Source organism: Vibrio sp. ZF 223, assembly GCF_003050585.1.
Lineage (GTDB): Bacteria > Pseudomonadota > Gammaproteobacteria > Enterobacterales > Vibrionaceae > Vibrio > Vibrio crassostreae.
The window spans coordinates 1-230,686 of sequence record NZ_PIGB01000006.1; the positions used below are offsets into that span (position 1 = coordinate 1).

Here is a 230,686-nt window from a genome sequence, read left to right on the forward strand (position 1 = left end):
GGGGGTCGCGGGTTCGAGTCCCGTCCACTCCGCCACTTATTCGATAACCTCGCCTAGTGCGAGGTTTTTTCGAATCTGAAGTAGTAAAAAGTTTTAGGGGTGTAGCTCCAATTGGCAGAGCAGCGGATTCCAAATCCGCGTGTTGGGAGTTCGAATCTCTCCACCCCTGCCATATACGAAGCCTCAGCAGAAATGCTGAGGCTTTTTTACATCTGTTGCTTCTACGAAGCAATGTTGGGAGCTGGATCGCCAGCCCGGTCTAATCTCCGGAGTGCCGGCCCAGTCCACCCCTGTCATATTTAAGGCTCTAGCAGAAATGCTAGAGCCTTTTTGCTTTCTGAATCTAAGATACGCTATTAGTAAGCCGCGGATTTCCCGAATTACTAAAATAGAGGATGCAGGAATTTCGAATCTCTCCACCCCGCCATATCAAAGCCTCAGTAGAAATGCTGGGGCTTGTTTACGTCTGTTGCTTTGCCAGCTAGCTCGAATCTCCGGAGGGACCCAAGTCCACCCCAGGCTAGACTGCGCGTCCCGTAGAAATGCTAGAGCCTTTATTATTCCTGTCATCTTTAGAAGTTACACTGGAAATACCAAGTGCTCCTTTAGCTATCTCTATCTACTCAACCTCTTGAACTCCTGCTTTGTATAGCCTTGTCGAATATGAAGACTTAGTTCAAAACCAGAGCTTTCTGATCAACACTCATTTTGCTCTGCAGTTTTGCTAATTAATAACTAGCGATATTAACGCTATTTAAGCGAGACGTTGAGTCCTGTTGTTTTTGTTTCCACATGAAAGGTGAAGCCTTTCATCTGGCACTTATACAATCTTGAGAGTGGTTTATTGGGTAGACTCGCGACTGCGAATAGGAACTAGTTCTCTGTATGGTTGAACTTCCTGAAAGAGTTCTGGCCAAATCTAGTGTTTACCCTACATTGAGATTTTTGATTACTCCAATATCAGTACATCAAATGTCCTAGATACGATCGATGTGCTACATATACCTTTAGCTAGAGCTTCAGTGAGAAAATTGGTAAGTCTGATTTTCATCAGGTATAAAAAAGGCTACCTAAATTAGGCAGCCTAGTTTAATTTTTTAGATGTTAATCTAGCTCTTTCTCAGCTTGCTTCGCTTTTTCTATCATAGGAGTGATCGTCGAGCCCTGAACGAGAATCGAGAACACTACTACGGCATAGGTCATAACAAGGATTATCTCTTTAACATCTATTGCCTTATCTTCTATTACCCAGATACCTGAAGGGATTGAAAGTGCCATCGCTAGAGCTAGACCACCACGCAAGCCACCCCAAGTTAGAATCTTAATCGACCATGGGTTGTAAGTTCTAAAGCGTTTAAATCCGATGTAAGACAAGAAAACACTCAAGTAGCGTGCACTCAATACTAGAGGGACTGCGAATGCCATTAAGATCCAGTCTTCTTGGTGGAATTTGAATAGCAGCATCGACATACCAATTAATAGGAATAATACGCCGTTTAAGAATTCATCTATTAATTCCCAGAAATGATCTAGGTGATCTTCACTCTCTTTTGAGAATCCGATAAAGCGAGTCCAGTTACCAATCATGATACCTGATACCACCATTGCTAATGGTCCTGATACATGTAGAACTTCAGCAAACGCATAACCAGCAGTTGGGATGCCGATCGTCAATAGTAACTCCATCGAGTGGTCATCGGTGTTGCTGATTAGGTAGTGGAATACGAGACCTAAAACAAAACCGTAGACAATGCCGCCAATCGCCTCTTGAACGAATAACATGGTGACACTACCGACAGTCGGTGCTTCTGTACCGAATGCGATAGTAAATAAGGTTACGAAGATAACCAAACCAAAACCATCGTTAAATAGAGACTCTCCCTCGATTTGAGTAGAGATTCGTCTTGGCGCATCGAGTTTCTTTACGATGGCTAGCACGGCAATGGGATCGGTAGGGGAGATTAGAGAGCCAAACAGTAGGCAGTAAATTAGATCAAATTGAATACCAATAAACTGACAGAACCCGTACAGCACAAAACCGATAAAGAATGTTGAAAACAGCGTTGCACCTAATGCGAGTACTGTTATTTCCCACTTCTGGTCTTTTAGGTTTGGTAATTTAATCCCCAAACCACCGGCAAAGAGCAAGAACCCCAAGATTCCCTTAAGTAAGAAATCTTCAAAGTTGATACTGGCAACGGTTTCTGAGGCGATGTCAGCCAATTGGAACCAATTGTTTTGTCCCGCAATGATAATCAATAGAGATAACATCATTGAGCCAGCTGTGATGGCGATGGTTGTCTGCATTTTACCAATTTTGGTATTCACGAAAGCAATAAGCATGGCTGCAGCGGACAAGAAGCATAAGGTGTAATAGACCGACATTGGGATTCCAACATGTAACAAAGTATGAATATGAATTTTCGTTGTCTCATGCTCAAATAGCAAACATTTTTTTGTCATGAGTCGGTAATCAATTTCCTTTTTTAGACGTCTAGACTCCTTTTTAATGTGTGATAGGATGGAGGGATAATTAAAGGAATGAGGTTGTACCGTGGGAAGTAATGTAAGGCAAAAGATTGACGCTCTGTTGAAGCAACGAATTTTACTGATTGATGGTGGCATGGGCACCATGATTCAGGATTATAAATTGGAAGAGCAAGACTATCGTGGTGAACGCTTTGCTGATTGGCACAGTGACTTAAAGGGCAACAATGACCTTTTAGTTCTTACACAGCCTAAGCTTATCAAAGATATCCATTCAGAATACTTGGAAGCTGGGGCTGACATCCTCGAAACCAATACCTTTAACGCTACAACCATCGCTATGGCCGACTATGATATGGAAAGCCTTAGTGAAGAAATTAACTTTGCTGCTGCCAAGCTTGCTCGTGAAGCGGCTGATGAATGGACCGCAAAGACCCCAGAAAAGCCTCGCTTCGTCGCGGGTGTATTAGGTCCAACTAACCGAACTTGTTCTATCTCGCCTGATGTAAACGATCCAGGTTATCGAAATGTTAGCTTTGACGAGTTAGTTGAAGCTTATTCTGAGTCGACTCGCGCGCTTATTAAGGGCGGTTCAGACTTAATTCTTATCGAAACTATCTTCGATACGTTGAACGCGAAAGCGTGTGCTTTTGCGGTTGAATCCGTTTTCGAAGAAGTGGGCATTACTCTACCTGTTATGATCTCCGGTACCATTACTGATGCTTCAGGTCGTACGCTTTCAGGTCAGACGACAGAAGCATTCTACAACGCACTTCGTCATGTAAAACCTATCTCATTTGGATTGAACTGTGCATTAGGTCCTGATGAACTGCGAGAGTACGTTGGTGAGATGTCTCGCATCTCAGAATGTAACGTTTCCGCTCACCCTAATGCAGGTTTGCCTAACGCATTTGGTGAGTATGACCTTTCGCCTGAAGATATGGCTGAGCACGTTAAGGAATGGGCTGAAAGTGGCTTCTTGAACCTAATTGGTGGCTGTTGTGGTACTACTCCAGAGCATATCCGCCAAATGGCTGAGGCAGTTGAAGGTGTAACGCCGCGTCAATTGCCGGATTTACCTGTTTCTTGCCGTCTTTCGGGACTAGAGCCACTGACGATAGCTAAAGAATCTTTGTTCGTGAACGTGGGTGAGCGTACTAACGTTACCGGTTCTGCCCGCTTTAAGCGCCTTATTAAGGAAGAGCTTTACGACGAAGCCTTGAGTGTTGCTCGAGAGCAAGTTGAGAACGGTGCTCAAATTATCGATATCAACATGGATGAAGGGATGCTAGACGCTGAGGCGTGTATGGTTAAATTCCTTAATCTATGTGCGTCAGAACCAGAAATCTCGAAAGTGCCAGTCATGGTCGACTCTTCTAAGTGGGAAGTTATCGAAGCTGGTCTGAAATGTATTCAAGGCAAAGGTATCGTTAACTCAATCTCTCTAAAAGAAGGCAAAGAGAAGTTTGTTGAGCAAGCCAAATTAGTTCGTCGTTATGGTGCAGCTGTCATTGTGATGGCGTTCGATGAAGTCGGGCAGGCTGATACTCGAGAGCGTAAAGTCGAGATCTGTACCAATGCCTACAACATTCTTGTTGATGAGGTTGGCTTCCCACCTGAAGACATTATTTTTGACCCGAACATCTTCGCGGTTGCTACTGGTATTGATGAACATAACAACTATGCGGTCGATTTCATCGAAGCTGTAGGGGATATCAAGCGTGATCTCCCTCATGCGATGATCTCTGGTGGTGTATCGAACGTGTCGTTCTCATTCCGCGGTAACAATTACGTTCGTGAGGCAATCCACGCAGTATTCCTATATCACTGTTTTAAAAATGGTATGGATATGGGCATCGTAAACGCTGGTCAACTGGAAATTTACGATAATGTTCCAGAAGATCTGCGTGATGCTGTTGAAGATGTTGTATTGAACCGTCGTGATGATTCGACTGAACGATTGCTTGAAATGGCGACCGAATACCTAGAGCGTGCTGTCGGTAAGGTTGAAGATAAATCTGCTCTAGAATGGAGAACTTGGCCTGTAGAGAAGCGCTTAGAGCACTCTTTGGTTAAAGGTATCACCGATTTTATCGTTGAAGATACCGAAGAAGCTCGCGTTAATGCCTCTCGCCCTATCGAGGTGATTGAAGGCCCTCTAATGGACGGCATGAACGTTGTCGGTGACCTATTTGGTGAAGGTAAGATGTTCTTACCACAGGTTGTAAAGTCTGCGCGTGTTATGAAACAAGCGGTTGCCCACCTAGAACCATTCATCAATGCATCGAAAGAAGTGGGCGCAACTAACGGTAAGATTCTATTAGCGACCGTTAAAGGTGACGTACACGATATTGGTAAGAATATCGTTGGCGTGGTTTTACAGTGTAATAACTACGAGATCATCGATTTAGGCGTAATGGTTTCTTGTGAGAAGATTCTCAAGGTCGCAAAAGAAGAGAATGTCGACATTATTGGCCTGTCTGGACTGATTACACCGTCTCTTGATGAAATGGTACACGTTGCCAAAGAGATGGAAAGACAAGGTTTTAAGCTTCCTCTATTGATCGGCGGCGCAACTACATCTAAAGCGCACACTGCGGTCAAGATTGAACAAAATTATTCAGAACCTGTTGTATACGTAAATAATGCCTCGCGCGCTGTAGGTGTGTGTACTTCACTACTTTCTGATGAATTGAAGCCCGCTTTCGTTGAGAAGCTAGATATCGACTATGATCGCGTTCGAGACCAGCACAATCGTAAGAAGCCGCGCACTAAGCCTGTCACACTTGAAAGAGCTCGTGCCAATAAAGTCGCTATCGATTGGGATGCGTATACGCCACCGGCACCCGCTAAGCCGGGAGTTCACATCTTCAATGATTTTGATGTAGCTACTCTGCGTCAGTACATCGATTGGACTCCATTCTTTATGACATGGTCATTGGTTGGTAAGTACCCTGCGATCATTGATCATGAAGAAGTGGGTGAAGAAGCAAAACGTTTATTCAAAGATGCCAATGATTTACTGGATCGCGTAGAGAAAGAGAAGCTGCTTGAAGCGCGTGGTATGTGTGCCATGTTCCCAGCGAACAGTGTTGGTGATGATATTGAAGTGTATACCGATGAATCTCGTACCGAAGTTCTAAAAGTTCTACACAACCTTCGTCAACAAACAGAGAAACCAAAAGGCTTTAACTATTGCCTGTCAGATTACATTGCGCCAAAAGAAAGCGGTAAAGCGGATTGGATTGGTGGCTTTGCGGTAACCGGTGGTATTGGTGAGCGAGAGCTGGCTGATGAATACAAAGCGAAAGGCGATGACTACAACGCAATCATGATTCAGGCGGTTGCTGACCGATTGGCTGAAGCGTTCGCAGAGTATCTGCATAAAGAAGTGAGAAAGGATATTTGGGGCTACTCGCCAGATGAGGATTTGTCTAACGACGATTTGATTCGAGAGAAATACCAAGGTATTCGTCCAGCTCCAGGTTACCCTGCTTGCCCAGAGCATACAGAGAAAGGCACGTTGTGGGAGCTGATGGACGTTGAAAAGGCAATCGATATGTCATTAACGACAAGCTACGCGATGTGGCCTGGTGCCTCAGTGTCTGGTATGTACTTCTCACACCCTGATGCTAGATACTTTGCTATTGCTCAGATTCAACAGGATCAAGTGGATAGCTATGCTGACCGCAAAGGTTGGGACATGTTAGAAGCCGAGAAGTGGTTAGGTCCAAACATTAACTAGTTTGAATCTATAACGAGCTTTGATTCGTAAAGTTAAAAAGAGAAAGGGTTGCTGAATGGCAACCCTTTTTGTATTTGTGATTTAGTTATTTATCTGTCGATGATAAACGGACTTTCTATTCAAATAACTCTTGGTGTAGTTTTTGAATTGCCAACTTAGAAACAGATTCATCTAGCAAGAAACACAGGTTGTGTGGGCTTGCTCCGTAACAAATCATGCGTAGGTTGAAATCTTCAAGAGTGCCGAATACCTGCTTCGCATAGCCTTTGCTTTCGCTCATGTTGTTACCAATAAGCGCAACAAGGCATAGGTCGTGCTCAATATCGACAGAACACAGCTCTTCAAGCTCAAGACGAGCAGCTTCAGGTAACTCAGGAGCACCACCTGAAGTGTCTGTTTGATCCAGAGTGAGTGACACACTGATCTCTGAGGTGGTGATAAGATCGACCGAGATCTTATGTTTAGCAAGGATCTCGAATACCTTTGCCAAGAAGCCATAGGCATGGAACATGTTAGCGCTGCGGAGTGTAACCATAGTTTGGTTGCAGCGTAGGGCAAGCGCTCTAAATAGAGGGGAGCTTTCAACTTCTTGACGAATCCAAGTTCCACCGAGCTCTGGTGCTTTAGAAGAGCCGACAAATACTGGGATTTGGTGGCGCAGTGCAGGTACTAGAGTTGATGGGTGTAAGATCTTCGCACCAAAGTTTGCCATTTCCGATGCTTCACTAAAGCTGATCTCTGGGATAGGAGAAGCTTTAGGTGCAATACGAGGATCAGTGGTGTATATACCCGGAACATCCGTCCAGATTTCTAAACCAATCGCCTGTACAGATTCGGCAATCAATGCTGCTGAGTAATCACTGCCACCGCGGCCTAAAGTCGTGGTGTTACCTTCGCTATCAGCACCGATAAAACCTTGGGTCACGACAACTTGTTGTTGGCAAAGTGGCATAAGTTTCTGTTGCGCTAGAGCGGCAATATCTTCGAGTTGAGGTTCGGCTTTACCAAAATCATCATTAGTGCGCATCACATCTCTGATATCAAAGCGAACTGCAGGAGTGCCTCGTTCACGGATGATCTGAGCCAAGATGTGTGTCGACATCAACTCGCCACATGCGACAAGGTGATCAGTCAGTTTGGTACTGGTTTGAAATGATGCCGCTTCTGCTGCGCTCGCAATGTCATCAAGAATGCTGTGAACTTCTTTTTCGATGCTGACTGAGTCTGCGAGTTGGTCAAGAATTGCGTCATGAATGTTCGCTAATTGGGTCATCAATTCCTGACGACGAGCTTTGTCTTGAACACCATTTGCCAGTTCAACCAGCAAGTTAGTGACACCAGAGCATGCACTACTCACGACCAGTTTCGTGTTTGAGTTGTTTTCAATAATGGCAGCACAGCGGCTCATTGCTTCAAAGTTGGCAACACTTGTACCACCAAACTTAGCGACATTAAAAGAACCAGCTACATTAGATGCACTCACGATATATCTCCCACGACTTCCTAAAATAAAATTACGGTTGGGTAATCCAACGTCCGATGTTTTTCGAAGAGAGTTTTAGAGCAAAAAGAGAGGAATTATTAGAATAGTAACCTCAGAAGCTCTTCACCATATAGAAATGGCGACAGTTGACGGGATTCAGCCCGCTCAACCGATAATAAAGGTCCTGCATCCTTTTATTATCTCGGCACTGCTCCCCATAAATGTTTTGTATTGGAAATGCGGTTCCACAAAACACCTGCCTGGGCAGTGCTCCTCTTCTGCTAGATAGCCATTTCATTGAACGTGTTTGCGGTAACAATGTCAATCCGTAACTTGAGATAATTGAAAAATAATTTTAACAATTATGTGACAGTGGTTTGACCTCAATACTTATGGCTAATTGCTGAGGTACTCAATTTGCTTTAGGGTGGATTGTTCACAACATTAACGTAAGGGATGTACATGTCTAATTTAACACTCACTACTGCTATCGATAGCTTTTATCCACCACACCGAACGTTAATGGGACCAGGTCCTTCTGATATCTCACCTCAGGTACTGCAGGCTCTAAGCCGTCCGACGATTGGTCACTTAGATCCGCTTTTTATTGCGATGATGGATGAGCTTAAACAGCTTCTTAAATACGCTTTTCAGACTGAAAACGAATTTACGATTGCCGTTTCTGCACCGGGCAGTGCGGGTATGGAGACCTGTTTTGTTAACTTGATTGAGCCTGGTGAAAAGGTGATTGTTTGTCGTAACGGTGTCTTCGGTGAGCGTATGCGAGAAAACGTGGTGCGCTGTGGTGGCGAAGCGATCCTTGTTGATGATGAGTGGGGCAAGCCCGTTTCAGTTGAAAAAGTAGAACAAGCACTATCGGACAACCCTGACGCTGTTGCGGTTGCTTTTGTGCATGCAGAGACATCAACCGGGGCGCTATCTGATGCTCAAGCTATCTCAGCTATCGCTCGTCAGTTTGATGCGTTAACGATTGTTGATGCAGTGACATCACTAGGTGGTGTGCCATTGCTGGTTGATGAGTGGCAGCTTGATGCGGTTTATTCTGGAAGCCAAAAGTGTTTGTCTTGTGTGCCGGGTCTATCTCCGGTGACTTTCTCTCAGCGTGCCGTTGATAAAATGAAATCGCGCCAGTCACCTGTGCAAAGTTGGTTCTTAGATCAAAGCCTAGTATTAGGTTATTGGAGCGGTGAAGGTAAGCGTAGTTATCACCATACTGCACCCGTAAATAGCCTCTATGCACTGCACGAGTCTCTCGTGCTATTGAAAAACGAAGGTCTAGATAATGCTTGGTCTCGTCATCATGCGATGCATCAAGAGCTTAAAGATGGCGTAGAAGCACTAGGGTTAAAGTTTGTGGTTGATGAAGAGAGTCGCTTACCGCAGCTTAACGCACTTTATTTCCCTGAAGGAATTGATGAAGCTAAGATCAGAACGCAACTTTTAGAAGAGTATAATCTTGAAATTGGTGCAGGGCTGGGTTCTTTGGCTGGTAAGGCGTGGCGCATCGGCCTAATGGGTTACGGTGCTCGTAAAGAGAATGTTGCGCTGTGCCTCAAAGCGCTAAAAGATGTTCTGAAATAGTAGCGGCAATGAACTGAAATTAAAAAGAAAAGCGCCCGAGAGATCGGGCGCTTTTTTGTGTCAAACCGAAAGGTCAAAAATGGTGCATCAGTTCCGAATTCTAAACATCACTCAGCAGATGAAACGGTATCTTCTGCTTGTGACACTTTCTTATACTGAACCTTTGAAAAGTCTCTATCTGGGAACAAGAAGCTTGCTTCACTACGAATTTGTTCCGCCTTGCTGTGATCCCCCAATCCTTGATAAGCAAGAATAAGGTTGCTGTAAAAAGCCGGCCTAGGCTTACTCTTGATGATCTCTAACGACCAGTCGATGTAAGGCTGGATAAGGCTCGGGTCTGCTTTATAGAGACCAATATTAAGGTACGTGCTGTATACGTCCCAATCATAGCGATCCTTCCAGACTACGGGGTTGGTTACCTGCTTCAGAATGTCTGGGTTTTTAGGCTTAGACAGTTCAAATTGGGTCAGGACATAGTTGGTATGCAGAGCGCTCAACATATAAAAACTGACCAAGATAGGTATTACTAAGCTCGATACTCGAAACAAGGTTTTACTGATGATACTGAACGGCTGTTGATAGTGTCGGGAAGAGCGTTGATCGACCCAGTAAATCAATATAATGAATGTTATCCAATGAATCGCCGAATGATAGAAAGGATACTCGAGTTGAGAGTGCAAAAGGATTGGAATGAATAATGCGAGCAGAGCTAGACGCGTTCCCTTTGCAGAACTTGCTATGCGTGACATAACCAATATTGCAGCAATCAAGATTCCGATGATTGGTACTATGCCCCCTTCAACTCCCCAAAGCAGGAACTCATTGTGAGGGTGATCCATTGAAGGAAGGCCGGGATGATAGTTCGAGTTGAGTTGATGTTGGCGAGCCGTATACAAGGTGTACTCAGATTCAAATTTCCCGTAACCATAACCGGTAAATGGCTTTTCGATCATCATATCTAGAGCTTGTGGGAAGGTATAAGCTCGTGGGCTTTCTAGATTCACCTTCTTGCTAGCGATACTGTCTGTAGCACTGAGGTTAATAACCGTAAACGCAACAGCGATACCAACCACTACTGATATACACCATCCGTAGAAGCGTTTCTTGGTCGAGAATTTGTATAGATAAGGCAGAATGCAGACAAACCCAATGACGGCAGCTAACCATCCTGTACGTGATGCGATGATGATCAGCAGTGGCACGGTTAAAGTTGGGGTCAGATACAGTAAGAAAGACTCACTGATCTTATGGTTATATTTAGCGGGCTGCCTTGCTAAAAGGTAAGCTGAAAGCACAAAGCCCGTAGCAAGGAAGCTTGCCATTACATTCGGTTGTTGGAATATCCCATATGGTCGGTTTGCCGCTGTGTTGTAGCCAAATAGGTTGCCAGGCTCCAAGAAGAAATATTGCACATAGCCAAATAGTGCTTGTATGACAACAGCAAGCACAATGAACCACAACATGCGCTGCTTGTGCTTATTGCTGAATTTAAATTGCTGCAGCACGACGAATAATGCAAAGCCCGCCCACAATCCAAGCAACCGTCCTGAAGCTCCTTGAGGAGCTGCATTGCTGTATAAAATGGGTAGTGTGAGTATGACGCAGCTTATCAACAAGCCAATCGTTAATTTTGAATACTTAAGTACTCGGTTGGTAGCGAGTTGGTAAAAGCCAATTGCTAGCGTGAAGCTTAGCGCCAGCCAAGTTGTTGGGTTAAATGATAACGCAAGCCCCGAGCCTCCAGGGTTAGGCATGAAAAAATGCATGGCTAACAAGAATACAACAGCTAAAGAAGCCAGAAATGCTTTGTTGAGTGGTAGCTGAGTGACCTGATTTTCTAGCTGGGTACCGCTAGTGTGTATTGTTGCCATAAATCCCTAACCTTATAAAAACAGAGCTTGTTCCTTCTGAAACAAGCTCTGTTACTTTAACATTTTTCTGTCTGCTCGCAGGGCGCTATTTTACACCTACTTCAAATTTAACATAGGCTTAAGGAAGCGAGCGGTGTGTGAACCTTCGACTAAAGCCACATCTTCAGGTGTACCTTCTGCAACAATCTCGCCACCACCTTGACCACCTTCTGGGCCAAGATCTAGGATCCAGTCTGCTGTTTTAACGACATCTAGGTTGTGCTCAATCACGACAACCGTATTACCGTGATCACGCAACCTATGTAGTACTGTTAACAGCTGCTGAATATCGTGGAAATGAAGACCTGTTGTTGGTTCATCTAGAATGTACAAGGTTTTACCTGTGTCTCGCTTCGATAGCTCACGCGCCAATTTAACACGCTGCGCTTCACCACCAGATAAGGTTGTCGCTGCTTGCCCTAAGCGAATGTAAGATAGACCCACGTCCATGAGTGTTTGCAGTTTACGAGCAATCACTGGAACCGGATTGAAGAACTCACGCGCATCTTCTACGGTCATTTCAAGGACTTCGTCAATGGTTTTGCCCTTGTAACGAACTTCTAGTGTTTCACGGTTGTAGCGTTTACCTTTACACACATCACACGGTACATACACATCTGGCAAGAAGTGCATCTCTACTTTGATTACGCCATCACCCTGACAAGCCTCACAACGACCACCACGCACGTTAAAGCTGAATCGACCTGGTTTATAACCACGAGATCGTGACTCTTGTGTGCCTGCGAATAATTCACGGATAGGTGTGAAGATCCCTGTGTAGGTTGCAGGGTTTGACCTTGGTGTACGACCGATAGGGCTTTGATCTATGTCTATCACCTTATCAAAATGTTCTAATCCTTTAATCTTTTTGTGTTGTGCAGGAACAGCAGTCGTGGCCCCGTTTAATTGAGTGTGGGCGACTTTGAAGAAGGTGTCATTGATTAGTGTTGATTTACCTGAACCTGATACACCCGTAATACAACTGAATAAGCCTACAGGAATTGTCGCGGTGACATTCTTTAGGTTGTTCCCCGTTGCGCCTACGATCTCTACGACCTTTTTCTTGTCGATAGGTGTTCTCTTTTCTGGCACTGCAATTTCTTTGGCGCCGCTCAGGTATTGGCCTGTCAAAGAGTTCGGGTTCTTGATGATGTCTTGCATGGTGCCTTCTGCTACCACGTGTCCACCATGCACACCTGCACCTGGGCCGATATCGATAACATGGTCAGCACAACGGATTGCGTCTTCATCATGTTCAACAACAAGCACCGTATTACCTAGATCTCTGAGGTGAACCAAAGTTTGCAGCAGACGTTCATTATCGCGCTGGTGGAGGCCAATCGATGGTTCATCCAGTACATACATAACGCCAACTAAACCGGCACCGATTTGGCTCGCCAAACGAATACGTTGCGCCTCACCACCAGACAGCGTCTCGGCACTGCGTGATAGGTTAAGGTAGTTTAAACCAACGTTGACTAAGAAATGCAGACGATCATTGATCTCTTTCATCACTTTATCTGCGATCTGCCCACGCTGACCGTCTAATTTCAATTCTTGGAAAAATTGTAGTGCGTCAGCAATGCTCAGTTCAACGATTTCCGGCAGTGTTGTATCACCAATGAAAACATTTCGAGCCTCTAATCTTAAGCGAGTACCATCACAGCTAGAACATGATTTGGTTGATATATATTTGGCAAGATCTTCACGCACCGCGCTAGATTCAGTATCACGGTAACGGCGCTCTAAGGTATTTAATATTCCCTCGAATGGATGACGCTTAACTCGAATATCACCTCGGTCATTGATGTACTTGAATTCCACTTCAGTACGACCTGATCCTTTTAGAATGATCTCTTGAGTCTTTTTCGGTAGAGAATTAAATGGTGCATACAGGTCAAAACCATAATGTTCTGACAGCGATGTTAGCATTTGGAAATAGTAGTAGTTCTTTTGATCCCAACCTTTGATCGCACCTTCTGCGATACTTAGGTTCTCATCCAAAATCACTCGGCTTGGGTCAAAATACTGCTGAACCCCAAGACCATCACAAGTACCGCATGCCCCAGCTGGGTTATTGAAAGAGAATAGGCGAGGCTCTAGTTCCTGCATGCTGTAGCCACACTTTGGACAAGCGAAGTTAGCAGAGAATACGATCTCTTCTTGGTCTGTTTCATCCATCCAACCGACGACAGCGATGCCGCCAGATAGCTCTAATGTGGTCTCGAATGACTCAGCTAAACGCTGTTGAAGATCAGGACGAACTTTGAATCTGTCTACCACGACTTCAATGGTGTGTTTCTTATGAAGTTCAAGTGCTGGTGGATCGGATAGATCACAGGTTTCACCATCAATGCGCGCACGGATAAAGCCTTGTGCCGCTAAGTTTTCCAGTGTTTTAACATGCTCACCTTTACGCTCTTTGACGATCGGTGCCATTAACATCATCTTTGAGCCTTCAGGCAGTTCTAATACCTTGTCGACCATTTGGCTGATGGTTTGCGCAGCTAGAGGGATGTTGTGATCTGGACAGCGAGGTTCGCCAACTCGCGCATACAGTAACCTAAGGTAGTCATAGACTTCAGTAATAGTACCGACGGTTGAGCGGGGGTTATGTGACGTCGATTTTTGCTCTATCGAGATAGCTGGAGATAAACCTTCGATGTGGTCTACATCGGGTTTTTCCATAAGAGATAGAAATTGGCGAGCGTAGGCAGACAAAGACTCAACATAGCGACGTTGTCCCTCTGCGTAGAGAGTATCAAACGCAAGTGACGACTTCCCTGAACCGGATAGTCCAGTGATAACCGTGAGTTTATCGCGGGGAATCGTTAGGTTAACGTCTTTGAGGTTATGCGTACGAGCGCCTCTAATTTCTATTTTATCCATCTCAATAGACCATGTAATTTTAAGTGGCTAAAGTATTACATAGAGTGAGATTTGTGCAAAGTTTTACTGGATAAAAAAACAGTAAAATAAAAAAAGGGTGACTCATCGAGTCACCCTTTTACCATTCGAAACGCTAGTTATTAACCAGTCGTTATGCTTCTTTCTTTGTCGAGTGCTTACCTAGCTCAATTTGCTTTTGGTCTTTTTTGTATAGGTTTTCGAAGCAGTAGTTTGTTGCTTCGATATAACCTTCAACACTACCACAGTCAAAACGTTGGCCTTTAAATTTGTAAGCCAATACACAACCCGCTTTTGCTTGTTTTAACAATGCATCGGTAATCTGGATCTCGCCGCCTTTACCTGGTTCTGTTTGCTCAATTAGTTCAAAGATATCTGGAGTCAGAATATAACGACCAATGATCGCTAGGTTGCTTGGAGCAGTACCTTGTTCTGGCTTTTCTACCATGTCATCAACACGGAAAAGATCATCTTTAATCATTTCGCCTGAGATAACACCGTACTTGTGAGTTTCTTCTTCAGGAACTTCTTGTACAGCAACAATAGAACAGCGGAACTGTTTGTATAGCGCAACCATTTGAGCCAATACACCTTGTTGCTCGTTAACACAAAGGTCATCGGCAAGTACAACGGCGAATGGTTCATCACCTACAAGTTCGCGACCCGTCAAGATAGCGTGGCCAAGGCCTTTCATCTCACGTTGACGAATGTAGGTGAAGTTTGCTGCTTCAATCGTTTCACGGATATTAACCAATAGATCTTCTTTATTGGTACCGCTAATCTGGTGTTCAAGCTCGTAGTTTTTATCAAAGTGATCCATGATCGAGTGCTTACCACGTCCAGTAACGATGCACATTCCATCCATACCAGCTTCAATAGCTTCCTCTACACCGTATTCAATCAGAGGTTTGTTTACTACAGGCATCATTTCTTTAGGCATTGACTTGGTTGCAGGTAAAAAACGTGTACCGTAGCCAGCTGCCGGGAAAAGGCACTTTTTGATCATGATAAGACCCTTTATCTATAATAATTATTGATTCAACTGAGTTGTTGATATTTCTGAGGGCAACTCTAGCATAAGTTATGTCGAAAATTCAGCAACAATAGCCATGGTTTACTAGAGCTTCCCTCAAAATTATCGTCAGACTAAGAGGTGGGTCGATTATGCAAGCAGGTTCTGGTTTGCCCATGCTATCGCTTGAACTCTATTTTTTACCGCAAGCTTACGGAATATCTGATAGAGGTGAGATTTAACCGTGAACTCACTAATAAACAAGTCATCGGCGATTTGTGTGTTTGAAGACCCTGATTGAAGACAGCGAATCACCTGAATCTCACGAATGGTTAAATCAACATTGGTTGGTGTCGTGTTGGTATTGACCATATTGCGATAATAAAACAACAGTTGATTGGTTACCTTCCTTGGCAGCCAGTTATCGCCATCAATGACTTCTTGAAGACCACGAGCAATCTTGTCCTTTTGTTCAGTGTTGTAAAAGAGTCCTTTTAGTACCCCATAGGTAAGAAGCTCTGAGGTTGGAAGTTGCTGGGGGACATTGAATAAAATGATTTCGTGATTTTTCCACATAACAGTCAGGTTAGGACAAATAACCAGTAGTTGTGGTACCTCTCTGTAATCGACGAGTAAGATCCGGTTACTCTGCTTTCTATCAACTAGCATTAATTCGTCGGGTGTCATTTTGTAGAGAATAATAGATAAGTGCTTTTCTATCTCTTTTACATGTAGATAGGTATCGTTTGGGTCGATGCACAGAAAGTGTAAAGTGCGAGCGTATCTTGATTTTCTCATTGAAACGTCCTGTTTGAGTGGGATTAGATTCCACGTTGTCATGCAGGCTTTCGCTTCTCTAGCGCCTTGATAGTGACTTGCGTTGAATATCAATTATCAAAGTAAATGAGTGGTTTGTAAGTGGAGAAAAAAGCAACATCGCTCTGAATATCATGATTTGTTACGTTTTTATTCTTTGTGGTGGAGTGAGAATAGGAAGCGATTTATCACAACAGAAAAGCATGCTATTCTTGTGCGCTAAAAATTTTCTGAGACTATGAATTTAGACGGAGCAAATCATGGCTAGCCGTGGAGTTAACAAAGTTATATTAGTGGGTAACCTAGGTAATGACCCTGAAATTCGTTACATGCCAAATGGCGGCGCAGTAGCGAACATTACCATTGCAACGTCAGAGTCATGGCGTGATAAAGCAACTGGCGAGCAGCGTGAAAAAACAGAATGGCACCGTGTTGCTCTGTTTGGCAAGCTTGCGGAAGTTGCTGGTGAGTACCTGCGTAAAGGTTCTCAAGTTTACATTGAAGGTCAACTTCAAACGCGTAAATGGCAAGATCAAAGCGGTCAAGATCGCTACACAACTGAAGTGGTTGTTCAAGGCTTCAACGGTGTAATGCAAATGCTTGGCGGCCGTGCTCAAGGTGGTGCTAACAACCAACAGCAAGGTGGTTGGGGTCAGCCACAGCAGCCACAACAACAGCAGCAACAATACAGTGCTCCAGCTCAACAGCAGCCGAAAGCACCTCAACAAGCTCCTCAGCAGGCTCAACCTCAATATAATGAGCCGCCAATGGATTTTGATGATGACATCCCATTTTAAGCTCTGTTTTTAATATATTATAAAGACAGTATTAAATTGGAAAAAGCCGCGTTCATCGCGGCTTTTTGTTACCTACAATTCTTAACGCTTTATTTACAACGTCAATTTATAGTATAAGTAGCAATACGGTATAATGTGAGTTGAAAAGGATTTCGTTATTCATGAGATATACCCCGACACTAAAGTTGAGCACCCGATTGGTCGCATTTGTCACCGTGATAGTGATCAGCGCGATGTTCATTCTTTTTATTGGTGGCACACTTTCCTTTAAGCGTATTGGACAGGAATATTTAGACCATTATTTGGTTGGTATTGTCGACGTTGTAGATAAAGAGATGGAAGATCCCGACGCCGCGTATTCAATGCAGCGTTGGATGCCTAAAATGTTGCAGGCGAGCAATATTGTTGAGATGAAACTCTCGAACAAGACTGGCATCGTCTATCGTTTCAAAGATACCTCCCCACAAATTGATCCCAATCGTCTTTATGAGAAAAGCTTCATTTTAGAGCGTAATGAAGGGTATCGAATCGAATTTAAAGCACTCCCTCCTTATATTGGCTACAACTACTCAATGGAAGCGATGTGGTCAATTACTTTGGCTGTCGCATTGGTCTTGTTCTGTCTGGCTCGCGGTGTTCGTTGGTTGAAAGAGCAACTCATGGGTTCTGAGATCTTAGAAGAGCGAGGAAGAATGATCCTTGCTGGACAGGTTGAACCTCACGCAAAGGGGGATGAGCGTGAATGGCCTTATACGGCAAGTGAAGCCTTAGATGTATTGATTGAAGAGCTACAAGATGCTCGTCAAGAGCGAAGTCGCTTTGATACCTTTATTCGTACCCATACCTTCCTAGATAAACTCACGGGCACGGCAAACCGAGTTTTATTTGATAATAAACTGGAATCGGTACTGCATGAAAGTGGTGCTCGAGGTGGTGTGTTACTGATACGTATCGACGAATGGGAACAAGTTCGTGATGCTAACGACAAGCAAATCACTGACGGCTTTATTATTGAAGTCGGTGAAGTCTTATCGAATATCGTTCAGCGTTATCCAGATGTCATTTTTTCTCGCTATTACGAAGCGGACTTTGCTGTATTCATCCCTCACCAGGGTGCAAAAGATATTGCGACCTTGGCAGGTCAATGTTTAAGGCAGTTGGATAAGCTAACCCCGCCAGAGCCTTTGGAATCTGATAACTGGTGTCATATCGGTGTGACTATGTATACCGAAGGTGATCGTCACAGCCAGATCATGGATGAAACGGAAACGGCATTAAAGAGTGCTCAGTTAGAGCGTATTAATAACTGGAGCCGTTACCCGAAACAGAATAAGAATGAGTTGGATAGAGGCAGTGTTCGTTGGAGAACATTACTTGATAAAGCGCTGCTTCCTGAAAATTTAGTAATCTTTGCTCAGCGGTGTTATCTTATGCCGGAATCTGGTCAAGCTAATGAATTACATAGAGAAATATTTACTAGAATTCAGGATCCTGATAAAGGTTTATTGAAATCGTCTCGATTTATGCCTGCGGTAGAGCAAGTGGGTTATCAAGCTCAAATGGACCAATCGGTTCTAAAGGTTGTGTTGAAATCGCTGAAAGAATCAACTCAATCTATCAACTATTCGGTGAACCTGAATGTTACCCCGTTTGCTAATAAACAGCATTTTAAGTGGTTTAGGAGTGAGTTGTTACAGCTTTCTGCTCAGCACCGCTCTCAGCTTGCATTTGAGTTTCCAGAAGGGCACTTGATTGCTCATCTTGATTATATGAGACCGGTGGCAAAGATGCTGCGAGGTTTAGGGTGTAAAGTTGTGGTTGGCCAAGCGGGGCGAACCATTGTTAGCACTCACTATATAAAAGATTTAAAGGTTAATTACATTAAGCTTCATCGAAGCTTAATCAAGAAAATTGATCAAAGGCATGAGAATCAACTGTTTGTCCGAAGCTTAATTGGGGCATGCGGTGACTCTCCAACTCAAGTTATTGCCGTTGGAGTCGAGACAAAACAAGAGAAGAATACTTTGATAGAGTTAGGCATTAACGGCTATCAAGGAAGATATTTCGACGAAGAACAACAAATTATCCCTTTGCCTAACCACGTTGAAAAGGCTGCAAAAGCGGAATCTGTTGTAAAAGTTGGACGAAGAAATCGATGGCGTAAGAGTAGTAGTTAAGAATGAATTTTAAAGCGATTTTAGACAAGATAAAGCCAACGAATAATAAAGGTAGCTCGCAAGTTGTCCTGCTGGGCAATGATGCCATTTATATTTCATCGACAGAACAAGAACCTCAAGTAACCAGTATTCCCGTGGTTAATGGGGACTGGGAGAGTGCGCTAAAAAAATCGCTTAGCAGTGAGGCGTTTGCCAGTAATCGTCTCCAGTTGGTTGTCTGTGCTAACTACTACCAAACCTATCAACTTGATAAACCGGATATTCCAGAGAGTGAATGGTCGGTTGCGTTGCCATTTTTACTCAAAGATCTCGTCTCTGAAAGGGTTACTGAGATCACGGCGAGTGCGGTCGCGCTTCCGACGTCGAACAAGCTGCAAGTGTATGTCTTGCCTAAAAAGCTGTTAGATAAGCTTTTAAATATTGCCAACTCGGTTCAGATCGAATTAGTTGGAGTAGCTCCTGAAGATGAAATCTGGGGTTACAGTGCTGGCGAGTTGTCTAACTTCATCCTTTTACAGCGCAGCGCTAATTCACACTTTAAGTTGGGTGCGTTTGTTGAAAATACCGTTTGTTTTCAAAGAACGATTCGCAGTGTTGTTCCACCTTTAACGGGTGTTGCGTCAAGTGCTCTGCAGTTAGATGGTCTCGCTTTAGAGCTTCAACGCTCGATTGATTACCTTTCTTCACAAATTAAAGGTACACAGCTTCACCAGCTGAAAATTTGCTGTGACGAAGAAGATGAAGCAGAGTTACAAAGTGCCTTAAATAGTACATTGAGCTCGACAGTTTCATTGTTGGTTGAAGATGAACGTGATAATTCAGAGAGTTTGTTGGTTAAACTCGCAGCTGAAAAAGAGACGTTTAAGGTCAATCTTTACCCTGAACATCTTAAGCCTAAAAAAGAATATTTTACGCTGACCAATGTTGTTGCGAGCTGGGGGCTAGTTTGTGTTTTATTGCTTGGTGGTTACTTCGCGATGCAGTACCAAGTATCTAATCTAGATAAAGAACTAACAGCCCTGCAACAAGACTCGAATCAACTTAACAAGCAAGTTAACCAATTGAATAGTAAGTTAACTCAACACAAACCGTCCCCAGAGAAAGTGGCGGCCGTTGCGCGTCTCAAACGTGAGACTCAAGCAAAAAAAGAGGCTTTGAAGGCGGTCGGGCAATACGACGAATCCCAACAAGTCGGGTATTCTGGCGTCATGAATTCCTTAGCTAAACTAGGCCGAAATGACATCTCTCTTTCGCACATCTACATGACCCACGATACTTTAGATCTTAGTGGCTTGGCTCGTAACGCAAATGTCGTTCCGAACTGGATTGGTCAGTTTAAAAGTGAGCTTAATTTAGTTGGACGTGCTTTTGAAAAACTAAAAATAGGTCGTAATGATCAGGATGTGGTGACGTTTGAGTTAAGTACTCGTCGGGAGAGTAAATAATGCAGCAGTGGAATCAACTTAGCGATAAGTTTCTTGCATTGAGCCAAAGAGAAAAATGGCTACTTTTCGTGTGTGGTTTTGTTGGCCTATCCATGTTGTTGTTTACCTTATTGGTAGAGCCCGCGTATCTCGACTTACAAGCGAAAAATGCCAAGGCGACCAGCCTGACTCAATCAAACCAAAGGCAGCAAGGTGAGTTACTTGTTCTACAAGCTAAGTTAAACAAAGACCCAGATAAAGAAATTAACCTCGAATACAAGAAACTAATGCGAGAGAGCCAAGATCTTTCATTGCAGCTTTCAGAAATTGTCGACGGGTTGATTACGCCTTCTCAAATGTCGCAATTATTGGAGAGTGTTCTTAATGCCGGCAATGGGCTTAAGCTTGAATCGCTAGAGTCGTTAAAACCAGAGGCGATTTCGAACAATAAAGAAACCAGTGAATATTCAGGCTACTTTCTTCACCCTGTGAGAATGGAACTAACAGGTAGTTACTTTGATATTTCAGCTTACCTTCAAGCACTTGAGTCTCTTCCTGTTAGCTATTACTGGCGCACATTTGAATACACGGTAGAGGAATATCCTAAAGCTCGACTGGTGTTCGAGGTTTATACATTAGGTACCAGACAGGAGTTTATCGGTGGTTAGAACTCTTTTGTTGTTTCTGCTGTTTAGCAGTTCCGTGGTGTGGGCTGAGCAAGATCCAACGGCGCCATTAGGCTGGCTTTCACCTCAACAGAAAACGGCACCTGCTAAGAAAGCACCAACTCGCTATCGCTTACCTTCTTTAGAAAGCATCGTGTGTAAGGGAGATACGCCTTGCTATGCGATTATGAATGGTCAGATTCTCGGCCAAGGGGAAACGATCAGAGGGTACCGAGTTAAGAACATAGATCCAGAATACGTCACTCTGCAGAGAAGCTCTAAGCAGTGGAAATTAGAGATGTTCTCTTTAGATGTTAAGAATAATTAAGGTTAGAGTGAAGACATGCGTAAACTTGTAGTTGCAATCCTAGTGTCATCTTTGGTCGGCTGTTCGATGGGGCATAGAGATCCTGTTGAGATTAAAGAATCTTTAAACGAATCAATTAATGAAGCCAATAGCAGAGCGCTTCATGAGCTGCCTTCGTCGGTACAAGATGACCTTATGCCTCAGCTTAGTTCTGACTCTATGTCTCCGGGGATGGAAACGGTTAAGCGTTTTCGTATTCAGGCAAAAGGTGTTGAAGCGAGGACCTTTTTTGCAAGCTTAGTGAAAGGTACTGAGTATAGTGCTGCTATTCATCCAAGTGTTTCTGGAAAGCTCACTTTTAATTTAACCGATGTGACGTTAGATGAAGTGCTGGCTGTTGCTCAGGACATGTATGGCTACGATATTGAAAAGCGTGGAAAAGTCATTCAGGTTTACCCTGCAGGTTTACGTACAGTAACGATTCCTGTTGATTACTTACAAGTTAAACGTTCTGGTCGCTCATTAACGACGATCACGACAGGGACTATCACGACTTCTGATTCAAACTCGTCGAGCTCTTCCAGTTCTAATTCAAATTCGTCGAATTCATCCAACTCTTCTAACTCATCGAATTCTACATCGAACGGTGGTACAGAGATTGAAACGACCTCTGAAAGTGACTTTTGGCCACAACTTGAAGCCGCCGTTGCTCACTTAATTGGTTCTGGTGATGGACAGAGCGTCGTTGTTACCCCGCAAGCCAGTGTGATTACTGTGCGTGCTTATCCTGATGAAATCCGTGAAGTTCGTGAGTTCTTAGGCATTTCTCAGAAGCGCTTACAACGCCAAGTGATCTTGGAAGCAAAGATCATGGAAGTGACTTTGAGTGATGGCTACCAGCAGGGTATTAACTGGACCAAGATGTTCTCGTCAAATGGTACTAACTACACAATTGGCATGGGCTCTATTGTTAAAGATGCAGCCGGTACGATAATCCCAGGTACATTGCCAGGGATGGACCCAATTGGTGCAGCTTTAGGTGGTCAATCTAACCTAGTTGTTTCTGGTGGTAGCTTTGAAGCAGTATTAAGTTTCATGGATACACAGGGAGATTTGAACGTGCTGTCTAGCCCTAGAGTGACAGCTGCGAATAACCAGAAAGCGGTTATTAAAGTCGGTACTGATGAATATTATGTAACTGATTTATCAAGTGCGGTTGGTAGTGGCGATAACGCGAATGTCGCTCCTGAGGTTGAATTAACCCCGTTTTTCTCTGGTATCTCTTTGGACGTGACACCTCAGATCGATGATAAAGGCAGTGTGTTTTTACATGTCCACCCGGCAGTTATTGAGGTGGATGAAGAGGTCAAAGAGCTTAACTTGGGTTCAACAACGGGGGTCGTGACGCTTCCTTTGGCAAAAAGCTCTATTCGTGAGTCTGACTCAGTGATTCGTGCTCAAGATGGTGATGTTGTGGTTATTGGTGGCTTGATGAAATCAAATACCAGCGATGTAACCTCTAAAGTTCCATTCCTTGGTGATATTCCAGCCCTCGGCCATTTATTCCGTAATACCAGTCAGTTGACGCAAAAAACTGAGCTTGTGATCTTGCTTAAACCGACAATCGTCGGTGTGAACACATGGCAAACAGAGTTAGAGCGTTCTCGAGATCTGCTTCAACAGTGGTTCCCAGATGATGAAGAGTAGTTACTTACTTTTTCAATGTAGATTGGCAGTATCTAACTAAGCTAGGTTACTTATGTATCAAGCTCATTTTGGTTTTGAACAACTGCCATTTACCTTAACGCCGAATACCGATTTTTTTTATGGTTTAGCGCCTCACTTTGAAGCGATTCAGACGGTAATATCGGCGTTAGAAATGGGCGAGGGCGTGATTAAGGTCACCGGAGAGGTCGGTACTGGAAAAACCATGGTTTGCCGGATGCTGGTCAATCACCTAAATGATTGCACAGCTCTAATTTACCTGCCAAATCCTGTGCTCTCAGGTGCAGACTTACGCCAAGCCGTTGCTAAAGAGCTCGGTTTGACTATCGACAGTGAAGCAACCTTGGTTGACAACATTCAGCATAAGCTCATTGAATTGCACAATTCGGGTTTAAGAGTGGTGGCAATTCTTGATGAAGCTCAGGCTCTATCGGATGAAGCTCTCGAAACACTAAGGCTGTTTGGCAACCTTGAAACAGAAGATAAGAAGCTGCTGCAGATTGTTTTATTGGGGCAGCCTGAGCTGGATGCTCGACTAGAGGCTTACCATCTCAGACAGTTTCGCCAAAGAATCACGTTTAGCTCAACTTTGAGGCCGCTGACTCTCGATGAAACGGTGGCGTATATTGATAACCGGATCGCTAAATCTGGTGGTAATCCTGAGTTGTTCAGTTTGAATCAAAAAAAGGCGATTTGTCGATCGTCGTTAGGTATCCCTAGATTGATCAATCAACTTTGTCATAAGGCTCTATTGCTTTCGTTCAGTGAAGATAAGAAAAGTATCGACAACCAGCATCTGTTTTCCGCTATGCATGAAACATACGATGTGTGTAAGCCTAAATTTAAAACGCCAATACTGTGGGGTTGGAATTAATTATGAGCGTCATTAACAACGCCTTGTCTGAATTGGCAAAGAAAAAATCAGCGACTTCGATTGAAGCGGCAGTCGTACCTAAAGTAAAAACACGTTCCCCATTGGTTTGGGTCACAGCAGGTTTTACTCTGAGTTTAGCAATGGGCGGTTGGGCGATATCGCAAGGTCCAGTGATTGAGCAGCCTATTGTTGAACAGTCAATCTCAACTCGAGATTTACAGGTTCAGGTTTCTGTCGTTGATGATTCAAATGGTATTCAGGAAGCAGTTCAACCTATCTCATCACCAACTACGAAATTGGTGACACTAGACACTGCCAGCTTTTCAACAGAAAACACTGCGATGGTAAAAAGCGTTCAAGCTAAGCCAGTCGTATCTGAACCGGTTGCAGCGTCTATCCCACAGCCGACAAAACAGCAAGCATCAACGAAATCTCTAAGCGCGCCTCAAACGACTAAGACTGAAATTCCTCAGCCGACTTATGTTGCTAATGTGGCAAAAACAGATTCAGCCTCAGCCTCTATCTCTAATGGGTCAGTAACTTCTGGTGGTTCAGGAAATAACGGAATGTTGATCGAACAGGTTGAGTTAACACCTGCGCAGTTATCTGTGAATGCACAAGGGCGTGCTCAAAAAGCGCTTGATGCGAATGATCTTACTGGTGCTCTGAAAGGCTACACTGAAGCTCTACGTTATACGCCACGAAATGAAGATGTTCGTCAGAAACTCGCGATTCTCTATTTTGGTAAGGGTGATACACGTAAAGCGTACGAGCTGTTTCAGTCAGGGATTAAGCTTAATATTAACAGCGAAAAGCTACGCTTGGGCCTATCTAAGCTTTTGGTTAAAGCAAACCAAGCAGAAGCGGCTTTAAGTCCATTAATACATTTACCGCCGAACCCTACACAAGATTATCTAGCTATGCGTGCAGCATTGAGTCAAAAGTCTCAGCAAGAAGAAGTGGCCTTGGAAAGTTACCAAAAGTTGGTTGAGATTGATTCAGATAATGCTCGCTGGTGGTTAGGCTTAGCGATCCAGCAAGAACGTCAGCTCGATTTCGTAGCAGCTAAAGCGTCATACCAAGGTGCGTTAACCAGAGTAGGTATCTCATCTCAATCACAAAGCTTTGTGCGTGACAGGTTAAAAATACTCAATGCTTTAGAGGAGAGCGGCGATGCAAATTAGATTAAGAAAAAGGCTTGGTGATTTGCTTGTCGAAGAGGGCATTATCACGGAGACTCAAGTTGAGCAAGCACTGGCTGCTCAGAAAAGCACCGGTCGTAAGCTGGGTGATGCACTGATTGAACTTGGCTTCTTGTCAGAGCAACAGATGTTGAGTTTCTTGTCGCAGCAGTTAGCGATTCCTCTTATTGATCTAAGTCGAGCTGTTGTCGATGTCGAAGCGGTACAGCTTTTACCGGAAGTACATGCTCGTCGCCTTCGTGCATTGGTGATTGGACGCCAAGGTGACACTTTGCGTGTTGCAATGAGCGACCCTGCCGACCTGTTTGCCCAAGAATCTTTGCTTGGTCAGTTAGGAGATTACGCACTTGAATTCGTTGTCGCTCCAGAGAGGCAATTAGTTGATGGCTTCGATCGCTATTACCGAAGAACTAAAGAGATCGCCTCATTTGCTGAGCAGCTTCACGCTGAACACCAAGTTAATGATGCCTTTGATTTCGATATCGCTGAAGAAGACAGTGACGAAGTTACAGTAGTAAAGCTAATTAACTCGTTATTTGAAGATGCAATCCAAGTCGGCGCTTCTGATATCCATATAGAGCCAGACTCAAACGTACTGCGTCTTCGTCAGCGTATTGATGGTGTGCTGCATGAAACATTGCTGAACGAAGTGAACATTGCTTCTGCACTTGTACTGCGCTTAAAGCTGATGGCAAACCTCGATATCTCAGAAAAACGTCTTCCTCAAGATGGTCGCTTTAATATCCGTGCTAAAGGTCAGTCGGTTGATATTCGTATGTCGACCATGCCAGTACAGCACGGTGAGTCTGTCGTGATGCGCCTGCTTAACCAATCTGCAGGACTACGTAAACTTGAAGCCTCGGGTATACCGAGCGATCTGTTGATTCGTCTTCGTCAACAGCTGCGCCGCCCGCACGGTATGATCTTGGTTACTGGGCCGACAGGTTCGGGTAAAACCACAACCCTGTATGGGGCATTAAGTGAGCTCAACGAACCGGGTAAAAAGATCATTACCGCGGAAGATCCGGTGGAATACCGTCTTCCTCGTGTGAACCAAGTTCAGGTAAACCCTAAGATCAATCTCGACTTCTCTACAGTCCTAAGAACCTTCTTGCGTCAGGATCCCGATATCATTCTTATTGGTGAGATGCGTGACCACGAAACGGTTGAGATTGGCTTGAGAGCCGCGCTGACTGGCCACTTAGTATTAAGCACCCTCCATACCAATGATGCGGTAGACAGTGCACTGCGCATGATGGATATGGGAGCACCAGGTTACTTGGTCGCGAGCGCTGTTCGAGCGGTCGTTGCACAGCGATTGGTTCGCAAAGTTTGTACCGATTGTAAGGTTGAGGATGAGTTAGATGAACCTCGTAAGCAATGGCTAAGCGTTCGTTTCCCTAACCAAGTGGGTGTGCCGTTTATGAAAGGCCGTGGCTGTCAGAACTGTAATTTAACCGGTTACCGTGGGCGTATTGGTGTATTTGAAATGTTGGAGCTAGAACAAAACATGATGGATGCACTAAGAGCGAATGATGCAGTTGGTTTTGCTCAAACGGCGAGACTGTCTGAAAACTACAAACCGTTATTGGCTTCTGCGATGGAACTGGCTCTGCAAGGTGTTGTGAGTCTCGATGAGATAATGCATCTTGGCGAAGGTGATGCTTCCGGTGCCACTGACCCAATTTATCTATAGGGGTAGAGTGATATGCCAACGTATCGTTATGTAGGTCGCAGCTCTGATGGTAGCCAAGTAAGTGGTCAATTGGATGCGAATAACGAAGATCTTGCTGCTGAAAGTTTGATGAGCAAGGGGATCATTCCAACCTCTATCAAACTAGGTAAAAGTGGCGGTTCAGTCTTAGATATGGATGTATCGAGCCTGTTCTCTCCGAGTGTACCTTTAGAGGTGTTGGTTCTGTTTTGTCGACAGTTATACAGCCTAACCAAAGCTGGCGTACCACTATTACGGTCGATGAAAGGCCTTACCCAAAACTGTGAAAATAAGCAGTTGAAGGCTGCTCTCGAAGAAGTGGTTGCTGAGCTAACTAATGGTCGAGGGTTGGCGGCATCGATGCAGATGCACTCTAAGGTGTTTAGTCCGCTGTTTGTCTCGATGATTGGGGTTGGTGAAAATACCGGTCGTTTAGATCAGGCTCTACTTCAGTTAGCTGGATACTATGAGCAGGAAGTTGAGACTCGCAAGCGAATCAAGACTGCGATGCGTTACCCAACGTTTGTGATTAGCTTTATTTTGATTGCGATGTTCATCCTTAACATTAAGGTTATTCCGCAATTCTCTAGTATGTTTGCGCGCTTTGGCGTCGACTTGCCGCTACCTACACGTATCTTGATTGGTATGTCGGAATTCTTTGTGAATTACTGGGGCTTAATGCTTGGCGTGATCTTTGGCCTTATTTTTGCGTTTAAAGCCTGGGTTAAAACAGACAAAGGCTTGGAGAAGTGGGATCGATTACGCTTAAAAATGCCGGTTATTGGCGGGGTAGTAAATAGAGCACTATTGTCACGCTTCTCACGTACGTTTGCTTTGATGCTAAAAGCGGGCGTGCCACTAAACCAATCGTTAGCTTTATCCGCTGAGGCTTTGGATAACCGTTTTCTAGAGTTGCGAGTTCAAGCCATGAAATCGGCTATTGAAGCGGGTAGTACGGTGTCATCTACTGCTATCAACAGCGAAATTTTCACACCGCTGGTGATACAAATGATTTCAGTTGGTGAAGAGACGGGTCGTATTGATGAGTTGCTGCTTGAAGTGGCTGATTTTTATGATCGCGAGGTCGATTATGATTTGAAGACTTTAACCGCCAGAATTGAACCCATTTTGTTAACCATCGTTGCGGGCATGGTGCTGATTTTAGCACTAGGTATATTCTTGCCTATGTGGGGAATGTTGGATGCAATCAAAGGCTAGGGAATGCTAAATAACCTACAACGCTCACGTTTTGTTATTTGGACTGTGGTTATTCTTTTTCTTATTGTCGGTGTGCTTTCGGCATTTAAAACGGTAGAAGAAGAAGCGACTAATACGGCATTTATTGTGGCGAGCAAGCGGATTTTAGAACAAGCCAATTTGTTCAAACAGCAGTATTTGTTATCAGGCTCCGAGCAAAACAATGATCCGGAGCACCCCAAAAGTTATAGTCGAACAGGCTGGTTAAAACCGATTCAAGGTACGGAGCGAGACTGTAATTATTGGCTGGATCAATTGTATCCCCAAGGGAGCATTCTAGGGCTAAGATCTCCAAGTGTTGAAGATAAAAGTGATAACATACTGTTTCACTGCAGTTATCATTATACTGATAAGTATCAGTTAGATATATTGCTCGAAAAAGAAAGGTTTAGTGTGAAAGCCAATATTTTGGCTTTGTGAAAATATTGACAGTTTTTGTATGGTTTTATACGTGCGCGAATGTATAATGCGCGTTAATAATTAGATGAGTAGGTAGAAAATGCTTAAGAATCAAAAGGGTTTCTCCCTTGTCGAATTAGTGATCGTGATCGTGGTCGTTGGTTTATTGGCGGTTGCTGCATTACCTCGTTTTCTCGATGTAACTGATGAAGCCAAGAAATCAAGCATTGAAGGTGTCGCTGGTGGTTTTGCGACCGCTATTTTGTCGGCAAGAGCACAGTGGGAAGCAGAAGCAAGACCTTCAGAGAAGATTGGTGTTGAGACATACAATACTGTAAATTATGATGGTGTTGATTTTTGGTTAACAAGATCAAAGAACAGTAGCAACGTCGAGACTGACTTTCGAGATGGCTATCCGTGGACTCTGAACAATAATTCGAGCACCGCGCCACAAGATATTTCAGATGAAACATGTTCTGAACTGATGGAAAACTTGCTGCAAAATCCACCTAAAGTGGGTCCTATCTCGGATGTTGCTAACGACTCAAACTACAAGTATTCAGCGCAAGCGAATTCAGGTGATGCAACCTGTACTTACGTTCAATTAGAAGGTAGTACTGAGCATGAATTTGTTTACGAAATTAAAACTGGTCGTGTGACCGTAACTTTGCAGTAAGTCTGCGTAAAATTAAACATAGAGAGAGCTTAACTATGAAAAGACAAGGCGGTTTCACCCTAATCGAACTAGTGGTTGTAATTGTTATTCTAGGTATTCTTGCTGTAACTGCGGCACCACGTTTCCTAAACCTGCAAGATGATGCTCGTGAATCTTCACTACAAGGCTTGAAAGGGGCAATTGACGGTGCTGCTGGTATTACTTACGGTAAAGCTGCTGTCGAAGGGTTAGAGGCTGTATCTTCAGGACAAAACGTAGAAGGTATTGATATTGCTTTTGGTTACCCTACGGCTGATGATACAGGTATAGGTGCGGCTGTTGTTGGCCTAACAACAGATTGGAGTCGATCTGCTAGTAATGGTGTTATGACACTGACTTTTTCCGGCACTAGTGCAGCGACTGCAACTGGATGTATTGTTACTTATACACAAGCTACAGGCACAACTGCGGCCTCAGCTGCCTCTACAACAGTAACTCTTGGTGCAGGTTGTAATGGTAACTAAATAGCTTGCTACGGTAAGCTAGAGGTCGGCATTTGCCGGCCTTTTTTATTTTAGATATAGGTAAATAACTCTCTAATATTCATTGTTTTTATTCTATCTTGTAATCTAGAGCTACGATTGACTTTCTTAGGGGCTATATGGAGATAAAGCCAAACAAAGGTTTCACTTTAGTTGAATTGATTGTGGTGATTCTTTTACTTGCGATTATTGCTGCTACAGCCATTAGCCGTTTTAATGGACGCCAAAGCTATGAGTTGTATGCCCTGCAAGGGCAGGTTTCTTCTGTTGTTCGGCAAGTTCAGCTGAATCGAATGCAATCTAACATGGATATGTCTGTGTCAGGTGCTGAAAGCTTACGTTTAGTGGCTGTGAACAATTGTATCGGTTCGCAATCTGCTTGTGACAACACATCTGCAACAAGAAGTGATGTTATTGCTAGTGATGATTATAGTTTCTCGTCTATACCGACCTCTAGCTACACTTTTCCAATTGAATTCAGCCTTTTAGGTAACCCTGAAAATACCGCCTCATCTGGTGTTCAAATTACCATCTCATCCAATAATAGTTCAGACAAGGCTTGGGTTTGTATCAATTCTCAAGGTTTTGTTTATCCAAGTAATCAGGTATGCCCATGAAGTACGTAAATAGTGGCTTTATGCTTATCGAGTCGATCATTGTTATTGTACTACTTGGTTTTGCAATGCTCGCATTTTCTACTTTTCTTGCACCACAATCCGCGCTTTCAGGGCAAGTGAATTATTCCAACCGAGCTTCAGCATTAGGTCAAAGTATTATGACTGATCTTTTAGCTCGAGATTACGGCTCGGTGAGCTCTGGTACTCCAATTGAAATCGGTAGCACTTATACTAATTTTGATGTGGACTTGGTTGTTGCCAACGATACACCAACTGCTTCGATGCAGAAATTTACGTTAACAATCACCGCAAGCAATAATCCTCCTATCACCTTAGTTGCTTACAGAGGGGAGTATTGATGAAGGGGAAAGGGTTTACGCTTATAGAGATGATTTTAGCTATTGTCATCTCAAGTATCGTCTTGCTTGGTGTCGCGAATTTTACTGAGCTTGGTATGAGAGGCTATTTTGGCTCTGTAGAACGCTTTCGACTGCAAACTGAAGCCAGGTTTGTATTGGAAAAGCTTTCTCGTGAAGTAAGGCATGCTGTTCCTAACTTGTTCCCTGCTTCTGTAAGTAGCGGTTGCGTATCATTTTATCCAATTGTTGACTCGGGTTTTTACGCTATATCAGGGGCAGACATTAATTTTCTAGTTAGTGACAGTGGAGCGACAAGCAGCTCATTACAATCTATGTCATTGGTTATAAACCCGACTAGGCCACATACGGATATCAACAACCTAAATAATATATACCCCCTTGATAGTGTGGTTCCTCCGAGCGCGTCCGCTGCCTATTTTTCTATTCCAAACGGAGCTAACACTCTTGTCAGTGAATCTGTAGGTAAAAGGCACTACATTTTTGACTCAAATAACCTTGTGGAGTATTGCCTTGCGAATAGTAATTTACTAACTCGTAATGGTGTCACAATAAGCGATCGAGTTATGAGTGAGAATAGTACTCTGAGTTATCAACCTGCGGATGTTCAGAGTAATGGTGTTGTTGAGTTGACTCTCGAGTTTGCAGAAAATAATGAGTCCACAGTGTTTGAGCAAGATATACAGGTGATTAATGTCCCGTAAAGCAAGCCAAAGAGGTAGTGCGCTAGTCATGGTCATCTTTGTTATCGTGGTGCTTGGTTTCTTAGCGACAAGTTTGAGTCGAACTAGTTGGTCAGATAATGATTCAAACACTCGAGTTGTACTTGGTACACAAGCTTGGTTACTCAGTCATTCTGTTAATGAGTATGTTATGACTCAGTTTTATCCGGATCCTGATCCTCAGGCTTCTTCTGCTGTTGCTAGTGTTTGTAGCAGTAACGATCTCCAGCCTGGTGGTGGGATTTTTACGGTAGCAAGCTCTATGGTTAACACCGCTCCGGTGAATTGTTCTCTTGAGCGAATACAGTGTTCCAATCGGGGAGAACTTGATGGCTTTGTTTTTTATGTTCTAGAGTCTTCGGTAATTTGCGGTTCCGGTGTGAGCCAAGTGCAACGTAATCAAGAACTTTGGGTGAAGGAGGCTGAATGAAGCATCTAAGTATAATATTTGCGCTGCTATTTTTTTCTTTTCCTGCTTTCGCAGATTTTTCTTCGTCTCAATGTAGCTCACTTCATGCTGGAGGAGATTTCTCTGTATGGTTTAAATTAGAGCCTTCATCTGGGCAAGACACTATTTATGCAACCAAAAGGAACGGTGGTAGCCCGACGCCAATTTGGAGCAACGATAGTGGCGTTCGAAACCCTGTCATTGATGATAATGAAACATTAAATGGTGAGTTTTATGAAGTTTGGCTTGAATATGAAAGTAGCTCGAATAAGTCAGGATGGCTAACTTATAATTTATGGGAAGGAAGCTCTTGGCGACAAGTTGGCTCGCCTCAATTTGCTGACCTTTCAGGGCTTTCTGCAGCGATTGCTGTATCGGGAGATGGAGCGAGTGAGGTTCAGTGTGATGATGGTATAACTCAACCACCACCAAGCTATGTCTCGCAAGCGCAGTACCAGTTTGGAGTTGCGCAATGTACAGGCTCAGAATGTAAGATTCCTCTAAATAAATCCTTCACGAATACACCACTTGTGTTCGTAATGCCTACTATTACTTCAAATAATCCTGACTTAGATGCTCCCGCAACGTTAGTTGTGACTAATGTTACGAAAACGGAAGCCACTATCGAGCAAATTAAAGCGCCTAAAAATGGTGGGGGCGCTGATTTAAACAGCCAACCAATGACTGAGGTGAGCTATCTTGCTATCGAGCCTGGTGTGGCAGATTTTAATGGTCATGAAGTTATTGCTGGTTACTTGGATACGAATAGATACAAATCAAAAAATGGCACAAATGGTAATGCCGATTCCGTTGCATATTCTACATTTGGAGCCCAACAAGCTTTTAATTCCCCAGTTGTTCTTCATCAACTTCAAACAAGGAATAATGGTAGTAGATGGGTGACATCCGGAAAACTTCTTGGGGGCAATGACAATAATGAAGCGAGGCTATTTTTAGAGTTATCGGCATCAAGAGTTGGTAATAATTACCAAGACGAACGGGTGGGTTTTATCGCAACAAATGCCACAAGTGGCTCAATGCTTGAAGTCGATGGGTATAAGGTTCAATTTGCAAGAGGGTATGATACACCCAGTCAAAACGGTAATGACCCAATGTTGGATGGCTGTGAGGATAAGTATGCTACCACCTCTCTAGCGAATGTTGATGGAATCATCGCCAATAAACAAGAGCGGGCTGGTGGACACGGAGGCTGGTTGCGTCGATGTAATATCAATAACGATCAGGTTAGTTTTGTTGTCGATGAAGACTTTAGAGACCGCACGCATATACCTGAAGAGGTTGGTTACTTTGCTTTTGAAATGGAAGATGTTCCATTAGATATATGTGATGTTGCTCCATATGTGGTTCAGTCTTGGGGGGATAATAGTAGCTTATTATGGACTTCAAATACGGCCTCGATTCAGATTGAAGGTACCTACCAGTCTAGTGGGCAAGTAGGCATATGGGTTGACCCGACAAACCCAACCGTTAACCCAAAGACACAATGTGATGGCAAGGAGTGTGTAGAGAACTCATCGCTATATATAACTGAGCCTAATATTGTCGATCTAGATTTACCAACAGGTCAAAATGTGGATGCCGGTTGGCAAGAAATCAACTTGGTTAGCGGTAAGTATAATACAGTATCCGCTGGAGGTTCAGGTACGATTAACTTGACTGGGGATACCTATTATATTGAGCATTTGATTGTAGGTGCTAGCGGTAAAATAATATTATCTCAAGATACTAAAATCTATGTGAATAGTTTTGAATTGTCGGGGACTGGGCAGGTCATCAATAACGATTTTAAACTATCTATATGGGCTGAAAATTATAAAGGTCATAATGCGTTAGTCCAAGTAGAAAGGAATTTGAATGCGCTTATTTTTAGTCGTGATAAAGTCCTTGTTGCTGGTGGTAACGGCCTTATAAATGGTCGAGTAACTGCGAAAAATATAGAATTACGACCTGATGGGAAAATTATTGATAATGGCCAGTTTTGTCCTGTGCAACCATCAGATTATCAATTGGATTTGACGCCTAACAAAGACTTCTCTCTATTGTGTGAAACTCCACAAGTGACGGTCACCGTAACTGATTCTCAAGGGAATCCAGCCACTGAGCAAGTTGAAGTTTATATTACGACACCTACCGGCATAACCGTTGATAGTGTTATTGAGGGACGCCATAACGGTGGCAACTCTTATTCGACAAATTTATCTGGGATATTAACACTCGGTTTGGATGCTGACTCAATTGGTACTTATAAAATTGAGGCTGAACTGGCGTCAGACTCCAATCAAAGTGACTCTGGCAACTTTTTAGTATCGCTATACAAGTTTGAAGCGAGCGATATATATGCTGTAGCCGGTCTGGCTGCGAGCTTTGACCTGAAAGTTTTGGCTTGTAAAGATGATACGGCAACACCTGTTTTAGGCTATCAAGGGGATAAAACTCTCAATGTCTCGGACTTTTCATTGGTGAACCCCACTTCTACCCAGGGAGCCGTTGATGGAAACTTATTGGTAAAAAGTAAGAGCGACTGGAGCGATACCTCGGTAGTCTTTGAATTTGACAGTTCCGCTCAAACTACTGGTTCAATTATTTACAGCGAAGCCGGTAAAGTTAGCTTCAAACTTTCCGATCCTACTTTTGAATGCCCTACGGGATATGATTGTGAAGATAATGATGGTGACAGTTGGGACTCGTTAGAAGGTATCGTTGAGGTCTATGTCAGACCTTGGAAATTTGCCATCTGCACGAGCAATAATTCTGATGGAAACAGTAGTGGTGGGAGTGCGTTTGCTGCTGCTGGGGAAGAGTTTGACGTGTTTGCTAAACCTATTCGGTTCACGAGTGATGCAAGTCAGCAATGTAATAATAGCTTGGTAACACAAAACTATTTGCTTTCTTCAGGTGCAGTAGGTGCAACTCATACATTAGATACACCTAGTAACAGTGGTGCAGTATTAGGTAGTTTAGAGCCGACTAGTCAACTTACTCAATCTAGCTCAGATATAGTACTTGCTGATAACGGCTATAAATTTAAAAATCTAAAATACTCAGAAGCGGGTAGTTTTAATTTTGAAGTGGCCGAAGACTCGAATAGTTTTTATGGCAAGATTCTTGGTGGCTTATCTGGCAGCAAATCGATAGGTCGCTTTTATCCTAAATTCTTTGTTCAAGGTACTCCGGAATGGATTGTTGCGGACCAAAAGAATATTGCGTACCTAAGTCAACCTTATGACTCTACAGTTCACCAAGTATATCCAATGGCATCAGGTGAGAGTGATACGGATAATGCACTCAATAATTACCGATTTTTCAGTTCAGACCTGCAAGCTAGTTTTGGTATTCTGGATGACACAAGTATAGATAATGATTTCTTACTAGATACTGATGCTGGGTCTTGGTCTACAGAACGCAAGCACTGGTTGTTGAGTGATAGTGCCGCTGTTCTTGAGCGAGTTACGGATTCTGATGGGGTTAGCCGCAAGGATAATCCCTTTAATACATCGGATACTAACTCTACCGTTACTCATTTCGGTTTAACGGTAGACGGTGCTGATCCTGTGTCATTTACGGACTCTGACCCTGTTACTGATTCGGCAGTATTCCCAGTCCAACCTCCGGCCCGTTATGGCCGAATAGTACTCGATGATATTGGTGGCAACTCAGGTACTACTCTAACGATTCCACTGCGAGCTGAGTTCTGGGATGGCAGTGAGTTTATTGTTAACGAGGATGATGACCGCAGTACCTTCAATGGGGCTAATACTTGTAAACAAGTTATTTGGCACAGTGAAGGGGCGGCAACCACTTTAGCTTTACTTAACGGTAGTGGAAATGTGGATGAGGGAGAGGAAGAGGTCACAGCAAATCAAAATACGCCAGCAGGTACAGATTCGCCACGTGAACAGGTTCGTTTGTGGCTAAGAATGGATGACTCGGAGCCAAGTAAGAAAACGGGCGAAAATGACATATCATGTTCTGGTAGCGATCAAGACCAGCCATGGCTGCGTTACAACTGGCGACAGTTGGGGGATGAAGATCCCTCCACGGTCGTCACATTTGGCATCTATCGCGGTAACGATCGTGTGATCTACCGAGGTGAAAGTGGCTTAACAGGTCAGTAATAATATAATTTTTGCCCCTTAAGTTAGGAATCTGTAAGAAATTGCGGGTTTCAGTCCATGTTTGTACTTCAATGCCTTGCCGTAACAGCAAGGCATTGGTACATTTAGTGCAATTTTTGTCTTCTAATTCTTGCAGGATGAGCGAAGAATATGTTTAAAAAACTTCGTGGCATGTTTTCAAACGACCTATCGATTGATTTAGGTACAGCCAATACCCTTATTTATGTAAAAGGCCAAGGCATTGTTCTTGATGAGCCTTCAGTTGTAGCTATTCGCCAAGATCGTGCGGGTTCTGCAAAGAGTGTCGCTGCTGTTGGTCACGCTGCTAAGCAAATGCTTGGTCGTACGCCTGGTAACATTTCAGCGATCCGTCCAATGAAAGACGGTGTAATTGCCGACTTTTACGTAACGGAAAAAATGCTTCAGCACTTCATTAAACAAGTGCATGACAACAGTGTGCTTAAACCAAGCCCTCGCGTTTTGGTTTGTGTTCCTTGTGGTTCTACGCAAGTAGAGCGTCGTGCTATTCGTGAATCAGCATTAGGTGCTGGTGCTCGTGAGGTTTACCTAATCGATGAGCCAATGGCTGCAGCGATTGGTGCTGGCCTACGTGTCTCTGAACCAACAGGTTCAATGGTTGTTGATATCGGTGGTGGTACTACTGAAGTTGCGGTTATCTCACTGAATGGTGTGGTTTACTCGTCTTCTGTACGTATCGGCGGTGACCGTTTTGATGAAGCGATCATCAACTACGTTCGTCGTAACTACGGCAGCTTGATCGGTGAAGCGACGGCAGAGAAGATCAAACACGAAATCGGTTCAGCTTACCCTGGCGATGAAGTAGAAGAGATCGAAGTACGTGGTCGTAACCTTGCTGAAGGTGTGCCTCGTAGCTTTAGCCTAAACTCAAACGAAATCCTTGAAGCACTTCAAGAGCCTCTATCTGGCATCGTATCTGCAGTAATGGTTGCACTAGAGCAGTGTCCGCCAGAGCTAGCTTCTGATATCTCAGAAAACGGTATGGTACTAACAGGTGGTGGTGCACTGCTTAAAGACCTTGATCGTCTGTTAACAGAAGAAACAGGCATCCCTGTTGTTGTTGCAGAAGAGCCATTAACGTGTGTTGCTCTAGGTGGCGGTAAAGCTCTAGAGATGATCGACATGCACGGCGGCGATCTGTTCAGCGAAGAATAATATCTAGTGTTAGGCTCTTTTATTATCTAGTTTTATGTAAAGAGCCTAGGACCTTGTCTATAGGATCAAATGTAGCTCTAGGACCAAATATAGAATGAAGCCAATTTTTGGTAGAGGTCCCTCTCTACAATTGCGCCTGTTTTTTGCTGTAATTTTATCAGCCAGCCTTATGCTGGCTGATAGTCGTTTAGATGCTTTCTCAAATGTCCGCTATCTATTGAACAGCATGGTTGCGCCTATCCAGTATGCAGCCAACTTGCCTCGCACTATGTTCGATGGTGTATATGACCGTTTTAGCACTCGCAAAGGGCTAATCGAATCCAACCATAATATTAAACGAGAAGTCTTGCGCCTGAAGAGCGAGCTGATTCTGCTTGAGCAATATCAAGAGGAAAACAAACGCCTTCGTAAGCTATTAGGCTCACCGTTTATCCGTGATGAGAAGAAAGTCGTCACAGAAGTTATGGCCGTTGATACTTCACCCTATCGTCACCAAGTCGTGATCGACAAAGGTCAGATTGATGGAGTATATGAAGGTCAACCGGTGATCAACGAGAAAGGCATTGTGGGTCAAGTGACCTTTGTTGCTGCTCATAATAGCCGTGTCCTTCTACTCACTGATGCAAACAATGCGATTCCCGTGCAGGTTATTCGTAATGACATCCGTGTGATTGCTTCGGGCAATGGCATGATTGACGAGATCCAGCTAGAGCACATTCCAACCAGTACTGATATACAGGAAGAAGATCTGTTGGTGACATCGGGTCTTGGTGGGGTGTATCCAGAAGGTTACCCAGTCGCCTATGTTACTGCCGTTGATTACGACCCGAAACGAGAATTCGCCGTTATCAAAGCAGAGCCTGTGGTTGAGTTCGACAAGCTCAGATACTTGCTGCTTGTATGGCCTGATGAAAATAAACAGATGCAAGCGGATCAATCCAGCATAGAACAAGCATTGTTAGAGGGTGAAGATGGCCAATAGCGTTTTAAGAAGCAAGGTCGTAATTGGCTGCTCATTTTTAGTAGCCCTTATTCTGCAAACGATCCCTTGGCCTGGTAGCTTAGATCTATTTAGACCATCTTGGTTGCTGCTGGTTACCTGTTACTGGGTTTTGGCGCTGCCACATCGTGTTAACGTAGGTAGTGCTTTGATTCTGGGTTTATTGTGGGACCTTTTGATCGGCTCTACTCTGGGTATTCGAGGCATGATGATGGCAATAGTGATGTACATTATTGCGATGAACTTCCTCGTCATTCGTAACATGGCGTTATGGCAGCAAGCGATGATCATTGCTGCGTTAACAGTGTTGTTTGAGGTATTGATCTTCTTTGGTGAATATTTGATCCAAGATGTCGTTTTCAATCCATTATCGCTATGGAGCGCATTGATAAACTGTATACTTTGGCCTTGGATGTTTTTATTGATGAGACGCGTGCGTCGTCATTGGCATGTGAGGTAGCGTGACGATGGAAAAGAAACATTTAGTTTTGGCATCCGGCTCTCCACGCCGCAAAGAATTACTATCGCAACTCGGTTATGAGTTCTCTGTCCTTGTAACCGATGTTGAAGAGTGTAAACACGCTCAAGAAACCGCCGAAGAGTATGTTAAGCGACTATCTTTAGATAAAGCCTTAGCGGCATTGTCTTTATTAAAAGATAACCCTTCTGAAAGGCAGCATGTCGTTCCTAGTTCTGATACTGTAGATAATGGCTCTGAGATAGTCGTTCTTGGTTCTGATACCGTTGTTGTTAGTCAAGGGCAAGTGCTTGAGAAGCCTAGCGATTTTTCTGACTCTAAGCGTATGCTTACTCAGTTAGCGAATGAACGTCACCAAGTGATGACGGCGGTTTCTGTGGTTTCAGAAGAAAAACAAAGAACAGAAATCATTATTACCGACGTATGGTTTAAACCCCTCAGTGAAAAAGAAATAGAACAATACTGGCAAACAGGGGAGCCATGCGATAAAGCCGGTAGCTATGGGATCCAAGGTTTGGGCGGACGCTTTGTTACCCGAATTGAAGGTAGTTATTACGCCGTTGTCGGCTTACCTTTATTTGAAACGGACCAGCTACTGCAAGAATTCTTATAATTACTAATCTGAGGTGCACCATGAGTGCTGAATTGTTGCTGAACGTGACCCCGAGTGAAACTCGTGTGGCCATGATTGAAGGGGGGGCTCTTCAAGAGATCCATGTCGAACGAGATGCTCGACGCGGTATCGTAGGAAATATCTATAAAGGACGTGTAAGCCGTGTTCTTCCGGGAATGCAGGCGGCTTTTGTGGATATAGGCCTTGAAAAAGCAGCTTTTTTACACGCCTCTGATATTGTTCCACACACTGAATGTGTTGCTGAAAATGAAAAGAAGCAGTTTCAAGTTCGTGACATTTCAGAGCTTGTTCGTCAAGGGCAAGACATTGTGGTGCAAGTGGTCAAAGATCCTCTTGGAACTAAAGGTGCTCGCCTAACCACGGATATCACTCTACCGTCTCGTTATCTGGTATTTATGCCGGGCGCAAGTCATGTCGGCGTTTCCCAACGAATCGACAGCGAGTCTGAGCGTAACCGTCTTAAAAAAGTCGTGTCTCGTTACTGTGACGAACACGGTGGCTTCATCATCCGCACTGCGGCTGAAGGCGCTGACTCGAATGAACTTGCACAAGATGCCGCTTTCTTGAAGCGACTTTGGCTAAAGGTTCTTGAGCGTCGTGGTAAACACAAAGCGCGCACTCGCTTGTATGGTGAACTTTGCCTAAGCCAACGTATCTTGCGTGATTTTGTCGGTACTGAGCTGAGTAAGATTCAGGTCGATTCTCGTCTAGAGTATGAAAACCTAAAAGAGTTTACCTCTGAATACGTGCCAGAGCTGACAGGCAAGCTTGAGCTGTATGAAGGTGATAAACCTATCTTTGATATGTACGATACCGAGAACGAAATTCAGCGTTCATTGGATCGTAAAGTCGAATTAAAGTCTGGTGGATATTTGATTATTGACCAAACTGAAGCGATGACCACTGTTGATATCAACACTGGCGCGTTTGTTGGTCGCCGTAATCTAGAAGAGACGATTTTCAACACCAACGTAGAAGCGACTCAAGCGATTGCTCGCCAGCTACGTCTGCGTAACCTAGGTGGCATCATCATTATCGACTTTATTGATATGTTGTCAGAGGAACATCGTAAGCGAGTACTAACTTCTTTAGAGGCTGCGCTAGATAAAGACCGTGTGAAAACCAATATTAATGGCTTCACGCAGCTTGGTTTGGTTGAGATGACTCGTAAACGTACTCGTGAAAGTATTGAGCATATCCTGTGTTCGAGCTGTCCTGCTTGTGAAGGTCGCGGCAGTGTGAAGACCGTTGAAACCGTTTGTTATGAAATTCTTCGAGAGATCACGCGAGTGAATCGTGCATATGACGCCGATAAATTTGTGGTTTATGCGGCAGCTGCCGTAGCTGAGGCGTTAGAGGGCGATGAATCTCATGCGCTTGCTGAGCTTGAAGTCTTTATTGGTAAGCAAGTTAAAATCCAGGCTGAGCCTCTGTACATACAAGAGCAGTTTGATGTTGTTATGATGTAATGGAAATTTTGTGAGCTCAAGCGTTACTCTGATTCTACGTGCATGTTTATGGTTAGTGGTTACTCTCTTAGTAACGCTAGCCATTGCCGTAACTACACTGCGTGTAGCCTTACCCAATTTAAATAAGTATCAATCTGAAATTGAGCTTTGGGTAAACCAACATTCCGGTTTTGATTTTTCAATTCAAGACGTGGGCGGTTTTTGGCGTAACACTCACCCTTCTATTGCTCTGCAAGGCGTTAAAGCCAGCCTTCCTAATGCAGAAGATGTGACCTTTTCTGTCGAGCGTGTTGAAGTCGAGTTTGACTTGATTCAATCGGTCGTACAGATGCGTCCGGTTGTGGCCGATTTGGTCATGAATCAAATGTATCTTGATATCCGTTCTATTGATCTGTTTGCCGGGCAAAATGGCAAAGACGAACCTAAAGATCCCGGTTCTTCCAAGCGAGTGGTACAAGAGCTCGATAATTTACTGCTGAAAACTTTGGTGGATGTGACCGCTAAAGACTCCTCTCTTTTGTATCGCACTATCTCTGATGAAGAACGTCAGCTTGATATCGAAACTCTGAAATGGCAAAACTCTGGTAAGCATCACCTTGCGGAAGGTGTGGTAAGTATCAAAGATGCCAATCTAAACTCTTTGTCAGTGAGTGCTAACTTTGTTGATGGCGGCTCGTTAACGGATATGACGGGCGAATTTTATGTTAGTGCGGACAGTATCTCAGTTAAGCCTTGGTTAACTCGTTATATGCAGGCGGAATCCGGCATTGAGACGGGCACTGTGAGCTTGAATAGCTGGCTAACACTGCGTAATAGCAAACCTGTGAGCGCTTATGTTGAAGTTCTGCCTTCAGAATTGACGTGGAACGAAGATGGCAAGCATGACTTGATGCTTGAATCTGGCGTCTTTAAGTTGTCTCCGATTGATGATGGTTGGCAAGTAAATGGTCACTCACTTAATTTGAGAACTGACGATACGCCTTGGCCAGAACTGGATGTGGCATTCAAGTGGAACCAAGGCCCCTGGGAGCTCAATGTCTCTGAATTAAACATTGAGACAATTACGCCGTTGATTAAGCTGATGCCTGACTCTGAACAATCAACCAAAATGATCAACGTATTGGCGCCGGGCGGTACTGTTTCTGATATCCGTGTCTCAATGGATTCGGGAATCGATAGCCTACGCTACTCTGCCAGCTTTTCTGATCTTGCGATTGAGCAATGGGATTTAGTTCCAGGTTTTAGCCAAGTGTCAGGCAGTGTGTTTGGTTCGGCTTCGGAAGCCAAAGCTAGTCTGCATGTAATTGATGATGTGTTCCCATATGGTGATGTTTTCCAAGCCCCTTTGAACATCAAGCAAGGTCAGGTTGATATTGTTTGGCAGCAGGATGAAAACGGCTGGAAACTGTGGTCGGATAAAATCACGGCAGCCACACCAGACTTACAAGTACTAGGCGCATTTCGCTTAGACTTTCCAAAGGATGCGAGCCCATTCTTATCCTTCTATGGCGAAGCGGACGCTTACAATGTAGGTGAAACATGGCGCTACCTGCCGACACTGGCACTTGGACAAGACCTGACGGACTACCTTTCAACTGCGATTCAAGCCGGTAAGGCTGATACCGTAAAGCTATTGTGGCATGGTGATTTATCTCAATATCCCTACACTAATCATGATGGTATTTTCCAAGTTTGGGTCGGATTAGAAGATGCTAAATTCAGCTTTGATACAGCATGGCCATTGATTACCGACCTTCAGCTCGATCTGCTATTTGAAAATGATGCAATGCATCTAGATTCTCGCTCTGCACAATTAATGGATGTGACTGCAGATCGCATCACTGGACGCATTCCTTATCTAGGGGAAGGTGGTCATATTGAGATTGAAGCTAAGGCAACGGCGTCTGGCAATGCGGTGCGTGATTACATGACGTCTTCGCCACTGGTTGACTCAGTAGGGGCCGCGTTAACCGCACTTCAAGTGAGTGGTGATGTCTCTTCCGAGTTCCAGCTCAATATTCCGTTTGATTCTGAAAGAGAAGCAAGAGCATGGGGTTATGCTGACCTTAGTGGTAACCATGTTGAGATTGAAGCGCCGCCAATGGTGCTTGAGAACACCACGGGCCGTATCGAGTTTGATAATGATGTAGTGACAGCAAATGGCCTCGCCGCTGATTTGCTTAAGCAAGGGATATCGCTTGATTTTAAAGGTCAGAATGATGGCCCTGGCTACGCAGTTGATATCGATGTGTTAGGCGATTGGGATGTTAAACCTTTAGAACCTTACATTGGTGAACAATGGCTAAGTCGCTTATCTGGTCATGCGCAGTGGCAAAGTCAGATTGATATCCAACTGAATGACATCGGTTTTACCTACCAATTGGATTTGCAGTCTGATCTAAAATATCTCGCGAGCGATTACCCATACCCATTGGCGAAAAAGTCATTGGAAAGTGGCTCTGCAAGGCTACAAGCGTCGGGTAACCAAGAAGCAATTACTGCGCGTTTGCAATTGCCGAATACTAAGTACCAAGCTGAAATTGATATCACGGGGGATGTGCCTGAGTTAACGGCGACTAACTTAGTTCTGGGTCGTGGTGGCTATAAAATTAGCCCTGTTGTGGGACATCATGCACTGATTCGTACTGATAAGTTTAATGCTGATGATTGGTTATCGGTTGTGATGGAACCTGTACAGCCGTCAACCGCTGTATTGAGCCAAATGAATACGCCAACCATCCCTGCGCCAAGCCGTATTACCTTTGAGAGTAAAGAGCTGATCTTAGGTGGTATCTCTTGGAATGATGTTGATTTTAGCGCTCGTAAGAACAAGCAAGCGTGGCAAATGGAAGTGTCTAGTCAAGAGCTAGAAGGCGATGTTAATTATCTACCTCCTTACGACTTGACCGTTTCACTGGATCGTCTGCATCTGTTTGTTCCTGAATGGAGCGACAAATCAAAGCAAGAGCCATTGCTGCAACGCAAAGAGCAAGAAGCACCTTTGGTCTCTGAGTTGGATCGAAAGATACATGATGTCATGCCGAATCTAACGCTAACCCTTAACGACTTTTGGCTGCAAGGCTATAAGGTTGGCAAGGTCGATATTGAGATGGCTAGACAAGATAATCGCATTGATTGGAAGAAGATTCAGGTTCGAAGCGGCGGCAATAAAGCGGATGTCAGTGGCTGGTGGGAACTGGACGGTGACAAGAGTCATTCCGCGCTAACGGTTGATGTCGAGGGTGAAAATAACAGTGAGCTGATGGAACGCTTTGGTATCACTTCAGGGATTCAAAAAGCACCATTTGCGCTAGAAGCTCAACTTGGTTGGGATGGTTCGCCTTGGGGCATTAAGATGGATACGCTTGATGGCAACGTGAAAACTAAGTTTGGTAAAGGCATTATCTCAGATGTGAGCGGCGCGGCTCGTCTACTTGGTTTGTTTAGCCTAGATTCGATCATCCGCAAGATGCAGCTCGATTTCTCAGACGTGTTTGATAAAGGTATGGCATTCAATAGCATTACCGGTACGGGCGAGATCCAAAACGGCATCTTCCTGACTAATGACTTGAATATGGATGCGGTGGCGGGTGAGATGAAGATCAAAGGCATCGCCAACCTCAACACGCGTCAGGTTGATGCAGAAGTGAACTTTACTCCAGATATCACTTCTGGAATTCCGGTATTAACGGCGTTTGCGGTAACCCCTCAAACGGCGCTGTACGTATTGGCGGTGACCACGGTTATTTCGCCGGTTGTTGAAGTCTTTACCCAAGTTAATTATTCGGTGAAAGGGCCATTGGATTCACCAACGGTGAGCGAGCTTTCTCGTAGCTCCGGTGAGTTCCAGCTACCAGAGAAACTCAGGAAGTTAGCCGAATAGGCCTTATATCCTAGTCAGCGAATATACGGTGAAATGCTGATTTCTGAATCATAATGAATGGAGGAGCGATACACATGGATTGTGTTGGGTTGATTCAAATGACATCTGGCCCTAGCCCTGAATTGAACTTTGAGTACCTTGTTCAAGAGGTAGCAAAGTGCAAAGAGTTAGGGGCGAAGTGGGTTGTGTGCCCTGAAAACGCGTTAGTCTTTGGCAGTAAAGCTGACTATCACCAGTATGCAGAGCCTCTAAATGATGGCCCACTGCAAAAGAAAATCTCTGAGCTAGCAAAGCTTCACCGAATTTGGATCGTTATTGGTAGTATGCCGATAAGCACAGCTAAAGGCGTGACTACCACAACCTTGGTGATTGACGATTTTGGCAGTTTAGTGGCTCATTACGACAAGCTACACATGTTTGACGTAGATGTCGCCGATGCCCATAAGTGCTATCGAGAGTCGGATATTTTCACACCGGGTGACCAAGTTGTGACAGCGGAAACGCCTTTTGGTCGCTTAGGTTTGAGTATTTGTTATGATGTGCGCTTTCCACACTTATATTCCGAGTTACGGAAACAAGGTGCGCAAATCATGGTTGTTCCGGCAGCATTTACTGCAGTAACCGGACAGGCGCATTGGGAAGCACTATTAAGATGCCGTGCGATCGAAACACAATCGTGGATCGTTGCGGTAGGACAAGGCGGCAAACATCCTTGTCAAAGAGAAACATGGGGACACTCTATGGTGGTTGACCCCTGGGGAAGAGTGGTCGCACAGTTAGACCAAGATCCTAAAAGTATGGTGGTTGAGATAGATACGTCCAGTTGCGAATCAATCAGGCAAAATATGCCCATCGCGCAACACTCTCGATTTACCAATCAATTTTAATTACAAACAAGAGCCATCTATGAGCATTAATCAAATTGAAGAAGCGCTACTGAACCCAACAGGGCTTACGGAGCAAAATATCGCAGATACATTGGCGAGCATTGCTACCCGCCAAATTGATTATGCTGATATCTACTTTCAGTCTAGCTGGCACGAATCTTTGGTGCTAGAAGATAGTATTATTAAAGACGGCTCTTTCAATATCGATTGCGGTGTTGGTGTTCGTGCAGTATCTGGCGAAAAGACCGGTTTTGCTTACTCTGACCAAATCCAATTGGATGGTCTTAAACAGAGCGCAATTGCGGCTCGTGGTATCGCGAAGCAAGGTCAAAACGGCAAGGTTCAAGCGTTTAAACGCAACTCTAACCAAACTTACTATGATGCAGTTAACCCGCTAGCGAGCTGGGAAAAACAGCAGAAAACGGAACTACTGAAATCATTGGATGCTTACATTCGTACGAAAGAGCCTATGGTGACTGAGGTATCTGTGAGCCTAAGCGGTGTACATGAGCAGATGCTGGTTGCTGCGACTGATGGAACTTACGCTGGCGATATTCGTCCGCTGGTTCGTCTATCAATCAGTGTACTTGCTCAGAAAGGCGATCGCCGTGAACGTGGTAGTGCTGGTGGCGGTGGTCGTTTTGGTTACGACTTTTTCCTAAGCGATGACAAAGGCACTCAGGTTGCTTACCAATTTGCGGATGAAGCGATTCGCCAAGCGCTTGTTAACCTTGAAGCAGTTGCTGCGCCTGCTGGTGCAATGCCTGTGGTTCTTGGTTCTGGTTGGCCGGGCGTTCTTCTACACGAAGCCGTAGGCCACGGTTTAGAAGGCGACTTTAACCGTAAAGAGTCTTCAGTATTCTCTGGTAAAGTTGGCGAGCAAGTCACTTCAAGCCTATGTACGATTGTCGATGACGGTACATTGACTGATCTTCGTGGTTCATTGAACGTCGATGATGAAGGTGTCAATGGTCAGTACAATACGTTAATCGAAAACGGCATCTTAAAAGGTTACATGCAAGATAAGCTGAACGCTCGCCTAATGGGTGTAGCACCGACAGGTAATGGTCGTCGTGAGTCTTACGCGCATCTTCCAATGCCACGTATGACGAATACATACATGCTACCGGGCGAACACACGCCGGAAGAGATCATCGCAACGGTTGAGAAGGGTATCTACGCACCGAACTTCGGCGGCGGTCAGGTGGATATTACATCAGGTAAGTTTGTATTCTCAGCTTCTGAAGCGTACATGATTGAAAACGGCAAGATCACTCACCCAGTGAAAGGCGCGACGCTAATCGGTTCTGGTATTGAAGCAATGCAGCAGGTGTCTATGGTCGGTAACGACCTAAGTATCGACCGTGGTGTTGGTGTGTGTGGTAAGGCTGGTCAAAGTGTACCAGTGGGTGTTGGTCAACCAACATTGAAGCTAGACTCGCTAACTGTTGGTGGTACTGAGTAACTCAGGTTAGCCTCAACAAGTCTGTTTAAAAAATTAATTGAAAAGCGCCTCCAATGTGAGGCGCTTTTTGTTTTTATATTACTGATTCAGTAAGCGTATAGAGTCACTACATGTTCTCTTCTGCAAACTCAGCCAGTCGGCTTCGCACTACACCATTGAGGTGGATGTTGGCACTGCCTTCGAAGTTTTTAAAACGCTCGACCATGTAGGTTAAGCCAGAGGTCACAGGGGTTAGGTAAGAAGAATCTATCTGCGCTAGGTTTCCAGAACAGATAATCTTAGTACCTTCGCCACAACGGGTGATGATGGTTTTGATTTGTGAAGCGGTGAGGTTCTGACACTCATCGAGAAGTACAAACGCATTCTGAATTGAACGTCCGCGCATGAAGTTAATCGATTTAAACTGGATATTGGCTTTGTCACAGATGTACTTCATCGACCCTTCGGTACAATGGTCGTTCTTGTGCAGCGCTTCCAGTGTATCGGTCACTGCGGCTAACCAAGGCAACATCTTCTCTTCCTCAGTACCAGGAAGGAAACCTATCGACTCACCTATATCAGGTGTGTTTCGGGTTACGATGATCTTATCGAACTGCTTACGTTCAATGGTTTGCTCAAGTGCAGCAGCCATGGCGAGCAGCGTTTTACCACTCCCTGCCGCACCAGTTAGGATCACCAGGTCAATATCAGGGTCGAGCAGGGCATCAATCGCCATTCCTTGGTAAATGTTTTTTGGCGTGATGTCCCAAGCTCTTCGGTTCATTAAGCGTTCACGGCTTAAGTCCCTGAGTGTGATGGTTTCGGTATCAATCTCTTCAACTCTTGCTGCAAAGTCGCTCTCTTCATCAATCACATATTGGTTGAGGAAGGTCGGCTCAAAAGGCGCTCTAGCTAAGGTGTGCAGTGTCTTTCCACCTAAACTTCTGCTCTCGACATTGTCGATACCATCCCAAAATGATCCTTCGAGCTGTTGAAAGCCTTTGGTGAGATATTGAATATCATCAATCAGTTGGTCTGTTTGATAGTCTTCAACAAAGCGAACACCAGCGCCTTTGGCTCGTAAGCGCATGTTGATGTCTTTGGTGATGAGAACCACTTCGCGTGGCGCGCGTTTGTTTTGAAGGTAGAGTACAGCGTTGAGGATTCGGTTATCGCCTGCCTTGTCGTCGGCAAAGGCTTTGATGCTTTCTTGAAGTTCGTAATCGGCGAGTATTGAAATACTGCCTGAGGCTTTAATGTCTTTGGTGAAAGGGATACCTTCCGATATTTGGTCTGGTGTAGCTTCCCTGAATAGATCTTCGAGAGTTCGTATCGCAATTCTCGCATCTCGGGCAACGTCTCTCTTACTGTCTTTGATTCTGTCTAGTTCTTCTAGCACTGTCATGGGGATAACGACATCGTGCTCTTGGAAAGAAAATATAGCGAAGGGTTCGTGAAGTAGGATATTGGTGTCTAAAACAAATAGCTTCCGGTTGGTCTCGCCCATAGCATCTCCTTGCCGACGTGCGGCTTGCCTTGCATTCATTGAACGTAGATAAAGCTCATATAAAGATTAGTATCTGATTCTGGTGATAGTCAACTACTCACCTAAACTTCATCTAGAGGAATACCACCATATCGTTGTAGATGACTATGGCGTATTCGTTTGAGAGCAGCAATCTGCTACCTATAGATTAACCATGATTTTTTGACAGTTTGATTGCACTGGCGAAAACAGAAAAAAAGCACGAAATCATCTCCTTTAGGCGTGACCTAAATCACAGCATCGAGTAAGATTAGCGACCTTTTTCTGCACCATTTTCTTGAGATATTTATTATCTAGAGCGCACTTAAAAAGTGGCTGCAAACTAGGCATTTTTGGCTATATTTTTAGTTCAGGAGCGAGAACGTTCTTGTTTGAAACTGCAGTTAAAAAGACCAAATTCCAACTATAAGATTGAGGTAGTCGATTCATGACATTTGCTTTGGGGCAACGCTGGATAAGCGATACGGAGAGCGATTTAGGTTTAGGTACCGTTGTAGCAATGGATGCTCGCACAGTGACACTAATGTTTGCAGCGTCAGAAGAAAACCGTGTTTATGCACGTACTGATGCTCCCGTAACCCGAGTAACGTTTAATGTCGGCGATGTCATCGAATGCCAAGAAGGTTGGTCTCTGTCTGTCGAAGAAGTTATCGAAGACAAAGGACTGCTAACCTACTTAGGTACTCGCGAAGATACCCAAGAAACAGAAGTCACTCTGCGTGAAATCTTCTTAAGTAACCAGATCCGCTTTAACAAGCCACAAGATAAACTGTACGCAGGTCAAATCGACCGTATGGATAACTTCGTGTTGCGTTACCGCGCGTTGAGTAACCAGTACCAACAACACAAGAGCCCTATGCGTGGCTTGTGTGGTATGCGTGCTGGCTTGATCCCTCACCAGCTATACATCGCTCATGAAGTGGGCCGTCGTCACGCTCCGCGCGTTTTACTGGCTGATGAAGTTGGCCTAGGTAAAACCATCGAAGCGGGCATGATCATCCACCAACAGGTGTTGTCTGGCCGTGCTGAACGAATTCTGATTGTGGTTCCTGAAACTCTACAGCACCAATGGTTAGTAGAGATGATGCGCCGTTTCAATCTGCACTTCTCTATCTTCGATGAAGAGCGTTGTATTGAAGCGTTTGCTGAATCGGACAACCCATTTGATACCCAGCAGTACGTTCTGTGTTCTTTGGATTTCCTACGTAAGAGCCGTAAGCGCTACGAGCAAGCACTTGAAGGCGAGTGGGACTTGCTGGTTGTCGATGAAGCGCATCACCTTGAGTGGAGCCAAGACAAACCAAGCCGCGAATACCAGGTGGTTGAAGGCTTAGCGGAAAATACGTCTGGTGTGCTACTACTAACAGCAACGCCTGAACAACTAGGTCGTGAGAGTCACTTTGCACGTCTGCGTCTGCTTGATCCTGACCGCTTCTACGATTACGAAGCATTCGTTGAAGAAGAAGACCAATACGCACCGGTTGCTGATGCTGTTACTGCATTGTTCTCTGGTGTGAAGCTTGAAAACAGCGCGAAGAATCAGATTACTGAACTGCTTTCTGAGCAAGATGTAGAGCCGCTGTTTCGTGTTATCGAAGGTGATAGTAGCGAAGAAGAGCAAGCGTTAGCTCGCCAAGAATTAATTGATAACCTTATGGACCGCCATGGTACTGGCCGTGTTCTATTTAGAAACACGCGAGCTGCAATCAAAGGCTTCCCTAAGCGTAATGTAAACCTACTGCCGATGGAGATTCCAACGCAGTACACAACCTCAATGCGTGTATCTGGCATGATCGGTGGCAAGATGGCTCCCGAAGCTCGTGCTATGAAGATGCTGTACCCAGAAGAGATCTTCCAAGAGTTTGAAGGTGAAGACTCAAGCTGGTGGCAGTTCGATTCACGTGTTAACTGGTTGATTGAAAAAATCCAAGATAAGCGTAGTGAAAAGATCCTAGTGATCGCATCACGTGCAAGTACGGCGCTTCAATTAGAGCAAGCACTGCGTGAGCGTGAAGGTGTGCGTGCAACCGTATTCCATGAAGGCATGTCGATCCTTGAACGTGATAAAGCGGCGGCTTACTTTGCTCAAGAAGAGGGCGGTGCTCAGGTTCTGATCTGTAGTGAAATCGGCTCTGAAGGTCGTAACTTCCAGTTCGCGAACCAGCTAGTAATGTTCGATCTTCCGTTCAACCCAGACTTGCTTGAACAACGTATTGGTCGTTTGGACCGTATCGGTCAGCTGCGTGACATCGACATCCATGTCCCTTACTTAAAAGGTACGTCACAGGCGATTCTTGCGCGTTGGTTTGATGAGGGTCTAAATGCATTTGCAGAGACATGTCCAACTGGTCGCACAGTTTACGACAAGTACTCAGATGTTCTTATCGAAATGCTGGCTTCTGGTAATACAGAGCAGCTTGATGAAGTGATTGAAGAGTCTGCCAAGCTAAATCAAAGCCTAAAAGCGGATCTAGAAAAAGGCCGCGATCGCCTATTAGAGATGCACTCAAACGGCGGCGACAAAGCACACGAAATCGCAGAGAAGATTGCATCAACTGATGGCGATACTAACCTAGTAACGTTTGCACTGAGCTTGTTCGACACGATTGGTTTGAACCAAGACGACAAGGGTGAAAATGCGCTAGTCGTGACACCATCTGAGCACATGATGGTACCAAGTTACCCTGGCTTACCATACGAAGGCGCAACCATCACGTTCGATCGTGATACAGCCCTTTCTCGTGAAGACATGAACTTCATCAGCTGGGAGCACCCAATGATTCAAGGCGGTATTGATCTGCTACTGAGTGAAGGTGTGGGTGCATCAGCGGTATCATTGTTGAAAAACAAAGCGCTGCCAGTGGGTACTATCCTGCTTGAGTTGGTTTACCTTGTGGATGCGCAAGCACCGAAACGCAGCGGTATCAGCCAGTTCCTGCCTAAGACACCAATTCGTTTGATGATGGATGGCCGTGGTAACGATCTCTCTGCTCAGGTTGAATTTGATAGCTTTAACCGTCAGCTAAGCCCTGTAAACCGTCACTTAGCGAGCAAGCTAGTGAACTCGGTACAAGGCGAGATTCACAAGCTAATCGAAGCGGGTGAGACGCATGTACTGCCGAAGGTTGAAGAAGTTCGTCAGCAAGCTCAGAAAGATATGCAAACTAACTTGAACGGTGAACTAGAGCGTCTACAAGCGCTTAAAGCTGTGAACCCGAATATTCGTGATGAAGAGCTTGAGGTTATCGAAGCTCAAATCAATGAACTGACAGGTTACATCAGCAAAGCTCAGGTTCAGCTAGATTCATTACGCTTGATTGTGGTTTCTCACAACTAGTTTGAATTAGCGAAATGCTTCAACGAAATAAGGCCTTCATTACGAAGGCCTTATTGTTATCTAGCGTTTGAAAGATGTATTTGTTGTTGAAAGGTGTATTGACTGAGGAATTACATCAACCACTTCCACCAAACAAATACCGCTAGGAAACCAAATAGGTAAACAAGACCCGCTACAGACAACCATTTTAGTTTGGTGCCAATCGCTAGAGCTTCAGGAAGCTTGGCTTTGTTTACCAAAATGAAGTTAAGCAATGCGAAGAATGGCGTAGTTGCAAAGGCAAGCACCATTGCAAAATCCAACATTGGCATCAGCGCAGCACTAAAGAACATCACAATCGCCAAGGCCGCGATAGAGACAATGATGATCCAGCCTTGCAGCATGCGTGGGCTCGACTCTTTTTTAAATAATAGTCGCTGTGATTCAGCAAGTACGCGTGAGTAGCCATCGATAACGGTAATGGTGCTGCCAAAGATACAGAAGAAAGCGACGATGGCGATCAGTGGACGAGACCATTCACCAATCGTAGAAGCATAAATACCGACTAACTGGTGAGTAAAGCCAACACCAGAGCGAGACAGTTCAACCCCCGAGCCGTGAAGTACCAGAGCGCCTAACGCAACGAACACTAGTGCAAGTAGTGCAGTACCAATGTAGCCAACATTGAAATCGAATAGCGCTGATTGAGCCGTGACTTCTTGTTTCTCTTTTTGGCTCTTTAGCCACATAGAGGTGATGCTGGATATCTCGATAGGCGCAGGCATCCAACCCATAGTCACCACGATAAAGCCAATAGCAGCCAATGACCAAGGCGACGGTGGAACAAAAGCAGCATCAGGTTCGACTGGAGAGCCTATAGCAATGGCGACTGCAGCTAAGGTTGTGATGGTCAGGATCGCCATGATCGCTTTGGACAGCGTATCAAGTGCGCGATAATGGCCAGCAAACAGAATGATCAAGCAGGTCGCTAAAACGATCATGCACAATGTGCTGGTGGCCAATTCGAAAGGAATAAAGTAACTGAGTAGGCTTGCACTAAATAACAGTAGTGCTGCAGTATTTACCACGGCGGAAATTGCGCTCAATATCGAAAAGATTACAAGGTAAGGTCTGCCAAGGTTAGAGTAACCTTCAACCAAGCTTTGTCCTGTGCCAAGAGTATATTGGATACCGGCTCTAAAGAATGGGTATTTAAATATGTTTACCAGGATAATAAGTGCGGCGAGCTGCCAGCCATAAATCGCACCAGCTTTGGTCGAGGCAACTAAATGTGAGCCACCTACCGCAGCTGCGGCCATCATAATGCCTGGGCCAAGAGACTTGATTAAACTTGATAGGGGAGCAGAGGTTTGTGTTTTTTCGGTGGTTGTTTTAACCGTACTTTCCATCATTTTTCCTTTGATGCTGACTTCTTATTTTCCGTTACCCTATCAATACCATGTTTTGTAAAGTCGTCAACTTTTATGTACAAAAATGTTGGAAATTGTATTTATTAATAAACAAATTAACCGTAAATTATTTATTAACCAGTAATTTAGAGGCTTCAATGGCGTTAGAGCTGTACACACCACCACGTGAACCGTGGATCGACATTGTCTATCAAGATGACGATATTCTTGTGGTGAACAAGCCAGCAGGCCTACTTTCAGTGCCGGGAAGATTGCCAGAGCATTACGACAGTATGTGGAGTCGGTTGGTTGAGGAGTTTGCTGATATTCAGGTCGTGCATCGCTTGGATATGTCGACATCGGGCTTGATGTTGTTAGCTAAACATAAGCAGGCTGAGCGGCATTTGAAGAAGCAGTTCCAATATCGACTGACACATAAGCTCTATTACGCACGAGTGTGGGGGGCAGTAGAAGAAAAAGAAGGGCTTATTGATCTGCCACTCATCTGTGATTGGCCGAATCGCCCTAGGCAGAAAGTGTGTTTTGATGATGGCAAGCCATCACAGACTCGTTATGTGGTAGAGCAAGAAGAGACTCAAACCACTTTGTTGAAGTTACTGCCGATTACCGGTCGCTCTCATCAGTTGCGTGTGCATTGTATGGAAATAGGGACGCCCATTGTTGGCGACGAGTTTTATGCAACGCCTGAAGCTTTTGAGTATAGCGATAGATTAGCTTTACATGCGTGTGAACTGAGCTTCTATCATCCGGAGAACAACCAACTGTTCAAAGCCTTTGTTCCTTGTGAGTTTTACCCTCAAGCGTCACCACAAATTGAACAGCACTTTGAAATTGCGCCAGAGCTTCCAGACTACAGAAAGCTAAAAGCTTAGAATGGTGTCATCAATACCAATTCAAGGACGTACAATGCCGAAGTTGAAAGTGGTCTTTCTTGACCGGGCTACCATCCCATCTCAAATCAATTTAAAACCTCTTAGCTTTGAACATGAATGGATTGAGTTTGATTTTACTGCTCCAGAGCTCGTTGCTGAGCGCGTTGCGGGAGCAGATGTTGTTATCACCAATAAGGTTGTGCTCAACGCTGATAATTTAGCTCAAGCGCAACAACTCAAGTTGATCGCTGTTTCTGCTACAGGTGTCAACAATGTTGATGTGGAATACTGCAAGGGCAGTAATATCGCAGTGGCTAATGTGCAAGGCTATGCGACTCAGTCGGTACCTGAACATGTGATTGCTATGCTGTTTACGCTAAAGCGAAATCTTGTTGGCTACCATCAAGACATTGAAGCCGGGGAGTGGCAGAAGGGTAAGCAGTTCTGTTTCTTTACTCATCCGATTCAAGACGTGGCGGGTAGCACATTAGGCTTAATGGGCAGTGGCAGCTTAGGGCAAGCAACCGCAATATTAGCCAAAGCAATTGGTATGAAAGTTATTTTTGCTGAGCGCAAAGGGGCTGACTCTTGTCGAGAAGGCTACCTACCTTTTGAAACTGTTTTAAAGCAAGCGGATGTGATCAGCCTGCATTGCCCTTTGACTGATGCGACTCGCAACCTGATTTCAGAGCGAGAGCTCGCGATGATGAAACCGAGTGCAGTCTTAATCAATGCAGGGCGCGGTGGATTAGTTGATGAGCAAGCCTTAGTTGAGGCTTTGAAAAAACATGAGATTGCAGGCGCAGGTATGGATGTATTCACACAAGAGCCTGCAGATACGTCGAATCCATTATTGGCCAACAGTCACTTACCAAATTTACTGCTGACACCACATGTGGCATGGGGCAGTGACAGTTCAATTCAAAAGCTGTCGGATATCTTAATGGACAACATAGATGGCTTTGTCGCAGGTAATCCGCAAAACTTAGTGCGTTGATTCTTGAGATCTTTACTACGATTGGTATTAAGCGAGTAGAGTTCAAAACAAAAAAGGTTGGCTTTTGGGCCAACCTTTTTAGATCGTTATGTCGATTAAGTGATTTAGCCTTGCGGCTTAACTACCAATACATTGATTGGTGAGTTCTGTACCACTTTGCTTGCAACAGAACCAAGAACCACTTTGTCGATTTTCGAACGCTTATGGCTAGGCATCACAATAAGGTCGGCGCCAAGCTTTTCTGCGTAATCAAGAATCGTCGTGTAAGTTTTACCTTCAGCTACGTGAACCTTATACACCACTTCATCGTCGATGTGTTTGTCGGCAAACTCTTTCAGCTGATTTTTAACATCAAGCTTCATTTGGTTCGCCGCATCTTTCGGGAAGTAAGACGCCACCATCGACATGTGAATGCCCGGTAGTACGTTCAGAATGTGGATTTCAGCATTGCTGTGTTTCGCGTGCCATACCGCTAGCTCGACTGCTTTATCAGAAAAGCCTTTGTCGTTAAGATCAACGGGAACAAGGATTTGTCTATACATGTATTCGTCTCTTTTTGAGCAGCGCTTAGCACATACCAAACGCTGTAATTATCTTTTCCATGTAGTAAAAAAGCCAAATAGAGTAGAGCGCTACTTGGCTCTATCCATTACGCGCTAATCTCATCCTTACGAGCACGCCTTCTTTGGTTCATCGCTAAACCAATCAAAATCAGTAGGGCAGGTAAGAATACCCACTCTTTCATTGGTCGATCTGCATCTTGGATAACGGATTTAATTTCCCAATCAAAGTCAATGCCAGCGGCTTCTGCAGGGCTACCAAACTCAACCATATCAACAATCATCTTGTTGTCAGCTTGTGTCAGCATTAGGCCCATTGAAGCAATGCGGTCTTCACTTGTTGTCGCAGAATCTTCAAACGGAAGGCGAACTGTTTTCTCAGAATAGTTACCTTCTAAGTTTTCGCCACCTACTCTCAATTCAAGTGATTGTCCCACAGATAGATTTTCTGTGATTTGAGCGATCTCAACTCCTGGCGAAAGAACTTTCTCTGGGTAGATCATGTCCCACCAGAAACCTGGGCGGAAGAAAGAGAAAGTCAGAACGATAAGCAGTATGGTTTCCCACCACTTGTTCTTAGTGAACCACCAACCTTGAGTTGCTGCTGCAAAGATAAGTACCGCAGTAACCGAAGAGAAAATCGTTAGCGCTAAGTGCCACCAAGAATCAATGCCCATCAACAGTAGTTGGGTATTGAATATGAACATGAATGGTAAGATTGCGGTCCGGATATCGTAGGTAAAACCTTGAATACCTGTACGAATCGGGTCTGATTTCGCAATAGCTGCTGCGGCAAATGCTGCCAGACCTACCGGAGGTGTGTCATCCGCAAGAATACCGAAGTAGAACACGAATAAGTGCACCGCAATCAGTGGGATGATAAGACCGTGCGCAGCGCCCAGAGTAACAATTACCGGAGCCATTAGCGTTGATACAACGATGTAGTTTGCTGTGGTTGGTAAGCCCATGCCTAGGATCAAGCTGATTACCGCGGTGAATAGCAACATAAGAATGATGCTACCGCCTGAGATGAACTCAACGAAATCAGTCATTACAAGGCCGATACCCGTTAGAGTCACCACACCAACAACCGTACCTGCGGCAGCTGTCGCTACACCGATACCAATCATGTTACGTGCGCCTGAAACCAAGCTCTCTGCTAGATCAACGAAACCAGCTTTAGTTTGCTCTGCAAGATCGTCTGATTTGTTCATCAGAGTCATCAAAGGACGCTGAGTGATCAAAATGAAGATCATGAAGACGGTTGCCCAGAATGCAGATAGACCTGGCGAGAAACGTTCAACGGTTAGACACCAAACTAGCACTACGATAGGCAGTAGGAAGTGCAAACCAGATTTAATTGTTGGACCTGGATCTGGAACTTCTTTCAGGTCCGCATCGATTTCCATGCCGCCTTCAGCTGCGTATTTTGCTGATACGCGAACCAGAGCAACATAAGCGATCAATAGCGCCACAGTTACGATCGGTGTTGCAGCATCGCCAAATACATCTTTCGTCCAACCCACACCGTAGTAAACCGCGGCACTAATAACACATAGACCTAATATGGTGCCAGTGAAAGAGAGTAGGCTTTGTACGATAGTTGGTGTGTGACGACGAGGTAAGCCGGTCATGCCAGCTTTACATGCTTCTAGGTGAACGATGTAAATCAGAGCTATGTAAGAGATCAGAGCTGGCAGTAGCGCCGCCTTGATAACTTCCACATACGAGATGCCCACATACTCAACCATCAAGAATGCCGCAGCACCCATGATCGGTGGCGTTAGTTGGCCATTGGTTGAAGCCGCAACTTCTACCGCACCTGCTTTTGTGCCCGGGAAACCAACACGCTTCATTAGCGGGATAGTAAAGGTACCTGTGGTTACCACGTTTGCAATAGATGAACCTGATACCAGACCAGATAACCCAGAGGCTACAACGGCTGCTTTTGCTGGGCCGCCTTTCATGTGACCAAGCAGAGAGAATGCAACCTTGATGAAGTAGGCACCAGCACCAGCACGTTCTAGCATTGCACCAAACAGTACAAACAAGAATACGAATGACGTTGATACGCCAAGAGCAACACCGAATACACCTTCCGTTGTTAGCCACAGGTGCGACATTGCCTTGTTCAGGCTTGCACCTTTATGGGCGATAACGTCTGGCATGTGTGGACCGCCAAAGGTGTAAAGTAGGAATACTGCCGCCACAACCATAAGAGGTGGACCTAAAGCGCGTCGTGTTGCTTCAAGCAGTAAAACCATGCCGAATACAGCAGCAACAATATCGAATGTTGTTGGTGCGCCCGAACGACCGGCAAGTTCAGTGTAGAAAATATAGATATAAGAAGCTGAAAAACTACCTACTAGCGCCAATATCCAGTCGACTGCAGGAATGCGATCCCGAGGCGAGTTCTTCATAGCTGGATAAGCGGTAAAGGCTAGGAAAATAGCAAACGTAAGGTGAATTGCTCGAGCTTCAGTGTCGTTTAAAATTGCGAAGTTAAAAATGAACGGCAGCGGAGATGCATACCAAAGTTGGAACAGTGACCAACATAGAGGCACAAACCATAAAATACGGCCTTGGATACCACGAGGGCTACGCGCACCAGTATCTGATTGTGCCACCATTTCTTGCACATCTGGAGACGGTGATGTTGTCTGCGTCATGTACTTTATCCTTATTATTGATGGTCTGCCTTTTCTTACGAACAACCAAACGTTATTTATTTCCTATCTAGTGTAGTGAATGGATAGGGAAATGCGTTCTTTGTTCGTCTTTGTCTTAGGCTTGATACGAAGGTAAGTCCTCCAAATTGGAGAAACTTAAAGGGTTGCTCTTTTCACTTAAGTTATTTTTATAAAACGTGAAAAGCCAATAAGGAGGGCTAGCCTCCTTATTGGTGTAGTAGGCTTAAAGTAGAATTACTTTAGAAGGCCCACTTCTTTGTAGTATTTTGCTGCGCCTGGGTGAAGAGGGATAGAGATACCCGCTTTAACCATGTCTTCTTTTTTCAGGTTAGCAAATGCTGGGTGTAGGCGTTTGAAAGTGTCAAAGTTTTCAAATACTGCCTTAGCAACGTTGTATGCAACTTCTTCAGAAACGTCTGAAGTTGTTACCATTGTTGCTGCAACACCGAAGCTGTTTACGTCAGCGTCAGTACCACGGTACATGCCAGCAGGAACTGTGCTGTAAGCGTAGTATGGGTTTTCAGCTACGATCTTGTCGATCTGTGGACCTGTTGCCGAAACCAATTTTGCATCACAAGACGTTGTTGCTTCTTTGATTGATCCGTTCGGGTGACCAACCATGTAGATAAATGCATCAATCTTGTTATCACAAAGTGCTTGTGAACGCTCAGAACCTTTAAGTTCAGAAGCAAGCTTGAAGCTGTCGTTCGTCCAACCCATTGCGTCCATTACAACACCCATAGTTGCACGGTCACCAGAGCCTGGATTACCAATGTTTACGCGCTTACCAGCTAGGTCAGAAACATTGTTAATGCCAGCATCGGTACGAGCGATGATGTTGAACGGTTCTGTATGTAGAGAGAACATAGCGCGAAGTTTCTTGTATTCGCCCTGATCTTTGAACTTACTTGTACCGTTGTAGCCGTGGTATTGCCAGTCCGATTGAACAACACCGAAATCTAGTTCACCAGCACGGATGGTGTTAACGTTGTAGATTGAACCACCAGTAGACTCTACAGAACAACGAATGTTGTGGTCTTTGCGGCCCTTGTTCACTAGTTTACAAATTGCACCACCAGTCGGGTAGTAAACACCCGTCACTGAACCAGTACCAATTGTGATGAACTCTTGAGCGTTAACAGCGCCAGCGCCCATTACAGCAGCTGCAATAGCACCAACTTTAATAAGTTTGGTAAATGCCATGAATTTCCCTTCCTTTATTCATTATTAACCCTGAAACAAGTGTAGTCGTTTCTGGAGTTTCCTATTTGGAAACGGCACCTTTTTCAATCCATGTGATGAAAAAGTGGCTGAATAATATCAAAAATTGGCAGAAAATTACTCGAATGTTAAAAGATATAGCTAAAAAATCTAACAAATGATGTCTAGATCTCGTGTTTAATTTGCTACTGAGTTTTTTAAAATCAATGATTTAGTGCGATTTCGGGAAGGGTGTATGGATATTCTAGGATGTGATTTGGATCACGAAGCGAATAGATGTTCGTGATCCATTAGTAAGGCTGATAGTTATGAAACAGTGAGCAATTATCCTGCGTATTCAAACAGTTCGCACACAGAATCAAACAGTTGCTTAGTGGTAACCGATAACGTTGGAGTAATAAAGATAGTGTCATCACCCGCGACTACACCCAGTATCCCTTCCGACTTACCTAGTGAGTCTAATAAGCGAGCGATAAGCTGAGCTGCACCAGGGCCAGTGTGTATCACAACTAATGCATTGTTGTGGTCAATATCTAGTACTAATTCTCGTAAAGAGCTAGAAACTGTCGGAACACCCAGTTCAGCAGGAAGACAGTAAACCATCTCCATTTTTGCGTTACGAGTTCGAACGGCACCAAACTTGGTTAACATACGCGAGACTTTAGACTGGTTGATGCTTTCAAAACCTTCGTGTTTTAGTGCATCTACAATTTCGCCTTGTGAGCCAAAACGTTCTTCTTTTAGTAAGGCTTTAAATGCACGAACTAAGTTGTCTTGCTTTTCTGTATTGCGCATATGTCATTCTTATTCATTAACAAAGATGTTTGCATATTCTCGCATACATATTCAATTTTAGCCAAAACATCCCTGTAATTTGTTAGTCATATCACTGTAAATATTTAATAGAATAATGTGTTATTTGCGACGACTTATTTTGTTATTTCAGTCGATTATCGCCATAATGCGAACTTGCTGTGTAGCACGGTTTTATTGACTTGCGCGAAGTCGCAAAGCTAGCGTTAATTGATTGTAATCACTTTGTGATTAATATAGTTTTTTAACTTAGATTTAGCTCAAGAATTACCCTACAAAGAATCTATAAGAGAAAGCTCTCAAGGAGAATAACAATGAAAGTAGCTGTTATTGGTGCCGCTGGTGGCATCGGTCAAGCCCTAGCCCTACTACTTAAGAACCGCCTACCTGCTGGTTCAGATCTTGCACTTTACGACATCGCTCCGGTAACACCGGGTGTTGCTGCCGATCTTAGCCATATCCCAACGCCTGTTTCGATCAAAGGTTACGCGGGTGAAGATCCAACACCAGCACTAGAAGGTGCGGATGTTGTACTTATTTCAGCGGGTGTTGCTCGTAAGCCTGGTATGGATCGTGCGGATCTTTTCAATGTGAACGCTGGCATTGTTAAGTCTCTTGCAGAGAAAATCGCAGTTACTTGTCCTACTGCTTGTGTTGGTATCATCACTAACCCAGTAAACACAACAGTGCCAATCGCAGCTGAAGTACTCAAGAAAGCAGGTGTTTACGATAAGCGTCGCCTATTCGGTATTACGACTCTTGATGTGATTCGTTCTGAAACGTTCGTTGCTGAACTAAAAGATAAAGATCCAGGCGACATCCGTGTTCCTGTTATCGGCGGTCACTCAGGCGTAACGATCCTTCCTCTGCTTTCTCAAGTTGAAGGCGTAGAGTTCACTGATGAAGAAATTGCAGCGCTAACGACTCGCATCCAAAATGCAGGTACTGAAGTAGTAGAAGCTAAAGCTGGCGGCGGCAGTGCGACACTGTCTATGGGTCAAGCGGCTTGTCGTTTCGGTCTTGCACTAGTTAAAGCACTTCAAGGTGAAGAAAACGTGATCGAATGTGCATACGTTGAAGGTGAAGGCGAACACGCACCATTCTTCGCTCAGCCTGTTAAGCTAGGTAAAGAGGGTGCAGAAGCGATCCTTAGCTACGGTGAACTAAGCGACTTCGAGCGTAACGCTTTAGACAGCATGCTTGAAACACTAAATGGCGATATTGAGATTGGTGTTGAGTTCGCTAAGTAAGCGATACAGCATTTAACTCAATTTAAAATTACTAATAAATGCCGGTCATTATGATCGGCTTTTTTGATCCTAGGATTTGCCTCGTTCGTAAATAGTGTTTTAGAGATGTAAGTGGGGCAGCAGTTATGAGTCGTATTCAAAAAGGAATGAACGTCCATTTCCATTTAGGTAGATTGGGAAAGATCCTCGTTATAGATGAGCAAGAGCAATTTGCGTTGGTTGAGTCATACAATAGCCACGAGCAGTACGCAGTGCCGCTGGAAGAGATAGAAGAAGTCGAAGCTCAACTTCCGTTGTCGTTAGAGTCGAGTCGTTATTGACAGTGGATTTGAAAAGATTTTCGTGAGGATCAAAAAAAGAGCCCTGAGGCTCTTTTTTATTATCTATGTAATGTCGCTATATAGAAGACAGTCTACAAAGTTACTTGCTGCGTTTAACAGCCAAGTGCGCAAGTGTGGTTAGTGCTTGCTTATATTCAGAGTCAGGCAGTACAGAAAGCTCAGCAATCGCTTTGTCGGCTTCTTCATAGGCTTTATTAGTCGTGTACTCTAATGAGCCTGTGTCTTTCATCACCGCCATAATGTCGTCGAGACGTTCCATGCCGTTCGCTTTCTCAATTGCTTCACGAATCATGCTTGCTTGTTCAGGAGAACCATTGTGCATTGCATATAGTAAAGGCAGCGTTGGTTTGCCTTCAGCAAGGTCGTCACCAACGTTCTTGCCCATCTCTTTACCATCAGCAGTGTAGTCCATCACATCGTCAATCAGTTGGAATGCGGTGCCTAGGTATTTACCGTAGTTTTGCATTGCCGTTTCGATTTCTGGTGATGATTCGCTAAGGATGGCACCGATTTGTGTTGCGGCTTCAAACAGGCGAGCGGTCTTAGAGTAGATCACTTGCATGTAGCTTTCTTCAGTGGTGTCTGGGTTGTTGCAGTTCATTAACTGTTGAACTTCACCCTCGGCAATCACGTTTACTGCTTCACTCATTAGTTCAAGGATCTTTAAGGATCCTAGCGTTGTCATCATTTGGAATGAGCGAGTATAAATAAAGTCACCCACCAAAACGCTAGCAGCATTACCAAAAGCTGCGTTGGCTGTCGCTTTACCGCGTCTCATGTCCGATTCGTCGACGACATCATCATGAAGTAGGGTTGCTGTGTGAATAAACTCGATAAAGGCTGCAGAGGTGATATGAGCTTCACCTTGGTAACCAAGTGCGCGAGCAGATAAAAGAGCAAGCAAAGGGCGTAGGCGTTTGCCACCACCGCTAACGATATAAAAACCAAGCTGGTTGATTAAACTTACGTCAGAATTAAGTTGGGCTTGAATTGTTTCATTCACTTTTGCCATATCATTGGCAGTAAGCGTTTGGATAGCTTTAAAATCCATTGTTCATCCGGCTGAAGTTAGACCCTGTAAGGCTTATACGTTGTATTTAATTGTTGAATAATACACTAAAAAACGTTGATTAATACATCGCTAAAGGGCATGATTGCCGCACTTTTCTTTGGCGAACAGGTTTTCGCCAATTTTTTAAAAATATGGCTTGTCATAGCGCCATGATTCCCGTAGAATCTGCGCCCTATTGATTAGTTTAGCGCACACCCGAGTTGTACAATTAACAACCATAGGCTGTGCGGAAAAAGCGGAGTAAAATATGTACGCTGTTTTCCAATCTGGTGGCAAACAACACCGAGTAAGCGAAGGTCAAACACTTCGTTTAGAGAAATTAGACGTTGAAACTGGTGCAACTGTAGAATTTGATAAAGTTCTTCTTGTTGCTAACGGCGAAGAAATCGCTGTTGGTGCACCTCTTGTTGAAGGTGGCAAGGTTACTGCAGAAGTAGTACAACACGGTCGTGGCGATAAAGTAAAAATCGTTAAGTTCCGTCGTCGTAAGCACTCGCGTAAGCAAGCTGGTCACCGTCAGTGGTTCACTGAAGTGAAAATCACTGGCATTAACGCTTAAGTATTAGGAGAGTTTAACAATGGCACATAAAAAAGCTGGCGGTTCTACTAATAACGGCCGCGATTCAGAAAGCAAACGTCTTGGTGTTAAGCGTTTTGGTGGTGAATCTGTTCTTGCAGGTAACATCATCGTTCGTCAACGTGGTACTAAATTCCACGCTGGCACAAACGTTGGCATCGGTAAAGACCACACTCTTTTCGCTCTTACTGAAGGTAAAGTGAAATTTGCTGTTAAAGGTCCTAAAAACCGTAAGTTTGTAAGCATCGAAGCTGAGTAATTTAATCTTTAATTAGATTATCTTATTAGCTTTCAAGCTGAATTCAAAAGCCCTGCCGATTCGGCAGGGTTTTTTATTTATAGCGAGAATAAAAAAGCAGACGCTCTTGCCTTAGCTTTAATAAGCTTAGCAAAGAACCTCTCCTTCTTTGTTCCTTGGTTGCAGGTCGGCCTAGATCTTAGGTGATCGATCTAAACACGGATCTGCTAGAATTTATATCACTCCTTGATGAGTGGTAACGCAACGTAAGTGCGGAGTTAAAAAATGAAATTCGTTGATGAAGCGGTAGTAAAAATAGAAGCCGGTGATGGCGGTAATGGTACAGTTAGCTTTTGGCGCGAAAAATTCGTCGCTAAAGGTGGCCCTGATGGCGGCGACGGCGGTGATGGTGGTGATGTTTACATCCAAGCGGATGAGAACTTAAACACACTGATCGATTATCGTTTCCAACGTTTTTACAACGCAGAGCGTGGTGAGAACGGTCGCGGTGGTAACTGTACTGGTAAACGTGGTAAAGACATTACACTGAAAGTGCCTGTAGGTACTCGTGCAGTTGATATCCACACCAACGAAATCGTTGCTGAAGTTGCTGAACACGGCAAGAAAGTGATGGTTGGTAAAGGTGGTTGGCACGGTCTTGGTAACACGCGTTTTAAATCGTCTGTTAACCGCGCTCCTCGTCAAAAGACAATGGGTACTAAAGGCGAAGTTCGCGAACTGCGTTTAGAGCTTCTTCTATTAGCTGACGTTGGTATGCTTGGCTTACCAAACGCAGGTAAATCTACTTTTATTCGTTCAGTATCTGCTGCGAAACCAAAAGTGGCTGATTACCCGTTCACTACCTTGATCCCAAGCTTGGGTGTAGTGAGTGTTGTTCCTGAAAAGAGCTTCGTTGTTGCCGATATCCCTGGTCTAATCGAAGGTGCAGCTGATGGAGCAGGCCTTGGTATTCGTTTCCTTAAGCACCTTGAGCGCTGTCGTGTTCTTCTGCATATGATCGATATTATGCCGATCGATCAATCTGATCCTATTCAGAATGCACTGACGATCATTGATGAGCTTGAGCAATACAGTGAAAAAGTTTCACAAAAACCTCGTTGGTTAGTGTTCAACAAAGTTGACCTAATGCCAGAAGACGAAGCAGACGAAAAGATTCAAGAAATCATCGATGCTTTGGGCTGGGAAGGCGAGTACTTCAAGATCTCTGCAGTGAATAAAATCGGCACCAAAGATCTTTGCTTCAAACTAGGTGAGTTTATGGAAAACCTACCTCGTGAAGTTGTAGAAGTTGAAGAAGAAGAGAAAGTAGACTTTATGTGGGATGACTACCATAAAGATGCAATGAGCGGTAAGAATGTCGTTACTGAAGATGACGACGATTGGGATGATTGGGATGACGAAGAAGATGACGGTCATGTTATCTATGTTCGTGACTAATCCCTCTTAACTTCTCATAAATCATCGGTCGCTTTTTCCAAGTACACTGATAGTTTTATTAAACCGCAATGAAAATTGCGGTTTTTTTGTATCTAAATCATTATGTACTGTCGAATTTTAATGCAGACTTTATTTCTAGATAATTAATACCAATCGTAGTAAATAACTGGTCACCCTAGCTTGTTAAAACGCTCGATAACTGCGTTAGAGATTTTGATTGTAGAATAACTACTTATCGAAAATCTCTGCCTTGTTCTCAAGCTTTTTTCTTGCGCTATTTCTGAACACTTACTTACTGTGATTGGTATAACGCCTATGGGAAGGAAATCATGGCATCAAAGCAAAGAGCGATCTCAAGACTTGTCGCTCAATCGGGACAAATGTTATTGGCTCACGGAGCCGAGAGCACACTGGTCGGCGATATCATGCGCCGTATCGGCATTGCTTGTGGGGTGAATGAGGTTGAAGTCGCACTGTCAGCCAATGCGCTTGTTGTTACTACTGTGATGGATGATCACTGTATTACCACCACTCGAAGTTGTGCTGATCGTGGCATTAACATGCAGGTTATCACTGACATTCAACGCATTTGCATCATGATGGAGAAGGGAATTCTTGATTATGATTTGGCGTATAAAAAGATTCAAAACATAAGCCCCGAGCGCTATAACCGTTGGCTAGTGGTTGTGATGATAGGATTATCATGTGCCTCTTTTAGCCGTCTTGCGGGCGGAGATTGGCAGGTATTCATGATGACTTTTATTGCTTCAGCCTGTGGCATGATCGTCAGACAAGAAATTGGCCATCGTCATTTCAATCCTTTATTAAATTTTGCGATCACCGCATTCGTTACCACTACCATCTCTGCTCAAGCCGTACTTTACAATATTGGCGGACAGCCCACGATCGTGATGGCTTCATCGGTATTGATGTTAGTACCCGGCTTCCCTCTGATTAACTCTGTCGCTGATATGCTTAAAGGCCATATTAATATGGGGTTAGCGCGCTTTACCATGGCCAGCTTATTAACTTTGGCGACGAGCTTGGGTATTGTGGCAGCGATGAGTTTATCTGATGTTTGGGGATGGGCGAGCTAATGAGTATTTTCGAACTGTTTTTAGGTTTGCTCAATGATATGTTTTTCGCCGCGATTCCTGCGGTTGGATTCGCATTGGTGTTTAACGTCCCGCAACGCGCTTTAATTTATTGTGCACTTGGCGGCTCTATCGGCCATGGTAGCCGTTATCTGATGATGCACTTTGGTATTCCAATCGAATGGGCAACGTTCTTTGCCGCGACGGTGGTTGGCATGATAGGGGTTCATTGGTCACATAAACTGTTAGCGCATCCTAAGGTATTTACGGTTGCTGCCTTGATTCCTATGGTCCCAGGCGTGTTTGCCTTCAAGGCAATGATTGCTATGGTAGAGATTAACAGGGCAGGCTATACGCCTGAGTTACTGGCAATGTTGATGGAGAACTTTTTGAAATCAATGTTCATTATCGCTGGACTGGCGGTTGGCTTAGCTGTACCAGGGCTGTTATTCTACCGACGCAGACCTATCGTCTAGCATCAAATCTCTTTCAGTTAAGGACAGGACTTTCGATTTATGATCATCAGTATGATTGCAGCAATGGCAAACAACCGTGTAATAGGTAAAGACAACCAGATGCCTTGGCACTTGCCTGCGGATTTTGCATGGTTTAAACGCTCGACTATGGGTAAGCCTGTAGTCATGGGGCGTAAAACCTATGATTCGATCGGGCGTCCTTTACCTGGTCGATTAAATGTTGTGATTAGCCGTGATGCGAACTTGGAAATTGAAGGGGTGACGACGGTTACTTCGATTGATAAAGCACTAGAGCTGGTCAACGATGTCGATGAAGTGATGATTATCGGTGGTGGTTCAATCTATGAAACTTGCCTACCTAAAGCAGACAAGTTGTATCTGACTTATATCGATTTTGATGTCGATGGAGATACACAATTTCCAGACTGGGGTGAAGGTTGGAAGCAGAGCTTTAACGAGAGCTATCAAGCTGACGAGAAAAACAAACACAACATGGAGTTTGTGATTCTAGAGCGTTAAGTCCTAATTTAAAAACACTTGCGCTGCTGCACGAGTAGCGCAAGTGTTTCGTATATCTACAACGCTTTTTGAGTAAAAAACTGTTTGTCTTCCCAGCGAAGTGCGGTTAAGTCTCCTCCCCAAACGCAGCCAGTATCAAGTCCAATCACGTCTTTTCCGTTATAGCCTTCAAGTGCAGCCCAGTGTCCAAAAACAACGGTTTTATCGAGCTTTATGCGTTGTGGAAGGTCAAACCACGGTACTAATGGTTCATCGGTAATTTCATTGGGTGGTAGCTTACATGCCATGTCGAGTCGACCGTCTTCAAAACAGAAGCGCATTCTTGTAAGGCTATTGATTGCATAGCGATAGCGCTCAATATCATGTAAATCCTGATGCCATAAATCAGGCGTGTTGCTGTACATGTTTTCGATAAGCCATTGCCATCTGTCCGACTTCAGCAAGGATACAACCTCTTGATTTTCGATACGTGCTGTTTCTATGCTCCATTGCGGCGAGATACCTGCATGGCACATCACGAACTCCGGGTGTTCTTGAAGCAAAGGTTGTTGCCTTAACCATTCGAGTAGTCGTTCACGATCTTCAGCATCAAGAATCGCTTGAGTCTTATCTTTTGGTTTCGCTGGAAATAGCCCTAAGGATACCGCCAGAAGGTGCAAGTCGTGGTTGCCTAATACAACCTTAGCTGCGTCACCAAGGCTACGAATAAAGCGTAGAGTTTCCAATGATTTTGGGCCTCGAGCGACTAGGTCTCCAGCTACCCATAAGGTATCTTGGTGTTTATCAAAGTTAATAGCTTCAAGCAGTAATTGAAGTTCGTCGAAGCACCCTTGGATGTCTCCGACAATATAATTCGACACAATAATTTCCTGTAGATACGGATGTACGGCTAATTAAGAATATTAGGGATTGCGAGTCTGAATGGGTCAACTTCGGTAATAAAATCAATGCCCTTGTTATCGGTCATCACGTAGTGACCTTGCATAACGCCAACAGGGGTTTCGATGACAGTGCCACTTGTGTAGGTGTATTCGTCGTTGGCTTCAATCACGGGTTGTTGCCCAACCACACCATCACCCTCAATGGTGAGTTGCTTGCCGTTAGAGTCGGTAATTAACCAGCGGCGAGACATAAGCTGCACCGTTGTTTTACTTAGATTTTTGATGGTAATAATGTAGGCGAAGACGTAACGATTCTTCGTTGGCTCAGATTGTTCTTCTATGTACTTAGAGTGAACCTGGCATTTGATACAAGGCGTAGATATATCCATATTCGCACCTTTTGTTGTTGATATACTTAATGTAATTAAAGTATTACATAAAAAAGGCTCCTAACCGAAGTGTAGGAGCCTTTTTTATTTATTTGTCAGCGTTGTGACTATCGTACAACCAGTTTGCCATGTCGACAAACTGCTCGAGCGTTAAGTTCTCAGGACGCATGCTTGGGTTGATACCAAGCTCTTCCAGTACTTCCTTATCGATCAAGCTCTTGTAGCAGTTGCGAACCGTTTTACGACGCTGGTTAAAGCCTTCACGACATACGCGATCAAGCCATTTCAGATCTTTTGCCGGGTAAGGCAGCACTTCGTATGGCTGTAGGCGAACAACTGCAGAGTCTACTTTCGGTGGCGGAACGAAGGCCGTTGGTGGCACTTCTAGCACAGGTGTCACTTTACAGTAGTACTGAGCCATCACAGTAAGACGGCCGTAAGCTTTGCTGCCTGGGCCAGCGGCTAGACGGTTAACTACTTCTTTTTGAAGCATAAAGTGCATGTCTTGCACGTCTTTATGGAATTCAAAAAGGTGGAACATCAATGGTGTAGAGATGTTGTATGGCAAGTTACCAAAAATACGTAGCTTGTTGTTTGGTTTAACCAGTTCTTGGAAGTCAAACTTCATCGCATCGCCTTCACGGATCGTTAGCTTATCAGCCAGATCCGGATGGTTACGCAGACGTTCTGCAAGGTCTCTATCCAATTCGATAACAGTAAATTTATCGACAAGCTTACCCACAGGCTCAGTAATAGCGCCTAGACCAGGACCGATCTCTACCAAGTTTTGACCAGGTAATGGGTTAATGCTCGATACGATGCCATCAATAATGTATGGATCGTTAAGGAAGTTTTGACCAAAACGTTTACGCGCTTTGTGCCCTAAGTGGACATCATTTCTCATTGCTTTTTCTCTACTAATTCAATGGCGTGCGTGAGCGCTGTTCTAAAGCTCCCTGTATCGGCTTGGCCTTTCCCTGCCAAGTCTAAGGCGGTACCGTGGTCGACTGATGTGCGAATAAACGGTAAGCCAAGCGTGATGTTCACTGAGCGACCAAACCCTTTGTATTTCAATACCGGGAGTACTTGGTCGTGATACATACCTAAAACAGCATCTGCATCTTGCAAATATTTTTCATTAAAGATGGTATCTGCTGGCAATGGGCCAACTAAATTGATGCCATCTATTTGGCGAATTTTTTCTAGCGTCGGGGTGATGGTTTCAATTTCTTCACGCCCTAAGCAACCATCTTCACCAGCATGTGGATTCAAGCCACACACGTAGATAGTTGGTTTCTCAATAGCAAATTTTTCAACCAAATCTTTATTCAGAATAGTAATAATTTGCTCTAATCTGTCTTCGGTCACTGCTTGAGATACATAAGCTAGTGGGATGTGAGTTGTTACTAGTGCAACACGCAGCCCTTCAGTTGCCAACATCATCACCACCAGTGGCGTATTGGACTTCTCTGCAAAGAACTCGGTATGGCCGCTAAAAGCAACGCCAGCTCGGTTAATTACACCCTTGTGAACAGGGCCGGTGACAATAGCATCAAATTCATCATTCATACAGCCAATTGCTGCGGTTTCTAAAGTATTTAATACGTAATGACCGTTAGCTTCGTTGAGTTGGCCTGCAACCGCCGTTTCAGCTAGTGGAACGTGTTTCACTACCAGTGTACCAGCGCGTTGAGGTGTCTTAGCTGCACTTGCGTCATAATCCAGCAGATCGACTTCGATGCCAAGAATTTTAGCTCGCTCGGATAGCAGTGTTTTATCAGCACAAACCACGAGTTGATGAGGCCAGCTTTCTTGAGATAGAGCCAGAGTTAAATCTGGACCTATACCTGCTGGTTCACCTGCGGTTATGACAATACGTTTAGTTGCTGTCATCTTGGTCGTCCTCAACCATTTCAACAAAGGCACTTGCTCTTACTTCTTGTAGCCAGGCGCCAGCTTCTTCGTTGAATTTACGGTTAAATAGAATTTGGTAAGCTTTGTTTTTCAAAGCTGAATCGGTACGGTCTACTTCGCGACGGTCTAGTACTTCAACAATGTGCCAACCGTGTACGGTTTTGAATGGCGCACTAATCTTGCCTTCAGGTAGCGTTTCTACTTGGTGTTTGAACTCTGGTACATACAAATCTGGTGTTTGGTAGCCTAGCTCACCATCTTGTACTGCAGAACCTGGGTCTTGGCTGTATTGCTGAGCAAGGTCACCGAAGCTCGCTTCACCTGCGTTTACGCGGCGTGTGATTTCTTCAAGTTGTTCCTTCGCGCCATCATCACTTAGGATCACTGTAGGCTTAATCAAAATATGACGTGCATTCACCTCAGTTACCGCAACAGTTTCTAAGCCTTTCACATCTTCAATTTTCAGAATATGGAAACCAACGCCGCTTCGGAAAGGACCGATGATGCTGCCTTTGTTCTGCATTTTGATTTGATCAGCAAAGATGGTTGGCATCTCTTCTTTGCGCATCCAACCCCAATCACCCCCTTGCAGTGCTTTAGGGCCCTTAGAGTAAGTATATGCCATAGTGCTGAAATCTTTGCCTGAGTTAAGTTCTTCAACTAGCTCAGTAGCTTGAGCTTCTAACTCTTCTTTGGTTTGGTCGTCATTAAAGCGCAGTTGAATGTGGCCAATTTTGTATTGAACGGTCGCGTTAGTCTCTTGCGCTAAGATATCCGCTAGGTTATCGACTTCCGCTGGAAGAATATTGATACGACGACGAACTAAGGCATTGCGCGCTTCACTTGCTGCAATCTCTTTTCTTACTTGCTCACGAAATGCATTGTAGCTAAGGCCTTCTTCCGCAACCGATGCGGTAAGCTGTTCCACCGTTTGGTTATTGTCTTTCGCGATACCTTCAATAGCTTGATCAAGTCGAGCATCATCAATACGGACACCAATGCGTTCCGCTTCTTGAGTTTGAATCGTATCGATGATCAGTTTTTCTAGCACTTGCTCATTGAGCACGTCTTGTGATGGCAGTGTTTGGCCGCTTTTTTTAGCATTTGCGCGCAGCGTTTTCATCGAAGCATCGATGTCGCTTTGTAAGATAACGCCTTCGTTAACGATAACTTTTACGCTATCGAGCTCGACCGGTGCGGCATAACTTGTTGATAAAGTACAAGTCGCTGCGATAGCAATTAATGTGCGTTTCCACAATGTCATGTGTAATCCTTTAAATTTACTGATGTTTTATCAATAAAGAAAATTAGTTATTTAAGAAGAATGGGCGACCGTAGCTCAGCGAGTTGTCGGAGCTACTATCCCCAACGGCGCCAGAGTCAGAACCAATGTTGGTACCAAAGCCTACAATACCGAAGTTAACGCTGAAGTTATTTTCATATTCAGGCGTAGTATTTGGATTACTAATGTTATTTGTCAAACGGTTACTATAGGTAAAGCCGATGTACCAGCAATCCGATTTATAATTGAGTCGAGCTAACCACTCTAGATCTTCTTGTGTTGTTAAGTCATAGAAATATTGAGCGCTTGTGCTCCATTTCGGTGAAATTTGGTACGCACCGAGTAAGCCGGCTTGAGAGATGCCATCTCTTGTTATTGATGATACGTCAAAATCTACAGTTTCATTTATGTATTCTTCTGTAACATAGCGATAGTTGGTTTGTATGTAACCACCAGCAAAGCGGTATTCAAGTGTACTATTCGCTAATTGCATCGAAGATGAGTCAATATCGTATTGCACGCCACCATGGTAGAACAGGTAGTCATCATAGTTGAAGTCCATTTCTATAGCCCAAGACGAATAATTAGTTTTGTTATCAGAGTCGTCGTTGTCTAAAGTCTGTTTTGTATCTTTATCGATATAAAAAATCTGACCAAAAGAAATATTCAAACGCTCTTTATACTCATCATCGAAGAAACGAGATGATGCACCATAACTAATTTGATTCGCAGATGCGATACGATCAACACCGCTATATTTACGGCTTCTAAATAGACCATAGTAATCGGTCTGCAGTAGTGTCGTATCGTAAAGACCAATGTCACTTTGATCTTCTTCTGGTACGTAAAGATACTGAACTTGAGGTTCGAGTGTTTGAGTGTAATTGCCCACAATTTTTGTATCACGTTCAAGAACGATACCTGCGTGGCTTCTAAACTCTGGAATAACTCGACTTACTGATTCTTCCAAGCCTTCATAATCAGAGCCTGCGCCGGTATCAACGCCATCAAGGTCTTGTTGATAGTAAGTACCAAGTAGTCGAGCTTCTGTTGTCCAAGTACCCCAAGTATTGCCTACAGGAATGGTAATGCCAGGTTCCACGTGAATACGGTTCGCAGATGGTTTACCTGCAGCGTCGGTATCAAATATTGAGACATGACTGATCATGTCGAAATCTAAATACTCCATCACTTCAGGAGCATAGTAATTGTACTCTAGCTGTGGCATTAGGCGGTAAGGTAGGTTATTGCTTGTAGTCAGAACTTGGAAATCTCGAACAAGTACCGATGCATCCCAGTTTTGGGAACGGTATGTCGCTCGGCCTTCCTGAAGTAGTTGGCCATCTTCACGGTTACCAATACCAGAACTTAGATCGGTAAAGTAATCAATATCACTGACTTTTGAATAGTCGACTTCAAACAACCACGATTGCTGGAATATCCCTGAATGTTGGAGTTGAGCACCCCAACGGTCACCTTTTTCTGAGTATTTTTTGTCATCCGGCAAATATTCAGACTCGATACTACCTGAGCCAAAATCGCTCAAGTAACGGAATTTACTGTTAAGTTGTGTACCACGCTCCTGCATGTACTTAAAAGTGGTTTCCAAGTCGTAGTTTGGTGCCAAGTTCCAATAAACTGGGATTTCAGCTTCAAAACCGTCGCTTGAACCGTATGAAACGGTTGGATACAAGAAACCGGTTTTACGAGTATCACCAATAGGAACCGTTAAGTACGGTAGGTAAAATACCGGAACACTTTGGATTTCAAAGCGTGGGTTATAAAAAGTGGCTTGTTCTTCGTCTTGGTCGACATCGATACTCGATGCTCTTAGACGCCAAGCATTGTCACCAATCGGGCAAGAGGTAATCGAGCCATCTTCAATCTCATAAACCGCTTTACCTGTTTTTGCGATATAAACAGCATCTCCGCGACCTGGTTCGCAGAGAAATTCGTAATCGGTATTTTCTAACGTCATCTCATCGGTAGTCAGATTGTTAGTCGCTCTATCTGACACCGATTTAATTTGACCATCACTAAAGTTTACGTTGCCTTCAGCTACAACGATATTTTCTTGTTGGTGAAGCGTTACATTATCAGCAAGGATGGTCTTATTTCCTTGCGTAACTCTTACATCTCCTGAATATATTGCCTTTTCACCATTGATAGCTTCTAAGCGATCTGACTCAACGTGAGCGGGTAGCTGTGTCTCGTTTTCTGCAGCGGGTTCGATCAAGCATTGATCTATAGAGGGCATTTCCTGCACACTACTATCGGTGATTGTTTCAGCTTGAGTTGTCGACACGTATAACGCCGTACTTATAGACGCGGCTAACAAGGTGCGGGAAAAAGATTGCATGAAGTTGAACTATCCTGTGTCACTAGATGAAGGGTTGATCTAGTATCAATCCAATTAATAAAGCATTTTCCTTATGATAAAGGAAATAATAGCATTCAGCATCATCAGACAGCATTACTCAGATAAAATTCATAGATAGAGAACACATAATGCAAATATTTGGCAAAATTTTGGGCGCGTTTTTTGGCTTTTTATTTGGAGGGCCGCTCGGTTTAGTTTTTGGTCTGTTTTTAGGACACCAATTCGATAAAGCTCGCCGATTGAACCAATCAGGCTTCAATAGTTCTGGTTTTGGTCGAGGTCCAAGCCAAGCAGAAAGACAGAACGAGTTTTTTAAATCCGCTTTTGCGGTTATGGGGCACGTTGCCAAAGCGAAAGGGCAGGTAACGCCAGAAGAGATTCAACTCGCTTCCACCATGATGGAACGCATGAACCTGCATGGAGAACAACGCAAAGCGGCGCAAGATGCATTCCGTGACGGCAAGGAGAGTGATTTTCCATTAAGTGATGTACTTGAGCGTGTGAAAATCTCATCGGGTGGCCGTTTTGATTTACTACAGTTCTTTTTAGAGCTACAAGTATCTGCTGCATTTGCGGATGGAAGTCTGCACCCGAGTGAGCGTCAGGTTCTGCATAAAATAGCGCAAGGCCTTGGGTTTTCTGCTGAGCAACTAGAACGCCGCTTGCAGATGCAAGAAGCTGCATTCCGTTTCCAACAGCAAGGTGGAAGCTTTGGTGGTCATCAAGGCCATGGGCAATCATCAGGTTGGCAACAGGCTTCACAACAGAACCAGCTAGGCGATGCATATAAAGTTCTTGGTGTGAGTGAAAGTGCTGACGGTAAAGAGGTGAAGAAAGCCTACCGCAAACTGATGAATGAACATCACCCAGATAAACTGATGGCGAAGGGCTTACCGCCTGAGATGATGAACGTTGCGAAAGAGAAATCGCAAGAGATTCAAAATGCTTATGACCTAATCAAGAAGGTTAAAGGTTTTAAGTAATCGAACACTAAACCGAGTCATGACATTAAATGACTCGGTTTTTATTAAAGGGAATTATATGACGGTAACGTATCAGGATGTTCTAGAGTTTTGGTTCGATGAATTGACGCCAAAAGATTGGTTTACTGGCGGCGAAGAAATTGATGCTTTGATTGAGATTCGCTTCTCTGACTTACACCAATCAGCAGCTCAAGGAGAGCTGTTTGAATGGCGTCAAAATGCGCAAGGGCGTTTAGCTGAGATTATTGTACTGGATCAGTTTTCGAGAAATATTGGCAGAAATAGCCCTGCTGCATTTTCGGCTGACCCTATGGCGTTGGCTCTAGCCCAAGAGGCGGTAGCGGGTGGTTTTGATCACCAACTTAATGAGCAACAAAAAAGCTTCCTGTATATGCCTTATATGCACAGTGAGTCTTTGTTAGTCCATGAACAAGCCGTGGAGCTCTTTTCTCAAACGGGATTAGAACATAATTTGGATTTTGAGTTTAAGCATAAGGTTATCATCGAGCGTTTTGGTCGTTACCCGCACCGCAATGAGGTGCTAGGGCGAACTTCGACTCCTGAAGAAGTAGAATTCTTGCAGCAACCGGGCTCAAGCTTTTAATTGTAGAGATATGGTCTAATAGATAAAAAAGAGGCTATAGGTTAATAAAAACCTCTAGTCTCTTTTTTTGTTGTGCTTTAGTTATGAATTTTAGCATTAGAGCTAGTTAGCTTGGTTGAGTGACCAATCGTACTCATAGCTGATTTTGTTAGTACTCGGTACTGACTTAACTCGATATTGGTCTAGGTGTTGAATAAGCTGCTTTTGGTCACCAAAATCCACAGCAAACCACTCGTAAATTGATGATAGTTGGAGCTTCTTATTTGTAACCAGTACGCCTTTGTCACTATTTACAAATTCACTAGCTGCTTGTTCCAGTAGAGTTTCGGTGTTGTCAGAAGTAAAGGCTTGAGGTTGGAGGTTAGGGCAACCTAAACTCGCACAATTTACCGCGTAGTGTGTACGGGGATCTTGCCAAATAGGTCTTAAAATCCGATGCTCAATATCATTGAGTGTCAGTGATTTTCCATTGACGATGACGACATCATCTCCCCATGGGCCTAAGCTAAATAGGCCTCCGAGCTTAGTGATAGATTTAACTGGGTAGGCATCTAGAATCAAATCGACAGTCACGGCGTTGTATAGATTAACCCAATAGGCATACTGCTCCGCTTTTGAATAGTCGAGCGGATTAACCTGTTCTAGTCTCTTGATGTATTGCTTGAGTTTGGTCTTATCGGCAGTGTTCACCGCTTGGTAGCGAACTAGGGTATTTTGACCTTGTTGAACTAAGTAGTTGTCGAGGAATCGCTGCCAATCTTGATGAGATACCTGTTCTAGATTGGTTTCGTCGCTTTGATTCCAGTATGGCCAAAGATCGGATTTAGGTGCAGACCAAGCTAAGGTTGAGAAAAGTAGGCTGATAATAACGAGTAGTTGTTTCATGGCATTCTCCTGATGACTGACTACTAAGACCTTATGCTTTGCGATTTTCTTTCATGGCTCTTCAGTTAAATAACAGAGCAGAGCTTAATAAACACATTAAGTTAAGCTAAAAACTCAGCCAAATAAAAAAGGTTGGCATTAGGCCAACCTTTTATGTGTACACAAAACAGTGCGATTCTATTTCAAGACTTCTTATTTTAGAAAGCTAGGAATCTTAGCTTCAAACTCTGAAATCTTATCGGCGTGTTGAAGTGTTAGGCCGATGTTATCTAGGCCATTCAGTAAGCAGTGACGACGGAACTCATCAATTTCAAACGAGTACTCTTTACCGTCCGCGCTAACTTTCATTGCTTCTAGGTCAACTGTGATTTCTGCACCTTCATTCGCTTCAACGAATTGGAATAGCTCATCCACTTCTTGCTCAGTCAATCGAACTGGCACCATTTGGTTGTTGATCGAGTTACCGTAGAAAATGTCGGCAAAGCTTGGCGCAATAATCACTTGAATGCCGTAATCAGCAAGTGCCCAAGGTGCGTGTTCACGAGATGAACCACAACCAAAGTTTTCACGAGCTAGAAGAATTGAAGCGCCTTGGTAGCGTTCTTCATTCATTACAAATTCAGGGTTTGGTTGCTGGCCTGCGTCATCTAAGAAGCGCCAATCGTGGAACAAGTGCTTACCAAAACCGATGCGGTTTACTTTCTGTAGAAACTGCTTTGGAATGATCGCATCAGTATCGATGTTGGCCGTATCTAGAGGAACGACTAATCCGGTGTGTTGTTGAAAACCTGACATGTTAAATCCTCTAATTAAAGTTCACGAATATCGACAAAGTGACCAGCGATTGCCGCTGCGGCTGCCATTGCTGGGCTAACTAGGTGCGTACGACCATCACGGCCTTGGCGACCTTCAAAGTTACGGTTTGATGTAGAAGCACAGCGCTCTTGTGGACCAAGACGGTCGTTGTTCATTGCAAGACACATAGAACAGCCTGGTAAGCGCCATTCAAAGCCGGCTTCGATGAAGATCTTATCTAGGCCTTCAGCTTCAGCTTGTGCTTTAACTTGCTCTGAACCCGGAACGATAAGCGCTTGAACATGTTTCGCTACTTGACGGCCTTTCGCTACCGCTGCTGCTGCACGCATGTCTTCGATACGAGAGTTAGTACAAGAACCAACGAACACTTTATCTACGTTGTAATCAGATAGAGATTTACCGGCTTCAAGGCCCATGTAAGCCAGCGCTTTTTCTGCAGATGCTTTTTCTACAGGGTCAGCGAAGCTTTCAGGTGCTGGGATTGGTGTGTCTACCGAGATAACCTGACCTGGGTTTGTTCCCCAAGTGACTTGTGGTTTGATGTCTGCCGCTTCTAATGTAACAACCGCATCGAATTTAGCGTCAGCATCGGTTTTCAATGTGTCCCAGTATTCAATTGCCGCTTCTAGGTCTTCGCCTTGTGGAGAGAACTTGCGACCTTTGATGTATTCGTATGTTGTTGCATCTGGAGCAATTAGACCCGCTTTAGCACCCAACTCGATTGCCATGTTACATACCGTCATACGACCTTCCATCGTAAGGTCTGTAATTGCCTCCCCACAGAATTCAACCACGTAGCCAGTACCGCCAGCCGCTGTTGTTTTACCGATGATCGCTAGCACGATGTCTTTTGCAGTGATACCCGGAGCAACCTTACCTTTTACTTCGATCTTCATGGTTTTAGCGCGAGCTTGTTTTAGCGTTTGCGTTGCTAGAACGTGCTCCACTTCAGAAGTACCGATACCGAATGCTAAAGAACCGAATGCACCGTGTGTTGCTGTGTGTGAGTCACCACATACGATGGTCATGCCCGGCAGAGTAATACCTAGCTCTGGGCCCATTACGTGCACAATACCTTGGTATTTGTGGTTTAGATCGTAAAGCGTGACACCAAATTCTTCACAGTTTTTCGATAGCGTTTCCATTTGGATACGAGCCATCTCACCAGAAGCGTTGATGTCTTTCGTTTGTGTCGATACGTTGTGATCCATGGTCGCAAAAGTTTTGCCTACTTGGCGAACTTTACGGCCTTTTTCACGCAGGCCATCAAAGGCTTGTGGCGAGGTTACTTCATGGACTAAGTGGCGATCGATATAAAGAATTGGTGTTTCGCCCTTCGCTGCAACCGCAACGTGAGCGTCATAAACTTTTTCGTATAAGGTTTTTGCTTGCTGGTTTGTCGACATAGCTTTTCTTCCTTGGGAGCATCAGTCCCAGTGTTTGTTTCGAGCCAAGTCATGCGGTTTACGCTGACTTGGCTTGATATTATTCTTATGTACTTGCTTTTAATCGGAGCATTTAGCTTATGAAACTAAGATGTACTCAGCGATCTTGTCACCCATTTCAGAGGTAGTCAGTGCTTGGTTTTTACCTGCAAGGTCTGCTGTTAGCTCGCCTGCTGAAAGCGCTTTAGATACCGCTGCTTCGATGTCTTGTGCTGCCGCTTCTTCGCCTAGGCTGTAACGAAGCATTAGTGCTGCAGAAAGGATTTGCGCTACTGGGTTTGCAATGTTCTTACCTGCGATATCTGGTGCGCTGCCACCTGCTGGCTCGTATAGGCCGAAGTTGCTTTCGTTCAAGCTAGCAGAAGGAAGCATACCCATAGAGCCTGTGATCATTGCGCACTCATCAGAGATGATGTCGCCGAAGATGTTTGAACACAGCATTACGTCAAACTGAGAAGGATCTTTGATTAGCTGCATGGTCGCGTTGTCGATGTACATGTGGTTTAGCGTGACATCTGGGTAATCTTTTGCAATCTCTTCGACAACTTCGCGCCATAAGATAGAGCTCTGTAGAACGTTCGCTTTATCGATTGAGTAAACGTTTTTGTTACGTAGGCGTGCCGATTCAAACGCAATCTTTGCAATACGTTCGATTTCGTAGCGGTGGTAAACCTCAGTATCAAATGCTTTTTCAGTTGCGCCTTCGCCTTCACGACCTTTAGGTTGGCCGAAGTAGATGCCGCCTGTTAGCTCACGTACTACCACGATGTCGAAACCGTTACCTGAGATGTCAGCACGTAAAGGAGAGAAAGACTCTAAACCTTTATGGATTTGTGCAGGACGTAGGTTGCAGAACAGTTGGAAGTGTTTACGGAGAGGAAGTAGGGCACCACGCTCTGGTTGATCGTTTGGTGGAAGGTGTTCCCATTTAGGACCGCCGACAGAACCAAAAAGTACTGCGTCAGATTCTTCACAGCCAGTTACTGTTGCTTCTGGAAGTGGACTGCCGTGGTTATCAATCGCAATACCACCAACATCATACTCTTCGCGAGAAAAGCTAATCGCGTGCTTCTTTTCGATCGCGTCTAGCACTTTATGTGCTTGTTGCATTACTTCTGGGCCAATGCCATCACCAGGTAGTACGGCAATTTTGTATGATTTATCAGTCATGTTAATCCTTTAATTCTTTGTTACTGAGCTATTTGGCTCGTTTTAAATTTTGTCCCTAAAGCCAATAACATCGGCTCTAGGGCTCTGTTATTGGGTATTTAAACTGTCGCGATTTTTTGCTGTTTCATTTCAGCAATGGTGTCGGCACGTTGAATGCTATTGATAACATGCAGTAGCGCCTGACCAGAAGCTTCAACGATATCGGTTGATACGCCTGTACCGTGGTACTTGCGGCCTTTATAGTTAGCAATAATATCAGCTTGGCCTAGGCCATCTTCGCCTTCACCTTTGGCGGTAAGGTCGAATTTATCCAATGCAATTTCGTAACCCGTTAAGCGGTAAATACATTGATATAGCGCATCAACAGGACCGTTACCGACAGCCGCTTCGCATTTCTCTTCATCACCACATTGAAGCTTGATGCTGGTGGTAGACATAACACTACCAGATTGTACGCTTAGGTAGTTAAGTTTATAGAAGTCATCTTCGTCGCGCAGATTTGCGAAGTGCATTAGTGCTTCTAGGTCGTAATCGAATACTTGGCCTTTACGGTCAGCAAGCTTCAAGAAGTCTTCGTACAATGAATCTAGGTTGTAATCATTGTCTTTGTAGCCCATAGCGTCCATGTGGCTCTTAACGGCTGCACGACCACTGCGGCTGGTTAAGTTCAATGCTTTGTTTTTCAAGCCAATAGACTCAGGCGTCATGATCTCGTAAGTGTTCTTGTTCTTAAGCATGCCGTCTTGGTGAATACCCGAAGAGTGGCTGAATGCGTTAGCACCAACGATTGCTTTATTGTCTTGAATTGGCATGTGGCAAAGCTGGCTAACCAACTTACTGGTACGGTGAATCTCTTTATGATCCAAGCCTGTGTGAACACCTAAAAGCTCTTGACGAGTTTTGATGATCATTGCTATTTCTTCTAAAGAACAGTTACCCGCACGCTCACCAATACCATTGATTGTGCCTTCAATTTGTCTAGCACCCGCTTGCACAGCTGCAATTGAATTAGCAACCGACATGCCTAAGTCATCGTGACAGTGAACAGAGATGATCGCTTGATCGATGTTTGGTACGCGATCAAATAGCGTTTGGATAATGCCACCAAACTCATTCGGTACTGTGTAGCCTACGGTATCTGGAATGTTGATGGTTTTTGCGCCAGCGTTAATTGCTGCTTCAACCATACGACATAGGTTGTCGATAGGTGTACGACCGGCATCTTCACAAGAGAATTCAACATCATCGGTATAGTTACGCGCATGCTTTACCGCTTTCACTGCCATCTCGACAACATCGTCGTAGCTGCGGCGTAATTTGTCTTGTACGTGAACCGTCGATGTAGAAATAAAGGTATGAATACGGAACTGTTCAGCCACTTTTAGTGCTTCGGCTGCGGCATCAATATCTTTCGCTACTGCACGAGAAAGCGCACATATACGGCTATCTTTAATATTCTTTGCGATGGTTTGTACTGATTCAAAATCGCCTGGTGATGACACAGGGAAACCCGCTTCAATAACATCTACACCCAGTCGTTCAAGTGCATAAGCGATCTGTAATTTCTCTTTTACCGTAAGGCTTGCAGCCAACGCTTGCTCGCCATCACGTAAGGTCGTGTCAAAAATTATCACTTGATCGTTCATGGGTGCTTCCTTATATCGATAATGAATCGATTGCTATCCAAATTATTATTAAGAATGATGTTCTTTTAAAAGTGCCAGTTACAAAAAAACCCGCTCAGCGCGGGTTTTAATATTTGTGTAGTTCTTGACCCACAACTTACCCGCGCGATTGGTTCACGATAAGGAGAAGTTTCAGCAGTCGAGAAGAAGAAAAAATCATTACACAAATATCCGTAAATAAACTGTTAACACCATATTTACCGCAATTTATTCTGAGCGTCAAACAAGAAAATCCAATATCAGCGTGCATTGGCGACGTTTTTGTTTGGTTTGTACTGTTTTGTGTTGAGTTATTGGCTAAATCATCTGATTGATGGTTTTGTATTGGGGGGTTAGTTTATCGTTTGGCTTATGTGTAGGTTAAAACTTTGTAGTAAATCTTTTTGATGGAACGATTCACCAAAAAAATCACAAGCGTGACCAAATTAATTAATCACTTGATTAAATAATGAGTAATTAATCTTCTACTGTTACGCCTGTTTATCTCTATAATTAATCAGATGATTAATTATAGAGATGGATTTTTTCCATGACGGCACGAAAAGCGGGGCGACCTCAAAAGAACTTAGATGTTCGACAGTTATTGATTGAGCATGCTCGTGATCTGTTTGTCGTTCTGCCATACGACAAGGTCTCGACACGCCTGATTGCTGAGCGTGCGGGTGTCAATATTGCGATGATCCGTTATTACTTTGGCAGTAAGGCCGGGCTGTTTGAAGCCATGCTGCGTGAAACGCTACGACCGATGCAATTGCAGATGCAAAGGTTGGTTGAAGAAGGTAGTCATGAGAGCTTTCTTGACCTAATGCGGACTTACTACAAAGAGATGGTCAAGGTACCTAAGTTTCCTCGCTTGCTAGCCCAAGTGATGAATATGCCTCCCTCTGAAGTGCAAAGAGAATTGCTCGAAAAGGTTTTTCACGATGTCGCTAAGCCAGCTCAGGATGTCATTTTTGAAAAACTGGTTGAACAAGGCGTTTTAAGAAAAGAGATGGATCCCAAACTCTGCCGCGTGTCGTATATAAGCTTGATGGTGTTCCCGTTCATTGCGCCCCCACCTTTGCTTGCTATTCATGGTATTGAGATTAATGAAGAATTTCTTAACCGTTTAATCGAACACAACATTAAATTGATGACAGAAGGCTTTATAAATACGCCTAGCCCTTCTTCTGTGCAGGACCAAAGATAATGAAAATAAATAAAAAACTACTCTTCTTTCCAGCACTTGCAGTTGGTGTGATTGGCCTTGTCGCCGCGATTAACTTGAAACCGGATCTTCCAACCAAACCTGCGGGTGACCGTGCTCGGTTAGTTGATACAGTAAGCCTAGAGCAACAACTGATAGCGCCGTTAGCGGTTGGCTTTGGCAAGGTGGTGCCGAAAGTCGAATGGAAAGCAATTGCCGAGGTAACAGGGCAGATTGTCTATCGACATCCAGATCTTGAAAAAGGGCAGGTGATCCCTGCAGGAACGGTCGTGCTCAAAGTTGATCCATTGGATTACGAATTGAAACTGATACAAGCAGAGGCGGATCTAAAATCAAGCCAAACCTCATTAGCGAAATTGAATCAAGAAGAAGACAACCTTAATCAGACTCTTAAGATCGAAAAGAATCGCTTAGTGATCAGTAATAAAGAGTTACAACGTAAACAGGATCTGCGTAAGAAAGGGCTGACTTCGCAGTCTGATGTCGATCTACAAAAACAAAGTGCGCTATCTCAACAGAAGTTGGTATTAGATATCGCGAACCAAATCGCATTAATGCCAGACGAAAAACGTGTTGCGGAAGCGGTGATTAAGGTCAATGTATCTAAATTCAAAGAGGCGCAACGCTCTCTCGATAAGACTACCGTCACTTTACCAAGAGCGATGCGAATTGCTCAAGTTGATATCGAGAAAAATCAAGTGGTTAACCTTCAACAAGAGATGTTTATTGCTCACGGGATTGATGTCATGGAAGTGGAGGCGCAACTTTCTATTCACGATATGCAAACTTTAGCCTCCAGTTTTAAGCAGTTCCCTCGCGATACCGCAGGAATTCCTAATCCTTATGAAGCGCCAATCAAAGCAAGCATCCAACTTAACAGCGGTAACCTGAATCTTAGCTGGCCTGCGAAGGTAGCAAGAATCAGCGAAACGGTTGATGAAAACCAAGCGACGGCGGGGATTATTCTCGAGATCGCTCAAGACTATTCACAACTGCAGCCAGACAGCGCAACGCCGTTGGTTAATGGTATGTTTGTAAAAGCCGAGATTGAAGGTGTAGCGAATCTGAGTTGGGTTGTGCCGGAGCGAGCACTGCATGGTGATAAGGTTTACTTGATGGATGACAATCAGCGTTTACAAGTGGTGAATGTTGAAGTGCTTTATCGCAGAGACAATCAAGTGGTTGTGAGTGGTGAGCTACAAACCGGAGACAAATTGGTTCTAAATGATGTCCTGCCAGCTATCGAGGGCATGTTATTGAAAGAGTCGAACTCTGAAGAGGCTGAGCTTGAATCGGATACTCAGGAGAGTGCGTCATGATCAAGTTCTTCTCTAGGCACCCAACAGCAGCCAACTTGTTGATGCTTGGATTGTTGATCATGGGTATAAGCTCATTATCAACCATCAAACGTGAAACCTTCCCCGCTTATGATCCGCCTTACATTATGGCAGCCATCGTTTATCCCGGCGCTTCTCCACAAGAAGTGGAAGAGAGCCTATGTGTGCGAATGGAAGACGCGGTAGATGGTTTAGCCAACATTGAAGAAACTCAGTGTGAGGCGATCGAAGGTAGCGCCCGTTTAATTCTGAAGTTGAATGAGAAAGCGGATATCGGCCGAATGCTGGTGGACGTGCAAACTCAGATCAACTCGATCAATGACTTCCCAACTGAGATTGAATCACCTGTCGTACAAGAGCTGGATTGGAATGAGCCAGTCGTTGATATCGCCATCACAGCCGAAACGTCGTGGCCGGAACTTAAAGCCTACGCGGAAGATCTTAAACGTATTATGAAGCTTGACTATGATGTCTCTTTGGTCGAGGTCAGTGGCTTCTCAGATCATCAATATAGAGTAGAACTGGATACCCAAGCGATTCGTCAGTTGGGTTTGAGTGTCGGTGATATCGCAGAACAGATTGGCCGTCAGAATGTAAAACTGCCGAGTGGTAACGTTGAAACACCAGATAAAAACTTCCTGATTCGTTTCGACGAAAGACGTATCACGCCAGTTGAACTGGAAAGTATCGTGGTTGGTTCTGCACCAAATGGCTCAGTGATCCGTCTAAGAGATATCGCTAAAATTACCGATCGCTTTGAGCTTGATGAACAGAAGGTGTTATTTGATGGCAAGCCTTCGGCGCTGCTTAAGATCAGTAAGAACAAAGAAGACGATGCGCTGCGAATCAAAGAGAACGTAACACGATTCGTTGAAGATCAAAGCGCGATTGCTCCTGACGGTGTGACACTACAAATGACCAACGATCTCTCCTCTGTGCTGTGGGATCGTTTAACCATGATGGCGCGTAATGGCTGGCAAGGTATTGTGCTGGTGTTCGCCACCATGTGGCTGTTCTTCAGCTTACGTTATTCATTTTGGGTAGCGGCGGGGTTGCCGGTAGCCTTCCTTGGTGGTTTGTTTTTGATGGCCAATCTTGGTTTATCGATTAACATTATGTCGCTGGTCGGACTGTTGATGGCGATTGGTATCATGATGGATGACGCCATCGTGATTGCCGAATCGATAGCGTCCCATTTAGATCGGGGGCAAAACGTTGATGATGCGGTGTACAACGGCGTTAAGAAAGTGTTTCCCGGAGTGTTGTCTTCTTTCTTAACCACGGTGTGTATTTTCGGTAGCTTACTGTTCCTAGATGGCGAGATGGGCGCGGTGCTTAAGGCCGTTCCTCAAGTCTTGATTTTGGTGCTGTCGTTGAGCTTGATTGAAGCCTTCCTGATCCTACCTAATCACCTATCTCATTCATTACACAAAGAAAAGAATGACAAGCCAGCGCTGCGTTTTAAGGTTGTGTTGCTTGAGAAGTTTGAGAACTTCCGTAATACCACTTTGATGAACATGGTTGAGAAAGTCGTGACCTTCCGCTATGCCTTCATGGGAGGAGTGTTGACCTTACTGCTTCTTTCTATCGCTTTGATTGCTGGTGGTGTTGTTAAGTTCCAACCTTTCCCTGAGCTGGATGGTGATATTGCCGAAGCGCGTATCATTCTTCCACCGGGCGCATCACTGTCTCAAACCGAAAAAGTCGTCGATAAAATTGTCGCGTCGGCTGAGCGTTTGAACAAGCAATGGAGCGAAGAGGTTGAAGAAGGCAATATACTGGTCGAGCACATAACTAGCCAATTCAATGCTAACGCCGATGCCAATGAATCTGGCCCACACCTAGCCACAGTGCGCTTAGACTTACGCGGAGCAGAGAGTCGTAATACGGTGATCGATGATTTCATCGATGCATGGCGAGAGGACATCGGTGAACTTGCAGATCCAATCTCACTGGTATTCAAGCAACCCACCATGGGGCCGGGTGGTCGCGCTATCGAGATTCGAGCTAAGCATGATGACCTAAGTGCATTGAAATCCGCTTCTCTGGATATTCAGGAATACCTTAATCAGTTCGATGGCGTGCACGGCGTGCTTGACGACATGCGTATGGGTAAAGAAGAGATCTTGGTGAAGCTGCGTCCGGGAGCTGAAACCTACAATGTGAATGGGCAGATGATTGCTTCCCAATTGCGTGCGGCTTTCTTTGGTCAGACAGCGGATGAGATTCAAATCGGTGTTGAGAATATCTCGATTGAAGTGCGTCTTGATAAAGAGCAAGCGGGCGACATACAGCAGCTGGCCAACTTCCCGATCATCACCGCAGATGGCAGTCAGATCCCGCTAGCAACGTTGGCGACGTTAGATTTCCAACGTAATTACGTGCGAATTCAGCGTATTGATGGGCTGAGAACCATCAGTATCTTTGGTGATATTGATAACAAGAAAGCGAGTTCATCCGCGATCTTGGCTCAGTTCCAAAAAGATGAAGCCGCCAAACTTATTCAGAAGTACCCGGGTTTACGCTTTGATTTCGAAGGAGAGGCCAAAGATGCGGCTAAGACCGGAGCCTCTATGGGCAAAGGCTTCTTACTCGGCTTATTTGGCGTGTTTGCGATTCTTAGCTATCAATTCCGAAGCTACTTAGAGCCTGTGGTCGTGATGTTGGCGATTCCACTCGCTTTTATTGGGGTGGTCGTTGGACACTGGATACTTGGGCACTCTTTGAGTATGCCAAGCATGATGGGCTTTGTTTCGCTCGCAGGGATTGTGGTTAACGACTCTATCTTGCTGGTGCAATACATTCGTCACCATGTCGATGAGGGAGATAGCGTGCATGACTCGGTGGTGAAAGCCAGTCGCGAGCGTTTCCGAGCGGTATTCTTGACCTCAATGACAACCGCCGCTGGTTTGCTACCGCTGTTAACGGAAACAAGTTTACAGGCTCAGGTTATTCAGCCTCTGGTTATTTCGATTGTGTTCGGCATATTTGCCTCGACCTTACTGGTGCTGTTTATGATCCCAGCGGCTTACGCAATATTGGCGGACTTTGGTTTAGTGAAAAAGCACGAGCCTCTCTCGCTATAGACATTGGAAGAAAATAAGTAATAAACAATAAAGCGGCCTAGTGCCGCTTTATTGTTTATAGGATGTTTTTTCATATCCTTGGCCCGAGCGGCTGCACTGCGCATCCCAAGGAAATTTCATTTTAGTTCATTCAAAACGTCACTTAACTGTCATTTGTTGAGCATAACTTGAGCCTTAACTGAATAAGGATTGTTAAGGAGATCGTATGCGTACAATCGAACCTATTGTCCGCTGGGATGTGGCATTTTCTGTTTTCTGTTTAAACAACCGCTATGGCGGGCAACATGCAACGCTCAGTAAAGCGGTGTCTCATACTGGAGATGGACACCTTTACGTGTTAATTGCGTTGATTGCTTTGCTGGCTGATAGCAGTACTGGCCGAGACTTTCTTTTGGTGGGCTTAACCGCCTTTGCAATCGAACTGCCTATTTATTGGCTTGCTAAAAACACCCTCAAGCGTCGTAGACCGGCTGAATTCTCTTCACTGCTTTATTCCCACATTGTGCCATCCGATAAATACAGCCTGCCATCTGGGCATTCCGCGGCGGCTTTTGTTATGGCGACCCTAATCGGACATTTCTATCCGAGCTTATATCTCTTTAGCTTGGTGTGGGCAACTGCGATTGCTGGCTCTCGAATCTTACTTGGTGTGCACTTTTTAACAGACGTACTGATTGGCGCAGCCTTGGGCATTGCTTGTACGAGTCTAGCCATCAGCTTCATCCTGTAATTATTTTGTTGGCAACCACTGCCGAGCTAAAGTGGCAAATTTAAAGGAACATGCATGAAAATTTTATACGGCGTACAAGGCACTGGAAATGGTCACATCGCACGTGCGAGAGCAATGGCCGTCGCCTTTCGTCAGCAAAATATCGATGTCGACTTTCTATTCTCTGGAAGAGATGAGAGCAAGTACTTCTCGATGGAAGAATTTGGAAACTACCAAACCCGCAGTGGCTTAACGTTTTATAGTGAGCAGGGGCAGGTGAAATACGGCAAGACATTCATGAAGAACAACATCTGGCGATTTCTCAGTGAGATTAACCAGATCGATCTGACACCATATGATTTAGTGCTTAACGACTTTGAACCCGTGACCGCTTGGGCAGCTAAAAGACAGGGCGTACCTTGCATAGGGATAAGCCACCAGAATGCGTTTCGTTATGATGTACCCAAAGAAGGGGGTAACTGGATTGAACATTCAGTGATTCAACATTTCGCCCCAACCGCGCACTCAATTGGGTTGCACTGGTATCACTTTGAACAGCCGATACTTCCACCTATTGTTCATACGCCTATCGCTCCCACGCTAGTTGGTGAGCAACAAACCAAAACAGCACAAGACTTTACGTTGGTCTATTTGCCATTTGAGGATCTTGAGTCGATCTCAGAGCTGCTGATGAAGTTCATTTCGCATAATTTTGTCTGTTACCACCCAGATGTTATTGAGCATAGTCGAGTCGAAAATATTGAGTTCAAACCACTCAGTCATGCGGGCTTCCAATTCGACCTTAATCAGTGCTCAGGTGTGGTCGCAAATGGCGGCTTTGAATTGCCGTCTGAAGCTTTAACCTTAGGGAAGAAATTGCTTCTCAAACCACTTGAAGGGCAGTTCGAACAACAGAGCAATGTGGCAACACTTGAGGCGCTTGGATTAGCCCAAACGATGAGCTTTCTTGACCCAGCAATCTTGCGTGGTTGGCTCAACGAAAAACAGGCTGAGGTTGTCTCTTATCCAGACGTGGCTAGTGCACTTGTTGAGTGGGTTTTAGCCGGAAATTGGTCCAACCAAGATGACCTAAGAAAACAACTTTGGGACAAGGTGGATTTTCCAAGCTATGCATCACTCACCTAATCCATAAGTGGTGTTTTTGAATCGAATGGTCAATCAATTCATCGATTCAATAATTTGTAACAAATGTAACCAAACGATAGAACAGCTAAATAAGTCGAAATGAAACTCATAAGTAGCGCATTTTATGTTTTTTTATAACTCTGTAAATTTATGATTTTTAAGTGTTAATTAATCATTAAGGTAAAATAAAATTATTCTTTATCAATCTTGTTGGTAGCTAGGGATGTATTGGTTAATAGTAGTGGTAATCCGAAACACATCGGTCTGATAAATATAAGAACTAGTGGTTATCTATTCCCATACCATTACAAATTTAACGCTGTCGTACCGACAAGAGGCAACTTGAATGTTAGATAAAAAAGACGCAATGAGTGCTATTGCTAGCTACAGAATGGAAAGCACACTTCGTGGAGTAGACTTAAACCTTTTGACTGTATTTGATGCAGTAATGCAAGAGCAAAACATTACACGTGCAGCTCACAATTTAGGTATGTCTCAGCCGGCAGTAAGTAACGCTGTGGCTCGCTTGAAAGTGATGTTTAACGACGAACTATTTATGCGCCAGGGTCGTGGTATTCAACCGACTCAACGTGCACGTCAGTTGTTCGGTCCTATCCGCCAAGCGCTTCAACTAGTACGCAACGAATTACCAAGCTCTGTGTTCTCTCCAGAGTCGTCTTCTCGCTTGTTCAAGCTTGCGATTTGCAGCCCTTGTGACATGCGTTTTGCACCTAAGATTATGTCTACAATCAACGACCAAGCACCTAGCGTTAAACTGCACATGGATGCTGAATTCGATCGTCAACTTTCTGAGCGTATGCGCTACCAAGAAATCGACTTCGTTATCGATTACGCTCGTTTTGATGAGCAAGGCTTCTCAAGCACTGAAATCTTCCAAGACGAGTTAGTTGTGGTTGCTTCTGCTTCTCACCCACGCATCAATGGTGAAGTTTCTGCGGCAGAGCTGCTTAACGAAAAGCACGCAAAACTGTCTCGCATCCATGGTCAACGTAGCTTCTCTGAGCAAGCTTACCGTGACCTAGATTGCACGCCTTTCTACGAAGGTACGAGCTTGAGCAACGTTCTTTACGTTGTTGGTCAATCTGAACTAGTAACGATTGCTCCTCGTTGGATGGTAGAACATGCAGCAAACAAAGAGCAGCTTCAGATTCTAGATTTCCCATTCGATAATGCGGCGATTTCTGGCTTCCTAAGCTGGCACGAATCAAGTGAAAAGGATAAAGGACACATTTGGTTACGAGATCAGTTAATGATGATCTGTGGCGAAGTAGTGGCACTTAACTAGACACTAATCCCTATGATTTATAAGCCCTAAGCTAGGAGTCTGGCTTGGGGCTTTTTTATGCGCGCTATTTTAGTGGATAGAAAACTTAGCGTTAGACGTACTATTACTGATAACTTTGAGCTTCATCAGTTGCCTTTTCCATGATCAGAGGTACACTTGTGCGCTCAAAAAAGCTTACAGGTGTAAGCCAAAGGTAAAGAGATGGCCAATTTAGATTTTCATATCGTAAAAAGACTTCGTGACCAAATTGCCCAAGGCGGCAACCGTACAGCTTTGAAGCACAAAGTAGACAATGTATGGCAAGGTATTAGCTGGGAGCAGTTTGGACAACAAATCGATACGCTTTCATTAGCACTATTGGCTCAGGGACTTAGAGTTCAAGATAAGATCGGTATCTATTCAAACAATATGCCTCAATGGACAGTGGCAGATTTTGCATCTTTACAAGCTCGCCTTGTGACTGTGCCGATTTATCCAACCAACACAGCAGCGCAGTCGTCTTACATCATCCAAAACGCAGATGTGAAGATCTTATTCGTTGGTGAGCAAGTTCAATTCGATGCGGCAGTTAGCCTGTTTGAAGAGTGCGAGCAGCTAGAAGTTGTTGTAGCTATGTCTGATGACATCGACCTGCAAGGACACAGCTTTGCCGTATCTTGGAATGACTTCATGGCGCGTGGCGTTGAAGCACAACAAGCAGAACTTGACGCGCGTCTTGCTGATGCAAGCATGGATGACTTACTGACTCTTATTTATACCTCTGGTACTACAGGTCAGCCAAAAGGCGTAATGCTTGATTACACTAATATTGGTTACCAGTTAGAAGGCCACGATGAGCGTCTTAGCCTAAGTAAAGACGATGTCTCATTGTGTTTCCTACCTCTGTCACACGTATTTGAGCGTGCTTGGACGTTCTACGTTCTCTATAAAGGCGCAACCAACTGCTACCTGCAAGATACGATGCAAGTGCGTGATGCGCTAAGCGATGTGAAACCTACCGTAATGTGTGCGGTTCCACGCTTCTACGAGAAGATCTTCTCAGCGATTCACGAGAAGGTATCTAAAGCGCCGTTTATCCGTAAAGTGCTATTTACTTGGGCGGTGAACATGGGAGCGAAGCTTTCAGTTTGTCACCAGGAAGGCCGTACTCCATCGTTAATGCTGAAGAAGAGCCATGCACTAGCCGATAAGCTTGTGCTGTCTAAACTGCGAGCTTTGCTAGGTGGTAACATCAACTTCATGCCATGTGGTGGCGCGAAGCTAGATGAGACGATTGGTCGCTTCTTCCATGCTATCGGTATCAACGTAAAACTTGGCTATGGCATGACAGAAACTACAGCAACAGTATCTTGCTGGGATGACCGCTGTTTTAATCCTGATTCGATTGGTATGTCGATGCCGGGTGCTGAAGTGAAGATTGGTGCGAAGGACGAGATTCTTGTACGTGGTCCAATGGTGATGCGTGGCTATTACAAGATGCCAGAAGAGACGGCTAAGACGTTTGACGAGCACGGCTTCCTGAAAACTGGTGATGCGGGTCATTTTGATGAAAATGGTAACCTGTTCATTACTGATCGTATCAAAGAGTTGATGAAAACCTCTGGTGGTAAGTACATTGCACCGCAAGTGGTTGAAGGAGCGATTGGTAAAGATCACTTTATCGAACAGATTGCTGTTATTGCTGATACACGCAAATTCGTTTCTGCGCTGATTGTACCTTGTTATGACTCGCTAGAAGAGTACGCCAAAGAGCTTAATATCAAGTATCACGATCGCGTTGAGCTTGTTAAGCATCACCAAATCGTTGAGATGCTAGAAAAGCGTGTCAATGACCTACAGCAAGAGCTGGCTAAGTTTGAACAAGTGAAGAAATTCAAACTGCTACCGAAAGCATTTTCGATGGATGATGGTGAACTGACACCAACTCAGAAATTGCGTCGTAAAGTTATCAACGATAAGTATCAAGACGAAATCGAAGAAATGTACAACGAACAGCCTAAAGATAAGTAGTTTTCTGCTTAGATAAATTTTCAGTTGTTTAAAAATCCCCCTACGAATGTGATTGCATTTTTAGGGGGATTTTTTGTATCTAATGACACAGCACTATGTGCGAAAGCGCACACCAACAGGCTCGCTGTTTATCGATAAATAGCGATCTATCGAAATATTAAGTGCTTTTTTTTGCTCGTGTACTAGTTTTTAAAACTAGTTGTTAAGGTTGGTTTGGGTTTTATTTGATGCTTTGAGCTAATAGTTAGTTTTTTGGCACAGTTGACGAATAACAGGTGTTAGACCAGATGATAATAAAGCGTTAAAGTTGTTTCGTATTACTGTTTGTTGTTATCACGACAGACAGCCATAGCCGAAAAAGTGGAAGTATTTCGAATTAGGCTACGAATAAGCCCTAGACTATGAAAAACCAGCCCAACATGTTCACCAAATATGATTGGAAACTGGTGAGGAGAGCAATATGACAACAAAACCTGAAACAGCAATGTTATCCGGCGCTGAGATGGTGGTGCAGTCTCTAATTGAAGAGGGTGTAGAACAAATTTTTGGTTACCCAGGTGGTTCTGTACTTGATATCTACGATGCGCTGCATGCTAAAACTAATGAAATTAAACACGTATTAGTACGACACGAACAAGCCGCTACCCACATGGCAGATGGCTACACTCGTTCTACCGGTAAACCGGGTGTAGTACTTGTGTGTTCTGGTCCAGGTGCGACCAATACCGTTACTGGTATTGCAACAGCCTACATGGACTCAATTCCAATGATTGTTATTTCTGGTAACGTACCAAATAACCTTATTGGTAACGACGCCTTCCAAGAGTGTGACATCGTGGGTGTATCCCGCCCGATCGTTAAACACAGCTTCTTAGTTAAGAAAGCGGAAGATATCCCTGAAGTCGTTAAAAAAGCATTCTATATTTCAACGACAGGACGTCCTGGTCCTGTGGTTATTGATCTGCCAAAAGATATCTTAAACCCACAAATCAAACTTCCTTATGAATACCCAGAAACGATCAAAATGCGTTCGTATAACCCAACGGTTACGGGTCATAAAGGTCAAATCAAAAAGGCACTAAAAGCCCTTCTTGAAGCGAAGAAGCCGGTACTTTATGTCGGTGGTGGTGCAGTTATTTCTGAGGCAGATAAGCCGCTGTTAAAATTAGCAGAGGCACTGAATTTACCCGTGGTAAGCACCCTAATGGGGCTTGGCGCTTTCCCTGGCACTCATAAGAACTCTTTGGGTATGTTGGGCATGCATGGTTTGTATGAAGCCAATATGGCGATGCACAATGCGGATTTGATCTTTGGTATTGGCGTACGTTTCGATGATCGAACGACCAATAACCTAGATAAGTACTGTCCTGATGCGAAGATCATGCATATTGATATCGACCCATCTTCGATCTCTAAGAACGTAAAAGTGGATCTGCCGATTGTAGGTTCTGCTGAAAAGGTTCTGGAGAGCATGGTCAACTTGCTCGTTGAGCAAGGCGGCACCAATGATGCAGAAGCAATGGAAAGCTGGTGGAGTGAAATCAAGGTGTGGCAAGATCGTGATTGCCTAGCTTATGAAAAATCTTCAGAGTGCATCAAACCACAACAAGTTATTGAAACACTTCATAAAGTAACTAATGGTGATGCTTACGTTGCTTCGGATGTAGGTCAGCACCAAATGTTTGCAGCATTGTACTACCCGTTTAACAAGCCACGTCGTTGGATTAACTCTGGTGGTCTAGGCACAATGGGCTTTGGTCTGCCTGCTGGTATGGGCGTTAAGTTTGCAAAACCAGACGAAGAAGTGGTTGTAGTAACCGGTGACGGCAGTATTCAAATGAATATCCAAGAGCTGTCGACTGCGCTGCAATACAATATTCCCGTTAAGATTATTAACCTTAACAACCGTTTCCTAGGCATGGTAAAACAGTGGCAAGACATTGTTTATCAAGGTCGTTACTCTAACTCATATATGGACTCTGTTCCTGATTTTGCTGCTATTGCTGAGGCTTATGGCCACGTTGGTATGCGTATTTCATCCCCGGATGAATTGGAATCAGGTTTGGAAAAAGCACTGGCGATGAAAGACCGTTTGGTATTTGTCGATATTAGTGTGGATGACACCGAGCACGTATACCCAATGCAAATCAAAGGCGAGGGTATGGATAACATGTGGCTAAGCAAAACGGAGAGAACATAATATGAGACACATTATTTCACTACTAATGGAAAACCAACCGGGTGCGCTTTCTCGTGTGGTTGGCTTGTTTTCTCAGCGTGGCTACAACATCGAGTCTTTGAATGTATCCCCTACGGATGATCCGACACTGTCTCGTCTGAACGTCACCACTAACTCAAGCGAAATGCAGCTTGAGCAGATTCAGAAACAGCTGCATAAGCTCATCGACGTACTAAAAGTACAAGAAGTGTCTGAGCTTGAGCATATCGAGCGTGAATTGTTGATGGTAAAAGTACGAGCTAGCGGCTTTGCTCGCGCAGAAGTGAAGCGCACAGCAGATATCTTCCGTGGTCAGATTGTTGATGTAACGGCTTCGCAATATACGGTTCAAATGGCGGGTACGAGCGAGAAATTGGATGCATTCATTCAGGCGCTGTCTGAAGTAACAGAAGTGCTTGAAGTGGCTCGAAGTGGGGTTGTTGGTATCGCACGAGGCGAACGTGCGTTGAAAGCCTAGACGATAAGCCTTTAAAAAATATATTTAAAGCCGCTTTTTTAAGCGGCTTTAATTTTGTTAATTTTTTAGAGTGCTATAATCCCGCGCTGCACTTCCATTCATCTGAGTTAGCAATGAGAAATAAAAAATCAATAATTACATTGCTGATTATCTCTATCATATTGTCTTCTGCAGTATGCCTGTATTATTTTCAGCGTTACAAAGAAGTAAAACAGCAGAGCTTTGACTACTCAGCTAAGCAAGCTGTCCATCAGCTAGTGTATGCCAAGCGAGATTATGATCTTCTCAAGACTCAGTTAGTCTCGGTAATGGAGCTACTCAGTCATAGCCAGAGCTTGGTTAACTTTGCTTCTTCTCCCTCAGACCAAACCAAAGATCTACTTGAGGAGGTCTGGCAATCTGTTCTTGTGAATCAGAAGTGGTATACACAAATTCACCTATTAGATATCACAGGTAAAGAGCTGGTGCGCGTTAACTATTCTTCTGATACCGGTAGGGTGACGTTACCCCAGCAACTGCAAGATAGGTCGGATTCTAACTACTTCCAATACGCTCAAAAACTAGAAGCCGAACAGATTGGCGGCTGGGGGATTGAGCTTGAAACGGAGCATGGTGAAGTCACCTTTCCTTATTCGCCAGTAATCCGTGTATTTACCCCGGTAGAAACCCCTGACAAAAGAGTGGGCTATCTAGTCATTAATCTCGATGTATGGGGCTTATCGTCGCGTCTTAGCTTTTCACCTGATAACGACCTTAGAGCTGAAGTTATCAATGAAGCGGGTTATTTCATCGCGAGTAACAACAGCGATAAGTTGTTCGGAGACGCTATTCCTGAAAGAAAGGGTTACAACCTTAAAAATATCGCGCCAAAGACGTGGAATGCGATCTCCAATGAGCAGGTGGGGTACTTTTTTGAAGGTGACAACTTGTTTGCCTTTAACACGGTTATGCTTGCGAACAGTCAAAAGGTCCATTTGCTGATTCAACTTAATCAGAAGCAACTGATGGAGCGGGCTGAGCGTGACCTGAATGATTTGGCCTACGAAGAGATCATTGTTTTGATTACGGTGCTGATTTTCGCCTTCCCGTTTGCTTACTTGGTGACGCACTATCGACGCCGAAGCCTTGAGAGTAAATTGGCGCGCGCCGCATTGAATGGCATGTCGGCAGTGATGATCTCTGACAAGCAGCACCGCACAATGATGACCAACAACGAATTTGAAAACATGACAGGGTACTGCAAAAAACAAGTTATCGGTCAGAATGCCCTGCAGTTGTTGCTTGAGAATACCGACCAAGTACTCTCAAGTTCGGCTATCTGGAGTCATTTAGAGCAAGAAGAAGTATGGGAAGGGGAAGTTCAGTGTAAGAACAAACTGCGTCTTCCTTTTACAGCGATCATGCGAGTGCATGTGGTCAAAAACAATTCGGGTAAAGTCAGCTACTACATCACCTCGTTGGTGGATATTTCCGTGAGGAAGGAGCTTGAAGTACGTTTGAGGATCTTAAGTGAACGTGACTCTTTGAGTAACCTTTGGAATAGACGAAAGTTAGAAGAGCAGCTCGCGTATTATTCTCGTCTGGTAGAGCGTTACCCCAATGAATCGACGACTTGCTTAGCTTTAGTCGATATCGATAACTTCAAGCGAATCAACGACGAACTTGGTCATGACGAAGGCGACCGGGTGATAGCAAGTGTCGCTAAGCTTCTGCAAGATAGCCTTCGCGGGACTGATTTTGTTGCACGTGTCGGAGGAGAAGAGTTTGCACTGTTGATGCCACACACCTCACTATCGGAAGCAAAGCGCGTATTGGATCGCTTGCGAATCGAGATTGAACTGGCAGCCGGAACTAAGGTCACGGTGAGTGTTGGCTTTACTGATTTAACAAGTAATAGTACTCGCTCATACAAGTGTGCCGATGTTGCGCTTTACGAATCTAAATCGTCTGGTCGTAATACGGTCTCTATGTGTCCTAGCTACGATGATGTCGCTTAGCTTAGCTTAGCTTTAATCCTTTCTTCTCTTTGCTTCACCTCTTCAAGCTGGCCCCGACTCACTTTATCTCTCCCCCTTTTTCTAGGAATCTCACTTTTTAGCGACCTATGTCACAAAATCTATACAGTTAGACTAAAGTCTAATGTCGGTGAAAATTTGAGCTAAAATGAACAATAAGTAAACTACTTTGCTTCAGATGACATCGTGTTAAACGATGTAATAAATAGAGTGTTTACCAGATGTAAAAGGATGACACCGTTAACTTAATTCAACTGATTAGCTAGCTTTTTCAATGATTTGAGAGGCAGCAGTAGAATTAGGTTAGCTGGAGCAAGAGTTTGGGGATCATACAGTCTGGTTAAAAGAGGCGTGGTATGTTTGTCGATTTTTTAGTGAGGTTAACCATAGGCACATTAGCCATTCTTGGCTTTCAGCTGAGTGCATTGTATTTTTTACCTATGGTTGTGCTGCTCAATACTCATCACAAAGAGTTTTTTGGGTGGTAGTTCAGTCGTGATACTGAAACAAAAAACGGAGCCGTTGGGCTCCGTTTTTTTTAGTTAGAATCTATCTTGGCATTATGCTGCTTCGATAACTTCTTCAATTCGTTTCATTGAACCTAGCAGGTGTTGATCAAGCAGTTCAGTCGCTTGTTCTACATTCTTAGACAGTACTAGTTTCATGATCATTTCGTGTTCATCAATATTGAACAGATCATCTGATGCGCTTTCTGCAGACATAGCGAGGAAACGGTAACGTTTTACTTGGTTGATCAGGTCATCAAAGAACTTAAACATGTTTTCTGAATCAGCGCCTTCAAGTAACGCAACGTGGAATTGTTGGTGACGCTCTTCCCATTCAACACAATCAAACTCTTCAGATACGTACTGTACTCGTGACAGTTTATGGTAAGACGTTAGTACATCCAGCTCCCAGCTCTCATCACCCGCTGAAATCGCCTTTTTTAGTAGAACAGAAGAGACAACACGAAGGCTTTCGTATAGGTCATTCAATTCTTTCTTTGATACAGGAGATACCCAGCAGCCTTTCTGTGGCTCTAGTTTTACGTATTTGCTCCAAGATAACTGTACCAAGGCTTCGCGAATAGGAGATGCGCCAACGTTGTAGCGTGCTTTTAGATCAGCAACAACGAGCTTTTGACCTGGGGTTAACTCACCATTAAGAATATCTTGGCGAATCATCTTTGATACTTTGTCAGTGAGCGTAGGACTAGACATTACAAACCTCATCTATATATGATTTCTAGTCTGCTAATCCGTCTCTTAGAAAGAGCCAATTGGAAGTTAACAGTACGTAGTTCTATTGTGATTGATAATACAGCGTACTGAAAAGTTAGGCAAGATTTTGTTTCATAAAAAAAGAGGGCCGAAGCCCTCTTTTATATTTTATGCGAATCGGTTCATTCTTATAGAACGTGAACAGATGCCGTATTTGTAGTACCAGAAGCTACTAGAGCACCAGAAACCATAACTACGATGTCGCCTTTGTTACCTAGGCCAGATTGTAGAGCGATTTCTTTACCGTTGATGTAGAACGCGTCTGTGTTCTCGATAGAGTCAACAAGAACAGGCTTAACACCTTTAGTCAGAACTAGCTGTGCAGCTGTCTTTTCGTTAGTTGTTAGAGCAAGGATGTTTGCAGTTGGGAAGTACTTACGTACTGAACGTGCAGACTTACCGCCTTCAGTTGCAACAACGATTAGAGGAGCAGCTAGCTTCTCTGCTGTGTCTACAGCGCCTTTACATACTGCTTCAGTGATGCGTAGACGTGGGCTGTCTAGACGAGAACCTAGCTCAGCTTTAAGAGCTGAATCAGTACGGTTCGCGATTTGAGCCATGATAGTAACAGCTTCAACTGGGTACTTACCTTTAGCAGTTTCACCAGAAAGCATTACTGCATCAGTACCATCCATGATTGCGTTCGCAACGTCACCCGCTTCAGCACGAGTTGGACGTGGGTTGCTGATCATAGAGTCAAGCATTTGAGTTGCTGTGATAACCATCTTACGTGCGCGGTTACACTTCTCGATCATCATCTTCTGAGCGAAGATTACTTCTTCAGCTGGGATTTCAACACCTAGGTCACCACGAGCAACCATGATGCCGTCAGAAGCTTCAAGGATTGAATCGAAGTTATCAACACCTTCTTGGTTTTCAATCTTAGAAATGATGTGGATGTTCTCGCCGCCGTTAGCGTTTAGAAGCTCACGGATTTCTTTAACGTCTTCTTCTTTACGGATGAAAGAAGCAGCAACGAAATCAACGCCTTGCTCACAACCAAACTTAAGGTCAGCTTTGTCTTTCTCAGAAAGAGCTGGAAGTTGAACAGAAACGCCAGGAAGGTTAACACCTTTGTTTTCGCCTAGAGCACCGTTGTTAAGAACTTTACACTTAACTTCAGTTTCTGTTGTTGCGATAACTTCCATTTCGATTAGGCCGTCATCAACAAGGATAGTGTTACCCGCTGTTAGGTCTTTAGCGAAACCTAGGTAAGTTACTGCTACTACGTCTTTGTTACCAACAACTGTTGCGTCAGTTGTGAAAGTGAACTCTTGACCAGCTACTAGATCTACGTCGTTACCATCTTCAAGTTTGATAGTACGGATTTCTGGACCTTTAGTATCTAGAAGGATAGCAAGTTGCTCACCTTTGTTTTCCATTACTTTACGGAAGTTCGCGATACGAGTGCCGTGCTCTGCGAAATCACCGTGAGAGAAGTTAAGACGCATAACGTTCATGCCAGCATCTACTAGTTCAGTTAGCTTCTCTACAGATTCAGTTTTAGGGCCAATCGTACATACGATTTTGGTCTTTTTCATGGAAGGTACTCTCCGGTAAGTATTGTTACAATTTGAAATTTATTTAAGTTCTGAAGATTGGTCCGCTACATCAACATTTTGTGCCTGTTGTGTAAAAGCGCGGGACTTCCAATATGTCCTTCAGAGTTGTAAGTCTTTCATCAGTTTTAGTCATTTTATGACCAAAAGAATTTGATTCAATATCGGTTTTCTGTGACTTACCCCACTATATAGGTGGTAAGTTGCAAAAAAATAACAGTCAGTTTTGTAATTTTTTTTCTTTTCGGGTGCGGATTCTACCACCTAATGAGTTCAATATCACTGCTTAACAATTGTCTTAGGACAAGGTTTTATCGCTATTTATTAATTTTTTGGATCAAAATAAATGGACTAAATAGTTTCGTTGTAACTATAATATGTTTCATATCGAAACTTGGTGGCCTTTTTTAAATGTCGAAACGAAACACCCAGCTCAGAAGACATGCAATTTCTAACCTAGTGAATGAAAAAGGGGAGGTTAGTGTTGATGAATTATCCGCTAAGTTCGAAACCTCAGAGGTCACTATTAGAAAGGACTTGGCGTCTTTAGAGAAAAACGGTCAGCTTTTACGCCGTTATGGTGGTGCGATTTCGTTACCGAAAGAGGTTGTCAACGAAGAACTGGGTCAACAAGTTTCGACTCGAAAGGTTTCATTGGCAAAAGCCGCTGCAGATTTAATTCGCGACCATAACCGCATCGTGATCGATAGTGGCAGTACTACCGGTGCCCTAATTCAGCAGCTAAATGCTAAGCGTGGCTTGGTTGTGATGACCAACTCATTGCACGTCGCTAATGCGCTTAATGAGCTTGAAAGCGAGCCGACGTTATTAATGACTGGCGGCACTTGGGATACCCATTCGGACTCTTTCCAAGGCAAAGTCGCAGAGTCGGTGCTCCGCGCTTACGATTTTGACCAACTATTTATCGGAGCAGATGGTATCGACCTTGATAGAGGCACAACTACGTTTAACGAACTGGTTGGCCTGAGCAAAGTAATGGCTGAAGTGTCACGAGAAGTGATCGTGATGGTTGAGTCGGAAAAAGTGGGACGAAAGATCCCGAACTTAGAGCTGGCATGGGAACACATTGACATCTTAATTACCGATACAGACTTGGGCGAAGAATCTAAAGCAAGTATCGAATCACATGATGTTCGCGTGATCCTGACTGATCCAGCGTAAAACAAATTAAAATATTATGCATTTACCTTCCTATAATTGATCTTAATAAAGATATGGCCTTTGCTTGCTGCCAATAGGAATAAAAAAATTGATGGAGTGAAACTATGTGTGGAATTGTTGGTGCAGTAGCACAGCGTGATGTAGCTGAAATTTTAGTAGAGGGCCTTCGTCGCCTAGAATACCGTGGCTACGATTCAGCAGGTGTCGCTGTAGTCGATACTGAATCTAACCTAACTCGTGTGCGCCGCCTTGGTAAAGTACAAGAGCTAGCAGACGCAGTCGATCAGCAACATGTGATTGGCGGTACTGGTATCGCTCATACACGTTGGGCGACGCACGGTGAACCATCTGAAGCGAATGCACACCCACACATGTCTGGTGATATTGCAGTTGTACACAACGGCATTATCGAAAATCACGAAGCACTGCGTGCTCTGCTGCAAGAGCGTGGTTATGTGTTTACTTCACAAACGGATACTGAAGTTATCGCTCACTTAGTTGAATGGGAACTTCGCACTTCTGATTCATTGGTTGAAGCGCTTCAAAAGACAGCGAAACAATTAGACGGTGCATACGGCACGGTGGCGGTTGATCGTAAAGATCCTAGCCGTATTGTAGTTGCTCGTTCAGGTAGCCCAATCGTTATCGGTTTTGGTGTGGGCGAGAATTTCCTAGCCTCTGACCAACTTGCACTATTAAGCGTAACTCGTCGTTTCATGTACCTAGAAGAAGGTGATGTTGCTGAGGTTACTCGTCGTGATGTAACGGTATTTGATGTAGCGGGCGAGCGTGTTGAGCGTGACATCGTTGAATCAAACGCAGAGCACGATGCTGGTGATAAAGGTCAATACCGTCACTTCATGCAAAAAGAGATTTTTGAGCAGCCAACAGCATTAGTCAACACGATGGAAGGTCGTATCTCTGACACCTCTGTAATCACTAATGCAATCGGTGTTAAAGCTGAAGAGATCTTAAGCAAGGTAGAACACGTGCAGATCATCGCATGTGGTACGTCTTACAACTCAGGCATGGCAGCTCGTTACTGGTTTGAGTCTCTAGCAGGCGTAAGCTGTGATGTAGAGATCGCTTCTGAGTTCCGTTACCGTGATTTCGTTGTTCGCCCGAACAGCCTTTTAGTGACTCTGTCTCAGTCTGGTGAAACGGCTGATACGCTTGCTGCACTTCGTCTGGCAAAAGAGAAGGGTTACATGTCAGCAATGACCATCTGTAACGTAGCAGGTTCTTCGCTTGTTCGTGAGTCTGATTTTGCCTTTATGACTCGCGCAGGAACGGAGATCGGTGTTGCTTCTACTAAAGCCTTCACAACACAGCTAGCGGCTATGCTGATGATGGTAACGTCAATTGGTCGTCTACAAGGTCGTATCAATGAAGAGAAAGAAGCGGAAATCGTTCAAGCACTTCACCAACTGCCTGCTGATATCGAGAAAGCATTAGCGTTTGATAAAGAGATCGAAGCACTGGCACCTGATTTTGCTGATAAGCACCACACACTGTTCTTGGGTCGTGGTGAGTTCTACCCAATCGCGATGGAAGCATCTCTTAAACTGAAAGAGATCTCTTACATCCACGCAGAAGCATACGCTGCTGGTGAGCTTAAGCACGGTCCTTTGGCTCTTATCGATGCAGATATGCCAGTTGTCGTTATTGCACCAAGTAACGACTTGCTAGAGAAGCTGAAATCAAATGTTGAAGAAGTCCGTGCTCGTGGCGGTCTGCTGTATGTATTTGCAGATGAAGCTGCTGGTTTCGAAAGCGATGAGAACATGAAGATCATCAAGATGCCTCATGTAAGTGAAGTAACTGCATCTATCTACTACACAGTACCAATGCAGCTGCTGTCTTACCATGTTGCGTTGATCAAAGGTACCGACGTTGACCAACCTCGTAACCTAGCGAAAGCTGTAACGGTTGAGTAATCGACAGCTTATCTAAGAAATAGATAATAAGAAGCCCATCCTGTGATGGGCTTTTTATGTCTGTTACTTAAAGCTGTAGCGTCATTAAGCGCTAAGTGCTTGCTCTAGGTCAGCCAAGATATCGTCAATGTGCTCGATACCTACTGAGAGGCGAATCATCTCTGGTGATACACCGGCTTGCTTTTGTTCTGCTTCGCTTAGCTGACGGTGTGTTGTAGAAGCAGGGTGGCAAGCCAGAGACTTGGCATCACCAATGTTCACTAGGCGCTTGAAGATTTGTAGCGCGTCGTAGAAGCGGACACCAGCTTCATAACCGTCCTTCAAGCCAAAAGATAGAATAGCCGATGGCTTACCCTGCATGTATTTTTCAGCAAGCGGGTAGAATTCTGAGCTAGGCAGACCAGCGTAGCTTACCCAACTGACTTTTTCGTGTTGGCTGAGGTATTCTGCCACTTTCAATGCATTCTCTGTGTGTCGCTCCATACGTAACGACAACGTCTCCAAGCCTTGCATCAACATGAAAGCATTCATTGGCGACAGTGCTGCACCTGTATTACGTAGGGGAACCGTTCTAGCTCGACCAATAAACGCAGCCTCACCAAATGCCTCGGTATAAACCACGCCATGATAAGAAGGCTCTGGCTGATTAAAAACAGGGAAGCGATCTTTGTGCTCTGCCCATGGGAATTTGCCTGAATCGACAATCACGCCACCTAACGTTGTACCGTGACCACCCACGTACTTGGTTAGTGAGTGCACCACGATGTCAGCCCCAAAATCGATAGGTTTACACAGCACTGGCGTCGCCACCGTATTATCAACAATCACAGGCACTCCTTGTGCGTGGGCAAGTTCTGCAACACGTTCTAAGTCGATGATATTACCAGCAGGGTTACCAATACTTTCACAGTAAACCGCCTTGGTTTTTTCATCGATCAGTGCCGCTAAGCTTTCTGGTTTGTCGTCTTTAGCAAAACGAACTTCAATTCCTTGGTTTGGCAACATGTGAGCAAATAGGGTGTAAGTACCACCGTAAAGCTGAGGCGTTGAGACAATGTTGTCACCGATTTGCGCCAACGTCTGAATCGCGTAGTTGATCGCAGCACTGCCCGCACTTACCACTAAGCCTGCAATCCCCCCTTCTAAGGCTGCCATGCGTTTTTCTAACACATCATTGGTTGGATTCATTATCCGTGTGTAGATATTACCTGGCACCGCAAGGTTAAACAGGTCGGCGCCATGTTGTGCGTCATCGAATTCGTAAGCGACGGTTTGGTAAATAGGTGTGGCAACTGATTTGGTTGTTGGATCAGTTTCGTAGCCGAAGTGAATCGAGAGTGTTTCGTCTTTCATGTTTCTTCCCTGAACTATTGAATGATTTGTGTACACTCATATTGCCGATTTTTTTATAAAAGAAAAGTATGTTTAGTCACAGAGAGGCAATTGGAATTGTGTGCGGGATGATTCGTTATTGGTTAGGAAATGCAGGGCGTAAGTTGTACAGATTTAGAAAAGCAAAAAGCCAGAGCAGCATGAACTGTTCTGGCTTTTCTAATTTGGTGGCCCCTCCCAGATTTGAACTGGGGACCGAACGATTATGAGTCGTGCGCTCTAACCACTGAGCTAAGGGGCCGTAGGGCATAGATTATAGGGGAAGCGTTCAATGGTGTCTAGACACTATAAGGGGCAATTCCGCTTACATCTTAGCCACTTAAATCACACAGATAAAAAAAAGGTGAGCCAACGCTCACCTTTTCTTATTTATGCTTAAAAGCTAACCACACTTGAGTGTGCGATTACTCGTCTAGGAAGCTACGCAGAGTTTCTGAGCGGCTTGGGTGACGAAGTTTACGCAGTGCTTTTGCTTCGATCTGACGGATACGTTCACGAGTTACGTCGAACTGTTTACCAACCTCTTCAAGAGTGTGGTCAGTGTTCATGTCGATACCGAAACGCATACGCAGTACTTTAGCTTCACGAGGTGTTAGGCCTGCAAGAACGTCTTTAGTTGCACCGCGTAGGCTGGTTGCCGTTGCAGAGTCTAGAGGTAGTTCTAGCGTTGTATCCTCGATGAAATCACCTAGGTGCGAATCTTCGTCGTCACCGATTGGTGTCTCCATTGAGATTGGCTCTTTAGCGATTTTCAGTACTTTACGGATCTTGTCTTCAGGCATTTGCATGCGTTCAGCCAGTTCTTCCGGAAGTGGTTCACGACCCATCTCTTGTAGCATTTGACGAGAGATACGGTTTAGTTTGTTGATCGTTTCGATCATGTGAACCGGAATACGGATAGTACGAGCTTGGTCGGCAATCGAACGAGTGATTGCTTGACGGATCCACCAAGTAGCGTAAGTAGAGAACTTGTAACCACGACGGTATTCAAACTTATCTACCGCTTTCATCAGACCGATGTTACCTTCTTGGATTAGATCCAGGAATTGTAGACCACGGTTTGTGTACTTCTTAGCAATCGAGATTACTAGACGTAAGTTCGCTTCAACCATCTCTTTCTTCGCACGACGAGCTTTCGCTTCACCGATAGACATGCGACGGCTGATATCTTTGATGCTTTGAACAGTAAGAGACGTTTCACGTTCGATCATATCCAGTTTTTGGATAGAGCGACGGATGTCATGCTCGTTACGTTTAATCTTTTCTGCGTATGGCTTGTCTGAAGCAAGAACTTCATCCAACCATGCTTCGCTAGATTCGTTGCCAGTAAATAGAGCAATGAAAGATTTCTTCGGCATTTTGCCGTACTCAACCGTTTGACGCATGATTAGGCGTTCTTGAGTACGTACACGATCCATAGAGTTACGCAGTTCGTTTACTAGGTAATCAAACTGTTTTGGTGTTAGACGGAACTCTTTGAATACGTCTTGCATCATTGTCGTTGCAAGCATTGCTTTCGGGCTTTCATGGCCGTACTCGTTGATCGCTAGTTGACGATTCTGGTAGCTAGTACGAAGTGCTGTGAACTTCTCAAGAGCAAGTTCAGGATCGATACCTGTATCTTCTTCTTCCTCTTCCTCGTCGTCTTCTGCGTCTTCTTTGTCTTCGTCTTCCAGATCAGTTTCAGCAAGTTCTGAACCGATGTGAGTCGCCGTTGGCGCAGCTGTGCCATCGTCGTCTGGGTCAACAAAGCCATTGATTAGGTCTGTTAAGCGAATCTCTTCTGCTTGTACGCGGTCAAACTGTTCCAAGATGTATGGAATAGTGCCTGGGTACTCAGCAACCGATAGTTGAACTGTATTGATACCATCTTCAATACGCTTCGCAATGTCGATTTCGCCTTCACGAGTCAGTAGTTCAACTGTACCCATTTCACGCATGTACATACGAACTGGGTCAGTAGTACGGCCAATCTCGCTTTCTACGCTTGAAAGCGCAGCAGCTGCAGCTTCGGCTGCATCTTCATCTATATTGGCATCGTCATCATTAAGTGCTAGATCATCAGCATCAGGTGCAGTTTCAACTACCTTGATACCCATGTCGTTAATCATTTGAATGATGTCTTCTACCTGTTCAGAATCCACGATTTCTGCAGGTAGGTGGTCGTTTACTTCGGCGTAGGTCAGATAGCCTTGTTCCTTGCCTTTAATAACAAGTAATTTAAGCTGTGACTGCGGATTTTGATCCATAGATGATATCCAACTTCAGGTCTGGTGAAGGACGTTGCATTCTCAAATGCAAACCAATTATGTTAACAAATTTATTAAATGCTGACTAATCAAACAGGGTTACGCTTTTAGATCTAGCATTAAAGCTAGTAGCTCCCTTTTTTCTTCGGCTGATAAACCGACGCTTCTTGCTTTGGCCTGCAGGTTTTCAATTTGTTTTTCAACGCACTGGGCAAGTATATTGTCCAATGAGTCTAAAAATATGTCTTCTTGATTGTCTTCGTCGAGGGGGATTTCCCAGCTCGCGAGACGAGACAGAAGAGCCTCATGTTTATTGTGTCGCCAATGCTCTAATAATTGGCCTGTGTTGATATGGGGATGCGCATGGCATTTATCAAGTACTTCGACGAATAAACTTAGTCCAGGCAGCTGTAAGCCTTTGACACTTGATAAATCCGGTACCATATCAGCATAGCTCGGATTTTGGATAAGCAAAGCGATAACTTCACGCATTGGAGTGCGTTTCAGCTCTTTATGCGGTTGAGGTGTCGGGTTCTGTGTATGAACACGCGCTCGTCTTAATTGGTTATCAAATCCAGTGCGCTCATCGAGCAGTTTTTCGAGCAATTCTTGGAAGTAACTGTCAGGGATTTTGTTAATCAATGCGCTAGCGTGCGCGCGCAGTGCCGATTTCCCTTCGGTTGTTCCCAAGTTTAACTTGTGTATTTCAATCAGGTTATCGAACAAATAGGTCGAAAGCGGTGTCGCATTTTGAACAAGCTGTTCGAAAGCGGCTTTGCCGTGTTCTCTTATATAGCTGTCTGGGTCTTCACCGTCGGGCAAGAATAGAAACTTGAGTGTGTTACCGGTTTTCAGGTACTCAAGGGCATTTTCTAGTGCGCGCCACGCGGCTTCTTTACCTGCTCGGTCACCATCGTAACAACAAACCACTGTGCTGGTTTGGCGGAACAGCATTTGAACGTGGTCACCGGTTGTCGATGTACCCAGTGATGCTACTGAGTAATCAACACCATATTGCGCGAGTGCCACGACATCCATGTAACCTTCAACCACAAGTATTTGCGGCGGTTCACGGTAGGCTTGCAGCACTTCATAAAGGCCGTAAAGCTCTTTACCTTTATGGAAGATAGGCGTTTCTGGTGAGTTGAGATATTTTGGAGTACCGTCTTCTAATACACGACCACCAAAACCAATCACACGGCCACGACGATCGCGAATCGGGAACATTACGCGTCCACGGAATCGGTCGTATCGGTTACCTTTATCGTTCTCAATTAACATGCCGCCAGTTACGAGCATGTCTTGGGCTTCTTTCTGTTGGCCAAAGTTCTTACGAACTAAGTCCCACTCATCGGCCACATAACCAATGCCAAACTTCTGGACGATCTCGCCCGAAAGGCCACGATTCTTTAGGTAATCAATCGCAGGTTTGTTGGCTGATATTTTCAGTTGAGAGCGGTAAAAATTACTGATGCCGCCCATCAAATCGTAGAGGTTACGTTTTTGTTCGCTGTTGGCTCTTGGTGCTGTTGATATCTCGCCGCTGCGTTGCTCTCTAGGAACATCGAGGCCTAAGAAAGAGGCAAGCTCTTCAATCGCTTCAACAAAATCGAGACGTTCGAACTCCATAATGAAGTCGATAGCATTACCGTGTACGCCACAACCAAAGCAGTGATAAAACTGTTTTTCTTGGCTTACGCTAAAAGAAGGGGTCTTTTCGTTGTGGAATGGGCAACATGCACCATAGTTTTTGCCTTTTTTCTTAAGTTTCACGCGTGCGTCCACTATGTCGACAATGTCGAGACGCGCTAGGAGATCATCAATGAAACTACGCGGGATGTGTCCTGCCATAAAACCTTAGAAAAATGCACTAACTGAGAGTGTGGATAATAATAGTTTGAATAGGTTACAGATACAAACAAGCCGTGCGTTCCGAAGGATTGCACGGCTTGTTGCAATTTGATTTGGGATTAAGCGAGTTTAGAACGAACTAAACCACTAACTTTACCCATATCTGCACGCCCTTGAATTTGTGGTTTCAAGATAGCCATTACTTTACCCATGTCTTGCATGCCCGCTGGTTGAGCTTCGGCGATTGCGCTATCAAGTAGTGCAATAACTTCTTCATCAGTTAGCGGTTGAGGCATAAAGCCTTCAAGTACCGTAATTTCTGCTTTTTCCACGTCAGCAAGATCTTGACGATTTGCTGATTCATATTGAGCAACAGAATCGCGACGTTGCTTAACCATTTTAACTAATACAGCAAGAATGTCGTCGTCGTTCAGAGTGATCCGTTCGTCAACTTCACGTTGCTTAATTGCTGAAAGAGCTAAGCGGATAGTGCCAAGGCGCGGTTTGTCCTTGGCTTTCATCGCTAATTTTTGCTCTTCTTTGAGTTGTTCAATAAGAGCCATAACTCAGTCCTTATGGATTAAGTTATTAGTACAGGCGAACGCGACGTGCGTTTTCGCGAGCTAGCTTCTTAGCGTGACGCTTTTGAGCCGCTGCTTTAGCGCGTTTGCGAACTGTAGTTGGCTTTTCGTAGTGCTCGCGACGGCGAACTTCAGAAAGGATACCTGCTTTTTCACAAGAGCGCTTGAAACGACGTAGTGCAACGTCGAACGGTTCGTTTTCACGTACTTTAACTATTGGCATATGCCTTTCACCTCAGGGGTTATTCATTATCGCTGGCTACTCAGTACCAAATCAGAGAAGTTACCCATCGAGCTAACTCTCTATTTGCGTTTGGCCATTAACCAGCTTGATCAAAAATGGTGCGGAATTTTAATCCGATCACAGTGGCTTTGTAAAGCACTTTGTCGATTATAGTCTGTACAATATTTGTTTGAAGAGCTTAGGCAGGGTAATATTGCGCTAATTTCCCATTTTAGACGAAAGCGTGCCGAGAAAATTATGCGCATTATTGGTATTGAAACCTCTTGTGATGAAACAGGAATCGCGATTTATGATGATGAGCAAGGGCTGCTTTCTCATCAATTATATAGCCAAGTAAAGCTGCACGCCGATTACGGTGGTGTGGTACCTGAGCTAGCTTCACGTGACCACGTGAAAAAAACAATTCCTCTTATTAAAGCGGCATTAGCTGAAGCGAACCTAACGTCGAAAGACATTGATGGTGTGGCTTACACGGCTGGCCCTGGTTTAGTGGGTGCACTGCTGGTTGGTGCAACGATTGGTCGCAGTATTGCTTATGCGTGGGGAGTGCCTGCAGTGCCTGTTCACCATATGGAAGGTCACCTTCTGGCGCCAATGCTAGAAGATAACCCACCACCATTCCCATTTGTGGCTCTGCTGGTTTCTGGCGGCCATACCATGATGGTAGAAGTGAAAGGTATTGGTGAATACCGAATCCTTGGTGAATCGATTGATGATGCAGCGGGTGAAGCGTTTGATAAAACCGCGAAACTGATGGGCTTAGATTACCCTGGTGGTCCACTGTTATCCCGTTTGGCGGAAAAAGGCACTCCGGGTCGTTTTAAGTTCCCGCGTCCAATGACCGATCGTCCGGGTCTAGATATGAGCTTTTCTGGTTTGAAGACGTTCGCAGCGAATACCATTCGCGATAACGATAATGATGACCAAACTCGCGCTGATATCGCTTATGCATTCCAAGAAGCTGTTTGTGCAACCTTAGTAATCAAGTGTAAGCGAGCCTTGGTTGAAACGGGCATGAAACGTATAGTGATTGCTGGCGGTGTAAGTGCCAACAAACAACTGCGTGTTGAGCTTGAAGCTCTTGCTAAGAAAGTCGGTGGTGAGGTGTACTACCCACGCACAGAATTCTGTACAGATAATGGTGCGATGATCGCTTATGCGGGTATGCAGCGCTTGAAGAATGGCGAAACGGCTGATTTGTCTGTTCATGCCACACCGCGTTGGCCTATTGACCAGCTAGAGCCAATTGCGTAATTGAATATAGTGTTTCGATAAACGGTCGCTTTGTGCGGCCGTTTTTATATCTTAGCTTACCGACTGTATGTCGATAAATAATTGCTGATAGAGATTAGGGAAGAAGATGAACAAGTTCACAGTAGACAATCAATCGATGGCGTACCTAGATGAAGGTCAAGGCCCTGTTGTTGTATTAGGCCACAGCTACCTTTGGGATAGTGCAATGTGGAAGCCACAGATTGAGGCGTTGAAAACTCAGTACCGTTGTATTGTGCCTGAGCTTTGGTCTCATGGTGAATCTCAAGCTGCACCAGCTTCGATGCGTAACTTGAAAGATTACGCTCAGCACGTTTTGGCTCTGCTTGATCATTTAGAGATCGATGAATTCTCAGTGGTAGGTTTATCGGTTGGCGGTATGTGGGGAACGGAGCTTGCGGAGTTAGCACCTGCTCGAATCAAGTCATTGGTATTAATGGATACCTTTGTGGGTTTAGAGCCAGAAGTTGCGCACGCTAAATACTTCCACATGTTAGACACCATCACTCAAACTAAGATGGTTCCTCAACCGATTGTTGAAGCTGTGGTTCCACTGTTCTTCGCAAACGATGCTCAAACCCACACGCCAGCTTTAGTGGAAGGTTTTACTCAGCAGTTATCTGAACTTAAGGATGATAAAGCGGAAGAAGTGGCGCGCATCGGTCGAATGGTCTTTGGACGTCGTGATATGATCGAATCAGTAGAGAACTTCGCGCTACCTGTGTTGATTGCGGTAGGACAAGAAGACAAACCACGTCCGGTACTTGAGTCATACCTAATGCATGATTGCATTACGGGCAGTGAATTAGTGGTAATTCCTAGCGCAGGTCATATTAGCTCGTTAGAGCAACCAGAGTTTGTGAACACAATGCTGAAGACGTTTTTAGATAAACATCTGCTGTAAGCTTTAAATACTGAATACTATGGTTCGGCTTAGACGTGACAGTTTAAGCCGATTTTTTTTGTCCGAGTTTTGGTTCGCTGCCATCGAGTAGGCGGCGGATATTCTGGTGGTGACGTAACACGATCAAACAGCACAGCATGGCTACTGGCAATGTGTATTGAGGTTTGACTAACCAAGCGTAGAAAGGGGCAAGTAGCACAGTAACCAGTGCCGCTAAAGAAGAGTAACGAAACAAAAACGCCACAACTAACCAAGTCGCCATGATCATACCGGTTAGATCGAATCCTATTGGGGCGATAGCGCCGAGTGCGGTTGCGACGCCTTTACCACCTTTAAAGTGGAAGAAGATCGGATACATATGGCCAAGACACGCCGCAATCGCCACAACGCCTAAAATTATTGGGTCGATCTTGAGGTAGTAGCCAAGCCAGACGGGGATGGTGCCTTTCAGCATGTCACACAGGAGGACTGCTGCAGCTGCGCCTTTACCGCCAACGCGCAGTACATTAGTGGCACCAGGGTTATTGGAGCCCACCGTTCTTGGATCAGGAAGCCTTAAGACTCGGCATATCAAGACCGCACTAGAGATTGAACCTAGCAAATAGGCTGCAATGATCATGATTAGTGCCAATGGGGTCATGTCTTTCCTTAAACGGTTATAAGCCTAACGATGGGAAAATAATGCTCAATCCAAGAGTAATTGATATCATATCTCGAATTACGCAAATAATACGTTTTTTTCCCCAATATGGGTATCCGACCTCTAAAAGGACAAGTCATGGCACTGGATAAAGTTTTCATTGAACAGCTAGAAGTAATTACAACGATCGGTGTTTACGATTGGGAACAAGAGATTAAACAAAAACTTGTGCTTGATATTGAAATGGCTCATGACAACCGCCCTGCAGGTAAGAGTGATGATGTGGTTGATGCTTTGGATTACTCGACTGTGAGTACTGCCGTGCTTGACCACATTGCGAATGGCCGATTCCTGCTAGTGGAGCGTGTGGCTGAAGAAGTCGCTGAATTGATCATGACTCAATTCTCTGTGCCTTGGATCAAAATCCGCTTGGCTAAACCGGGCGCAGTACCACAAGCAAAAGCTGTTGGCGTGATCATCGAACGAGGCCGAGCATGACAGTAGCCTATGTTGGTGTTGGCACGAACATAGACCGCGACAAGCATGCAAGGGTGGCATGGACAGAGCTTCAATCGTTAGGGACTAACCTTAAATGCTCTAAAATCTATCACTGTGAGCCCGTGGGTTTTAATAGCCATCCGTTTTATAACTTTGTGATAGAGCTCGACACGTCACTTTCATTGACTGAATTTTCACAGCAGCTGCGTAAAATTGAGTTTAAATGGGGTCGCTCTCAAGATGCGCACAAACTTCAAGATCGAAAACTCGATCTTGATATTGTGCTGTTTGGAGAGGTGGTTTCTGAGCGCGAACCAGAATTACCACGCAGTGATATCTACAAATATCCTTTTGTAACACAACCTCTTTATGATCTTTGTCCTGCGAGAGTGATCCCGCAAGACGGAAGAACCGTCAGTGAAATATGGCAGAAGATGCAGCAATTAGACTCGCTCTCTGTCGTAGATATAAAACTATAATTTTTAAGGTAAGTAATGAGTTATTTTGAAGCGTTTATGTTGGCGTTGGTGCAAGGCTTTACTGAGTTTTTACCTATTTCCAGTTCTGCACACTTAATCCTTCCTTCTGCTGTTTTAGGTTGGGAAGATCAAGGTTTGGCTTTTGATGTTGCTGTCCATGTCGGTACTTTGGCCGCGGTAGTGATCTATTTCCGTAAAGAAGTGGTCTCTCTGTTGAGCGCATTCTTTGGTTCAGTGTTTAAAGGCGATCGCAGCAAGGAAGCGAAGTTAGCGTGGATGATCATTCTCGCGACGATTCCAGCGTGTATCTTTGGTTTGTTGATGAAAGATATTGTTGAGCTTTACTTACGCAGTGCGTGGGTGATCGCAACCACAACGATTATCTTTGGTTTGTTGTTATGGTGGGTGGATAAGAACTCAAGCTTGCGTGATGACGAATACCAAGCAGGTTGGAAAAAGGCGCTGTTTATAGGCCTTGCTCAAGCAATGGCAATCATTCCTGGTACCTCTCGTTCAGGCGCTACGATTACGGCAGCACTTTACCTTGGTTTTACTCGTGAAGCGGCAGCTCGATTCTCTTTCTTGATGTCTATCCCAATCATCACTCTGGCTGGTGGTTACTTGGGTCTGAAGTTAGTGACCAGTGGTGACCCAATCCATGCTGGCACTTTGCTAACGGGAATCGTGGTTTCTTTCATTAGTGCTTATATCTGTATTCACTTCTTCTTGAAGCTTATCTCTCGTATGGGTATGACACCGTTTGTTATCTACCGCCTGATTCTAGGTTTTGGTCTATTTGCTTTCTTGATGATGCAGTAGCGCTCGACTTTCGAAGACAAATGTTTCTTCTTACAGATTGAAACGGAAAAACCCGCTTAGTCGCGGGTTTTTTAATGCGTGCTTACTAACGGAATGAAGACTAATTATCAGTGAGTTCTGATAACGCGTTTTCGATGGCCGCTGCTCTGCGCTTCTCTTGTTCTTCTCGAATATCTTTACCTTTAAAACCATCGGCAATGATTGCTTTGACTTCAACTTGAAGTGCCGCTTTATAGGCTGCTTCAAAACGAGCCTTTTGAGGGTAAGGCTGATCTTGTAACCCTTTACGGCCAGCGTGGTCAGCTTGGCAGCAAAGCAAGATGTCGTTAAGTCGATCTGGTTTGCGCCAAACATCGAACTTGTTGAGAACTTTAAGGAAGGTGGTTGGCTTTAACTCACCTGCACGATGGATATTAGAATGCTGCTCGCACACTAACAGCGCAAGATCTCTGAACTCATTAGGTACTCTGACTCGTTCACATAGCTTTTTGATGATCTTAACACCTGTGTGGCAGTGCATTTTGTGGCTTGGCCACTCACTTTTAGGTGTAACGCCTTTACCTAAGTCATGCACTTGAGCAGCAAAGCGTACTGGTAACGATGGGCTTAATAGCGCTGCTTGTTGAGCAACCATCAGCGTGTGAATCCCGGTGTCGATTTCAGGGTGCCATTTTTCAGGTTGAGGGACACCAAATAGAGCGTCAATCTCTGGCAAAACAACCGTTAATGCACCACACTCTTTCAACACTGAAAGGAACACTTCTGGATGTGGCGTACTAAGTGATTTGTGCCACTCTTGCCAAACTCGTTCGGCTGTAAGGTGTGCCAGTTCTCCTGATTCAACGATGGTCGCCATCATGGTCATGGTTTCAGGTGCAATCGTAAAGTTTAGGTGCTGAAGCTTGGCAGCGAAACGGGCAACACGCAGCACACGCAGTGGATCTTCAACAAAGGCATCGGATACGTGTCTAAGAATACGATCGGAGAGATCTCTCTGGCCATGGTAAGGATCGTGAAGGTTGCCTTCATCATCTTGTGCGATGGCGTTAATGGTTAGATCTCGGCGCATCAGATCTTCTTCCAAACTCACGTCTGGAGCGAAGTAACATTCGAAGCCTGTGTAACCAGAGCCTGATTTTCTCTCGGTGCGAGCCAGTGCGTGCTCTTCCTTGGTTTTTGGATGCAGGAATACCGGGAAGTCTTTACCCACCGCAGTGAAGCCAAGGCTTTCCATCTGTTGAGGCGTACTGCCGACCACGACCCAATCTTTATCATAGCTATCAATATTGAGTAGCTTATCGCGCACTGCCCCACCGACTAGATAGCGCTGTAGCCCATTATCTTCTGGTAGGCTATCGTATATTTGCAACTTATCACCTCGAAATGTTTTATCACTGCTGGACTTTACGGCAAGCAATGGTACTTTCCATTAATCGTAATTATAGGGCAGCACATGTATAAGGAATATTTTGGCTTCGTTGAGATGCCATTTTCGATTGTACCAAATTCTCGCTATTTGTTTTTGAGTCAACGCCATCAAGAAGCGATGCAGAACCTACAAGCCGGTTTAGGCGAAGGTGGGGGCTTTGCAATGCTCACTGGTGAGGTGGGTACAGGGAAAACAACGGTTGCTAAGGCGATGTTGTCTTCTTTGGATCGTCATACTCAGGCTGGCCTTATACTTAACCCTACGTTTTCCAATACGGATTTACTTGAAGCTATCTGCGATGAGTTTGAGGTCGAGTATCCAGAACAAGCATCCTTGAAGCAGCTGAGTCAGGCGATTCACTACTTCTTATTGGATAGCCATGCAGAGGGCATTCAAACCTTATTGGTGATAGACGAAGCTCAACACCTTGCTGCCGATGTGTTGGAGCAGCTTCGCCTTTTAACTAATTTGGAAACCGACAGTCGTAAGCTATTAAAAGTATTGTTGGTTGGTCAACCTGAATTACAACAGCATTTGCAGACCACACAACTGCGTCAATTGGCGCAGCGTATTACAGGGCGTTATCATTTATTGCCTCTCAATATTGAAGAGACCGGTAAGTACATCGCGTTTCGTCTGGAGACGGCAGGTGGCGAGCAGATGTTGTTCTCGAATCGCTCCGTTAAGCTGATCGCCCAATATACTCATGGTATTCCAAGGCTCATTAACTTGGTGTGCGACAAGGCCCTACAGTTAGCTTTTCATGATGGAGAGCAAACACCGAGCAATGAAACGGTCAATAAAGCCTGCCAGCAGGTGATGGCGTTTCAAGCCGAGGTTTACCATGTCGATAAACCTCGCGCAGCGAGCGCGATACCAAAGCTCGTTCAGTACGCTGGTGCAGCCACCTTGAGTGTCGCACTTGCGATGGCAACTTTTAACTTTGCCCCAACGTACATAGATTCATGGTTAACAACCAAGCCTTCAAATGAAGCCCAAACAGTAAGCTCAGCCAAGATGCAGCGGTCGTTAGTGGTGGATATGCCTAAGGCTGTTGCTGAGCCAGAAACAGACAAGTTCGCGCTGCCACCACATATTCAACAACACTTGATGCAAGGGACTAACCGCTCGCTGGCTATCAAGGATTTATACACCCTTTGGGGATACCAGTCTTCATTGCGAGACGGTTTATGTCTAAGCGAGCCGCAAAGTGTTTTCGTATGTGAACAGCAACAATCTAGCTTGGATGACTTACTTGAGTTAGGCGTTCCTGTGGTGTTGAACTTAGACATAGAACAAGAATCTGTGTTTGCTGTGCTTTATGGCGTATCACAAGATTCTGTCGAACTACTGGTTAACGAAAAACTCTTAGTCATGCCGAAGCAATCTCTAGAGCAGATCTGGCAGGGTGATTATGTCGCGATTTGGAAACAGCCGCTGCGAGAGACGCTGAAAGAGGGTTACCAAGGTGAGGCTGTGGCTTTGCTTGATTTGTTGCTTTCTGAGGTGTTGGGAGAGGTTGTGTCTGGTAGTGATGTATTTGATTACGAATTAAAAATGAAGGTTGAAGCGTTTCAAACTTGGCAAGGTATGTCGGTCGACGGCATCGCAGGTCAACGAACATTAGCAAGGTTGCAAAGATTAGCTCAGCTTGATTCTCCGAAGTTGATGTCATTAAGTGGGGGGGCAAGCTAATGTCACGCATTATGCACGAGCTGAATCAGTCTTCGGTTACACAATCATCTATCAATAAACCTAGCTTTAAAGGCTACCAAAATCACCATGTGCCGAACTCGGCAAAGGGCATCAGTAACAAACGTGGTTCGTCGTTAGCCATGGGGTTACTTCTTTTGCTTGTGCCTTCTTTGTTGGTAGGCGGTACCTTGGTTTATCAATCATACAATCAACAGCAAACTGCGCCTCAGCTATTAGCCGCGACGCTTCCTAATACACAAACACAGCCAGTTATTGAATCTCAAATTTCTGATGTGGATACTGCAGGCTTGAATGCTGTGGAAGAGGTTAAAGATGCCCCCTTGTTTGTGGTTCGTCCTGCGCCAGTTAGCCAAACTTTGAAAGCACTGCCACGTCAAGAGATGTATGCACAGATTGACTCTGAAAGTACAAATGTCGCAGGCGGATCTATTGTGCCTTTGGCTAGCTCAGAGAGCAGTGCTCGAACGTCAGAGGAATCAGAACTGTCACTGGCTCAGCCTGAGGTTCAGCCAGGTGTCAGCAATGAAAACACTGCTCTGCAATCGGATAGTGATCTGCTGCAAGGGCTAGATCTCAGTGAGTTACCACCTGATTTAGCATTGAAGCTTGAATCTATCATGGGTGAGCAACAAAGCGCTCCTGAGCCGATGGACTCTAGACCTGCAGGGCAAAGAGGCTCTCAGGTCATTGAATTGGAAACGCACACTAATAGCTTATCAGGAGTGCTACCTAAGTTAGACCTACAAACTCATATGTACTCGAGTAGCGAAACCAAGCGTTGGGTAAAAGTGAACGGCCAAGAAGTGGCTCAAGGAGATTGGATTGGACAAGACATTCAATTACTTGAGATTAAGCCACAATCGGTAATCATAGAGTTCAATCAGCAGAAGATAGAAATCCCAGCTCTGTACGAATGGAAAGGCTAGCGAGTTCTATAAGTATTTAGATAACAGACAAATAAAAAGGAGCACCTAGGTGCTCCTTTTTGATATTCGATACTGAATTTTACTGTACCTGATACAAGCGTAAGTCTACGCCCAACCGTTTGGTGACTTTCTGCGACGAGGCATGATGTGTGGCAGAACAAGGCCAAGAAGTAGACCAATACCCGCAACACCACCACCGTACATGAAGTACTTTAATAGTAGGTCGTCTTTTTGAGTGTCTAGCTTAGCGCGTAGTTCACGGTTCTCTGTTTGAGAGCTCGTCAGCTGCTGGCTAATTTCACTGTAGTTCTGTTCTAGTTCAGCAATCTGCTTGTTACGAGAATCTAGAGAGCTTGCTAGGCCAGCTTTTTCGCTGTCAGCACTCTGACGAGCGTTCGCTAGCTTGCCTTTAACTTCTGTCAGCTCTTTCTCTAGCTTAGGCATGCGCAGTGCCATGCTTTCTTTTGTGCTTACAAACTTGCTTTCAACCCAACCTTTACGGCCACGGTTGTCTTGAATTTGGGTGTAACCTGTACTCTTGTTAGTTTGTAGGTATGTAATCTTTTCACCAGCATCAACACTACCTATGATACGGAAGGTGTTGTTTGGGCCAGAATGCATATAAGTAAATAGTTTGTCAGCAATATAACGGTCTTGTGCAAAGGCAGCTGGAGCCGCAAGCATTGCGAACAAAACTAAGCTAATCAGTTTTTTCACAGTAAATCCCTTAACGATTCAAATTGGGTAGGCGTATGAGTCAGCCTCAATCAGCAAATAATATTTAGTTTCTTTATGCGGTGCAACAAAGAAGGGAGGCAAAGCCTCCCTTTCTGTGCGTTTGAGTCAATAATGACATGGCATTTACATATCGTGACTGAAGCTCACACTATTCTGACGCTAGTATTCACTAACGCAGTCGCGATTACATAGTAAACGCAGCTTGAATTCCGTAGAAGAACACAACAGCAAGTAGAGCACCTGCAGGCAGTGTCACAATCCAAGAAGCCACGATATTACGTACAACGCCTAAGTTTAGTGCTGCGATACCACGAGCAAAACCAACACCTAATACTGCACCAACTAGTGTCTGTGTAGTAGAGATTGGAAGGCCAGTACCTGAAGCTAGTACAACCGTACATGCAGTTGCAAGTTGTGCAGCAAAGCCACGGCTTGGTGTTAATTCTGTAATACCAGTACCAACGGTTGCCATTACTTTATGACCCATTGTTGCAAGACCAACAACGATACCGAAACCACCTAGAGGAAGAATCCACCATGCGATAGTACTCTTACCTGTGATTTCACCCATGTGCTCAACGGTTGATACAACAGCAGACAGTGGACCAATCGCGTTCGCAACGTCGTTTGAACCGTGTGCAAATGCCATCGCACAAGCTGTGATAACCATTAGTACCGAGAAGATGCCTTCAACACCGGCAAAGCCGTGGTCTTCTTCGCGGTTAGCAAATTTCTTCTGGATGTATAGGTAACCGCCGATCATAACAAGCGCAGAAACGCCAGCAGCCCAAACCCATGCTTCAGTGTTGCTTAGGTGAAGACCAACGTGCTTAAGACCTTTCTTGATGGTTACAAGTGCAATCACCATCGTTGTGATGAACATGTATACCGGTACAAAGCGCTTCGCATTGAATAGCGGGTTCTCTGTATCAAAAATCAGTCGTTGAGCACTTACAAATATCACGTAAGCGAAGAAGCCGGAAATAACGGGTGTGATAATCCAACTGCCCACAATACCTTGAACACTGTTCCAGTCTACAGCTTCAGTACCTACAGAAATACAAGCAAAACCGATGATTGCACCGATGATTGAGTGAGTCGTAGAAACAGGCCAGCCCATGTAAGAAGCTAGAAGTAGCCATGTACCAGCAGCAAGAAGTGCTGACATCATGCCGTACACAAGTACATCTGGTTGATGAGCGAATAGAGAAGTTTCGATAACACCTTTACGGATCGTGTCTGTTACTTCGCCGCCCGCAAGGTAAGCACCTGCGAATTCAAAGATCATTGCGATAATGATCGCTTGTTTAACGGTTAGAGCTTTAGAGCCTACTGAGGTGCCCATTGCGTTCGCAACGTCATTTGCACCAATACCAATAGCCATCAAGAAACCGAAAGCTGCTGCAACAATAATCAGGACAGTGCCGTAGTTAGCAAGGATATCCATCGTAATACCTAGTTGTTTGATAACAAGCGGAACAAATTTAGACGCAAAAAACCGCTCAGCGAGAGAAATACTCAGCGCATAAGTGGTTTGTTCAAAAAATGCTCTTCGTTATATGGTTAACGTATGATTTAAGATCGAGAAAGCATTACTTCAAGACGAGCGCCTACACGCTGTGCTTGATCTGCAATACCACCAACCCATTCAAGAATTTTGTATAAGAACATGATATCAACTGGATTCAGATCGCCTTCAATCGCCATTAGTTGTTGGCGTAGTTCGATCTGCATCGCATCCGTGTCATCTTCAATTACATCTAATTGATGAATCATTTCGGCAACGAGTGTTACTTCACGGCCTTTAAAGCCAGTCTCAAGTAATTCGTCTAATTCATTGATTACGTTTTGTGCTTGGTTCGCTGCATCTAGACAACGTTTAACGTAAGCGATGAAGTTTTCTTGCATAGGAGCAGGAATGACAAGTTGACGACCATATACACGGCCAGCAATGTCTTTCGCTAGGTTTGCGAGTTTGTCTTGTTGCGTTAATAGCTCCAACATATCGGTGCGATCAACTGGCATAAACAAACCACGAGGAAGTTTAAGGCGAATTTCACGTTTTAGTACGTCAGCTTCTTTCTCAAGGTGAGAAATTTGAGCTCGAATTTCTGATGCTTTTTCCCAGTCACCTTTTGAAGAAACTTCAAAGAAATTAACTAGGTGAGAACAACATTCGTTCACGCATACTACGTGACGCTGCAAAGGTTTAATTGGGGACTTTGCAAATAACCCCATAATTGTATTTACTGGCATGGTCATCCAACCTAATAAATAATAACCTTAAAACAACATACACCATATTCATGGTGAAATGTTAAGCGATGGCTACAAAGTCGCGCATGTTAACCTAATCAATCTCTCATTAAAACTGTTTTAGATCATCATAAGGGCGATATTTCTGACTTGCCGACTTTTCAAATTGGCAATATCCTGTCCCTATCTTCACAGAAAGGTATAACTATGGAAACCGAGATAGAACTGAAGTTTTTTGTTTCTCCTGAATTTTCAGAGACTTTACGCAATAAAATTGCTGAAACTAAAGTACTTCAGCACAGTTGTCGTGAGCTAGGTAACATCTACTTTGACACCGCTGACAACTGGCTACGTAAGCACGATACCGGCTTACGCATTCGACGCTTTGATGACGTATTTGTACAAACCGTAAAGACAGCGGGTCGTGTGGTTGCTGGCCTGCATCAAAGGCCTGAATACAATGCAGAACATGACAGCAACGAACCTAAGCTAGCCCTGCACCCAGAGGATATCTGGCCGGCAGGTAAAGACATCGAAACGTTGCAAGCTGAGCTGACTCCTCTGTTCTCTACCAACTTCACGCGCGAGCAGTGGTTGATTGGTATGCCTGATGGCAGTCAAGTCGAGGTCGCATTCGACCAGGGCTTCGTTGAGTCAGGTGACCTGCAAGAACCGATTTGCGAAGTCGAATTAGAACTTAAATCTGGTCAAACGGATGCGCTATTTACATTGTCTCGCCAATTCTGCGAACAAGGTGGCATGCGTTTGGGCAATCTAAGCAAAGCTGCTAAGGGTTACCGCCTTGCTCAAGGTTATCAAGGAGATGAAGTTACTCCTTTGACTTTAGTTGATACTGATAAAAGTGATACCGTTGAATCGTGTTTCATTCAATCTTTAGAGCACGCTCTCGCTCATTGGCACTATCATGAGCAGATCTTCACCGAGCGCCAATCTATTGAAGCGTTACATGAGATCAGTCACTCACTCAGTTTTATTCGTCAAACCTTTACTATCTACGGTGGCATTGTCCCAAGACGTGCGAGTGCTATTTTACGTCAAGAGTTGAAGTGGCTTGAGCAAGAGCTCGACTGGCTGAAAAGCTATGACCATTTCGAAGACTTGCTGGAAGATAAAGGCCATGTACTACGTAAACTCGATGCACGTAAGTTCTTAGTGGCTGAGCTTAAAGAGATGCAAGAGCAACTGCCAGATCGTGAAGAGCTGCTTACCTTGTTGAGCTCTGCTCGTTACACTGGTTTATTGTTAGATCTGAGCCGCTGGATCTTGTCTCGTGGCTGGCAACCTTTCTTAGATGAGAAAGCGCGTGAACAAATGGGTCGTGGTATCGAATGGTTTTCCGTGCAGCAACTCGATCGCACATGGGCTGACTTGATGGAAGCTTTCCCGCCAGAACGAGTGATGACCAGCCAAGCGTATATTGAACAGCAATACCGTTTGATGCGTAATCTGTATTCTGGTGTTGGCTTCGCGAGTTTATATGATGACGCTGAACGAAACAGCTTCCGCTTGCCATGGGCCGATATGGTGCAAGGTATTGATGACTTGCTGGCACTTAAAACATTAGAGCCTTTGACTGAGAAGTTGGAAGGCGACGAGAAGGTTCAGCTAGAGCGTTGGTTGGCTCGTCAAGAAGTATCTATTCTGCATGCGATGGAACAGACACGCCAAATCAGTGTTGAGGTTGAGCCATACTGGCAAGACTAAACTCAACACCTGTATCAATATAAGTATGAATTTGAAAATAGGGCTCCGGCCCTATTTTTTTGTTTGTTGCTCAAGCTTTTCGAGTCGCTCTAAGATCTTCTGTTGTTGCTCAATGATCTTCTCAAGGTGCTTCTCTTTGTTTTCCGCGCGTTGATTCTCATGATGAGTTGGAGAGGTGATCAAAGAAGTAATCAAGCCTGAAATCATACCAAACACACCCACACCGCAAATGATCACCAGAGAGGCAACTAATTTTCCTGAGCTCGTGACGGGATAATGATCGCCATATCCCACGGTACTGATGGTCACGAAAGCCCACCATAACGCATCTTGTCCAGTGGTGATGTTGGCGTTGGGATCTTTGTGCTCTAACAGCAGTATTGTCCCAGCTCCTATGGTCAGGAGAATGATCAGCAGCAATATAATCGAGGCGAGGGTGGTCTCTTTACGATTACGAAATAGCTCTCTTAACACTCGTTTACCCGAACGAAGAACAAGAATTACACGTAAGATCTGAAAAATGCGAGCGAAACGAAGTGGTTCGATCATTGGGATGCTTGCTAAGAAATCGATCCAGTGTACTTTTAGATATTCTTTTTTGTTTTGTGATCTGAATAGATCAATTGTGAGCTGAAAAAGAAAAACACTACAGATTATAAAATCGAGGCCGATAAGGACTTGTTTCGATTCTTTGTCGATCGGTACGAACAATAAGCCTGAGATCACAAATAACGCTAAGAAAGAGAGAATCAGTGACAATAAGCTCATCGGCTTGGTGGCGTCTTTGGTATTATTCAACATTCATACGAGGCTCAAAATAAATCGCGAACTTTGACTGACATAGCCACCTCGCGGATATAGAAGCCATCAATATATAAGAATTAATGGAGAACTGACAATGACTAAACTGTCATTCAAGCCGTGGGAAAGGATAATCTCTGACGTTCGTCTCGTTCCAAAAATGGTCATGTTGATGATATTCAGTACAATCCTGATCATTTCGAAGCAGCTATGGGACGCAAGTACGTTTTACGATTCATTGCTTGCTGTAACCAACAATGCGCAAGTCGCACAACAGCATTACGAGACTTACTTAGTTCAAGTGGCTTGGCAAACAGCCTTGATGATCATTGTGTTTGTGGTTCTTCTATTAGCAGCGGCGCGCGTTATGCTGCGCCAGACTCAATACCTTAATGACGCCATTAAAACCATGGCCGACAAGAACTTATCAGTGCCGATTCAAATGGATTGTAAAGATGAATATGGCGATGTGGCACGCGAACTTGAAAAAACTCGCGTTCAACTGAACGACATGATCAAAACTCAAGTGGCTTCTTCTGATGAACTGTTTGCTCTGACGGAAGTGATGACCATCAGCATGTCTGAAACCAAAGAATCAGCTCAAGAAGAGTTCAATGAGATTGATCAGCTGGCAACAGCAATGAGTGAGATGACGTCTACGGTACAAACTGTTGCTGAGCATGCGCAAAGCGCTTCTTCATTGACGGAACAGGCATCAGGCCAAGCTCTTACTGGTCAGAAGTTCGTTCAAGGGTCTGTTTCTAAGATGAGTGAGTTATCTTCAGATATCGCAGCATCTGCAGCAGCGGTAAACCAAGTTGAAGAGCGCGTTGACTCAATTGGCAGTGTGGTTGGTACTATCCAAGGCATTTCAGAACAAACAAACCTATTAGCATTGAACGCTGCGATTGAAGCGGCGCGTGCAGGTGAAGCAGGTCGTGGTTTTGCGGTTGTTGCCGATGAGGTTCGTAACCTTGCACAGCGTACTCAGCAAGCAACTGTCGAGATTCAAGACATGATCAGTCACCTACAAAGCAGTGCTAATTCTGCGGTAGAGCTGATGGAGAAGAGTGTTGTTGAAGCGGCTGAAGGTGTGGACCTTGTGACCAATGCAGGCTCTGAGCTTGATGGTATCGTAAGCCAAGTAAACCAAATTAATGATATGAACTTCCAGATCGCGACCGCTGCAGGTCAACAGAGCAGCGTTGCAGAAGAGATGAGTGTCAACCTGACCAATGTTCGTGAGCTTGTCGAAGCTTCAGTTGTGGTTGTTGGTGAGCTGTTGGAGACCTCTCAGCTTATGGAAAGCAACGCACAAGAACTCGACGGTAAGATTAAGCAATTTAAGGTTTAGTCATGTTCTCTAAATCCTTATTGCTAGAGGCTGTTTTCTAGAGAGAAAGGCCTAACTCGCTAAGTTAACCGATAAAACGCCCACATTGCTAATGTGGGCGTTTTTTATTGGCGTAACTTTGGTATAACTTATCTTTAGTTTTATGAAGACTCGAACCGATAACCCGAACGTTCGTCGCGCAGCTTATACAAGGAAGAAACATGCCATTGCCTTCTCAACTCGTCACTCACTCACAGTCTGCTTTTGAGCAATTATTAGAGCATCAAAGTGAAGCCATCAATACTTGGTCTGAGCAACAGACTGAGGAGCTTAAACGCGTACTCGGTTTAAGCTGTTTTATTGGTGATTGCCTGCAGCGTGATACGGTTTTATGTGGTGATTTACCTGATATGTTGGCATGTGCAGAGCGTGCTGAAGGGTACCGAGAGCGACTGGCTGGATTACTTTCTGGTTGTGCTGATGAAATGAGTGGTCAGCGCGTGCTGCGTCAATTTCGCAATCGAGAAATGACCTATATTGCGTGGCGTGATTTTATGGGCTCATGGGAGTTAGAACAGAGCTTAAGTCACCTATCGATGTTAGCTGAGGCGATGATCTTCGAGACCTATCAATGGCAGTACGATATTTGTTGTAAAGAGTGGGGCACACCATGCAATGAACAGGGTGAAGCGCAGCCGATGCTGATCATTGGCATGGGTAAGCTAGGTGGCGGTGAGCTCAACTTCTCTTCTGATATCGACCTGATTTTTACCTATCCTGAAAATGGCGAGACACAAGGCGCTAGACGCAGTATTGCCAATGCGCAGTTCTTCACACGCTTGGGGCAACGTATTATCAAGGCACTTGACCAGCAAACCTTTGATGGATTCTGTTATCGAGTCGACATGCGTCTGCGTCCATTTGGTGAGAGTGGTCCACTTGTGATGAGCTATGCGGCACTGGAAGATTACTACCAAGAGCAAGGTCGCGATTGGGAACGCTACGCGATGGTGAAAGCGCGAGTGATGGGCAGCGAAATGTACCCTGAATACCAAGAGCTCCGTCAGATGCTGCGCCCATTTGTATTCCGTCGTTATATCGATTTCAGTGCGATTCAATCTTTGCGTCGTATGAAGTCGATGATAAGCAGTGAAGTACGTCGTCGTGGATTATCAAACAACATCAAGCTGGGGTCTGGTGGGATTCGCGAAGTGGAATTTATTGCACAAGTATTCCAATTGATTCGTGGTGGCCGTGAACCTAGCCTTCGTGGTCGAGGGTTACTGGAAACCTTAAGCGCGATTGAATCACTTCACCTGTTAGAGGCAGAAGAGGTAGGGCACTTACGTGAGGCTTATCTGTTTTTGCGTCGCCTTGAGAACCTGTTACAAGCAATGGCCGACAAGCAAACTCAAACCTTACCTGACGGTGAATTCGAACAGTTGCAACTCGCTGTCGCAATGCAATTCACTGATTGGGATAGTTTGATTGAGGCAACTCGTGCTCATATGGCCAATGTACATACCGTGTTCGAAGATCTGATTGGGGTTGATGAAGATGACGCCAACCCGATCGCGAGTCACTTTAGTGAACTGTGGGATATGGCCCATAAGCCAGATGTGATTGAACATGTTCTGGAGCATGATATTGCGATTGCTAACCCACCGAAAGCCGCGAAAACGATTATTCAATTTAAAGCCGATTTGGCTAAGAAGACCCTTGGCCCACGCGGTCGTGAAGTCCTCAATCGATTGATGCCGAAAGTGTTTCAAGCACTGTACACTGCTAAGGATGCCGAGTTTGGTTTGTCTCGAGTACTGCATCTACTGCATAAAATCGTTACCCGTACCACTTACCTTGAACTACTAGATGAGCACCCTGCCGCGTTGACTCAGCTTGTACGCCTATGTACCGCTAGCCCGATGATCTCCGAGCAATTGGGTCGTTACCCAATTCTGTTAGATGAACTTATCGACCCTCAGCAACTCTACAACCCAGTGCCTTTGGAGTCGTATAAAACAGAGCTGCGTGATTACCTAGCCCGTATCCCTGAAGATGATATGGAGCAACAGATGGAAGGCCTGCGCCAGTTTAAGCAGACCTGTATCCTGAGAATTGCAGCCGCGGATATAGCGGGCGCTCTACCTGTCATGAAGGTCAGTGATCACTTGACCTACTTAGCCGAAGCGATTGTTGAGGCGGGGGTCAATCAAGCTTGGTTACAAGTATCGGCCAAGTTTGGTGAGCCGACTCATGTTAAAGATCGCGAAGGTCGCGGTTTTGCGGTTGTTGGTTACGGTAAGGTCGGTGGTTGGGAGCTTGGCTACAACTCAGACTTAGACATTGTGTTTATGCACGACTGCCCGGTACACATCTATACTGATGGTAAGAAAGAGATCGATGGACGCCAATTTTATCTGAGGTTGGCACAGCGTATTATTCATATTTTCTCGACCAGAACCGCTTCTGGCATTCTGTACGAAGTCGACACTCGTCTACGCCCTTCTGGTGCATCTGGTTTGTTGGTTAGTCCAACTGATGCCTTTGATGAGTATCAGCACAATGATGCGTGGACGTGGGAGCATCAAGCTTTGACTCGCGCTCGCATGATTTATGGCGATGACTTATTGGCTGCGGCATTTAACAAAACGCGTCATGAGGTTCTGTGCTTGGCGCGTGATGAGGCGACACTCAAAAAGTCAGTTGTAGATATGCGTGAAAAGATGCGCGGCCATTTAGGCGGCAAAAAAACCGATCGATTCATGCTCAAACAAGATGCGGGTGGTATTACCGATATCGAATTTTTGGCGCAATATTTAGTCCTTCGGTACAGCAATGAGAAGCCAAAGCTTACTCGTTGGTGTGATAATGTACGAATCTTTGAAAGCCTTCTGTCACAAGGGATTATGGACGAGCAACAAGGCATGGCATTAACCCATGCTTATACAACGTTAAGAGATGAAATCCACCACCGCAATCTACTCAATCTTGATGCGGATGTGGCAATTAATAAGTTTGAAATAGAAAGAGAACACGTGGTTCGAGCATGGAAGCAGTGGATGGAAGCGTAGCTTGTCTTTTGCTTAGTTATCACAGTGCCTATCGAGGTAGGCTTTACTCATTTTTTCTAAGGTTTAGCCACTGTAATCAGTGTGCTAGACTCTAGCCAGATTCGATTTTTGGAGCTCAACAATGAAACCAATTCTACCTGACTACAGCCAATCAGGTGTTCTTATTGTCGGTGACGTCATGCTTGATCGTTACTGGTATGGTCCAACTGGCCGTATTTCACCAGAAGCACCTGTACCCGTTGTAAAAGTAGAAAATAACGAAGAGCGTCCAGGTGGTGCTGCCAACGTTGCAATGAACATTGCCTCTCTTGGTGGTCATGCTCATGTTGTTGGTTTAACTGGTAAAGATGAACCCGCCGAGGTGTTAAAAAATACTTTGGGCGCACTAAAGGTTAAGTGTGATTTCGTTGAGTTAGAAGACTATCCAACCATCACAAAACTACGAGTGATGAGCCGTGGTCAGCAGTTGATTCGTCTTGATTTTGAAGACAAATTTGAAAACACTAATCCAGAGCTTATTCTGTCTCGCATGGAGCAAGCACTGCCAAATGTCCGTTCGGTTATCTTGTCAGATTATGCGAAGGGTGCATTAGAGCATGTACAGAGCTTCATTCAAAAAGCACGCGCAGCGAATGTTCCAGTATTCATCGATCCAAAAGGCGCGGATTTAGAGCGCTACCGTGGTGCGACTTTGCTTACGCCAAATATGGCGGAGTTCGAGCTAGTTGCAGGTAAAGTTAAATCAGAAGAAGACCTTATCGAGAAGGGCATTGCCTTGATCGAAAAATATGATTTTGAAGCTTTGTTGGTGACTCGCAGCGAGAACGGTATGACTCTGCTGCGTAAAGGTCAGGCACCGTTCCACTTACCGACTCAAGCCAAGGAAGTGTACGATGTCACAGGTGCCGGCGATACGGTTATCTCTGTCCTTGCAGCTTCTGTTGCTGCTGGTAAACCTCTGGATGAAGCGTGTGCATTAGCGAATGCGGCTGCTGGTGTAGTTGTTGGTAAGCTAGGTACATCGACACTGTCTACGATAGAATTAGCGGAAGCGATTCACGGTAGCCAAGATACAGACTACGGCGTTATCTCTGAAGCAGTACTGGTTGAAGCGGTGAAGCGTGCTCGTGCGAAAGGCGAGAAAGTGGTTATGACCAATGGCTGCTTTGATATTCTGCACGCTGGGCATGTTTCTTACATGAATCATGCTGCTGAGTTGGGCGATCGTTTGATCGTTGCGGTTAATACTGATGAATCAGTAAAACGTTTGAAAGGTCCAGGTCGTCCTGTGAATCCAACTGATCGTCGTATGGCGGTATTGGCTGGCTTAGGTGCGGTTGATTGGGTTGTACCATTCTCTGAAGATACTCCTCAACGTTTAATCTCTGAGGTATTGCCAAGCATTCTTGTTAAAGGCGGTGATTACAAACCTGAAGAGATCGCTGGTGGTGCGGAAGTGATTGCTGCTGGTGGTGAAGTGAAAGTACTTAATTTTGAAGATGGTTGCTCTACCACTGAAATCATTAAAGCGATTAAAGGTGGCCGAGGCTAACCTTCGGTCTTTTAGCTTCTATGCTAGCTTTTGAATAGATAATAAAAATGCCGCTCAATGAGCGGCATTTTTGTAACTTAAGTAATTCTGAATTACTTACTTGCTACTTTTAGACCTGCGTTTACATCAACGATGTCTTGTTCGCTTAGCGTACCAACCGCTTGGCGAAGCTGAAGTACACTTAGGATATAGTTGTAACGAGCATCTGAAAGGTTTTTGTTCGCATCGTATAGACGACGAGTTGAATCTAGTACGTCAACGATAGTACGAGTACCCACATCAAAACCTGCTTCTGTCGCTTCTAGAGCTGATTGAGCAGAAACTACAGATTGTTCGTAAGCGCGTAGCGCACCGATCGAAGCACTGATGTTGTTGTTGAACGCACGTACGTCTTTTACAACGCTACGGTAAGTCGCTTCTAGATCTTCACTTGCTGCAACGTAGTTGTATTCAGCCTGTTTAGTCAATGAAGTTGTGTTGCCACCCGTGTATAGAGGTACAATTAAGTTCAAACCAATGTTTAGGTTGTCTTGGTCGTAATCTTGGGTGCTGTTTGATTGATCTGAAAGAGCGTAGCTACCATCTAGTGTTAAGCTTGGTAGGTGACCAGAGCTTGCTAGAGAGATGTTGTCTTTTGCTACGTCTTGAGAGATACGTGCAGCCAATAAGCTAAGGTTCTTTTGTTCTGCTTGTTCAACAAGCGCAACAGCAGACTCAGAAGATTTGCTTGCTGAGAAACGATCAGTATCTAGGATGCTTAGGTTAGAGTGTTCCTGACCTGTAATCTCACGTAGACCTTCGTAGCTATTCGTTAGGTCGTTCTCTGCAAGAACTTCATCAGCCAAAACGCCATCGTACTGAGCTTGCGCATCATGTACATCGGTGATTGCTGAAAGACCTACTTCAAAACGCTGTTTAGTTTGCTCTAGTTGACGAGCAACTGCTGCTTTCTCTGCACGAACAAATTCTAGGTTATCTTGAGCGCGAAGTACTTCGAAATATGCTGTCGCAACACGAAGAATCAAGGCTTGTTGTTCTGCCGCGTAAGCTGAATCAGATTGACGAGCGGTTTTCTCTGCCGTATCTAGTGTGATCCATGAAGAGCGCTGATAAAGCTCTTGGCTGAAGCCGATAGCAGCTCCCCAAGTGTTGTTATCAATGCTTGAATTACCAACACCTGATGTATCTCGATCACCACGATTAATGTCGTAGTTTGCTGTTAGGTTAATTTGTGGTAGCAAATCACTACGGCTTGACGTTACTGCTTCAAAAGCGGCATCGCGCTGCGCTGCTGAACGAAGAAGTTGTGGATCGTTCTGTTTTGCTTGGTCGTAAACTTCAGCTAGCGTATCAGCAAAAGCTGACGAACTCAGGCTGCCAATTGCTGCACTGATAAATAGTGGAAGCAGTTTTTTCATTTTCCTATTCCTGCCTTTTATGGAATTTTCTTTAAAAGAGTTTAACCCAGTTTGGTGGTAATTTACTCGAAACTTTGCACTTTTTTACAGTTAACTGTCCACTTGTGCAATATTTATTTTTTAAAACTTAACTTTAATTATAAATTTTATATAAAAAGTTGAACCTTATCCTTGGTAGTTAACTCGGACAATGAGTAAACTATAAAGATCACTTAGTGAGGTACCAAATGCAACAGTATGACAATCAACGACATGAGTTTACTCCGCAAGATGTGGAAATAGTCTCAAAAGAGACGCTGTTTCGTGGTTTTTTCAAAATGGTTAAGTACACATTTAAACATAGACTGTTTGAGGGCGGCTGGAGCCAACCAATAGAGCGTGAGATGTTTGAGCGTGGACATGCTGCTGCTTTGCTACCTTATGATCCTGTGCGTGACGAAGTTGTGATCGTCGAACAGATCCGTGTCGGTGCTCTAGAGCATGAGACCCCATGGCAATACGAAATTGTTGCTGGGATCATTGATACCGATGAATCACCACAAGATGTCGCTCGTCGTGAAGCGATGGAAGAAGCCGGGGTCGAAGTCGGATCTGTGTTGCCTATTACTTCGTATTACCCTTCATCTGGTGGTTGCTCAGAAAAGCTTGACGTCTTTGTTGGCTGTGTTGATGCAACGACAGCCAAAGGGGTACACGGATTGGACTACGAAGGTGAAGACATTCGCGTACAAGTGATGAGTCGTGAAACTGCTTATCAGTTGGTAAAAGACGGTGTGTTTGAAAATGGAGCCACGATCATTGCGCTACAGTGGCTACAATTGAACTACCAAGAATTACAGTCAGAGTGGATAGATTAACGTCATGCCAAATATAGCAGTCAAGAAACCGTATCATGTTGATCTTGCTGAATTGATGCGAGTTTACGAGACGAACTATGCCAAACTGAACGCTTTGTTACCGGTTGGGCATGAAGTTGGTGACGTTCGCTGTTACCAAGCCGTTAATATGGTGTATCAATTGACAGTGAATGAGGTCACAAAATACACCACATTAATAGATATATGTCAGAGTGACGCGATGCCAGTGTTTCCTTTGCCAAAAATGTCTGTCAGGCTATATCACGACGCTCGAGTTGCAGAAGTGTGCGCTAGCGGGGATTTTTCAAGAGTCAAAGCGAAATATGACTATCCCAACACTAAGCTTCTGCAAAAGGACGAGAAATTTCAATTGAATAAATTTCTTGGGGAATGGTTAACGTTTTGTTTAAAAACGGGTATCAGCCGAACCCCAATTACCTTTTAATTGAGCCTATTTATCAACACTTTTAAAGTCTAAACAGTAACGTATCTGGATTTGTTATTTTGGAATTATCACACACTTCAAAATTTGATGAGAGCACTATTAAGCTTGTGCAGCTAACGGACACGCATTTGTTTGCGCCGAGCAATGGCAGCTTATTAAGCATCAACACTCAAGATAGCTTTCGTGCTGTAGTCGATGGCATTGTTAGTCAGGGTTTTGACTATCAAGCGATTTTAGCAACCGGTGATATCTCTCAAGATCACAGTGCTGAGTCGTACCAGAAATTTGAGTCAGGGATTCAACCTTTGGAAAAGTCATGCTATTGGCTGCCAGGGAACCATGACTTTAAGCCTAATATGGGCAGTGTTTTACCATCACCACAAATACAGTGTGTTGAGCATGTCTTGCTAGGCGATAACTGGCAGATGGTGATGCTAGACTCGCAGGTGGTTGGTGTGCCTCATGGTCGCCTTAGCGATCAACAGCTTGATCTGTTAGAACAAAAGCTGACGGAATTCCCTGAACGTAATACTTTGGTTCTATTGCATCACCATCCATTGCTGGTTGGCAGTGCATGGTTGGATCAGCATAACCTAAAAGACGCCGATCAATTTTGGGATGTGGTTCAACAGCACACCAATGTCAAAGCAGTATTGTGTGGTCACGTTCATCAAGACATGAATCGAGATCATTATGGTGTACAAGTCATGGCAACACCGTCGACTTGTGTGCAATTCAAACCTAACTCAGATGACTTCGCGGTAGATACTTTGTCTCCGGGCTGGAGAGAGATTGAATTACATCAAGACGGAACGGTCAGCACGCAAGTTCGTCGTTTGCCTCATGGGCAGTTCTTGCCTGATTTTGAAGCCGCTGGTTATTAATGAAGGTTGTTATTGATGTTAGGCTCTAATCAGCAAGCGACTAAGCCATCGCTGCTTCTCTATATTCACGGGTTTAACAGTTCATCACGTTCTCATAAAGCGAATGTGATGGCAGATTACTGTGCGGAGCATCGCGCTGATATTAAAGTCGTAACGCCTCAACTGCCGAGTTTCCCTAAGCAAGCGGCACTTCATTTGCAACAGCTGGTGGAGCAATACAAAGAGCAATATCAGATAGCGTTGGTCGGTAGCTCACTAGGTGGCTATCTTTCAACATGGCTGAATAGCCACTATGGTTTTAAAGCGGTGGTTGTAAACCCTGCAGTGAAGCCGTATGAGCTTCTTGCTGACTATTTAGGTGAACAAGTAAACCCATACACAGATGAACGATATGTACTGGAAACAAAACATATTGATGAACTGAAGGCGTTAGAGGTTTCGGCTATCGCTAAGCCGAGCGACTTCTGGTTACTTCAGCAAACGGAAGACGAAGTTCTGGATTACCGACAAGCGGTAGAGAAGTACCAAGGTGCAACACAGACAGTAGAAGAGGGCGGGGATCATAGCTTTGTTGATTTTAAACGCTACCCACAACAAATCATCACCTTTCTAAATCTTTAATCTGTTCCACCAACCAAGTGATTTTCTCTTGTTTGCCTGTTATTTCATCTATCAATGGTGAAATATCATAGTTTGATGTCTTAGTTTTTGAACTAGCTTGACATCATTACTCAGCTTCCAGACTATATTCCCCAATACTTCGCTCGTTCGCTCTACTATGACGGTTCATAGTAATGATTCTGCTTTAGTGAAACTGGAGCCAGCGAACTGACGCAAACTTTTTGAGTAAACTCCGTATTATGACTGAACAATATAATGCAAAAGACCTCGAGGTACTTGAAGGTCTCGATCCTGTGCGACACCGCCCAGGAATGTATACCGAGACAGAAAGACCTAACCACCTTGCCCAAGAAGTCATTGATAACTCGGTCGATGAAGCATTAGCGGGACACGCTAAGAAAATCAAAGTTGTGCTTCATGCAGACCAATCGTTAGAAGTTACCGATGACGGCCGTGGTATGCCTGTCGATATTCACCCAGAAAAAGGGATCTCAGGTGTTGAGCTGATTTTAACAAAGCTCCACTCTGGTGGTAAATTCTCGAACAACAACTACAAGTTCTCTGGTGGTCTGCACGGTGTAGGTATCTCGGTAGTAAACGCGCTGTCAAAACGTGTTGAAGTGACCGTACGCCGAGAAGGTCAGGTTCACGAGATCGCACTTGAAGGCGGTCATGCAGTAACAGAGCTTACTGTAACGGGCACTTGTGGTCATCGTAACAGTGGTACATCAGTACATTTCTGGCCTGATCCTAAGTACTTTGATAGCCCTAAATTCTCGACACTTCGTTTGATTAACAATCTACGTGCAAAAGCAGTGCTTTGCCCAGGTTTAGAAATTACCTTTATCGACAAAGTCGGTGGCGAAGAGCATAAATGGTTCTATGAAGATGGCCTAAAAGATTACCTTGCCGAAGGCGTGAAAGGTTATACCTTGCTGCCTGAAGAACCTTATGTTGGCGAATTCGTTGCTGAAACCGAAATGGCAAACTGGGCGATCATCTGGCAGCCAGAAGGCGGTGATATGATCACCGAGAGTTATGTGAACTTAGTACCGACTAAACAAGGTGGTACACACGTAAACGGTCTTCGCCAAGGTTTGCTTGATGCAATGCGTGAGTTCTGTGAATTCCGGAACTTGTTACCACGCGGCGTTAAGCTAACTGGCGACGATATTTTCGATCGCTGTTCGTACGTACTATCGGTGAAGATGCAAGATCCGCAGTTTGCAGGTCAAACAAAAGAACGCTTGTCTTCGCGTCAAACCGCTGCGTTTGTTTCTGGTGTGGTAAAAGATGCCTTTAGCCTGTGGCTGAACGAAAAGCCACAACTGGCAGAACAGTTGGCAGAAGCTTGTATTGCGAATGCCCACCGCCGTATGCGCGCAAGCAAAAAGGTTGTGCGTAAGAAAATCGCCTCAGGCCCAGCACTGCCGGGTAAGCTAACGGATTGTTCGGTTCAAGATTTAAGCCGCACTGAAATCTTCTTCGTGGAAGGGGACTCGGCGGGTGGTTCTGCTAAACAAGCGCGTGACCGTGAGTTCCAAGCGGTGATGCCACTTCGCGGTAAGATCCTAAATACGTGGGAAGTGTCGGCAGACCAAGTATTGGCTTCGCAAGAAGTGCACGATATCTCGGTAGCTCTGGGTATCGACCCGGACAACGATGACTTATCAGGCCTGCGTTACGGTAAGATCTGTATTCTTGCCGATGCGGACTCGGATGGTCTTCATATCGCGACACTGTTATGTGCATTGTTTACTCGCCATTTCCATGCTTTGGTTGAAGCGGGCCATATCTATGTGGCAATGCCTCCTCTGTATCGTATCGATTGCGGTAAAGAAGTGTTCTACGCACTCGATGACGCAGAGAAAGACGGTGTGCTTGAGCGACTATCGCAGAAGAAAGCTAAGATCAACGTGCAACGATTCAAAGGTCTGGGTGAAATGAACCCACTTCAGTTGCGTGAAACCACCATGGATCCAAACACTCGTCGCCTTGTTCAGTTAACGATTGATGACAGCGAAGCGACTAACGAGATGATGGACATGCTGCTTGGTAAGAAACGTGCAGATGATCGCCGTACATGGCTACAGACTAACGGTGATATGGCCGAGGTATAATGGATGTCTAACGAAATTACATATGATGGCGTTGAACAGCTGCCAATGCGCAAGTTCACCGAAGATGCCTACTTAAATTACTCAATGTACGTGATCATGGATCGTGCATTGCCGTATATCGGTGATGGCTTGAAGCCAGTACAGCGTCGTATTATCTACGCGATGTCTGAGCTGGGCTTATCGGCTGCATCGAAATACAAAAAATCAGCACGTACCGTTGGTGACGTATTAGGTAAGTATCACCCACACGGTGACTCTGCTTGTTACGAAGCGATGGTATTGATGGCGCAGCCGTTCTCTTACCGCTACCCATTGGTAGATGGTCAAGGTAACTGGGGGGCTCCTGATGATCCGAAATCGTTCGCTGCAATGCGTTATACCGAAGCAAAACTGTCTAAGTTTGCTGAAGTTCTGCTGGGCGAGTTAGGTCAAGGCACTGTTGACTGGCAACCAAACTTTGATGGCACGATGAAAGAGCCTCAAATGTTGCCTGCTCGTCTTCCACATATCCTGCTTAACGGTATCACGGGTATCGCGGTAGGTATGGCGACCGATATTCCACCACACAACGTGCGTGAAGTCGCTAATGCAGCCATTCACCTAATTGATACGCCTAAGTCTGAGCTTTCAGATGTGATGGGTTTCATTCAAGGTCCAGATTACCCGACAGAAGCTGAGATTATCTCTCCGAAATCGGATATCGAAAAGATCTACCGTACTGGACGTGGCAGCATCAAGATGCGCGCGGTTTGGCACAAGGAAGGCTCTGATATTGTTATCACGGCTCTGCCTCATCAAGTGTCAGGTGCAAAGTTACTTGAGCAAATTGCTAACCAGATGCGCGCTAAGAAGCTGCCAATGGTTGACGACTTGCGCGATGAATCTGATCACGAGAACCCAACGCGTATCGTTGTCGTTCCTCGTTCGAATCGTATCGATTGTGATCAATTGATGAGTCACCTGTTCGCGTCGACGGATCTAGAGAAAAACTTCCGCGTTAACTTGAACATGATTGGTTTGGATAACCGTCCTCAGGTTAAAGGCTTAGTTCAAATCCTGAAAGAGTGGATCGAGTTCCGCCGCACAACCGTTCGTCGTCGTTTGCAGTACCGTTTAGATAAAGTACTGGCACGTTTGCACATCTTAGAAGGCTTACTTGCTGCTTATCTTAATATCGATGAAGTGATTGAGATCATTCGTACAGAAGACGAACCATGTCCTGTTCTAATGAGCCGTTTCAACATTTCTGAAGTTCAAGCTAATGCGATTCTTGATATTAAACTTCGTAACTTAGCTAAGTTAGAAGAGTTTAAAATCCGAGCTGAGCAAGAAGAGCTTGAAGCTGAACGTGAAAAGCTTGAAAAGCTACTCGGTTCAGAGCGTCGCTTGAATACGCTGATCAAGAAAGAAATCCAAGCAGATGCGGATAAATACGGCGATGATCGTCGTTCACCTCTGATTGAGCGTGCTGAAGCGAAAGCGCTAACAGAGCGTGACTTAGTACCAAGCGAACCAATCACAGTTGTGTTGTCTGAAAAAGGTTGGATTCGTCATGCCAAAGGGCATGAGGTTGATGCTGAAGGCTTGAACTATAAATCAGGTGATAAATTCCTAGCGAGCGCTAAGGGTAAGAGTAATCAACAAGCGGTGTTCCTTGGCAGTGATGGCCGAAGCTACTCCCTTGAATCACACTCATTACCGTCGGCACGTAGCCAAGGTGAGCCAATTACAGGCCGCTTGAACGTCAGCCCTGGTACTTCTATTCGCCAAGTGGTGATGGGAGAGAATGAGCAATTATGGTTAGTCGGTTCTGATGCTGGTTATGGCTTTGTTTGTAAGGGTAGCGATCTGCTGTCTAAGAACAAGAGCGGTAAAGCGTTGGTTAACTTGCCACAAGCTTCTGAAGTGATGATGCCAAGCCCTATTGCTGACTTGGACAGTAACCAGATTCTGGCGATTACTAACCAAGGCCGTATGTTGTTGTTCCCTATTAAAGACCTACCTCAGTTGAGCAAGGGTAAAGGCAACAAGATCATCAACATCCCTTCGGCGAAAGCAAAAGAGCGTGAAGAGTTTGTCTCGCACTTGATGGCTATCCCAGAGAATGCGACGCTGACTATCTACGCCGGTAAACGCAAGCTTGGCTTGAAACCAGCAGATCTTGAAAACTTCCGTGGTGAACGTGGTCGCCGTGGTGGCCTACTACCAAGAGGTTTACAGCGAGTGACTCGCATCGATATCGAAGAGCCAAGTGAATCGTAGAGATACCTGATACTATCTTTAGATAAAAGAAAACCCAGCCTGTGAGCTGGGTTTTTTGTATTTGTTTATTAGCAGCTTAAATCTAGCAGCTTGAACCACTGCTAACAGCGTTTGTTCTACAGGCGAGTATCTTCAGCAATTGTCACTTTGAGGGTTTTGTTTTCACCTTGGCGTAAGATTCCCACATCAATCTCGGTACCTGGACGCAAATCAGTAACAGTATCCATCACACTCTGGCGACCACTTACCTGGTTATTATTGATACTGACAATAATGTCTTGAGCTTCAAAACCGGCATCCGCAGCGGGGCCATTTGGATCGATACCTAACACAACAATACCGCCGATATTCTTAGTACCCAACATGCGTGAGGTGACAGAGTTGATGTCTTGTCCATCGATACCGATATAACCACGAATTACACGGCCATCGGCGATGATCTTCTCCATGATTTTATTAGCAAGCGGATAGGGGATAGCGAATGAGATCCCATAGGTTTCCATGTCGGTAGCTTGTTGGAAAGAGGCGGTATTGATACCGACTAGCTCACCTTGTGAATTCACCAGTGCACCACCTGAGTTACCTTCATTGATTGCTGCATCGGTCTGGATAAAGGCTTGATGACCATCAGCACTGATCGAAGAGCGGCCAGTTGCAGAGATGATACCAAAGGTTGTTGTTTGACCTAGGTTATATGGATTACCTATCGCCAGTACCACATCACCAACATTGGCTCTGTAGCTTGGGTTTAATGGGATTACTGGTAGGTTGTCACCGCTGACTCTCAGTATCGCGATATCGGTGCGTTTGTCTGAGCCGACAAGTTGCGCTGCTGCTACTCGGCCATCTTGAAGGGCCACAACTATTTGGTCTGCTTGAGCCACAACATGGAAGTTGGTAATGATGTAGCCTTTCTCGCTAACAATCACCCCAGACCCCAAACCTTGAGTCAGTAGCTTGTTACGATCATTTTCGGCGTATTTACGGCTATAAATATTAACCACAGCAGGTGCCGCGCGGCGTACTGCTTGATTGAATGAAATCTGAAGAGAGCCAATATTGTCGACTTTAGGGTTAGTGACATCTGCAACAATAGCGGGTCTCAAGCTTGGAAATGCAAGAAGAATAAGCACCGCTGAAACGAGTCCAAGGGAAATAGAACGAAATAGAAAGGACAGCATGTTTCCCTCTTCAACAAGTAAGGTGTGAAGCCTCCGTAGATGGATGACTGACTTGATTACTAGTGAAGCATAGCATTTTGATTCATCTAAAGAAAAGGGAGACTGAGTAAGTTTAAAGCAAACTTACCGAGCCTCCCTGTTATTACGTTGACGTATGACTATCTAATAACGAGGTAGATAGTTCTGTCGCCACGTTGGATATTTAGCGCTAGTACGCCCGGTTGTTTCTCAAGAATATCTCTAAATTCAGCAAGGTTCTTAACGGTTTGGCGATTGACGCCAATAATGATGTCGTCTTTGAGAAGTTGATAAGCTTCTGCTGGTGAGCCTTGAGCCACACTTGACACTTTCACGCCCGTTGCTGAGTCGCTGTCTGTTGTGTTGGTGAGCTCTGCACCAGCTAAGCCTTCATGCAGTTTTTCAGCTTGTGTCTTGCTGTTGGTTGATTCACCCAGAGTCACATCAAAGGTTTTGTTCTTGCCGTCGCGAACCACGCCCAGTTCGATTTCTTTACCTGCACCGAGTGTAGCGACTTTAGCTCTTAATTCACTGAAAGTATCAATACGTTTACCATTAATAGAGACAATAATGTCACCCGCTTTCAGGCCTGCATCATCGGCTGCACTGTCCGGCACGACTTGGCTAACGAAGGCGCCTTTACTTGATTCATAACCGAGTGCTTCTGCTAGTTCTGAGGTGATCTCTCCACCTTGAACGCCCAGCATGCCGCGTTTTACTTCACCGAAATCGAGAATTTGTTCTGTCAGGTTTTTCATCATATTGGATGGGATTGCAAAGCCGATACCGACATTACCTCCGTTAGGGCCAAGAATGGCAGTATTGATACCAATCAGTTCACCGTTGAGGTTAACTAGCGCACCACCAGAGTTACCGCTGTTGATTGCCGCATCGGTCTGAATGAAGTTCTCAAAGTTCTCTAGATTCAGGCCGCTACGACCAAGCGCAGAAACAATACCTGATGTCACGGTTTGACCAAGTCCAAATGGGTTACCAATTGCGACACTAAAATCACCAACTCTTAACTTGTCTGAGTCTGCCACTTTTATCTGAGTAAGGTTCTTGGCTTCTTCTAGTTTAAGCAGCGCGATATCCGACATCTGGTCGCCACCGATAAGTTCGGCATCGTATTCTCGACCATCATGAAGTTTTACTTTGATATCGTCAGCACCATTAATCACATGGTAGTTAGTCACGATATGGCCTTTCTTGGCATCAATGATCACACCAGAGCCTAATCCGCGGAATGGGCGCTCTCGTGTTTGTTCTGGACCAAAAAAGAATTGGAATTGTTCAGGGATTTGCTGGCGTTGTACCTGTTTGCCTTCTACGGCAATACTAACCACAGCGGGGGTCACTTGTTCAAGCATAGGCGCGAGGCTTGGTAATTGTTCATTACCCACACTTAATGGTAGTGCGGCCGTTGCTTGAATGGGGGTGATGATTGAACTTAAGCTTAAAGTCAGTACTGATAAAGCAAGCAAAGGTTTTTTCATCATAAACTCCTCTCTAGTTAAGGTCTTACCCCTCTCACTACGTGTAATAAGTATGAGAAGTTTCAAATGACCTGAGTGAAAGTTATGACTCAAAAACCTTTGTAAAGTTCACAGAAGTGTTAAATGTTTATGATGCTTTTGCTGTCACTACATCAGGAGCATCAATGATCTCTTTCTTCTGTTCTGTAAATAAACCGGTTGCGCCATTCGCGTAATCTTTCGGTTGTTCCTCAAGTGTCGCTTCTTTAATTGAAGGCTTATCTTGTGATTTGTCCGAATGAGCGGCGGCTGTTTTTACAAACGGGTTGTCTTGCTCTGGCAGGTTAGGAATCAGCTCTGAGCTTGTTTTTTCCATGTGTTGGTACAGTTTCGTGTAGTCCTTACCTAAGGTGTCCAACATTTCTGCTGATTTCGCAAAGTGGTCAGCCAGCTCTTGTCGCTGCTGTTCTAGGGCAAACTTTGCGCTATCTAATTCTTTCTGTACGTTCTTTTGTTTTTTGTATTCAGGTGTCATAAGACGAGAAATGGCGACCCCTAAAATAACTCCGACTAGTAAACCGGCAACGGCATACATCCAAGGCATAACAGCTCCTTATTATTGTTTTTTAACATGTTTGTTACTGCTTAGTTACACGTGATACGGCTCCATGGTACTATGAGAAAGCCGCAGTATAAAGAGAAATGCGTGTGCGCTAGTTAGCAGTTTGATGCTGCATTATTCACCACGTTACGTTATTTCTCGTACTGTTTGGGCTCATTTTTATTTGCTGTCTGATATCGCTTTCATTGTGGAAATGTCGTCATGAATCCCATTAAAAAATACGAACAAGATATAAAAGAACATGGATTTCAAAGAGATCCAGCACAAGAGCAAGCAGTTAAGTCTTTAGATGAACTCTTTCATCAATTCCAAGATTACATGAATACGCCTATTCCTCAACTAACTCGATTCCAGAAATTATTGGGCAAAAAACCAGAATTGCCACAGCCACCGAAAGGTCTCTATTTCTGGGGAGGCGTAGGGCGCGGTAAAACTTATCTAATGGATACGTTCTACGACGCCTTACCGACCACTAAAAAAATGCGGGTTCACTTTCATCGCTTTATGTATCGAGTTCATGATGAACTAAAGGCGCTAGGTAATGTTAGCGATCCATTGCCTTTAGTGGCAGACAAGTTGAAGGAAGAAGCGGACATTATCTGTTTCGACGAATTCTTTGTTTCAGACATCACTGATGCGATGATCCTAGGAACTTTGTTCCAAGAGTTGTTCGCTCGCAACGTTATCTTGGTCGCGACCTCTAATATTCCCCCTGCGGATCTATATCGTAACGGGTTACAGAGAGCGCGTTTCTTACCTGCCATTAAGCTTATTCAAGACAACTGCCACATTCTTAATGTTGATAGCGGTATTGATTATCGTCTGCGTACTTTAGAGCAAGCAGAGATTTACCATTACCCGCTAGATAGCCAAGCGAATATCAATCTCGAAAAGTATTACGCTCAGCTCGTAGGTGAAGATAAAGAGAAGCTTAAGCAGATTGAGGTTAATCACCGTCAATTAGAAGTAGTCGAAGCGAGTGATGGGGTGTTGCATGGTACTTTTGCTCAGCTTTGTCAGTCGGCTCGTAGCCAGAACGACTATATTGAGTTGTCTCGGGTTTATCACACGGTTCTATTGGCGGATGTATTGCAAATGGGGGCGACTTCAGATGATGCTGCAAGGCGCTTCATTGCATTAGTTGATGAGTTCTATGAGCGCAATGTGAAACTGATTATTTCAGCGCAAGTGGAGCTAGAAAAGCTATACACCCATGGTCAGCTAGAGTTTGAATTTAAACGTTGTCAATCGCGCTTAATTGAAATGCAGAGCCATGAATATTTGGCAAAAGAACACTTAAGTTAGCTTTGATTATCTCGAATAAGAAATAGAATTAAAAAAATCGTGATTTTGTTCAAAAAGAGGTGATTTTTTCTTCGCTCTTCTCTATAATCCTGCGACCTACCGTTACTGCGGGCCTCTAGCGATGAGTAAAATCACGTTATGCCAAGAGTTTTCCAACACTCGAAGGGGTGATGAATGGTAACTCTTAGACAGTGGGAATACGCGAGTATTCCTTAAGTGTAAATTTTTTAAATAGGTAATTATTAGCATGAAAACTTTCGTTGCTAAACCAGAAACTGTAAAACGCGACTGGTATGTTGTAGACGCTGAAGGCAAAACTCTTGGCCGTCTAGCAAGTGAAATCGCTTCTCGCCTACGCGGCAAGCACAAAGCAGAATACACTCCTCACGTAGACACTGGTGATTACATCATCGTTGTTAACGCTGAGAAAGTTGCTGTAACTGGTAACAAAGCTAAGGGTAAGGTTTACTACCGTCACTCTGAGTTCCCAGGTGGTCTTAAAACTATCACTTTTGAAAAGCTAATTGCTAAGAAACCAGAAATGGTTCTAGAACTAGCAGTTAAAGGTATGCTTCCACGTGGTCCTCTAGGCCGCGCGATGTACCGTAAGCTTAAAGTGTACGCTGGTACTGAGCACAACCATGTTGCTCAACAGCCACAAGTACTAGACATCTAAGGGGATTATGAAAATGGCAGAGAATCAATACTACGGCACTGGTCGTCGCAAAAGCTCAGCAGCTCGTGTTTTCATCAAACCAGGCTCTGGTGAGATCGTAATCAACAAGCGTAGCCTTGATGTTTACTTCGGTCGTCCAACTTCTCGTATGGTTGTTAAGCAACCTCTTGAGCTAGTTGAACTAACTGAGAAACTTGACCTTTACATCACTGTTTCTGGTGGTGGTATTTCTGGTCAAGCTGGCGCAATCCGCCACGGTATCACTCGCGCTCTTATGGAGTACGATGAAACTCTACGTCCTGCTCTACGTGCAGCTGGCTACGTTACTCGTGACGCTCGTTGCGTTGAACGTAAGAAAGTTGGTCTACGTAAAGCACGTCGTAAACCTCAATTCTCTAAGCGTTAATTTTTCTTTACGAAAAAGTACACGCTCCCAGTTTTACGACTGGAATTGTGGTTCAAAGCTCGGCTATATGCCGAGCTTTTTGTTTTTATACCCCCTCTAAACGCTTCCTCTCCCTCGTTTTATTCCCAAATTCTTATATTTTGAAAGCTTTTGTAACCCAATGTGCGCTTTGCCTCATGATTGTTACAAAAAGGTAGCTTTATCTTGTCAAAAAGTAGGGTTTTATTTATCATTTGCCGTCAATAAATAGAACTAAATACATATTTTGTTAGCCATGCTCTTTAATCGGAATTATTTCAATCCATAAGGAGCAAATGGGAGAATGTTTGGATGAGCAACGCGCCTTTAAATAACGGTCGCAGGCGTTTCTTAACCGCAACAACAGCCGTTGTTGGTGGTTTAGGAGCAGCTGCTGTAGCCGTGCCTTTTATTAAATCATGGAATCCGAGTGCCAAGGCGAAAGCTGCGGGCGCACCGGTGGAAGTGGAAGTCAGTAAGTTAGAACCGGGACAAATGGTTCGTGTCGAGTGGCAAGGTAAACCTGTATGGGTTGTACGCCGTGCTGAGTCGGTACTAGAGAACCTAAAAGCGATCGGTGGTCAACTTCGTGACCCTCAATCTGAAGCTGAACAACAACCTGAATACGCGCAGAACGAGTTCCGTTCAATTAAGCCTGAATTCTTCGTTGCTGTTGGTTTCTGTACGCACTTAGGTTGTTCTCCAACTTACCTGCCGGATTCTTTTGCAGAGCAAGTTCAGGGTGTTAAGTCTGGTTTCTTCTGTCCTTGTCATGGTTCAAAGTTTGATATGGCAGGTCGAGTATTCCAAGGCGTACCAGCGCCATTGAATCTTGTTGTACCAAAGCATATGTATTTGAGTGACACTAAGATCATGATCGGTGTGGACGAGGGAGACGCGTAATGCAAGGATTGCTTGATTGGGTAGAGAAACGTCTACCCGCGATGAATGCTTATAAAAAGCATTTATCTGAATACCCAATGCCTAAGAACTTTAACTTTTGGTACCTTTTCGGTTCTTTAGCAATGTTGGTACTGGTTAACCAAATTCTTACGGGTATTTGGCTAACAATGAACTACGTACCGTCAGGTGAGGGTGCATTTGCTTCTGTTGAATACATCATGCGTGATGTGGAATACGGTTGGTTACTGCGTTACATGCACTCAACGGGTGCTTCGGCATTCTTCGTTGTTATCTACCTGCATATGTTCCGTGGCCTAATCTACGGTTCTTACCAAAAACCTCGTGAGCTACTTTGGATCTTCGGTATGTTGATCTTCTTAGTGCTTATGGCTGAGGCTTTCATGGGTTACCTACTACCATGGGGTCAAATGTCTTACTGGGGTGCTCAGGTAATCATTTCTTTGTTTGGTGCGATTCCTGTTATTGGTGATGACCTAACGCTTTGGATCCGTGGTGACTACATCATATCTGGTGCAACGCTGAACCGTTTCTTCGCACTGCACGTTATCGCTCTACCAATCGTACTTCTGCTACTTATCGTACTTCACGTACTAGCACTGCACGAAGTGGGTTCGAACAACCCAGATGGTATCGAGACTAAGCTTCCTAAAGGTACAATGGGCGACGATTACAAAACTCAGTTCCCATTCCATAAGGATTACACTAAGAAATACGACATCATCGACTCTATTCCTTTCCACCCATACGGGACGGTGAAAGACATGGTAGGTGTTGCTGGTTTCCTATTCTTGTTCTGTTACGTGCTGTTCTTTAACCCAGAAATGGGTGGATACTTCCTTGAGCCGCCTAACTTTGAAGCCGCGAATCCGCTGAAAACACCTGAGCATATTGCTCCAGTTTGGTACTTCACGCCGTTCTACGCTGTACTTCGTGCTGTTCCTGATAAGCTGCTAGGTGTAGTAGCAATGGGTGCATCTATTGTTGTGTTATTCCTATTGCCATGGTTCGACCGTTGTAAAGTGCGCTCTTACCGTTACCGTAGCAAACTGCATTTGATTAACATCATCCAATTCACAATAAGCTTTATTGCGCTTGGTGTACTTGGTGCGCTTCCAGCAACGCCAACATACACGCTACTGGCTCAAATCTTTAGCTTAGGTTATTTCATGTTCTTCGTTCTACTGTGGTTCTACAGTAAAAATGAAGCGACGAAACCATTACCAGAAAGGGTGACATTCAAATGAAAAAGTGGATTGTAATTTTATTTGCTATGTTGCCGTCATTGGCGATGGCAGCGGGTGCAAACGTACCATTAGACAAAGCGAACAATGACTTAACAGACAAAGCTTCATTGCAAAATGGCGCTAAGATGTTCATGAACTACTGTTTCGCTTGTCACTCAACGCAGTACCAGCGTTATGAACGTGTTGCGAATGATTTAGAGATCCCTGTTGATCTAATGAAGGAAAACCTGATTTTCGACCCAGAGGCGAAAATTGGTAGCTTGATGGTTAACGCTATGCCTTCTGAGCAAGCGGCAAGTTGGTTTGGTGCTCCGCCACCTGACCTAACTTTGGTTGCTCGTGTTCGTGGCGCAGATTGGCTGTACACTTACCTTCGTACATTCTATGAAGATCCGTCTCGTCCGTTTGGCGTGAACAACATTGTTTTCCCAAGTGTAGGTATGCCGCACGTTCTTGAAGAGCTACAAGGTATCCCAACACCAATCTACGATACGCATATGGTAGATGGCGAGGAAGTGACGGTTGTTGTTGGTACTGAAACTGACGGTTCTGGTGAACTAAGTGCTGGTGAATACGACGAAGCGGTTCGTGACCTTGTTAACTTTTTGGTTTACTCGGGCGACCCAGTTCAACTTGAGCGTCACGCTATGGGTTGGTGGGTAATGGCCTTCTTAGTAATATTCACTATCATCGTGATTTTGCTGAAGAAAGAGTATTGGCGTGATGTGCACTAATTGTGCTATAATACCGTGCTAATTCCCAAATTATGTTAATGTTCAATGGAGGCTTTAGGCCTCCATTGTTTTTATTTAAAGTGTACTGGAGGGCTCCATGGCTGTAGCTGCCAATAAACGTTCTGTAATGACTCTTTTCTCAAGTGCTTCTGATATGTATAGCCATCAGGTGCGCATCGTTCTTGCTGAAAAAGGCGTAAGTGTTGAAGTTGAGTTGGTTGATGAAAAAAATCTACCAGCAGAGCTTGTTGAACTGAACCCGTACAAATCAGTACCTACTCTTGTTGATCGTGAGCTTGCTCTATATGACTCAAAGATCATCATGGAATACCTAGATGAGCGTTTCCCTCATCCACCATTGATGCCTGTATACCCGGTTGCTCGTGGTAACAGTCGTCTAATGATGTACCGCATTGAGCGTAACTGGTATTCAGTTGCAGAGAAGATCGTTAAAGGCAATGCTGAAGAATCTGAAGCAGCTCGCGTTAAACTGCGCAACGACCTACTGACTCTTGCTCCTATCTTCGCTGAGTATGAATACTTCATGAGCGAAGAGTTTAGCCTAATTGATTGTTACCTAGCTCCGCTACTATGGCGTTTACCTGAGCTTGGTATCGAACTAATTGGTCCTGGTTCTAAAGAGCTTAAGATTTACATGAACCGCGTATTCGAACGTGATTCATTCCTAGCTTCTCTAACTGAAGCTGAGCGTGAGATGCGACTTGTTCGCTAAGCGTTTATGGATATTTCTAATATGACTCCACGCCGACCATATATGCTTCGTGCATTTTATGAATGGCTGGTTGATAACGAATTAACTCCACACCTTGTTGTTGAAGCAACATTGCCGGGTGTGCGAGTTCCAGAAGAGTTTGTTCAAGATGGTCAGATCATTCTGAACATCGCGCCTCGTGCGGTTGGACAACTTGAACTGGGTAACGAAGCTGTGACGTTTAGTGCTCGCTTTAGTGGTCGTCCACACTCTGTGATCGTTCCGCTTTACGCAGTACAAGCGATTTATGCTCGTGAAAATGGTGCTGGTACCATGTTTGAACCTGAAGAGGCTTACATGGAAGCGTTTGAAGAAGGGATTGAAGAAAGTCCTTTTGAAGAACCAGAAAAAGGCCCATCTTTGAGCGTAGCAACGGCAGACGTAGATGCTGAAGAGCCTGACTCAGATCCTGAGCCACCTCGTCCAGCGAAAGGTCGCCCAAGCCTTCGTGTTATCAAATAACGTTAGTTAAATAACGAATCAAATAAAAAAGCAGCGACTCGTCGCTGCTTTTTCTTTTCTGGTAAATAGCATTTAATTGACTGACTTAAGGCTAGTTAACAGCCGTCTCTTCTTCACCATATTCAAATGCTCGAATGACCTGCTTTACGCCAGATATGTTACGCGCAACTTCTGTTGCGATATCAGCATGCTCTCGAGTGACCAGTCCAAGCAGGAATACTTCTGAGTCCTCAGTAATTACTTTTACTTTGATGCCGTTAAGCTCAGCATTAGCAAGCAGAGCTGACTTCACCTTAGTCGTAATCCAGCTGTCTTTGCTAATCGCGCTAACCGATAATGGCTCTTTCACTCGAATCTGGTTATGTATGCTTTCGACACCGGTTACTTCTTTGGCTTGGCTCTCAAAAGCACGACGTTCAGCGTCTGTTTTTGCTTGCCCCATTAACACCACAGAGCCGCGGTAAGAACTTGCAGTGACACGCACGCTACCACGGTAGGGTTGTTTATTAGTGATAGCTGCAACTTCAAATTCGATATTGTTGTCGTTCCAAATTTCTTTGGTGGTTCGCGTGTCAGTGACTAGATTTGCTGTGGTTGCCGCACCAGCAATGAAAATGCCAGCACAGCCAGACAGAGACAGTGTAAGTAGCGAAACACTAATCAGCTTAAACAGCCTCATAGAGGTTAATGATTTCATTGTGATGCTCCGTATATCACTCTTCGTGAGCAGGGAAGAGTACTTGATCGATTAGGTCACATAGGCAGTGTAGCGTCACCATATGTACTTCATGAATGCGCGCTGTACGGTGTGAAGGAATACGAATTTCTACATCGTGTTCACCAAGCAGACCTGCCATCTCGCCACCATCTTTACCGGTAAAGGCAATGATTGTCATGTCGCGCGTTACCGCCGCTTCCATTGCCTTGATGATATTCTTGCTGTTACCGCTAGTCGAGATAGCCAACAGAATATCGCCAGTTTGACCAAACGCACGCACTTGCTTAGAGAAGATCTCTTCATAGTGGTAGTCGTTAGCCACAGCTGTGAGCGTAGTGTTGTCTGCTGTGAGTGCCATCGCTGGAAGGCTAGGGCGCTCTGTTTCAAATCGGTTGAGTAGGCACGATACAAATTGCTGAGCATTCGACGCTGAACCACCATTACCACAACAAAGAATTTTGTTTCCGTTAAGCAAGGTCGCAACCATTGCTTGAGCGGCATGCGTGATTGCGTCAGGCAGAGCTTCTGCAGCCGCAATTTGGATTTGAATACTTTCTGTGAAACTTTCTTTAATGCTGTCTAGCATGTTTATCCTTGGGTAATCGCGTTTTGAATCCAGTCTATATTGTCATTCGGCCCTTCAATGGCAACAATATCAAACCTGAAATCTGTAGAGTGCACCGACAAGCCTTGCTGCATCAGCCAAACATTGGCTGTTTTGAGTAGCTTCTGTGACTTCTTGGCAGTCACCATTTCAGCGGCATGTCCGTAGCGGGTTTGCTTGCGGTATTTTACTTCAGCAAACACAACCGTATTGTTATGGCGCATTATAAGATCAATCTCACCACATTTTGCTATGAAGTTTTGTTCTATTAACGATAAACCGTGGTTAATCAGATAAGATTTTGCCACGGTCTCGTATTTATCACCCACTTGTTTGTGGGTGATTGTTGGTTTGGATAGGAAATTTCGACTAAAAAGCCCCATGCTCCGCCCAGCTGATTTCACGTTGAACCACACAGTTGTTATCGATGGTTAACACGCCGGTTTCACCTGGAATGCTGTAACCCTGTACGGCTTTCATCTGTGGCAGTGCATCCATTAGGTAGTATGCATCCATTCCCAGTGCTTGCAGACGCTTTTGGCCGTTTGAGTGTGCAGGCCATAGGTCGTTGAGCTCTTGATTAAGCTCGTTTTTATTCTCAACCAATAGTGGGATATCGCTGTAGAACACACCGGTTAGGTCTTCATACTGCTTATCACCGCTGTTGCTGCGTGAGTTTGAGAATAGAGCTGGTTGGCTTGCATCTGGGTTGATTGCAACTTCAATGAAGGGCTTGATGAGCGTTAGCTCTGAGTTCTTAGCCACAATGTAGACAGAATCGATATCACGACGGCTGCGTGGCTCAGTTTCAAGGTCTAGGTTAAGTAGTCCATCCATTTGAGCGATACGCTGTTGGCTCTCTTGCAAGCCGAATACCTGATTCACATTGCGTTGTAGTTGGCGTTTGTCAGAGAACAAGCTGATAGCAACATCGTTGCTGCTGTATTTTTTCCACTCTTCTTTAAACGCTTGCTCAACACGCTCACCTAAGCGTCCTCTTGGCGCAAGGATAAGCGGGTACTTGTAACCTTGAGTAAATAGGTGTTTCGCTGCCTGAGCGACTTCTTGCTCTGGCGATAGAGCGAGATAACAAATATTGGTATCAGGTTCTAGTTGCGTTGGAATGTTCAGAGCTAAAGCTGGAATCGAGTTCTCGTGGTTTTTCTGCGCTTGCTGAAGCTTAGTGATGTTGGTCTTAATCAGCGGGCCAACGATGAAATCAACGTTGTTCTCTTCCAGTGTCGCTTTAATCTCAGCCGCACTTTGCAGGTTGGTATCCATTACCGTCAGCGTTGCATCTTCTTCGCGCTCTTTGTCATTCATCATCGCAAAGATGAAACCGTCACGTACAAGTTGTGCTTGCTTGCCGTACTTGCCGGTTAGAGGCAGTAATAGTGCAGTGCTGGTTGGCTTGCTGATCTCTAGCGCTAAGATGTCCGTGATCGCCTGAGGTGTATATGTCGCTGCTGGGTGCTGAGGATTCTCAGCTAGCCAATCAGACAGGGTTTCCTGTAGGTTTGGAAGGTTCGAGTTCAGCGTCTTCATGTAAATCGCCAGCTGTAACCAACCTTCAAGAACGTCTTCCGTAGGCGACGTCTTAAGCTCTAGAATCTCATATTGAGAGTAGCTATTTAGGTTCTGCCAAATACGGTCAGCAGCTTGCTGTTGGAGCTCGTCGTCAGCGTCTAGATATTCTGAATAAAGAACTAACTCGCGGCTCGCCTCAAAATACTCGCTTTGCATTTCAGAAATGTTCGCGCGTAGCTCGTGATAATCTTTCCACTGCTCGTTCGGAAGTTTCCACCAAGGCTGGAAGTTCAGTTGGCTATAAGCTTGCTCCGGCTGCGAGTTGTTCACTAGCAGTTGAGCGCGCGCTAATTGCCATTCCGCTTGTTGCGTTTCGCTCAGCTCTTGTTTTGCTAAGCGTTTGATCAGCAGAGTTGCTTGATCGGTTTTTCCAGCTTGCACAGAAGCCTTAAGCGCCATGATTAACCAGTCGTTTTGTAGACTTCCTTTGCTACTATCCGCCTGCATCATGTAACTTTCAGTTGATTGCACTGGATCTAGTGTAATATCTACGCTCGTTGGTGTTTGAGGACCTGAAGAACAAGCCGCCAATGTAATTGCTAATGCAATTGGAGTTAGTAAGCGTGGTACACTGAGTCTCTTATGGTTCATCGTTGCCATGAGTTCTTTAAATTCCGTATAAATTTGTATCTATATTAATCGTTGAAGTGATGGTAAACAAATGACAGATAACAAAACCTTGCTCACAGAGAGCCCAACTCTCTACATTGTGCCAACCCCAATCGGAAATTTGGGAGATATCACTCAAAGAGCAATTGAAATTTTATCAAGTGTCGATGTTATTGCAGCCGAAGACACACGCCACACGGGTAAGCTGCTTGCTCACTTCAATATATCAACCAGAACGTTCGCTTTACATGATCATAATGAACAAACTAAAGCACAAGTTCTAGTCGAAAGGTTATTAGAAGGTCAGTCTATCGCATTAGTCTCTGATGCGGGTACTCCTTTAATTAGTGACCCAGGTTACCATCTTGTCTCACAATGTCGTCAAGCGGGTGTGAGAGTTGTGCCACTTCCTGGTGCTTGTGCTGTTATTACCGCATTGAGTGCTTCAGGTTTACCGTCGGATCGTTTCAGCTTTGAAGGCTTCTTACCGCCGAAGAGCAAAGGTCGTAAAGACAAGTTCTTAGAGATCGCAAAGGCAGAACGCACCTGTATCTTCTACGAGTCACCGCACCGTATCTCAGATTCTCTACAAGATATGCTTGAGATCTTAGGCCCAGACCGCGAAGTTGTGTTGGCGCGTGAGTTGACTAAGACATTCGAAACTATTCAAGGATTGCCATTGGGTGAGCTGATTGATTGGATTGAAGAAGATTCGAACCGTAAGCGCGGTGAGATGGTGTTATTGATTCATGGTCACCGTGAAGAAGCGAGCACAGAACTGCCAGACGAAGCGACTCGCACGCTGGGTATCCTAACCAAAGAATTACCCCTTAAAAAAGCGGCGGCGATGACAGCAGAAATCTATAACTTGAAAAAGAACGCTTTATACAAATGGGGCCTAGAGCATCTAGACAACTAGATATCTATTTATAGAGTAGATAGCCTTTGTTGAAAAAGCTTGTGAGGAATGATGGTGTTGCCGTCATTCCTCTTTTTTTGTCTGAATTGTGTAAAATTCCCGCAGTTGCTTAGAGGTTTGCACCATATTTGTGATCTCGCTAGACACTGCACCCTAATCTCTATACAATCCGCCCTCGGAGTTGAACGGGTAATCGCTGCTTTGCTGATGTCCTTCGGGAGACTGACGTTGAGGTCCTTCGGGAAACTGACGTTGAAGTCCTTCGGGAGACTGGCAGAGGGGAGGAACGTCCGGGCTCCATAGAGCAGGGTGCCAGATAACGTCTGGGGGGCGCGAGCCCACGACAAGTGCAGCAGAGAGAAGACCGCCGATGGCCTCATTTCTTCGGAAGGGGCACAGGTAAGGCTGAAAGGGTGCGGTAAGAGCGCACCGTGCGACTGGCAACAGTTCGTAGCAAGGTAAACTCCACCCGGAGCAAGATCAAATAGGCCCTCACATTGCGTTGCTCGCGTATGGGGGCGGGTAGATTGCTTGAGCCTGTGAGCGATTGCAGGCCTAGACGAATGGTTACCGCCGCGCAAGCGGAACAGAACCCGGCGTATGTGTCAACTCCACCTATATAAAGAACCCATCATTACTTAACGGTAGTGATGGGTTTTTTGCTTTATATTGACGTAAATTATTTAGATTTCCTTAGAATCCTTCACCCTGATATGAGCTTGGGTCAAAAATTCCCAAAGCCTATACACAATATGGTGGAGATACGGCGTGAAATCAGTACACTAAAACGTTAATAGAACAAATTATTGCCGCACTAATGGCTCAATCCACTCACTGAGAAGACTATGACAGAAGCATTCAAACATATTTCAGTATTGCTTAACGAATCTATTGACGGACTTGCGATCAAACCTGACGGTACCTACATCGATGGTACTTTTGGCCGTGGTGGTCACAGCCGTACAATCCTGTCTAAACTGGGCGAGAATGGACGACTCTTTAGTATCGACCGCGATCCACAAGCGATTGCAGAAGCGCAAAAGATTGATGACCCTCGTTTTACGATTATTCACGGCCCATTCTCAGGTATGGCTGAATATGCAGAGCGTTATGACTTAGTCGGTCAAGTAGATGGTGTTTTACTGGATTTAGGTGTTTCTTCACCACAGTTGGATGACGCTGAGCGTGGCTTTAGCTTTATGAAAGATGGCCCGCTTGATATGCGTATGGATCCAACATCAGGCATTCCTGTTTCTCAGTGGTTAGTTGAAGCGGATCTCGATGACATCACATGGGTTATCCGTGAGTTCGGTGAAGACAAACACGCTCGTCGTATCGCGAAGGGCATTATTGCTTATCAAGAGAATGAAGAGAACGAACCACTAACGCGCACTGGTCAACTGGCTAAGCTTATCTCGGATGTGGCTCCAAAAAGCTTCAAAGAGAAAAAGCACCCAGCAACGCGTGCTTTCCAAGCATTCCGTATCTACATCAACAGCGAACTTGAAGAGATCGATACAGCCCTAAAAGGCGCAGCAAGCATTCTTGCTCCACAAGGCCGTTTGTCTGTTATCAGCTTCCATTCACTTGAAGACCGTATGGTGAAGCGTTTTATCCGTAAAGAGAGCCAAGGCCCGCAAGTTCCACATGGTTTGCCACTAACAGAAGAGCAGATCAAAGCGCTAGGCAGTGCTGATCTTAAGCCTGTTGGTAAAGCGATCAAACCATCGAAAGGCGAAGTGGATGAGAATACTCGTTCACGCAGTTCAGTATTACGAATCGCAGAAAAGCTATAGTCAATGAAGACCTCCAAACCTAACTTAGCCAAGGTAATATTTTTTGATTTGATCTCAGTGGGCAAGGTCCCACTGATGCTTCTTATCTGTATCTTTGCGAGTGCGATGGGGGTCGTTCTCACGACACATATGTCACGTCAGGCGATCACGCAAAAAGACATGGCATTGGTGGAGCGAGAACAGCTTGATGATGAGTGGCGAAATTTAATGCTTGAAGAGACGGCTCTGGCTGAACACAGTCGCGTTCAAGCATCGGCAAAAAGAGAGCTAGACATGAAACGTCCAGACTCTGACAAAGAAGTTGTGATCACACTGAAATGACCGGTAAAAAGGAAAAAGCACCCGCAAACCCCGTTAAGAAATCAACGAAAGAGCGTGTGAAGAGCGAAAAGGATTCGGATCCAATTCTGATTAAATGGCGTTTCAACGTCGTGATTGCTTTCGTGTTTCTTGCCTTTGCTGCACTTGTTGGCCGTGTGGCTTACATTCAAATTATTGAACCAGATAACTTAATTCGTCAGGGCGACCTTCGCTCGGTACGTGTTAAGGCAATTCCTTCTGCTCGCGGTATTATCTCAGACCGCAATGGCGAGCCGCTTGCTGTGAGTGTTCCAGTTGAGGCGGTATGGGCCGATCCAAAAACGATTTTCGATAAAAATGGTATGGCTCAAATTGATCGTTGGTACGCGCTAGCCGATGTACTTGGCTTAGAGCGACAGTCGATGATCGACAAGATCTCTAGCAACAAATCCCGTCGATTTATTTACCTGCAAAGACAAGTTAGCCCTGCAATGGCTAAGTATATCCGTGAGCTTAAGCTGGTGGGTGTTGGCCTGAAAGCGGAATCTCGACGTTACTACCCTGCAGGCGAAGTCAGTGCACATCTTATCGGTGTGACAGGAATAGATGGGCACGGTCTAGAAGGCGTTGAGCGCAGCTATGACAAATGGCTTACGGGCGAGGCGGGTAAGCGGACGATTCGTAAAGACCGTTACGGACGTGTTGTTGAAAACATTGCTTTAGAAGAACGTGAAGAAGGCAAACCACTCGAGCTAACGATCGATCAACGATTGCAAGCGATCGCTTACCGAGCGATTAAACAGGCGGTGGCCGATCATAAGGCGACTTCTGGCTCTGCGATTTTGTTGGATGTAAAAACCGGCGCTGTATTGGCGATGGTTAACGCCCCTTCTTATAACCCGAACAATCGTGCTGACTTACAAAGCTTTAAGATGCGTAACCGCGTACTTACCGATGCGATGGAGCCCGGCTCTACCGTGAAACCTTTTGTGGTTTTGGCAGCGCTAGAGAATGGTACTGCTGATCCCGATATCGTTATTGATACCGGCAACGGCATCATGCAGATCGGTGGTAGCCGTGTACGAGACTCTTCTAAAGTGGGTAAGGCTGATTTAGCTTTAATCCTTAAGAAGTCGAGTAACATCGGTGTGGCGAAATTAGCACTTAACATGCCACTTGAAGCCTTGCTTGGAATGTACAGCTCGGTTGGTCTTGGCGAGATGTCTGGGTTAAATCTAATTGGTGAAACCAGTGGCATTTTCCCGAATCGTCGTCGTTGGTCTAAGTTTGAAATTGCAACATTATCATTCGGTTATGGCTTGTCAGTTACGCCGATGCAGTTAGCGCATGCTTATGCGACGCTAGCCAACAAAGGCATGTATGAACCGATTCATATTATTAAGAGTAACGACCAAGACTTTTCTAAGCAGATCATCAAGCGTGAAAACGCGGAGCTGGTGTTGAATATGCTAGAGGGGGTGACTCAAAAAGGCGGTACGGCAACAAGAGCCGCAGTCCCAGGTTACCGAGTTGCAGCCAAAACGGGTACATCTCGTAAGGCTGAAGCGGGCGGATACAGTGATGAATACATTGCAATTACCGCAGGTTTTGCCCCTGTTAGTGACCCAAGAGTCGCGCTGGTTGTTGTGGTTAACGAACCTCAAGGTGACCTTTACTATGGCGGTTCAGTCGCAGCTCCCGTTTTTTCTGAAATCATGAAGGGGGCACTGCAAATTCTCAATGTCCCTGCTGATGAAAACAAATTTCAAGAATAGAGCCAATCAGGATTCAATATGAGTAATAGCCTCACGCTGTCATCTTTACTTTCTCTTTGGGGAGACTTCAGTTCTTCTGAGCTAGATGCGATTGCTGTTGAGCAATTGGAGTTGGATAGCCGTGCGATCAAGGACGGTGATATCTTTGTTGCCATTGTTGGACATGCCGTTGATGGTCGTCGCTTTATCGACAAAGCTATCGCTCAAGGTGCGAAAGCCGTCATTGCACAAGCGGGTGATGATAAAGCTCATGGCTTGGTTGAGTGGTTGAATGCAGTTCCTGTTGTGTATGTGGCAGAGCTAAACTCAATTCTCTCTAAACTGGCTGGTCGAGTTTATTCTTCTCAAGCGACCAAACTAATTGGTGTTACTGGCACCAATGGCAAAACTACCATCACTCAATTGATTGTTCAGTGGCTAGACCTAGTCGGTCAACGCTCAGCAGTAATGGGCACCACAGGTAATGGTTTCTTAGATAATCTAAAAATAGCGGCTAACACCACAGGCAGTGCGATTGAAATACAGCGCACGCTGAGTGAGTTGGCTGAAGAAAAAGCCGTTTATACTGCGATGGAAATCTCTTCTCATGGTTTGGTGCAAGGTCGCGTTAAAGCCTTGGACTTTGAAGTGGGTGTATTCACTAACTTGAGCCGTGATCATCTTGATTACCATGGCACGATGGAAGAGTACGCTTTGGCTAAGAAGAGCCTGTTTACTGAGCATAAATGCAAGCACGCTGTGATCAATGTGGATGACAAAGTCGGCAAAGCGTGGATGTCAGATTTGTCCAATGCGATAGCTGTTTCATTACTTCCTCTGTCTGGTTACCAACAGTCGGTATGGGCATCTGATGTCGCTTATGCAGAAACAGGTATTCAGATGTCTTTCGATGGTAGCTGGGGGCAAGGTCAGCTTTCGGTTCCTTTAATTGGTCAATTCAACGCATCAAATGTATTGGTTGCTTTCGCGACTCTGCTGTCATTGGGCATCGACAAGCAAACCTTGGTCGACACTGCATCTCAACTTCAACCTGTGATTGGCCGTATGGAGCTTTTCCAAACTCCGAACAAGGCAAAAGTGGTTGTCGATTATGCTCATACGCCCGATGCGTTAGAGAAAGCATTGGCAGCACTGCGAGTTCACTGCTCTGGAAAATTGTGGGCTATCTTTGGCTGCGGTGGTGACCGTGACACTGGTAAGCGCCCAATGATGGCGGTAACGGCTGAGCAGTTCGCCGACAAAATTATTATTTCAGATGACAATCCTCGCAGCGAAGATCCTGCTTTGATTGTTAAAGATATGCTAGCTGGCTTAAGCGAACCTGAATCTGCATTCGTCGAACACGATCGCTATCAAGCGGTTAAGTTTGCCCTAGAACAGGCTGGCAGTAATGACATTATTCTTTTGGCTGGTAAAGGCCATGAAGATTACCAAGTATTGAAAGACAAAACGGTACATTACTCAGACCGAGAGTCTGCGCTTCAACTTTTAGGTATTTCATAATGATTGATGTATCACTCGAACAGATTTGTTCAGCGGTCAGCGGTGAATTGATTGAGGATGCTAACTCAAACAATGTCGTAATTAATGCCGTTTCTACCGACACTCGCACCGTTGAAGAAGGCGCATTGTTTGTTGCTATTGTCGGAGAACGTTTCGATGCGCATGACTTTTGTCATCAAGCGGTTGAGGCAAATGCGAGTGCGTTGTTAGTCGAACGAAAACTTGACCTAAATATTACTCAAGTTGTTGTTGAAGACACTAAACTTGCTTTAGGTCAGCTAAGTGCTTGGATCCACAAACAATGTGACGTGCCAACCATGGCGATAACAGGAAGCTGTGGTAAAACGACCGTCAAAGAGATGGTGGCGAGCATTCTGCAACAACGTGGCAAAGTGCTGTTTACGGCGGGTAACTTCAATAATGATATTGGAGTACCACTAACCTTGCTGCGCAGTGAACCCAATGACGACTATGCCGTGATAGAACTGGGCGCGAACCACATTGGTGAAATCGCCTATACCACCCAGCTTGTGAAACCACAGGTGGCATTAGTTAATAACGTCGCAGCGGCGCATCTAGAGGGCTTTGGCTCAATTGATGGTGTTAAACAAGCGAAAGGTGAAATCTTTCAGGGGCTTGCTGCTGGTGATACTGCTATTGTTAATCTAGAAAGCAACGGTGGCGACTTTTGGAATGAAGTACTTGCAGATAAAACGGTACTGACATTTTCAGAAAGCGACAACACGGCGGATTACTTTGCTAAGAATATTCGCATTAATGAGCAGGGCGAAGCTTGTTTTGAGATGCAAACACCGCAAGGCGCTATGCCTGTTGAGCTTGGCATTATTGGTCAGCATAACGTAGCGAATGCGTTGGCTGCAGCAGCGTTGAGTATCCAATTTGGTGCCACGCTTGAAGAAGTAAAAAATGGTTTAGCGAATCTTATCTCTGTCAAAGGGCGAGTTGAGGTTCAACAATTAAGTCAGAATATCAAGCTGATAGATGACAGTTATAACGCCAGCGTACCCGCGATGAAGGCGGCAGCTAAACTACTGTCTAGCTTCAAAGGTCAGCGTTGGTTGATTTTAGGCAATATGGCTGAATTAGGCGACGAAAGCCTTGCACTTCACCGTCAAGTCGGTGAATATGCTGCCCCATTCGCTTTTGAGCATGTACTCACTTACGGTGATGATACCAAGGTGATTAGTGAGGTCTGTAATGGTACCCACTTTGCAACGCATCAAGCGATGATCGCGCACATAGAGCAGCACTTAAGCTTGCCAGAAAACGCGCCACATACCTTGTTGGTAAAAGGCGCGAATAGTGCAGGAATGAGTAAAATAGCCGCTGCTTTAAAGGAGAACTTTTCATGATAATTTGGCTTGCAGAGCTACTACAGCCACACTTTTCTTTTTTCCGTTTGTTCGAATACTTATCGTTTCGTGCAATCGCGAGTATTTTGACGGCTTTATGTCTGTCGTTGTGGATGGGACCTCGTTTAATTGAGCGTCTGCAAATGCTACAAATTGGCCAAGTTGTTCGTAACGACGGTCCTGAATCTCACTTTAGCAAACGTGGTACACCAACCATGGGCGGCGTGATGATCCTAGCTGCCATTATTATTACGGTATTAATGTGGGCTGATCTTTCTAATCCTTACGTTTGGGCGGTATTGGTTGTGCTTGGCGGTTACGGTGCGGTTGGCTTTGTTGATGACTACCGTAAAGTGGTTCGTAAAAACACTGATGGCTTGATCGCTCGCTGGAAGTACTTCTGGCAATCAGCGATTGCATTGGTTGTGGCGTTTGCTCTGTATGCTCACGGACACGATACTGCGGCAACCCAACTGGTTGTTCCTTTCTTTAAAGATGTGATGCCACAATTAGGTTTATTGTACATCGTACTGACTTATTTTGTTATTGTGGGTACCAGTAACGCGGTAAACCTAACAGACGGCCTAGATGGTTTGGCGATTATGCCGACGGTTATGGTTGCTGCTGGTTTTGCTGTGATTGCATGGGCGACAGGTAACGTTAACTTCGCGGCATATCTACACATTCCATACATCCCGTACACTTCTGAGCTTGTGGTTGTATGTACTGCTATCGTCGGTGCAGGCCTAGGTTTCCTATGGTTCAACACCTACCCAGCTCAAGTATTCATGGGCGATGTTGGTTCGCTAGCACTGGGCGGTGCATTGGGTGTGATTGCTGTGTTAGTTCGCCAAGAGTTGGTACTGGTTATCATGGGCGGTGTATTTGTAATGGAGACCCTGTCAGTGATTCTGCAGGTGGGCTCTTACAAATTGCGTGGTCAGCGTATTTTCCGCATGGCACCGATTCACCACCACTATGAACTGAAAGGTTGGCCAGAGCCGCGTGTTATCGTGCGTTTTTGGATCATCTCAATGGTATTAGTACTGGTTGGCCTAGCGACACTGAAAGTTCGTTAATCCTGTGTGAGCCTCTGAGTAGGGGCTCTTTAAAACTATTAAGAGCATCTTGTTTAAATGGAACGTTGGCAAAATATTCAAAATGTAGTGGTTGTGGGGCTCGGTATTACCGGGCTCTCTGTCGTTAAACATCTCGTAAAATATCAGCCTCATACGCATGTGAAGGTCATTGATACGCGAGAGCTACCACCAGGAAAGGAATCTTTACCTGAATCGGTAGAGCTGCATTCTGGAAGTTGGAATAGCCAATGGTTAGCGGAAGCTGATTTGGTGGTAGCTAACCCAGGTATCGCACTCGCGACCCCTGAAATACAAGATGTTATTCAAGCGGGAACCCCGGTTGTTGGCGATATTGAACTATTTGGCTGGGCGGTAGACAAACCCGTTGTAGCTATCACGGGTTCTAACGGCAAGAGCACTGTGACCGACCTTACTGGCGTACTTGCAAAGGCTGCAGGTTTGAATGTCGGTGTGGGTGGCAACATCGGTATTCCTGCCTTAGATCTTCTAGAGCTTGATGCTGATTTATATGTTCTTGAGCTTTCAAGCTTTCAGTTAGAAACAACATCAAGCCTAAACTTAGCAGCAGCAGCATTTCTGAATCTGTCAGAAGACCATATGGATCGCTACCAAGGCATGGCCGATTACCGCGATGCCAAGCTAAGAATCTTTAATAATGCTCAATATGCGATTGTAAACCGCGACGACAAAGAGACGTATCCAGACCACAACATGTCATTAGTAACATTCGGACTCGATGACCAAGAGTTTGGTGTCGCGACAGTTGACGGCATTGAATGGCTCATGGACAACGGTAAGCCTGTACTTGCTACCCAAGATTTAACATTGGTTGGACGTCACAATGTGGCAAATGCGTTAGTCTCGCTTGCACTGCTTAAACAAGTCGGTATTGATTACAGCAAAAGCCTTGAAGCCTTGAAGGCCTACAATGGTTTGACGCATCGTTGCCAAGTGGTGGCTGACAAGCGCGAAATCAAATGGGTTAATGACTCAAAAGCGACCAACGTAGCCAGTACATTAGCGGCTCTGTCGGGTTTAGAGTGCCAAGGTACTTTGTATCTTCTGGTTGGTGGGGTTGGTAAAGGTGCCGACTTCAGTGAGCTTAAGCCTGTGTTGTCGCAACTAGAGCGCGTTCAATTGTGTTGTTTTGGTGAAGATGCCGCGCAATTTATGCCGTTGCACCCATCGTCTGAGACGTTTGAAACTATGCGTGACATTATTGAGAGTATCTCGAAGCAGTTAGTTGCCGGTGATATGGTGATGTTGTCCCCAGCGTGTGCCAGCTTCGATCAATTTAATAACTTCATGGCAAGAGGTGATGCGTTCACTGAACTTGCTCATGAGTATGCCTAACGTGTTGAAGGACTAACATTCAGTGCAAAGAGTGAAAGAGATTAATCAATCCATTTGGCAATGGCTTAACCGTGCCACACCAGAGGCGCTTTACGATCGTCAATTGGTATGGATTGCTCTTGGACTGATGCTGACGGGCTTAGTGATGGTAACGTCGGCTTCGTTTCCTATCAGTGCTCGTTTAACCGATCAGCCGTTTCACTTTATGTTCCGTCATGCCATCTTCCTTGTGTTGGCGTTAGGTGTCTCCAGCGTCATATTGCAAATCCCGATGCAGCGCTGGTTTCAATACAGTATGTATCTACTGGGCTTGTCCTTCTTCTTGCTGATTGTGGTATTAGCCGTCGGTAAGTCGGTTAATGGCGCATCGCGTTGGATCCCTTTAGGGCTATTTAACTTACAACCTGCTGAAGTCGCCAAGTTATCGCTGTTTATCTTTATGGCGGGCTACTTGGTTCGTAAACAAGACGAAGTGAGAAAAACCTTCTTCGGTGGTTTTGCAAAACCCATCATGGTGTTCGGCGCTTTTGCCGTGCTGCTGCTGGGCCAGCCCGATTTAGGTACAGTGGTCGTAATGCTAGTTACCCTGTTTGGCATGCTGTTCATTGCGGGAGCCAAGCTTTCACAGTTTATCGCCTTGATGGTGGCAGGTATTGCCGCGGTCGTTGGTTTGATTGTTATAGAACCTTATCGTGTTCGACGTGTTACCTCATTCTGGGAACCTTGGAACGACCCGTTCGGCAGTGGTTACCAGCTAACTCAGTCATTGATGGCGTTCGGCCGTGGTGATTGGATGGGGCAAGGGCTGGGTAACTCAATTCAGAAACTCGAATACCTACCGGAAGCGCACACCGATTTTGTATTTGCTGTGTTGGCAGAAGAATTGGGTTTTGTTGGCGTAACCTTAGTGTTGATGCTGATCTTTAGCTTGGTTTTTAAAGCCATTCTTATTGGTAAAAAGGCTTTTGAAAACGACCAAGTATTCAGTGGTTATCTGGCATTTGGTATTGGTATTTGGTTTGCATTTCAGACGCTTGTTAATGTGGGGGCTGCTTCAGGTATCGTCCCAACCAAAGGCTTAACCTTACCGCTGATCAGTTATGGTGGTTCAAGTCTTATCGTGATGTCGGTGGCGGTGTCTATGCTACTGCGTATCGATCACGAATGCCGAATGCAGCAGAAAGAACAAGCCGATAATCAAAACGAATTAGTAGAATAAGAATCTAACGTTATGAAACAAAACAAAAAACTTTTAGTGATGGCTGGTGGTACTGGCGGTCACGTTTTTCCAGGGTTAGCGGTAGCTAAAAAGCTTCAGCAACAAGGCTGGGAAATTCGCTGGTTAGGAACGGCAGACAGAATGGAAGCGGATTTGGTGCCAAAGCATGGTATTGAGATCGACTTCATCAAGGTGAAAGGCCTGCGTGGTCAAGGCATTAGCAAGTTAATTAAAGCGCCGTTTCAGATTATTAATGCCATACTTCAAGCAAAGCAGCATATCAAAGCGTGGCAGCCTGATGTGGTGCTTGGCATGGGTGGTTACGTAAGTGGCCCGGGTGGTATCGCGGCATGGTTGTCCGGTATTCCAGTGGTTCTGCATGAACAAAATGCAGTGGCAGGTTTAACTAACCAGTGGCTGTCTAAGATTGCCAAAAAGGTTTTCCAAGCTTTCCCTGGTGCATTTCCTACTGCAGAAGTAGTGGGTAACCCAGTACGTGAAGATGTGGTTGCCTTAGCTGAACCAGAGCAACGCATAGCAGAGCGTGACGGTGACATCCGTATCTTGGTTATGGGCGGTAGTCAGGGTGCAAAAATCCTCAACGATACCTTGCCAGTGACGATGGCTCAGCTTGGCGAAGGCTTCACAGTGATGCACCAAGCGGGTAAGAACAATCAACAACAAGTGATTGAACAATATAAATCACACTCTGTAGATAATGTTCAAGTGACTGAATTTATTGATGATGTGGCGCAAGCTTATGAGTGGGCAGATCTATTAGTGTGTCGCTCAGGAGCATTAACTGTATCTGAAGTCTCTGCGGCGGGGGTAGGTTCTATCTTCGTTCCGTTTATGCACAAAGACAGACAACAAGCACTGAACGCCGATCACTTGGTTGAGTGTGGCGCAGCGCTAATGATTGAACAGCCTCAACTGACGGCTGATAAGCTAGCGAACACCATCGCCGAGCTTGATAGAAATGAATTAAAAATGATGGCTACAAAAGCGCGTCAAGCTGCCAAGCTTGATGCTGATGTGACCGTCGCTGAAGCGATTAAAGCTTTAGCAAAATAATGAGATTGAATTGATGACGATTGAACATACCCAAGACTTAGCGCAAATCCGTGCAATGGTGCCAGAGATGCGCCGTGTTAAATCTATCCACTTCATTGGTATTGGTGGGGCCGGCATGAGCGGGATCGCTGAAGTCCTGTTGAATGAAGGCTACCAGATCACGGGTTCTGATATTGCTCAAAACCCAGTGACCGATCGTTTAGTTAGCAAGGGTGCGACCGTTTATATCGGTCACCAAGCGAGTAACGTTGCCGACGCAAGTGTGGTGGTGGTTTCAACCGCTATCAACGAAGAAAACCCAGAAATTATTGCAGCTCGTGAAGCGCGCACACCTATCGTTCGCCGTGCCGAAATGCTGGCTGAGCTGATGCGTTTTCGTCACGGCATTGCTGTGGCAGGTACGCACGGTAAGACAACCACGACTGCGCTAGTGACACAGATTTACTCGGAAGCAGGCCTAGATCCAACCTTCGTAAACGGTGGTTTGGTGAAAAGTGCAGGTACTAACGCACGTTTAGGCTCAAGCCGTATTCTTATCGCTGAAGCCGATGAGAGTGATGCGTCATTCTTACATCTGCAACCGATGGTTAGTATCGTGACTAACATTGAAGCGGATCATATGGATACTTATGGCGGTGATTTTGAAACGCTAAAGCAGACGTTTATTGATTTCTTACACAACCTGCCATTCTACGGTCAGGCTGTGATGTGTGTTGATGATCCAGTCGTGCGCGAGCTTATCCCTCAGGTAAGTCGCCAAGTGATTACTTACGGTTTCTCAGAAGATGCGGATATCCGTATTGAGAACTACGTACAAGAAGGTCAACAAGGTAAGTTCACGGTGGTACGTGAAGGCAAAGCGAACTTAGATATTACGTTGAATATTCCAGGTCGCCACAACGCACTGAATGCATCAGCGGCGATTGCGGTTGCAACAGAAGATGACATCTGCGATGAAGCGATTCTAAAAGCGATGGCGGGAACGGAAGGTACTGGTCGTCGTTTCGATCACCTTGGTGAGTACGAAACGGGTAAAGGCGTGGCGATGTTGGTCGATGATTACGGTCATCACCCAACCGAAGTGGATGTGACGATTCAAGCGGCTCGCAGTGGCTGGACTGACAAACGCCTTGTAATGATCTTTCAACCGCACCGTTACAGCCGAACACGCGATCTTTATGATGATTTTGCGAACGTTCTTGAACAGGTTGATGTCCTAATTCTGTTAGATGTTTATTCTGCAGGTGAGAAACCCATTGCAGGGGCTGACGGACGTTCATTAAGTCGAACCATTCGCGGGCGTGGTAAGATAGATCCAATCTTTGTTGCCGATATCAACGCACTGCCATCGGCTTTAGCCAACGTAATTCAAGGCGGTGACCTTGTTTTAACGCAGGGTGCAGGCGATGTTGGTCGAGTGGCGAAGCAGTTGGAATCGTTACAGTTAGACATTAATAAAATGCAGAACGCGTAACAGAATAGCGTCTACATACTGTGGTCGATCGCTCGTTTCTTGCGATTGACCTAAAATTGACCAAAAATCTTATTATCAACGTTTGATAGTTTGATTTTGCTCAGTATAATTCATAGGTTAAAGTAAGTGCTTTTACCTCTATTACGAAGATAGGGAATAGAATTGCGAACCAACGACAGGGAATGCGGGCTTTGGTAGAAAGTACTTTTAGCGAAAACCGCCACCTATTCAGTTTACCGTCGCTCAAGAAACACGCTTTAGGCGGGTCTTTTTTTGTCATGGTATTGCTATTCATTGGGTTTCTTTTCTATACCACACTGACTTGGATGTGGGACGATCAGCGATTGCCTCTCTCCAAAATAGTACTTCAAGGCGACTTAACTTACGTAACCGCTGGTGATGTCCAACATGCCTTTGGCGAGCTAGAGCATATTGGAACATTCATGTCGCAAGACATCGGTGTGTTGCAAGACAGTTTAGAAGCGTTACCTTGGGTTTCAGTGGTCTCCATTCGTAAGCAGTGGCCAGATACAATAAAAGTATTTTTGACTGAGTACCATGCAGCAGCAATCTGGAACGGCAACATGCTGTTGAATGACGATGGTCAGGTGTTTAATGGTGATATCGGCCTGTTGAAGGGCGATAGAGTTAAGCTTTATGGCCCAGAAGGCACCAGCCAAGAAGTGATAGAGAAGTGGCGACAGATAACCCCTTTGATTAACAGTCTAGGGTTAACCGTTACCTCACTCGTTCTCAATGAACGTCGCGCTTGGCAAATAATCCTAGATAACGGTATCCGTTTAGAACTAGGTAAAGATTCTTTAGATGAGCGTGTTGAACGCTTCATTTCGCTTTACAACGAACTTGGTAGTAAAGCGAATCAAGTGAGCTACATCGACCTCAGGTATGATACGGGAGCCGCTGTAGGCTGGTTTCCAGAGCAAGAGTTAGAAGAGAGCACAGATGACTAAGACCGCAGATGACAACATAATCGTTGGTCTTGATATAGGCACTGCGACCATATCAGCTCTGGTTGGTGAAATATTGCCTGATGGTCAAATCAATATCATTGGTTCTGGGCAAAGCCCATCCAGAGGTATGGATAAAGGTGGTGTAAACGACCTAGAGTCGGTAGTTAAGTCGGTTCAGCGAGCTATTGATCAAGCAGAGTTGATGGCGGAATGCCAAATCAGCAATGTATTTATCTCGCTATCGGGTAAACATATCGCAAGCCGAATTGAAAAAGGCATGGGCACTATCTCTGATGAAGAGGTGTCTCAAGACGATATGGATCGAGCGATCCATACCGCGAAATCAATTAAAATTGGTGATGAGCAGAGAATTCTGCACGTGATCCCACAAGAATTTACCATTGATTATCAAGAGGGGATTAAGAACCCACTTGGCTTATCTGGTGTTCGAATGGAAGTCAGTGTTCACCTAATTTCTTGCCATAGCGACATGGCGAGAAACATTATTAAAGCTGTTGAGCGATGTGGTCTCACAGTAGAACAAATCGTGTTTTCAGGACTTGCCTCAAGCAATGCGGTAATTACTGAAGACGAGAGAGAGCTTGGAGTCTGTGTTGTAGATATCGGTGCAGGTACGATGGACATTTCCATTTGGACTGGCGGCGCATTGCGACACACAGAAGTCTTTTCCTACGCAGGAAATGCAGTAACCAGTGATATTGCCTTCGCTTTCGGCACGCCAGTGAGCGATGCTGAAGAGATAAAAGTAAACCATGGTTGCGCTCTGAGTGAACTCGTAAGCAAGGATGACTCTGTTAACGTCCCTAGTGTTGGTGGTCGCCCATCGAGAAGTTTGCAAAGACAAACTTTGTCGGAAGTGATTGAACCACGTTACACTGAACTTATGGGTCTCGTTAACCAAACTATTGATACGGTTCAATTACAGCTACGTGATGAAGGTATTAAACACCACCTTGCAGCTGGCGTCGTTCTCACTGGTGGAGCGGCACAAATTGACGGATTGGTAGAGTGTGCGGAACGTGTTTTCCGCAATCAAGTTCGAGTTGGTAAGCCGTTAGAAGTTAGTGGCTTAACTGACTATGTTAAAGAGCCGTATCATTCTACGGCGGTTGGTTTACTTCATTACGCAAGAGATTGTCAGATCAGTGATGAAGGTGATTACAGCGAACCTAAGCGTTCAGCACCTTCTATGTCTGGTTTATTTGGTAAATTGCGTAATTGGATACAAAAAGAGTTTTAACCTGAGTTGCAGGAAAAAACGGAGATAACACATGTTTGAACCGATGATGGAAATGTCTGACGATGCAGTAATTAAAGTCGTTGGAGTTGGTGGCGGTGGCGGTAACGCTGTTGAGCACATGGTACGTGAATCAATCGAAGGTGTAGAATTCATCAGTGTTAACACTGATGCACAAGCACTTCGTAAAACGAGCGTGAGCAGCGTGATCCAAATTGGTGGTGATATCACTAAAGGTTTGGGCGCTGGTGCAAACCCACAAGTTGGCCGTGATGCAGCTCTCGAAGATCGAGAAAGAATTAAAGAAGTTCTAACTGGCGCCGATATGGTATTTATCGCAGCTGGTATGGGCGGTGGTACTGGTACAGGTGCTGCTCCAGTTATTGCTGAAGTTGCGAAAGAGTTGGGTGTGCTAACTGTTGCTGTTGTAACTAAGCCATTTAGCTTTGAAGGCAAAAAGCGTTTAGCGTTTGCTGAGCAAGGTATTGAAGAGCTTTCTAAGCATGTGGATTCTTTAATTACGATTCCAAATGAGAAGCTACTTAAAGTACTTGGCCGCGGCGTAACTCTGCTAGAAGCTTTCGCAAGTGCAAATGATGTACTTAAAAACGCTGTACAAGGTATCGCTGAGCTAATTACTCGCCCTGGTATGATTAACGTCGATTTCGCGGATGTTCGCACCGTAATGTCTGAGATGGGTCATGCAATGATGGGTAGCGGTATCGCAAAAGGTGAAGACCGTGCTGAAGAAGCTGCTGAAACGGCAATTTCTAGCCCACTACTAGAAGACATCGACCTAGCTGGTGCGCGTGGCGTTCTTGTGAACATCACTGCAGGCCTAGATATGCGTCTAGATGAGTTCGAAACAGTAGGTAATACAGTTAAGGCATTCGCATCTGATAACGCAACAGTTGTGATTGGTACTTCTCTAGACCCTGATATGACGGATGAAATCCGTGTAACTGTTGTTGCAACAGGTATCGGTACAGAGAAAAAACCAGACATTACATTAGTTGCTGGTGGTAAAGCTAAGGTTGCACCAACTCCTCAACCACAGGTAGCGGCTCAAACTGCACCAAAAGTGGAAGAGAAAGTGGCACAGCCATTGCAAGAAAAAACTGAGGTTAAACCTCAAGTTAAGCCGCAGCCAACAACGTCTCCTGTTTCTTCAGGTACAGGCGCTAGCCAAAGTGCAGCACCTAAGGCTGAGAAAGAGAGTGGATACTTAGATATTCCAGCATTCTTACGACGTCAGGCTGATTAACAAATACCCAAAATTTGACTATCGTCGAATTAATGGTAAAATTCGCGGTCGGTAAATACTGACCGTGATTTGTAGCACTGATAACGAGGCAAGCAGATGATCAGACAACGTACTCTGAAAGAAATTGTGAAAACAACTGGTGTGGGTCTCCACTCTGGTCGTAAAGTCACACTTACTCTTCGCCCGGCAGCTGCAAATACAGGCATTGTTTATCGTCGTACAGATGTAAATCCACCTGTAGATTTCCCAGCTGATCCAGCGTCAGTTCGTGACACTATGCTATGTACAGCTCTTGTTAATGACGAAGGCGTACGTATCTCTACAGTGGAACACCTTAACGCAGCTCTAGCGGGTATGGGCATCGACAACATTATTGTTGAAGTAGATGCTCCTGAGATCCCAATTATGGATGGTAGCGCAAGCCCATTCGTATACTTGCTACAGCAAGCGGGTGTAGAAACACTGAATGCAGCGAAGCGTTTTATTCGTATCAAAAAGCCTATCCGTTTTGAAGATGGCGATAAGTGGGCAGAGTTTGTTCCATTTAACGGCTTCCGTATGGACTTTGAGATCGACTTTAACCACCCAGCAATTGAATCTGATGAGCAACGTTTGTTGTTTGATTTCTCTTCACAAGGCTTTGTGAAAGAAATCTCTCGCGCTCGTACTTTCGGCTTCATGCGCGATATTGAGTATCTACAATCTCAAAACCTAGTACTTGGCGGTAGCTTCGATAACGCTATCGTTCTAGACGAATACCGAATTCTTAATGAAGAAGGTCTACGTTTTGACAATGAGTTCGTAACTCACAAAGTACTGGATGCGATTGGTGACCTTTACATGTGTGGACACGCTATTATTGGTGAGTTCCGTGCATACAAATCAGGTCACGGCCTAAACAACCAACTACTACGTGCAGTACTTGCTGACGCAGAAGCTTGGGAATGGGCAACATTCGAAGAAGAAGTAGGCTCTCCTGTTGCATTTGCTGAGCCAGGAATGGTTCTAGCGTAATTGTTGTTTACAACAATATAAGATTTCGAAAACCAGGTCATTGACCTGGTTTTTTTGTATCTATTTTCCAGATACAGTGTCGTCAACATCCGAAAGTTGACTACCAATGGGCTACAGTCTGGCTAATCCGTCAGCAATTAGAAAGAAAAGTTCCAAGCACATCAAACAAATGGGGTTATAAATGGTCGTTGGTGTGAAAATTACTTACACTAAAGGGCATTAATTTTAACTCAAGCCTTGAAAACTCTACTCTCAAGTACAATATCAAAGATACTAGATTTATCTCAGTATCCTTGGTTAGTAACTGAAGACTAGTTCATAGCTAGTAGAGACTGACGGCATTTAAAATAGATCGCGGACGATCTGAGAACGAAGAGATTCCAAGCACATGATTACTAAGCTGCTGACAAAGGTAATTGGCAGTCGCAATGACAGAACACTGCGCCGCCTTAGAAAAATTGTAAAAGAAATTAATAACTACGAACCAACGTTTGAAGCACTTTCAGACGAAGAGCTAAAAGCAAAAACGGTTGAGTTTCGTGAGCGCTTAGATAAAGGTGAATCGCTAGACCAGCTTCTACCGGAAGCATTTGCTACGGTACGTGAAGCGTCTAAGCGTGTTTACGGCATGCGTCACTTTGACGTGCAAATGATTGGCGGCATGGTTCTAAATGCTGGCCAAATTGCAGAAATGCGTACTGGTGAAGGTAAGACTCTTACAGCAACCTTACCAGCTTATCTTAACGCCCTACCTAGCAAAGGTGTTCACGTAGTAACGGTGAACGACTACCTAGCGAAGCGTGATGCGGAAACAAACCGCCCATTATTTGAATTCCTTGGTATGACGGTTGGCGTGAACGTGCCAAACATGGCTCCGCCAGAGAAAAAAGAAGCGTACCAAGCTGACATCCTATACGGAACAAACAACGAGTTTGGTTTCGATTACCTACGTGACAACATGGCTTTCCGTGCTGAAGATCGTGTTCAACGTGAACGCTTCTTCGCTGTTGTCGATGAAGTTGACTCAATCTTAATCGATGAAGCTCGTACTCCACTTATTATCTCTGGCCCAGCTGAAGATAGTTCAGATCTTTACACGCGTATTAACACGTTGATTCCTAACCTTGAGCGCCAAGATAAAGAAGATTCTGAAGAGTACCGTGGTGAAGGTCATTACACCATGGACGAGAAATCGAAGCAGGTTCACCTGACTGAAAACGGTCAAGAATTTGTAGAAGAGCTAATGGTGAAAAACGGTCTGATGGAAGAGGGTGACACGCTTTACTCTCCAACAAATATCAGCCTATTGCACCATGTTAATGCAGCGCTGCGTGCACACGTATTGTTTGAGAAAGACGTCGATTACATCGTTACTGAAGAAGGCGAAGTGGTTATCGTTGATGAACATACTGGTCGTACTATGCCAGGTCGTCGTTGGTCTGAAGGTTTACACCAAGCTGTTGAAGCTAAAGAAGGAGTGAAGATTCAGAATGAAAACCAGACGCTAGCATCGATTACATTCCAGAACTTCTTCCGTCTATACGAAAAACTGTCAGGTATGACAGGTACTGCCGATACTGAAGCTTTCGAATTCCAGTCTATCTACGGCCTAGAAACAGTGGTTATCCCAACCAACAAACCTATGGTGCGTAACGATATGCCAGATGTGGTTTATCGTACTGAAGAAGACAAGTTCAACGCGATCATTGAAGACATCAAAGACCGTGTCGCAGCTGGTCAGCCATCACTGGTTGGTACGGTTTCTATCGAGAAGTCTGAACTACTGTCTAATGCACTGAAAAAAGCAAAAATTAAGCACAGCGTTCTAAATGCTAAGTTCCACGAAATGGAAGCAGAGATCGTTGCACAAGCTGGTATGCCGAGTGCGGTAACTATCGCAACTAACATGGCCGGTCGTGGTACCGATATCGTGTTAGGTGGTAGCTGGCAGGCACAAGTTGAGAAGCTAGAGAATCCAACCAAAGAGCAGATCGAGAAGATCAAAGCTGATTGGAGAGTAATCCACGATAAAGTACTTGAGTCAGGTGGTCTGCACATCATAGGTACTGAACGTCATGAATCTCGCCGTATCGATAACCAGCTACGTGGTCGTTCTGGTCGTCAAGGTGATGCGGGTTCTTCTCGTTTCTACCTATCAATGGAAGATTCTCTGCTACGTATCTTTACATCGGATCGTATGGCTGGTCTTATCCAAAGTGGTATGGACGAAGGCGAAGCGATCGAATCTAAGATGCTTTCTCGCTCAATTGAAAAAGCACAACGTAAAGTTGAAGGTCGTAACTTCGATATCCGTAAGCAGCTTCTTGAGTACGATGATGTAGCCAATGACCAACGTAAAGTGGTTTATGAGCTTCGTGACGAACTGATGAGTTCTGACGACATCAGTGAGATGATCGAACACAACCGTGAAGATGTACTGGCATCAGTCATTGATGAATACATCGCACCTCAGTCTCTTGAAGACATGTGGGATATCGCGGGTCTACAAGATCGTCTGAAGAATGACTTTGATCTAGACTTTGATATTCAAGGTTGGTTAGACGAAGACGACAAGCTTTATGAAGAAGCTTTGCGTGAGCGTATTCTTGGCATGGCGGTTGATTCGTACAAACAGAAAGAAGAAGTGGTTGGTGCTCAAGTACTGCGTAACTTCGAGAAATCTGTGATGCTACAAACGCTAGACGGTCTTTGGAAAGAGCATTTGGCTGCGATGGATCACCTTCGTCAAGGTATCCACCTGCGTGGTTATGCTCAGAAGAACCCGAAACAAGAGTACAAGCGCGAGTCGTTTGAACTGTTTGAAGGCCTACTAGATGTACTAAAAACAGACGTTGTTACCATCCTTTCTAAAGTTCGCGTTCAGCAACAAGAAGAAGTTGAAAAGATGGAAGCTCAACGTCAAGCTCAAGCTGAAGAAGCGGCGCGTCGTGCACAGGCACAACATGCAACGGCTGAAAACCAGCTAGGTGACAATGAAGCTGAAGCGGCATCTCCACAAACGGTAGTACGTGATGAGCGTAAAGTGGGTCGTAACGAGCCATGTCCATGTGGAAGTGGCAAGAAGTACAAGCAGTGTCACGGTAAAATCGCGTAAGTTTAATGAATCGTTGTTGTAGCGCATGATAGCTGCGTTGGTGGTACTCACTTACAGTCGTAAGCTCTGTGCCACCTCCTTGCTCTCAAGCACTACAACTTAGCTTCATAAAACTGATAAATAGAATATAAAGAGTCGCTTAGGCGGCTCTTTTTGTATGTAAATTTCGTGGCTTACTTTGTTACGCAAGGAAGTCGTCATTCCCTATAGCGAGGAACGAGCGTAGTAGGGAATCTCGTTTAGTTAGGCTCACGTTGTTTTATATCCCCAACTCAGTCGTTCCTCCTTCTGGAGGATGACGTATTCAGGGACTATGTGAGTTAAGCGTTTTATTAAGGAACACCAACACATGAAAAGAATCCATATTGTAGCTGGCATTATCTTTAACCAAGATAAGTCACAGGTATTTATCACTAAACGTCCGGACGACAAACACAAGGGCGGTTTTTGGGAGTTCCCTGGTGGCAAGGTTGAAGTGGGCGAAACCATTGAACAAGCTATGACTCGTGAGCTTGATGAAGAGATTGGCATCAAGGTGACAGAACAGTCTCTGTTTGAGCACCTTGAGTTTGATTACACCGATAAGTCGCTTAAGTTCGACTTCATCCTTGTGACTGACTTTGAGGAACAACCTTATGGCAAAGAAGGTCAACAAGGTGAATGGGTAAGCCTAGAATCATTGAATCAATACGCCTTCCCAGAGGCAAATGTGCCAATTTTAGAGCGAGTGATAAAAGAGTTTTCGTAATTGCTAGCCTGAGTTTGAGATTGTTGTTAGTTTAAAGAGATTAATCGATTGAACGTTGCTGCAAGAGATAAGCGGCAACCGTAACCAAAACAATGGAGATATTCGCAGTGGTAAGAATTGCAATTGCAGGAGCAGCGGGCCGCATGGGCCGCAACTTGGTGAAAGCCGCTCATCATAATTCAGAAGCAAGTGTTGGAGCTGGTTCAGAGCGTCCAGAGTCATCTTTGGTCGGCGTAGATGTCGGTGAGTTATGCGGTGAAGGTCGTTTTGATGTTGCTCTAGTCGATGACCTGTCTAAAGCCATCGAAGAGTTTGACGTGATCGTCGATTTTACTGCCCCTGTTAGCACATTAGCGAATATTGAACTTTGTAAACGTCACGGTAAAAAACTGATTATCGGTACGACGGGTTTCTCTGAAGAAGAGAAGCAGGTGATTGATGCTGCTTCAAAAGAGATGGCTATCGTAATGGCACCTAACTACAGCGTTGGTGTGAACCTGGTCTTTAAGCTGCTAGAGAAGGCCGCTAAAGTGATGGGCGATTACTGTGATGTCGAGATCGTTGAGGCGCACCACCGCCATAAAGTCGATGCACCTTCTGGTACTGCGATTGGTATGGGCGAAGCGATTGCTGGTGCGATGGGCAACGAGCTGAACGATGTAGCTGTATGGTCACGCGAAGGTATTACTGGCGAGCGTACTAAAGATGAGATTGGTTTCGCGACGATTCGTGCCGGTGACATTATTGGTGAACACACCGCTATGTTTGCTGATATCGGTGAGCGAGTGGAAATTACCCATAAAGCCACTGATCGAATGACTTTCGCTAATGGCGCAATCAAGGCTGCAGTCTGGTTAAATGATAAACCAGCCGGCTTTTATACCATGACTGATGTCCTAGGTTTGAATGACCTGTAAATAGATATTTATGCGCTGGCAATTGCCGGCGCTTTCTTTATTTGATACATTTCCCTTCGTAATATCCCTTTTACAAACCTCCCTATAGTTTCTTCTTATCGTCGATTTTCTCTTATTTAACTGTCTTTTTTAATGCTTATAATGTGTTTTTTGTTTTAGGTCTTTAAATTACGATCTTTTCTCTTTGTATTTATCGATTGCGTTTTGTTGCTGATATTTTTATTACTCTATGGTTGGCTAAAATGAGGGGTGAAAATTAGAAAATCGTAATATTCGGCCGAAATGAGCATAAAAGTTGAACTTTTGAAGCTTTGATGGCGTAAATTGAATTAGTCCTTACAAATGTTTAATTTCTTTTGCGTTAAATGTTGACACGTATCACGCACATCACTAAAATACCGCCAATTTGTCTAATTTCCATAAACACGCAGTTTCTGGTGTTGCAGGAAGGTAGATTTGCAAATTAAATCAATTTTAATGCATTTTTATTTCTGGAGGTTGTCTTGAAGAAGTCAGCACTACTCGTCCTAGAAGATGGGACAGTATTTCACGGTGAAGCCATTGGCGCTGTAGGTTCTGCAGTTGGTGAAGTCGTTTTTAATACCTCGATGACGGGGTACCAAGAAATCCTCACTGATCCTTCCTATTCTCAACAAATCGTTACCCTTACTTACCCTCACATTGGCAATACCGGAACCAATTCCGAAGACGAAGAATCTTCTTCAATCCACGCTCAAGGCCTTGTGATTCGCGATCTCCCTCTAATCGCTTCTAACTTCCGTAATGAACAATCCCTTTCTGATTACCTTAAGTCGCAAAACGTTGTTGGTATCGCTGATATCGATACTCGTAAACTGACGCGTATTCTTCGTGAAAAAGGCGCTCAGAACGGTTGTATCGTAGCGGGTAACAATTTAGACGAAGCTTTGGCTCTAGCTAAAGCAAAAGAATTTCCTGGCCTGAAAGGTATGGACCTTGCGAAAGAAGTTACAACAAAAGAAGCGTATCAATGGAAACAAGGTTCGTGGACGCTTACGGGTGGACTTCCTGAAGCGAAAGCAGACTCTGAATTGCCATACCACGTTGTTGCTTATGACTTCGGTGCAAAACGAAACATCCTACGAATGCTTGTTGACCGCGGCTGCCGCCTAACGGTTGTTCCTGCTGAAACTTCTGCTGAAGAAGTACTAGCTCTGAACCCAGACGGTGTTTTCCTTTCAAATGGCCCTGGTGACCCAGAACCATGTACTTACGCAATTGAAGCGACAAAAGTGTTCCTAGAAAAAGGCTTACCAATCTTCGGTATCTGTCTAGGTCACCAGATTCTTGCTCTTGCGTCAGGCGCTAAGACAGTGAAGATGAAGTTTGGTCACCACGGTGCAAACCACCCGGTTAAAGATTTAGATCGTGATGTTGTGATGATTACTTCGCAAAACCACGGCTTTGCTGCTGACGAAGAAACCCTTCCAGAGACACTACGTGCAACGCACAAATCACTATTTGATGGTTCTCTACAAGGTATTCACCGTACAGACAAACCAGCATTCAGCTTCCAAGGTCACCCTGAAGCAAGCCCAGGTCCAGAAGACGCAGCGCCGTTATTCGACCACTTTATTGAACTAATCAAACAGCACACAGCGTAATTCGGAGTAGTAGACAATGCCAAAACGTACTGACATTAAAAGTATTCTTATTCTAGGTGCTGGCCCGATCGTTATCGGCCAAGCATGTGAGTTCGATTACTCTGGTGCTCAAGCTTGTAAAGCGCTTCGCGAAGAAGGTTACCGAGTTATTCTTGTAAACTCGAACCCAGCGACAATCATGACTGACCCAGATATGGCCGATGCAACTTACATCGAACCTATCCAATGGGAAGTTGTGCGTAACATCATCGCTAAAGAGAAGCCTGATGCAGTTCTACCTACTATGGGTGGCCAAACTGCATTGAACTGTGCTCTAGACCTAGAAAAGCACGGTGTTCTTGAAGAGTTCGGTGTTGAAATGATTGGGGCAACGGCTGACGCTATCGATAAAGCAGAAGACCGTTCACGCTTCGATAAAGCAATGAAAGCAATTGGCCTTGAGTGTCCAACTGCTGATACAGCGAAAACGATGGAAGAAGCTTACAAAGTTTTAGACATGGTTGGCTTCCCTTGTATCATTCGTCCATCGTTCACGATGGGTGGTACTGGTGGCGGTATCGCTTACAACAAAGAAGAATTTGAAGAAATCTGTCGTCGTGGTTTGGACTTATCTCCAACTAATGAACTTCTTATCGATGAATCACTTATCGGTTGGAAAGAGTACGAGATGGAAGTGGTTCGTGACAAAAACGACAACTGCATCATCGTATGTGCGATTGAAAACTTCGACCCAATGGGTATTCACACAGGTGACTCAATCACTGTGGCTCCAGCTCAAACGCTGACAGATAAAGAATACCAACTAATGCGTAACGCATCTCTAGCAGTATTGCGTGAGATTGGTGTTGAAACAGGTGGTTCAAACGTACAGTTTGGTATCAACCCGAAAGATGGCCGTATGGTTATCATCGAGATGAACCCACGTGTATCTCGCTCTTCAGCACTAGCTTCTAAAGCAACAGGTTTCCCAATCGCTAAGATTGCAGCGAAACTGGCTGTTGGCTTCACGCTAGACGAGCTAATGAATGACATCACTGGCGGCGCAACGCCAGCATCATTCGAACCAACAATCGACTACGTAGTAACTAAGATTCCTCGTTTTAACTTCGAGAAATTTGCAGGTGCTAACGACCGTCTAACGACACAAATGAAGTCTGTTGGTGAAGTTATGGCTATCGGCCGTAACCAACAAGAATCTCTACAAAAAGCACTTCGCGGCCTAGAAGTTGGCGCGACTGGTTTTGACGAAATGGTAGACCTAGATGCACCAGATGCTCTAACGACTATCCGTCACGAACTGAAAGAAGCTGGCGCAGAGCGTATTTGGTACATCGCTGACGCATTCCGTGCTGGTATGTCGGTAGATGGTGTATTCAACCTAACGCAAATCGACCGTTGGTTCCTAGTTCAAATCGAAGACATCGTTAAGCTAGAGCAAGAACTTAAAGCGAAAGGCTTTGCTGGTCTGAACAAAGACGAGCTAAACAAGCTTAAGCGTAAAGGTTTTGCTGATGCGCGCCTATCTAAGATTCTAGGTGTAGCGGAAAGCGAAATCCGTCGTCTGCGTGACCAATACGATATCCACCCAGTGTACAAGCGTGTAGATACATGTGCGGCTGAGTTCTCTTCTGATACAGCTTACATGTACTCTTCTTACGATGACGAGTGTGAAGCGAACCCAACAGACAAAGACAAGATCATGATTCTAGGCGGCGGTCCAAACCGTATCGGCCAAGGTATTGAATTTGACTACTGTTGTGTACATGCATCACTAGCACTACGTGAAGATGGCTACGAAACTATCATGGTTAACTGTAACCCTGAGACAGTTTCTACAGACTACGATACATCTGACCGTCTGTACTTCGAACCAGTAACTCTGGAAGACGTACTAGCAATCGCACGTGTAGAGAAGCCAAAAGGCGTTATCGTTCAGTACGGTGGTCAAACACCACTTAAACTGGCTCGTGCTCTTGAAGCGGCTGGCGTGCCAATCATCGGTACTAGCCCAGACGCAATCGACCGTGCAGAAGACCGTGAACGTTTCCAAGTTGCTGTAGACCGTCTAGGCCTACTTCAGCCAGAAAACGCGACAGTAACAACAATGGAGCAAGCGGTTGAGAAATCTCGCGAAATCGGCTTCCCGCTTGTTGTACGTCCTTCTTACGTACTTGGTGGTCGTGCGATGGAAATCGTATACGACGAGCAAGATTTACGTCGCTACTTCAACGAAGCAGTTAGCGTATCAAACGAATCTCCAGTACTACTTGATAGCTTCCTAGACGACGCTGTTGAAGTCGACGTAGATGCGATTTGTGACGGTGAGCGCGTTGTTATCGGCGGTATCATGGAGCATATCGAGCAAGCGGGTGTTCACTCAGGTGACTCAGCATGTTCTCTTCCTGCATACACGCTAAGCCAAGAAATCCAAGACGTAATGCGCGAGCAAGTTGAAAAGCTAGCGTTCGAGTTGGGTGTTCGTGGTCTGATGAACACACAGTTTGCTGTTAAGAACAATGAAGTGTACCTAATCGAGGTTAACCCTCGTGCAGCACGTACGGTTCCATTCGTATCTAAAGCAACTGGCGCACCAATCGCTAAGATTGCCGCTCGTGTAATGGCAGGTCAATCTCTAGAGTCTCAAGGCTTTACGAAAGAAATCATCCCACCTTACTATTCAGTGAAAGAAGTTGTACTTCCATTCAACAAGTTCCCTGGTGTTGACCCACTGTTAGGCCCAGAAATGCGCTCTACTGGTGAAGTTATGGGTGTTGGCGCGACATTCGCAGAAGCATACTCTAAAGCAGAATTGGGTTGTGGTCACATCTACCCTGAAGGCGGTCGTGCATTGCTTTCTGTTCGCGAAGGCGACAAAGAGCGTGTTGTTGACCTAGCATCTAAGCTATCTAAGCTTGGTTACCAGCTAGACGCAACTCACGGTACTGCGGTTATCCTTGGTGAAGCGGGTATCAACCCACGTTTAGTAAACAAGGTACACGAAGGTCGTCCTCACATTCTTGACCGTATCAAGAATAACGAGTACACGTATATCGTGAACACTGCAGCTGGCCGTCAAGCGATTGAAGACTCTAAAGTTCTTCGTCGTGGAGCACTTGCTGAGAAAGTGAACTACACGACTACGCTAAACGCTGCATTCGCGACTTGTATGGCGCACACTGCAGACGCGAAAACTTCAGTAACTTCAGTTCAAGAGCTACACGCTCAGGTTAAAGCTTCTCAAGCTTAATAGCCTAAAGTGTATCGCTGTTAAGCGGATATGAATGCTCAAAGCCCACTCTTCGGAGTGGGCTTTTTTATGTCTGTTAGATAGCATGAGTTAAATGATGAAAATCAGGAATAGGTTACAATCTTGTGTTTCGTTATTGCTCGTCTGCCGTGAGTGGTAACTTGTCGCTACACAGGACTTTAAGGCGTTGGGTATATGGAAATCACTCTAGAAATATTGGCTATCTTGTTTGTTGTCGCAACGGCAGCAGGCTTTATTGATGCAATGGCTGGCGGCGGTGGGTTATTGACTCTACCAGCATTGCTAGCGGCTGGAGTTCCACCAACGCAGGCACTGGCAACCAATAAACTCCAAAGCTCCTTCGGCAGCTTCTCTGCGAGTTGGTATTTCGTGCGCAATGGTATCGTCAGTATTAAAGAGATGCGCCTCTCTATCTTTTGTACCTTTATTGGTTCTGCAATTGGTGCCGAGCTAGTCCAACACATTGATGCGAGCTTACTGACCAGTGTTATCCCGTTGCTGCTCATCGCTATCTCTCTCTATTTCCTGTTAGCCCCCCAAACTAGAGCGTCTGAAGGAAAACAGAAGATCTCTGAGGCGATGTTTGCCCTGTGTGTTGGTGGCGGTGTGGGTTTCTATGATGGCTTTTTTGGCCCAGGAACAGGTTCTATCTTCACCGTCTGCTTTGTTGCGATTGGTCACTTCTCGTTAGTCGATGCAACGGCGCGTACTAAGGTACTTAACTTTACCTCGAATATCGCGGCCTTAATTTTCTTTATTTTGGCTGGTTTGCCAATTTGGGAGTTGGGTTTAGTAATGGCAGTCGGCGGTTTTATGGGCGCTCAGCTTGGCGCTAAAGTGGTGGTGACAAAAGGGCAGAAATGGATTCGCCCTCTTGTGATCGCGATGTCGATGCTAATGGCGTCTAAACTGCTTTGGGAACAGCATCAACAATGGATTCTATCAGTGTTTTAACACGTGGAGACTGATAACTATTTGGTCTGACACAGATATGAATTGGTCGAATTAAGCCTGCTAATTCGTGGAAGCTATACAGATATTTAGGCTCAATATTGAGTGTTTTTACGATTGAGAGTGGGATTAAGGCCGGTCCAGTCCCACCCAATGCAAGTTGTGCTGCTGCGGTGTAGGCATCCATCTCCATCAAGGGTTTAATACCAAACTTTTCTAACACTGAGAGCTGATAAGAGTTGGCAGGGTTGGTCATATCGTTGGTAATCACCAATGGAGGAAGCTCCGTTAACGGCGACTTACTCACTATGTAAAACGGCTCATCAAATAGATGAAAGGTCATCAACCCATGATGCGGTGGCAACAAGCCAGCACACAACCCCAAGGTCGCCTTGCCAGATTGCACTCGCTCTATGATTCTTGGCGTGTGGTTGGTGGTTATGGTGATGTACTTATCTTGCTGGATAAATTGGCCCATCATCTCACCTAAATAACCGGCTATCAGAGACTTAGAGCTGTCTAGGGTGATGAGAGTGGTATCTTCCAACTCTTGCTGTTCATAAATAAGCCCGCGAAGTTCATTGAATGTAGGGCCAATACTCTCGATTAATGCAAGCGCATCTGGCGTGAGTTTTATCTGTCGGCCACTCGGCTCAATGAGCTTTTTACCTAGCTTCTTTTCTAAATTCGCAATCCGTTTACTGACCGCTGATTGGCTGATATAAAGCAAACTGCCTGTGCGGCTCATGGTCTTTGCTTTACTCAATACCAGTAGAGTTTCGATTCCTTCGAGTAGCATTGGGGTATATTCATGAAAGTTGGGAATGATTGAATCAAGTTACCTGAAACGACATTCATTCTCTAGTCTTGAGCTCATAGATATCAAACAAGCTAGGAGTTTTGAAGCTAGTCCGTCAGTTAATTAGTCAGTTACTTAGGTTCTCTTAACTAGGCACGCGATGCGTTGGCCGAAATAGAAAGCAGTCTGAAGATCGTTGCTGTTGATGTGATTACTGGTGCTATCTGCCATCTCATCTTCACTGGCGACCAAACCAATGCTTGATCCTGTGCGATTCAAACCTAAGTTATCAATGTGCTTTGAGATATCAAGCCCTGCCCAAATCATGCCATGCTGACAAGCCAGAGTGAAAAAGCTCAACAAGGTTTGTTGTTGCTCACCGTTAAGGCTGCCGCCAGTGGTAAAGCCTGCTGCGAGTTTATTTCGCCACGCTTTCTTACAGTAGCTATCACTGCTTGCATCCATAAAACTCTTAAACTGCGCGGCTGGTGAACCCATGTAAGTCGGGGATCCAAAGATAATGGCGTCACAGTTATCTAATGACTTGAGCTTATCGTCATTGTCATACCTTCCTTCGACCACTTCAGAAGATAGCACTTCGACAAGGAGTACTGAGTTAGGTTGTTGAGTGTTAATACCTTCAGCGATTGTCTCTGCAACTTGCTTAGTTGCTCCATTCTTAGAGAAGAAAACAATGCCCACTTTACCAATACCCATCTTGAACTCCCGTTTGCCAATGTTAGTAAATAAAATCTTTTATAAAGCTATTTGTTTATTAATATAGCCTGTGGACTAGATAAGTAAATAAAAAACATTACTAAATTGGTGGGCTAATGGACTAACTAAATTGAGTTTTAGGAAAGGAGGGGATCTTTGATGAGTGGAAATAGAGGGTATAGTGATTTGAAACCGGATCAAAAAAGGCTCCTTTACGGAGCCTTTCTCTTTGTAATGATAGCTTATTTGATGGCGAAGGTCGGCAATGATAAATGCCAGCGAATAGCGCCAAGTCTAATCAATAGTGTTGAGAACACGCCGGCCAGAAATGCAGTTTCTGAGTCGTGCCCCATACTGATCGCCATGGTGTGGAAAGCGCCACCAATGATACAAGCGGTCGCGTAGACTTCACTTCTTAGAATCATTGGCACTTCACGGGCAAGTACGTCACGGATAATACCGCCACCGCAGCCGGTGATGACACCCATGATGATAGCAACTAATGCAGAATCTTGATAAATCAGTGCTTTTTCTACACCAATGCCAACAAATACCGCTAAGCCTATCGCATCACATACTGGCAGGATCCACCAAGCCAGGCGTTTGGGGCGTCTTACTATAATCATGGTCAGCAAGCAGGTGGTGATGATGACCCAAAGATAGGTGGTGTCGGTGATCCAAAACACGGGAGTTGCACCCAGAGCCATGTCTCGAATTGTACCGCCACCAATTGCGGTTACACTGCCTAAAACGGCTACGCCAAAGGGGTCCATCTTAAGACGGCCAGCGACAAAAACGCCTGAGACGGCAAAGATGGCAGTGCCAAATAAATCGATAATATAAAGCAGCATGGAGTCCATGATACTGGTGCTCTTATGGTTAAAATTGTAGGGACAGGTCGGTGGCGAATTGTACGAAAAAACGCAGCAAATAGTTAGTGATTTTGCCTAGCTCTATCGAAGAAATCGCACACTTGTTGGATCGCTTGCAAAGTTCTCGTTGTTGGGCGATTAATCCAGTCAGAATTGAGTGACCAAATCTGATTTTGAGCAACTGCTGGGATCTCATTTTGCCAAGTTTGCAACATGGTTCCATTCTCAATCGCGTGCTGAGACGTGAAGATCACTTGCGGTTTCCTTAATACAACTTGTTCAATACCAACTTGCGGATATGGGGAGGCGCTGTCTTCAAAAATATTGTGGCCACCACAAAACTCAAACACCTCACTTGGCCAGTGCCCTTGAGCAACAGTGATGATCGGCTTCTCACTGAGTTGGTAGAAGTAGTTTACTGGCTCGGCATCTTTGTATTTTAGTCTCAACGCGTTGAGCTGCTCTCTGTATTGCTGAGCATTATTTTCGCCAATACTTGGATCGCTAGCGTATTGGCTCAGTTGTTCAATATTGGTTGCGATACTGTCTAGGCTTTTGGTCTTGGAGTAGTAAATATTAAAACCAAATTGCTCTAGTTTCGCGAGCTCTCTGGGCGGGTTTCCGGCTGGCCACGCAAGAATCAAATCAGGCTGAAGAGCGATGATCTTCTCAACCTTGATACCTTGATAGTTTGCCACTTTTTCAAGCTTATCGGCTTGTGGAGGGTAATCACTTCGTTCACTTACGGCAACAAGGCTGTTGCCTAAACCTGCGCTGTACGCGAGCTCAGTGGCATGAGGAGCAAGGCTGACCACGCGTTGAGCTGGCTGTACTTTTTCTTGAGTCCGTGGTGCTTCTTCTGCAAATGATAAAGGCAGCCATAAGCTGGAAGACAAAATAGTAAGGCTTGTAACAAGTGCTGAAGGTTTCACTCTAAATCCCTTGGTGAATAAATAGTAAGGCTAGGCTTTGTAAAAATATCCAGATAGCGATGCGACCAAAGAGTAGTTTCTGAACCTGAGACAGATGCAGAGCTGACGGTGCGATTCTTCCGCCTAATTTCGCGCGAATGGCTTTAGTGTTGTCGTAAATCGCAGGACCACCTAATGATAACTCCAGCTTGTTGCCAACGGCCGTGATCAACCAGGCAGGGCCGGGCAGTGGCCAAGAGCGACTCTGAACTAACATCATCTTAAACGTGTGTGTGGCTTTATCACCACATACGATCATCAAAGCAAAAAAACGCATCGGTATAAATTCGAGAATCGCGACTATCTTGATCGCCGTTGAGCCGAACGGAGAAAATTGCTTGCGACTTGGCGACCAAGCTCGAGCTAATTCGACCACAAGGCGATACATTAACGCGGCGATTCCACCACCAATGGCGTACCAGAACAACACACAAACTACGTTACGAGCGTAGCCCATGATGATGGTTTCTGTGGCGGCTTTGCCTAGGCCAAGTGACGAAAGTGATTCAGTTTGACGATTGATAATCGGAGCCAGTAACTGACGAGCGGCCGCTTTATCTTCTCGGCCTAATGCTTTGATTAACTGATTTGCCAGCTTTTCATTATTGCGCCAATCAATCGCGAGTAATAAAAGTGCTAATTCAAATAGTTGAGATTGCCAAACCAATGGTTGCAGTGCCAGAAGAATAACCAGAGTCGGCAGTACCATTAACCCCCAGGCTAATGTGCCTGAGATTAAACTTTGGGAATAGTTGTGGTTGTTATTAACCTTGCTTGCTAAAAGCTCAGCAAACTTATGCCATAAGGTCGTGGGGTGTGCGGCATGGGGGATAGGTAAAATTAAATGAAAAAGCAGTGCTCCCCACATCACAAGGAGCACGCCATTTGCAAATACCTGATCAAACAGTGTTTGCATGTCTAGTCGCTTACTTTAGTAGGGCAACCATCTTGATAACCATTTCAGAAGAGCTTTGCGCTGCTAATGGCAGGAACTCTTCGAAGCTCATTGGTGATTCTTTGTCTGCAACGTCAGAGATTGCACGAACAACCACGAATGGTACTTGGAATTGGTGACAAGCTTGAGCGATAGCCGATGCTTCCATCTCTACAGCAACGACAGATGGGAAGTGCTTGCGGATGAACTCTTGGCGTTCTGCTGTGCAAACAAATGCGTCGCCAGTACAGATAAGACCGCGAACGGCATGCTTATCTTCCATTTGTGCTAGCGCTTGTTCAGCAACAGCCATCAGTTTGTCGTCAGCTTTGAACGCTGCTGGTTGACCTGCCATTTGGCCAATTTCGTAACCGAAAGCTGTAACGTCTGCATCGTGGTGACGAACTTCAGTCGAGATAACCACATCGCCAAGGTTCAGTGTTGAATCAAAACCGCCAGCAGAGCCTGTGTTTAGAACGACATCTGGTTGGTATTCGCTTAATAGGATTGAAGTACCAACAGCTGCTGCTACTTTACCAATGCCAGATTGAAGCAAAACAACGTCAACACCATTTAGCTGACCAGAGAAAAAGGTACAACCGCCTTTATTAACTTCAGTAATGTCTGAAATTGCTGCTTTTAGGATCGCAACTTCTTGCTCCATTGCGCCAATGATGCCGATTTTCATGTGTAGTCTCTTAATAAATAATATTTAAACAGTAGAGCGAAATTGTAGCATGGATAAGAAGTATCGAGCGACTGCCCATAGGCACTTCTCATCCGAATAGCAGCGATTTATCTGCGTATTCTTTTATCTACTTGATTAGGCCTTCGCTTTTCAAGCTAGCACGAAGTTGTTCAGCTCGTTTCCGGTTTACGCCAAAATCAGAATGGCCAGTACGAGACTCTGAACGCACGATCAGTTTGCCATCGGTGATTTTAAGTTCTAAGTCATCGACAAAGCGCATGATGCGAGAGGTACATTCAACACGCAGATAATCTTCTGTTTTACTCGCGGTTTTCGATCCCGGTAAGGTTAGTGCAACCTGCTCAATCGCATCTAAGTTCGCTGAATCTGACAACTCAAACGCGGCCAATGCATGTTGCTCACGGTCATCTTGAGTTGATACGCAGTTTGGTTTGTCTCCACAAGGTGATGAAGTTCTATCTTTCATGTCCGTGATTCCTTGGCTGCAAGCGGTTAACGTTAAAAGTGATAGCGAGAGGAGAGCGGCTTTTTTCATAGTGTTTCCTATGGCGTTGTTTTAATTTTAATTGTAGTTTTCGGTATTCGTTAATTTGCGATTGTTTTACGTATTCTTTGTTATGCCGTTGGTAAAACGTATCGAACTTAAAAAAGGATCCATATACGGATCCTCTTTTTATAGTAATGGCTTGATTAATAGCGGAAACTTTAGATTAGTCACACTTCTAGGTAATCCAATATTCCTTCTGCGGCTTTGCGGCCTTCATCGATAGCGGTCACCACCAAGTCAGATCCTCGAACCGCATCACCACCTGCAAAGATCTTGCTGTTGGTGGTTTGGTATTGAAACTCTTGTTTGCCGGAGGCTTTGATTCGCCCCCATTGATCGAGTTCCACACCGAAAGGTTCTAACCATTCCATCGCATGAGGTTGGAAACCAAATGCCATGATCACAGCATCGGCTTCAAGAACATGTTCACTGCCTTCGACAGGTTCTGGACGACGACGACCAGCTTCATCTGGCTCACCCAAAGCAGTTTTCACGACTTTGACACCAACCACATGACCAGCGTTGTTAAGCTCTAAGCCAATAGGTTGTAGGTTGAACTTGAACTTCACACCCTCTTCACGTGCATTTTTTACCTCACGGCGAGAGCCCGGCATGTTCGCTTCATCTCGGCGATAAGCACACACAACATTCGCGGCATGCTGACGTACCGAAGTTCGGACACAGTCCATCGCCGTATCACCACCACCAAGCACGACCACTTTTTTGCCCTTCATGTCGATGAATGGCGTTGGGTTATCCAGTTCCATTACCTTATAGGTATTGGAAACAAGGAATGGTAGAGCATCATAAACGCCCGGTGCGTCTTCGTTGTCTAAGCCAGCACGCATGTTTTTGTAGGTACCGACACCTAAGAAGACAGCGTCGTAGTCATCGACAAGTTGCTGAAGTTGAACGTCTTTACCGACTTCGGTATTCATTTTAAATTCGACCCCCATTCCACTAAAGATACGGCGACGGTTTTCCATGATGCCTTTTTCAAGCTTGAACGATGGGATACCAAACGTCAGTAGGCCACCGATCTCGGGGTAGCGGTCAAATACCACGGCCTTCACACCGTTTCGAACTAAGATATCAGCTGCAGCAAGCCCTGCGGGGCCAGCGCCGATGATAGCGACTTTTTTGTCGGTCCATTCAACGTGAGACATGTCTGGCTTCCAGCCCATCTCAAACGCTTTGTCATTGATGTATTTTTCAATGTTGCCGATGGTTACTGCGCCGAAATCATCATTGAGGGTACAAGATCCCTCGCACAGTCGGTCCTGAGGACAAACTCGTCCACACACCTCAGGTAAACTGTTGGTTTGGTGAGACAGTTCAGCGGCTTCGATAATGCGTCCTTCATTGGCAAGCTTAAGCCACTGAGGGATGTAGTTATGGACTGGACATTTCCATTCACAGTAAGGATTACCACAGTCTAGACAGCGGTCAGCTTGCGCCTTGGCTTGCTGTTTAGTGAAAGGTTCGTAGATCTCTACAAACTCAATCTTACGTATCTTGATCGGTTTCTTCGCTGGGTCTACGCGATTCACATCAATAAATTGGTATACATTCTGGCTCATTATTGGCTCCTTCCAATTATTGCGCTTGAACACGAAGTTCAGCTGAGCTGCGGCTTTGGTGGCCGAGCAAGGTGTTCAGATCTGCCGTCTTTGGCTTCACTAGGTAGAACTTCGGAATCCATTCATCAAAGTTCGCCAGAATCGCTTCAGCGTGTACTGAACCTGTCTCTTCTAAGTGCTCTGCAATCAAACCACGCAGATGTTCTTGGTGGATGTATAGGTCAGATAGAGAAAGTGCCTCGACCGACTCATTATTAACTCGGCCTTGGAAGTCTTCGTTCTTATCCATTACATAAGCGAAGCCACCCGTCATACCCGCACCGAAGTTGACGCCAGTTGCGCCAAGGATAGCAACTATACCGCCCGTCATGTATTCACAAGCGTTGTCACCCGCACCCTCAATCACGGCAACCGTGCCTGAGTTACGTACGCCAAATCGTTCGCCAGCCGTACCTGCAGCGAATAACTTGCCTCCGGTTGCACCATACAGACAGGTGTTACCAATGATGGTCGCTTCGTTACAAGTAAACGCTGTGCCTTGGTGGGGTTTGATCACTACTTTGCCGCCCGCCATGCCTTTGCCGACATAGTCATTGGCATCACCCGTCAGATACAGCTCTACGCCGCCAGCGTTCCAAACCGCAAAGGATTGGCCTGCTGTACCATCGAGATACAACTTAATGGGTGAGCCTGCCATGCCTTGGTTACCGTAACGTTTGGCAATTTCGCCAGAGATACGTGCGCCTATCGAACGGTCTGTATTAATCACGTTGTAGTAGAGGCTGGTGGACTGTCGTTTCTCAATCGCATCGAGTGCATCATCAAGAATCTGCTGGTTGAGCTGAGCTTTATCAAATGGTGCGTTTGGCTCGGTCCAAAACAGCGGGTGACCTTCCGGAGATACTGGAGCTTCGAGTATTGAAGATAGATCGAGTTTGCTCTGTTTCGCTGTGAGGCCTTGAACGGCTTCTAGTAAGTCCGTACGTCCAATCAGGTCTGTAAGTTTTTCTACACCAAGCTCCGCAAGGTATTGGCGAACTTCATCGGCTAGGCCAGTAAAGTAGTTCACCACCATGTCTGGCAGGCCTTTGAAGTATTCACGGCGTAGCGTTTCATCTTGAGTCGCAACACCCGTTGCACAGTTGTTTAGGTGACAAATTCGTAAGAACTTACAACCCATCGCGACCATTGGCGCAGTCCCGAAACCAAAGCTTTCAGCACCGAGAATCGCGCCTTTAATCACATCAAGGCCAGTTTTCAGACCACCATCGACTTGTAGACGGATCTTATGACGAAGCCCGTTAGCAACCAATGCTTGCTGGGTTTCCGCGAGTCCTAGCTCCCAAGGACAGCCAGCGTATTTCACCGAAGTCAGTGGGCTTGCCGCGGTACCGCCGTCGTAACCTGAAATGGTGATCAGATCCGCATAGGCTTTTGCCACACCTGTTGCAATCGTGCCGACACCCGGTTCGGATACTAACTTCACTGAAACTAAGGCTTTAGGATTCACTTGTTTAAGGTCGAAAATCAGCTGTGCCAAATCTTCGATGGAATAGATATCGTGATGTGGAGGAGGGGAAATCAGCGTGACCCCTTGAACTGAGTATCTCAGTTTGGCGATTTCTGCCGTGACTTTATGACCTGGCAGCTGACCACCTTCACCGGGTTTCGCACCTTGCGCGACCTTGATTTGCAGAACATCTGCATTGGTTAAGTAATGCGGCGTTACGCCAAATCGACCAGACGCAATCTGTTTGATGCGCGAGTTGCGGTCAGTCCCAAAGCGTCGTGGGTCTTCACCACCTTCACCAGAGTTGGAGTAGCCTCCTAATCGGTTCATCGCCATAGCCAGTGCTTCATGAGCTTCTGGGCTCAAAGCTCCAATCGACATCGCAGCCGAGTCAAAGCGCTTAAACAGATCGCTACTTGGCTCTACTTGCTCAAGTGTTAGTGGTTTATCGGCTTTTTTCAGGCTCATTAAGTCACGTAACATTGCCGCAGGGCGAGCATTTACCTGTTTAGCAAAAGATAGGTAATCCGAAGTTTCGCCAGTTTTAACTGCGGTTTGCAGTGTGCCAACTACATCTGGGTTGTAGGCGTGATATTCACCGCCATGGACGTATTTCAGTAAACCGCCGTGTTCGATCGGTTTGCGCTTAGTCCACGCTTTACGAGATAAGTTATAGATATCTTGTTGGAAATCGCTAAAGCTTGCGCCTTGGATTCGTGTGGTAACTCCGCGGAAACAGAGCTTAACAACATCGGAATGTAGGCCAACGGCTTCGAAAAGTTGCGAACAACGATATGAAGCAATCGTAGAAATACCCATCTTCGACATGATCTTATACAGACCTTTGTTGATGCCGTTTTGGTAGTTCTGCATCGCGGTACGATAGTCTTTATCTAAAGAACCATCATCCAACATTTTACCTAACGCTTCATAAGCAAGGTATGGATAAACCGCGGTCGCACCGAAGCCAAGTAGAACTGCGAACTGATGTGGGTCACGAGCAGTGGCTGTCTCAACCACGATGTTGGCATCACAACGCAGGTTAGTATCAGCAAGCCTTGTTTGAACCGCGCCAACCACCATGGCTGCAGGGATCGGTAGTTTGCCTTTTTCTAAACCTTTGTCCGATAGCACAACTAAAACCGCACCCTCACGGACTTCTTGTTCCGCGCTATCACATACCGCTTTGATCGCTTGTTCGAGATCTTGATGATTCGGGTCGTAGTGCATGCTGAGAATGACATGACGGTAATGTTTCTGACTTAACTGCAGAAGCTGTTGCATGTCTGAGTAAAGCAGTACTGGCGAATCAAACGTCACACGATAGGCGTGACCGTCTGTTTCACAGAACACGTTCATCTCTTTACCGATACTGGTCGCCAAAGACATCACGTGTTTTTCACGCAATGGATCAATCGGAGGGTTGGTGACCTGTGCAAACTTCTGACGGAAGTAATCAGTAACCAGACGCTCTTTTGAAGAGAGAACAGCCATCGGCGTATCATCGCCCATTGAGCCTACTGCTTCTTGCCCCATATCACCAAGTACACGCAGTACTTGGTCGGACTCCTCGTTGCTCATCGCAAACTGTTTTTGGTAGGTCTTGAGCGTGTCATCGTCAAAGCTACGCTTACCGACTTGGTCATCTTGCAACGCAGAAAATGGCGTTAATTTGTGAACATTCTTTTCCATCCACTCTTTATATGGGTGGCGGCTTTTGAGGTCATTATCGATTTCATTAGATTGCCACAGTTTGCCGCGGCGAGTATCTATCACCAGTAACTCACCTGGACCAACACGACCTTTTTCTGCAACTTCATCCGGTGCGTAGTTCCAGATACCGACCTCAGATGCCAGTGTGATTAGATTGTCTTTGGTAATCACATAACGCGCTGGTCGCAGGCCATTTCTATCAAGGTTACATGCGGCGTAACGACCATCAGAAAGTACGATGCCAGCAGGGCCATCCCACGGTTCCATGTGCTTGGAGTTGAAGTCGTAAAAGGCACGCAGATCTGGGTCCATGTCTGGGTGATTTTGCCAAGCGGGCGGCACAAGCATGCGCATCGCTCGGAACACATCCATACCACCGGCAAGGAACAGGTCGAGCATGTTATCTAGGCTTGATGAATCTGAGCCTGTCTCATTCACAAAGGGTGCAGCCGTTTGTAAGTCGGGCAGCAACGGTGAAGAGAATTTATAGGCACGAGCCTTGGCCCATTGGCGGTTACCTTCGATGGTATTGATCTCACCATTGTGCGCCAAATAGCGGAATGGTTGAGCCAGTGGCCAGCGTGGTTGTGTGTTAGTTGAGAAACGCTGGTGGAACAGACATATTGCCGATTCCATACGTAAGTCTGCAAGATCGAGGTAAAATCGCGGAAGATCGGCGGGCATACACAGACCTTTGTAGACCATTACTTGTGTTGAAAGGCTACAAATATAGAAATCTTTGTCTTCGGTGATCTGCTTTTCAATTCTGCGACGAGCAATGTATAGGCGGCGTTCGATATCACGCTCACGCCAGCCTGCAGGTGCTGAGATAAACACCTGTTGAATGTTGGGAACCGAGTCTTTCGCGATGGGACCCAAAACTTCGGTGTTAGTCGGCACGACACGCCAACCTGCAACGGTGAGTGTCTCTTGAGCGAGCTCTTTATTGACGATGTCTTGCGCGGATTGCGCCTTGATTGGGTCTTGGCTGAAGAAAATCATGCCGACAGCGTATTGCTTGCCGAGCTTGAAGTTATTCTCTTCTGCGATGATTCTGAGGTAAGAGTCTGGCTTCTGTAGTAATAAGCCACAGCCATCTCCGGTTTTACCATCCGCAGCGATACCACCACGGTGTGTCATGCGATCTAGGGCTGAAATAGCAGTTCTTACCAACTTATGACTAGGTTGGCCTTCCATTTGCGCTATTAAACCAAATCCACAGTTGTCTTTTTCAAGACTAGGATCATATAGAGCCATTGCAATTCTCCCTTTTGCTTCTCTGTCATCCAGACAGTAAATGACTAACTATTCATGTACTTGTTGTTTTTTATAAACTGATAGTTTGCTTTAGCCAGTTAAAACGTTATTGGTTGTGTTAACAAAACCGATTGATTTTATTTTCATCAGCTTTACAACGTATAGCTAATTGTGTTTAAGGTCAAGTTCATGGTTAATTATCATGCATAAACGCGATTAGCCACTTAATAATCTAAAATAATCGATGGATATCAATGAGATATATAAGGTGGATGTTAACGAGATTTAACATATACAACAGGGGGATTTTGAAAGCGCCAGAAAGCAGATAGAAAAAAGGCTAGCATCGAGTGCTAGCCAAATATAAAAGTTAGGAAGGGTGTTGCTTTTCCTCTAGGCTAACGTCATTGACGTTAGCCCGAGAAATATTATGCGGAAAGCATGAGTGAATCAGCTTTCGCTTCTAAGTTTGAGTTACCCATTAAGAAGTCATCAATAGCAATTGCACATTCACGACCTTCATTAATACAACGTACCACTAGAGACTGACCTGTACGCATATCACCAGCAGCGAAAACGCCTTTCTGGTTAGTTGCGTAACCTTCAGAAGCGACGTTACCGCGCTCGTCCAGTTTAATGTCTAGTTGAGCTAGTACACCTGTTGGCTCTGGGTGTAAGAAACCCATTGCTAGGAATGCCATATCACAAGGGATAACACGTTCTGTGTTCGCCACTTCATCAAAGCTTGGACGCTCACCTGGTTTCGCATCTTGCCAAACGATGTCAGCAATACGTAGACCCGTCACTTGACCTTGCTCGTTACCGATGAACTCTTTGGTTAAGATGTTCCAGTGACGTTCACAACCTTCTTCGTGAGAAGTAGTGGTTTTCATGATCATTGGGTATTGAGGCCAAGGCATATTTGCAGGGCGCTTCTCTGGTGGGATCGGCATGATCTCTACCTGAGTAATGCTTGCTGCTTTATGACGGTTTGAGGTACCTACACAGTCAGAACCAGTATCACCACCACCGATAACCACAATGTGCTTATCTTGAGCGTGAATCTCTTCTGTTTTCAGGTCTAGGTCGTTGGCACGACGGTTGTTTTGGCCAAGGAATTCCATCGCAAAATGAACGCCTTTTAGCTCACGACCTGGAATTGGTAGGTCACGCGGAACCGTAGAACCACCTGTTAGCAGGACCACATCAAACTCTTGACGTAGCTGTTGAGCATTAACATCAACACCGATGTGTTGGTTCACTTTAAACTCAACGCCAGCTTCAGCCATTAGGTTGATCTTACGATCAATCACGTCCATACCCAGTTTGAAATCTGGGATACCGAAACGCAGTAAACCGCCAACTTTCTCGTCACGTTCAAATACAGTCACTGAGTGACCTGCACTGTTTAGTTGCTCAGCAGCGGCTAGGCCAGCAGGACCTGAACCGATAACAGCCACTGTTTTACCTGTGCGAGAACGAGGTGTTTTAGGTTTTGCGTACCCTTCGCGGTACGCAGTCTCTACAATCGTTTTCTCGATATTACAGATAGTGATTGGGTCTTGGTTGATACCCAGTACACAAGCACTCTCACAAGGAGAAGGGCACACACGACCTGTAAATTCAGGGAAGTTATTGGTCGAGCTTAGGATGTTCCAAGCCTCTTCCCAGCTGTCACGGTAAACCGCGTCATTGAATTCTGGGATGATGTTACCAATCGGACAACCGCTGTGACAGAAAGGTACGCCACAGTCCATACAACGAGACGCTTGAGTATTGATCTTGTCACCAAACTCTTCGTTAAGTACGAACTCTTTGTTGTCTTCGATACGAACTGACGGGTCGAGCTTCTTTGGAAGCTCACGACCGTGTTCTAAAAATCCAGTAGGCTTACCCATTATACTGCCTCCACTTCTTCCGTTTGTGCTTGTTGTGCTTCAGCTTTACGCTTCTCAAGAACTGCTTTGTAGTCGCGTGGCATGACTTTAATTAGTGATGCAACACTTGCTTCAAAGTTGTCTAGGAAAGACTGAGCAACTTCACTTCCTGTGAATTCAACGTGCTTGGTTAGCATATCTAGTAGAAGATCTTTATCTTCTTGTTCAATTGGATCTAGGTCTACAAGTTCAGAGTTAAGCTTGGTTTCGAAGTCGCCCGCTTTATCCCAAACATAAGCGACACCGCCACTCATACCCGCAGCAAAGTTACGACCCGTTGAGCCAAGGATAATAGCAACACCGCCAGTCATGTATTCACAACCGTGGTCACCAACGCCTTCAACAACAACCTTCGCACCTGAGTTACGAACACAGAAACGTTCGCCAGCCATACCGCGAATGAAAGATTCACCTGAAGTCGCACCGTAGAAACATACGTTACCAACCACGATGTTATCTTCAGCAACGATAGATGATTTCGCATCTGGGTACAGTACTAAAGTACCGCCAGACAGACCTTTACCCCAGTAATCGTTCGCGTCGCCTTCTACTTCGAACTTAACGCCTTTCGCAAGGAACGCACCGAAAGATTGGCCAGCACTACCGTGGAACTTAACGTTCATTGGCTGTGGTAAACCTTGGTCTTTGTAAACCTTCGAGATTTCGTTCGACAGCATGGTACCTGCAGAGCGGTCCGTGTTGATGATAGGGAAGCTTGCACTTATAGCTTCGCCTTTCTCAAGTGCAGGAATCGCAGCTTGAATCAACTTACGGTCTAGAACATCTTCTAGGTTGTGGTTTTGTTGTGTCTGGTTGTAGATACCATCTTCTGCACGCGCCTGCTCAATGTGCAGTACCGGCGTTAGATCTAGGTTCTTGTACTTCCAGTGACCGATGTCATCACGAACTTTAAGTTTGTGCGATTGACCCACCATCTCATCAATAGAGCGGAAGCCAAGTTCAGCCATTACTTCACGTAGACCTTCAGCCATGTATTGGAAGAACGTTACTACGTCTTCTACGCGGCCGTCGAAACGCTCACGAAGAGTTTTGTTTTGTGTTGCGATACCAACAGGACATGTATTCTTGTGACACTTACGCATCATGATACAGCCTTCAACAACTAGAGCTGCTGTTGCTACGCCCCATTCTTCAGCGCCAAGTAACGTTGCGACTGCAAGGTCACGTGGTGTTTTCATCTGACCATCAGACTGAACAACGATACGGTTACGTAGGCCGTTTTTCAGTAGTGTTTGGTGCGTTTCTGCTAGACCCAGTTCCCAAGGCAGACCAGTGTGACGGATAGAAGACATCGGAGATGCACCCGTACCACCATCAAAACCTGCGATAAGTACCACGTCAGCTTTCGCTTTCGCTACACCAGATGCAATCGTACCTACGCCAGCTTCTGATACTAGCTTCACGTTTACACGGCCATTACGGTTCGCGTTTTTCAGATCGTAGATCAGCTGAGCCAAATCTTCGATTGAGTAGATATCGTGGTGTGGCGGTGGCGAGATAAGACCTACGCCCGGAGTCGAGTGACGCGTTGCGCCGATCCAGTCATCAACCTTATCACCAGGTAGTTGACCACCTTCGCCCGGTTTCGCACCTTGAGCCATCTTGATTTGTAGCTCATCAGCGTTAGATAGGTAGTAAGACGTTACACCAAAGCGACCAGAAGCCACCTGTTTGATTGCTGAACGTTCCCAGTCGCCGTTTTCTTTACGTTCGAAACGTGCTGGATCTTCACCACCTTCACCTGAGTTTGATTTCGCGCCAATGCGGTTCATCGCAACAGCCAGTGTTGAGTGAGCCTCATGCGAGATTGAACCAAAGCTCATTGCGCCAGTAGCAAAACGCTTAAGGATGTTCTCGATTGGTTCTACTTCTGCTAGAGGAATAGAGCCTGCAGGGTTTTTGATGAAGTCCAGTTGACTACGTAGCGTTGCTGCGTTGTCGCCTTGGTCATCAACTGCTTTTGCGTACTTCTTGAACTGACCGTAATCTTTGTTACGCGTCGACTCTTGAAGTAGAGAAATCGTTTCAGGGTTGAACAGGTGCTTCTCACCACGTTGTTTCCACTGGTAAACACCACCAACATCAAGGATCTGAGCTGGGATTTCACGAGCTGGGTAACCAACACGGTGACGAACCAGTACTTCTCGCGCGATATCGTCGATCGTTAGACCTTGGATACGAGAAACAGTACCTGTGAAGTATTTTTCAACTACTGATTTGCTAACACCAAGTGCTTCAAAGATTTGTGCACCGTGGTAAGACTGCAGCGTAGAGATCCCCATCTTAGAGAAGATCTTAAGTAGACCGCCGTTAACACCTTTACGGTAGTTATCGAATAACTCACGTGGGTGTACGTTTGGATCTAGCTTCTTCGTACGTTGCAGTTCAACAATCGTTTCAATAACTAGGTATGGGTTAACTGCGTTCGCACCGTAACCGATAAGCGTTGCAAAGTGGTGTGTCTCACGAGCGTCGCCCGTTTCAACCACGATGTCACACTTAGCACGTAGACCTTTACGGATTAGGTGGTGATGAACCGCGCCAACAGCCAGCATTGCTGGAATAGCGGCATGGTTAGAGTTAACCGCACGGTCAGTTAGTAGGATGATAGAGTAGCCATCAATCACTGCGTCTTCTGCGTATTGGCAGATACGCTTAAGTGCGCGCTCTAATTTACCTTGGTCGCCATTTGCTTGGAATACGATATCCAGTGTCTTCGCTTGAAGGTGCTCGTTATCGATTGCACGCAGTTTTTCTAACTCAGAGTTAGACAGTACTGGAGACTCAAGCTCTACTTTTTGACAGTGTTCAGGTGTTTCAGCAAGTAAGTTCTGATCTTTACCTAGGTAAGTGTTCAGAGACATAACCATACGCTCACGAATCGGGTCGATCGGTGGGTTGGTTACTTGTGCAAACAACTGTTTGAAGTAGTTTGAAAGGTGCTGAGATTGATGAGAAAGAATCGCTAGCGGCCAGTCAGCACCCATTGCAGAAAGTGGCTCGTAGCCTGTTTTCGCAAGAGGTAGAATGATTTCGTTCACTTCTTCAGAGCTCACACCAAACGATTGTTGTTTGTGGAGAAGTTTCTCTGGAGAAGGTTGACTAAATTCGTTGCTCGCATCTGGTAGCTTTTTCAAGCTCAGAAGGTTCTCTTCAACCCACTTTTCGTAGGGTTGTGCTTTAGCAATGCTGTCTTTCACTTCTTCATCAGAAATGATGCGGCCTTGCTCAAGGTCAGCAACAAAAATACGACCTGGTTGCAGGCGACCACGGTACTCAACGTTTTCAGGTGCAATCTCAACAACACCAGACTCAGACGCCATTACTAGGAAATCGTCTTTTGTTACTGTGTAGCGAGAAGGACGCAGACCGTTACGGTCTAGCGTTGCACCTACTTGAACACCATCGGTGAAACATACAGATGCTGGGCCATCCCATGGTTCCATTACGTTCGCGTGGTACTGGTAGAACGCACGACGAGTTGGGTCCATGTTTTTGTTTTCTTGCCATGCTTCCGGGATCATCATCATCAACGCATGTGGCAGAGTACGACCTGAAAGAACAAGTAGCTCAAGTGCCATATCGAAGTTTGATGAATCCGAACTACCTTCCTGACAGATAGGCAGTAGCATGTCGATTTCAGCTTGTGTAAACAGATCCGATTCTAGGATTGCTTCACGCGCTTTCATCCAGTTCAGGTTGCCGCGAACCGTATTGATTTCGCCATTATGCGCGATGTAACGGAAAGGCTGAGCTAGACGCCAACGTGGGAATGTATTGGTAGAGAAGCGAGAGTGTACCAGTGCTAGAGCTGTCACCATGGTTGGGTTTTGCAGGTCTAGGAAGTACTGAGGAACTTGTTCAGTTGTTAGCTGACCTTTGTACACCAATGTCTTGTAAGACATAGAGTTGATGTAGAAGTCATCACCGATATTTGAAACGCTTTCTAGGCATACACGAACCGTGTAGTTACGTAGAACATACAGTTTACGCTCAAGTTCTTCTGGTGTGATACCAGGGCCGCCAGAAATAAATACATGTTCAAATTGAGGTTCAGTGCTTAGTGGGTCAGCACCAATCATTGAATTGTCAGTTGGAAGTTCACGGTAACCGATCACTTCTAACTCAAGGCGTTGTGCATTGCGTTCTAGAATGTCACGACACTGTGCACGTTTGTGTTCATCTTTAGGGAAAAGTACAACACCAACACCATATTTTTCAAAAGATGGCAGCTTAATTCCAAGCTTTACGGCTTCTTCTAGTAAGAATTCGTGCGGCTTCTGTAGCAGGATACCTGCACCATCACCAGAACACGGATCGCAGCCTTGGCCGCCACGGTGTTCCATACGTGCAAGCATATCGAGTGCTTGAGTTACTACATCATGAGATTTGCGATTCTTTAGATGCGCAACAAAACCGATACCACAAGCGTCATGCTCCAATTCAGGAGTATACAGACCCTGTGAGTTCTGCTCTTGATCTACCATAGATACATCCTTCCAGTTAAATCTAGGCGCAACTTATTTGTATAAAGTCAGCCTTGTCCTTTTATATTTATGGGTCTAAACCTGCCTATGCTGGCGGTTTGAATCCTTTCCGTATCTCGCAGGAAAAGTATTGCGAGAAAAACAATCCTTAGTGATACCTGTTTATTTTTAACCACAAACTAGTGGTTTATATAGGTGGGAGTTAGATATCACCGACTTATTAGCAAGTTTTCGTTGTAAGTAAATACTCAAAAATAGCCAATATGTGTAAGTATCCTACAATTTTGTCTAGGCGAATTGCAATGAAAGTTGACCCATGTAGACCATTTTTTTCGTTTTATTTTGAATTTAATGCCTAACAAATGTGCAACATTAGGCAAATAGAGCCGATTTTTTGCATGTTTATTGATATTTGTTAGGTTGCTCGCAAAAAGCCTTGAGTAAACTAATTGGTCGAATTTTGCAGGGATGTAATTTTTTTTCAAAAAAGACTGATATTCATTCTTATTTACTTGAGTGCTTTGAAAATATGCAATTACACGAGTTGGTCAATACTATCGGCCAAGACCTTCAACGCCGTTATGGCGAGAAAGTCCACAAGCTGACGCTTCACGGTGGTTTCAGCTGCCCAAACCGAGACGGGACCATTGGTCGTGGAGGTTGTACGTTTTGTAACGTGGCTTCCTTTGCCGATGAACAAACTCAAATTCAAAGTATTGCTGACCAGTTAAAAGATCGCGCGGGTGAGATTGCTCGTGCCAAGAAGTATCTGGCTTACTTTCAGGCGTACACCAGCACTTATGCTGAGGTACAAGTGCTTAAGAATATGTATGAAGAGGCGTTAAAAGCACCTGGTGCAGAGATCGTCGGCCTTTGTGTTGGCACAAGACCAGACTGCGTGCCTGATGCGGTGTTGGATCTGTTAGCGGGTTACGTTAAACAAGGCTATGAGATTTGGCTCGAGCTTGGCCTGCAAACCGCCAATGATAAAACCCTCAAGCGAATTAACCGCGGACACGACTTTGCGGTGTATGAAACGATCACCCAGCGTGCACGCGCTTTAGGCATCAAGGTGTGTACCCACCTGATTGTTGGTCTACCAAAAGAGACTAAGCCGGATAACCTTGAAACCTTAGACAAGGTATTAGCGGTTGGCACTGATGGTATTAAGCTGCACGGCCTGCATATAGTAGAGGGCAGTACCATGGCTAAGGCGTGGAAAGCCGGAAAGCTAGAAGCCCCAAGCCTTGAAGAGTACATCGATATCGCGAGTGAGATCATTCAACGCACGCCTGCGGACGTGGTTTATCACCGTGTTTCTTCAGCGGCGAGACGGCCAACGTTACTCTCTCCTTTATGGTGTGAGAACCGCTGGTTAGCGATGACTGAAATAGGCCGTTCGCTCGATAAAACCGGTGCTCAAGGCATCAAAACTGGCTCTGCATTCGAGTACACGTTGCCTGTTTTAAACGCAGCCAATTAATAGAAATGGGTGACTGTAGGTAACAGCAGATAAAACCAACAAATAGTGGTAACATTTCCCTCACAGATTTTATGGTATAGATTGAGAGCAGATGGAACTGGTAATGACTTGGTTGTGGGACAGGGCGTATGGCTACGGTATTTATATCGTTGTTGTATTGCTGATTGCTCTCATCTGCTGGCATCTCTATTCTCGTTATCAATCGCATATCGAAACGCTTCTACTTGCTACCCCGTCGCCACTCTACTTTGTTGATGTTCGAAGTGGCGAAATACTCTATGCCAATCGCCAAGCAATGCAGTTGCTTGGTATTCGACAAATTGGTGTTAACTTTCGATTCCCTACCGTTGAAAGCGAGAATAGCTTTCGCCACTACTTAACCAATCACATCAACTCTCGAGCCTTCGAGCAGGTCTCCCTGTGGGCGCTTTCTGAATTTGAGTCGTTTAAGATCAACTTAGTCGGTCGTAAGGTTCATTTTAGAAATAAGCAGGCTTGGATGATTCATGCTTCACCTTATAAGAATACTAACGAAGAAATGTCCCAAGAAGTTCGAGAGTTGAATGTTGCTCGTACCGCTTTGGATTCTTTGTCTGAGTTGATCTACGTGAAAGATCAGAAAGATCAGTTAGTGACGAGTAATCGCTCGTTTAAAAAGTTTTGGCATGGTCGTGCTGAAGAGGGCACCCTGAGTGTTTCTGGTGGAGTATTAAAAGGTCGTGTAAGTGAACGCTCTTGGACTACAGATCAAGATGGAAAAAGCTGCTTGCTTGAAACCTACCAAAGTGTCTTGCTCTCACAAGATGGATCAACCATAGGTACGCTCTCTATTAGCCATGATGTGACCGATTGGCATGACATGCAGCAGCAGCTTCGTGGCGAAATGGAGAAGCGAAAAGATACCGAAGTGGCACTTGCGCAGCGTGACACCATCTTGCAAAACATCTTGGAGGCCAGCCCAGACTCGATTGGCATCTTTAATGAAAACATGGTTTATCAAGCGTGTAATAAGCCATTTGTGGCTGCGCTAGGTATCTCTGAAGTGAGTGACTTGATCGGTAAACGCTTACAAGATGTGGTGCCACATAGTATCTATACGCGAATATCAGAAACCGATCATCAAGTGCTTCATCAAAGTAAATCGCTGCGTTATATCGACAAAGTGGTCTCAAGTGATGGAGCATTTACTTGGTATGATGTAGTCAAATCACCGTTTAGAGATCCAGCATCGAGCACTAATGGTGTGTTGATCATGGCGCGTGATATTACAGAGCGTTATCTAGCAGAACAAAAGCTTGAAGAAGCCAACCTTGAACTTGAACGCCTCAGCTTTATGGATAGCCTGACTAAAGTTTCTAACCGACGTCGTTTCGATGAACAGCTCTCGACACTGTGGCATTATCATGTGCGTGAGAAGTTACCGCTGACGATCATGCTGTGTGACATCGATTTCTTTAAAGGCTACAACGACTATTACGGACACCAGCAAGGTGATGATGCCTTGGTCCAAGTTTCTCAGGCATTTAAGCAGGTGTTGAATCGTTCATCGGACTGTGTAGCTCGTTATGGTGGTGAAGAATTCGGCTTTATTCTGCCGAATACAACGACCGAAGGTGCTCAGCTGGTGGCGCAGCGTATTCATGACGAAGTCCTAAAGTTGGAACTTGCGCATGAGAAGTCGACGGTCTCTGAATTCATCACCGTGAGTATTGGTATTGTCTCTTACATTCCGAAACCTGATGACGAGATGGAGTCGGCCGTTGCTTTGGCTGACAGTGCTCTGTATCAAGCAAAGTCTGACGGTCGAAACCGTTCTATGGTGCACCCATCCTCAATTTGCTAACTCTATAAAATCGGTGATTTTCCCACCTTCGTTTGTTTTGGTTGTTCGGTATTTATATTAATTGGATTAACCTTCGATATTGCCGCTGATCTCTTGCTGCGTGTGATGTAGCTAGCTTACCTCCTATCTTCAAACAGGGTAGAATGTTGCTAGTCTTATCGCATGGAGCGTTAAATGAAACCCATGAAAAATCTTGCCCAGTATTACGTGGATCTACTCGTAAAGCTGGGGATTGTCCGCTTTTCTATCTTACTCGCCCTAGCGCTTGTTGCCCTCGCTGTTGTTGTGCAAGTCGGTATCACCCTCGCACTCAAAGGTAATGTTGATGATATCGATATTGTCCGTTCAGTTTTCTTTGGTTTAGTGATAACGCCTTGGGCGGTTTACTTCCTATCTGTAGTCGTTGATCAGCTGGAAGAGTCTCGTCAAAGGTTAGCGAAACTGGTCTCTAAACTTGGCGACATGCGTGAGCGAGACCAAGAGCTCAACAATAAACTGCAGCTCAATATTGAGAAGCTTAATCAAGAAATTGAAGAGCGTGAAAAAGCGGAAGAAGCGCGTGCAGAAGCGATGCACGACCTTGAGAACGAGGTGTTTCAACGTGAGCGAACTCAGCTTGAACTTGCAGAACGTACGGCACTGCTACGTTCATTTATTGATGCTTCTCCTGACCTTATTTACTATCGTAATGAAGATGGTGTGTTCTCTGGTTGTAACCGTGCTGTAGAAGAGCTCACCGGCAAAACAGAAAAAGAGCTGGTTGGTTTGACTCCTTGGGATGTCTACAGTAAAGAGGTAGCCCAGCAAGTTGTTGAAACCGATAAGAAAGTCTTTTCTGATAACCAAGCGCTGACCTATGACCAATGGCTTGAATACCCTGACGGACGTAAGAGTTACTTCGAACTGCGTAAAGTTCCTTTCTATAGCAAAGATGGCCGTCACTTGGGTTTAGTCGGTTTTGGTCGCGATATTACTGAACGTAAAGAGCATCAAGAGTCGTTAGAAAAAGCTAGCCGCGATAAGACCACCTTTATCTCAACTATTAGCCACGAGTTAAGAACACCGCTCAATGGCATCATCGGCTTGAGCCGCATGTTGTTGGATAGCCAACTAACGACCGAGCAGCGTAAGCAGATGCAAACCATTAAGGTAAGCGCAGTGACATTGGGTAATATCTTTAACGATATTATCGACATGGATAAGTTCGACCGCCGTAAGCTTGAGCTCTTCCCAACCCCTATCAATTTTGAAGATTTCGTTGTCGAGATCGAGAGTATTTCTGCGTTAATGGCAGAGCAGAAAGGACTAAGGTTCGATCTAGAAAGATTGTCTGATCTTCCAGCTGCTGTTGAGGTGGATGGTACTCGTCTTAGACAGGTATTGTGGAACCTTGTCAGCAACGCGATGAAGTTCACCAAAGATGGTGGTGTGGTGATGACAGTCAGCGCCGAAATTGATGGCGACTTTGCCAACATAACGATGGAAGTAGAAGACACCGGGATTGGTATCCCTGAAAGTGAAATCGAGAAGATCTTCGCGATGTACTATCAGGTAAAATCGGGCACGGACAACTTGCACGCTGTCGGCACGGGCATTGGCCTCGCGGTCTCACAGCAGCTGATCAATATGATGGATGGCCACATTGAAGTCACCAGTGAAGAGGGCTTTGGTAGCACCTTTACGGTTTCGATTCGAGTTCCAGTGAATCACGATACTCAGGCACTGATCAAAACGCCAAGAAAGCAGTCGAATCTTAAGATCTTCATGGTTGAAGATATTGAACTCAATATCACAGTGGCTCGCTCTCTACTTGAAAGTCTGGGTCATGAGGTGACCGTAGTAATGACGGGTAAAGAGGCTCAGATTGCTTTCAACCCGGAAGACTATGACTTGGTACTGTTAGATATCCAACTGCCAGACATGACAGGTTTCGATATTGCTCAATACTACCGCGAGAAATACAGCCAACTACCGCCTTTGGTGGCATTAACTGCCAACGTGTTAAGCAACAAGCAAGAGTATTTCCAGAAAGGCATGGACGAAGCGATCAGCAAACCTTTGTCAGTTCGAGCTATTCAAGATGTCATCAGCGAGCTGATCGAAGATGCGCCAGAGGTAATTGAGAAAGTAGCGGGTACGGAGAAGGTTGAAAGCATTGAGAAAGTCGACGCCACTAAGTCTGTTCTTTCAGCTATTGATACCACTTTGCTTGATATTGATATGCTAGAGTCTTATGTTGACATTGTTGGACCAAAACCGGTTTTGGATAGCATCGTGATGTTTGAAGATATGATGCCGGAGTATATGGAAATATTGAACTCCAACATGGTCGCGAAAGATAAAGCCAGTATCGTTTCTGAAGCACATAAAATTAAAGGTGCAGCAGGTTCTATCGGCCTGAAACGCATTCAACAAGTTGCTCAGAAAGCTCAATCTCCTGACCTACCAGCTTGGTGGGAAAACATTTCAGATTGGGTCGATGAGATTAATAACGAATACCAGAATGACATTGAAGTCTTAAAGAGTTGGTTAAATCAAAGGTAGAAGAAGAATGAAAAAATTAGCATTCGCCGCATGTGTAGTGGCATTAGCGGGTTGTTCTACGCCCCAAGTAGAATGGCAGCAAGATAATCAAGTAGAAGTATCTGCAGCAACAGTCACAATGAAAAGCAACCTTTGGCACAACAAGATGCCAACGATTGGAGAGACCCAAGATAAGACTCTGCATGGTGCAATCTACCTAGAGTCAGACTCACAACTGCCAGCAACGCTTGCGGTTGAGAGTGTTACCGTTAAACAGGGTGCAGACACCTTATTGGTAACAGCTGACGATCTTGATTTAAGAACACATAGCGAAACTCAATGGGAAGTCGCTTTTGTGTGGCAACTAGAGATCGACAGCGACAAGCCTGTTGATGTGGCGGTTGAACTGAAAGATGGTGAAACCGTGAAGTGGCTAGTAGAGAAAGACGTTAAGGTTGATACGGTTTACTAAACCTTAGCGAACAATGAACAACAAAAAAGGGAGAATGCGTTGGCATTCTCCCTTTTTAATAACTATTGATTGCGCTTCTACTGTTCAAACACTAAGTGCTAAACGACTCGAAACGCGAATCGAATTAGTCTTCTAGGTCACCACAAAAGCGGTAGCCTTCACCGTGAATCGTTGCGATGATTTCTGGCGTACCAGAAACAGATTCAAAGTGCTTACGAATACGACGGATTGTTACGTCTACAGTACGATCGTGTGGCTTAAGCTCACGACCAGTCATCTTCTTAAGAAGGTCTGCACGTGTTTGGATCTTACCTGGGTTCTCACAGAAGTGAAGTAGAGCACGGAACTCTGAACGAGGTAGCTTGTAGCCTTCGCCATCTGGGCTAACCAGAGAACGACTGTTGATATCTAGTACCCAACCGTTGAACTCATACTTTTCAACGCTACGCTTTTCTTCTTGAACAGAGCTTGTGCTCATTGAACGGTTAAGAAGGTTGCGTGCACGGATAGTCAGTTCACGAGGGTTGAAAGGCTTCGTGATGTAGTCATCAGCGCCGATCTCTAGGCCAAGGATCTTATCAACTTCATTATCACGACCAGTTAAGAACATAAGCGCTACGTTTGCTTGCTCACGTAGTTCACGCGCAAGTAGTAGGCCATTCTTACCTGGAAGGTTGATGTCCATAATTACAAGGTTAACTTGGTTGTCAGATAGCACTTGGTGCATCTCTTCACCGTCGCTAGCCTCAAAAACAGCATATCCCTCTGCTTCAAAAATACTCTTTAGAGTGTTACGAGTTACTTGCTCATCTTCAACGATAAGAATCTGCGGGGTTTGCATTTGGCGGTACCTAAATTTGTGACGAAACTGTGCTAATAGAATAAATTCTAGGCAAAAACATAACATACAGGTAATGTATTTTTGATGATAACTTAAAGTTTTCAAAAAAACACTTACTTCCAGCTATCTGCCTTCCTTGAAGTATTGCCCAATAACGTAGATCCAGTACGCCTTTCAATCATTCTTTTAGTGATTGGAGAGGATTCTATAATGTTAACAGCATGCTAACAACGCGAGAATGTTAATTCCATTCACTTTGTTGATTTACATCAATTGCCGTATCGCAACAAACTTTAATAGTATGGCTACAACTTAACCAATGTTATGGTGATTATTTAGCACCAAAACAAGAATGATTATTCGAGATGTTTCGCACATCTTGCCTGCTAAAGACCGTATTATGAACCAAGGAAGCTGAAAGCTGTCCTAAGAGTCTAGTAGATAAATATGCTCAATCAACTTTTATTGAGTAATAAATTGAGCATAGAACAATGAAAACAAAGGATTAATTTTAATAACATATAAAAGCATAGAGGTTAGCCTGACTAAACAGGTAACGCCTTACTCACGGAGGATATATGCACGATATAACACCCGACTTATGTGATGAGTTTGAAAGCGAAGTCACCCTACTGAACATGCCATTGCAGAACTTTGGTCAACGTGGTGCGTTCTTTGGAAAAATTGTAACAGTTCGTTGTTACCACGATAATTCCAAGGTTCGCGAGATTTTAGAGACCGATGGCTGTGGCAAAGTGCTTGTCGTTGATGGAAATGGCTCATGCCAAAAGGCGCTGCTTGGCGATCAGCTCGCTATTCTCGCGATAGAGAATGGTTGGGAAGGCGTGATTGTGAACGGTGCGGTGCGTGATGTTGGCATGATGTCGCAAATGGACCTTGGTGTTCAGGCGCTGGGTGCATCGCCATTCAAGACCGAGAAACGCGGCGTCGGACAAGTGAATGTTACGCTCTCTATACATAATCAACTGATTCAGCCTGGTGACTATCTTTATGCCGATTGGAATGGCGTATTAATTTCATCTGAGTTGTTAATTGAGTCGTAACTAACTCAAATTTAATTCCGTTGTTAGATTAGATTGGGGAATGGTTTGTGATGTGCTGAAAGCTTGGGGCTCAATTCGGACTAATCAGTAAATAAAGAACAAGCGAAAGAGATTAAAAGCGAAACCCTAATCCCACTTCAACACCTTGCTGCCACTCTTCATAGTCAAGGGTGGCATGCAAATCTAGATTATCAGTCAGTTGCACTCGGCTGGAAACCTCTGCGGCTACCGATTTCTCATTGTCTTCGGTTTCATCTTTATAGGTGTGTAAAGAACTGTTGAAAGAGACTCTTTCTGAAAACTGATAACTGACACCACTTAAGAATCCACTTTCCTGTTTCAGTGCCGCACTATTGATACGTGTACCCACGTAAAGATCCACATCTGAAAACAAGCTATAAGAATAGCCACTGTCTATTTTCCAAGTATCGAAGCTTTCACTTGACGCGTTTTGTGTGGAGATAAAAAATTTATGAGAAGAACGATCTATTTGAGAAGGAAGTAGAGGCAAACTATTCGCTGAACAAACAACAGGCATAGCAAAAGCCAAAAGAATAAGTAATCTCTTCATTTCCCACTCCTGATGTCATTATTATTGTTCTTCGAACGTTATCGTTCAATTAAAGCACAGAACTTGTGCGTTCGCTGCACAATCGATATAGCATTTTGTTATGACTATATATGCAATTGATCACTCTTGCTTGTTCAATGAGTAAATCCAGTATCTTAAGTGAAGGTTTATACAGGGTGTTTTATCCCTTAAATGACGGTTTGCTCTGAAAAACGGTGCGAATGTAAAAAAAACGCAACTTTTCATTGACGTCCAGTGGTAAAAATTGATACACGTAGAGTAAAGCACAAGCAGAGAATTTGATATGCAGCACTTAAGCCACCTAGTAATGACCACAACCATTATTATTACCGACATTAACATTGTTGGGGCAGGCTGCTAAGTAACGGATTTTAAAAAAAAGGCCTGTATCCAACAAGATACAGGCCTTTTTTTGTACCATTTTTATGACTTATGGAGAAAGGGATGCGCGTTTTAAAGTTTGGAGGTTCATCATTAGCTGATGCAGATCGTTTTTTACGAGCGGCTGATATCATCGCTAATAATGCCCAGCAAGAAGAGCTAGCTGTTGTACTATCGGCTCCAGGAAAAACAACCAATAAGTTGGTCGCTGTAATTGAAGCTGCACTTAAAAATGGTGAAGCAGATGCACAGATTACAGAGATCGAATCCTCATTCGCTGCACTGTTTGCAGATATTCAAGCCGTTGTTCCTTCTATTGACGGTTCTGCGTTCCAAGAGCAGGTGGATACTTCTCTTGCTCAGCTAAAACAGTTCGTGAACGGCATTAACCTACTGGGTATGTGCCCGAATCATGTTAATGCTCGCATCATCAGTAAAGGTGAGCGAATCTCAATCCAGTTGATGAAAGCGGTACTTGAAGCGAAAGGCCAACCAGCAAGCCTGATTGACCCAGTTCAATACCTATACGCTAAAGGTGATCACCTTGAAGCTATGGTCGATGTGGATGTTTCAACTCAGAACTTCCGTCAATCGCCACTTCCTAAAGGTCACGTAAACATCATGCCGGGCTTCACTGCTGGTAATGATAAAGGTGAGTTAGTAACACTTGGCCGTAATGGCTCTGACTACTCAGCGGCAGTTCTAGCGGCATGTCTACGTGCTGATTGCTGTGAAATCTGGACTGATGTAGACGGCGTTTACAACTGTGACCCACGCTTAGTCGATGATGCACGTCTGCTTAAATCATTAAGCTACCAAGAAGCGATGGAGCTTTCTTACTTCGGTGCTTCGGTTCTGCACCCGAAGACTATCGCGCCTATCGCGCAATTCCATATTCCTTGTCTGATCAAAAACAGCTTTAACCCACAGGGTGCGGGTACTTTGATTGGTCAAGACACTGGCGAAGATAACCTAGCAATTAAAGGTATTACTACGCTAAGTGACCTAACAATGGTTAACGTATCAGGCCCTGGTATGAAAGGCATGGTTGGCATGGCAAGTCGCGTATTCGGCGCGATGTCTTCGGCTGGCGTTTCTATTGTCCTTATTACTCAATCGTCTTCTGAGTACAGCATCAGCTTCTGTATTGAATCGGCTGACAAAGTGAAAGCGAAACAAGTGTTGTCAGACGCGTTTGAACTTGAGCTCAAAGATGGTCTATTAGAGCCAGTTGAGTTCATGGACGACGTAGCGATTGTAACGCTGGTGGGTGACGGTATGCGTACTTCACGCGGTGTTGCTTCTCAGTTCTTCTCTTCTTTAGCTGAAGTGAACGTCAACATTGTTGCGATTGCTCAAGGGTCATCTGAGCGTGCTATCTCAGCGGTTATCCCTGAAGATAAAATCTCTGAAGCAATCAAAGCGTGTCACGAGAACCTATTTAACTCTAAGCACTTCCTTGACGTATTCGTTGTGGGTGTTGGCGGCGTTGGTGGCGAACTTGTTGATCAGATCCAACGTCAGCAAGGTAAATTGGCTGAAAAAGGCATCGTGATTCGCGTATGTGGTTTAGCAAACAGTAAAGGTTTGTTGCTAGACAGCGATGGTCTACCGTTAGAGCAGTGGCGTGACCGTATGTCGAGTGCGACTGAAGAATTCAGCCTAGCTCGCTTAGCCGCTCTTGTTCAACGTAACCACATCATCAACCCAGTATTGGTTGACTGTACGTCTAGCGAAGGTATTGCTGCGCAGTACGCTGATTTCCTAGCGGCTGGTTTCCACGTGGTAACACCAAACAAGAAAGCAAACACAGCAAGCATGGCTTACTACCATCAGCTTCGTGAAGTTGCACGTAACTCACGTCGTAAGCTGATGTACGAAACAACCGTAGGTGCAGGTCTACCAGTAATCGAAAACCTTCAGAACCTTATCTCTGCAGGTGATGAACTTGAGAAGTTCAACGGCATTCTTTCAGGTTCACTGTCTTACATCTTCGGTAAACTTGATGAAGGTATGACACTAAGCCAAGCAACCAATATTGCTAAAGATAACGGCTTTACTGAACCGGATCCTCGTGACGATTTATCTGGTATGGATGTGGCGCGTAAGCTGCTTATTCTTGCTCGTGAAGCAGGCATGGCGCTTGAACTTGAAGATGTTGAAGTTGATCAAGCTCTGCCACCAGGTTTTGATGACTCAGGCACGGTTGAAGAGTTTATGGCTCGTCTGCCAGAAGCGGATGCTTACTTCCAAGAGCAGTCGGCTATCGCAGCAGAAGAAGGCAAAGTACTTCGTTATGTTGGCGAAATCGCTGAAGGTAAGTGTAAGGTTCGTATCGCTGCTGTTGATGGCGATGACCCAATGTTCAAGATTAAAGATGGCGAGAACGCATTAGCATTCTACAGCCGTTACTACCAACCAATCCCTCTAGTACTACGTGGCTACGGCGCGGGTACTGAAGTAACAGCAGCTGGCGTATTCTCTGATGTGATGCGTACTCTTGGTTGGAAATTAGGAGTTTAGGAATGAGTTCAAGTGATATGGATGTTGTCGTTTATGCTCCTGCATCAATCGGTAATGTCAGTGTAGGGTTTGATGTGCTGGGGGCCGCTGTGTCTCCAGTGGATGGCACACTGCTGGGTGACCGAGTAATGGTTAAAGTAGGCGATGAATCATTCTCGCTAAAAACAGCAGGCAGCTTTGTTTCTAAGCTGCCGACTGAAGCCAAAGAAAACATCGTCTATGACTGCTGGGTGGTGTTCTCTAGAGAGCTTGATAAAAAAGGCGTTGCGCTAAAGCCTTTAGAAATGACACTCGAAAAGAACATGCCTATTGGTTCTGGTCTAGGTTCAAGTGCATGTTCAATTGTCGCGGCACTGGATGCGCTAAATCGTTTTCATGGCCAGCCACTGAATGAGACTGAACTGCTTGCTCTAATGGGCGAAATGGAAGGTAAGATTTCAGGCGGTATCCATTATGATAACGTTGCTCCATGTTACCTTGGTGGTGTGCAGTTAATGCTTGAAGAGTTAGGTATCATTAGCCAAGAAGTACCGTGTTTTGATGACTGGTATTGGGTAATGGCGTATCCGGGTATTAAGGTTTCAACGGCTGAAGCTCGCGAAATTCTTCCTTCTCAATATCGTCGTCAGGATGTGATTGCCCATGGCCGTCATCTAGCGGGTTTTATCCACGCGTGCCACTCTGGTCAGCCAGAGCTAGCAGCGAAGATGATCAAAGACGTGATTGCTGAACCATATCGTGAGAAACTGCTTCCAGGGTTTGCTGATGCGCGTAAATACGCCACTTCAGCAGGAGCACTGGCTACTGGGATCTCCGGTAGCGGTCCAACTCTATTTAGCATTTGCAAAGAACAAGATGTCGCCGAGCGTGTTGCACGCTGGTTAGAACAAAATTACGTACAAAATGAAGAAGGATTCGTTCACGTTTGTCGCCTAGATAAGCAAGGTTCGATCGTTACAGGAAGTGAGTTATGAAGCTGTACAACATCAAAGAAAATGACGAGCAAGTCTCTTTTGGCCAAGCCGTTCGTCAAGGTTTAGGTCGTAATCAAGGTCTATTTTTTCCATCTGAGCTACCAAAGTTTGATGATATCGATGCGCTGCTAGCAGAGGACTTTGTCCCTCGTAGCTCAAAGATTCTGTCAGCATTGATTGGCGATGAATTACCAAAAGAACAGATCGACCAAATGGTGGATGCAGCGTTCCAATTCCCTGCACCAATCAACCAAGTAAAAGACGGCGTTTACGCGCTTGAGCTTTTCCACGGCCCTACACTGGCGTTTAAAGATTTCGGTGGCCGCTTTATGGCTCAGTCTTTAGCAGCCGTTTCAGATGGTGGTCAAATCACTATCTTAACAGCAACATCAGGTGATACTGGTGCGGCGGTCGCACATGCTTTCTACGGCATGGAAGACATCAATGTTGTGATTCTTTACCCGAAAGGCAAGATCAGTCCATTGCAAGAGAAGCTTTTCTGTACGCTGGGTAAGAACATTCACACTGTCGCTATCGATGGTGACTTTGATGCGTGTCAGGCTCTGGTTAAAGACTCATTTGATGATGCTGAACTGCGTAAAGAGATTGGTCTTAACTCGGCAAACTCTATCAACATCAGCCGTTTAATGGCTCAGATCTGTTACTACTTTGAAGCGGCTTCTCAGCTGACTAAAGAGCAACGTGAAAACCTAGTTATTTCTGTACCAAGTGGTAACTTTGGTAACCTAACGGCGGGTCTATTGGCTAAAGCACTAGGTTTACCTGTTAAGCGTTTCATCGCAGCAACCAATGAAAATGACACGGTTCCTCGCTACCTAGAAACAGGTCAATGGGATCCAAAACCGACCGTTGCGACAACATCGAACGCGATGGACGTAAGCCAACCAAATAACTGGCCTCGTATTGAAGAGCTTTGCCAACTCAAAGGTTGGGGCTTAGATACACTAGGCAAAGGTAAAGTATCTGACGAGCAGAGCGCTGAGTCAGTTCGCGACCTAAAAGCACAAGGTTACCTATGTGAACCACATGGTGCGATTGCTTACCGTCTATTGGAAGAGCAATTGCAAGAGAATGAAACTGGCTTGTTCCTGTGTACAGCACACCCAGCGAAATTCAAAGAAGTGGTTGATGACATCCTAGGTTCTGATATCGAACTGCCAGGCCCGCTAGCAAAACACGCGGCAATGGAGTTGTTGTCTGAAGATCTTGATAACGATTTTGAAGCGCTAAAAGCAGTGCTTCGTCGAGTTCAACCGTAACGTCCATTTGTTTTTCGAACAAATAAAAACGGCGCTCAATGAGCGCCGTTTTTGTATTCTAATTTAAGCTCTAAAAATTATAGAGACTCAGTGAACGTACGTGCTATAACGTCACGTTGCTGTTCAGTTGTTAGAGAGTTGAAACGTACAGCGTAACCCGATACACGGATAGTTAGCTGTGGGTAGTTCTCTGGGTGAGCAACTGCGTCTTCTAGCGTTTCACGCTTAAGAACGTTAACGTTTAGGTGTTGGCCACCTTCGATGCGTGGTGCTGCTTCGATTGCAACTTCACGGCTTTCGTACTCGCCTAGGTCTGCAGCTGAGATAACTTGGTCAGCTTCGAAACCTGCAGTAGCAACAACACAACGAGCTTCATTCTTCTCGCTATCTAGTAGCCAGATTGAGTTTAGTAGGTCATCGTTTGCTGCTTTAGTAATTTGAATACCTTGGATCATAACTATCTCCTAGTCCACTGAATGTGGTTTGATTATGGTGTTAACTTTCGATTTTTATTGAGCTGAGTAATATATACCTAATATTAGTAAGGTTAACATTGATTTAAGTCAAAAAACAACCAAAAACCATATTTTTACAAAGGTGATTATCTTGAGGTAAATCAACAAAACCTTTGAAAACAAAGTAATTACAAAATATTTTAAAGTATAAAAAATATTTAACAGTTGTATTTGTTGTAAATTTACTACATTTGTTGTGTTTTTATTGAACAGCAACCGATACAACCCTTTATTTATTAAGCATTATGAAAGTGTAAAGTGATTTAATGACAAACAATAATTCATCCTCAAAACCGGAAACAAATATGAAGTTTATTGGCGCTCATGTGTCGGCTGCTGGTGGTGTTGATCAGGCGCCTATGCGTGCACGTGAAATAGGTGCCAATGCGTTTGCACTGTTTACCAAGAATCAGAGACAGTGGGCGGCAAAACCGCTAGAAGCGAAAACCATTAGTGCCTTCAAAGCCAATTGCAAAATGTTGGGCTTCGGTGCTGAGCACATTCTTCCTCATGACTCCTACCTTATTAACCTAGGAGCACCAGAGGAAGAGAAGCTAGAGAAATCACGCGCGGCTTTTATTGATGAGATGGAGCGTTGTAATCAACTTGGGTTAACGCTTTTGAATTTTCACCCTGGGAGTCATTTGAAGAAAATCTCAGAAAGCGAATGTTTGGCTAAGATCGCCGAGTCGATCAACCTAGCTCATCAAGCTGTACCTGACGTAATCGCGGTGATCGAGAATACGTCAGGGCAGGGCACTAACCTTGGTTGGAAGTTTGAACATCTAGCTGAGATTATCGAGCAGGTAGAAGATAAGTTACGTGTTGGCGTGTGCTTAGACACCTGCCATACGTTTACTGCTGGCTATGACTTACGTACAAAAGAGGCGTGTGAGCATACTTTTGCTGAGTTCGACCGCATTGTGGGTATGCACTATCTAAGAGCAATGCACATCAATGATTCAAAAGCTGAGTTCGCGAGTCGAGTTGATCGACACCATTCTTTAGGAAAAGGTGAAATTGGCTGGGATTGTTTTGAGTATATTGCTTCTGATTCTCGCTTTAATGGTATCCCTCTTATCTTGGAAACGATTGATTCGACGATTTGGAAAGAGGAAATTCAACAACTTAGAATGTTTCATCGCTCAGCAACGGTAGTCAGCGAAGAAGCGTAATAATAGAAGGGAAAATTTATTTCCGTCTATTTCTAAAAATTGGCACCTTTCTTTCATAACATTAAAGTGAATATGTAGTTCACGATGTCTTAGAGGAGGTGCCTTTATGTATTCAATCACCCAAACTTCAACTGTTGCTGTCGTAAGTCGTTTACCAACACCAAACCGTCACGTGCATAACCATGGCCACCATCGTACACAACAGAAAAGTGGTTAATCGAGATAAACACAACTTGAACTGATTATTATGATTCATCAACAAGTGAACCCTACACATCATGTTTATTGATAGCTGTATGAGGTATAACTAGATCCCTATTTAGGACAGTTAGCCGATACAGCTATTTTTTTGTCTGGCGAAAGCCGCTAGAAACCTTGATGATTGGGAAGTAAAACGATGAGCGCACCAAAAACTTGGGAATCCATTATTAATGATGAACGTGACAAGGAGTACTTTCAGAGTGTCCTCGCGTTTGTTGAGCAGCAACGTAATAATGGGAAAACCGTCTACCCGCCACAAGATCAGGTGTTCAGTGCCTTTGATATGACGCCTTTCGAATCCGTGCGAGTAGTTATCTTAGGGCAAGATCCTTATCACGGTGCTAACCAAGCTCATGGTTTAGCATTCTCAGTCCTTCCTGGCGTGAAAATCCCCCCTTCTCTACGCAATATGTACAAAGAGCTTGCACAAGATATAGAGGGCTTTGAGATTCCTAGTCACGGTTATCTCGATTCTTGGGCATCGCAAGGGGTGTTGATGTTGAACACCGTTCTTACAGTAGAAGAGGCAAAAGCACACTCACATGCTAAATGTGGTTGGGAAACTTTTACTGATGCCATGATTGCTGAGCTCAATCAGCGTTCTGAACCGATCATCTTTTTGTTATGGGGCGCACACGCCCAGAAGAAAGGCCAAGCGATTGATGAAGACAAACATCAAGTGTTGGTTGCACCTCACCCATCGCCATTATCGGCACGTCGTGGCTTCTTCGGTTGTCAGCATTTCTCAACAACCAACAAGTTACTTTCTTCTATGGATCAACAACCTATTGACTGGTGTTTACCAACAGAAGTGTAGGTTGGTGGTTTTCTGAGCCGGGTCAAATCATAAATCAGCATCTTCGTATACACTTATAAACAGTAGGTGTAATGGAGTGCAATACTATGATGATTGAAAGGATAAGACGAGAGCATGGCTATATGGCTCGTTTGCTCGCGATACTCAACAATAAGTTAGAGCTTCTAAAACAAGAGCGAGAAATAAACTATAGCTTGATCGCAGAGGTGGTTGATTACCTGATGAACCATTCGGACAAAGTGCATCACCCTAAAGAAGACGTTATTTATCGCTACTATCTTAAACAATATGGCAGTGATCAAGCGATTGAAGACTTGGAGTTAGAGCATCAATTGCTTTCTGAGAAAACGGCGGACTTTTTAGGCGTGGTCGATATGATCCTTCAAGATGCGGTGGTTCCTCAGCAAGTCTTTATTGAGCAGCTTGAAGCGTTTGTTAAGGCTCAGAGAAAGCACATGGAATATGAAGAGAAGCATGTGCTACCAATGATTGTTGAGGCGTTCACGGTTAAGGATTGGCAAGAGGTTGAGTCACAGTGGCTTCAACCAGAAGACGACCCTGTTTTTGGGGACACGATTGCTGACCAATATCGCCAGCTCGCAGCTCGCGTTCGACAAAATGAGCAAGAGTGCGTTTAGTTAATATTAAGAGTGAGTCACACCTATTTCGAAGTGCCTTCTATATTAAGAGGTGACTGTTTGAGACTCCCTCTATATTAGTTGATTAGTTCTTATTGCGGCGCTTTGAACGGATGCGATAGTCTAAACAATAAAAAAGGCACCTTTATAGGTGCCTTTTGCTATCTGATTTCTTATCGTGCTGATTAAAGCTTTATATCGTCAAGGCTAAAATCGAGACCGAGATTCATCTCTCTTAGCTCTTTCTCAAGCTGCCTGCGATCGTTGATGGCTTCGATTTCACGCCACTTACGCTTAAGTGGTTTCGAGCGTGTTTTTTGAGTTGCACGAGGCATTTCTAGTTCTGATACTTCATCGAATTGAAAGCTATCCATAAGCCATATCTCCTTCCGTGGGACTAGTTCTTACGAACCATTAAATATCATATTTAGGTTCACCATAACCTTGATTTGTTTCTCATTTGTTTCAAATCTATGAAGTTTTTGTTCTGTTTTTTTATGCATGCTCACACATTGAGGGACTTTTTATGTATAAAAAACAAGCAAACAAACCTAAGTAAACGATTAAATTAGGGGTTATTGAATGTTAATTCATTGTGCGAATGGAATAGTGTTTTGCCTATAATGCATTGAAGTGCACATGGTGCTATGCGGTATAGGGATCTCATTGGCCTAGAAAAAAACGAAGATCTTCACTATACCTTGTAAAACCTAGGCTGACGTCATTTTTATGGTATGGCGTTCTTGCTGGGGCGGAGCCGTGGCTGTTGTTGATATTATGTCCCGATAATGTGACTTTTATTGGGCTGTATTGTTGAAAGTTGTGTTAACAAAAGGTGTGTTATTAGTGAAATGTCATTTTAATATAAATGCATTTGCATATTGATTTTTAAGTCGTCTCGCTGCATTATCCGCCCGTCAAAAAATACACTGATACGTAAAATGGATGCATGAAGCGACATTTACAATCTAGATCGCAGCAAATAAATATAAAACGAATGCCGACACAACATTGACACTGGCATAGGCGATTTAGAGGAAGGCTAGGAAGCATGATCGGTGCTTAAACTCAATTACGAGGTTCACGTGACAGACTTAATCAATTTGATGAACGATCTCCTTTGGGGATCTATCTTAGTTTACTTACTGGTTGGTGTGGGTATCTACTTCACTGTACGACTAGGCTTCATTCAATTCCGCCATTTCGGCCACATGTTCTCTGTTCTGAGAAACAGCCGTAAAGCAGACAGTGCTGGTATCTCTTCTTTCCAAGCTCTTTGTACTAGTCTCGCTGCTCGTGTAGGTACGGGTAACATGGCAGGTGTTGCAGTAGCTTTAACCGCTGGTGGCCCTGGTGCTATCTTCTGGATGTGGCTAATCGCCATGCTAGGTATGGCAACATCGTTTGCTGAAAGTACACTGGCACAGCTATACAAAACGCGTGATAACGACGGTAACTACCGCGGCGGCCCTGCATACTACATGGAGAAAGGCCTAGGCATGCGTTGGATGGGGGTTCTATTCTCTATCTTCCTCATCATTGCATTCGGTCTTGTATTCAACGCGGTTCAAGCAAACGCGATTGCAAGCGCAATGAACACAGCATTTGATCTTGAGCGTAGCTACGTTGGTGTTGGTATCGTAATTATCTCTGCATTCGTTATCTTCGGTGGTATCCGTAAGATTGCACGTACTGCAGAAATCATCGTTCCAATCATGGCATTGGCTTACCTAGCGATCGCTATGTACGTGATGTTCGCGAACATCGAGAAAGTGCCTGAAGTATTGGCTCTTATCTTCAAGAGTGCATTCGGTCTGCAAGAAGCAGCGGCGGGTGGCCTAGGTTACGCAATCGCACAAGCGATGATTAACGGTATCAAACGTGGTTTGTTCTCGAACGAAGCGGGTATGGGTTCTGCGCCAAACGCAGCAGCTTCTGCTACGCCTTACCCGCCACACCCAGCATCACAAGGTTACGTGCAAATGCTAGGCGTGTTCATGGATACCATTGTTATCTGTTCAGCAACAGTAGCAATCATCCTGATGTCTGGTGAGTATGTACCACACGGTGAAGTTACGGGTATCGAACTAACGCAACGTGCACTAACAGCACAAGTTGGCGAATGGGGTGGCATCTTTGTAGCGGTAGCGATTTTCTTCTTCGCTTTCACTTCAATTATTGCAAACTACTCGTACGCTGAAACGAACCTTATCTTCCTAGAGCACAACAACAAGAAAGGCCTAGTGCTGTTCCGTATTGTTGTACTGGGTATGGTTATGTTCGGTTCTCTAGCGACACTACCAACGGTATGGGCCCTGGCTGACGTATCGATGGGCCTAATGGCGATTGTTAACTTGGTGGCGATTATCCTGCTATCAGGCATCGTGATTAAGCTAGCGAAAGACTACAACCGCCAACTAGACGCGGGTAAAGTACCGACATTCGATTCGAATGACTTCCCTGAGCTTAAGTCTCAACTGGAAGACGGTATTTGGGACAACAACAAGAAATAATCTTGTTGGAGCGATAAACCGCTCATCCTAAAATGATTAGAAAGGCTAAGGTTTCGACCTTAGCCTTTTTCTTTGCCTGTCATTTGTCTCATTCTGTCTATCAAAGCTTATTCTCCCTATCGAAGCTCATTCTCCCTATCAAAGTAATAGGAAGAGTCATAAAGACAAGTTGATGTTTTTTCTATACTCTAGCAGCATCCAGTTAGATAACCGATTAGGGTAAAGTTATGTTAGTTGTCGTTTCTCCAGCCAAAACACTTGATTACGAATCACCATTAGCGACTGAACGCTTTAGTCAGCCTGAGTTTGTTGAACACTCTGCTGAACTGATTGAAGAGTGCCGTAAACTGACGCCAGTCGATATTTCTGCACTGATGAAGGTGAGCGATAAAATCGCAGGGTTGAACGTAGCGCGCTTTGAGCAGTGGAGCGAGACCTTTACCCAAGACAACGCACGCCAAGCAATCCTAGCCTTTAAGGGCGATGTATACACTGGCTTAGATGCTGAGACGCTATCGGATGAAGATTTTGACTACGCACAAAATCACCTGCGCATGCTTTCTGGGTTATATGGCTTGCTTAAGCCGTTAGATTTGATGCAGCCTTACCGTCTAGAGATGGGGACACGCTTGGCGAATGCTCGTGGTACTAACTTGTACCAGTTCTGGGGCAACATCATTACAGACAAGCTGAATGAAGCGTTGAATGCTCAAGGCGACAATGTGCTGATCAACCTAGCATCTAACGAATACTTTAAAGCTGTGAAGCCGAAGAGCTTGGATGGCCAAGTGATTACCCCTGTATTCAAAGACTGCAAGAACGGTCAGTACAAGGTGATCAGTTTCTACGCGAAGAAAGCGCGTGGCATGATGGCTCGCTACATTATCGAGAACAAGATCGACTCGGTTGAAGCGCTGACTCAGTTTGATACAGCGGGTTACTACTTCGTTGAAGAAGAGTCGAACGCGAAAGAGCTTGTCTTCAAACGTGAAGAGCAAAACTAGACGTTATTGATTAATGGTCGTCACGCTCTATGGCGAGATGCCAACCAGATAGAGAAAAGCCCCATGCAGCGAACTGCATGGGGCTTTTTATTGAATCGTTGAAGCTATTAGATTATTTCTTCTTTGCTGCTTTCTTTTTCTTCGCGATTTTTTTCTTCTTCGCGATTTTTTGTTTCTCTACCGCTTTCTTATCTTCTTTCTTCGGTTTCTTCTTCTTAGTCACGGCCGCTTTCTTATGCGTAGGGCGCATGCCTTCGATGAAGCGTTCTTTGATTGGTTCGTCTGTGTAACGAGCCACACGCTCAATCATTAGTTGATCGTGCGCTTCAATGATAGAAACCGCGTTACCTTTTTTACCAGCACGAGCAGTACGGCCAATACGGTGTAGGTATACGTCAGCAGTACGTGGCATGTCGTAGTTGATTACGTGGCTTACGTCTGGAAGGTCGATACCACGCGCCGCAACGTCAGTCGCTAGTAGCACGTTTACAGAGCCGTCACGGAAACGAGCAATCGCGTTGTTACGACGATCTTGAGGCATTTCACCTTGGATCCATGCACATGGGATTTGCGCGCTTTCAAGTTGAGCTCGTAGATCTCCTAGACGATCACGCGTCTTCAAGAATACGATGCTGCGCTCAGCTTGCTCTGTGATGACGTGCTTTAGGATGTTCAGCTTGTGCTCTGCTGTATCTGCACGGTGGTACCACTGAGTGATCTTCTTACGCTCACGAAGTGATGATTTCGCATCGATCTCTGCTGGGTTTTTCAGTAGATCTTCAGTGAAGCCTTCAATGCCTTTACCTTCTAGCGTTGCTGAGAACAGTAAAGTTTGTTTACGCCAGCGACACTCTGCAGACAGACGGTCAACAACAGGACCAAAGCCCATGTCTAGCATACGGTCGGCTTCATCTAGAACCAGCCATTCAATTGCACGACAGTCAAAACGCTCGCCTTCAATGTATTCCATCAAACGACCAGGTGTTGCTACTACGATATCTTGAGTTGTGCTTAAGATATCTGCGTGCTCTTGGTACATAACACCGCCCGTGATCGTGAAGATATTTAGGCTAGTGTATTTAGCAAGCTCACGTGCTTGTTCGGTGATCTGCATTGCTAGCTCACGCGTTGGCGTCAGGATAAGCATACGAGCAGGGCCAGATTTCTTACGTGGGAAATCCAGTAGGTATTGCAGTGCTGGCAATACAAATGATGCTGTTTTACCAGTACCTGTTGGCGCAGAAGCCAAAACGTCTCTTCCATCTAACGCTTGTGGGATTGCTTCAGCTTGTATCTGTGTTGGACGTTCGTAGCCCATTTCGTCAATTGCTTTAAGCAGCTCTTGGTTTAGATCGAGTTCTGCAAAGGTTCTGATCACTGTTGTTTCTCCACAAGCAATAAATGTTTCTGCCTCAAAAAGCAGACGATAAAAAAGAGTAGTCGGACATTATAGAAGCATTAGTGATTAGGATCACATGGTATTTGCTACATCTTGAGATAAAAATCTTTCGTGAGCGCAATAAATGCTTCGCTATAACCACCTTGATGGTGAATTGTAAGCGATTCGCGCTGCAAATCTTGCTCGCAGGCAGGATCTTTAGATAACTCAAATAGAATTCGGCTAGCCGGTTTCTTGTCTGTTGTTCTCACATCAAGGCGTTTTGCTAGATACCAACCACATTGCTCGGCAAGCTTGATAAAACCTTCCCCCTCAGGCGTCGGTAGGATGAAACTGGCCGTCGCGGCTTCGGTTGTGATCTCGAAACAACGTTGAGCAAGCGCTAGGTGATCCAAGCTGTCGGTGTGTCTGGCAGTGGCTCTTTGGCTTTGCTGCGCCTGTTCTCCAGAGTTGAAGTAGGGCGGGTTACAGATGATCGCATCAAACTTCTGTGGAAAGCTTGCCGATAACACACTGTCGTGATGAAGCGAGACACGATTTTGCCAAGGCGACTGCTCAATATTGACAGTGGCAGCATCAATGGCGTGTTGATCAATATCTATCGCAGAGATTGAAGCATCCTCAAAACGCTGCGCAGCCATCAAGGCCAGCAGACCTGTTCCTGTTCCAATATCGAGTACACATGATCTTTGTGGCAGGCTTACCCACGCGCCAAGTAACACGCCATCGGTACTGACTGGCATACCGCTTTGCCCGCCGTAAATTGAGAATTGCTTAAAATTGAAGCTTTTAGTTTGCACTGTTTTGTCTTTCATTAATGTTCTGAGTATCAAGATATTTTAAGTGATTAGCTCTAATGTTAACCGCTTGTATGAATCAATGTTCTGCTTGGGAAAATATTGTTGTGAATTATGGTTAGTTTATAATTGTGGCTATTTTTCCATAGCCAGTGTAATCAACTGCTTTTTGTTCTCATATGCAAATTTATATGGTGTTTTTGTGTGGTGACTTGCAGCTAGCCAAGTGTTTCGTCATTATGCGCGACTATTTTATAGATTGATTGGCAGCTTTTAGCTGTAACATTCATGTAAGCACAACATAAACTCATAAATATAATTAAGGATTATCTGTGAAACAGAGTCTAAAACTAACAGATATAATGGCATTGGGCTTTATGCTTTTTGCGTTTTTCTTGGGTGCGGGTAACATCATCTTCCCACCTCTAGCTGGCCAATTAGCCGGTGATCACTTCCTTCCAGCGATGTCTGGTTTTCTGCTGACTGCCGTTGGTCTGCCGTTAATCACTATCGTCGCGGTCGCTGTGGCTGGTGGCTCTTGGGGTCACTTAACTAAAGATCTTCCAAAGCAAGCTGCAACTATCATGGCTGTTCTGATCTTTATCATTATCGGTCCTGCATTTGCTGCACCACGTACTGGCCTTGTTGCCTATGAGATGGCGGTGAAACCGTTCTTCATCGATGCCTCTCAAGCTCACCTAACTCTCTTTTCGATTGCATTTTTTGTAGTAGCGATGTTCTTCTCATGGTCGCAAGGTAAGCTTATTGACGTTATTGGCAAGGTACTGACACCTGCACTGTTCGTTGGTTTGGTTGTACTGGCGATTGCTGTGTTCGTTAACCCTCAAGGTGATATTCTTGCGGCTCACGGTGAGTACATCACTCAACCACTGACCAAAGGTTTCCTTGAAGGCTACAACACCATGGATACTTTTGCTTCTTTGATGTTTGGTATGCTGATTGTTGATGCGATTCGTAGCAAGGGCATTACTGACCGTGCTGCGACGACTAAGTACCTAATTAGCGCGGGTTGTATTGCCGCAGCGGGTCTAGCGTTTGTTTACATCTCTCTATTCTTCCTAGGCGCAACAAGTGCAACAGTAGCAGCCGGTGCAGACAATGGCGGTGCTATCTTAAGCCTATACGTTCAATCGTTGTTTGGTCCTTCTGGTCAGCTAGTGCTTTCTGTGATCGTACTATTAGCGTGTCTAACAACGGCGATTGGTCTTGTGTCAGCATGTTCGGATTACTTCAGCTCGCTAACGCCTCTGTCTTACAAGACTTGGGTAATCATCAACGGTGTGGCTTGTGCAACCGTTGCAAACGTTGGTCTTTCTCAACTGATTTCTCTGTCTGTTCCAGTACTATTTGCATTGTACCCAGTCGCTATCGCGTTGGTTGCTCTGACATTCTTGCGTAGCCGTTTCCCTAATCCAAAAGTGGCTTACCGCGTAGTAGTATTAGTGTCACTGCTGTTTGCTCTTATTGATGGCGCTAAAGTAGCGGGTGTAGACGTGTCTGCACTTAAGATGCTGCCACTGTTTGAGATCGGTATGGGTTGGTTGCTTCCAACGACTGCTGCAATCATCTGTATGTTCTTCGTTGGTAAATCAACAGAGCAAGAGATGGCTGAGGAGACTGTTTAATCTTCCGTTGAGATTAGATTGTTCTTCGAGATGAAATAGAAAAGGCCTCATTACTTCGCAGTAATGAGGCCTTTTTGTATTCTGTGGTCTTTTTATATTCAGCTACTTAGTTAGGTGTACTTCTGTTTGGTTATAGCTTTTCGCTGTACTCAACCAGTACTTGCTCAACCCAGCTTGCGATACGGTCATCGCTAAGCTCGTATTGTGAATCTTCATCAAGCGCCAAACCAACGAATTGAGATTGGTCTTCCGTTAACGCTTTAGACGCTTCGAACTCGTAGCTGTCGTCGTTTGGCCAGAAGCCAACAAACTCTGCTCCAGCGGTTTTCAGTTCATCATGCAACAGACCCATCGCATCAAGGAACCATTCGCCGTAGCCTTCTTGGTCACCTAAACCAAACAGAGCCACAACCTTGCCTTTCATTGGCGTGGTTGCGATGTCTTCCCACAGTTCATTCCAATCTTCTTGGATTTCACCGAAGTCCCAAGTCGAGATGCCCAGCAATAAAAGGTCGTAGTCCGCCATCAATGAAAGAGGGGTTTCTTTCACGTTATGGATATCAACTAGGTCTTCACCAATAATGCCGCGAATTTTCTCTGCTGCCATTTCTGTGTAGCAGGTGGTTGAGCCGTAAAATAATCCAATTTTCATAGCAAACGTTCGATTTTAATTTCAGATGGCGAATTCTAACCATAAATCGACTTCGATTGCAGCGATTATCCGCTCAAGTCGTAATTTTTATGGCATTCATATTTGCTCTGGCATACTCTCAAAACAGTTTCCAATATTGTGAGTAACACTATGCAGTCGCCTCAAGGGCAGAGCGAAGACCACGGTCTCGTTGAGCAGTTTTTAGATGCTATGTGGATGGAGCGAGGATTATCGGAGAATACGCTTGTCTCGTACCGTACCGATTTGTCCAAGTTATTAGCGTGGATGGAAAAGAACAATTACCGCCTCGACTTCATTAGCCTTTCAGGTTTACAGGATTATCAAGGCTGGTTAGCCGACGCTGATTTTAAGCAGACTTCTCGTGCCCGTATGTTGTCGGCGATTCGTCGCTTGTTCCAATACTTACACCGCGAGAAAATTAGAGGTGATGATCCAAGTGCTTTGTTGATCAGCCCGAAGTTGCCGCAACGCTTGCCGAAAGATTTGAGCGAAGAGCAGGTTGATGCTTTGCTTGATGCGCCAGATCCGAACGATCCGATTGAGCTTCGCGATAAGGCGATGCTTGAGTTACTCTATGCAACGGGTTTGCGTGTGACAGAACTGGTTAGCTTGACGATGGAAAACATTAGCCTAAGACAGGGCGTGGTGCGTGTTATTGGTAAGGGTGGTAAAGAGCGCTTAGTACCCATGGGCGAAAATGCGGTCGATTGGATAGAGACTTTTATTGAACAAGGTCGTCCACATCTACTTGGCGAAAACAGTTCTGATGTGGTTTTTCCGAGTAAACGCGCCAAGCAAATGACCCGTCAGACGTTCTGGTATCGTATCAAGCACTACTCGGTCGTCGCCGGTATCGACACAGAATTGTTGTCACCCCACGTATTGAGACACGCTTTTGCGACGCATTTACTGAACTATGGCGCAGATCTCAGGGTCGTACAGATGTTACTTGGGCATAGTGACTTATCGACAACCCAAATTTATACTCACGTGGCGACTGAAAGGCTGAAGCAAATTCACGCGCAGCATCACCCACGTGCTTAAATCCATTTATTTTTAAGGTGAACTTAATGAGCGTATTACGCCGTCTTCCTCTACTAGCGCTTCCTCTTATGATTACTGCATGTAATGCATCAGAAGCGAAAGTAGAAACAACGTCAACAGCCGTAGAAGCTGCTCCTGCTCAAGCTATTGATACTGCAGCGTTAACTAAGCGTTTTGAAAAGATCGGCATTAAGGTCGATAAGATTGTTCCTTCGGATATCGATGGTCTTTTAGAAGTTCAAACCAACAGCGGCATTATCTTTTCTTCTCCTAAGGGCGACCATTTTCTAGCCGGTACACTTTACTCTTTGGATGACAACGGTAAGTTCAGTGATGTTTTGGCTGAGCGTCAAGCTCCGTTGAATGCTGAAAAAGTAGCAGCAATGTCGGATACGGTTATCGAATATAAAGCTGATAACGAAAAGTACGTTGTGACGGTATTTACGGATATTACCTGTGGCTACTGTGTTCGTCTGCACAGCCAAATGCAGGGCTACAACGATCTGGGTATTACCGTTCGTTACATGGCTTACCCGCGTCAAGGCGCGACAGGACAAGTTGCTGATCAAATGGCGGCAATCTGGGCGTCAGATGATCCAAAAACAGCTATGCATGACGCTAAAGTAAATCGTCAAATGCCAGCGTCTGGTAAAGACCTAGCAGAGCAGAAGCAGATCATTGCTAAACAATACCAATTGGGTCGTGAGCTTGGCATCAATGGTACACCGGCTATCGTACTAGCAAGTGGTGAGTTGGTGAGTGGTTACTTGCCGCCAGCACAACTTCTTCAACGTTTAGAGCAATAATCTCGTTTTCTGTATTGCCATTTATCCCCCATGTTTTTGATTTAAGGAGAGGCCTGATTGATATCGGGCCCATTTTTATATGATAGAGATCCAACGCCGTCCAGAGGTCGACATTTCAGTCTTACCTGCTCACTTACCTGACTTATTAAAGCGTATTTATGTGAGTCGTGGAATCGACAGTGCTGACCAACTAGAGACAGCAGCGAAAGGCTTGCACTCTTATCAAAAACTGGGTGGCATTGATGCTGCGGTTGAACTGTTGTTCAAGGCCATTCAGCAGCAAAAACGCATCATCATTGTTGGTGACTTTGATGCCGATGGCGCAACCAGTTCAGCGTTGTCCGTACTTGCTCTACGTATGTTGGGCAGTTCTAACGTCGATTATCTGGTACCAAACCGTTTTGAAGATGGTTATGGCTTGAGCCCTGAGGTTGTCGAACAGGCAATCGAGCTTGGCGCCGAAGTGATCATGACGGTTGATAACGGTGTCTCTTCTATTGAAGGTGTTCGCTTCGCTAAAGAGAAAGGACTAGAGGTTCTGGTTACCGACCATCACTTGCCGGGCAATGAACTGCCAATGGTCGATGCGATGGTTAACCCAAACCTTGAGAGCTGTGCTTTTCCTTCGAAAGCCCTAGCGGGTGTTGGTGTCGCTTTTTATCTGATGATGGCATTGTGTGTTCACATGCGTAAGTTGGGTTGGTTTGCAGAGCGCGGCATGACAGAACCTAAGTTGATGGAATTGATTGACCTTGTGGCGCTGGGTACGGTTGCCGACGTGGTCCCACTCGACGAAAACAACCGAATTTTAGTGCATCAAGGTTTGCAACGTATTCGTGCGGGTAAAGCTCGTCCGGGTATTCAAGCCTTGATCGAAATCGCTAAGCGAGACGCTAAGCGTTTGGTGGCGTCTGATTTTGGCTTTGCTCTTGGTCCTCGTATCAATGCAGCTGGTCGATTGGATGACATGTCTTTTGGTGTTGAGCTACTAATGAGTAACAACATCCATGCGGCGCGTCGAATGGCAAGTGAACTGGATGGTTTGAACCAAACACGTAAAGAGATCGAAGAGGGCATGAAACAAGAAGCGATGGCTTTTTGTGAGCGCCTTGAGTTTGGTAAAGACGACCTGCCTTCTGGTTTAGCCTTGTTCCAACGCGATTGGCATCAAGGTGTGATTGGTATCTTGGCTTCGCGTATCAAAGACAAATACCACCGCCCAGTGATTGCGTTTGCAGATGGCGGCGAAGGCAGTATCAAAGGTTCATGTCGCTCAATTCCAGGTTTGCACATGCGTGATGCTTTGGACCGAATCGACACTCAAAACCCAGGCTTGATTCTTAAGTTTGGTGGCCACGCAATGGCGGCTGGCTTAACCATCATGGAAAAGGACTTTGAACGCTTCAGCAAGTTGTTCAATGATGTTGTGAAGAATGAACTTGGAGAAACAGCACTGAAGGGCATTATCTTGTCTGATGGTGAGCTGTTACCAGAAGAGTTCTCTATGCACACCGCTGAAACGCTGCGTTCAGGTGGCCCGTGGGGACAAGCTTTCCCTGAGCCAATTTTCGATGGTGAGTTTAAAGTGCTGCACCAAAAGCTGGTGGGTGAAAAACACCTTAAGCTGATGCTCGAGCCGCTCTACAAAGGCCACCCTACCAATGTGATGATTGATGGTATTGCCTTTAACGTCGACCTACGTCGCTGGCCTGATGCATCAGTAAAAACCGTTCATCTTGCATTTAAGCTCGATATCAACGAATTTCGTGGTAACCAATCGTTGCAGCTGATGATCGATCATATCGAAGCCAAATAGTTATTTTGGGCTCAATAATGCTCATCATCTAGCGCTAAATTCAACAAGCTCTGTTCAAAAACAGGGCTTGTTTTCCTTCCTGCCCTTACAAATTCTACGTGTTTCTTCTGCCTGTCAATTTTATATCCCATTAAGTTGTTGAATCTTGGTTCACCACTCTAAAAAATTCTGTATCTCCGTCACACTTTTGAGTACAATTCTTCGGTTAAATTCTACTCATAAATGATGAGCTAAAATGTTTGAAATCAATCCTATAAAAAACCGTCTGCAGGATGTGTCTGAGCGCACAAATATCCTGAGGGGGTATCTTTGACTATGACGCTAAGAAAGAGCGTCAAGAAGAAGTAAACGCAGAATTAGAACAACCGGATGTATGGAACGAACCTGAGCGTGCTCAAGCGCTAGGTAAAGAACGTTCTGCATTGGAAGCGGTAGTAGAAACGATCGACCAACTTGACCAAGGTGTTGAGGATGTTGATGGCCTATTAGAGCTTGCGGTTGAAGAAGAAGATCAAGAAACGTTCGATGAAATTGAACCTGAACTGGCCGAGCTTGAAGCTAAGCTAGAGAAGCTGGAATTCCGTCGTATGTTCTCTGGTGATCACGATGCATCAGATTGCTACATCGATTTACAGTCAGGTTCGGGCGGTACAGAAGCTCAAGACTGGACTTCAATGATGTTGCGCATGTACTTACGTTGGGCAGATTCGAAAGGCTTCAAGACTGAAGTTATCGAAGTGTCTGATGGCGATGTTGCTGGCCTTAAAGGCGCAACGGTACGTATCTCTGGTGAGTATGCTTACGGCTGGTTACGTACAGAGACTGGTGTTCACCGTCTAGTTCGTAAATCACCATTTGATTCAAGTGGTCGTCGTCATACTTCATTTGCATCTGCGTTTATCTATCCTGAGATTGATGACAACATTACGATCGACATTAATCCTTCTGACCTACGTATTGACGTATACCGTGCCTCTGGCGCTGGTGGTCAGCACGTAAACACCACGGAATCGGCGGTACGTATTACTCACGTTCCGACCAACACCGTGGTTCAGTGTCAGAATGACCGTTCGCAGCATAAGAACAAAGATCAAGCGATGAAGCAGCTACGTGCTAAGCTTTTTGAACTTGAGATTCAAAAACAAAATGCTGAAAAACAAGCGAGCGAAGAAACGAAATCAGACATCGGTTGGGGCAGTCAGATCCGCTCTTACGTACTGGATGATTCTCGTATCAAAGATTTACGCACCGGCATCGAAAACCGTAATACTCAAGCGGTTCTTGACGGTGACTTAGACAAGTTTATTGAAGCTAGCCTGAAATCAGGTCTGTAAGCTTTATCAACTATTAAGCTTTACCAATAATATTGGTAAAAATGCCTATATTTGCAAAAATATAGCGGTCCAAATTTTAAAAGCAGGGTACATCTCTAATGACTGATGCTGTTCAAAACGAAAACGCACAAGAAGCTTCTTCACCTGAAGAGAACAAACTAATCGCTGAGCGCCGCAGCAAGCTGGATCACATCCGCCAAAACTGCAAAGCTAACGGTCACCCAAATGACTTCCGTCGTGAGCACCTAGCTGGCGATCTTCAAGCGGAATTCGGTGAGAAGACTAAGGAAGAGCTAGAAGAGCTTAACCACATCGTTGCGATCGCTGGTCGTGTTATGGCGAAGCGTGGTCCATTCCTTGCGATTCAAGAAACTTCTGGTCGTATCCAAGCATACGCAGCGAAAGACGTACAAAAAGTACTGAAAGAGAAGTACCAAGGCCTAGATATCGGTGACATCATCGGTGTTAAAGGTGCGCTTCACAAATCAGGTAAAGGCGACCTTTACGTGAACATGGAAGAGTTTGAATTGCTGACTAAAGCACTTCGTCCTCTACCAGAGAAGTTCCACGGTCTAACTGACCAAGAGATGCGTTACCGTCAGCGTTACGTTGACCTAATCGTGAACGAAGATTCTCGCAATGCATTTATCGTGCGTTCTAAGCTTGTATCTTCAATCCGTAACTTCATGAGCGCGAAAGGCTACCTAGAAGTTGAAACGCCAATGATGCACGTGATCCCGGGTGGCGCAACTGCACGTCCATTCATCACTCATCACAATGCACTAGACATCGACATGTATCTACGTGTTGCACCAGAGCTTTACCTTAAGCGTCTAGTGGTTGGTGGTTTTGATCGTGTATTCGAGATCAACCGTAACTTCCGTAACGAAGGTCTATCTCCACGTCACAACCCAGAATTCACAATGATGGAATTCTACCAAGCGTACTCTGACTACAAAGACCTTATGGATCTGACAGAAGAGATGCTAAGCACGGCAGCAATGGACGTTCTTGGTTCTACTTCTATGCCTTACGGTGACGAAACGGTTGAGTTCGGTGGCACTTACGCTCGAATGAGCATGTTCGATGCAATCAAGCACTACAACCCTGAGCACGCTGAGATTCAAGCGCTAACAGAAGCAGACCTACAAGACCGTGAGAAGATGGTTGCTATCGCAAAATCTGTACACGTAGACGTAGAAACGTTCTGGACATGTGGTCAGCTTCTAGAAGAGATCTTTGGTGAAACGGCTGAGCCTCAGCTAATTCAACCAACGTTCATCACTGGCTACCCAGCGGACATCTCTCCTCTAGCACGTCGTAGCGATGACAACCCATTCTTCACAGACCGTTTTGAGTTCTTCATCGGTGGCCGTGAAGTT

General features: G+C 44.9%; 181 protein-coding genes, 2 tRNA genes, 1 other RNA gene, 1 pseudogene, 1 riboswitch and 1 other annotated feature (1 of these 187 cut by a window edge). Of the genes and pseudogenes, 120 read left to right on the forward strand and 65 right to left on the reverse strand.

Annotation, left to right across the window (positions count from 1 at the left end):
- Nucleotides 1-95: 95 nt before the first annotated feature.
- A tRNA-Trp gene (locus CWO13_RS13005) sits at nt 96-172 on the forward strand.
- 932 nt (nt 173-1,104) lie between these two features.
- On the opposite strand, the gene CWO13_RS13010 is transcribed toward CWO13_RS13005, so the two are convergent.
- Nucleotides 1,105-2,385 carry a cation:proton antiporter gene (locus CWO13_RS13010; RefSeq protein ID WP_017061334.1) on the reverse strand — a complete coding sequence of 427 codons (1,281 nt, stop codon included), beginning with the start codon at nt 2,383-2,385 and terminating at the stop codon, nt 1,105-1,107.
- A 169-nt stretch (nt 2,386-2,554) separates the two neighbouring features.
- On the opposite strand from CWO13_RS13010, the gene metH reads away from it, so the two are divergent.
- The gene (gene metH / locus CWO13_RS13015) at nt 2,555-6,232 is read left to right on the forward strand and encodes a methionine synthase (RefSeq protein WP_102433144.1); all 3,678 of its coding nucleotides are present in this window, start codon (nt 2,555-2,557) and stop codon (nt 6,230-6,232) included.
- Nucleotides 6,233-6,347: 115 nt separating this feature from the next.
- Here metH and lysC read toward each other — a convergent pair whose 3' ends face one another.
- Nucleotides 6,348-7,715 (reverse strand): lysine-sensitive aspartokinase 3, encoded by a 1,368-nt coding sequence (gene lysC / locus CWO13_RS13020; RefSeq protein WP_108083048.1) that lies wholly within the window; start codon nt 7,713-7,715, stop codon nt 6,348-6,350.
- Between the two features lie 108 nt (nt 7,716-7,823).
- Nucleotides 7,824-8,001, reverse strand: a riboswitch (Lysine riboswitch).
- 176 nt (nt 8,002-8,177) lie between these two features.
- On the opposite strand from lysC, the gene CWO13_RS13025 reads away from it, so the two are divergent.
- Nucleotides 8,178-9,317: a pyridoxal-phosphate-dependent aminotransferase family protein gene (locus CWO13_RS13025; protein ID WP_108020386.1), complete on the forward strand. Its 1,140-nt coding sequence runs from the start codon at nt 8,178-8,180 to the stop codon at nt 9,315-9,317.
- A gap of 107 nt (nt 9,318-9,424) precedes the next feature.
- On the opposite strand, the gene CWO13_RS13030 is transcribed toward CWO13_RS13025, so the two are convergent.
- From CWO13_RS13030 to CWO13_RS13045, 4 genes are all read right to left on the reverse strand, one after another.
- Nucleotides 9,425-11,188: a PglL family O-oligosaccharyltransferase gene (locus tag CWO13_RS13030; protein ID WP_108083049.1), complete on the reverse strand. Its 1,764-nt coding sequence runs from the start codon at nt 11,186-11,188 to the stop codon at nt 9,425-9,427.
- Nucleotides 11,189-11,284: 96 nt separating this feature from the next.
- Nucleotides 11,285-14,116, reverse strand: a complete 2,832-nt coding sequence (uvrA, locus tag CWO13_RS13035) for an excinuclease ABC subunit UvrA (RefSeq protein WP_108083050.1) — start codon at nt 14,114-14,116, stop codon at nt 11,285-11,287.
- A 151-nt stretch (nt 14,117-14,267) separates the two neighbouring features.
- Nucleotides 14,268-15,140 carry a UTP--glucose-1-phosphate uridylyltransferase GalU gene (galU, locus tag CWO13_RS13040; protein ID WP_048657943.1) on the reverse strand — a complete coding sequence of 291 codons (873 nt, stop codon included), beginning with the start codon at nt 15,138-15,140 and terminating at the stop codon, nt 14,268-14,270.
- A gap of 156 nt (nt 15,141-15,296) precedes the next feature.
- The gene (locus CWO13_RS13045) at nt 15,297-15,944 is read right to left on the reverse strand and encodes a LuxR C-terminal-related transcriptional regulator (protein ID WP_029222919.1); all 648 of its coding nucleotides are present in this window, start codon (nt 15,942-15,944) and stop codon (nt 15,297-15,299) included.
- A gap of 278 nt (nt 15,945-16,222) precedes the next feature.
- On the opposite strand from CWO13_RS13045, the gene CWO13_RS13050 reads away from it, so the two are divergent.
- The 26 genes from CWO13_RS13050 (at nt 16,223) to tldD (ending at nt 47,010) form a co-directional block, all read left to right on the forward strand.
- Nucleotides 16,223-16,759 (forward strand): single-stranded DNA-binding protein, encoded by a 537-nt coding sequence (locus CWO13_RS13050; RefSeq protein WP_108083051.1) that lies wholly within the window; start codon nt 16,223-16,225, stop codon nt 16,757-16,759.
- A 161-nt stretch (nt 16,760-16,920) separates the two neighbouring features.
- The gene (csrD, locus tag CWO13_RS13055) at nt 16,921-18,936 is read left to right on the forward strand and encodes an RNase E specificity factor CsrD (protein ID WP_108083052.1); all 2,016 of its coding nucleotides are present in this window, start codon (nt 16,921-16,923) and stop codon (nt 18,934-18,936) included.
- A gap of 2 nt (nt 18,937-18,938) precedes the next feature.
- Nucleotides 18,939-20,381 (forward strand): MSHA biogenesis protein MshI, encoded by a 1,443-nt coding sequence (locus CWO13_RS13060; RefSeq protein ID WP_048662720.1) that lies wholly within the window; start codon nt 18,939-18,941, stop codon nt 20,379-20,381.
- A complete protein-coding gene (gene pilO / locus CWO13_RS13065; RefSeq protein WP_048662721.1) occupies nt 20,381-21,028 on the forward strand; it encodes a type 4a pilus biogenesis protein PilO in 648 nt (215 codons plus the stop codon). The genes CWO13_RS13060 and pilO overlap by 1 nt, the downstream gene beginning before the upstream one ends.
- Nucleotides 21,021-21,353 (forward strand): hypothetical protein, encoded by a 333-nt coding sequence (locus CWO13_RS13070; protein ID WP_048657948.1) that lies wholly within the window; start codon nt 21,021-21,023, stop codon nt 21,351-21,353. Before pilO ends, CWO13_RS13070 begins: the two co-directional genes overlap by 8 nt.
- 15 nt (nt 21,354-21,368) lie before the next feature.
- On the forward strand, nt 21,369-23,039 hold the full coding sequence (mshL, locus tag CWO13_RS13075; protein ID WP_048657949.1) for a pilus (MSHA type) biogenesis protein MshL: 1,671 nt from the start codon (nt 21,369-21,371) through the stop codon (nt 23,037-23,039).
- 52 nt (nt 23,040-23,091) lie between these two features.
- Complete coding sequence (locus CWO13_RS13080) at nt 23,092-23,931, forward strand: ExeA family protein (protein ID WP_055318979.1); 840 nt, start codon at nt 23,092-23,094, stop codon at nt 23,929-23,931.
- Nucleotides 23,932-23,933: 2 nt separating this feature from the next.
- The gene (locus CWO13_RS13085; RefSeq protein WP_107898888.1) at nt 23,934-25,115 is read left to right on the forward strand and encodes a tetratricopeptide repeat protein; all 1,182 of its coding nucleotides are present in this window, start codon (nt 23,934-23,936) and stop codon (nt 25,113-25,115) included.
- Nucleotides 25,105-26,829 carry a GspE/PulE family protein gene (locus CWO13_RS13090; protein WP_107898889.1) on the forward strand — a complete coding sequence of 575 codons (1,725 nt, stop codon included), beginning with the start codon at nt 25,105-25,107 and terminating at the stop codon, nt 26,827-26,829. Before CWO13_RS13085 ends, CWO13_RS13090 begins: the two co-directional genes overlap by 11 nt.
- 12 nt (nt 26,830-26,841) lie before the next feature.
- Entirely contained in the window at nt 26,842-28,065 is a 1,224-nt protein-coding gene (locus CWO13_RS13095) for a type II secretion system F family protein (protein WP_108083053.1), read from the forward strand.
- Nucleotides 28,066-28,068: 3 nt separating this feature from the next.
- A complete protein-coding gene (locus CWO13_RS13100) occupies nt 28,069-28,524 on the forward strand; it encodes an MSHA biogenesis protein MshF (protein ID WP_102480901.1) in 456 nt (151 codons plus the stop codon).
- A 79-nt stretch (nt 28,525-28,603) separates the two neighbouring features.
- On the forward strand, nt 28,604-29,179 hold the full coding sequence (locus CWO13_RS13105) for a prepilin-type N-terminal cleavage/methylation domain-containing protein (protein WP_108083054.1): 576 nt from the start codon (nt 28,604-28,606) through the stop codon (nt 29,177-29,179).
- Between the two features lie 35 nt (nt 29,180-29,214).
- Nucleotides 29,215-29,682 carry a prepilin-type N-terminal cleavage/methylation domain-containing protein gene (locus CWO13_RS13110; RefSeq protein WP_102270427.1) on the forward strand — a complete coding sequence of 156 codons (468 nt, stop codon included), beginning with the start codon at nt 29,215-29,217 and terminating at the stop codon, nt 29,680-29,682.
- A gap of 137 nt (nt 29,683-29,819) precedes the next feature.
- Nucleotides 29,820-30,317, forward strand: a complete 498-nt coding sequence (locus CWO13_RS13115) for a prepilin-type N-terminal cleavage/methylation domain-containing protein (protein WP_108083055.1) — start codon at nt 29,820-29,822, stop codon at nt 30,315-30,317.
- A complete protein-coding gene (locus tag CWO13_RS13120) occupies nt 30,314-30,676 on the forward strand; it encodes a type IV pilus modification PilV family protein (RefSeq protein ID WP_108083056.1) in 363 nt (120 codons plus the stop codon). The genes CWO13_RS13115 and CWO13_RS13120 overlap by 4 nt, the downstream gene beginning before the upstream one ends.
- Nucleotides 30,676-31,398 carry a PilW family protein gene (locus CWO13_RS13125; protein WP_108020396.1) on the forward strand — a complete coding sequence of 241 codons (723 nt, stop codon included), beginning with the start codon at nt 30,676-30,678 and terminating at the stop codon, nt 31,396-31,398. The genes CWO13_RS13120 and CWO13_RS13125 overlap by 1 nt, the downstream gene beginning before the upstream one ends.
- Nucleotides 31,388-31,846 (forward strand): MSHA biogenesis protein MshP, encoded by a 459-nt coding sequence (locus CWO13_RS13130; RefSeq protein ID WP_108083057.1) that lies wholly within the window; start codon nt 31,388-31,390, stop codon nt 31,844-31,846. Before CWO13_RS13125 ends, CWO13_RS13130 begins: the two co-directional genes overlap by 11 nt.
- Complete coding sequence (locus CWO13_RS13135) at nt 31,843-36,000, forward strand: DUF6701 domain-containing protein (RefSeq protein ID WP_108083058.1); 4,158 nt, start codon at nt 31,843-31,845, stop codon at nt 35,998-36,000. The genes CWO13_RS13130 and CWO13_RS13135 overlap by 4 nt, the downstream gene beginning before the upstream one ends.
- 150 nt (nt 36,001-36,150) lie before the next feature.
- Nucleotides 36,151-37,194 (forward strand): rod shape-determining protein, encoded by a 1,044-nt coding sequence (locus CWO13_RS13140; protein ID WP_017062957.1) that lies wholly within the window; start codon nt 36,151-36,153, stop codon nt 37,192-37,194.
- Between the two features lie 94 nt (nt 37,195-37,288).
- Nucleotides 37,289-38,176: a rod shape-determining protein MreC gene (mreC, locus tag CWO13_RS13145; RefSeq protein WP_004735927.1), complete on the forward strand. Its 888-nt coding sequence runs from the start codon at nt 37,289-37,291 to the stop codon at nt 38,174-38,176.
- Nucleotides 38,166-38,654 (forward strand): rod shape-determining protein MreD, encoded by a 489-nt coding sequence (mreD, locus tag CWO13_RS13150; RefSeq protein WP_004735926.1) that lies wholly within the window; start codon nt 38,166-38,168, stop codon nt 38,652-38,654. The genes mreC and mreD overlap by 11 nt, the downstream gene beginning before the upstream one ends.
- A 7-nt stretch (nt 38,655-38,661) precedes the next feature.
- Nucleotides 38,662-39,285, forward strand: coding sequence for a Maf family protein (locus CWO13_RS13155; RefSeq protein WP_108083059.1), 624 nt, complete (start codon nt 38,662-38,664; stop codon nt 39,283-39,285).
- A 20-nt stretch (nt 39,286-39,305) separates the two neighbouring features.
- Nucleotides 39,306-40,775 carry a ribonuclease G gene (gene rng / locus CWO13_RS13160; protein ID WP_108083060.1) on the forward strand — a complete coding sequence of 490 codons (1,470 nt, stop codon included), beginning with the start codon at nt 39,306-39,308 and terminating at the stop codon, nt 40,773-40,775.
- A 10-nt stretch (nt 40,776-40,785) separates the two neighbouring features.
- Nucleotides 40,786-44,658 (forward strand): YhdP family protein, encoded by a 3,873-nt coding sequence (locus tag CWO13_RS13165; RefSeq protein WP_108083061.1) that lies wholly within the window; start codon nt 40,786-40,788, stop codon nt 44,656-44,658.
- 74 nt (nt 44,659-44,732) lie between these two features.
- On the forward strand, nt 44,733-45,545 hold the full coding sequence (locus CWO13_RS13170; RefSeq protein WP_102480896.1) for a carbon-nitrogen hydrolase family protein: 813 nt from the start codon (nt 44,733-44,735) through the stop codon (nt 45,543-45,545).
- A 19-nt stretch (nt 45,546-45,564) separates the two neighbouring features.
- Complete coding sequence (gene tldD, locus CWO13_RS13175) at nt 45,565-47,010, forward strand: metalloprotease TldD (protein WP_008220563.1); 1,446 nt, start codon at nt 45,565-45,567, stop codon at nt 47,008-47,010.
- 106 nt (nt 47,011-47,116) lie between these two features.
- Here tldD and CWO13_RS13180 read toward each other — a convergent pair whose 3' ends face one another.
- A complete protein-coding gene (locus CWO13_RS13180) occupies nt 47,117-48,496 on the reverse strand; it encodes a PhoH family protein (protein WP_048657967.1) in 1,380 nt (459 codons plus the stop codon).
- Nucleotides 48,497-48,962: 466 nt separating this feature from the next.
- On the opposite strand from CWO13_RS13180, the gene rapA reads away from it, so the two are divergent.
- On the forward strand, nt 48,963-51,872 hold the full coding sequence (gene rapA, locus CWO13_RS13185; protein WP_048657968.1) for an RNA polymerase-associated protein RapA: 2,910 nt from the start codon (nt 48,963-48,965) through the stop codon (nt 51,870-51,872).
- 110 nt (nt 51,873-51,982) lie between these two features.
- Here the strand turns inward: rapA and CWO13_RS13190 are convergent, their stop codons facing one another.
- Complete coding sequence (locus CWO13_RS13190; RefSeq protein ID WP_102530529.1) at nt 51,983-53,260, reverse strand: NRAMP family divalent metal transporter; 1,278 nt, start codon at nt 53,258-53,260, stop codon at nt 51,983-51,985.
- A gap of 158 nt (nt 53,261-53,418) precedes the next feature.
- On the opposite strand from CWO13_RS13190, the gene CWO13_RS13195 reads away from it, so the two are divergent.
- Both CWO13_RS13195 and CWO13_RS13200 read left to right on the forward strand, forming a co-directional pair.
- Nucleotides 53,419-54,153, forward strand: coding sequence for a pseudouridine synthase (locus CWO13_RS13195; RefSeq protein WP_102530528.1), 735 nt, complete (start codon nt 53,419-53,421; stop codon nt 54,151-54,153).
- A 34-nt stretch (nt 54,154-54,187) separates the two neighbouring features.
- Nucleotides 54,188-55,150 (forward strand): D-2-hydroxyacid dehydrogenase, encoded by a 963-nt coding sequence (locus tag CWO13_RS13200; protein ID WP_108083062.1) that lies wholly within the window; start codon nt 54,188-54,190, stop codon nt 55,148-55,150.
- Nucleotides 55,151-55,254: 104 nt separating this feature from the next.
- Here CWO13_RS13200 and CWO13_RS13205 read toward each other — a convergent pair whose 3' ends face one another.
- From CWO13_RS13205 to argR, 4 genes are all read right to left on the reverse strand, one after another.
- Nucleotides 55,255-55,692, reverse strand: a complete 438-nt coding sequence (locus tag CWO13_RS13205; protein WP_010434405.1) for a universal stress protein — start codon at nt 55,690-55,692, stop codon at nt 55,255-55,257.
- A 107-nt stretch (nt 55,693-55,799) separates the two neighbouring features.
- A complete protein-coding gene (locus CWO13_RS13210) occupies nt 55,800-58,379 on the reverse strand; it encodes a TRAP transporter permease (protein ID WP_048657972.1) in 2,580 nt (859 codons plus the stop codon).
- Nucleotides 58,380-58,634: 255 nt separating this feature from the next.
- On the reverse strand, nt 58,635-59,603 hold the full coding sequence (locus tag CWO13_RS13215; protein WP_017061374.1) for a TAXI family TRAP transporter solute-binding subunit: 969 nt from the start codon (nt 59,601-59,603) through the stop codon (nt 58,635-58,637).
- 342 nt (nt 59,604-59,945) lie between these two features.
- On the reverse strand, nt 59,946-60,416 hold the full coding sequence (argR, locus tag CWO13_RS13220; protein WP_004740827.1) for a transcriptional regulator ArgR: 471 nt from the start codon (nt 60,414-60,416) through the stop codon (nt 59,946-59,948).
- Nucleotides 60,417-60,748: 332 nt separating this feature from the next.
- On the opposite strand from argR, the gene mdh reads away from it, so the two are divergent.
- Complete coding sequence (mdh, locus tag CWO13_RS13225) at nt 60,749-61,684, forward strand: malate dehydrogenase (RefSeq protein ID WP_009847834.1); 936 nt, start codon at nt 60,749-60,751, stop codon at nt 61,682-61,684.
- A gap of 125 nt (nt 61,685-61,809) precedes the next feature.
- Nucleotides 61,810-62,004 (forward strand): hypothetical protein, encoded by a 195-nt coding sequence (locus CWO13_RS13230; RefSeq protein ID WP_102432791.1) that lies wholly within the window; start codon nt 61,810-61,812, stop codon nt 62,002-62,004.
- A gap of 100 nt (nt 62,005-62,104) precedes the next feature.
- Here CWO13_RS13230 and ispB read toward each other — a convergent pair whose 3' ends face one another.
- A complete protein-coding gene (gene ispB, locus CWO13_RS13235; RefSeq protein ID WP_048657974.1) occupies nt 62,105-63,076 on the reverse strand; it encodes an octaprenyl diphosphate synthase in 972 nt (323 codons plus the stop codon).
- 268 nt (nt 63,077-63,344) lie between these two features.
- Between ispB and rplU the strand changes: the two genes are divergently transcribed.
- From rplU to folA, 6 genes are all read left to right on the forward strand, one after another.
- The gene (rplU, locus tag CWO13_RS13240; RefSeq protein ID WP_004740823.1) at nt 63,345-63,656 is read left to right on the forward strand and encodes a 50S ribosomal protein L21; all 312 of its coding nucleotides are present in this window, start codon (nt 63,345-63,347) and stop codon (nt 63,654-63,656) included.
- 19 nt (nt 63,657-63,675) lie between these two features.
- Nucleotides 63,676-63,933, forward strand: a complete 258-nt coding sequence (gene rpmA, locus CWO13_RS13245; protein ID WP_004735905.1) for a 50S ribosomal protein L27 — start codon at nt 63,676-63,678, stop codon at nt 63,931-63,933.
- A gap of 264 nt (nt 63,934-64,197) precedes the next feature.
- Nucleotides 64,198-65,370: an Obg family GTPase CgtA gene (gene cgtA / locus CWO13_RS13250; protein ID WP_017061377.1), complete on the forward strand. Its 1,173-nt coding sequence runs from the start codon at nt 64,198-64,200 to the stop codon at nt 65,368-65,370.
- 329 nt (nt 65,371-65,699) lie between these two features.
- A complete protein-coding gene (locus tag CWO13_RS13255) occupies nt 65,700-66,467 on the forward strand; it encodes a threonine/serine exporter family protein (RefSeq protein ID WP_048657975.1) in 768 nt (255 codons plus the stop codon).
- Nucleotides 66,467-66,940: a threonine/serine exporter family protein gene (locus tag CWO13_RS13260; RefSeq protein WP_017062945.1), complete on the forward strand. Its 474-nt coding sequence runs from the start codon at nt 66,467-66,469 to the stop codon at nt 66,938-66,940. The genes CWO13_RS13255 and CWO13_RS13260 overlap by 1 nt, the downstream gene beginning before the upstream one ends.
- A gap of 39 nt (nt 66,941-66,979) precedes the next feature.
- On the forward strand, nt 66,980-67,459 hold the full coding sequence (folA, locus tag CWO13_RS13265; RefSeq protein ID WP_102432790.1) for a type 3 dihydrofolate reductase: 480 nt from the start codon (nt 66,980-66,982) through the stop codon (nt 67,457-67,459).
- Between the two features lie 56 nt (nt 67,460-67,515).
- Here folA and CWO13_RS13270 read toward each other — a convergent pair whose 3' ends face one another.
- From CWO13_RS13270 to lptD, 6 genes are all read right to left on the reverse strand, one after another.
- Complete coding sequence (locus tag CWO13_RS13270; RefSeq protein WP_048657978.1) at nt 67,516-68,319, reverse strand: symmetrical bis(5'-nucleosyl)-tetraphosphatase; 804 nt, start codon at nt 68,317-68,319, stop codon at nt 67,516-67,518.
- A gap of 29 nt (nt 68,320-68,348) precedes the next feature.
- A complete protein-coding gene (gene apaG, locus CWO13_RS13275; protein WP_004735899.1) occupies nt 68,349-68,729 on the reverse strand; it encodes a Co2+/Mg2+ efflux protein ApaG in 381 nt (126 codons plus the stop codon).
- An 88-nt stretch (nt 68,730-68,817) separates the two neighbouring features.
- Nucleotides 68,818-69,633: a 16S rRNA (adenine(1518)-N(6)/adenine(1519)-N(6))-dimethyltransferase RsmA gene (gene rsmA, locus CWO13_RS13280; protein ID WP_017062942.1), complete on the reverse strand. Its 816-nt coding sequence runs from the start codon at nt 69,631-69,633 to the stop codon at nt 68,818-68,820.
- Complete coding sequence (gene pdxA / locus CWO13_RS13285; protein WP_048662744.1) at nt 69,630-70,622, reverse strand: 4-hydroxythreonine-4-phosphate dehydrogenase PdxA; 993 nt, start codon at nt 70,620-70,622, stop codon at nt 69,630-69,632. The genes rsmA and pdxA overlap by 4 nt, the downstream gene beginning before the upstream one ends.
- Nucleotides 70,609-71,907 carry a peptidylprolyl isomerase SurA gene (gene surA / locus CWO13_RS13290; protein WP_108083063.1) on the reverse strand — a complete coding sequence of 433 codons (1,299 nt, stop codon included), beginning with the start codon at nt 71,905-71,907 and terminating at the stop codon, nt 70,609-70,611. The genes pdxA and surA overlap by 14 nt, the downstream gene beginning before the upstream one ends.
- Before the next feature lie 43 nt (nt 71,908-71,950).
- On the reverse strand, nt 71,951-74,284 hold the full coding sequence (gene lptD, locus CWO13_RS13295) for an LPS assembly protein LptD (protein WP_108020408.1): 2,334 nt from the start codon (nt 74,282-74,284) through the stop codon (nt 71,951-71,953).
- 149 nt (nt 74,285-74,433) lie between these two features.
- Between lptD and djlA the strand changes: the two genes are divergently transcribed.
- Both djlA and CWO13_RS13305 read left to right on the forward strand, forming a co-directional pair.
- Entirely contained in the window at nt 74,434-75,288 is an 855-nt protein-coding gene (djlA, locus tag CWO13_RS13300) for a co-chaperone DjlA (RefSeq protein WP_010434455.1), read from the forward strand.
- A 58-nt stretch (nt 75,289-75,346) separates the two neighbouring features.
- Nucleotides 75,347-75,892: a DUF924 family protein gene (locus tag CWO13_RS13305; RefSeq protein WP_108083064.1), complete on the forward strand. Its 546-nt coding sequence runs from the start codon at nt 75,347-75,349 to the stop codon at nt 75,890-75,892.
- 102 nt (nt 75,893-75,994) lie between these two features.
- Here the strand turns inward: CWO13_RS13305 and CWO13_RS13310 are convergent, their stop codons facing one another.
- From CWO13_RS13310 to leuA, 5 genes are all read right to left on the reverse strand, one after another.
- Complete coding sequence (locus CWO13_RS13310) at nt 75,995-76,777, reverse strand: DUF547 domain-containing protein (protein ID WP_108083065.1); 783 nt, start codon at nt 76,775-76,777, stop codon at nt 75,995-75,997.
- A gap of 192 nt (nt 76,778-76,969) precedes the next feature.
- Entirely contained in the window at nt 76,970-77,572 is a 603-nt protein-coding gene (leuD, locus tag CWO13_RS13315) for a 3-isopropylmalate dehydratase small subunit (protein WP_108083066.1), read from the reverse strand.
- 14 nt (nt 77,573-77,586) lie between these two features.
- The gene (gene leuC / locus CWO13_RS13320; protein ID WP_052880134.1) at nt 77,587-78,999 is read right to left on the reverse strand and encodes a 3-isopropylmalate dehydratase large subunit; all 1,413 of its coding nucleotides are present in this window, start codon (nt 78,997-78,999) and stop codon (nt 77,587-77,589) included.
- A 117-nt stretch (nt 79,000-79,116) separates the two neighbouring features.
- The gene (leuB, locus tag CWO13_RS13325) at nt 79,117-80,208 is read right to left on the reverse strand and encodes a 3-isopropylmalate dehydrogenase (protein WP_108083067.1); all 1,092 of its coding nucleotides are present in this window, start codon (nt 80,206-80,208) and stop codon (nt 79,117-79,119) included.
- 98 nt (nt 80,209-80,306) lie between these two features.
- The gene (leuA, locus tag CWO13_RS13330; protein WP_108083068.1) at nt 80,307-81,854 is read right to left on the reverse strand and encodes a 2-isopropylmalate synthase; all 1,548 of its coding nucleotides are present in this window, start codon (nt 81,852-81,854) and stop codon (nt 80,307-80,309) included.
- 568 nt (nt 81,855-82,422) lie between these two features.
- Here leuA and CWO13_RS13335 point away from each other — a divergent pair.
- The 10 genes from CWO13_RS13335 to CWO13_RS13380 all read left to right on the forward strand — a co-directional run bounded on the left by CWO13_RS13335 (nt 82,423) and on the right by CWO13_RS13380 (nt 97,387).
- On the forward strand, nt 82,423-83,082 hold the full coding sequence (locus tag CWO13_RS13335) for a TetR/AcrR family transcriptional regulator (protein WP_048657989.1): 660 nt from the start codon (nt 82,423-82,425) through the stop codon (nt 83,080-83,082).
- The gene (locus CWO13_RS13340) at nt 83,082-84,419 is read left to right on the forward strand and encodes an efflux RND transporter periplasmic adaptor subunit (protein WP_102432785.1); all 1,338 of its coding nucleotides are present in this window, start codon (nt 83,082-83,084) and stop codon (nt 84,417-84,419) included. The genes CWO13_RS13335 and CWO13_RS13340 overlap by 1 nt, the downstream gene beginning before the upstream one ends.
- Nucleotides 84,416-87,523 (forward strand): efflux RND transporter permease subunit, encoded by a 3,108-nt coding sequence (locus CWO13_RS13345; RefSeq protein ID WP_108083069.1) that lies wholly within the window; start codon nt 84,416-84,418, stop codon nt 87,521-87,523. The genes CWO13_RS13340 and CWO13_RS13345 overlap by 4 nt, the downstream gene beginning before the upstream one ends.
- Before the next feature lie 205 nt (nt 87,524-87,728).
- Nucleotides 87,729-88,253 (forward strand): phosphatase PAP2 family protein, encoded by a 525-nt coding sequence (locus tag CWO13_RS13350; RefSeq protein WP_102478667.1) that lies wholly within the window; start codon nt 87,729-87,731, stop codon nt 88,251-88,253.
- A 54-nt stretch (nt 88,254-88,307) separates the two neighbouring features.
- Nucleotides 88,308-89,378, forward strand: a complete 1,071-nt coding sequence (locus CWO13_RS13355; protein ID WP_107898906.1) for an MJ1255/VC2487 family glycosyltransferase — start codon at nt 88,308-88,310, stop codon at nt 89,376-89,378.
- 346 nt (nt 89,379-89,724) lie between these two features.
- Nucleotides 89,725-90,684: a transcriptional regulator LeuO gene (leuO, locus tag CWO13_RS13360; RefSeq protein WP_019826889.1), complete on the forward strand. Its 960-nt coding sequence runs from the start codon at nt 89,725-89,727 to the stop codon at nt 90,682-90,684.
- A 201-nt stretch (nt 90,685-90,885) separates the two neighbouring features.
- A complete protein-coding gene (locus CWO13_RS13365) occupies nt 90,886-92,694 on the forward strand; it encodes an AMP-dependent synthetase/ligase (protein WP_108083070.1) in 1,809 nt (602 codons plus the stop codon).
- Between the two features lie 460 nt (nt 92,695-93,154).
- Complete coding sequence (locus CWO13_RS13370; protein WP_102478552.1) at nt 93,155-94,894, forward strand: acetolactate synthase 3 large subunit; 1,740 nt, start codon at nt 93,155-93,157, stop codon at nt 94,892-94,894.
- A 1-nt stretch (nt 94,895) separates the two neighbouring features.
- On the forward strand, nt 94,896-95,390 hold the full coding sequence (ilvN, locus tag CWO13_RS13375) for an acetolactate synthase small subunit (protein WP_008219984.1): 495 nt from the start codon (nt 94,896-94,898) through the stop codon (nt 95,388-95,390).
- 113 nt (nt 95,391-95,503) lie between these two features.
- The gene (locus tag CWO13_RS13380; RefSeq protein WP_108083071.1) at nt 95,504-97,387 is read left to right on the forward strand and encodes a sensor domain-containing diguanylate cyclase; all 1,884 of its coding nucleotides are present in this window, start codon (nt 95,504-95,506) and stop codon (nt 97,385-97,387) included.
- Nucleotides 97,388-97,965: 578 nt separating this feature from the next.
- Here the strand turns inward: CWO13_RS13380 and CWO13_RS13390 are convergent.
- Together CWO13_RS13390 and pykF are read right to left on the reverse strand one after the other, a co-directional pair.
- The gene (locus CWO13_RS13390) at nt 97,966-98,637 is read right to left on the reverse strand and encodes a GntR family transcriptional regulator (protein ID WP_019826885.1); all 672 of its coding nucleotides are present in this window, start codon (nt 98,635-98,637) and stop codon (nt 97,966-97,968) included.
- A gap of 176 nt (nt 98,638-98,813) precedes the next feature.
- Entirely contained in the window at nt 98,814-100,226 is a 1,413-nt protein-coding gene (gene pykF / locus CWO13_RS13395) for a pyruvate kinase PykF (RefSeq protein ID WP_017061403.1), read from the reverse strand.
- A 429-nt stretch (nt 100,227-100,655) separates the two neighbouring features.
- Here pykF and CWO13_RS13400 point away from each other — a divergent pair, with 429 nt between their 5' ends.
- The gene (locus tag CWO13_RS13400) at nt 100,656-101,426 is read left to right on the forward strand and encodes a DeoR/GlpR family DNA-binding transcription regulator (RefSeq protein ID WP_048614888.1); all 771 of its coding nucleotides are present in this window, start codon (nt 100,656-100,658) and stop codon (nt 101,424-101,426) included.
- 104 nt (nt 101,427-101,530) lie between these two features.
- Nucleotides 101,531-103,363 (forward strand): glutamine--fructose-6-phosphate transaminase (isomerizing), encoded by a 1,833-nt coding sequence (glmS, locus tag CWO13_RS13405; protein WP_048657998.1) that lies wholly within the window; start codon nt 101,531-101,533, stop codon nt 103,361-103,363.
- Between the two features lie 84 nt (nt 103,364-103,447).
- On the opposite strand, the gene CWO13_RS13410 is transcribed toward glmS, so the two are convergent.
- The 6 genes from CWO13_RS13410 to rpsU form a co-directional block, all read right to left on the reverse strand.
- On the reverse strand, nt 103,448-104,716 hold the full coding sequence (locus CWO13_RS13410; RefSeq protein ID WP_108083072.1) for an O-acetylhomoserine aminocarboxypropyltransferase/cysteine synthase family protein: 1,269 nt from the start codon (nt 104,714-104,716) through the stop codon (nt 103,448-103,450).
- A 204-nt stretch (nt 104,717-104,920) separates the two neighbouring features.
- Nucleotides 104,921-104,996 (reverse strand) — tRNA-Ile (locus tag CWO13_RS13415).
- A gap of 163 nt (nt 104,997-105,159) precedes the next feature.
- Entirely contained in the window at nt 105,160-107,004 is a 1,845-nt protein-coding gene (gene rpoD / locus CWO13_RS13420; RefSeq protein WP_048614894.1) for an RNA polymerase sigma factor RpoD, read from the reverse strand.
- 99 nt (nt 107,005-107,103) lie between these two features.
- The gene (dnaG, locus tag CWO13_RS13425) at nt 107,104-108,855 is read right to left on the reverse strand and encodes a DNA primase (RefSeq protein WP_017062923.1); all 1,752 of its coding nucleotides are present in this window, start codon (nt 108,853-108,855) and stop codon (nt 107,104-107,106) included.
- 119 nt (nt 108,856-108,974) lie between these two features.
- Nucleotides 108,975-109,418: a GatB/YqeY domain-containing protein gene (locus CWO13_RS13430; RefSeq protein WP_017069475.1), complete on the reverse strand. Its 444-nt coding sequence runs from the start codon at nt 109,416-109,418 to the stop codon at nt 108,975-108,977.
- Between the two features lie 25 nt (nt 109,419-109,443).
- The gene (rpsU, locus tag CWO13_RS13435; protein WP_004396009.1) at nt 109,444-109,659 is read right to left on the reverse strand and encodes a 30S ribosomal protein S21; all 216 of its coding nucleotides are present in this window, start codon (nt 109,657-109,659) and stop codon (nt 109,444-109,446) included.
- Between the two features lie 258 nt (nt 109,660-109,917).
- Between rpsU and tsaD the strand changes: the two genes are divergently transcribed.
- Nucleotides 109,918-110,934, forward strand: coding sequence for a tRNA (adenosine(37)-N6)-threonylcarbamoyltransferase complex transferase subunit TsaD (tsaD, locus tag CWO13_RS13440; RefSeq protein ID WP_017061410.1), 1,017 nt, complete (start codon nt 109,918-109,920; stop codon nt 110,932-110,934).
- A gap of 106 nt (nt 110,935-111,040) precedes the next feature.
- Nucleotides 111,041-111,856, forward strand: a complete 816-nt coding sequence (locus CWO13_RS13445; RefSeq protein ID WP_102433156.1) for an alpha/beta fold hydrolase — start codon at nt 111,041-111,043, stop codon at nt 111,854-111,856.
- A gap of 43 nt (nt 111,857-111,899) precedes the next feature.
- Here CWO13_RS13445 and plsY read toward each other — a convergent pair whose 3' ends face one another.
- Nucleotides 111,900-112,496: a glycerol-3-phosphate 1-O-acyltransferase PlsY gene (gene plsY, locus CWO13_RS13450; RefSeq protein ID WP_009847793.1), complete on the reverse strand. Its 597-nt coding sequence runs from the start codon at nt 112,494-112,496 to the stop codon at nt 111,900-111,902.
- A gap of 138 nt (nt 112,497-112,634) precedes the next feature.
- Here plsY and folB point away from each other — a divergent pair, with 138 nt between their 5' ends.
- Genes folB through CWO13_RS13465 form a run of 3 tightly spaced genes read left to right on the forward strand, consistent with a single transcriptional unit; the run spans nt 112,635 to nt 114,292 of the window.
- Nucleotides 112,635-112,994, forward strand: coding sequence for a dihydroneopterin aldolase (folB, locus tag CWO13_RS13455; protein WP_055319014.1), 360 nt, complete (start codon nt 112,635-112,637; stop codon nt 112,992-112,994).
- Nucleotides 112,991-113,473 (forward strand): 2-amino-4-hydroxy-6-hydroxymethyldihydropteridine diphosphokinase, encoded by a 483-nt coding sequence (folK, locus tag CWO13_RS13460; protein WP_048662646.1) that lies wholly within the window; start codon nt 112,991-112,993, stop codon nt 113,471-113,473. Before folB ends, folK begins: the two co-directional genes overlap by 4 nt.
- 15 nt (nt 113,474-113,488) lie before the next feature.
- Nucleotides 113,489-114,292 (forward strand): undecaprenyl-diphosphate phosphatase, encoded by an 804-nt coding sequence (locus CWO13_RS13465; protein WP_048658005.1) that lies wholly within the window; start codon nt 113,489-113,491, stop codon nt 114,290-114,292.
- A gap of 100 nt (nt 114,293-114,392) precedes the next feature.
- Here the strand turns inward: CWO13_RS13465 and CWO13_RS13470 are convergent, their stop codons facing one another.
- On the reverse strand, nt 114,393-115,709 hold the full coding sequence (locus tag CWO13_RS13470) for a multifunctional CCA addition/repair protein (protein WP_108083073.1): 1,317 nt from the start codon (nt 115,707-115,709) through the stop codon (nt 114,393-114,395).
- A gap of 36 nt (nt 115,710-115,745) precedes the next feature.
- Between CWO13_RS13470 and CWO13_RS13475 the strand changes: the two genes are divergently transcribed.
- Together CWO13_RS13475 and CWO13_RS13480 are read left to right on the forward strand one after the other, a co-directional pair.
- Nucleotides 115,746-117,416, forward strand: a complete 1,671-nt coding sequence (locus CWO13_RS13475) for an ExeA family protein (RefSeq protein WP_181359920.1) — start codon at nt 115,746-115,748, stop codon at nt 117,414-117,416.
- Complete coding sequence (locus CWO13_RS13480; protein ID WP_108083075.1) at nt 117,416-118,363, forward strand: general secretion pathway protein GspB; 948 nt, start codon at nt 117,416-117,418, stop codon at nt 118,361-118,363. Before CWO13_RS13475 ends, CWO13_RS13480 begins: the two co-directional genes overlap by 1 nt.
- 105 nt (nt 118,364-118,468) lie before the next feature.
- Here CWO13_RS13480 and CWO13_RS13485 read toward each other — a convergent pair whose 3' ends face one another.
- The 3 genes from CWO13_RS13485 to CWO13_RS13495 form a co-directional block, all read right to left on the reverse strand.
- The gene (locus CWO13_RS13485) at nt 118,469-119,080 is read right to left on the reverse strand and encodes a TIGR04211 family SH3 domain-containing protein (RefSeq protein WP_019826861.1); all 612 of its coding nucleotides are present in this window, start codon (nt 119,078-119,080) and stop codon (nt 118,469-118,471) included.
- A 205-nt stretch (nt 119,081-119,285) separates the two neighbouring features.
- Nucleotides 119,286-120,548, reverse strand: a complete 1,263-nt coding sequence (locus tag CWO13_RS13490; RefSeq protein ID WP_017061418.1) for an inorganic phosphate transporter — start codon at nt 120,546-120,548, stop codon at nt 119,286-119,288.
- Nucleotides 120,549-120,676: 128 nt separating this feature from the next.
- Nucleotides 120,677-121,357, reverse strand: coding sequence for a TIGR00153 family protein (locus CWO13_RS13495; RefSeq protein WP_010434644.1), 681 nt, complete (start codon nt 121,355-121,357; stop codon nt 120,677-120,679).
- Between the two features lie 207 nt (nt 121,358-121,564).
- Here CWO13_RS13495 and CWO13_RS13500 point away from each other — a divergent pair, with 207 nt between their 5' ends.
- Nucleotides 121,565-123,082 carry a CYTH and CHAD domain-containing protein gene (locus CWO13_RS13500; protein WP_048609673.1) on the forward strand — a complete coding sequence of 506 codons (1,518 nt, stop codon included), beginning with the start codon at nt 121,565-121,567 and terminating at the stop codon, nt 123,080-123,082.
- A 51-nt stretch (nt 123,083-123,133) separates the two neighbouring features.
- On the opposite strand, the gene CWO13_RS13505 is transcribed toward CWO13_RS13500, so the two are convergent.
- Complete coding sequence (locus tag CWO13_RS13505) at nt 123,134-123,883, reverse strand: potassium channel family protein (RefSeq protein ID WP_102433159.1); 750 nt, start codon at nt 123,881-123,883, stop codon at nt 123,134-123,136.
- A gap of 97 nt (nt 123,884-123,980) precedes the next feature.
- On the opposite strand from CWO13_RS13505, the gene CWO13_RS13510 reads away from it, so the two are divergent.
- From CWO13_RS13510 to hldE, 3 genes are all read left to right on the forward strand, one after another.
- On the forward strand, nt 123,981-125,237 hold the full coding sequence (locus tag CWO13_RS13510; protein ID WP_048658011.1) for a methyl-accepting chemotaxis protein: 1,257 nt from the start codon (nt 123,981-123,983) through the stop codon (nt 125,235-125,237).
- Nucleotides 125,238-125,437: 200 nt separating this feature from the next.
- Nucleotides 125,438-128,287, forward strand: coding sequence for a bifunctional [glutamate--ammonia ligase]-adenylyl-L-tyrosine phosphorylase/[glutamate--ammonia-ligase] adenylyltransferase (gene glnE / locus CWO13_RS13515; RefSeq protein WP_108083076.1), 2,850 nt, complete (start codon nt 125,438-125,440; stop codon nt 128,285-128,287).
- A gap of 121 nt (nt 128,288-128,408) precedes the next feature.
- The gene (gene hldE, locus CWO13_RS13520; RefSeq protein WP_108083077.1) at nt 128,409-129,839 is read left to right on the forward strand and encodes a bifunctional D-glycero-beta-D-manno-heptose-7-phosphate kinase/D-glycero-beta-D-manno-heptose 1-phosphate adenylyltransferase HldE; all 1,431 of its coding nucleotides are present in this window, start codon (nt 128,409-128,411) and stop codon (nt 129,837-129,839) included.
- 92 nt (nt 129,840-129,931) lie between these two features.
- Here the strand turns inward: hldE and tolC are convergent, their stop codons facing one another.
- The gene (tolC, locus tag CWO13_RS13525; RefSeq protein WP_102431715.1) at nt 129,932-131,257 is read right to left on the reverse strand and encodes an outer membrane channel protein TolC; all 1,326 of its coding nucleotides are present in this window, start codon (nt 131,255-131,257) and stop codon (nt 129,932-129,934) included.
- Between the two features lie 227 nt (nt 131,258-131,484).
- Here tolC and nudF point away from each other — a divergent pair, with 227 nt between their 5' ends.
- The 6 genes from nudF (at nt 131,485) to parC (ending at nt 138,446) form a co-directional block, all read left to right on the forward strand.
- Nucleotides 131,485-132,114 (forward strand): ADP-ribose diphosphatase, encoded by a 630-nt coding sequence (nudF, locus tag CWO13_RS13530; RefSeq protein WP_048658015.1) that lies wholly within the window; start codon nt 131,485-131,487, stop codon nt 132,112-132,114.
- Nucleotides 132,115-132,118: 4 nt separating this feature from the next.
- Nucleotides 132,119-132,559 carry a DUF1249 family protein gene (locus CWO13_RS13535; protein ID WP_004736016.1) on the forward strand — a complete coding sequence of 147 codons (441 nt, stop codon included), beginning with the start codon at nt 132,119-132,121 and terminating at the stop codon, nt 132,557-132,559.
- Nucleotides 132,560-132,618: 59 nt separating this feature from the next.
- Entirely contained in the window at nt 132,619-133,443 is an 825-nt protein-coding gene (gene cpdA, locus CWO13_RS13540; protein ID WP_102432172.1) for a 3',5'-cyclic-AMP phosphodiesterase, read from the forward strand.
- Nucleotides 133,444-133,458: 15 nt separating this feature from the next.
- Entirely contained in the window at nt 133,459-134,064 is a 606-nt protein-coding gene (yqiA, locus tag CWO13_RS13545) for an esterase YqiA (RefSeq protein ID WP_108083078.1), read from the forward strand.
- A 239-nt stretch (nt 134,065-134,303) separates the two neighbouring features.
- Nucleotides 134,304-136,184, forward strand: a complete 1,881-nt coding sequence (gene parE / locus CWO13_RS13550) for a DNA topoisomerase IV subunit B (RefSeq protein WP_017061428.1) — start codon at nt 134,304-134,306, stop codon at nt 136,182-136,184.
- A 3-nt stretch (nt 136,185-136,187) separates the two neighbouring features.
- Nucleotides 136,188-138,446: a DNA topoisomerase IV subunit A gene (gene parC / locus CWO13_RS13555; protein WP_048658018.1), complete on the forward strand. Its 2,259-nt coding sequence runs from the start codon at nt 136,188-136,190 to the stop codon at nt 138,444-138,446.
- 116 nt (nt 138,447-138,562) lie between these two features.
- Here the strand turns inward: parC and degS are convergent, their stop codons facing one another.
- The 3 genes from degS to zapG all read right to left on the reverse strand — a co-directional run bounded on the left by degS (nt 138,563) and on the right by zapG (nt 141,724).
- Nucleotides 138,563-139,627: an outer membrane-stress sensor serine endopeptidase DegS gene (gene degS / locus CWO13_RS13560; RefSeq protein ID WP_108083079.1), complete on the reverse strand. Its 1,065-nt coding sequence runs from the start codon at nt 139,625-139,627 to the stop codon at nt 138,563-138,565.
- A gap of 158 nt (nt 139,628-139,785) precedes the next feature.
- Entirely contained in the window at nt 139,786-141,141 is a 1,356-nt protein-coding gene (locus tag CWO13_RS13565; RefSeq protein ID WP_102480616.1) for a Do family serine endopeptidase, read from the reverse strand.
- A 127-nt stretch (nt 141,142-141,268) separates the two neighbouring features.
- Nucleotides 141,269-141,724 carry a Z-ring associated protein ZapG gene (gene zapG, locus CWO13_RS13570; protein ID WP_017629363.1) on the reverse strand — a complete coding sequence of 152 codons (456 nt, stop codon included), beginning with the start codon at nt 141,722-141,724 and terminating at the stop codon, nt 141,269-141,271.
- A 219-nt stretch (nt 141,725-141,943) separates the two neighbouring features.
- Here zapG and zapE point away from each other — a divergent pair, with 219 nt between their 5' ends.
- From zapE to sspB, 8 genes are all read left to right on the forward strand, one after another.
- Nucleotides 141,944-143,047, forward strand: a complete 1,104-nt coding sequence (gene zapE, locus CWO13_RS13575) for a cell division protein ZapE (protein ID WP_048662655.1) — start codon at nt 141,944-141,946, stop codon at nt 143,045-143,047.
- 247 nt (nt 143,048-143,294) lie between these two features.
- Nucleotides 143,295-143,723, forward strand: a complete 429-nt coding sequence (rplM, locus tag CWO13_RS13580; protein ID WP_010434689.1) for a 50S ribosomal protein L13 — start codon at nt 143,295-143,297, stop codon at nt 143,721-143,723.
- Between the two features lie 13 nt (nt 143,724-143,736).
- Complete coding sequence (rpsI, locus tag CWO13_RS13585) at nt 143,737-144,129, forward strand: 30S ribosomal protein S9 (protein WP_004740758.1); 393 nt, start codon at nt 143,737-143,739, stop codon at nt 144,127-144,129.
- Between the two features lie 330 nt (nt 144,130-144,459).
- Nucleotides 144,460-145,050 (forward strand): ubiquinol-cytochrome c reductase iron-sulfur subunit, encoded by a 591-nt coding sequence (gene petA, locus CWO13_RS13590; RefSeq protein ID WP_010434692.1) that lies wholly within the window; start codon nt 144,460-144,462, stop codon nt 145,048-145,050.
- Nucleotides 145,050-146,315 carry a cytochrome b gene (locus CWO13_RS13595; RefSeq protein ID WP_009848941.1) on the forward strand — a complete coding sequence of 422 codons (1,266 nt, stop codon included), beginning with the start codon at nt 145,050-145,052 and terminating at the stop codon, nt 146,313-146,315. Before petA ends, CWO13_RS13595 begins: the two co-directional genes overlap by 1 nt.
- Entirely contained in the window at nt 146,312-147,049 is a 738-nt protein-coding gene (locus CWO13_RS13600; protein ID WP_048658023.1) for a cytochrome c1, read from the forward strand. Before CWO13_RS13595 ends, CWO13_RS13600 begins: the two co-directional genes overlap by 4 nt.
- A gap of 97 nt (nt 147,050-147,146) precedes the next feature.
- A complete protein-coding gene (gene sspA / locus CWO13_RS13605) occupies nt 147,147-147,782 on the forward strand; it encodes a stringent starvation protein SspA (protein ID WP_009848943.1) in 636 nt (211 codons plus the stop codon).
- A 6-nt stretch (nt 147,783-147,788) separates the two neighbouring features.
- The gene (gene sspB, locus CWO13_RS13610; RefSeq protein WP_017072808.1) at nt 147,789-148,283 is read left to right on the forward strand and encodes a ClpXP protease specificity-enhancing factor; all 495 of its coding nucleotides are present in this window, start codon (nt 147,789-147,791) and stop codon (nt 148,281-148,283) included.
- A gap of 91 nt (nt 148,284-148,374) precedes the next feature.
- On the opposite strand, the gene CWO13_RS13615 is transcribed toward sspB, so the two are convergent.
- Genes CWO13_RS13615 through CWO13_RS13630 form a run of 4 tightly spaced genes read right to left on the reverse strand, consistent with a single transcriptional unit; the run spans nt 148,375 to nt 151,792 of the window.
- A complete protein-coding gene (locus CWO13_RS13615; protein WP_048658024.1) occupies nt 148,375-148,980 on the reverse strand; it encodes a BON domain-containing protein in 606 nt (201 codons plus the stop codon).
- Between the two features lie 16 nt (nt 148,981-148,996).
- Nucleotides 148,997-149,587: a phosphoheptose isomerase gene (locus CWO13_RS13620; RefSeq protein ID WP_004729817.1), complete on the reverse strand. Its 591-nt coding sequence runs from the start codon at nt 149,585-149,587 to the stop codon at nt 148,997-148,999.
- 2 nt (nt 149,588-149,589) lie between these two features.
- Nucleotides 149,590-149,988: a YraN family protein gene (locus CWO13_RS13625; RefSeq protein WP_102432167.1), complete on the reverse strand. Its 399-nt coding sequence runs from the start codon at nt 149,986-149,988 to the stop codon at nt 149,590-149,592.
- A complete protein-coding gene (locus CWO13_RS13630; protein ID WP_108020424.1) occupies nt 149,975-151,792 on the reverse strand; it encodes a penicillin-binding protein activator in 1,818 nt (605 codons plus the stop codon). The genes CWO13_RS13625 and CWO13_RS13630 overlap by 14 nt, the downstream gene beginning before the upstream one ends.
- Before the next feature lie 61 nt (nt 151,793-151,853).
- On the opposite strand from CWO13_RS13630, the gene rsmI reads away from it, so the two are divergent.
- The 22 genes from rsmI to CWO13_RS13745 all read left to right on the forward strand — a co-directional run bounded on the left by rsmI (nt 151,854) and on the right by CWO13_RS13745 (nt 180,839).
- Nucleotides 151,854-152,720, forward strand: a complete 867-nt coding sequence (gene rsmI / locus CWO13_RS13635) for a 16S rRNA (cytidine(1402)-2'-O)-methyltransferase (protein WP_048609684.1) — start codon at nt 151,854-151,856, stop codon at nt 152,718-152,720.
- 177 nt (nt 152,721-152,897) lie between these two features.
- Nucleotides 152,898-153,337, forward strand: an RNA gene (rnpB, locus tag CWO13_RS13640) — RNase P RNA component class A.
- A 228-nt stretch (nt 153,338-153,565) separates the two neighbouring features.
- Nucleotides 153,566-154,516 (forward strand): 16S rRNA (cytosine(1402)-N(4))-methyltransferase RsmH, encoded by a 951-nt coding sequence (rsmH, locus tag CWO13_RS13645; RefSeq protein WP_108083080.1) that lies wholly within the window; start codon nt 153,566-153,568, stop codon nt 154,514-154,516.
- A 3-nt stretch (nt 154,517-154,519) separates the two neighbouring features.
- Complete coding sequence (ftsL, locus tag CWO13_RS13650) at nt 154,520-154,837, forward strand: cell division protein FtsL (protein ID WP_057621973.1); 318 nt, start codon at nt 154,520-154,522, stop codon at nt 154,835-154,837.
- Entirely contained in the window at nt 154,834-156,591 is a 1,758-nt protein-coding gene (locus tag CWO13_RS13655; RefSeq protein ID WP_108083081.1) for a penicillin-binding transpeptidase domain-containing protein, read from the forward strand. The genes ftsL and CWO13_RS13655 overlap by 4 nt, the downstream gene beginning before the upstream one ends.
- Nucleotides 156,592-156,609: 18 nt before the next feature.
- Nucleotides 156,610-158,094: a UDP-N-acetylmuramoyl-L-alanyl-D-glutamate--2,6-diaminopimelate ligase gene (gene murE / locus CWO13_RS13660; protein ID WP_108083082.1), complete on the forward strand. Its 1,485-nt coding sequence runs from the start codon at nt 156,610-156,612 to the stop codon at nt 158,092-158,094.
- Nucleotides 158,094-159,467, forward strand: coding sequence for a UDP-N-acetylmuramoyl-tripeptide--D-alanyl-D-alanine ligase (locus CWO13_RS13665; protein ID WP_108083083.1), 1,374 nt, complete (start codon nt 158,094-158,096; stop codon nt 159,465-159,467). The genes murE and CWO13_RS13665 overlap by 1 nt, the downstream gene beginning before the upstream one ends.
- Nucleotides 159,464-160,546 carry a phospho-N-acetylmuramoyl-pentapeptide-transferase gene (gene mraY / locus CWO13_RS13670; RefSeq protein WP_048658030.1) on the forward strand — a complete coding sequence of 361 codons (1,083 nt, stop codon included), beginning with the start codon at nt 159,464-159,466 and terminating at the stop codon, nt 160,544-160,546. The genes CWO13_RS13665 and mraY overlap by 4 nt, the downstream gene beginning before the upstream one ends.
- A 57-nt stretch (nt 160,547-160,603) precedes the next feature.
- Nucleotides 160,604-161,920 carry a UDP-N-acetylmuramoyl-L-alanine--D-glutamate ligase gene (murD, locus tag CWO13_RS13675; protein WP_102432162.1) on the forward strand — a complete coding sequence of 439 codons (1,317 nt, stop codon included), beginning with the start codon at nt 160,604-160,606 and terminating at the stop codon, nt 161,918-161,920.
- Between the two features lie 22 nt (nt 161,921-161,942).
- Nucleotides 161,943-163,139 carry a cell division protein FtsW gene (gene ftsW, locus CWO13_RS13680; protein ID WP_102432161.1) on the forward strand — a complete coding sequence of 399 codons (1,197 nt, stop codon included), beginning with the start codon at nt 161,943-161,945 and terminating at the stop codon, nt 163,137-163,139.
- A gap of 12 nt (nt 163,140-163,151) precedes the next feature.
- The gene (gene murG / locus CWO13_RS13685) at nt 163,152-164,213 is read left to right on the forward strand and encodes an undecaprenyldiphospho-muramoylpentapeptide beta-N-acetylglucosaminyltransferase (RefSeq protein WP_102432160.1); all 1,062 of its coding nucleotides are present in this window, start codon (nt 163,152-163,154) and stop codon (nt 164,211-164,213) included.
- A 13-nt stretch (nt 164,214-164,226) separates the two neighbouring features.
- Nucleotides 164,227-165,687: a UDP-N-acetylmuramate--L-alanine ligase gene (murC, locus tag CWO13_RS13690; RefSeq protein WP_102432159.1), complete on the forward strand. Its 1,461-nt coding sequence runs from the start codon at nt 164,227-164,229 to the stop codon at nt 165,685-165,687.
- A 278-nt stretch (nt 165,688-165,965) separates the two neighbouring features.
- Complete coding sequence (locus tag CWO13_RS13700; RefSeq protein WP_375111984.1) at nt 165,966-166,658, forward strand: cell division protein FtsQ/DivIB; 693 nt, start codon at nt 165,966-165,968, stop codon at nt 166,656-166,658.
- Nucleotides 166,651-167,919 (forward strand): cell division protein FtsA, encoded by a 1,269-nt coding sequence (gene ftsA / locus CWO13_RS13705; protein ID WP_010434747.1) that lies wholly within the window; start codon nt 166,651-166,653, stop codon nt 167,917-167,919. The genes CWO13_RS13700 and ftsA overlap by 8 nt, the downstream gene beginning before the upstream one ends.
- 31 nt (nt 167,920-167,950) lie before the next feature.
- Nucleotides 167,951-169,180 carry a cell division protein FtsZ gene (gene ftsZ / locus CWO13_RS13710; protein ID WP_017059291.1) on the forward strand — a complete coding sequence of 410 codons (1,230 nt, stop codon included), beginning with the start codon at nt 167,951-167,953 and terminating at the stop codon, nt 169,178-169,180.
- 96 nt (nt 169,181-169,276) lie between these two features.
- Entirely contained in the window at nt 169,277-170,194 is a 918-nt protein-coding gene (gene lpxC / locus CWO13_RS13715) for a UDP-3-O-acyl-N-acetylglucosamine deacetylase (RefSeq protein ID WP_010434751.1), read from the forward strand.
- 388 nt (nt 170,195-170,582) lie between these two features.
- Entirely contained in the window at nt 170,583-173,309 is a 2,727-nt protein-coding gene (gene secA / locus CWO13_RS13720) for a preprotein translocase subunit SecA (RefSeq protein ID WP_048658034.1), read from the forward strand.
- A gap of 349 nt (nt 173,310-173,658) precedes the next feature.
- Nucleotides 173,659-174,057, forward strand: a complete 399-nt coding sequence (gene mutT, locus CWO13_RS13725) for an 8-oxo-dGTP diphosphatase MutT (protein ID WP_017098312.1) — start codon at nt 173,659-173,661, stop codon at nt 174,055-174,057.
- A gap of 92 nt (nt 174,058-174,149) precedes the next feature.
- The gene (dapB, locus tag CWO13_RS13730) at nt 174,150-174,974 is read left to right on the forward strand and encodes a 4-hydroxy-tetrahydrodipicolinate reductase (RefSeq protein WP_020628676.1); all 825 of its coding nucleotides are present in this window, start codon (nt 174,150-174,152) and stop codon (nt 174,972-174,974) included.
- Between the two features lie 503 nt (nt 174,975-175,477).
- Nucleotides 175,478-176,617 carry a glutamine-hydrolyzing carbamoyl-phosphate synthase small subunit gene (gene carA, locus CWO13_RS13735; protein ID WP_048609692.1) on the forward strand — a complete coding sequence of 380 codons (1,140 nt, stop codon included), beginning with the start codon at nt 175,478-175,480 and terminating at the stop codon, nt 176,615-176,617.
- A 16-nt stretch (nt 176,618-176,633) separates the two neighbouring features.
- Nucleotides 176,634-179,864 (forward strand): carbamoyl-phosphate synthase large subunit, encoded by a 3,231-nt coding sequence (gene carB / locus CWO13_RS13740; RefSeq protein ID WP_019823635.1) that lies wholly within the window; start codon nt 176,634-176,636, stop codon nt 179,862-179,864.
- 195 nt (nt 179,865-180,059) lie between these two features.
- A complete protein-coding gene (locus tag CWO13_RS13745) occupies nt 180,060-180,839 on the forward strand; it encodes a TSUP family transporter (RefSeq protein WP_108083084.1) in 780 nt (259 codons plus the stop codon).
- Here CWO13_RS13745 and CWO13_RS13750 read toward each other — a convergent pair.
- From CWO13_RS13750 to gltB (CWO13_RS13800), 11 genes are all read right to left on the reverse strand, one after another.
- Nucleotides 180,790-181,635 carry a LysR family transcriptional regulator gene (locus tag CWO13_RS13750; protein WP_048658036.1) on the reverse strand — a complete coding sequence of 282 codons (846 nt, stop codon included), beginning with the start codon at nt 181,633-181,635 and terminating at the stop codon, nt 180,790-180,792. The two genes, CWO13_RS13745 and CWO13_RS13750, sit on opposite strands and share 50 nt — an antisense overlap.
- Nucleotides 181,636-181,770: 135 nt before the next feature.
- The gene (locus tag CWO13_RS13755; RefSeq protein ID WP_107898919.1) at nt 181,771-182,352 is read right to left on the reverse strand and encodes a flavodoxin family protein; all 582 of its coding nucleotides are present in this window, start codon (nt 182,350-182,352) and stop codon (nt 181,771-181,773) included.
- A gap of 242 nt (nt 182,353-182,594) precedes the next feature.
- Complete coding sequence (locus CWO13_RS13760; protein ID WP_016789753.1) at nt 182,595-183,212, reverse strand: TRIC cation channel family protein; 618 nt, start codon at nt 183,210-183,212, stop codon at nt 182,595-182,597.
- Between the two features lie 74 nt (nt 183,213-183,286).
- Entirely contained in the window at nt 183,287-184,156 is an 870-nt protein-coding gene (gene btuF, locus CWO13_RS13765; RefSeq protein ID WP_108083085.1) for a vitamin B12 ABC transporter substrate-binding protein BtuF, read from the reverse strand.
- A gap of 1 nt (nt 184,157) precedes the next feature.
- Nucleotides 184,158-185,111: a cobalamin biosynthesis family protein gene (locus tag CWO13_RS13770; RefSeq protein ID WP_019825236.1), complete on the reverse strand. Its 954-nt coding sequence runs from the start codon at nt 185,109-185,111 to the stop codon at nt 184,158-184,160.
- Between the two features lie 10 nt (nt 185,112-185,121).
- The gene (mtnN, locus tag CWO13_RS13775) at nt 185,122-185,817 is read right to left on the reverse strand and encodes a 5'-methylthioadenosine/S-adenosylhomocysteine nucleosidase (RefSeq protein WP_012603226.1); all 696 of its coding nucleotides are present in this window, start codon (nt 185,815-185,817) and stop codon (nt 185,122-185,124) included.
- Nucleotides 185,818-185,944: 127 nt separating this feature from the next.
- Complete coding sequence (locus CWO13_RS13780; protein ID WP_017070085.1) at nt 185,945-186,373, reverse strand: DUF1499 domain-containing protein; 429 nt, start codon at nt 186,371-186,373, stop codon at nt 185,945-185,947.
- A 179-nt stretch (nt 186,374-186,552) separates the two neighbouring features.
- Nucleotides 186,553-187,965 carry an FAD-dependent oxidoreductase gene (locus CWO13_RS13785; protein ID WP_107898920.1) on the reverse strand — a complete coding sequence of 471 codons (1,413 nt, stop codon included), beginning with the start codon at nt 187,963-187,965 and terminating at the stop codon, nt 186,553-186,555.
- A gap of 16 nt (nt 187,966-187,981) precedes the next feature.
- Entirely contained in the window at nt 187,982-192,445 is a 4,464-nt protein-coding gene (gene gltB / locus CWO13_RS13790; RefSeq protein WP_108083086.1) for a glutamate synthase large subunit, read from the reverse strand.
- 428 nt (nt 192,446-192,873) lie between these two features.
- The gene (locus tag CWO13_RS13795; RefSeq protein WP_017630242.1) at nt 192,874-194,343 is read right to left on the reverse strand and encodes a glutamate synthase subunit beta; all 1,470 of its coding nucleotides are present in this window, start codon (nt 194,341-194,343) and stop codon (nt 192,874-192,876) included.
- The gene (gltB, locus tag CWO13_RS13800; RefSeq protein ID WP_102432152.1) at nt 194,343-198,890 is read right to left on the reverse strand and encodes a glutamate synthase large subunit; all 4,548 of its coding nucleotides are present in this window, start codon (nt 198,888-198,890) and stop codon (nt 194,343-194,345) included. The genes CWO13_RS13795 and gltB (CWO13_RS13800) overlap by 1 nt, the downstream gene beginning before the upstream one ends.
- 529 nt (nt 198,891-199,419) lie before the next feature.
- Between gltB (CWO13_RS13800) and CWO13_RS13805 the strand changes: the two genes are divergently transcribed.
- The 4 genes from CWO13_RS13805 to CWO13_RS13820 all read left to right on the forward strand — a co-directional run bounded on the left by CWO13_RS13805 (nt 199,420) and on the right by CWO13_RS13820 (nt 205,211).
- The gene (locus CWO13_RS13805; RefSeq protein ID WP_102432151.1) at nt 199,420-200,373 is read left to right on the forward strand and encodes a TIGR01212 family radical SAM protein; all 954 of its coding nucleotides are present in this window, start codon (nt 199,420-199,422) and stop codon (nt 200,371-200,373) included.
- Nucleotides 200,374-200,464: 91 nt separating this feature from the next.
- Nucleotides 200,465-202,216, forward strand: a complete 1,752-nt coding sequence (locus CWO13_RS13810; RefSeq protein WP_102432150.1) for a sensor domain-containing diguanylate cyclase — start codon at nt 200,465-200,467, stop codon at nt 202,214-202,216.
- A gap of 174 nt (nt 202,217-202,390) precedes the next feature.
- Nucleotides 202,391-204,760 carry an aerobic respiration two-component sensor histidine kinase ArcB gene (arcB, locus tag CWO13_RS13815; protein WP_102432149.1) on the forward strand — a complete coding sequence of 790 codons (2,370 nt, stop codon included), beginning with the start codon at nt 202,391-202,393 and terminating at the stop codon, nt 204,758-204,760.
- 7 nt (nt 204,761-204,767) lie between these two features.
- Nucleotides 204,768-205,211, forward strand: coding sequence for a hypothetical protein (locus CWO13_RS13820; protein ID WP_048658047.1), 444 nt, complete (start codon nt 204,768-204,770; stop codon nt 205,209-205,211).
- Between the two features lie 124 nt (nt 205,212-205,335).
- Here the strand turns inward: CWO13_RS13820 and arcA are convergent, their stop codons facing one another.
- Nucleotides 205,336-206,052 (reverse strand): two-component system response regulator ArcA, encoded by a 717-nt coding sequence (gene arcA, locus CWO13_RS13825; RefSeq protein WP_004741534.1) that lies wholly within the window; start codon nt 206,050-206,052, stop codon nt 205,336-205,338.
- Between the two features lie 429 nt (nt 206,053-206,481).
- Nucleotides 206,482-206,583, reverse strand: a pseudogene (locus tag CWO13_RS23710) (ribonuclease activity regulator protein RraA); the annotation flags it as partial.
- A 47-nt stretch (nt 206,584-206,630) separates the two neighbouring features.
- Between CWO13_RS23710 and CWO13_RS13830 the strand changes: the two are divergent.
- Entirely contained in the window at nt 206,631-207,116 is a 486-nt protein-coding gene (locus CWO13_RS13830; protein ID WP_108083087.1) for a putative 4-hydroxy-4-methyl-2-oxoglutarate aldolase, read from the forward strand.
- 112 nt (nt 207,117-207,228) lie between these two features.
- On the opposite strand, the gene CWO13_RS13835 is transcribed toward CWO13_RS13830, so the two are convergent.
- Nucleotides 207,229-207,687, reverse strand: coding sequence for a hypothetical protein (locus CWO13_RS13835; RefSeq protein ID WP_048662672.1), 459 nt, complete (start codon nt 207,685-207,687; stop codon nt 207,229-207,231).
- A 317-nt stretch (nt 207,688-208,004) separates the two neighbouring features.
- Nucleotides 208,005-208,123: a sequence feature (Thr leader region), on the forward strand.
- Nucleotides 208,124-208,152: 29 nt separating this feature from the next.
- Here CWO13_RS13835 and thrA point away from each other — a divergent pair.
- From thrA to thrC, 3 genes are read left to right on the forward strand one after another with little or no spacing between them, the layout of a single operon-like run.
- Nucleotides 208,153-210,612: a bifunctional aspartate kinase/homoserine dehydrogenase I gene (gene thrA / locus CWO13_RS13840; protein ID WP_102432148.1), complete on the forward strand. Its 2,460-nt coding sequence runs from the start codon at nt 208,153-208,155 to the stop codon at nt 210,610-210,612.
- Nucleotides 210,613-210,629: 17 nt separating this feature from the next.
- Nucleotides 210,630-211,586 (forward strand): homoserine kinase, encoded by a 957-nt coding sequence (gene thrB, locus CWO13_RS13845; protein ID WP_102480910.1) that lies wholly within the window; start codon nt 210,630-210,632, stop codon nt 211,584-211,586.
- Nucleotides 211,583-212,866, forward strand: coding sequence for a threonine synthase (gene thrC, locus CWO13_RS13850; RefSeq protein ID WP_017059314.1), 1,284 nt, complete (start codon nt 211,583-211,585; stop codon nt 212,864-212,866). The genes thrB and thrC overlap by 4 nt, the downstream gene beginning before the upstream one ends.
- Nucleotides 212,867-212,943: 77 nt before the next feature.
- Here thrC and grcA read toward each other — a convergent pair whose 3' ends face one another.
- Nucleotides 212,944-213,321: an autonomous glycyl radical cofactor GrcA gene (gene grcA / locus CWO13_RS13855; RefSeq protein ID WP_017059315.1), complete on the reverse strand. Its 378-nt coding sequence runs from the start codon at nt 213,319-213,321 to the stop codon at nt 212,944-212,946.
- A gap of 326 nt (nt 213,322-213,647) precedes the next feature.
- Here grcA and nfo point away from each other — a divergent pair, with 326 nt between their 5' ends.
- From nfo to CWO13_RS13870, 3 genes are all read left to right on the forward strand, one after another.
- Nucleotides 213,648-214,556 (forward strand): deoxyribonuclease IV, encoded by a 909-nt coding sequence (gene nfo, locus CWO13_RS13860; RefSeq protein ID WP_108083088.1) that lies wholly within the window; start codon nt 213,648-213,650, stop codon nt 214,554-214,556.
- Between the two features lie 397 nt (nt 214,557-214,953).
- A complete protein-coding gene (ung, locus tag CWO13_RS13865) occupies nt 214,954-215,634 on the forward strand; it encodes a uracil-DNA glycosylase (RefSeq protein ID WP_057621958.1) in 681 nt (226 codons plus the stop codon).
- 86 nt (nt 215,635-215,720) lie between these two features.
- Nucleotides 215,721-216,272 (forward strand): hemerythrin domain-containing protein, encoded by a 552-nt coding sequence (locus CWO13_RS13870; protein WP_048658054.1) that lies wholly within the window; start codon nt 215,721-215,723, stop codon nt 216,270-216,272.
- Nucleotides 216,273-216,457: 185 nt separating this feature from the next.
- On the opposite strand, the gene CWO13_RS13875 is transcribed toward CWO13_RS13870, so the two are convergent.
- Nucleotides 216,458-216,646 (reverse strand): DUF3545 family protein, encoded by a 189-nt coding sequence (locus CWO13_RS13875; RefSeq protein ID WP_008224353.1) that lies wholly within the window; start codon nt 216,644-216,646, stop codon nt 216,458-216,460.
- A 711-nt stretch (nt 216,647-217,357) separates the two neighbouring features.
- On the opposite strand from CWO13_RS13875, the gene CWO13_RS13880 reads away from it, so the two are divergent.
- Nucleotides 217,358-218,785 (forward strand): alanine/glycine:cation symporter family protein, encoded by a 1,428-nt coding sequence (locus CWO13_RS13880; protein ID WP_032545312.1) that lies wholly within the window; start codon nt 217,358-217,360, stop codon nt 218,783-218,785.
- Between the two features lie 227 nt (nt 218,786-219,012).
- Nucleotides 219,013-219,789: a peroxide stress protein YaaA gene (yaaA, locus tag CWO13_RS13885; protein ID WP_048662676.1), complete on the forward strand. Its 777-nt coding sequence runs from the start codon at nt 219,013-219,015 to the stop codon at nt 219,787-219,789.
- Between the two features lie 112 nt (nt 219,790-219,901).
- Here the strand turns inward: yaaA and srmB are convergent, their stop codons facing one another.
- Nucleotides 219,902-221,167 (reverse strand): ATP-dependent RNA helicase SrmB, encoded by a 1,266-nt coding sequence (srmB, locus tag CWO13_RS13890; RefSeq protein ID WP_017059323.1) that lies wholly within the window; start codon nt 221,165-221,167, stop codon nt 219,902-219,904.
- A 107-nt stretch (nt 221,168-221,274) separates the two neighbouring features.
- Nucleotides 221,275-222,003, reverse strand: a complete 729-nt coding sequence (locus tag CWO13_RS13895; RefSeq protein ID WP_048662677.1) for a tRNA1(Val) (adenine(37)-N6)-methyltransferase — start codon at nt 222,001-222,003, stop codon at nt 221,275-221,277.
- A gap of 314 nt (nt 222,004-222,317) precedes the next feature.
- Between CWO13_RS13895 and brnQ the strand changes: the two genes are divergently transcribed.
- Nucleotides 222,318-223,631, forward strand: a complete 1,314-nt coding sequence (gene brnQ / locus CWO13_RS13900) for a branched-chain amino acid transport system II carrier protein (protein ID WP_102432244.1) — start codon at nt 222,318-222,320, stop codon at nt 223,629-223,631.
- Nucleotides 223,632-223,761: 130 nt separating this feature from the next.
- On the opposite strand, the gene fldB is transcribed toward brnQ, so the two are convergent.
- Complete coding sequence (gene fldB / locus CWO13_RS13905; RefSeq protein ID WP_019820572.1) at nt 223,762-224,283, reverse strand: flavodoxin FldB; 522 nt, start codon at nt 224,281-224,283, stop codon at nt 223,762-223,764.
- A 150-nt stretch (nt 224,284-224,433) separates the two neighbouring features.
- Here fldB and xerD point away from each other — a divergent pair, with 150 nt between their 5' ends.
- From xerD to lysS, 5 genes are all read left to right on the forward strand, one after another.
- Nucleotides 224,434-225,348 (forward strand): site-specific tyrosine recombinase XerD, encoded by a 915-nt coding sequence (xerD, locus tag CWO13_RS13910; protein WP_048658059.1) that lies wholly within the window; start codon nt 224,434-224,436, stop codon nt 225,346-225,348.
- A gap of 26 nt (nt 225,349-225,374) precedes the next feature.
- On the forward strand, nt 225,375-226,154 hold the full coding sequence (locus CWO13_RS13915) for a thioredoxin fold domain-containing protein (RefSeq protein WP_017059328.1): 780 nt from the start codon (nt 225,375-225,377) through the stop codon (nt 226,152-226,154).
- Between the two features lie 79 nt (nt 226,155-226,233).
- Nucleotides 226,234-227,970 carry a single-stranded-DNA-specific exonuclease RecJ gene (recJ, locus tag CWO13_RS13920; RefSeq protein ID WP_017059329.1) on the forward strand — a complete coding sequence of 579 codons (1,737 nt, stop codon included), beginning with the start codon at nt 226,234-226,236 and terminating at the stop codon, nt 227,968-227,970.
- A 235-nt stretch (nt 227,971-228,205) separates the two neighbouring features.
- A protein-coding gene (gene prfB, locus CWO13_RS13925; RefSeq protein WP_108083089.1) for a peptide chain release factor 2 occupies nt 228,206-229,304 on the forward strand; the annotation gives its coding sequence in 2 pieces (ribosomal slippage) (nt 228,206-228,280 and nt 228,282-229,304; 1,098 coding nt in all).
- A gap of 98 nt (nt 229,305-229,402) precedes the next feature.
- On the forward strand, nt 229,403-230,686 hold the 5' portion of the coding sequence (lysS, locus tag CWO13_RS13930; RefSeq protein ID WP_017059330.1) for a lysine--tRNA ligase. It continues 249 nt past the right edge of the window; only the first 1,284 of its 1,533 coding nucleotides appear in the window; it begins with the start codon at nt 229,403-229,405; its stop codon lies beyond the right edge, outside the window.

Excerpts from the sequence above, each read along its gene's own strand:
- rplU (WP_004740823.1), top strand. The coding sequence starts at position 63,345 with ATGTACGCTGTTTTCCAATCTGGTGGCAAACAACACCGAGTAAGCGAA.
- CWO13_RS13215 (WP_017061374.1), bottom strand. The coding sequence starts at position 59,603 with ATGGCATTTACCAAACTTATTAAAGTTGGTGCTATTGCAGCTGCTGTA.
- CWO13_RS13045 (WP_029222919.1), bottom strand. The coding sequence starts at position 15,944 with ATGAGAAAATCAAGATACGCTCGCACTTTACACTTTCTGTGCATCGAC.
- murE (WP_108083082.1), top strand. The coding sequence starts at position 156,610 with ATGAGTAATAGCCTCACGCTGTCATCTTTACTTTCTCTTTGGGGAGAC.
- dapB (WP_020628676.1), top strand. The coding sequence starts at position 174,150 with ATGGAGATATTCGCAGTGGTAAGAATTGCAATTGCAGGAGCAGCGGGC.
- mshL (WP_048657949.1), top strand. The coding sequence starts at position 21,369 with ATGCGTAAACTTGTAGTTGCAATCCTAGTGTCATCTTTGGTCGGCTGT.
- CWO13_RS13770 (WP_019825236.1), bottom strand. The coding sequence starts at position 185,111 with ATGCAAACACTGTTTGATCAGGTATTTGCAAATGGCGTGCTCCTTGTG.
- hldE (WP_108083077.1), top strand. The coding sequence starts at position 128,409 with ATGAAACCAATTCTACCTGACTACAGCCAATCAGGTGTTCTTATTGTC.
- CWO13_RS13620 (WP_004729817.1), bottom strand. The coding sequence starts at position 149,587 with ATGCTAGACAGCATTAAAGAAAGTTTCACAGAAAGTATTCAAATCCAA.
- CWO13_RS13505 (WP_102433159.1), bottom strand. The coding sequence starts at position 123,883 with ATGTTGAATAATACCAAAGACGCCACCAAGCCGATGAGCTTATTGTCA.
- CWO13_RS13210 (WP_048657972.1), bottom strand. The coding sequence starts at position 58,379 with ATGACGCAGACAACATCACCGTCTCCAGATGTGCAAGAAATGGTGGCA.
- ftsZ (WP_017059291.1), top strand. The coding sequence starts at position 167,951 with ATGTTTGAACCGATGATGGAAATGTCTGACGATGCAGTAATTAAAGTC.
- secA (WP_048658034.1), top strand. The coding sequence starts at position 170,583 with ATGATTACTAAGCTGCTGACAAAGGTAATTGGCAGTCGCAATGACAGA.
- CWO13_RS13255 (WP_048657975.1), top strand. The coding sequence starts at position 65,700 with ATGGCATCAAAGCAAAGAGCGATCTCAAGACTTGTCGCTCAATCGGGA.
- CWO13_RS13755 (WP_107898919.1), bottom strand. The coding sequence starts at position 182,352 with ATGGGTATTGGTAAAGTGGGCATTGTTTTCTTCTCTAAGAATGGAGCA.
- tsaD (WP_017061410.1), top strand. The coding sequence starts at position 109,918 with ATGCGCATTATTGGTATTGAAACCTCTTGTGATGAAACAGGAATCGCG.
- CWO13_RS13835 (WP_048662672.1), bottom strand. The coding sequence starts at position 207,687 with ATGAAGAGATTACTTATTCTTTTGGCTTTTGCTATGCCTGTTGTTTGT.
- CWO13_RS13340 (WP_102432785.1), top strand. The coding sequence starts at position 83,082 with ATGAAAATAAATAAAAAACTACTCTTCTTTCCAGCACTTGCAGTTGGT.
- rapA (WP_048657968.1), top strand. The coding sequence starts at position 48,963 with ATGACATTTGCTTTGGGGCAACGCTGGATAAGCGATACGGAGAGCGAT.
- CWO13_RS13010 (WP_017061334.1), bottom strand. The coding sequence starts at position 2,385 with ATGTCGGTCTATTACACCTTATGCTTCTTGTCCGCTGCAGCCATGCTT.
- mreC (WP_004735927.1), top strand. The coding sequence starts at position 37,289 with ATGAAGCCAATTTTTGGTAGAGGTCCCTCTCTACAATTGCGCCTGTTT.
- CWO13_RS13780 (WP_017070085.1), bottom strand. The coding sequence starts at position 186,373 with ATGAAAAAAGCCGCTCTCCTCTCGCTATCACTTTTAACGTTAACCGCT.
- leuB (WP_108083067.1), bottom strand. The coding sequence starts at position 80,208 with ATGACTGATAAATCATACAAAATTGCCGTACTACCTGGTGATGGCATT.
- CWO13_RS13665 (WP_108083083.1), top strand. The coding sequence starts at position 158,094 with ATGATTGATGTATCACTCGAACAGATTTGTTCAGCGGTCAGCGGTGAA.
- CWO13_RS13795 (WP_017630242.1), bottom strand. The coding sequence starts at position 194,343 with ATGGGTAAGCCTACTGGATTTTTAGAACACGGTCGTGAGCTTCCAAAG.
- carB (WP_019823635.1), top strand. The coding sequence starts at position 176,634 with ATGCCAAAACGTACTGACATTAAAAGTATTCTTATTCTAGGTGCTGGC.
- CWO13_RS13130 (WP_108083057.1), top strand. The coding sequence starts at position 31,388 with ATGTCCCGTAAAGCAAGCCAAAGAGGTAGTGCGCTAGTCATGGTCATC.
- CWO13_RS13345 (WP_108083069.1), top strand. The coding sequence starts at position 84,416 with ATGATCAAGTTCTTCTCTAGGCACCCAACAGCAGCCAACTTGTTGATG.
- CWO13_RS13595 (WP_009848941.1), top strand. The coding sequence starts at position 145,050 with ATGCAAGGATTGCTTGATTGGGTAGAGAAACGTCTACCCGCGATGAAT.
- surA (WP_108083063.1), bottom strand. The coding sequence starts at position 71,907 with ATGACATTGTGGAAACGCACATTAATTGCTATCGCAGCGACTTGTACT.
- CWO13_RS13365 (WP_108083070.1), top strand. The coding sequence starts at position 90,886 with ATGGCCAATTTAGATTTTCATATCGTAAAAAGACTTCGTGACCAAATT.
- CWO13_RS13030 (WP_108083049.1), bottom strand. The coding sequence starts at position 11,188 with ATGGCAACAATACACACTAGCGGTACCCAGCTAGAAAATCAGGTCACT.
- yaaA (WP_048662676.1), top strand. The coding sequence starts at position 219,013 with ATGTTAGTTGTCGTTTCTCCAGCCAAAACACTTGATTACGAATCACCA.
- CWO13_RS13140 (WP_017062957.1), top strand. The coding sequence starts at position 36,151 with ATGTTTAAAAAACTTCGTGGCATGTTTTCAAACGACCTATCGATTGAT.
- CWO13_RS13110 (WP_102270427.1), top strand. The coding sequence starts at position 29,215 with ATGAAAAGACAAGGCGGTTTCACCCTAATCGAACTAGTGGTTGTAATT.
- CWO13_RS13625 (WP_102432167.1), bottom strand. The coding sequence starts at position 149,988 with ATGGGGCTTTTTAGTCGAAATTTCCTATCCAAACCAACAATCACCCAC.
- thrB (WP_102480910.1), top strand. The coding sequence starts at position 210,630 with ATGGATGTTGTCGTTTATGCTCCTGCATCAATCGGTAATGTCAGTGTA.
- parC (WP_048658018.1), top strand. The coding sequence starts at position 136,188 with ATGTCTAACGAAATTACATATGATGGCGTTGAACAGCTGCCAATGCGC.
- CWO13_RS13050 (WP_108083051.1), top strand. The coding sequence starts at position 16,223 with ATGGCTAGCCGTGGAGTTAACAAAGTTATATTAGTGGGTAACCTAGGT.
- tolC (WP_102431715.1), bottom strand. The coding sequence starts at position 131,257 with ATGAAAAAACTGCTTCCACTATTTATCAGTGCAGCAATTGGCAGCCTG.
- CWO13_RS13465 (WP_048658005.1), top strand. The coding sequence starts at position 113,489 with ATGAGTTATTTTGAAGCGTTTATGTTGGCGTTGGTGCAAGGCTTTACT.
- CWO13_RS13260 (WP_017062945.1), top strand. The coding sequence starts at position 66,467 with ATGAGTATTTTCGAACTGTTTTTAGGTTTGCTCAATGATATGTTTTTC.
- petA (WP_010434692.1), top strand. The coding sequence starts at position 144,460 with ATGAGCAACGCGCCTTTAAATAACGGTCGCAGGCGTTTCTTAACCGCA.
- CWO13_RS13085 (WP_107898888.1), top strand. The coding sequence starts at position 23,934 with ATGAGCGTCATTAACAACGCCTTGTCTGAATTGGCAAAGAAAAAATCA.
- recJ (WP_017059329.1), top strand. The coding sequence starts at position 226,234 with ATGATAGAGATCCAACGCCGTCCAGAGGTCGACATTTCAGTCTTACCT.
- CWO13_RS13500 (WP_048609673.1), top strand. The coding sequence starts at position 121,565 with ATGGAAACCGAGATAGAACTGAAGTTTTTTGTTTCTCCTGAATTTTCA.
- CWO13_RS13490 (WP_017061418.1), bottom strand. The coding sequence starts at position 120,548 with ATGGATATCCTTGCTAACTACGGCACTGTCCTGATTATTGTTGCAGCA.
- rplM (WP_010434689.1), top strand. The coding sequence starts at position 143,295 with ATGAAAACTTTCGTTGCTAAACCAGAAACTGTAAAACGCGACTGGTAT.
- CWO13_RS13190 (WP_102530529.1), bottom strand. The coding sequence starts at position 53,260 with ATGGAAAGTACGGTTAAAACAACCACCGAAAAAACACAAACCTCTGCT.
- thrC (WP_017059314.1), top strand. The coding sequence starts at position 211,583 with ATGAAGCTGTACAACATCAAAGAAAATGACGAGCAAGTCTCTTTTGGC.
- CWO13_RS13630 (WP_108020424.1), bottom strand. The coding sequence starts at position 151,792 with ATGGCAACGATGAACCATAAGAGACTCAGTGTACCACGCTTACTAACT.
- CWO13_RS13180 (WP_048657967.1), bottom strand. The coding sequence starts at position 48,496 with ATGGGCGAGACCAACCGGAAGCTATTTGTTTTAGACACCAATATCCTA.
- CWO13_RS13760 (WP_016789753.1), bottom strand. The coding sequence starts at position 183,212 with ATGGACTCCATGCTGCTTTATATTATCGATTTATTTGGCACTGCCATC.
- CWO13_RS13480 (WP_108083075.1), top strand. The coding sequence starts at position 117,416 with ATGTCACGCATTATGCACGAGCTGAATCAGTCTTCGGTTACACAATCA.
- lptD (WP_108020408.1), bottom strand. The coding sequence starts at position 74,284 with ATGCAATCTTTTTCCCGCACCTTGTTAGCCGCGTCTATAAGTACGGCG.
- plsY (WP_009847793.1), bottom strand. The coding sequence starts at position 112,496 with ATGACCCCATTGGCACTAATCATGATCATTGCAGCCTATTTGCTAGGT.
- CWO13_RS13170 (WP_102480896.1), top strand. The coding sequence starts at position 44,733 with ATGGATTGTGTTGGGTTGATTCAAATGACATCTGGCCCTAGCCCTGAA.
- CWO13_RS13475 (WP_181359920.1), top strand. The coding sequence starts at position 115,746 with ATGTATAAGGAATATTTTGGCTTCGTTGAGATGCCATTTTCGATTGTA.
- argR (WP_004740827.1), bottom strand. The coding sequence starts at position 60,416 with ATGCGCAATACAGAAAAGCAAGACAACTTAGTTCGTGCATTTAAAGCC.
- gltB (WP_102432152.1), bottom strand. The coding sequence starts at position 198,890 with ATGGTAGATCAAGAGCAGAACTCACAGGGTCTGTATACTCCTGAATTG.
- CWO13_RS13510 (WP_048658011.1), top strand. The coding sequence starts at position 123,981 with ATGACTAAACTGTCATTCAAGCCGTGGGAAAGGATAATCTCTGACGTT.
- rsmH (WP_108083080.1), top strand. The coding sequence starts at position 153,566 with ATGACAGAAGCATTCAAACATATTTCAGTATTGCTTAACGAATCTATT.
- CWO13_RS13400 (WP_048614888.1), top strand. The coding sequence starts at position 100,656 with ATGTCGAAACGAAACACCCAGCTCAGAAGACATGCAATTTCTAACCTA.
- ilvN (WP_008219984.1), top strand. The coding sequence starts at position 94,896 with ATGAGACACATTATTTCACTACTAATGGAAAACCAACCGGGTGCGCTT.
- ftsA (WP_010434747.1), top strand. The coding sequence starts at position 166,651 with ATGACTAAGACCGCAGATGACAACATAATCGTTGGTCTTGATATAGGC.
- tldD (WP_008220563.1), top strand. The coding sequence starts at position 45,565 with ATGAGCATTAATCAAATTGAAGAAGCGCTACTGAACCCAACAGGGCTT.
- CWO13_RS13870 (WP_048658054.1), top strand. The coding sequence starts at position 215,721 with ATGATGATTGAAAGGATAAGACGAGAGCATGGCTATATGGCTCGTTTG.
- folK (WP_048662646.1), top strand. The coding sequence starts at position 112,991 with ATGACAGTAGCCTATGTTGGTGTTGGCACGAACATAGACCGCGACAAG.
- CWO13_RS13390 (WP_019826885.1), bottom strand. The coding sequence starts at position 98,637 with ATGAGGTTTGTAATGTCTAGTCCTACGCTCACTGACAAAGTATCAAAG.
- CWO13_RS13495 (WP_010434644.1), bottom strand. The coding sequence starts at position 121,357 with ATGCCAGTAAATACAATTATGGGGTTATTTGCAAAGTCCCCAATTAAA.
- rpmA (WP_004735905.1), top strand. The coding sequence starts at position 63,676 with ATGGCACATAAAAAAGCTGGCGGTTCTACTAATAACGGCCGCGATTCA.
- lpxC (WP_010434751.1), top strand. The coding sequence starts at position 169,277 with ATGATCAGACAACGTACTCTGAAAGAAATTGTGAAAACAACTGGTGTG.
- glnE (WP_108083076.1), top strand. The coding sequence starts at position 125,438 with ATGCCATTGCCTTCTCAACTCGTCACTCACTCACAGTCTGCTTTTGAG.
- CWO13_RS13615 (WP_048658024.1), bottom strand. The coding sequence starts at position 148,980 with ATGAAATCATTAACCTCTATGAGGCTGTTTAAGCTGATTAGTGTTTCG.
- grcA (WP_017059315.1), bottom strand. The coding sequence starts at position 213,321 with ATGATCCAAGGTATTCAAATTACTAAAGCAGCAAACGATGACCTACTA.
- arcA (WP_004741534.1), bottom strand. The coding sequence starts at position 206,052 with ATGCAAACCCCGCAGATTCTTATCGTTGAAGATGAGCAAGTAACTCGT.
- CWO13_RS13310 (WP_108083065.1), bottom strand. The coding sequence starts at position 76,777 with ATGAAACAACTACTCGTTATTATCAGCCTACTTTTCTCAACCTTAGCT.
- CWO13_RS13105 (WP_108083054.1), top strand. The coding sequence starts at position 28,604 with ATGCTTAAGAATCAAAAGGGTTTCTCCCTTGTCGAATTAGTGATCGTG.
- CWO13_RS13430 (WP_017069475.1), bottom strand. The coding sequence starts at position 109,418 with ATGGCTCTTATTGAACAACTCAAAGAAGAGCAAAAATTAGCGATGAAA.
- CWO13_RS13335 (WP_048657989.1), top strand. The coding sequence starts at position 82,423 with ATGACGGCACGAAAAGCGGGGCGACCTCAAAAGAACTTAGATGTTCGA.
- mreD (WP_004735926.1), top strand. The coding sequence starts at position 38,166 with ATGGCCAATAGCGTTTTAAGAAGCAAGGTCGTAATTGGCTGCTCATTT.
- djlA (WP_010434455.1), top strand. The coding sequence starts at position 74,434 with ATGCAAATATTTGGCAAAATTTTGGGCGCGTTTTTTGGCTTTTTATTT.
- CWO13_RS13095 (WP_108083053.1), top strand. The coding sequence starts at position 26,842 with ATGCCAACGTATCGTTATGTAGGTCGCAGCTCTGATGGTAGCCAAGTA.
- rng (WP_108083060.1), top strand. The coding sequence starts at position 39,306 with ATGAGTGCTGAATTGTTGCTGAACGTGACCCCGAGTGAAACTCGTGTG.
- leuA (WP_108083068.1), bottom strand. The coding sequence starts at position 81,854 with ATGAACGATCAAGTGATAATTTTTGACACGACCTTACGTGATGGCGAG.
- CWO13_RS13305 (WP_108083064.1), top strand. The coding sequence starts at position 75,347 with ATGACGGTAACGTATCAGGATGTTCTAGAGTTTTGGTTCGATGAATTG.
- CWO13_RS13445 (WP_102433156.1), top strand. The coding sequence starts at position 111,041 with ATGAACAAGTTCACAGTAGACAATCAATCGATGGCGTACCTAGATGAA.
- ftsL (WP_057621973.1), top strand. The coding sequence starts at position 154,520 with ATGAAGACCTCCAAACCTAACTTAGCCAAGGTAATATTTTTTGATTTG.
- apaG (WP_004735899.1), bottom strand. The coding sequence starts at position 68,729 with ATGGATATATCTACGCCTTGTATCAAATGCCAGGTTCACTCTAAGTAC.
- galU (WP_048657943.1), bottom strand. The coding sequence starts at position 15,140 with ATGATCAAAAAGTGCCTTTTCCCGGCAGCTGGCTACGGTACACGTTTT.
- xerD (WP_048658059.1), top strand. The coding sequence starts at position 224,434 with ATGCAGTCGCCTCAAGGGCAGAGCGAAGACCACGGTCTCGTTGAGCAG.
- CWO13_RS13370 (WP_102478552.1), top strand. The coding sequence starts at position 93,155 with ATGACAACAAAACCTGAAACAGCAATGTTATCCGGCGCTGAGATGGTG.
- CWO13_RS13135 (WP_108083058.1), top strand. The coding sequence starts at position 31,843 with ATGAAGCATCTAAGTATAATATTTGCGCTGCTATTTTTTTCTTTTCCT.
- CWO13_RS13600 (WP_048658023.1), top strand. The coding sequence starts at position 146,312 with ATGAAAAAGTGGATTGTAATTTTATTTGCTATGTTGCCGTCATTGGCG.
- CWO13_RS13875 (WP_008224353.1), bottom strand. The coding sequence starts at position 216,646 with ATGGATAGCTTTCAATTCGATGAAGTATCAGAACTAGAAATGCCTCGT.
- glmS (WP_048657998.1), top strand. The coding sequence starts at position 101,531 with ATGTGTGGAATTGTTGGTGCAGTAGCACAGCGTGATGTAGCTGAAATT.
- mtnN (WP_012603226.1), bottom strand. The coding sequence starts at position 185,817 with ATGAAAATCGGCATCATTGGCGCAATGGAGCAAGAAGTTGCGATCCTA.
- CWO13_RS13830 (WP_108083087.1), top strand. The coding sequence starts at position 206,631 with ATGCACGATATAACACCCGACTTATGTGATGAGTTTGAAAGCGAAGTC.
- nudF (WP_048658015.1), top strand. The coding sequence starts at position 131,485 with ATGCAACAGTATGACAATCAACGACATGAGTTTACTCCGCAAGATGTG.
- CWO13_RS13230 (WP_102432791.1), top strand. The coding sequence starts at position 61,810 with ATGAGTCGTATTCAAAAAGGAATGAACGTCCATTTCCATTTAGGTAGA.
- leuD (WP_108083066.1), bottom strand. The coding sequence starts at position 77,572 with ATGTCAGGTTTTCAACAACACACCGGATTAGTCGTTCCTCTAGATACG.
- leuC (WP_052880134.1), bottom strand. The coding sequence starts at position 78,999 with ATGTCGACAAACCAGCAAGCAAAAACCTTATACGAAAAAGTTTATGAC.
- CWO13_RS13120 (WP_108083056.1), top strand. The coding sequence starts at position 30,314 with ATGAAGTACGTAAATAGTGGCTTTATGCTTATCGAGTCGATCATTGTT.
- dnaG (WP_017062923.1), bottom strand. The coding sequence starts at position 108,855 with ATGGCAGGACACATCCCGCGTAGTTTCATTGATGATCTCCTAGCGCGT.
- CWO13_RS13080 (WP_055318979.1), top strand. The coding sequence starts at position 23,092 with ATGTATCAAGCTCATTTTGGTTTTGAACAACTGCCATTTACCTTAACG.
- CWO13_RS13350 (WP_102478667.1), top strand. The coding sequence starts at position 87,729 with ATGCGTACAATCGAACCTATTGTCCGCTGGGATGTGGCATTTTCTGTT.
- fldB (WP_019820572.1), bottom strand. The coding sequence starts at position 224,283 with ATGAAAATTGGATTATTTTACGGCTCAACCACCTGCTACACAGAAATG.
- mraY (WP_048658030.1), top strand. The coding sequence starts at position 159,464 with ATGATAATTTGGCTTGCAGAGCTACTACAGCCACACTTTTCTTTTTTC.
- pilO (WP_048662721.1), top strand. The coding sequence starts at position 20,381 with ATGCAGCAGTGGAATCAACTTAGCGATAAGTTTCTTGCATTGAGCCAA.
- rpsU (WP_004396009.1), bottom strand. The coding sequence starts at position 109,659 with ATGCCAATAGTTAAAGTACGTGAAAACGAACCGTTCGACGTTGCACTA.
- gltB (WP_108083086.1), bottom strand. The coding sequence starts at position 192,445 with ATGGCTCTATATGATCCTAGTCTTGAAAAAGACAACTGTGGATTTGGT.
- rpsI (WP_004740758.1), top strand. The coding sequence starts at position 143,737 with ATGGCAGAGAATCAATACTACGGCACTGGTCGTCGCAAAAGCTCAGCA.
- CWO13_RS13410 (WP_108083072.1), bottom strand. The coding sequence starts at position 104,716 with ATGAAAGACGAAACACTCTCGATTCACTTCGGCTACGAAACTGATCCA.
- CWO13_RS13785 (WP_107898920.1), bottom strand. The coding sequence starts at position 187,965 with ATGAGCCAGAATGTATACCAATTTATTGATGTGAATCGCGTAGACCCA.
- rsmA (WP_017062942.1), bottom strand. The coding sequence starts at position 69,633 with ATGAGAAATGATGTCCACTTAGGGCACAAAGCGCGTAAACGTTTTGGT.
- ispB (WP_048657974.1), bottom strand. The coding sequence starts at position 63,076 with ATGGATTTTAAAGCTATCCAAACGCTTACTGCCAATGATATGGCAAAA.
- murG (WP_102432160.1), top strand. The coding sequence starts at position 163,152 with ATGAAACAAAACAAAAAACTTTTAGTGATGGCTGGTGGTACTGGCGGT.
- rpoD (WP_048614894.1), bottom strand. The coding sequence starts at position 107,004 with ATGGATCAAAATCCGCAGTCACAGCTTAAATTACTTGTTATTAAAGGC.
- CWO13_RS13100 (WP_102480901.1), top strand. The coding sequence starts at position 28,069 with ATGCTAAATAACCTACAACGCTCACGTTTTGTTATTTGGACTGTGGTT.
- CWO13_RS13195 (WP_102530528.1), top strand. The coding sequence starts at position 53,419 with ATGGCGTTAGAGCTGTACACACCACCACGTGAACCGTGGATCGACATT.
- CWO13_RS13820 (WP_048658047.1), top strand. The coding sequence starts at position 204,768 with ATGAAAAAATTAGCATTCGCCGCATGTGTAGTGGCATTAGCGGGTTGT.
- CWO13_RS13355 (WP_107898906.1), top strand. The coding sequence starts at position 88,308 with ATGAAAATTTTATACGGCGTACAAGGCACTGGAAATGGTCACATCGCA.
- thrA (WP_102432148.1), top strand. The coding sequence starts at position 208,153 with ATGCGCGTTTTAAAGTTTGGAGGTTCATCATTAGCTGATGCAGATCGT.
- leuO (WP_019826889.1), top strand. The coding sequence starts at position 89,725 with ATGTTAGATAAAAAAGACGCAATGAGTGCTATTGCTAGCTACAGAATG.
- csrD (WP_108083052.1), top strand. The coding sequence starts at position 16,921 with ATGAGATATACCCCGACACTAAAGTTGAGCACCCGATTGGTCGCATTT.
- ung (WP_057621958.1), top strand. The coding sequence starts at position 214,954 with ATGAGCGCACCAAAAACTTGGGAATCCATTATTAATGATGAACGTGAC.
- CWO13_RS13200 (WP_108083062.1), top strand. The coding sequence starts at position 54,188 with ATGCCGAAGTTGAAAGTGGTCTTTCTTGACCGGGCTACCATCCCATCT.
- sspB (WP_017072808.1), top strand. The coding sequence starts at position 147,789 with ATGGATATTTCTAATATGACTCCACGCCGACCATATATGCTTCGTGCA.
- parE (WP_017061428.1), top strand. The coding sequence starts at position 134,304 with ATGACTGAACAATATAATGCAAAAGACCTCGAGGTACTTGAAGGTCTC.
- pykF (WP_017061403.1), bottom strand. The coding sequence starts at position 100,226 with ATGAAAAAGACCAAAATCGTATGTACGATTGGCCCTAAAACTGAATCT.
- nfo (WP_108083088.1), top strand. The coding sequence starts at position 213,648 with ATGACAAACAATAATTCATCCTCAAAACCGGAAACAAATATGAAGTTT.
- folA (WP_102432790.1), top strand. The coding sequence starts at position 66,980 with ATGATCATCAGTATGATTGCAGCAATGGCAAACAACCGTGTAATAGGT.
- uvrA (WP_108083050.1), bottom strand. The coding sequence starts at position 14,116 with ATGGATAAAATAGAAATTAGAGGCGCTCGTACGCATAACCTCAAAGAC.
- mutT (WP_017098312.1), top strand. The coding sequence starts at position 173,659 with ATGAAAAGAATCCATATTGTAGCTGGCATTATCTTTAACCAAGATAAG.
- murC (WP_102432159.1), top strand. The coding sequence starts at position 164,227 with ATGACGATTGAACATACCCAAGACTTAGCGCAAATCCGTGCAATGGTG.
- CWO13_RS13205 (WP_010434405.1), bottom strand. The coding sequence starts at position 55,692 with ATGTATAGACAAATCCTTGTTCCCGTTGATCTTAACGACAAAGGCTTT.
- CWO13_RS13915 (WP_017059328.1), top strand. The coding sequence starts at position 225,375 with ATGAGCGTATTACGCCGTCTTCCTCTACTAGCGCTTCCTCTTATGATT.
- CWO13_RS13810 (WP_102432150.1), top strand. The coding sequence starts at position 200,465 with ATGGAACTGGTAATGACTTGGTTGTGGGACAGGGCGTATGGCTACGGT.
- CWO13_RS13745 (WP_108083084.1), top strand. The coding sequence starts at position 180,060 with ATGGAAATCACTCTAGAAATATTGGCTATCTTGTTTGTTGTCGCAACG.
- cgtA (WP_017061377.1), top strand. The coding sequence starts at position 64,198 with ATGAAATTCGTTGATGAAGCGGTAGTAAAAATAGAAGCCGGTGATGGC.
- CWO13_RS13380 (WP_108083071.1), top strand. The coding sequence starts at position 95,504 with ATGAGAAATAAAAAATCAATAATTACATTGCTGATTATCTCTATCATA.
- CWO13_RS13125 (WP_108020396.1), top strand. The coding sequence starts at position 30,676 with ATGAAGGGGAAAGGGTTTACGCTTATAGAGATGATTTTAGCTATTGTC.
- murD (WP_102432162.1), top strand. The coding sequence starts at position 160,604 with ATGGAACGTTGGCAAAATATTCAAAATGTAGTGGTTGTGGGGCTCGGT.
- CWO13_RS13060 (WP_048662720.1), top strand. The coding sequence starts at position 18,939 with ATGAATTTTAAAGCGATTTTAGACAAGATAAAGCCAACGAATAATAAA.
- degS (WP_108083079.1), bottom strand. The coding sequence starts at position 139,627 with ATGCTGTCCTTTCTATTTCGTTCTATTTCCCTTGGACTCGTTTCAGCG.
- sspA (WP_009848943.1), top strand. The coding sequence starts at position 147,147 with ATGGCTGTAGCTGCCAATAAACGTTCTGTAATGACTCTTTTCTCAAGT.
- CWO13_RS13155 (WP_108083059.1), top strand. The coding sequence starts at position 38,662 with ATGGAAAAGAAACATTTAGTTTTGGCATCCGGCTCTCCACGCCGCAAA.
- CWO13_RS13750 (WP_048658036.1), bottom strand. The coding sequence starts at position 181,635 with ATGCTACTCGAAGGAATCGAAACTCTACTGGTATTGAGTAAAGCAAAG.
- yqiA (WP_108083078.1), top strand. The coding sequence starts at position 133,459 with ATGTTAGGCTCTAATCAGCAAGCGACTAAGCCATCGCTGCTTCTCTAT.
- CWO13_RS13090 (WP_107898889.1), top strand. The coding sequence starts at position 25,105 with ATGCAAATTAGATTAAGAAAAAGGCTTGGTGATTTGCTTGTCGAAGAG.
- arcB (WP_102432149.1), top strand. The coding sequence starts at position 202,391 with ATGAAACCCATGAAAAATCTTGCCCAGTATTACGTGGATCTACTCGTA.
- zapE (WP_048662655.1), top strand. The coding sequence starts at position 141,944 with ATGAATCCCATTAAAAAATACGAACAAGATATAAAAGAACATGGATTT.
- zapG (WP_017629363.1), bottom strand. The coding sequence starts at position 141,724 with ATGCCTTGGATGTATGCCGTTGCCGGTTTACTAGTCGGAGTTATTTTA.
- CWO13_RS13700 (WP_375111984.1), top strand. The coding sequence starts at position 165,966 with ATGGTATTGCTATTCATTGGGTTTCTTTTCTATACCACACTGACTTGG.
- CWO13_RS13115 (WP_108083055.1), top strand. The coding sequence starts at position 29,820 with ATGGAGATAAAGCCAAACAAAGGTTTCACTTTAGTTGAATTGATTGTG.
- CWO13_RS13535 (WP_004736016.1), top strand. The coding sequence starts at position 132,119 with ATGCCAAATATAGCAGTCAAGAAACCGTATCATGTTGATCTTGCTGAA.
- mdh (WP_009847834.1), top strand. The coding sequence starts at position 60,749 with ATGAAAGTAGCTGTTATTGGTGCCGCTGGTGGCATCGGTCAAGCCCTA.
- CWO13_RS13805 (WP_102432151.1), top strand. The coding sequence starts at position 199,420 with ATGCAATTACACGAGTTGGTCAATACTATCGGCCAAGACCTTCAACGC.
- folB (WP_055319014.1), top strand. The coding sequence starts at position 112,635 with ATGGCACTGGATAAAGTTTTCATTGAACAGCTAGAAGTAATTACAACG.
- CWO13_RS13895 (WP_048662677.1), bottom strand. The coding sequence starts at position 222,003 with ATGAAAGACAAAACAGTGCAAACTAAAAGCTTCAATTTTAAGCAATTC.
- rsmI (WP_048609684.1), top strand. The coding sequence starts at position 151,854 with ATGACAGATAACAAAACCTTGCTCACAGAGAGCCCAACTCTCTACATT.
- pdxA (WP_048662744.1), bottom strand. The coding sequence starts at position 70,622 with ATGACAGCAACTAAACGTATTGTCATAACCGCAGGTGAACCAGCAGGT.
- CWO13_RS13655 (WP_108083081.1), top strand. The coding sequence starts at position 154,834 with ATGACCGGTAAAAAGGAAAAAGCACCCGCAAACCCCGTTAAGAAATCA.
- CWO13_RS13565 (WP_102480616.1), bottom strand. The coding sequence starts at position 141,141 with ATGAAAAAACCTTTGCTTGCTTTATCAGTACTGACTTTAAGCTTAAGT.
- CWO13_RS13025 (WP_108020386.1), top strand. The coding sequence starts at position 8,178 with ATGTCTAATTTAACACTCACTACTGCTATCGATAGCTTTTATCCACCA.